The following is a 173,269-nucleotide window of genomic DNA, read 5'->3' on the forward strand; positions in this document are numbered from 1 at the left end:
AATTTATCACTAACGAGGTCACTATACATTAATGTAAGGGCGTAAGAATATATTTAAAAAATCAGACAATACAACTTTCATTAAAACAATATTAATTATATCAGGGTTGATAAAATGCTTCAATTAGATGATTTAATTAAAATTACTTTCAGCAGTGCATTATTGCTTATGATGCCGGGGCCAACAAACACCTTATTACTTTGCTCTGGTTTGTCCCAAGGAATAATAAAAAGTTTTAAATTAATTATTGCAGAATGGGTAGGCTATTTATTATCAATAAGTGCTTGGGGAGTGGCAGTTAAAATATTAATGGAGTATAGTTATTATATTTTATTCATAGTAAAATTAATATCTGCTATTTATGTGGCATATTTAGCTATAAAGATATGGCGACTTTCTCTGCAAAAAAATAATCAAAGCATTACTGTTGTAACAATATTCCTCACTACTTTACTAAACCCTAAGTCTTTCGTAATTGCTACACTTATTATACCAACCACCGCATTCACGAATCATCATGATTACTATTTTTCTATGTTAAGTATATTGTTTGCTCTTTTTCCTATATCTCTGCTATGGACGGCTTGCGGTGCTATTATGCCTTTATGGCAAACAAGACCCACACTTTTTAACTCTACCTTATTATATCGTATTGCATCTTTAGTTATTTTTATTTTTTCCATCTCCATGTTCTGTAGTTCTATTTTCACCTTTGCATCGGAAAATTAAGACAGAGCCACTAAAAATGCTATGACCGGATTATCAGTTTAGGGCAAGAAATAAATATTTATTTCTTGCCCAATACCAAATAATTGAAATTGCATCAAAATATCCACTTCTACTGCTCATTATTTTATTATTTATCACATTGAATTTAAATGACTTTATAACAAAAAAACATTCAGTGAGAGATATTACAGACCTGCCAATAGCCTATTCCAAAATAATTTTATTTCTCACAAGAAGCTCGTTTCAACAGAAATAGCCCACAACTCATATTAATTAGTCTTGCATTAGATCCTATCTCAATGAAATAATATTTTTCACATACCTCTATACCTATAAGGAATGTAAACGAGTTTACGATTATACAGAAAAAATACTTCATCGTGATTTATTAAAATATATTTTCAATATATCAAGGAAAGTAAATGGTATGTTTTTTGTTTCAGTATTTTGAAAGAATTAATTGTCAAGATCAGAAACGTATTCTCCTTAATCTTATTTATATTCAAATCATGGTCTAGCTCTTGCGCAAATAGTAACTTTAGGTATCAGAAAATCTCCATGAAACCTTGTATACTGATTTATTTCAGCATTAGCTTTAACAGCTTCAACCTTTTCTGTGTCTATTTTCTCAATTGGGTTAGGTCCCATTTTATGGGCCCAAATGAACCTATTTCCCTCTTTTATACACCTATACCAATGATAATCCCAATACTGGTCATCAATAAGCCCCGAAAATAACAACGTTAACCATACAGGTTCATCCTTTGAACTTGTAGGACAGTTCATTCCATCTGCATATTTCACTATGCCATCATTTTTGACACCGTCCAAAAGTTCTTGATCATCACTTGGTATTTTAACTCTTTCTTTACTAAAATATCCTGGATGTGGCCAATTAAAATCACTCGCTGGATTCATTCTGATATTACATGCATAGGCATAACAATTATTTGCCCTCGCATAATTGCCTGACCAATACTCAGGTTTATACAGACCTACTTGTATGGGACATTTCCAAACATGTTTATCTGGATCCAATTCACCAATATCTTTTGTTTCTGTATCTCTCCTCTCCTGACAAGAGGTATATTGATAAATTCCCCCTTTTCGGATTCTGCAAGGAGCTCTCTTAAAAACTTTTCTGGCATATGTGATTTTGCTTTTATTTTCAAATTGAACAGCAATATTTAAAAGCATTTCAGCAAGGTTTTTACTATCAGAAATATCTTCCGCATATCCATCATCAACCCGAAATGTTGTCGGTAGTTCAAACTGTTCTGCAACCGATGGGTCCATAATTTCGACAATAACCCCTCTCAATCCTAAGACAGGAGATTTAGGTATTGTAATTTAATGCTTTTTTATTTGTAACAATATCTTTCAAGATATCACTCGCCAATGGCTCTGGAATAATCCAACTTGGATTCTCTCTGCCAGAGAACATGTTTTTGGTAATCATAAGCATGACTTTCACCTTTTATTAACAACGAAATAGATTTATCTGTTTATAAAATAGCCATCATATTTATTTTAGTTCTTATTTTTTATCTTACCGCATAAATAAAGGTAATTTTTTATAAAGAAAGGAAAGTTTTTGTTTTTTATATATAATACGGTAATTCTTAATAATTAATCTTTTAAGACTTGCCATTACTTATTCTTTTTATTAATTTTTTTGTGCTTTAAAAAATTTGGGGGACAAAGATCTTTTCACATCGCCCAGACAAATAACGAGTTCTGACTACGGCATTATGATTCAAGCTCAGTCCCCACCAATTCATATATAATTTAAGGATGGAGAATCCTCTGTTTTATTTCTGCTGTTTTCAAGTTGTAGCTTTGTTAGCTGCATTCTTGAAATTCATTGGATGCATAAAGGTTAAAATAAAATGCACATATTAAAATATATCAGAAAAATTTATTTTTATTTAAAACGTATCGAATAAAATCAAATCTTGATTTAGCTTTTACTTTTCCATTATGAATGTCTTCTACTAAAGAAAACCACTTTTTCGTTGTTGCTTCACGACTATAATCTTCAAACCTTTTTTTACCATTTGAAACCATTTCTGCATAAAGCACTGGATTACTTTTCAATTTATCCACCACATTGATAAATTGATTTGGGCTTTTCGCTATTAAATAATCCAATTCACTGAGTCTTATTGCTCTCATGGATGGTTCATCATCACAAATTAAAGGACAACCGGCATTCCATGCGTTAATAAGCTTACTGGCGGGTTTTCTTATAAGATCTAAATCGTTATTTTTTCTAAAGCTGATGGCAATATCGATATCAGTATAGTCGTTCCAGTTTTTATTGGAGTTGATAAACTTAATGCCTCTCAACTTTAATTCTTCCAGAAAAATTTCATCGGAAAAAAAATCAGGTAATGCATCTTGATGACCAAAAAAACCAATCGTACTGATATCATGGCGATTATTATTTCTTGGTTTAATTTTTGGTTGCGGCCAGTGAGGTATAAATACCTTTCCGTCTTTTTCTTGAAACGGATTTTGAACCACAACACAATCAACATCATAAATTGGTGGTCTATCCGCTTGGCATATAACAGATTTACCTAACCATGATTTTGTTTTAAAGCTAAAATCATCATAATGTAATATATTGACTGCATCGGCGTTAGCCTTATTTGTTAAGGTAACATCCAAGTCATCGCCATAATAGTATTTTAAATTAATTAAGGTTTGGAGCACCCAACAGGCTTTACCTTTACGATAGAGTTTTTCGGGAATTAACTCAGGAGATATTTTCTCATTGATAACTCTGAAAAAATCATCAGCATGTTCTGCAATGAATTTTTTATTTGCAACACCATTGACAATAATTTTACCCATCATTTAATTACACATTTTAATTATTTACATATTATATTTGAAGATAGTATACCTAACCCTGTCGCCTTTCAAGCTGTAGCCCTGTTCGCTGGAAGAATTTGTTCTTTTCCATCGATTTGTAACTTGAATAGCAACAAATATATATACCCTATGTATTTCAAGATGTGTCGCGGCGGCAAGGGAATGACAAATTCGTCGGGAACGAATTTGAACAGCCAAAGGTCGAGAGGCAAGAGCCTCTCATCATCTCCGGGCGCATAGATAACCGTGTGTTTATAAAAACGGTGACCGGAGTGAATAAACGCAGCCAACAAAGAGGCAACTTGAAAGACGACGGGTATAGAAAATCTTTTTAAAAATGAGCATCCTCAATGATCAATGTTTTGATGTTGGAAACTGAGTCTTCTTCTATCACCATTAGTTATCACCATTAGTGCTTTTAGCTCTTTTGAGCACACATAAACGCCATTAATATAATAGAGTTATTCATCATTTGATTTTACTTATAATTATTTCATTTATATATTATTTTAAGGGTAAAAATGGATAATTACGAAGAGGCTGGAATTTTAGCTTTAGCTAATGTGATTAATTTAGAGCCAGCTGGCTGGTTTCAAGGGCACATTGGCGCATCTTTACTTGCAGGAGCATCCTTGTTAAAAAGCAATGCATTGCCCATGAAGGCACACCGCAACTTAAAAGCAAGGCTTGAAAAAATAATTGAAAAACATCATGACTTGTTTATGCCATTGGAACCCAGTGAAATCACTTCTGATTATTCTCCTGTTATTGAAGCCATCGAGCTTAATTCACATCAGCTGAGTCGATCGGGGCATGGTATTATTTATGGCACTTTATTTCTAAAAGCGGTGTCCAACCACCAAATTGAACTCACTAAAAATGCAGTTTCCAATATATCAAAACTAATATTAAATGTGGCTTCTGATAAATGGGACCGTTACTTTGGCGTATCTGATTACCGACAATATCCTCATTCTAAAATGGATATTCCTGATATAAAAACATTATGTACTTTAGCGGTTAAATATAGTAGTCATGACGTTTATCTTGATGACCAAGGATATTTTTTCACAGGTGAAAAAATTCATGGCATCACACATGCCCATGCCATTTTGTTATTAGAAGAATTGGGTTATCACAAAATAGCCAGACAAGCTTCTCAACAACTTTTAAAACAACTTGAACTGAATAAATTAGCACCAGAATCTGGATTGAAACCCGCCATACCAAAACGTTTTGATTTATCCAATCCTGATATTTGGGGTGAAAATTTTAAGGATGAACACCAGATTAAATTAGCTCATAGCTATTTCGAGTTACTCCAAAAACTCGATAAAAAGTTACCTGCCATCGATAATTTATGGGGTGCAATCAACTGACTTACGGTATTACAATCATATTTCATTTTTCCGATACTGGCCCTCATTCAAGAGAAACAGGAGCAAAAATGTTAAAGAAGAGTACCGTAATTCGAGATCATGTCAGTACATTCTCACATCCCATCGTATTAAAGGCCGGAGATATCGTGTCAGTCAGCCACAGTGATATCAAATACCCTTGCTGGGTTTGGGTCATTAATGCATTGCAGATCAACGGATGGGTCCCACAACAAATTTTACATTTTATTTTTCCTGATAAAGCAATATGCGCTGAAGACTATACATCCCATGAATTAACTGTAAGCTCAGGAGAGTGCTTATATCTGGAGCGTTTATTAAATGGTTGGTATTGGGCGCATAAAAAATCAGGTGAAACCGGCTGGATACCAAAAGAAAATGTTATTTTTTAAATAACCCCTACTTTTTCAGATAACGGCCCTATTGGTGATAGATGTCTCATAACTGTTATTTATATCTAAATTATATTATGTTACTGAATCTTTAAATAAAATTTTCAAAATGATGTGATCGAACTTTAAGAGGCCTAAATAATGAATTTTACTCCCGATTACAATGATATCTCTGAAGCCCACACCCGCATTAAAAAATACATCAATAAGACCCCTGTATTCACCTCAACCACTATCAATAACATTTTTGATGCCAAGATCTATTTCAAATGTGAAAATTATCAAAAAATGGGTGCATTCAAATTCCGGGGTGCCATAAATACGTTGAGTCAATTGAGCGACGAACAAAAAAAAGCAGGAGTCATTGCTTATTCATCCGGTAACCATGCACAAGGGATCGCATTGGCTGCCAAATTACTGAATATTTCTGCCACTATTGTCATGCCACAAGATGCCCCGCAAGCCAAAATAACGGCAACCAAAGGTTATGGCGGTAAAGTGGTTTTCTACGATAGATACACGGGCAATATCGAAGAAATAAGCCGCCAATTGGCAGAAGAGCAGGGTATGACACTCATCCCTCCTTTCGATCATCCCCATATTATCGCGGGTCAAGGTACAGTCGCCAAAGAGTTGTTTGAAGAAGTCGGAGAACTGGATGCTTTATTTACCCCTCTGGGGGGCGGTGGTTTACTCTCTGGCTCAGCCCTTTCAGCGGCTCACTTATCACCTGCGTGCCGTGTTTTTGGTGTTGAACCCGAAGCCGGTAATGATGGTCAGCAATCTTTCAGAAAAAATGAAATCGTTTGTATCGATACGCCAAAGACAATTGCAGATGGTGCGCAAACGCAGCATTTAGGACAATACACTTTTGCCATCATTCGTCATCTGGTGAAAGATATTTTTACAGCTTCAGATAACGAACTCATTGATGCCATGTTCTTTTTAGCTGAACGAATGAAAATCGTTGTTGAGCCTACAGGTTGTCTGGGATTTGCCGCTGCAAAATCAATGCGGGAGCAATTAAAAGGCCAACGTGTCGGGATTATTTTAAGTGGCGGCAATATCGATATGAAGCAATATGGCCGCTTATTGGCGGATAAGAACTGATTATCGCTGATTGTTTGGCTATTAAAATATTCAATTAGTGTTAGCAAAATAAAAGAGTTGCCATTAGAATTATTAGGCTAATAAAGATAATGGTAGCTTCTGCTTCTAATAGATTTAATACAGTTAGATTATTCTACCCGCTTATGACTATCATAGAGAAAATAGCACTATTAATGGTTATTTTAATGACTTATTCAGGATATTATTCGATATGCCAAAGGCCTTACTAGAGAAATATAATAAACTCAAAGATGGAATTGAAGATGAAAAGAACGGAGACTATCTGATCGATTTTGTAGAGGAATTTATTTCGACCGAATTCTGGGTTGCTTGTGAAAGAGGAGAACCAAAAGGCTTTCATATAGAAATGCATGATAAATCTGATGAATATGATAATATTTATTTCGTTGCCTACCCTGACTCATCAGAAAAAATTCAAAAAGTCATAAAGAAAAATCCAGATCGTATGCATAAATTCCACGTTGAATATCTTTATGCTATCGTTGAGCAAGCTCACTGTGATCTTATTATTTATTGTGATGAAGATATAATCCCATTACCGGAAAAAATGCTGGGCATATTAAAAATGGTACATATCTATCAGACGCTCGATGAAGACGAGAAAGATGAAATAAATAAACAATATGCCTTATCCGAATTTAACAAATATGTTTCTTCAGAAGATCAATTAGTTTCAAAAGAAAAAAGTCATTGGAAGGGTATTTTTTTCTTGATCTTTATCTTCATCGTTTTCATTTGTCTCATGCGTATCTCCACCCATTAATTTTTCTCTTTCTCCTGCTTCTCCTGCTTTAATCTGCGCCAAAGTGTCGTGCGGCTAATCCCCAAATATTCTGCGGCCGCACGTCGATTGCCGGAGAATCGCGCTACAATTTCATGTACCGATGGAGGGCTTTCAATAAATGAAGAAAATTCAGTCTGGGTTGGTTTCATTGCATGATTATCAGCATGAATCCCCATCTGGCGCTCAGGTGAAAGCGATAATATTAATTCAGACGACAATTTCTGTTCAGTGTTGGCACTTAAATAAAGGGCTATCCTTTCCATCAAATTACGCAATTCCCGCACGTTTCCGGGCCAATAATAAGCTTGCAGCGTTTTATAACAATCAGCAAGTTCCCTTCTCCTCAATGAAGAAATGGGTAAGTTAAGTGCAGCGAATGCCCGTTGCAGATATTCCATTGCCAGTAAACCAATATCATTCCCTCTTTCCCGCAAAGCAGGCACATTGATCCGCAATACACTCAGACGATAAAATAAATCTGTCCGGAAGCGCCCTTCCCGCACCCAAGTATCTAAATCACAATGAGTCGCACAGATAATACGAACATCAACGGCAATCGGGCGATACCCCCCGACCCTGACAACGGATTTTTCCTCCAGTACCCTCAACAGCCGTGTTTGCAAGGGCAATGGCATTTCACCTATCTCATCCAGAAACAAGGTTCCCCTGTGAGCAACCTCAAACAAACCCGCCCGTCCCCCTCGCCGCGATCCCGTGAAAGCCCCTTCTTCATAGCCGAATAATTCAGCTTCCAACAGCGACTCCGCAATAGCGCCGCAGTTAACGGCGACGAATGGGCGTGGATGTTTTCCCACTAGCTGCCCATAACGCAAAGTATATTCATGATGGATCGCCTGAGCCACCAGCTCTTTTCCCGTTCCACTTTCACCCTGGATCAGGACTGTTGCCGTTGAACGTGAGTACAGCATTATCGTATTGCGCACATGTTCTATTGCCGCAGAATTTCCTTTGATATCGCTGATGGCATGGCGGGTACGCAATTTATCTTCTGTAGGATAAGGTGAAATGACCGTCTGATTCAGTCTGGTTATTCTGGCCATTTCCAACGCATCCTGAAATGCTTGCCGGATTGAATCCGCAGAATAGATAAAAATCCCCACCAGTTCAGCTTCACAAGCAAGATCGGTAATCAGCCCCGCACCGACAATCACTTTTATTCCCATTGACTTTAAAGCATTAACCTGTGCTCTGGCATCTTCTTCTGTGACATAACTGCGCTGTTCAATCCGCAGATTGAAATGTTGCTGAAACTCCTCCAGCACAGGCAAGGTATTCTGGTAATTGATGACACCAATGCGGGAACTGATTTGGCGGGCACGAGCCAGTGCCTGCATAAAATCAAATCCACTGGCCTTAGCAATGATCACCGGCACAGATAATCGACTTTTTAAATACGCGCCATTAGAGCCGGCACAAATGACCGCATCACAGTGTTCTGTTTCCAGACGTTTGCGAATATGCTGGATGGCATCTTCAAAACCACGTTGTATCGGCGTGATATCAGCCTGGTGATCAAACTCAGGGGTAATGTCGCGGAAAAGATCAAACAGCCGGGAAACAGAAACCGTCCAGATGACTGGTTTCTTATTATCGCCATTATCAGATTTTTCTGTGTCACCCAATGCCATATTTTCCTCTTTTTCTTTCGATAGATTTTTTCTGCAATTTCCCTGCGCGTTTCAGTGACTCCTTATAGAAACACCGATGAAACAACAATGAAACAAAATTGGTTCAATATGAAACAATGATACATTATAGCCAATAGATTCCCATCTTCATCAACCAACCAACAAAAATAAATAACAAATTGATATTTAAGATAAAAAACCAAAAAATCATAAATAAATGTCTGATTGCTGTCCTTCATTACGATTTTTGGCACTAAAGTTGCTTAAGTAAAACAAGATACAATTTTATTTCATTTGAGTAACAATGGAGTTATATATGGCACTTTATTCTGCCGGTTTGGCTTTTCGCCAAGCGATAAAAGACGAATCTCCGTTACAAGTGGTTGGAACAATCAATGCAAATCATGCATTGCTGGCAAAACGCGCAGGCTACAAGGCCATTTATCTTTCTGGTGGCGGTGTTGCAGCCGGTTCGTTGGGCCTGCCGGATCTCGGCATATCCACACTGGATGATGTTCTGATTGATATCCGCCGCATCACCGATGTCTGTGATTTACCTCTGCTTGTGGATGCAGATATCGGATTTGGTTCTTCTGCATTCAATGTTGCCCGCACTGTTCGTTCTATGATTAAAGCAGGTGCCGCCGCTCTCCATATTGAAGATCAGATTGGCGCCAAGCGTTGCGGGCATCGTCCAAATAAAGAAATTGTCTCCAAAGAAGAGATGGTAGATCGTATCAAGGCTGCCGTTGATGTGCGTACAGATGAGAATTTTGTCATTATGGCACGCACCGATGCATTGGCTGTGGAAGGGTTGAATTCTGCTCTGGACAGAGCCGCTGCCTATATTGAAGCGGGCGCAGATATGCTGTTCCCTGAAGCGATAACAGAACTGCATATGTATAAGGAATTTGCCTCCAAGTCACAGGTTCCCATTTTGGCGAATATCACTGAGTTTGGTGCCACTCCGCTCTTTACTCTTGAAGAACTGAGAAGTGTGGATGTCGCCATCGCCCTTTACCCGCTATCGGCATTCCGGGCTATGAATAAAGCTGCCGAACAGGTCTACATCACCCTGCGTCGTGATGGCACACAGAAAAATGTCATCAATATGATGCAGACTCGTAATGAGCTGTATGAAAGCATCAGCTATTACGCTTTTGAACGAAAACTGGATGCTCTGTTTTCGCAGAAAAATAGCAAAGGTGATACTCATGAATAAACAGAATACGATAACCCATTCTCCTGAAACCACTTTTAAACCCAAAAAATCCGTTGCCCTTTCCGGCATTGCTGCGGGCAATACGGCACTCTGTACAGTAGGAAAAAATGGCAGCGATTTACATTACCGTGGTTATGATATTCTCGATTTAGCCGCACACTGTGAATTTGAAGAAATAGCCTATTTACTTATCCACGATAAACTCCCTTCCCGCGCAGAACTCACATCTTACAAAGTAAAACTGAAGGCCTTGCGTGGCTTGCCCAGCAGTGTTAAATCCGCATTAGAAGCTTTACCCGCTGTCGCTCATCCCATGGATGTCATGCGTACCGGTGTGTCTGTTCTGGGCTGTACTTTGCCGGAAAAAGAAGATCATAACTCTGCCGGCGCCCGGGATATTGCCGATCGCTTGCTGGCTTCTCTCAGCTCGATACTGCTTTATTGGTATCATTACAGCCATAACGGACGCCGCATTGACGTCGAAACCGATGATGATTCCATTGGCGGGCATTTCCTTCATCTCCTTCACGGTCAGAAACCGTCAGAATTATGGGAAAAAGCCATGCATGTTTCCCTTATTCTGTATGCTGAACATGAGTTTAATGCTTCTACTTTTACCAGTCGCGTGATTGCCGGTACAGGATCAGATGTTTATTCTGCCATTATCGGTGGCATCGGTGCCCTGAGGGGGCCAAAACATGGCGGCGCCAATGAGGTTTCGTTTGAAATCCAGCAACGCTATGACACGGCAGAGCAAGCTGAGGCCGATATTCTGGAGCGTTTGGAACGAAAAGAGGTCATCATTGGCTTTGGTCATCCGGTTTACACGGTTTCCGATCCGCGCCATGAAGTGATTAAAGAGATCGCCCTGCAACTTTCCCAAACATCGGGAACAACCCAAATGTACAACATTGCGAACCGAATTGAGTCGGTCATGTGGGATCACAAGAAAATGTTCCCGAATCTCGATTGGTTTTCTGCGGTGTCCTATCACATGATGGGTGTCCCCACAGCGATGTTTACCCCCCTGTTTGTTATTGCCCGCACGTCGGGTTGGGCGGCACATATTCTTGAACAACGTACTGATAATAAAATTATTCGCCCTTCCGCTAATTATACCGGCCCTGAAAACTTGCAATTTATGCCGATTGAACAACGTAATTAGCTCAATTTAAGGATTGATTATGTCTACCTCTGTTGTGAATAACCGCCCTGACTACGATCAGGTGATTGTCGATATTGTGGATTATGTCATGGACTACGTCATAGTATCCCCAATTGCTTATGCGACCGCGCATCATTGTCTTATCGATACGTTGGGTTGCGGTCTGGAAGCACTGGAATACTCCGCCTGTACAAAATTGTTGGGACCCATTGTCCCCGGAACAACCGTGCCCAATGGTGCCCGTGTACCCGGAACGCCATTCGAACTCGATCCTGTTCAGGCAGCCTTCAACATTGGTGCCATGATCCGCTGGCTAGATTTCAATGACACCTGGCTGGCCGCTGAATGGGGGCATCCTTCTGACAATCTTGGGGGAATACTCGCCACAGCCGACTGGTTATCAAGAAATGCCGTTGCCCGGGGAGAAGCCCCCCTCACTATGTTGGATGTATTGACAGCCATGATTAAAGCCCATGAAATTCAAGGCTGTCTGGCGTTGGAAAATGCGTTCAATAAAGTCGGGCTGGATCATGTCGTCTTGGTAAAAATCGCTTCTGCCGCGGTTGTTGCACAAATGCTGGGATTGTCGCGTGAAGAAATACTCAGTGCCGTGTCATTGGCTTGGGTTGATGGTCAATCCTTGAGAACTTACCGCCATGCCCCCAACACGGGATCGCGCAAATCCTGGGCTGCGGGAGATGCGACTTCCCGAGCTGTACGCCTTGCTCTCATGGCGCAAAAAGGCGAAATGGGTTATCCCTCAGTATTAACGGCAAGGACATGGGGATTTTATGATGTTTTGTTCAATGGCCAGCCATTCCAATTCCAGCGGCCTTATGGCTCTTATGTCATGGAAAATGTCCTGTTCAAGATCTCTTTCCCGGCAGAATTCCATTCGCAAACAGCCGTGGAAGCAGCCATAAACTTGCATCAACAGCTGAAGGAACAGGGTAAACATGTTGAGGATATTGCCCGGATTACTATCCGGACCCATGAAGCCTGCATCAGAATTATTGATAAACAAGGCCCATTGAATAATCCGGCAGACAGAGATCACTGCATTCAGTATATGGTTGCCATTCCTCTGATTTTTGGCCGCCTGACGGCGGCGGATTATGAAGATAATGTCGCCGCTGATCCCCGCATCGATGCTTTGCGGGAAAAAATATTCTGTGTCGAAGATCCCGACTTCACTCTTGATTACCATGATCCGGAAAAACGCTCCATTGCCAATGCACTGACTTTGGTCTTTACCGATGGCACTCAGCTGGATGAGGTCAAAGTTGAATTCCCCATCGGGCATGCCCGCCGTCGCAAAGAAGGTATTCCTTTATTAGAAGAGAAGTTCAGAGTTAATCTGGCGCGTCGTTTCCCCGAAGCGCAACAACAAAAAATTCTGGCGGCTTCCCTTGACTTCACATCATTAAAATACATGCCTGTAAACGAGTATCTCGATTTATACGTTTATAATCTGTAAGTAATAGATTTCAAACTACGGCTTGCAAGAGGAAGACAGCGGTTCTGGCTCTGAACCGCTTTTCACCTGTTTTCATCTGTACAGCACCAGGAGGAATTATGTCATTCCAAGATTTCTATCAGCATTCGATTAATGATCCCAATGCTTTTTGGGCAGAACAAGCCAAAAGGATTCATTGGCAACACTCTTTCGAACACGTGCTGGATCACAGTTGTCCACCTTTTGCCCGCTGGTTTTGTGGAGGAAAAACCAATCTTTGCTATAACGCATTGGATCGCTGGCTGGAAAGCCAGCCTGATGCCAGCGCATTGATTGCCATTTCAACTGAAACCCATAGTGAAAGGGTATTTACCTACAAAGAATTGCATCAGGAAGTCAACAGAGCGGCAGCCATGCTACTTTCATTGGGTGTCAGGAAAGGGGAACGTGTTGTTGTTTATATGCCAATGATAGCCGAAGCCCTGTTTATTCTATTGGCCTGCGCACGCATCGGAGCTGTTCATTCCGTCGTGTTTGGTGGTTTTGCTTCCCATAGCCTCGCCACCCGATTAGATAATGCTGAACCCGTTGTCGTGGTTTCTGCGGATGCAGGGTCACGGGGAGGTAAAATCATTCCCTACAAGCCTCTGTTGGATGAAGCCATCGAACTGGCAAATCATACGCCACGTCATATATTGATGGTGGATCGCGGGCTGGCTGACATTAATTGGGTAAAAGACAGGGATGTGGATTTCGCTGCATTGAGGCAGGAATATCTTGATGCCAGTATTCCTGTCACATGGCTTGAATCAAATGAACCTTCCTGTGTGCTCTATACGTCAGGTACAACGGGGACACCCAAAGGTGTACAACGGGATGTCGGTGGTTATGCTGTGGCACTGGCAACATCCATGGATGTGATTTTCGGGGGTAAAGCGGGTGGCGTCTTCTTCTGTACATCAGACATTGGCTGGGTTGTCGGTCATTCTTATATTATCTATGCTCCCCTGATCGCAGGTATGGCAACCATCATGTATGAAGGGCTGCCAATACGTCCGGATGCCAGCATTTGGTGGCAGATTGTCGAAAAATATCATGTCACCAAAATGTTTTCAGCCCCCACTGCAATCCGTGTTCTGAAAAAATACCCGACAAATTTCATTTCAAAATATGATATTTCATCGCTTGAAACACTCTATCTGGCAGGCGAACCCCTTGATGAACACACTGCCCGCTGGATTACCGAATGCATTAATGTATCTGTCATTGATAATTATTGGCAAACTGAAACCGGCTGGCCGATCATGACCATTGCACAGAGTCTGGATGACAGGCCCAGTCGCTTTGGCAGCACCGGTTTTCCTATGTATGGTTTTAACGTCAAATTGATCAACGAACTGACCGGACAAGAATGCGGTGACAATGAGAAAGGCATGTTGGTCATTAAAGGCCCGCTTCCTCCCGGCTGCATCCAGACTATCTACGGTGACGATAACCGCTTTATCAATACTTACTGGAAGCATTTTGGCCAGCAAGTCTATTCAACATTTGACTGGGGCATCCGTGACAGCGACGGTTATTATTTTATTTTGGGGCGTTCCGATGATGTGATTAACGTTTCCGGCCATCGTTTGGGAACACGAGAGATAGAAGAGTGTATTGCCAGCCATCAGGATGTGGCGGAAGTTGCCGTGATTGGCATTAAAGATGAGCTTAGAGGTCAGGCCGCTGTTGCTTTCGCCGTTCTCAAGGAAGGCCGGGAAATCCAAAACGCTGACCATTTCGCCAGCTTAGAAAAGGCCCTGATGGGATTGGTTGATAAGAAAATAGGGAGTATCGGGCGTCCGTCACGCGTCTATTTTGTGTCCCAGTTGCCTAAGACCCGCTCAGGAAAAATGTTGCGCCGCACTATGCAGGCTATTTGTGAAGGACGTGAACCCAGTGATATTGCTTTGATTGATAATCCAGCTTCATTGGATGTTATTCGGGATGCCATTCACCATTAACCCCGCCAGAAGAAAGATGCTCTCAATGATAAAACTGATATTTGGTATGGCTGTGCGGATAGATTTATGGTTTATGCCACACGGTTCATACCAAACTTTCAGATACGCAGCCGTTATCGATCATGAGGCTCTTTGATGTTTATCAGATATTTTTACCCTCTCAATAAACTAGTATTTCGTTGAATCATCATTTAATAGACAATGGTTACTATGTGCCTGTACTACATTTTCCCAGCTACTTTTTACCCATTCCCGCTCCGTTCCTACACGGAGCTTTTTTTTGCCTGCATTATTTCAGTACCGGGTAAAATTGATTACATTTGTAACTCTCTCATTATTTGGCGATATGAACGAGCCGCACGCTCTGTTGGCAATCCAATAAATTTCTTATTCATCTCAATCAACATTTCACAACTTTTTTCTTTGTTTGCTTTGGCATGTTGAGGGGACATCAACAGGGTGAGATCCTCACCGTATTGGTGTACCATAACTTCCATGATTGTTTCTATATCCTGTGAGGCCAGTTCACTGTCCTCTGATGAAACTTGCGGTTGTTTATCACCGTAAGAAGCAATAATCATTGCTATATCCGTATTTAACCGTTCAATTTGCAACGCCTTTGGAAATGATCCCGCTATTTTGATAATTTCAGCAATTTCCCCTTCAACCTCTGGCATTACAAAGTTAAGGCATAATCCAGCATCTTTTTTATGTAAAAACTCCATTTGCTTTATCAACACCTTTGCATGTGCAATAACATTCTCATCCGGAGCGAATACAATACGCTCATCAATTAACGCTGAGTATCTATTTATAAAGTAACTATATATTTCAAAATAACTTTTTCCTTCTTTCTCTAAAGTTATTATTTGTTGTTTAATTTCCTCATAAACTTTTGGTGCATTTTCTTTGAGCATAATTAAAACCATTTTATCATCATTTTTTAACGCAAAATTCGTACCCTCAATGACGAATTTATCTTCTTTTGCTATCATAGAATCTATGCCATCAATCACACGACGACCATTATCCTGCAATATTTTGGCAGAAAACAAATTCCCGCCGATCATAAAAATGATAAATATTGCAATCGATGCCGTTTTACTCAACCAACCTTTTTTCTGCATTGACCAGAGAAGACCACCGACTATCCCACCAAAAACTCCGCTGAACACAATGTGATTCCAATCCATTTTCTTTCCTTTTCTATTTTTTTTGCCTAATGAAAAAATATTATCCAGAAAAATAGCAGGCAACAAAACATTTATTAAAATAATATTAAATAAAGGCAAAATAATGGTTTCAATGATAAGGATATAGAAGAGTATCCCGGCAATTTATTCCCGGGGAATATAAAATCATTCAGGGTACATTATGTACCCTGAAAATTAAAAATCAGATAAAGAATACTGAGTAGATTAATGGCCTATTTTTAAAGCCGTCATGCTGATTGGGAAAGCAATTTATTGACATTGCCTGTAATCAATTCCAACGCATTATGAGCATCATAATCTGCTTTAATGATTTGGGCTTGCTGATGCCACACCGGAGAAGACAAAATCCTCGTCACTGCCCGATATAATTGCAGTTCGCTTGGTGTATCGGTATGCAGGCTGATACCACATTTTGACCAGATGACGCGGGCAACAGCCTCCAGCTTTCCATCCCCTGTTCCTGCAACCACCATCGGTACACCGTGGCGCACAGCGGAATTCAGCGAACCATAACCGCCATTGGTAATAAAAATAGCCGTGCGGGGAAGCCAATGTTCAAAGTTAAGATACTCCACCACTCTGGCATTCTCAGGGAGCTCTTCTCCCGGCATATCAACAGAACGACCCCCGGTAATCGCCAATACCCGAACCGGCAAATTTGCCAGTGCACGTAAGGTAGGCAGCAATAATTGGTTAAAATCAACATTCGCCAGTGTCCCCTGAGTGACCAAAATCAGCGGCAAACTTTCGTCAGGCCAATTTATCTGAACGTTGTCGTCTTCGACTTTCACACTCAGCGCTCCGACAAATTCAACAGTTTCCGGCAAATCATCGCGAGGCAATTCAAATGACGGTGTCGCCAGTTGCAAAAAACGATCAACCTGACTTATCAGAACATCGTTATGATCTCCTGTCAGTGGCGAACATTCCACCGCCGCCAGTGCTTGATTAAATGCTTCCCTAACCTGCTCAATCAATTGGTGAGTCTCTTCATCAATCAATTGCTCACGCTTTAAATCAGCAGGCAATAAATCAGGCGGAATACGAGGCCCCCAAAATATGGTATCCCTTGATGACCACGATACCGGTGTAACACCAATGGAAATGACAGGAATGCGCTCACTTGCCGGTTTCTGCAATAACGGCAAAACAGCATAAAATGTGTTGTCGGTAATTAAAAGATCAGCTTGCTCTTCTTTGATGACTTGCATCAGTTGATTTGACAATACCGGAATAGGGGCGGCGAAAAATTGCTTCATCGCCCATGCCATTTGAATGTTCCCCGGTGGATATTCTGCCCTTTCAGGAAAATGCTTTTCCAGACAACGGTAATCAACATCAACTTGCTTATCGAAGGGGACAAACCTGGCACCCAACGCTTCTGCTTTCTCCCGGAAAAGAGAACCTGTCAATATCGTTACATCGTATCCCTGATTTATCAAATGTTCTGCAATAGTCAGTATTGGAAAAACATGGCCAGGTGTGGCAACAGTGGCTAAAACAATACGAGACATTAATCATAACTCCTTTAGATTAAGCTTTTGCTGGATTAGACTGGAGAAACAGCAATATTACGGAAACAAATATTTTCACACACAGGCTTTCCATGAATATGCACCCGCTGAATATGACGGGGGGAATGGGAAATAAAGGCTTCACGGCCATGCAATAGCGTAAAATTATCACAAATTGCGATATCACCGATTTGCCATTGATGGGCATAGTAATAGCGTGGATCGTATAATCGCTCACGCAATGCTTTTTCTCGTGCTTTCTGCTCATCCGGCGACAATCCATGCATGACTACCGAGTGATGATCTGCATATTTCCCATCTTCTTGATCCATCGGCTCATTGTAACGCATAACCCATTTCTTGCCATCGGGGTGAAGGCAGAGCAGCGGAGAAATAACTTCGCCGCCATAATGCGTGACTTTGCTGGTACGATAAGTAATCGTGGTATTTTCCCATCTTTCACGTTCATCATCACTGGCATCAGCAATTAATTTTTCAGTATTGGTAAACGAGGTGCGCCCCCCTTGAGCCGAAGAAGGCGCAGAAACACAGTGAAATATCTGAAATTCAGGGATTGTTTCCCGGTACATTCCATCCCAATGCAACGGTAGATTCCCGCTGTCCAGCACATGGTCGGATGGTTCTGCATGTTCCATCACATCCAGTACTGCACCAAACGGCCACATCATTATTTCTCCCCACTGGGCGGAATATTCCGTCAGTTTTTCCTTATCTGTAAAACCTGAACGAAAACCACGTAATACAACCAGTAAATATTCACGGGCCAATTCACGCAAGCGATCAACAGACAGTGTGGAAATATCCTGATCCGGGTGATTAGGTGTCAGCAATAAGCCAAAGGGTTTCATCAACTCGATATGGCAATCAAGTTCATAAGTATTCATGTTCTTTCCTATCAAAAATGAGATATTGCTATTGGTTACCCGACCTGTTCCACCGTTTTCAGGAATTCCGCCACCTGATTTTCTTCGTATGATGTTTCAATCAGGTAATGACTCGGCACACCACGGATTTCAATCAATTTGCCATGTAACTGCTTCACTTCATCACCTTTCATCAATACGAAATGACCGTTAACATTGGCGGCTACACCATGCCACGGTGTCAGCCAATCATCTCTGGTCGGCATCATATGGATTCCGATTTTCATGCTATCAATGGGTTGTGGATGAATGGAAAGACGAATTGCTGATGGAAAATGCTCCGCCAGCAGATTGCCCCATGCCCAGCTACGCTGGATGACACCAACAGCACGCTGCCGTGCATCTTTTTGCAACGCATTCTTTGAACCTGAATATTCTGGTAATAAACTGTCTTCATAAAGAAAACGAGTTATTGCCCGATACAATCTGACTCCCTCTTCATTTTCTTTCAATATCTTTTTAATCTCATCTATTGAAGAAGAATAATCCTTCAACATCAATTCACGTAATTTATTGTAATCTCGAGTATATTGAGTCAGTGATTCAACATCACCAAGATTAAAAACTGAAAGATGAGTTGCACCCAATTCATGCAATAACTTTTCAATTTCCTGTTGATAATCCGTTATCGTATGATCATCAACATTAATAAGATCACTGAATACATGCCCATCTGAACAAATAATAATTTTTGCTCCGGGGGGATAATAAAGTTGAATACGCTGGCAAAGAGAATTGAGAAAAATCAATGACAATTTCTCCGCCATATCAGGTAATTTTCCCAATACTTTTCGAGGGTTTGGTGATTTTGTCGGAAAAGCCGGTAAGATGCATTCGATAGGTTTTCTTTGTTCTACAAATGCACGGATACGGGGCAATTGCACCTCCGTTACCTTCTTTTCTTCATATTGAATTGTATGTTCAGATTCTGGAAAACGACGTCTATACTGTAATAATTCATGCAGAATCTTACTCGACACTTTATCTATGTCAAAATGTTCCATAACTCTTTCCTAATTTATCACCATTACATCACCTCCATTAATCATAATTGATAAATGGAGATCTGATAGCACATTAAAAATCTACTCACACATTTACAAAAAAAGTAAGAACAAATTATTATATGTACATAAATAAAAGTTCTATCAAAATAAAATCCAAAGAAAAACAAAACTATTATTGTTTTTTCTTCATTTAATTACACTTTCAAAAAAAGAAACGTGACTATATATCACTACAACCTCACGAAAAATTAAAAAAATTTAATAAAATATTTCAGTTTTTTTGATGTTACTAATTAACCCCAATAATCTCAGCGCACCGAAGCAGAAGGATTTTATAAATCAATATCATATAAGTCACTGATCAATATTTATTACGGAATATGAAAATAATATTTGATTGGCTTTACCCATAAATTTTAAAAGACAATATTACTATTATGTAAGGATATATTCTCACTGGATTTCAAGAGGCAACGCGACGGCAAAAGAACGAATTTGTCCAGTAAAAGACCAAAATCTTTCATTAATCTCTGAAAATATAGGTAACGATGTAACCGGAGTAAGTGAGCGCAGCCAACAAAGGCTGCTGCTTAACAGACAATAAAAATACAAATTGCACTAGGGCGTGATGATTGCCATCGCAGGTGGGATCAAACTCATCAGTTCGTTTCTTGATGCTCCATCACGAGCCTGAAATGAGATTACCTGTATAATGCCAAGAAAATACGATGCCAATTTTCCGACATCAGTATCAGCAGGGATTTCACCATCAATGACGCTTTTTTCTAAACGCGCCAGAATCAAAGCCCGTGTGTTTTGGCGCACAGTTTTGAGGTAAATATAAACATCCTCGTTTTCTTTCAGATGATTCATTATTCCCAAAACCAATAAACACCCCCAGAATGGCTTGACATGGCAATATCCACTGTGCATTCCAACATTGCCCGAATATTTTCCTGTACGCTGCCGGCTTCATTAAGCTTATCTATCGCTTTAGCCCCACAGTTTTAATGTAAGGTTCAACCGCCGCACAGAATGTTTTTTCTTACTGCCAAATGCTGCATAGAAATACCTCTGAAGGCAATAACATGGAAAAAATGCAATCTGAGGGCGTTAATCATTACCATGCTGTAACAAAACAAAAAACCATTCCCTTCGCCATTTACATACTGACAATCGGTATTTTTTCTATGGTAACCAGTGAATTTCAAGTTACAGGGATGGTGTCAATCATGGCGCATAACCTCAATGTATCCATCTCTCAAATCAGTTATCTTGTTTCTCTTTATTCCTTGTCCATGGCTTTTGGTGGCCCGCTTTTAGCCACCGGATTATTAAAAACACCACCCAAAAATGCATTAATCATCCTCTATGTCATTTTTATCGCAGCTGAAATGCTTGGAGCGCTGGCAAATTCATATTCCATGTTGGTGGTTGCAAGGCTCATTACAGGGAGCAGTGGCAGGTGCCTTTTTTGGTGTCGCACTTGCAATCTGTATAGAACCTGTCTCCGATCAACAACGGGGATGGGCTATTTCAGTGGTGCTGGCCGGTATTATGGTGGGAACGATTCTGGGGTTGCCAATGGCTAACTTGATAGGCATATATGCAGGTTGGCGAAAAAGCTTTTGGACTACCAGTGTGTTAGCGACAATTGCGGGTATTATCAGCACATTTTACATTCCAATCATTCCAAAGCCACCGGTAATGAGCTTGCGAGCCGAACTCAGCCATTTAAAAAATCTGAAATTATGGCGTGTCTTTTCCACCAGTTTGCTGATCATTGGAGCAACTTTTGCTGCATTCACTTATTTCACCCCAATATTAAAAGAGGTATCGGGTTACAGTGACGATATGATCGCCAGTCCATTCATCCTCTACGGAAGCGCCACAATAATCGGCAATGCCGTAGTCGGAAAGCTGTCTGAACGTTACCCGATTATCATATTAACCATTGGCTTAATCTCCTTAACTGTATTTCTCTTGCCATTTGGTTTATTTGCAGATAAAAAACCCCTTGCTGCCTTATCCCTCATTGGCATTGGGTCAGTGGGCGTTACCATGAACCCGGCGATGGTGGCCCGGGTGATGAGAACAGCCAATGGCCGCCCGCTTGTCAATACTGTTCACACCTCAGTCATTACTCTTGGTGTCGTCATAGGTTCTTTTCTTGGTGGACTTTCGATTAGCTTAGGGTGGGGATTAAAATCACCATTGTGGATCGGTGGATGTATGGCGCTGATTGGTTTAATGACTCTACTTCCAGACTTCAGGCACTATATAAAAAACAGAGATAAAGAAAATGCAGTTATCACTGAATAAGGGCTTATCATTTTATATGCATCCCTTCTTTTAAAACAATGAAAGCAAATAAAGGCGGTATTATCTCGCTCCAATAACAACCGCCTGACTTTATTCTTTTTTATTCAGAAGGGTTAAGTATTTTAGTTTTATCCAATGTCCAGACAAAATCTTTCTCAATAACGGGTTCAAAACCGAATTTCTTATAAAGCCATTTTGCCGTAGATGTTACCAAGGTTACGTGCTGTACATGAGGAATAACCGGATGCTGCAAAATACATTCAACCAACCAGCGCCCCAGTCCTTTCTTCTGATATTCATCTATGATGAATACATCTGAAAGATAGGCAAACATAGAAAAATCCGTAATTAGCCGGGCAAAACCAATTTCTTTATCATTATGAAATAATCCAAAGCACAAACTATTTTCTATTGCAGTCTGGACTGTATCAAATTGCACTCCCTTCGCCCAGAATAATTGTGTTAATTCACTATGTACAAATTTAACATCAATCTTGTTTTTGTCTGTAGTAATCCAATATTCACCTTTTTCCCATGTTATATTTTCTTTCATCATTTTTTCCTTTTAAGAACAGACTGAACTGTAAATAAAATCTACCATAAAAAAAGCCATGCTGCTGCACGGCTTGTCAACATAATGGAATGTTAATTAATCGTTCTTTTGTAATAATGCACGATATATTAACCCACCTATAATTCCGCCAATCAATGGAATCAACCAGAATACCCAAAGTTGTTCCAACGCCCACGTTCCCTGAAAAATAGCAACCGCAGTACTTCTTGCAGGGTTAACTGATGTGTTTGTCACCGGAATACTGATTAAATGAATAAGTGTCAACGCCAGACCAATCGCTAATGGCGCGAATCCAGCCGGTGCTTTCTTATCTGTAGCACCAAGAATGACCAATAAAAAGAAAGCCGTTAATACTAATTCAATGATAATTGCAGATTGCAATGAAAAACCGCCGGGAGAATGTTCATCATAGCCATTAGATGCAAAACCACTCGTCGTTGCATCAAAGCCACTTTTACCGCTCGCAATAAGATAAAGTATCGCTGCGGCAGCAATTCCTCCAATCACTTGAGCAATGATATAAGGAATGACATCTTTTGCAGAAATACGCCCTCCGGCAAACAAGCCCAATGTTACTGCCGGATTAAAATGCCCGCCTGAAATATGACCGACAGCATAAGCCATTGTTACTACAGTTAAACCAAAAGCCAGGGATACACCAACAAAACCAATCCCCAACTGTGGAAATGCCGCCGCCAAAACAGCACTGCCACATCCTCCGAACACCAACCAAAACGTCCCCAAAAACTCTGCTGATAATTTCTTAAACATTCTACGATTCCTCAATGATATATTCATGAATGCAATAGAATCCAAAAACAGTTTAGTTAGTATTTTTAAATATGGGCAAGGAACCGCAGACAGAAAATAGAAGGCTGACAAGCATCATGAATGCTGATTTTAAGAGAAAGGTTTTATTGTTAACTTAATGATAAATAACATCTAAAAAAATATTATTATCCATTAAAATATAATAACCAAAACAACCTGAGATAAATATCTTTAAATCCAGTAGATATAAACTCAGGTTGTTGATTTACTTAATCAATAAATTATTTTATTACTGCTGTGTGAATTGTCTGTGACGCCTGCCAAATACGATATTTCACTACTATGTCTTTTGGCGTATATACCACGAGAGGTAATTTGCTGTTATAAGTTACAAGTGCATCTTTGTCTAAGTTAACCTGCACAAAACGTACAGTATCAGGTTCATGACAAGCCATTCTTGTGGAGAATGGGCCTTCGACTTTATTCAATACATAATAGTCATATCCCCACCCTGACAGTACTTCTTTCTTCAACTTACCACCAAACCAATGGTGATTGCAGTCGATTTCCATATCCTTGCCAATGATCAATTCGACTTTATAGTCTCTTTCATTCACCTGAGGAGGAAGCTCAATGACACTGCGAACCATTCCCTCGGAAGGAGCAGGATAAGGAGCGACATCTTCCAGTTTTTTGTCAGCCATAACCGAAGTCGACACCATCAAAGCAGCTAAAGGAAACAGATATTTTTTCATATATCACCTCTGAATATATTTAAAAAGGAGATTAAATGATAACAATAAAAAAATTATGGTAAATTCTGTTTTTTGGCAAGGTACTGATTTTTGGCGCTATTAGGCAAGAGTAAAAACCCACCACTGAAATTAATATTAGTAATCATTAACAGTTAATTATTTGCCCTAATTCTACCAGATTTTTTTTATGTGATATCTCTCAAATCTGATATAACAATGAGCTGCTACACTTATACGGTGTGGTAGTAAATTTCGTATAGGAGGTTTTATGTTTCCAGAATATCGCGATTTAGTATCCAGCCTGAGAGAATCACATCCCCGTTTCCAATCCTTGTTTGAAAAACATAATCGACTTGACCAAGAAATAGTGCAGCTTGAAGGCCCAAATGGAACGGGCTACAACGACAAAGTTATCCGCTTAAAAAAAGAAAAACTACACGTCAAAGATGAAATGCAACGGATTTTACAGGCGGAATCTCTGAAGTAACTCTTCCAACAGCCTTTAACACCTGCTTTGTCACAAGTGGGTGTCGCATGAAGTTCTCTAATTGAGAACTTCATCCCATTCAGCATCCATAAAAAAGCCACCATAACGGTGGCAAAAACTGGAGCAATGTTTTTATTATTTATAGTTTTCCCATGAATTACTGGGTAGCAGCCGCTTTTTGCCGGGATTGTCTCTGCGTTTTCACCTTTGGATGTGGTGTCACATTCTGGACTTCACCTGGCTTAGAAATGAAACGTACAAAGGTTTCATGGCTGACGAACGTTGCTCCACAATTAATGTTCTGGCATTGGTTATAGCGTTCCTTCGTTTCTCTTGAATGCTCGAAGCTACTGCGAGTATGAGCTGATTGACCACACAGAGGACACTTAATCATATTGTTCACCTTTCTTGAAATAACATCATCTCGTCTGGTGAACAATATACCAAAGATCTCATATTGAGATCAAGTTTTTATTTCGGAATCCCCAGGTTTAATTTCGACCTCATCAATCTTAATTTCGAGATCTAACGACGTCGTAAAACCACCATCATTGAGATTGTGAGTGACTTTGACCAAAGTCCATTGTGTCCCATCTATCTCCTTCTTGAACCCTTTCAATTCAATGGGCGTTTCAGGATAAATATCTGCACGTCCCATCGCCAGCGTGATAGAAAACTGAGCAGCACCACATTGCATTTTTTTCCAAGCAGCAGTAGCAACACGTTCTGCTTCTTCCTTACTAGAGAAAATGCGCGAAAGCGTCAAAATATTTTCTTCAGTTCCTGACAAATAGCTTGAAGATTCTTTCTTTTCCGTTGTTGTTTGATGGAACTCAGTTTTTGACTCACGCTTTTCCTCACGGGATATGCTGCCCTTAACCTCAAGGCTGGTTTCAGTATTACTGCTTCCGTTACCTTTGTTTTTCCCTTTACGCCCATTTGTAATATAGGTAGGCTCTTCCCGACCTTTAGTTTTCGGGCCTTTCTCCGTCAATCTGGCTCCATCGGGATTAGCCAGATTCACTCCAGCAGGCTTACCAAGTCTGGCAGGAGCAGATGATTTACCTTCACCTCCTTTTTTAGCCGGACTTTTGTCTTTTTTAGACTTATCTTTTCCTGATGATTTATCCTCGTTGCTTTTATATTCAATGGAAATTTCGATTTTCCCTTCCTTTGTTTCCACCTTCTGCAATTTTACCGTCTGTTTGGTCGCTGTACGGGTATCCTGCCACTGAGCAATAATCCCCGTATAGGCTTCACGATCAGACAAAGAAAAACGATGGCTATCTCCTGATTTACGCGTAATCAATACAGGTGAGATATTCTGACCACTGACTGTTTTATTCTGTCCTTGACAAATAAATAGCAACTCACCATTTTTGACCGACGTAATCGCCCCTTCCTGCTTTGCAATTCGGGTCAGAAAGCTCACGTCAGATTCATTTGTCTGGTCGATATGCATGGAAATACCTTTCAAATCGTCGCTGATTTGAAATTGCAGTTGGTTTCTCGTTGCAATCGTACTTACAATTCCCTCTAACGTCTGTTTATGATAAGACTGTTCGCGTTTAACATTCAGATCGCCACGAAAATCCGCACTGCGAGCACGAATCGTCAACCGGTCAGGCGCTCCGCTATGTTCAATCTCATCAACGATAAATTTTCCCTTTGGTGTTAAGGGGCGGCCATGCCACCCCAGTTCCAGTGTGAGAACATCGCCTCGGCTAGGCAGCGCCAACTGACCATCTGAATCATCCAGCTCAAGATCTAACTGGTCTGATTCTAAGCCACGGTTGTCCGTCAATGTTAAAGACATTAAACGCGATTGGATTTTCCCTGTGATATCTTTATTGTTGGTTTCCAGTCGAAAAGCTGGTGATCCAACTTTTCCGGTCACCAAATCAAATTGGGGAACCCAACTCGTATCTGGTATCCACTGTTTAAAATCCATCATGAGAATACCCCTTTCACTTTGTCCACCGCCTGATCTTTAAGCGCAGTAAGATCCTCCATCGACTTGGGTAGTTTGTCCTTGATATCAGATAGCTGATCCTGCAAATCTCCCAACATTTCAAACAAATTGTTATCCACTCGCCGTAACGTCAGTGTAAAACTGATTTTTCTGGCTGCCCCGCCAGACATAAATTCCGTTTTCGTCTCATCAATGCTTTCGATAACGAACATGCCATAAATCGAACCACTTCCATCAATCAATGACCATGCTTTACCACTGTCAGCCATCAACGTCAGTGCAGCCAGAGAAAGAGATCCCCCCGTTAATTCAGGATAAAGCTCTCCTGATAACGTTATCGTATCGTTATCCGAACCCACAAACTGCCATGCAGGCCGCGCTCCCACGCGGCTGTTGAATGCATGTCGCCAACTCTTTTTATGCTGAAAACTTTGATAAGGCGTTGTTTTTAACATAAATACAAATAAACCAAGTGCGGCCATCATGAATATGATTCTCCTCTATCAGAATATGAGCTACGCATGCGGGCTTGCTGAGTACGTTCCCGTTGCTCCAGTTCCTGTCTGACCATACGGGCGATATCCTGCGCAGACTGTCCCTGAGCGCCATAGACATAAATGTTATATTGTGGTGCCGCGCCAGCTTGCAGCTGTGTCTGGCTCCGCATCTGTTTTGCCTGAACTTCCTCATAAGAGTAAGCAGGCAGACTTTGCGCGTGCAGCGGTGCATCCTGCGCTGCAACGGGCAGAGACATCGAGCTGACTGCCAGCCCCAAGGCGGCATATTGCGCCGTCTTGACCCGACTGGTTACACTCGCTGACCCTGACACAAGTTCAGGACCACGTTCACCGACAATAGCGGTTTCACCATTTGCAATATATCCACCTTTATCAAGTTTCTTAGCCGGCATTAAATCTTTGGTAGTTTCACTCCTAGTAATTTCCTCCGTTTTATTTAATTCAACTTCCTTTTTATCACCACCACCAAAAAATGATCTAACGGCATCACCAAAACTTTTGAATTTATCTTTCAGCGCGTTCCACTTCTCCTGGATACCTCCCAATAAAGCATTGATCATTTCTGAACCAGCCGACTTCAATTTTTCCGGAATAGCCTGAACATCAGCAACAATCTCATCCCATTTATCAGAAATTGTTTTTTTGACGTTTTCCCATATTTCCAGTGTATTCTGCTTAACTAATTCCCAAGCACCACTTATGGTAGTTTTTATTCCTTCCCAGGCCATTGAAGCTAATTGTTTAATACCCTCCCAGAGTGCGGAAAGAGTATTGCTTAATCCTCCATCCATGAAATAACTTTTAATACCTTCCCACGCCATGCTGATAAGGTCTTTAATACCTTGCCAAGCATTGCCGAAGATATTTTTGATGCCTTCCCACAACGCCATAAATTTAGGCCCCAATGACGCCCAATTCTGCCAAATATAAATGGCAGCCATTGCGATAATGCCAATAATGGCAAGAATTGGGTTTGCCATCAGAGCCCGCCCCATAAACAGCATTGCTTTTCCTAATATGCTGAAAGCATTACTTAAAAAAGACAATCCTTTTGCACCGACGCTGGCCAGAACATTTATTCCACTCCCCAAGACACCAAAAACTTTTTGGCCAATATTTCCCAATAACCCCAAACCTTTTCTTTGTGTTGAAAAAGTATCTTTACCGCCTTTGCTTGACAGTAAATCGGCACCTTCATTTATTGAACCAAATACCTTGCTTCCGGTTTTACCGAAAAAATCCATGGCAGCTCTTAATGCTTCCAGAGCCTCAGTTCCTATTTGTGCAAATGCCTTCAGACCAATGTTTAAATTTTCCAGAGCCTGAATACCGACTTCCGCAAATTTATTAATATTGGCTCTTAAATCTTCCAGGGCCTGAGATCCAATTTGAGTAAAAACATTCAAAGGTGCGGTGAGTTTATTCAACGCCTGAACGCCTAACTGTACAAATGAATCCAGCGTGGATTTTAATTTATCCAGCGCCTGAGTACCCAACTGGGCCAATACATCAAAAGGAGAGGTAAGTTTATTCAGAGCCTGCATTCCCATCTGGACAAATGCATCCAGCGTCGATTTTAATTTATCCAGCGCTTGAGTTCCCAATTGCGCTAACACATCGAAAGGAGAAGTAAGTTTATTCAGTGTCTGAATACCCAACTGAACAAATGAATCTAGGGTGGATTTCAATTTATCCAGCGCCTGAATTCCTAAATCAGCAAAAAAGCGCATACTGGATTTTAATGTATCCAGAGCTTGAATGCCCAACTGTGCAAATGCATCCAAACTGGACTTTAATTTATCCAGCGCCTGAATACCCAACTGCGCAAAAAAGTTGATACCGGCTTTTAATTCATCCAAAGCCTGTATACCTAATTGAGCAAATACATCTAAAGGGGCTGTGAGTTTATCTAGAGCCTGAACGCCTAACTGTACAAATGCATCCAGCGTGGATTTTAATTTATCCAGCGCCTGTATGCCCAGTTGAGCAAAAAAATTGATGCCGGCTTTTAGCTCATTCAAAGCCTGCACACCTATTTGGGCAAACATCTCCAAAGGTAAAGTGAGTTTATTCAGCGCTTGAACACCCAACTGCACAAATGCATCCAGCGTGGATTTTAATTTATCCAGCGCCTGAATACCTAACTGCGTAAAAAAGTTCAAACTCACTTTTAAAGTTTCAAAGACACTTATTCCCAATTGTGCAAAAAAATTCAAACTGGCTCTTAGCTCAGCAAAAGCCTGAATCCCCAATTGCGCAAAAAAATTCAAACTGGCCCTTAATTCAGCAAAAATCTGAATCCCCAATTGCGCAAAAAAACTCAGACTGGCCTTTAACTCAGCAAAAGCCTGAACCCCCAACTGGGCAAAAAAATTCAAACTGGCCCTTAATTCAGCAAAAATCTGAATGCCCAACTGCGCAAAAAAACTCAGACTGGCCTTTAACTCAGCAAAAGCCTGAATACCCAATTGAGCAAATATATTTAAACTGATTTTTAGAGACTCAAAAGCTTTTATGCCAATGTTGCTGAAAATTTGTATATAACCAACCAGAGTTTGAAATACGACTTTTACTGATCCTACCGTTAATTTCAAAACTGCATTAATATTATTCAGAATTCTGAATAATACTGTTACCTTAGGGTTAATATTAATGACCAGCTTATCTAACAATGTAAAATTGTTAGTCATATTTCCAGTAACGCCAAAATTAAATTCATTCTTTTTACTGGATGAATTTTCTTGTTTTATAACCTGGGTCGTTTGGATAATATTGGCTGATTGGCTGGCAGCACTGACTTGCATCACTTTTGATGAACTCTGCCGGGCAGAGAAAAACTGTTTAATTGTTTGATTGTAGGCCTTAAGGTCAGTACGCATACGCGCAGTTTCCTGCGCATAACCTACTATGGGTTTTAATCCCTCAACAGTCTTATTGAGCTTTTTAAACTGATTATGTATTTTATCGACTGAACCGACCAGCTTTTTCTGATGCTGTTGAAAAGACTTAAAGGAACTGGTCAGTTTGCCAACGGTACTCAGTACCTTATCCAGTTGTGACTGTATATTACTCATTTTCTGCACCACTTCTTAAAATGGCCCGATGTCGCCAGTCCAACAGTTCCGGCAGTGGCATTTCATCTGTGACTGCCGGTGACCAGTGAAAAACGGTGGCGATGTCCGCCACCAGTTCATCAACGGTCAGCCGTTCTGGGAATCGGACTTGACCGACTTCGGCAACAAAAAATTGACCACCTCCACACTGAGATTAATCAGATCCCCGGGTGACATCATCATCAGGTCATTTTTGGTCAATGCAGGGGTAGTAACACGCGGCAGGACAAGCAGCATGGAATCCACATCCATTTCCAGCAGAGCCTGTAAACGTGCACCGCGCAGCGCACCACTGTTAGGTTTGCGTACCACCACTTCCGTGATTTCGCCGTTGCCTCGCGCCAGTGGAGCTTCCAATTCAATGGTGCGCAGATCATCATTTTGAGTGTTCAGTGTTTCAGTCATGGTTCAACCTTGTTTATCCGATAGAGGACCTGCCTCATTAAATTTGTTGAGGCAGGAAATAAGTTTTAAAAAATCTAATTGCCAAAAAAGCGATTAAAAAAGACCGATAGCGCGGCGATGCTGTTCCAGACGATCTTCTCCACCGACTTTTTCAACCATGTTGATGGTGTCGATTTCAATCAGTTCTTCGCCATCCCACGTCAGTTTGAAATAGGTATTTTTGGCGGTGATTTTGGTCTGAGAGTTATCACCTTGTTTATAAGTACCGTGATCGAACTCCTGGAAGCGACCACGCATAACCACTTCAACCGCAACCACATCACCGGTATCTTCACGCTCAAAAGAGCCGGCAAAGCGCAACATAACGCCATCTGCTTTCGCAATGCCCCACTGTTTGTACAGTTGAGATTCAATGCCGCCCAGCGTGAATTCAGCATCCAATGCCCCTTCATCCAGCCCTAAATCCACCATTGCACTGCCGTTCATGCCAGCGCCACGATAAGCTTCCAACTTGCGGCTCAATTTCGGAAGGGTCAGCTCTTCCACGATCCCCTGATAGTTGTTGCCATCATTGAACAAATTCAGGTATTTAAGTTTGCGAGGTAATGCCATCAGTTAGCCCCTTAGTTGTTGATACTTTTAGCGAAATCCATCAGGTAACTATCTGTAATGCGCTGGTGCAACATTAAGTTTTCCAGTGGCGGCACAGGTGTATAGTTGTAATCGATGGTCAGTTTGCCTGCTTTCAGAGTGTCTTTATCGTTGATTTTATCGTCGTACCAACAACGGCCATCAATGATGTAGCCACCGGCTTTCAGTTCGCGGAACTTAGCATTGATACCTTCGATGATGTCGCGCACCAATGATGGCGTCAGCGGTTTATCGATAGCCCATATGTGTGCGTCAGCCATGGTGTCAGCCAGAACCTGAGCGGTACGGGTGTAGCTTTCGAACTGGAACAGCGGATCACTAGAACAGGTGCGTGAGCCCCAGAAGCGGAAGCCGTTTTTGCGGATCAGCGTCGTGATACTGTTTTGGTTCAACAGATCAGCGTCAGTCGCGGTATCTTGCAGATCCCAGAACACATCCGCAGACAGGCCAGTCACGCCATTGACGCCCACGTTGGACAGTGTTTTATGCCAACCAGTTTCTTGGTCGATCTTGGCACGCAACCCCAGAGCATAAGCAGTTGCGGCAGCAGGCGCTTCTTTATTGGTAACCGTATCCCAGCTCAGAAAGTCAGGCCAAATCAGCATCAGCTCACGCTGATTGAATTTTTTGCGATACCCGATGACATCTTCGATTTTTTTACAGTCATAAGCGGATACATAAGCCATCGCTTTCAGTTTCTGAGCAACAGGGATCAGCGCAGTAACAACAGCGTGTGAATCCAGACCAGGAACACCCAGAATGCGTGGTTTAACACCGAGTTGACTTGGTGCCGCAAGCAGTGCTTTTATGCCGGTTTTCTTACCTTCAGCAGTGACACCACCGATGATATTAGTAGTGGTTTCTTCTTCAGATTTGCCCTCAGCAACACGAACAACAACAGTGACAGGTTGAGCCTGAGCTGCGATTGCTTTTAGTGATGCAGACAATGTCCCTTGTTCCCCAGCCTTGCCACTGGCGCTCATAACGTCAGTGATCAGGACCGGAGTGTCTAATGGAAATGTTTTTTCGTCTGCGTCAGGGGCGGTACAAACCATACCTACGATAGCAGTGCTAACGGTAGTGATGGTGCGGGTGCCTTCATTAATTTCCTGTACACGGACTCCGTGATGATATTCTTGTGCCATATTAGCGTTCTCTCCTATTAAGGTGTGGGCATATATTGGCGGATTAGGTCAGGGAAATCATTCGATTGGGTATGTGTGGGGGAAGGTACAAATGTAGTTTTATATTTTATTTAAAAATCAATATGTTGAACTCTAATTTAATTAATCCTTGGGTGGATTAAGGGGAATTGGCGATTTGACTGGGATGAAAGTCATTGTGATCAAATAACAAACATAAAATGATTATTTATTAATCGTCATTTGATTTAAGATTTACTCTTTTTAGTGTTATTCAATACAATTCTGACTTTTGGTTGTTTTTTGATAGGTAAAAATGGGGCGTTTTTATCTTTGATCGTAAGTTTTCAGGGTATGAGGAATGGGATCTTAACTTGGATCGTTAGGGTTCATGGATTGTGAAAAACCTCGGTTTATCGGGAACTGTGGAGCGGGCGGAGAATGCAATCTCTAAAAACGACGCGAATGAAAAATTTTTGCCCCGACTGAGTAATTCGGGTGCGCAGGTAGGTGCACTGACAATCAGTAGTGATAATGATTGGCCGGGAATAATATTTGAGACAGCCAACCGTTACCGTATCGGGATAGAAGGAACCAGGGGTAAAACATTAACCATTTGGGCTAATGATTCTAATGGTGAACGTCGTTACGGTTTATTGATGCTCGAAAAAAGCGGCACGATTGCTACGGTAGAGGATGTTGAGGCTACTACCCGTAATCTGCCTATGTTGAGTGTTGGCCAGTCAGTAATAACGTTAACCTCAACCTCAGCTAGGTCATTGGGCGTCAATTATGCTAATCAGTCAGGAAAACCCATTGCTGTTTGCGTTCGTATTGTTGGAGGAACCAGTGCAGCCGTTAAAATACTCGTTAATGGTGTTGAATTTGGTTCAGGGCATTCCATAGCACAGCACACATCGGCGGCAACGGCATTTAGCATTGTTCCAAATGGTGCAACGTATCGGGTTGAGTCCCTATTTACAATCGAACAATGGACAGAGTTACGCTAATGAAATACTACATTGATGAAAAAACGCAACAAATTTATGCGTATGAAAATGGTAGCCAGATAAAATCAGGGTTAACCTCCATCCCTGAGGCTGATGCGCTGGCAATTGCCAATCCGCCGCCAACACCAGAGCAGGCCGAATATCAAAAACGGCAACTACTGAGAACGGCAGCATAGGACATTGATATCTGTCAGGATGCCGTAGATTTAGATATCGCCACCAATGCCGAAAAATCCGCACTAACCGAATGGCGTAAATATCGGGTATTGCTCAATCGGGTAGATTGTTCTACTGCACCCGATATCCAATGGCCGGAACAGCCGAAATAACAAAAGGGGCTATATGCCCCTAATAATCACTCTGGTGCGTTAGGCCAGTCAATGTCTGGTACTGCCGAACAGTCTACACGGTTCAACAACACATAGTATTTTTTCCACGCTGTTAGTGCTGCCCGTTCTCCGTCCGTTGCCATGTCGAGATCAACGGCGTATTGCAGCGGGGCTATTGAGTTCAACGTCTGAGACATCCGGTATTGTTTTTGAGATTCAGTCTGTTGTATCTCATGTTCGCGTTGTTTCGCGGTATCTGTTACCCATCGTGTACCATCCCATTTGTCAAATTGGGTTTTAGGTGCCAATAGAATATGTTCCGGTTCTAACTCGCCGATATAGTTAATGCTCAATGCCTGCTGTGTTCCGGTATGATACGCTGTTTTGCCGCGATGATCGGGAATGCGCTCCCACGCCAAATTATCGCGGGTACGGCAAATCGCCATTCCTGTACTGGCTATGGGCGGCTCATCTGTACACGAGTGCGCCGGAATACCGACACCAACAGCCAGATATTCTATTGTAGTGGATAAATATTCTCCGGTGATCTCAGAGTAGTTATAAACAGTAATATTCCCTGCCAGTGTGGCGATATTATTTTTACCTAAAACAGCATTGTTCATTATGCAGCCCTCACAATATAGTTAAACGCGATGTTTCGTGGGCGAATTGAAAACGCGGCCAGCTCAACACTACCAGTAGCAATTAGATTTTCCTTTGGAGAAAAATATCTGCCACTTCCATGTTTAGGGGACTCATAATTAGTAGCCATATTATCCGACGGATATGAACTGGGATAACTATTAATAGGGGGTGTTACCAGTCGCCCGGATGTAGGCGAATCAGCGTAAATATAAATACTGGGTAGTTCTGTTGCAGCTTGTCCTGATAATAAATCACGCAGCTTATCAACTCCTCGACCATCGTCCCATCCTCTCAGGAATTCACCACGCAAATCGGGCAATATTCCTGATGGATAAACCTGAGCCAGTTTCGGGCATTTTTTCATATCAAATGCCGAGCCGTTACATTTCAGCCATCCAGCCGGAGGGGTTTCCAACGGCCACGGAACAGGTACGCCAACTGGCAGCGCCGACCCTTCCCCTAAACCGAGGTTTTTCACAAACTCGTCTTTGTTTGGAATATCAGCACCATTCTTGCTTTTTTCCAGACGACCATTCGCATTATTATCCGCAGTCCTTGCAAGATCATACGTCGCTTTAACCGCCTTTGGTGTCGCCGCATGCGTTTCACTAGCGCTGTCCACTGCGCTGCTCAGGATCACAAATCCTTTTTCTTTCAGCGTCGCATCTGGGTGGTTACGGCTGTTCGCATGTTTCTGGATAGAATCATCCACATATTCACGCGTTGCCAAAACGACAGAAGGATCAACTTTCAATGTCACCGCGTCAGCGCTGCTGACAATTAGGATCATGCTGATAGTCTGGGTGCGGCCGGAGCCTTCCTGCAATTGCGGTTTGTAAGTTTCCGCGCAGTTACCTACTGCAATCAGAACGCCGTCTTTGTCAAACAAGCCGATTTCACGAATCCACCAGCCGCCTTCACTCTCAGGAATAACCTGCTCGGCGATGATCTGATTGGCGTTTTTAGGATCGATGCTCAACATGTTAATTGCCGCACGGCGTTTTTCGTTAATCAGTTTGGTTTGTTTGGTATCTGGTGTTGGCAATTTGCCGCCGCCATCACCAACGGCCATATGAGTAATTTCAATTTTCGTTCCCAATGCCACGGCATTGGCCAATTTATCTACGCCTAATTGTGTCAGCAACGTAAAGAATTTGGTACTCATGGTCTAACCCTCATGTCGTCAATAATATGTATGCCTGTCCCCATAAAACCTGAGCCAGTTACAGTCAATTTTTCTAAAAAATAGGGATAATCGATTAATTCATCGTCAATAATATGCATACTTGCGCCCACGATTTCTGAGCTCAGGTACCGTGATCAGCACATCAGTTTAGTGAGTTGTGTGTTCATGACGTAAGAATGCCATGAGAAAGCAGGTCAGACATTAAATCCGACTTGTAAGGAATAACAAACAAGACAAAACAAAAATAACTGCCCGTAAGGCGAAAAACTGCTTTATACAAAGGAAAACCAGCTCTGTTTCGGATAATCTCTTGCTGCCATCGATAAGATCCCTTTCATGGAGAAATCATTGCTTCTCGAACGTCCCGTAAGCCAGTTTTTAATTTGGTTAAAAATAGGCTACCTGATACAATGGAAAAGCTGAAACCTCATGAGAATCCCCTGATTCATTCCGACCAGAGTTAGCAGCACCCGATGGTTTATCATCAGATGCAAATAACAGAAAACGGGTCATACAAAATATATCCCACAAAGGTAACTGTTTAGATAATGCTTCTGTGGAGAGTTTTTTGGGAATATTGAAATCTGAGCGTTATCACAGTGAGAAATTTAGCTCAATCGATGAGTTGAAAAAGACAATAGTCGATTATATTTATGACTATAATCATGACAGAATCAAAACTAAATTGAATGGATTGAGTCCACTTGAGTACAGAACTCAATCCATTATGAGAATATAATATGTGTCTAACTTTTTTGGGTCAGATCAATTTTTCCTTTTTATTATTTTTCGTGTGATGGTACTTTATGCAATATTTTTGAAATGCCATTTGACAAATTTTTCATATCAGAAAAAGATTTAGAAATCCCATCAGACTTAACCATATAAGGTAAAGTAAGCGTTCCATCTTTAATAGCTTCGTCAATCGTATCAAAAACTTCAGCAAGAGGTTGAGATATAATTTTAATATCTTCCAATGTTTTTATTTTTGTTAGTTCAACTACTAAGCTAGAAAAGTGAACTAATAGCACACCTAAAATATCTGACAATATACCTTCACGAGCAACAGAGTCAGATAATCTATCAATTTCCTTACGGATTGAAGCTCTCTCTCGTACAGCCTCTTCTCTTTCAAGACCTCTTGAAGTTACTATATAAACAGAATCATGACTTTTTACAATTTCATTTAATTCTTTCATAAATTATTCCTATTTTAAGAGCCAAGTCCAGAGCCAATATTAAAAAGTTGCGGGCATAAATTATCAGGATTCCATTTTCCAGTGATAATTTGTGGTAAAGCAATATATAGTTCATCTCCTGCATTGATACTATGGCCATCTGTTTTGAAATCAATGTGATCATATAATCCCGGAAAGTTATTAGTATATACATGGGTGGTATGCTGATTCCATTTTCCTTTTATTGAATTATTACAATACTTCCAATTTGATTTGCCTATTACTTTATGGTAGACGACAAAACTCATAAAACATCCAGTTAGAATACATTGATGTGGAATGTGAAAAATATAACCACCCAATCCATCAGCAGATTTTTTAGCCCTCAGCTTCATGATATTAAAATTACCATGAAAATATAATTCATCCATTTTCATATATTGTAAAAGCTCTCGGGCCAATTGAGGACGATTCTCTGGTGCAATACCTGTTACTACTTTTGTGAATTCAACGTCAAATATATCCCAGAATTTTCCATTAGCATTTATGCCCATACCTACTGGAAGTTGCCGCTCCCCAGAGCCTCCAAGATCTGTCAAAGACGCATTTTTATTTACTGCCAATGCGGTTCGCTCATTAATATAACTGGTGTACATATGGGTAACTCGAGCATCATTTCCAGCCATCAAGGTATTAGCAGTAGTACCAATAGGCATTTTTGCTGTTTCCGCTAAACCGAGGTTTTTCACAAACTCGTCTTTGTTTGGAATATCAGCACCATTCTTGCTTTTTTCCAGACGACCATTCGCATTATTATCCGCAGCCCTCGCAAGATCATACGTCGCTTTCACCGCCTTCGGTGTCGCCGCATGCGTTTCACTAGCGCTGTCCACTGCGCTGCTCAGGATCACAAATCCTTTTTCTTTCAGCGTCGCATCTGGGTGGTTACGGCTGTTCGCGTGTTTCTGGATAGAATCATCCACATATTCACGCGTTGCCAAAACGACAGAAGGATCAACTTTCAATGTCACCGCGTCAGCGCTGCTGACAATTAGGATCATACGAATAGTCTGGGTGCGGCCGGAGCCTTCCTGCAATTGCGGTTTGTAAGTTTCCGCACAGTTACCTACTGCAATCAGAACGCCGTCTTTGTCATACAGGCCGATTTCACGGATCCACCAGCCGCCTTCACTTTCAGGAATAACCTGTTCAGCAATGATCTGATTGGTGTTTTTAGGATCGATGCTCAGCGTGTTAATCGCCGCGCGACGTTTTTCATTAATCAGTTTGGTTTGTCTGGTGTCCGGTGTCGGCAGGCTGCCACCACCATCACCAACGGCCATATGGGTAATTTCAATTTTCGTTCCCAATGCCACGGCATTGGCCAATTTATCTGCGCCTAGCTGTGTCAGCAAAGTAAAAAATTTGGTACTCATGATTTAATCCTCATGTCGTCAATAATATGCACCCCTACGCCCACAAAATCTGAGCCAGTGACAGTCACTTTTTCTAAAAAATAGGGATAAGTGATTAATTTATCGTCAGCAATATGTATGCCTGCGCCCACGATTTCTGAGCCGGATACCGTGATTTGCTCTGAAAAATAGGGATAAACGGTCAACTCGTCACCACTGTAAGTCGCTGCCGAATAGTAATATTTACCCTGTGTATCTAAATTGATGTCCAGGCCAATCAGGTGTCGGCTCACAGGCTTGGCATCAAAAATCAGTTTTTCCAGTTCGTTAAATGTTTCCTGAGTGATGCCGCTGTCCAATACCCCGATATCCAGCCGGAACGTGCCGGGAGCATCATTGGTTTGCCACCACTCTTTTACGCGGATGAGATAACCCAACGGTTCAACCACCCGCCGTATTGCACCAATCGTTCCTTTATGTTTGTGCAGGAACAGTGAGTTTTTGATAACCTCCCTTTTGGTGCTTTCAGGCCAATTCTCGTCCCAGCGATCTACCGACCAGGCCCATGCCAGATAAGGCAACAACGGTTCTGGACATGTGTCCGGGTTCCATAACTCACGGAGAGGCACGTTGACTTTTTGCAATTGTGCACAAGCCTTGGCCGCCGCAAGTTCTAGCTGGGTCGAGCCCATCGGTAGAAGGCGATCACTCATCCGAACCTCCCATTGTCAGGGTGGTTTTGATGCAGTAAGACGCCTGGGTTTTATCCAGAACAACGTCTTTCTGCGGCGCTTTCAGTTCTACGCGCTGGATGCCTTCTACATGCAATGCGGCATAGATTGCGGACAAACGAATATCGCGTCCCAATCGATGCTGCGCTTCGACATACTGCTTCAGCTTCTGCTCCGCTGCTTTGCGAATAGGTTCTGATTCCGGTGTCGGGAAGATGTACAACACTGCATCAATTTCGTATTCCACAATGTTTGCCGACTGAACGGTCAAACGATCCGCCACCGGACGCACGTTTTCGTCGTTCAGCGCTTTCTCAACTTTTTGCAGTAATTCGTTGGATGCAACACCTTTATCTTCACGGGACATGATTGTCACAGTGACCATGGCCGGTGACGGGCTGATTGCCGACGCATCTGCGACTCGCCCATCCGCACTTCGGGCATGGTATTCATACGCCCCTACCGGACCAGCAACGCTCAATCCCTCAAAAGCCTGCGGAATGCGAACCCGGTAGTCATTGTCAGACTCCATGACCGCCGGGGTCGGGGGAACGGTGGCGTTATCCGCAGGACGCAATATCATGCGGGGGACATTGTTATTTGCTCCCAATTGATCCAAATCGCTGCCCGTTGAATAAGCCACCATCACGGCGCGTGCCGCTTCGTTCACCCGTTGGCGCAATAGCAATTCGCGATAAACATTCTCTTCCAGCAACTTCACCAGAGGTTCAGACTCCAGCTGCAAAGTGCGGGCAATGGCTTCTTGCTGATCTGCTGGATAGAGCGATATCAATCCTTTTTTGCGCTCTTCCAGTAATTGTTCATAATCCAGAGGCTCAACCACATCCGGTGGTGGCAACTGGCTTAAATCGATTGTTGGCATACCTTACCTCTCAGGAATTGCCTTACCGGGAATGTTTCACCGGAATAGAAAGTGAAAATTCTTCGGTGGATTGGTGATAAGTACCTGTAATATCCACCACCATTTTGCCGTCTTGCCCGGTTTCCATTGTGATGGATGTCAGCGCCACTCTGGGTTCCCAACGGCTGATGGCGGTATAGCTTGCCGCCATGACCTGAAGCCGGAGTGCCGGGTTCTGTGGCCAGTCGATTAATTCAGGCAGTAAAGAACCGTAGGTACGGCGCGCAATGCGGCTGCCCACGGGGGTTAATAAAATATCGCTGATGGATTGCCGGACATGTGCCAGATCCATTAACGTCCGGCCTGTTTGCCGGTTCATTCCCAGATACATCATACGGGGCCTCCTGTTGTGTCACCGCCTGACCTGACGCCGGTGTGTTTATGGGAATCCACGACCACACCGTTGGAACTGAATGAGCCTCCGGTGTGTTCAATATTGCCCGTCATTTTTCCGCCATTTCGTACAATCAAGTTGCCTGTGCTCATCAGCTGCGTACAGACGACTTCCGGTGTATCCAGCGTAATGCGGGTGCTGGCGACACAGGTGATTTCCGGTGCAGTAATACGGACAGAATCCGATGCAGTCACCGTCGCAGTTTTGATTCCTGTTACAGTCAATGCGCCGGATTGCGGCTCATACTCCATCACAGCACCATCCGGAAACGTCATATGTGTCGCTTCAGGTGATGCTGATGGTGCCGGAAACTCATCAGAAAAAATGGCAGGCAATACAAAGGCGGTGGTCAGTTCTCCGCCTATGGACAGTAATAAAACCTGCTCACCGACACTGGGTGCCCACCATGTGCGGGAGTTTCCCGCTCTGGATGTCAACCAGTGCAGCCAGTTGGTTTCTATATTTCCTGTCGCGACCCGGCACATTCCCTTTGTGGTGTCCACTTGGGTAATGACGCCGGTTCGGATCAGGTTGCGCAATAAGCGCATCAGTTCAGTGAGTTGTGTGTTCATAGCGCAAGAATGCCATGAGAAAGCCGGCCCGACATTAAATCCGACTTGTAGGAAGTGGCAAACAAAAAGGAAGTTAAATTATTTAAAATCAATAAAATAAAAAGCTTTTCCCTCAATGGAAAAAAGCTTTTTATGGCAGGATATGATTATTCCGGCCGACACTGCCGGACAACATCACGTACATACTGTTGCAGATAATCTAATTTGGCTTGATCGCGGATAATTCCGGCTCGGATATCGTAAATAGCGCGTCCAGCCTTTGCAGTGAATTCGATTTGGGTTCCATCGCCCACGCTGCGGGCGCCGGTATTTCGGTTTTGGGTGAGCTGACAGGTAGCAAGATTGGCGGCGGCGATTTGCACCCGCCGATAGCCAGCGGCAATGTCAGTCCGCAAAGCCACATTTTCTTCAGCGACATGAGCTAATTTTCCTGAATAGTATTCATCCAATTGTGCGGCCCGGTCTTGGGCATCTTTCATTTGCCGGATGGCAGCCAGCGTTTCCGAGCGAGCTTTTTGGTTGATGGCGACAAGCTCTTCAGCATGTTGTTGTTTCAACATGGCGACTTCATTAAGAAACCAGAAACGATGCCCCCACCAACCAAGGATACTGCCAATCGCCAGACTGATAATCAAAAGCGTTTTTTTCATCGTTCCTTTATCCAACCCTCCCCTAATTCCAGAGTTGAATCATGGATTTGCTAGCTGCGGGCATGAACTCAGGTAGTTCAACCCTCGTTCCATGAGGCAATATTGCGCCCAAATCCGCCAGTCCCGGATTCGCTTGCAATACGCGCTCAGTCATACCCAGTGTACGACCGTAATAACGCCAGCATATGGCATCAATCGTGTCATGTTGTTGTGCAATAATTTGCATATGCTCTCCTTCTTCCTTTACCGGAAATAATGGATAAATCGGAGCGTTATGTTCGAATATCCCTCGGAATCGGGCAATGAAATGAGATTGTCAGAAGAACAATACAAATGAATAACCGGTTTTGTTCATACTTTTTCTTCTCAGGAGGGTTTAACCAACGTTAGCTACCATGAGTTCCTGCATATCGACGCAATCAGCCATGATCGCTTTTTAAAATAAATAAGGGGCAGGAAATCATTTCCTGCCCCTTATTTATGATATAAATTGCCATCTGTCAGAGACTATTGCTCTTTTGGCTGAGTTAATTCGGTAACCATTTACCATCTTCCCGGATGTTTTGAATAAATTCCATTTCGCGGCCATAAATATTGCTATTTCGGGTGCCAGTTATTCTTGTAGAAGATTTGCTGCTAGTTCCAATCCTAAAACACATCTCAGGATAATGTAGTAATATTCTTTTTTTTAGTTTACTTGCAAGTAAAAATAGAGTTGATTCAGAAACATTAGCTTGTTTATCGAAAAGTACTTCTTCTATCCTCATCCTTTTCTCCCGCTAAATTTATTCTTCTATTGAACCCAGATTTCTTAATATTGTGTTACCGGTCACCTCATTATCTAACAAATGACCGTCCAATTGACTTGGGCAATTGTTAAGCCTTTTTTCATAAGGTGCAGATAGCTCTGCTATCCAAACCAGTGCCAACTCTTTATCTTCTGCATGATTGCATTCGCAGCTTGTTGCCATTCTGGCAATGAAATTAATACGTTGCGCTACCAATGATTCCATAAGAGATTCCACTGATCCATCTGCCTCCACATAATGAGCTGTATGTATATACAGTACACGTAATAAGACTAAAATTAAAGTAGTTTTTAACTTTTTTAATGATCAATTTTGATAGTTAATAACTATTATCTGTTGTTTTGACAGAAATATTTACATATTGATGCTTTCTTCGACCAGAGAATGGCTGAGATCTGTAATAGCAAAATGTCTGTAAATACAGCAAGTAAAAATTCTGAGCAGCCCTTCGAAGCCACTCTCAGTTATCTCCAATATTATTCGACTATTAAGTATAAAGATTGAAATCTGGATGTTCATGATGCACTATCTCTCAATGGTTTTCAGTGCAACCAGTTCGGGCTCATCAAGGTTCTCAATTCGAGATCATGATTGAGATAATAATACCTATCATCTGTACCGTCAATGAAAAATACCAATATTGAGATCAAAATGGGAGCTGATAGTGGGGGAAGGCCCGCTATTGAACGTCTTGTCCGTGCATATGGATTTAAATCACGTCAAGCCCTGAGTGACCATTTAGGCGTTTCTAAAAGCACAATGGCAAACCGTTATCTTCGTGATAGTTTTCCCGCAGACTGGATCATACAATGCAACCTTGAAACAGGTGCCTCACTGCTGTGGCTAAGCACAGGACAGGGAGAAATGTTTCCAGATGGAGATCAGGGTAAAACAGAACGGCTGGAAGATATCATTGCGCCTTCAATTCTTCGTGTAAAGTTATCAGGTGGCAAGCTGAGCGAAGCCCCGCCTGTGATACTGGATAGTGAATTAATTGCAAAGGAACTCAAAAAACCGTTAGTTGTTGATGATGGTTCCTCATGGTATCTGCTGGATACTCAGGAAGACAACATTCAGGATGGATTATGGCTAGTGGATATTGAAGGTATGCACAGCATCAAGAAGATTGCAAAAATTCCAATCAGCAAGATCCGGGTCAGTGACAATGATGTGACTTTCGATTGTTCAATCAATGATATCCAATTTATCGGCCGCGTCGCACTGATGATTTCAAAGCAGTAATATCCCATATACATCAAGGTTATCTTGAAGATAGCCTTGATGGTGTGTCATCACGTTCATACACCACTTTTACACATATATGGGTTCTGGATACGATACAAAATATGCTCCCGCAATGGATGCCCCTCCGCCAGTGCCGGGTGCATAAATGTTTTTTCGTCTTTGCTCATCCCTAATTTTTTCATGACGCTTTCTGAGCGGTAATTAGACGTTGTTGTGAAAGCCACAATTTCCTTCAGGTTCATTTCGGTAAATGCAAAATCTAAAACCCGGCGGGCAGCTTCACAAGCATAGCCTTTCCCCCAAAAAGGTTGATCAAGCCGCCAACCAATTTCAATGAAAGGAGAAAACGGAAATTCAATATTGGGAATATTGAGTCCCACAAAACCCATAAATTCATGGCCCTGCTTTAGTTCCACCGCCCAAAGTCCCCAACCCCCTTGTATTTCAAACTTGCGGATAATGTTATCAGCCAAAGTGTTACTTTGTTCCTTAGTCAGTGTGTCAGGGAAAAACGCCATCACCTCCGAATTGCTGTTCAGACGAAAAAAAGGCTCTCGATCTTCCTCTTTCCACGCTCGTAACCTTAATCTTTCTGTTTCCAATTCAACAATCACATCATCTCCTTAACTTTCCGGAAAAATTCATTATCAGTAAAAAAATTGCCGGAAAACTATATCTGTTTTCCGGCAAAATGTATGTGATTGCATTATTTTCTATTGGGTTATTAAGCCGATAACCGGATATCAAACACTGCTTTTCGTTTTTAATTTATCTCCTTGGTTATCTTTAATAGGGACAACGCGCTCCGCCTCTGGTTTTTTCTTGTTCTCAACCTGTTCAGATTGACCAACAAATAATCCACCACGCCGGATAGACATACTTCCACAACGACTTACACCCCGTAATTCGCCATGTTCAAGAATGTCCAGAGTTTCAGCACAGCATGTCCCTTCTACATGGCCATCAATGATAATTTCAGGAGCGTTAAGCTCGCCTTCCACCTTTCCGGCATGCATGATACGAATAGCACCGCCTTTTACGCGAATGTTACCAATGATTTTTCCCCAGACTTGAATATCACCTTCCATCTCAATATCACCCTTGAATACTGAGTTTTTTGCAATAACCGTGTTAGGGCGGGCTTCAGCACTGAGTACTTTTTTTTCTTCAGACTGGGCAGGTACAATTGATGCAATAGAGTTGGCAGCGGGTGCCTCAGTTTTTTTTCCAAACATAGCCTTCATTCTCAATTTCATATTTGTGAAGTAAAACGCTAAAGATAAAAAAGATAACGTTGCTGTTACGGCGCAGCTAAGATGATAGTCGTAAAGGTATAACCCTAAGGTGATCCCCCAAAGAATCCATATACTGTATAAAAAAGCATTATCTGAAAAACGATACTTTTTCATCTTTTTCTCGTTTTTGTGGTCTGTTTTTATATTTCATCAGCAGATATATCGATAGATATCCCTCGGTAAATAATGGGGAAAAAGGTAATAAAAGCACATTCCTACATTATACCAGTATAAAAAACAATCCATCGGGCTATAACAGTAAAATTCCTCATGCTATTACACGGATAAGCTGATCAATTCAGTTAATCAACTGAGTAAGAAACAACCTCACCAAGCCCAAAAATCACTCTCGATTTATTTAACATCATACAAATCAAAATTAAATATCACTGTTAAAACGTTAAAATCATGCTTGCGATACAGATGAAAGATTTTTATCATTTGAAAAATGATTAATTAAAAAAGGGGAAATAGTGCTGTAATGTTAACTATTTTAGCGGGTATGGATGAAGCTCTAATTAGTCTGTTCTGGTATAAAATTTCTAAATACACCATTTTGTTAACTTTCAGATCGTAGAAAAATTCATTTTTTATTTAAAATAATGGTTTTAACAATTCAGGTCTAATCAATATTTCTTGTTTTTTCATCTTCCATTAGCCAGGATGACATCATAAAACCAAACAATAAAACAAAAAGCACTGAAAAAAAACCATTGAAAATCACAACAAAGCGACATAGATATGCTTCTCTGTCAGGGTAATGACGCCAAATCACTCGCTGAACCAGAAACATAAATTCTCATAAATTATTACAAATGAGCAAACATTAATTAAACAATCATGTAAAAACCACACAAGATAAGACAAGAAAAAACAAACTTTCAACATTTTTTTAATTACAAAAAAAGACGACATAGAAGAATAACTTTATATCACAAATTTTCACGATCAAACCTAACACAAATATTTATTTCGCTATATAATATAAAAAGTGATTTAATTGATGTTAACATGATTAATCCTCAAGATCTTTCAATGCTATCACATTCACACTCAGTTTTATCAACACTGCCATTGTCGCACAGTCATGAGTCACCAAGGGAAGCTCTCTAAACATTAATTAAATAAATAAATAAACCATGCACCCATCAAAAAAAATGATTGCTCATGATACGGAAATTAGGAGTATTAAATGAAAAGGAAGACAGGCGTAAATCAAAAGAGTATTTGTACTCTTCAATTAACTATTCCGGATTTCAATATTCTGGAACATAAACAAAGGGGAATGTATATTTTACTTGATGGTGAAATGATGTGGAAAGATTGCAATAATACCTACCATATCACACCCAATGAGATCCTCTTTACTCACCCCGGCAGTTATGCAACCAAAACCAATACAGAAAGCTGTCAGGTATTGTGGTTGCCATTACACATGGAATTTCTGCGCAGCTTCTTAAAGCGGTTCGGGCCATTATTGAGTAAAATAGAGCGGCAAGATTTCCCGGCTCGCCGATTGATTCCTTTTGATCAATTTCCCTTGCTGACAGAAAGCATTCAAGGTCTGGTTAACTTATTAGCTCATGATTATCCTCCCGCCGTGATTCAATTAAGAGTTGAAGAACTATTACTGTTGCTTACTCTGGGTAAACAAGGTGAATTATTAATGTCTATATTACGGAAATTAAGTAATCGCCAGGTAGAACGCTTACAAACCTTTATGGAATCGCATTATCTCAAAGAGTGGAAACTGAATGATTTTGCACGTGAATTTGGTATGGGACTGACTTCCTTTAAGGAGCTTTTCAATAGTATTTACGGTACTTCTCCAAAAGCCTGGATAAGTGAACAACGTATTCTCTATGCTCATCAACTGCTGCTGAACAGTGAAATGAGTATTGCTGAGATCTCATTAGAATCTGGTTTTTCCAGCCAATCCTATTTTACCCAAAGCTATCGTCGCCGTTTTGGTTGTACACCTAATCGCTCCAGATATGGTAAAGATTAATGCTGCATATTATCCATTGCTTTTGGTACTGTTTAACATGAAAGAAATCCCCACTGCTTCAGGAAAAGCCGATTTATCCAAACTGAACCTCATCCACTTAAAATATGAAAAGGCTAATTATGGTGGCTTATCGATATCGATAACCCGGTAAACTTAGCTTTAAGTCACCTCCAGAATTATCATCATTCCTACTCACGATGGTTAAAACGCAGTTAATCTATATACAAAATTTATTCTAATTTTCCATACCTTATTGATCAAACTTAATATTTATCTCTCCTTGCCTCGCTCAATATTTTTCTGCAATTATGCTAACCAATAGTGAAATACTATTGAAACAACTCCCCTCTTTCGATAAATGAAACAGATGACGAAATACCTTTATTTTCAATCATTCCCTTTATTTCATAAAATTGTTGCCAATATGCCTTTTCACCTTCAAAATAAAAACAGGATACTGAATAGACACAAAAAATGAGTAATGATAACGTAATTCAACCTCTTTCGGATTATTTTAAACACTACCTGCAAGCAATATAAAAAATATTGTTTTCAGGTAGTGTATTAAAAATGAAGAAAAGGTATTTCCGCCAGTTTTAATTCAATTCACTTTCTTGCTTTTTGCTATCGGCACTATAAAAAACTGTACCCAATTTTATTCTTTCGCGCCCTGTAGACAAACGATGCCGGTTAGTATCACGCAGGGAATAAATACAGCCACAATATTCCTGTTGATAGAATTCCTCGCGTTTACTAATTTCTATCATGCGGGAAGAACCCCCACCTTTACGCCAGTTATATTCCCAGTACATGAGATCAGGGTAATGAGACGCGGCACGAACACCGCAATCATTAATCTGCTGCATATTCTTCCAACGTGAGATACCAAGAGAGCTTGTTATGACCGGAAAACCATGTTCATGCGCATAAAGTGCTGTCCGCTCGAAACGCATATCAAAACACATAGTGCAACGGATGCCACGTTCGGGCTCATTTTCCATTCCCTTCGCACGCTCAAACCAGTTATCACGGTCGTAATCAGCATCGACAAAAGGAATTCCCATTTTCTCTGCAAAACGAATATTTTCCTCTTTACGCAATTCATATTCTTTTAGAGGATGAATATTAGGGTTGTAGAAAAAGATTGTGAAATCAATACCTGAAACCAGCATTGCTTCCATGACTTCCCCGGAACAGGGTGCGCAGCATGAATGCAGCAGTACCTTATTGTGCCCGTTTGGCAGGGGAAGCGAGTTACGTTCATAGTTCAGTGACATAATATCTTTACCTGATTCGGACAATAAAAAATCAGGAAGAGAACATAATTTCTCTCCCTGTGCTTATTGAGTAAACATTTTACCCTGTTATTCTACCTTGCGGCAATCTTTAACAAAATGTAAAAAAGTGGGCGGGATACAGGTAAAAGTACAATCAGGAACCCTGAACTTCGGGCAGAATTTGCCCACCGTCGACGACGATTGTCTGCCCTGTAATGTACCTGGCTTCGTCCGATGCGAGGAAACAAGCCGCATAGCCAATATCTTCCGGCACTCCCAGCGCCTGCATTGGCACCATCTTTTTAGTATGGTTGAGGAAATCGTCGCCAAATGCCTGCAAACCTTCCGTCATGATCATACCCGGCATAATCGCATTAATGGTAATTCCATGCCCTGCATACTCAAGAGCAGCGCTACGCATGAACCCCAATTGCCCGGCTTTACTGGCACCATAATGGCTATAACCTGAAAGACCTGTTATTTCCCCGGTTATTGATGAGGTAATGACAACCCGGCCATAACGCTGTTTATCCATGACGCTCAAGGCAGCCTGCACCAAGAAAAATGTTCCCTTAAGATTGACAGTATGCACCAAATCCCAATCTTCGGCGGTCATGTCCTTAAGATAATGCTGAGGAAAAATACCGGCGTTGGAACAAAGGATGTCTAATCTGCCATACTTTTTGACAATCCCATCAATCGCATTTTTACATGCAGCCTGATCCGTGACATCAAGAGCAATAAAATCGACTTCCAGCTCTTTGGCTATAATTTCTCCTCTTGCTTTATCCGTACCAGCAATTATCGTAATAGCCCCCGCTTGCTTTAATACCTTCGCTATGCCCCTGCCAATCCCTTTAGTACCTCCTGAGATAAAAGCAATTTTTCCGGCTAAACTAAACATAGATTTGTTCTCTTTATATCAATGGGTAGATTTTTTTTGTTCCCTTAAATTTAACTCTTAAATATATTTTTAATAATAAATTTATACAAGTTCAATAAATAAAATCAGTGTATCAAAAAAAATAAAGTATCATTCAATACATTTTTACCATGTATGATAAACGTGTTTATTAAAACCATCTTAGTTGATTTTTTGTCACCTGCTTTAATTTAATAAGCATAATAATATAAGGCATGAAATATGACTCTAGGAAATTCATTTTTGAATGAATATAATGGCGTAGCATTATCACCAATTTTATTTCTCAAAAGAGCGGTATTAAGCAATGGTAATGGGATTGCCGTTATAGATGGAAAATCGCGTTGGACTTGGCGGCAATATGCTAATCGATGTGAAAGCATTGCTATTTCGCTTCAGCAAATGGGTGTAAAAAAAGGAAGCGTTGTGTCAGCACTGTTGCCCAATACCCATGAATTACTTGAATTGCATTTTGCCATTCCTTTGGCGGGAGGAATACTCAATGCATTAAGTACTCGGACAGATGCCGCAACCCTCAATTTTGTCTTTGAAAAACTCAGGCCTCAAATATTATTTATTGATAAAAACCAACTCACCTTATTAAATAAGGTATCTTTAAATCATCCTATTAAAATAATTGTTGTCGACAAGGATGATTCAGAGACCTCATTATCCGGTGTTGAATATGAATATTTCCGTTACGAATCATTAATCACCGAATATACCCCAAACTCCCTGTCATTCATTGAATTTGACGAGCAAGAAGCCATCAGTATTAATACAACCTCAGGCACCAGTGGGGAACCTAAACTGGTTGTTTATTCTCACCGCGGAGCATTTCTTAATGCTATCTCTAATATTTTAGATTGGGATATGCCAAAGCATCCTATCTTTTTATGGACCCTTCCCATGTTTCATTGCAATGGCTGGTGCTTCCCATGGACAATTGCCGCCAGAGCAGGTACACACGTCTGCATGTGGAAATTTGATGCAGAAAACGCAGCAAAACTCATGCTGGAACATGGTGTAACACACTATTGCGGTGCTCCCATTGTTCATTATGCAGTGGGTAAAGCGGTGCAAAAATACGGTAAACATTTTGGTGGCCACGTTTATGCCCTTATCGCTGGTGCGCCCCCAACAGAAATGATGTTTTCTGTACTGGAAGCCGTCGGCATCACTGCAACGCACGTATACGGTCTGACAGAGACATATGGGCCGGTTGTTGTTTGCGAGGAAAATCATGAATGGAAAAACTTGCCCCATTCTGAAAAGGCATTAAAAAAGATGCGACAAGGGATCGCTTCTAATTTACAAGGGCAAGTGAGTGTTATCGATGAAAATAGCAAATCGGAAGTTCCTCCTGATGGTAAAACCATTGGTGAAATTGCCATTCGTGGCAATATCGTAGCGGCTTATGATCCAGAACGCCTCATTACACCAAAGACCACCGGGCAATGGTTTTATACCGGCGATTTGGCGGTTGTCGATCCTGATGGCTATATCAATATCATTGATCGAAAAAAAGATATCATCATCTCTGGTGGCGAAAACATTTCCAGTCTTGAATTGGAAAACGCCTTGTCCAATTACCCTGGTGTTGTCGCTGCGGCTGTCGTGGCAAAGCCTGATCTTTATTGGGGCGAAGTGCCTCACGCCTTCATTGAGCTTGATAAAAATGTATCGGTAACCTGGCAAGAATTAGATGATTATATTTGTACTGTAGTGGCGCGGTATAAAAGACCAAAAGGCTATACTTTTTTAACCCTGCCAAGAAATATCAACGGCAAGATTATAAAAAACGAATTGAAAATGTGGGTTAAATAATATTTTGGCTTGCCCTATCTCATATCAAATTATGGTCAAAGATAATCAGGAAATGAGATAGGCTTTCTTATTATCCTCTCCTATTTTATAACGCTTGTCATTTTTATAACAATCCCTTTTTTTAATAGCTTTTTTATCGAAAATATAACCAAACAATTTCATCCATTATAATATCAAAACTGATCCTTCAAGAATTAAGATGAGAGTTATTTTTATGCCTATTTATGAATTACACTGCACATAGTTATTTACCCCCACTCAAAAGAAACAATTCAGATAAGAATAATAAGGCATGAATGTTTTTAACAATTTTATTTTGATTAAATTTTATCATGATAATTTTATTCTTTCATGAACTGCTTTTTATTGTTTGAGTTTTATATTTTTTTGCCATTATATAGTCCATAAGCTGCTTATAAGAAAAATATGGGCCCATCATATTGTTAAGTTAGTCGCGTTTAAAAACATGCTCATAACGTTAACTAATAAGGGTACTATAATGAGAAACATTGATATTATGTTAGCAGTAAAAGCTGAAGATATAATGAAAGACTTTGGCAAACTCAGCAAAGATGTCAATAAACCTGTTTTAATTCACCCAACATTACTTAACAGAAAGTACCTCCGCTTGTTACCTGAAGATGACAGAGTTGTTTGCGTGGATGATGAACTGACTCTCTCTATCAAAGCGAATTTAGGTGACGTAATCCGTCTGAATGTCAGATCGTTAAACCATGAAACAACATACTCTCCGGCTTTAGTCAAAATGGAGCCAATGAATTTACTGAAAGATAATCTTGTTTCAATGGTCAGCCTTCCTTCCGTAGAAAACGTTATGAGGCCTGTTGCTACCGTCGACATGAGAAATACCGTTGACATAGACATCAATACAATAAAAGATTATCACTGGAAGGTTTCAGTTAATGAGCTGCCAAGTATAGACAGAATTAATACAATGTATTACCGGAGTACTATCGCAATCTACAGAGATAAATTACTGATGGGTTATATTGCGGTAGAAACCGGGCTTATTCTGGAAAATGATGTCGTACTATAAACCTTAGCAAAAAGATTTTTAAATTGATTTATTCCCATTAATTTATGCCCAATGGATTTCAAAATCCAACGTGGTGGCAAAGAACGAATTTGCCCAACCCACAAAGCGGCAATTTGAAAGACGACGGGAATTAGAAATTAAAGGTCACGCAATGCGTGGCCTTTTTTTCACGGCAGGAATATCAATACCATAATTTGCCAATTTCCCCATATGGCAATACATTGCACAAGCTGCATCAATCAGAGACATCGCAATAGCGGCTCCACTGCCTTCACCGAGGCGTAAATCTAAATGCAGATAAGGTTTCAGATCCAAATGTTGCAATGCCAGTACCGCCCCTTTTTCTGCCGATAAATGAGAAGGGATACAATAATCCCGCACAAGAGGCGATAATTGACAAGCCGCCAACGCGGATGAATAAGACAAAAAACCATCAAGCACCACGGGAACACCCGCAGCGGATGCACCGAGAATAACGCCTGTCATACCCACTAAATCAAATCCCCCCACTTTCGCCAATACATCAAGAGCATTTCTGCGATCCGGCTGATTGATTGCGATGGCTTGCCGTACAATAGATTGCTTATGCCTTAATCGTTCAGGAGGGAAATTTGCACCAAGCCCGACCACATCGCGGGGATCACTCCCCGTCAAAACACTGATGACCGCCGCTGCCGGAGTCGTATTGGCGATACCCAACTCCCCGACACCAAACACAGAAATTCCTGCGGCAATACGTCGCTGTACTAATCGCGCACTCTCCAACAATAATATTTCAGCATGCCCATAATCCATTGCTGCCCCTTGAGCTATATTGCCACTACCTCGTGCAAGCTTGAGAGACAGTAAATTTTCGATGGGTTCACAATCAATGCCAATATCCACGGGAAAAACACGGGTTCTGCTATTCTTTGCCAATACACAAACCCCTGTTACCCCTTTCAACATATTGCGTGCTTGTATCGCTGTTACATTTTTGGGAGAAATTGCCACTCCTTCGTCATAAACACCGTGATCTGCACACATTACAATGATCTCTTTTTGCAAATCTTGCAGGCTGTTTATACCCGACATGCCAGCCAACTGTATCGCCAGTGTTTCAAGCCGCCCTAAACTATCCACTGGCTTGAGCAAGCTATCAATATGCTGTGCGGCCTGCGCCATTTTTACCTTGTCCAAAGGTTGAATGGCATCAATCAGCGATTGTAATGTCATATTTATTTTTCCGGCCAATACCGTTCCTGTGCATTGAATGTACGTAACGTATTAAAGCCATTGTGGTTATCGACAATACTGTAAGTGCCTTGCCGGAACGGAAAAGACCACATAGAAGAAACCGGGAGATTGAGTAATTTAGTCAGGAGCAGACCCAAAACCCCTTGATGGGCAACAATTAAGTGATTTCTCAAGCCTGAAGCAAAATGTAACCGGTCCATATACTCTTCCACCCGCTCTGCAAATTGCCGGAATGGCTCTCCTTCAGTAGGGCAGCCATTCTGCCAGTCTTCCAGCCAGTGTGCCCAAGCCTGCGGCTCTTTTTGCGCAATTTCTTCGTAATGACTCAATTCCCACGCGCCAAAATCCAATTCATTGAGACGGTAATCACTATATATTTTGGGTAGAGAAAGTATGCTTGATGGCGAAATGATTTGCGCTGTTTGGCACGCCCGCGTCATTTCACTACAGTGAATGGACTGGAAAGTGATATTTTTCAATGCAGCAGCAACCTGCTGCGCCTGATATATTCCTTCTAGAGTCAGAGGTACATCACTTTTGCCACAAAAAACGCCATCAATATTGGCTGTTGTTTGCCCATGCCGAACAAGAAAAATCCGCATCTGATCACCTTCTCCACCATCATTGGGTTTATTGCCAAATCATCGCCAGCAAAAAGATGACCTCCCCGACTTCGATTGCAGCTCCCAATGTATCACCTGTTTGCCCACCAAGATGGTAATTGAAATAGAGACTGAGCCCATAAACCACAAGCAGTGTTACCATCATTGCCGTTAAACCCTGCCAATCACCCAATATCATCACCAAGACTGAACCGCCCAATAAGGTCAATACCGTAGCAGGCAAGGTAATTTTGCCGATATAACAGCTTCCCATCCCTTTGTTTTCGCGGGCATCACGCTGTGCATACATCAATAATACAACGGCGGTACGCCCAACAATCGGAGCACATGTCAGTAAAGCAAGAAAGTACAGCGGAGGATGGTAAGAAAGTTCAGCTACTGCCAGTACTTTGAAATAGATACAGAAAATTAACCCAAGGCCACCATATGTTCCCATGCGGCTATCACGCATGATCTCCAACATTTTTTCCCGTTGGCGAGCTGAAAAAATACCATCACAAGTATCCGCCAACCCGTCTAAATGCAACCCTCCCGTCAGCAGGGCCAGAGCCAGTGCATAACCAATCGCACCGATATACATTCCTCCGCCAGACTGACTGATTGCCAGAGAGATTAAGCTGGCCCCACCACCGACAATCAATCCAATCACCGGAAAATAGGGAATACCACGCCAATATTGACGAAAACTAATACCATTCGCCCATTTTTCAGGAACAGGAAGTCGTGTCATAAATTGCAATGTGGCCCAAAAAAGATTCATTTTCATTTAATCCTGACTCCAATGCCTGAAACCATCATCCAGACATCTTCAGCTGCTTGTGCCAGTTTCTGGTTGACACGCCCAGCAATATCAACGAAATGGCGTGCCAATCGATTCACAGGCGTAATGCCCATTCCTACTTCATTAGTCACCAGGTATACCGGCGCCGGACACATCAGGCAGGCATTGATCAAGTCATCAAGCTGATGATGGATTAATACTTCCAATGGCGCAAAATCAATTTCATCAAATGACTTTCCCTCTGATAAGTCAAACAGTAAATTGGCAACCAATGTCGTTATACATTCAAGTATGACACCTTCCTGATATTGGCGATGCTGGCGAATAACCGCCCCTAAATCCCGGTGACCTTCCCAAGTCCGCCAATGTGCCGGGCGCTCCCGCTTGTGTCGTTCAACACGGGCAGACATTTCATCATCTGTAATCTGTGCCGTGGCAATATACAGCACTTGCTCGCACTGTTCAGAAATCAATCGTTCAGCATAGGCGCTTTTTCCACTGCGTGCACCACCGGTTATTAAAATCATGACGAGACTCCACCACATTCCCTGCTTTTTTCTCTTAACAATTTGTGCTCACTCATTAATTGATAAATCCTTCCGACATCTAAATTTTCACGCATACTGTCGGCCAATATATTGAATTGTTTTTCTTTATGTTGAACGTAATTAAAAGTGATATTTTTCAGGGGAGGATTGCCCTTATGCATATGAAGCTGGTTCAATAACGAACGAGCAAAAAGATCCTGATCAAACAAACCGTGCAAGTAACTTCCCATCACAGAGCCATCCTGTGAGACAGCCCCATCAAACCAGATTTTTTCTTCACCATTGCGCAGATGCATTTTGGCAAATGGTGTTGCCAGTGCGCCCAACTGAGTCAGCCCCATATGTATCTCATACCCCGCGATAGGCTGCTCGCTGCATAGATGCAACACACCTGATAATGCGGGCATAACGATGCCCCTGACCTGAGCGGTTTGTTTTTTATTGAAGAATTGCGTTTCGATATCCAATAGCCCCAATCCCGTCATTTGCGTCAGACCGGATTCCACTGTATCCACGATCTGTTTTCCCAACATTTGGTAACCGCCACAAATTCCAATAATCGGGATCGCTTTCTGATGGGCGCGGATAATGGCCTGATCAATCCCTTGGATCTTTAACCACGCCAAATCACTTAATGTATTTTTGCTGCCGGGCAGAATAATCAAGTCAGCTTCCTGAAGCCCCGAAGGTTCAGAAATATAGCGCAGACACACATCCTGCTGAGCAGCCAGCGCCTTGAAATCGGTGAAATTAGAGATATGGGGGTATTGGATGACAGCAATATTGAGGTGATTTCCTGTTTTTTGTATCGGCCCGGGCTGCCCATACTTGCCAACTTGCAGAGCAACACTGTCTTCATCTTCTAAATCCAGATCCAACCACGGCAAAACGCCTAAAACAGGAACTTGTGTCAGCGCTTCTATCTGATCAATGCCTGACTTCAACAGCGACAGATCCCCCCGAAACTTGTTGATAATAACGCCCTTGATCCGTGCTCTCTCTTCAGGCGCCAGTAGCGCCAGTGTTCCGTAAATAGAGGCAAATACGCCCCCCCTATCAATATCCGCAACCAGAATCACGGGCGCATCCACCAGCTCCGCCATTCCCATGTTAACGATATCACGGTCACGCAAATTAATTTCCGCCGGACTGCCCGCCCCTTCCAACACCATAATATCCGTTCCTGCGGCAAGGCCATTATAAGCATCCAAGATCTGCCTGAGCAATTGAGGCTTATATTCGTGGTATTCCACTGCATTCATGCTGCACATCACTTCACCCATGAAAATCACTTGTGCCTTGCAATCACTGGTCGGTTTCAGCAATACGGGATTCATGCGTACATCCGGAGCAATTCCTGCCGCTTCAGCCTGAACTATTTGTGCTCTCCCCATCTCCTTGCCATCCGCAGTAATACCGGAATTAAGCGCCATATTTTGTGATTTAAAAGGTGAACAACGATAGCCATCCTGCAAAAACAGACGGCAGAATCCTGCAACCAATACGCTTTTTCCTACATCTGATGCCGTTCCCTGAATCATCAATGATAATGTCATCTTATTTCCTCCCTTATCCTATGCAGGGTTATTTTATAAAACCCGTTCTTGAAATCCCCACAACAGGCTGTTCGGTTATCAATTTGAGGATAACATGGTGGCAATCAAGCCAATGCCTAAAAAAAACACTGGATTCAATAACCATTTCAAGTGAAAATTATCATAATTCGATAATAAATGAAGTTATTTTCAGATATTTTAGAATAAACTCAAAAAATGAAAAAAAGAACCAAATCAACAACATTTAATTCAGGACCAGTGAATACGTTGTTGAGGATAACTTATTGTGATTATACTGGATTTTAATATCACACATTGCCCCACACAATAGTTATTTCATGCCATATTACATGAAGAGAATGAATATTTACGACAATCATCTTATTAAGGATAAAAAATAATATTTATTATTACTGAAATAAACATTTCCATCCAAAGCAACTTGTTTTTTAATTTGATGAAAATAGTGCGTTATTTCGGTAGCGTTATTTCAATAGAAATGTACGTTATGTTTTTTGATAAATCAGTAAAAACAAATTTTCTGCGTATTCTTCAGAGCCGCGGATTCATTACTATACCCAATGGATTTCAAGTTGCATCGAGGCAGCAAGGGAATGACAAATTCGTCGGGAACGAATTTGAACAGCCAAAGGTCGAGAGGCAGGAGCCTCTCATCATCCCCAGGCGCATAGATAACCGTGTGCTTATAAAAACGGTGACCAGGGTGAGTGAACGCAGCCAACAAAGAGGCAACTTAAAAGACGAAGGGGATATACTCTGGCCTTTCCCCCTCAACAGTAAAATCACTTTTTCCTAGCCACCTCCCTACATTTTCTTTATGCTGAATAACATAACTTAAACAATTAATTAGTACCTATGAAAGATATAAACCTCGAACCAGCAACTATCGAAAATTTTATGTCCCTGGACATCCGCGTTGGTAAAATTATTAAAGCGGAGAAAAACGAAAAAGCCATCAAACCTGCGTATAAACTGTACATTGATTTTGGCGGTGATATTGGCGAAAAACAGAGTTCTGCCCAAATATGCCAAAATTACACAGAAGCACAGTTGATCGGTAAACAAATACTGGCAATCATTAATTTCCCACCAAGACGCGTAGCCGGGTTTAAATCTGAAGTTTTAGTCTTGGCTGCTGTCTGTAACGAGCAGGGAACCGTTTTGATCCAGCCTGAAAGAAGTGTAGACTTAGGCACACGGATGCTGTAAGCCGGTAAACTCAGGAATACTATGAGAGCACAAAAAAGATGTATGGGCCATGTTGCAATTGTTGTGGATGATTACGATAAAGCCATCGATTATTACACCAATAAATTAGGATTCACATTAATCGAAGACACTCCCCAGCCAGGAAAAAGATGGGTTGTCGTCTCACCAAATCCTGAAAGTGATTGTAACTTACTACTTGCAAGGGCATCTAACGAAAGGCAGGAGTCCTTTATTGGTAATCAGTGTGGCGGAAGAGTATTTCTATTCCTGCAAACGGATGACTTTTGGCGTGATTATCACAAAATGAAAGACAATGGTGTTCATTTTTGTGAAGAACCCCGTCAGGAAGAATATGGCACCGTGGTTGTTTTCGAAGATATTTATGGTAACCGCTGGGATTTATACCAAAATTCAGTAAAGTAATATGACCTCAATAAATTTGAAAATAAGAAAACTGCCGTGATAACTCGATAGTCCATTAAAAAAATAAGAATCAATGCCAACTTGATTCTTATTTTTTTGTTAGTTGTGATTTAATTAATACTCTTCATCAGAGTTATTCGTTGTTGTTCAAGGGTACTGGCCTTACTGCAAACCTCATCTTTCAACAGTTTCAGCTCTTGCTCCTGTTTTTTCCATTCGGCATCAAAATTCTTCTGCATTCCTCCCAATCCCCCCAGAAGAGACATCAACATCTGCTTGCCGTCACTATTTTGATCACTGTTTTTGCGGCTCATTTCGTTGATGCTATCCTGCAAGATACCGCCAAGGCTCTGTTCAATCAGTTTTTGGCCTTCAGATTCAGCTTGCCTGACAGCCTGAGAATTAAATACAAAACCGTTATCACGCGTTTCAATCACTTTATTGATTTGCTTATTGAAGTCAGATTCCAACTGGGTTAAACGGTTACGTACATTACTTTCTTTACCCATAGTCTCGATAACGATTTTATCTAACGATTGGCGGGCTTTTGCTAAATGACTCAATGTTTCTTTCTTAATCCATGGCAAATCCTGACGGATCGATTCTTGATATTGTTGAGCTTTACGACGTTGTTCGGCACTTAATGATAAGGCCTTGCTACCACGAGTTATTGTTCCATCAGGCAATATTTTCAGGTTTCCACTTGCTCCAACAATTTGAACAGATTTGGGCGTAATGATAATGTCATCATTTAAGCTCACCTGACATTCAGAACCCGCTTGTGCCTGAGCAGTCATTGCCTGAAATACAAATATTGATGCCGCAATCGTCATTCTACGTAACATACGTTCTCCCGGTTTTTCTGTTTGATAACTCCCAGCAACACAAACAAAGTTAAAAAATAGAGCGCCCGATCCGTCCGGCCAATTTTTCCAATGCTGCACACCCCACTAATGAGTTACCTGATTTATCCAATTCAGGTGACCATACTGCAACAGTAAATTCCCCCGGGACAACACAGATAATTCCACCGCCTACACCTGATTTCCCCGGCATACCAATTCTGAATGCAAATTCTCCTGAACCATCGTACATTCCACAGGTCAGCATCAGGGCATTAATCTGCCTTGTTTGTCGAAGACTCAAAATCTGGCGGCCGGATGTCAACATACGCCCTTGATTAGCCAAATAAATAAAGCATTGGGCCAATTCAACACAATTCATCTTCAAGGCGCAGTATTGGAAATAAGTTTGCAGAACCGTGATAACATCATTCTCAAAATTACCAAATGATTTCATCAAATAAGCGATTGCTGCATTACGACTGGAATGCTCCATTTCTGAACGGGCCACAACTTCATCATAACAGATCCCTTTTTGCCCAGTAAGATCACGGACAAATTCCAGCATTCTATGTTTAGGCGCACTCAGGCGTGATTGCAGCATGTCACTGATAACCAATGCACCTGCATTAATAAAAGGGTTTCTGGGTATCCCCTTTTCTAATTCCAGCTGAACCAAAGAATTAAAAGGCAGCCCAGATGGCTCAGTACCCACACGCTGCCAAATATCATTTTCTTGATAACGCGTCATTGCCAGTGTCAGGCTCAACACTTTGGAAATGGACTGTATAGAGAAGCGTTTTTCTGCATCCCCAGCTTGGAAAACTTGCCCATCAACTGTACAAATCGCCATTCCCAGATTATTTACCGGAACTTCTGCCAGAGCAGGAATGTAATCTGCCACTTTCCCTTGGCCAATCAAAGGGCGTACTTCATCTAAGATATCTGCCAATAACGAATTAGAGAACCTTACTTTCACCACTTTTTCTCCAGAGAGACAGGGGCTCCAAAGGAGCCCCTGCATACAGCATTAAAACACAAAATTTCTATGCACCAATAAATTAATCCCACCAAACATCAAACAATTCCGATGTGATGACATCTTCCATTCCCCGCCCTTTTAACCAGCTATCTACCAGTTGGCGGTGTTCTTCAGTACATTTGCCAATTTTTTGCAGGCAAACCAGGCCTTCCCACTGCAAATAACCACTAGCATCCAGAGCCAGGCCGTTTGGTTCGATCAACTCTTCAATCAATGTATCTACCGTGCTGTCGATAACATCAATGGAAGTATCGGCAGGGAAGCTCCACTTTACTGAAAAACCTAACTCTTGAAATTCACCAATACGCATTTTTTTGCGTAAACGGCGACTACGATTTTTAGCCATTATTTTACCTTCTCAAACATTAAATCCCATACGCCATGCCCTAACCGATGACCGCGCATTTCGAATTTCGTGACCGGACGTGAATCAGGGCGTGGTACATAATCGCCATTTTCTGATAGGTTACAATAACCTTCTGCTCCACTCATGACTTCCAGCATATGTTCTGCATATGGCTGCCAATCCGTTGCCATATGGAAAACACCGCCGATTTTCAGCTTGCTCCTAATCAACTGAGCAAATTCAGGCTGTACAATGCGGCGTTTATTATGACGCGCTTTATGCCACGGATCAGGGAAGAACAATTGGACCATCTCAAGGCTTTGATCCGGGATCATATTATTCAATACTTCTATTGCATCATGGCACATGACACGCAGGTTTCCGAGATTTTCATCCTCTGCGGAAGCCAGGCACGCCCCTACTCCCGGAGCATGGACTTCAATACCAAAAAAGTTTTTCTCTGGATTCTGGCTTGCCATCGTGACCAACGATGCCCCCATTCCAAAGCCAATTTCCAGTACAACAGGAGCTTCACGACCAAAAATAACCTCCATGTTGGTTATTTCTGCCTGATAATCCACCCCCATTATCGGCCATACATTATCAAGTGCTTGCTGTTGACGACTCGTTAACCGTCCCTGCCGGCGCACAAAACTGCGGACACGGCGCAAAGCCCTGCCATCTTCATTATATTCCGGTGAAATTACGTTATTTATCATGGTACTTTCTATCAGTTTTAAAGGCATTTGCTCAGGCGTCCGGGACTTCATGTACCGCAGGATTGCCCAAAGAGAGCGCAATTATGCAAAGATGGCTGAGTTTATCAAGTTCAATGCCCATAAGCACAACTTTAATGCCAATTTGCGGAATGCATCGAAACAAAGTTCGGGTTTACACCGAGGTTACACTATGTTGCAATTCTGTTCACGAAACAATTATCCAATATAAAGACAATTATCCTAATGATGGAAGCTGAGCAATTTTCACAGGTGGTACTGGAATGGTATCACCGCTATGGTCGCAAGACTCTGCCGTGGCAATTAGAAAAAACGTCCTATCACGTCTGGCTTTCAGAGGTGATGCTGCAACAAACACAAGTAGCCACAGTCATACCTTATTTTCAAAAATTTATTTCACGCTTTCCTGATGTTGCCTCTTTGGCCGCAGCACCACTGGATGAAGTTCTTCATCTATGGACGGGTTTGGGCTATTACGCCCGTGCCCGCAATTTGCATAAGGCCGCACAGCAGATAGTAACGTTACATAAAGGTCAATTTCCAACGACATTTGATGAAGTCGTGGCACTCCCGGGGGTAGGACGTTCCACTGCCGGGGCGATTCTTTCTCTGTCTCAGGGCAAGCATTTCCCTATTCTTGATGGCAATGTAAAACGTGTTCTGGCACGTTGTTACGCTGTTGATGGGTGGCCGGGGAAGAAGGAAGTTGAAAACCAGCTATGGGATATCAGTACTCGCGTCACTCCCGGGCAAGGCGTTGAATATTTTAATCAGGCAATGATGGATTTGGGCGCAATGGTTTGTACCCGCAGCAAACCTAAATGTGAAATCTGTCCACTTAATACCGGTTGTATTTCGTATGCCAATCACAGTTGGGCAAATTATCCGGGTAAAAAACCCAAACAAAGTATTCCTGAAAAAACGGCTTACTTTTTATTGATGCAGCATGGTGATACCGTTTGGCTGGAGCAACGCCCCCTTTCCGGTATTTGGGGTGGATTATTTGCTTTCCCTCAATTTGCAGATCAAGCATCACTGGAACAATGGCTACAACATTCTGGTATTTCTCACAGCAAAATTGAACAAATGACCGCATTTCGCCACACATTCAGCCATTTTCATTTAGATATCGTTCCCATTAGAATAGATATATCATCTTTTGATTCCTGCATGGATGAAAACAAAGGACTTTGGTATAACTTACGCCAGCCAGCAACTATCGGATTGGCAGCTCCCGTTGAGTACCTTTTGCAACAATTGGGTTGATTTACCGACTATTTTGAGGATTGATTATGAGCAGAACTATTTTTTGTACTTTTTTGCAACGAGAAGCCGAAGGCCAAGATTTCCAGTTCTATCCGGGGGAATTGGGCAAACGTATCTTTAATGAAATTTCTAAAGAAGCGTGGCAACAATGGATGAGCAAGCAAACTATGCTGATCAACGAAAAAAAATTAAATACCATGAACCCGGAAGATCGCAAACTGCTTGAGCAAGAGATGATAAAATTCCTCTTTGAAGGACATGACATCCACATCGACGGTTACACACCGCCGGAACAATAAAATACCTCTGCCATTGGCATGATCAGAGCCATTTTACATGGCTCTTAATACTGACGGTCTTTAAATATCCAACGGCACTATAAAATGAAAAAATTGCTGGCTCTTCTCCTTCTCACGCCACTCCTGATTTCTTGTTCTCACAAAAAAGATATTGATTACAACGAACAATATATAAAAGACACCAATGGCTTCGATATTCTGATGGGGCAATTCGCCCATAATATTGAAAATATTTGGGGCTTGCATGAAGTCTTAATTGCCGGTCCAAAAGATTACGTGAAATATACGGATCAATACCAAACCCGCAGCCATATCAATTTTGAAGCGGGGAGCATTACGATTGAAACTATCTCGCCTATTGAACCCACTGAGCACTTACGCAAAGCGATTGTGACAACCTTGCTCATGGGCGATGACCCGGGATCTATTGATCTTTATTCTGACGCCAATGATATTCAGATTAGCAAAGAACCTTTCCTGTATGGTCAAGTTCTGGACAACAATGGTGAACCAATCCGTTGGGAATGGCGAGCCCACCATTTTGCCAATTACCTGATCCAGAATAAATTGCAAAAACGCCAATCAGGTTTGCATGTCATTTGGTCTGCCACTATCCAACTTGTGCCGAATCATCTGGATAAACGCGCTCACAAATACCTGCCTATCGTTCGCAAGGCATCCATAAAATATGGTGTTGATGAGTCCCTGATCCTTGCCATCATGCAAATTGAATCCAGTTTCAATCCTTATGCGGTTAGCCACTCCGATGCCTTGGGGCTGATGCAAGTCATGCAGCATACTGCTGGAAAAGATGTTTTCAAAATGCAAGGAAAATCCGGTCACCCCAGCCGCAACTACCTCTTCGATCCTGAAAATAACATTGATACCGGAGCCGCCTATTTATCTCTATTGCAAAATACTTATTTAGGTGAAATCAAAAACACCACCTCGCGCCGATATGCGGTGATCACTGCCTATAACGGTGGGGCCGGCAGTGTACTGCGTGTCTTCTCCAGCGATAGAAAAAAAGCAGCTCAGGTTATCAACACCATGCAACCGGGTGATGTTTACAACATCCTGATAAGCAAACACCCTTCTGCGGAATCACGCCGTTATTTGATGAAAGTGAATAATGCACAAAAAAGTTATCGCAGATAATTCATGGAAAATGAATTGATAGCAAAGAAATAAAAACCAATGGGGAGGCGATTATCTCCCCATTTTGTTTATATTTATAGCTTGATGAGCATTTTAAGAGCACATGAATAAAATTATGAAGAAAGTGTTTGACGGATTGAGCTGAATACGGTTTAATGCGCCCCGTTAGCCCGGATAGCTCAGTCGGTAGAGCAGGGGATTGAAAATCCCCGTGTCGGTGGTTCGATTCCGCCTCCGGGCACCAATTTTAAAAACTCGCTTGTTGAAGTAATATCACTTAATTAACAGGCAAGTAAAAAATTAGTGCTGTTAAGAAAATGTTAATAAATGTGTATTAATGCGTTGCGTAAGTTAATAGATTAAGAACAGCTACTCTACGAAGTCAGGTGAACACAGTTTGTGCTCACCTTTTTACGTTTAAAGTAATGATTTCAGTAATTGATTCTGATGTCAAGTCAAGTGATGGTAAGACTTGATCTTTGAACAGATTTCCTGGTTTCTTCGTTTTGTGTCTCCCCCCGCCAAATTACCTCATCACTTAATGACACAGTCAGGGCAAACCTGCTGATATCTTGCCCTGTTTTTTTACCTCACGTTAACGGATCACACCTCAATATCCAGATAAAACGCCAGTTCATTCTCCAGCGTTTTACCCGCAATTTCCATATCGATATCAATATACTCCATCGTAGTCGCCACACTGCGGTGCCCCAGCAAACACCTGACCAGCTGCAAATTACGGTCAGGCGCTTTCATCAGTTCGGTTGCCAGTGTATGACGGAAGCGGTGGGGCGAGACGGCAAAACCACACTCTTTTGACAGGCGGTTAAAGAAAGAACGGAGATGCTGCTTTTCCCTGTCATGACTGTACTGGTCACTGACATTGCGTCCGTGATGACGAAAACGCAGGCGGGTTAAATCAAACAGCGGATCATTTTCTTTCGCACCACAGGCTTTGGCCTGTTCAACCAGCTGCGCCAGACGGGGTTTCAGTTGCGGGATCATCGGCACCCGCCACTCACTGTGATTTTTACTGCCTTCCACACGCAACTCAATGTAATTGTTATCCAGATTAATATCCCGTAACCGCAGGTGCAGGAGCTGGTTCAGGCGCATGCCCGTCAACCGGAAGGTGTCCAGTACGGTCAGCCAATATCCCGTCGGGTATAAGGCACAACGTCCGCCCCGTGGGGAAACCTGTAAGCGTTCTTCCTCCTCATACTGCTGCATCCGCAGATAAATCCCGGTTATCTGAGCCTTACCCAGGGTTTTCTTTTGTTTCTTCTCTTTTTTGACTGCCGCGTCATTAAACGGATTTTTGGGGTGTGACAACAGTTTTCTTTCCATCCCGAAATTAAAAATAGCCCGCAAGTGTGCCACTTTATTGTTCCATGTATATCCGGATTGTTTTTTCTCTATCAACAAAAGGCGCCGCCAACGCAAAACATCCCGGTGAGTCACGCTCTCCGGCGACACCGTTTCCCCCATATACCGGATAAAAACCCGCACCACCTTGCGATAACTCCATTCGGTTGCCGGCCGTAGCATCCGTGAGAAAAAATACTCATCCATCAACTCATCCCAGCCCATTTTTCCCTCATTATCCAGCATATTATTGTTCCTTTGTGTGTAATATTATGTTCCGTTACAGAAACGCCCCATTAATAAACTGCAAAATTAATTAACATATTGAATTATTTTATTTTTCATATAATGACCTTTTGTACATTGCAGAAACAAGGTATTCCCGCTCTGATGTGGTGTGTTTGAATGATTTCTAATCGTTATCGTTAACAATTGCATTATTTCTCATCAAAATTTCATTCCTGTGTCTGGAACAATGACAGTAATGCCCGGGTATCATCGGCGGTGTCAGGAGCAAAGCCTGTTCCCGGTGTATCTGGCGGAAAAACCAAGTCAGGTTCGGGTGATGACTGAACGTTGACAGCGCTCGCTTCAAAGAACTCCGCGGGGTTCGGCAGCGGCGATTGCACTTGCTCTGCGGCTGACTGAAGCAGTAAGTCCGTCAACGGAACAGAAGACGTGTGTCCGCCAAGATGCCCCATCAGGCACTGCCACGCATCGGGCACTAAAGACAACCAGGCCACAGCGCCCTCCGGTAACAAACGGGCGGCCAACAGTGTTTTATAGGAAACCGACAGTTCAGACAGCGATGCTTGAAACCGGAAGCGGAAACGGCGTTCAGGTATCCACAATCCCGGCAGCCAGGGATGACCATCGTCCAGCTCCCCTTCCAGTTGCTGTAACAGGGGCAGGTGATAAAACAGTGCTGACCAGAACACCACCGCCTGCCACAGCAAACTTTGCGCGGCCTGTGTTTCCGGTGCCGCACCCGGCGGCAGCATATGCCCTTTCGCCAGCCGCACGGCACAGGCAGTAAATTGCAGTGTTAAATCAACAAACCCGCCGCGATAAGACCAATTGCCCTCCGATGTCGCGGGGACATGCTGCACACGAGCGCATAATTGCCGGAGCGGCTCCAGATAAAATTGTTGGTACAGTCCAGCAGGCAACGCACTGTTTTCCCACAGTTGCCGGAGATACCTGCCACGCTCTGAAGTTGCCAGCAGCACTTCTACTGACTGTGGCCGGAAATAGCCTCCGGCGTCGCGTACTTTTTCAGGAATTTGCTCAAGCGCATTTTGTAATGGGGAAGGCTCACGGGTAAAACGGGATTTAAAACGCTGAAACATCACTTTTCCTTTTTCGGTTCAAATTTGGCTCAGTGTCGGTGAATCCCGGTCGGAAACAAGGCATAACTCTTTTTACGGAAATGAAAATTAATCTGACTCGATTCACTCCCTGACGGGCTTACTGAATCAGCTTAATTTTCAATTTAACTCATTGTATTAACGATATTTAAAAATAAAAAAGCGCCTCGAAAGGCGCTGTGGTTGAAAAATACGATCAGGCGGCGATAAGCTCAGCCTCCCGCAAACGCGCAAACCAGTTGCCCAGATAATGGGCTGGTGTATAACGTGTCCGCTTGTTGCCGCCATCATTCAGGGCGTCGCCTATAGTGACGGCGGCCGGAATACCGATCAGGGATAACTGGATGTAAGCCATCACCGCCGCCAGCGGGTCAATATCAATCGCGTAAACCCACAGGCTGCACAACGGATCATGCCCCAGCTCTCTCAGTTCTTCAGCAACAGCCAACGTCATACAGCCTGCTCCGCAGGCCGGTTCGTAGAATGTGATAAAGGGTTTCTGCTGCAATTGTGTTGACACATCCGGCAACTGCATTTTCGCCATCATTCTGGCCACTTCCCAGGGGGTAAAGAACTGGTTAAGGGCTTTATCTCCCAATTCCAGCTGCATAAATACACTGCCGAGAAAATCACCGGACTCTTGCCCCAGCCCGAGTACCACATGGGAAAACAGCTGCACAATCCGGTCAACATCGACCCGTTCGTACTTGTTAATGGTTTTCAGGTAATACTGCTCCAGCTCCTCACTGAAACAGTGCTTATTGTGGATTGCCGCCATGGCACAATTACAAAAATCCCGGAAGACCTGATACCGGGTCTGATAACGGGCTGTTTGCTTAAACAATGAAATAAATTCTTTCTGATGATCGGTTCGGGAAGCCATTGCGTGTTTTCCTTGCAAAAAAAGTGAAAAAAGGAAAACACGCCCTGAAAAGGGAACAGGTTCCCCTTTCGGTTGGCGTGGTCAATGCGTATAACGTGAATCAGTGAAATAACCGGTTACTGCCCGACGGCGATAGCCGGCAGGGCCAGTGCCGTTTCCGTCTGTTCACTGGCGACCAGATACAGTGCCGGCCGGTTTTCCCGTCCTGACTGCCCGTGGCCGCTGTCCACATGCGCGCCCTGGTCATAACAGTCGTAGCCTTTGAATTGACCTGACGCTTCGCTGTACCAGTGGCGGATTTCACAATCAAACATCGCAGACAGTTCCCCCATCAGCTCCGCTGAAGGCGGTGCCCAGGGAGAATCAAAACGCACGGTTAAACTGCTGACATTCCGGCGCTCCCAACGGACATGGTGGCCAAACGGCCATTCCAGCCCGTATAGCTCTTCGTAAAACTGCGCTGTGGTAGAGATCCCTTTCAGCAGCGTACTGTTGCCGTTGATTTCGGTGGCAAGACTGGTTGCCATAATCATCAGCATGTCACAGGGCTGCGCCGCCTGCGGATAAACCTCTAATCTGTCCCAGCACGCGCCGATATCCAGCGTGTCAGACCAGCCCACCATACCAAACCAGTCGGTATACTGGCGGGTCAGCAGACGGGCGATAACATCCCGTGCGGCTTCCGGCACTTTGTCCCACGACATCAGGCTGAGACCAGACTGGCGGTACAGGTTGTCAATGCGTTTGATATTGTCCGTATTCAACGGCACATTATTCTGTAACAGCAGCAGCCACTGCTCAAAAGCCAGGTGCTGTGCCGTGGGTGCCGCCGTGCCGCGCACTAATGCCGGGTACGGTATATACGTCTGCGGTTTGGTGGGTTTGAGTATCCCTGCACAACCGGCCAGAAACAGGCGCAGGCTTTGTAACACCGCCTGACGGTAACGGGGAATTTCTTCACCGCAGACCCACTGTTGCATCACATCGATACAGACGGATTTGCCGGTAATTTCCAGTTGATTGGTGCACCATTCTGCCATGTTGATTTTCCTCATTGTTAAAACGGTTCAGATAAAAAGGAGGAAACTGCCCATCAAGGATGGTAGGTTTCCCCCTATGGGTCAGGTGAAAAACAAAAAATGCGGGTTTTAATGAATATCCGACAACAGGCTTTCAATGCTGCCGTGGTGAAAAAAGATGTCCCATTCATCACGAAGTTGCAGGTAAGGCGTACCGGGCAGTATCGTATCGTTGTCCAGCCGATTCAGGTTGTATTTATCGACCATATCGTTAATGGCCTGATAAGGCCGGATACCGCATTGCATAACATACGCCACGGTGTCGGTTTCGCAGAGCACGGTATCCTTCAGGCTGAGACCAAAGTGACGTTTCAGTAGACAGGCGGCAATGACCTGCCAGACCGTGAATTTCAAGGGTTCCATGGCAATGCCTCCATTAAGCTGTCACGGATGCGCCGTGACGGAGAATATCCGCCACCTCACAGCATTGCTGATAACGGGAGGACACCAGATGCAGCGACAACCGGTGCGCTTTCTGCCACAACACCCGGGCTATCCGGTCATTTTCCCAGCCCTGTTCAAACACGGCATTCTGGCATAGTTGCTGCCGCTGTTTTTCCAGTGACTGACGTTCCGAAGCCAGTGTCACCGGCTGCGCCCAGACAATCTCGTTATCCATGTGTCCACCGAGCACTTTTCGTCCCTGGCGGTCATAAATCATCACCGTCTGCGGAATAAAAGGCGGTAATGTATCCGGTTGTCCGCTCTCACGGGCAGGCCAGTCTCCCAACAGATGAATGATTTTCAGCTTCTGCACCGCTTCCGTAATGGTGGCAGCGCGGCAAACGGACACAATTTCTTCACGCAGAAAAGGTGTCTCCCCTGTGGTGGGGCTCGGGTATTCAGACAGGCCGGTGACCTGCACGCTAAAGGCAGTCTCTTCTGCCACGGGTAAAAAAATTGGATTCATGGTGTTATTCCTTGATTTGACGTCAATAAAAAAACACCCGCCCGGTGTCGGGAAGGTGTTTTTGGCTCCCCGGTCAGGCGCTTAAGAAAAGGGTTAACAGCGACATCAGTGCGCTGATGGATCAGTTATGGTTATTATGGGTACTGCGAGTCAGGGAGGTTTCTCCCTCATCATGAAAGGCACTGATAGCCAGTAACTGGTGTATCAGGTCCTTCTCTGGGTGTTGCGACAGGTATTTCCGCAATTCACCGTACCGGTAAACATCTTCATCCTGGTCATCAATTACCAGCAGATGAGCAAAAACCGCTATCGTCACGGCCAACCCGAACGTATCCGCAGAGAGCGTGATCGGCAACCGACTATTCGGCGGGTACGCCGTATACTTTTCCGATGACATAGGCACCATATAAGCCAGCAGGTCAGACCGCCTCCGGCTTTCCCATTGTTCATGCTGACAGTTATCACATAACTGCATGGCGGTTCTGGCCAGCAGAAAACTCAGGCACATCCGCTCCAGCGGAGTCTTATGAGGAAAGGTGGCTGACAGCGAAAGGCTGTTCAGCATGATAAATGCATCATTTGACATGGTATTCTCCAATAAAAAAGACGGAGAACACCTTGCCCGACGGGAAACGTGTTCCCCGTCAGGGTGACTGGCCTGTCGGCCATAATGGATTAAGTAACCTTCATCGCCAGAGAACTGACGATATCTGCTTCCAAAGGGGTGCAGATGTACCACACAGTGATGTACTCCCTTGCAGGCTACAGGAGTGTTGTTGTCGCTACCCGAAGGTGATCCTCACAAGCGACCGGATCATATGTAAACTTTTCCACGCTAATAAACGGAAATCATTAGGTCAATGGGTAATTCATTTTCCGGAATAAAAATAATGTCAGGAATATATAAGCGTATGGGAAGCCCCACCTAGCCAAGAGGACGGGCGCTTGTCGATTGACAATAACCGGGCAGAAAGGGCGATCAAACCGTTATCATCGGGCGAAAGGTGGTTGTTCAGCCATACCTCGCGCGGTGCGCAGACGAGTGAGATCCTCTTGGCTAGATGGGGTTCCCCGTACGCTTACGATTATCTAGCCCGTTGGGAACAACTAACAGCCAAAAGGAAGATCCCAGTCCTCTAGAACTACACCATAATTAGTTAGTGTCAACTTTTGGGGTGCGGTTCATGGATCTGGGATCTTGTGCTTATTTTTAACCTATCTTGTACTTCCTACAGATTTCTTCAGCAGTCATTTCACCGCTGCGTAATTTATCATTTTCTTCTTTTGTAATTTCGGTATGGCATTCACCACCTGCCAGTGCACCTGATAAACACGAAAAAGTATATATACCATTTTCATCTTTAACACGCCACCAACTTGGATCTGTAGAAAATTCATTTTCTCTTAGTACTATATCCTTATATTCACCTTTAGTAGCCTCTACATCCACTGGACCATTTCCAAAGTTAAATGTCACTGTTGTTTTTGTCATTTAATTTTCCCCGTTAATTGTTTCTTTAACGCTTCGAGTTCAATTACAGTAACGTTAGGTTTATTTGCGAAATTCATAGTTGCTTCAGCAACGCCTCCTGATGTATATCCTCCTGGCAGCCAATGACTATTTGCACCACCTTCATTACCGGATGGAATTTTTAATCCACTTATACCCTTCTTTTCAACATGAACTATAAGTGTATCCGAACCGCTTAAGTACCCTTTATCTAATCCCAACTTCTGCTCTACTATTCTCAAATTACCTTTAGACTCAATCATTACACGTTCGAATTCTGATTTTGGCATAACAAAAGCATCACTCGTTCCGTAGGTACCATATTGCTCATATTTACTTTTAGAAGTGAACCTTATTTCTCCATCATTAAATTTAGCTAAATGTGCATCTATTTCAGCCTTAGTCATATACGTCGAAGGATCTGGCCTTTGCCCATGAGGAGTGTTGACAATTTCTTTTACTTTAGCCTTTGATAAAACACCATCAACGTACAAATTTGAATCGGCTGGTTTCCATACCCCACTTGACGCTTGGGACGTTGGGTTCGATGGTATTTTTGATGATGTGTTTTTATCAACATATTTTGCTGTTCCAACATCCGATTGTGGCAACGAATTTTCCGTTTTATTGCCGGTTCCCGAATTATTGGAGAAAGAACGGGTAATCCGATTATCCTTATCCATCAAAACCGTCACCGATTTCCCCGTTTTCGGTGATGTCAATACCGTTGTCAGGCTGCCTCCAAGGCCAATACCGGCATAAGTGATCTCGGAATATTCCGGTGGTACACCTAATGCTTCAAGCCCTTTCTCGCCCATTGTTTTGACGGGTTTTCCTGACGTCAAAATATTCGTACCCGTATTCAGGTTATCCATACCCTGAGTGGCTACAATTGCACCGCCTACACACGTCGCTGGGGTCGCACAAAACACCGTACCGCCGATGATTTCAACGGCTCCTCCCGCGGCCTGCATTAATCCGCCAACACGCGTCGTCAGTTGATATTTTCCGTCAGCATAAACAATATTATCGTCCACAATGTCGGCTTTTCCGTACTGGAACAACGGCACGGGAACTTCATATTGTATCTACTGCCCATCCGGTTGCTGGATATTTATCTTCAATGTTTCCTTCGACAATTGTTCCCGCAACGCGGCGTACTCGGGCAAATTGCCTTTCTCTTCAAGCTGCTTGTATTTAATCCATTCTTCAGTTCCCTCAACAAATTGGGCTGAGCATTTCACCAAAGCACATGCAGCCGCATCCAGAATCTCTTTCGGTGCAACGCCTCTTTCTGCCAGTGACTGAATTTTTTCATTTTCTAGGTGTGTCGTTAGCCGATTGTGCTTTAGCCTGGCAGCAGCACTGAACCCGCTGCTGCCGTTCCTGCCACGGGTTGTTTGCGTATTTTCAGCGGATATTTATTTAGTTTTTCCTTGTTGATTCCTAAATAATAAATTGTTCGTTATAATACGGTAAATTTCGGTCGTTACAGTGTCTATATGTTCCTCTCCGTATTGTCCTCTATCCGCCATCATCCTAAAATCTCCCATAATATGAGAATATATGTTTCCCATTCCGTTAATAGCCTTATTTTCAAGAATATTAATGGATTTATCTAATCCCTTGTAAGATAGCTCCCCACAACCCGATTTTTGCAGATATGTAATAACCTGTTTTAACAGGAAGATCAGTTTATTAATATCCACCATATCTTGTTTTGTTAACATAAACTTTCTCCTTATCTGCTAATTTGATCTGGAAATGTCTTTTTAAACTCTTCAAATGTGTAAATTTTTCCAGTTTTACCATCTCGTATGGATTTAACCCAGTCCATAGGGTAATTCATTGGTAATAATATTTGATCTGCCCCACCTGTATATTTCGGATTAACTTTATCAGGATTCTGCTTTTCAACAAATCCGATATTTAACTTAATATTTTTAGGTACTTCTATCTCAGCCTCAAAGCGAGTTGTACTCCACATTTTATAAACAGCGGTATCATTTCTTCCCGCATTTTTTATTGTTGTTGCATAACCCCCATTTAACTTGGCTTGATCCTTAGTACCACCAAATTTCCTAAATAATGTTATAGGTTCTTGAGTAATAACTGTTTCGTATCTACTTGATTTAAAAGTTCCAATAATACTGGGGGGCAGCATTTCTTTTTCTATAACAACAACACTTTTATCTATTTTCGTACCGATTGATGGTTTGGTATCAATAATCGGATGTACAGGAGAAATTTCATCCACTTTTGCTAACAATTTTCCATCAAACTTACCCGTTGGATGTTCAACATTTGTGACTGTGCCCTGATTTTTCGGACTGTACTTCCCTTCACCGACACTCCATTGTGGCAAGGAGTTTTCGGTTTTATTGCCGGTTCCCGAATTGTTGGAGAAAGAACGGGTAATCCGATTATCCTTATCCATCAAAACCGTCACCGATTTCCCCGTTTTCGGTGATGTCAATACCGTTGTCAGGCTGCCTCCAAGGCCAATACCGGCATAAGTGATCTCGGAATATTCCGGTGGTACACCTAATGCTTCAAGCCCTTTCGCGCCCATTGTTTTGACGGGTTTTCCTGACGTCAAAATATTCGTACCCGTATTCAGGTTATCCATACCCTGAGTGGCTACAATTGCACCGCCTACACACGTCGCTGGGGTCGCACAAAACACCGTGCCGCCGATGATTTCAACTGCGCCTCCTGCGGCCTGCATTAATCCGCCAACACGCGTCGTCAGTTGATATTTTCCGTCAGCATAAACAATATTATCGTCCACAATGTCGGCTTTTCCGTACTGGAACAACGGAACAGGAACTTCATATTGTATCGATTGGCCATCCGGTTGCTGGATATTAATCTTCAATGTTTCCTTCGATAATTGCTCCCGCAACGCGGCGTACTCGGGTAACTTGCCTTTCTCTTCAAGCTGCTTGTATTTAATCCATTCTTCAGTTCCCTCAACAAATTGGGCTGAGCATTTCACCAAAGCACATGCAGCCGCATCCAGAACTTCTTTCGGTGCAACGCCTCTTTCTGCCAGTGACTGAATTTTTTCATTTTCTAGGCGTGTGGTTAGCCGATTGTGCTCAACAACAACTCACTCCGATGCGAACTTCACTGACGAACGCCATTTTTTCCTGTGCACTCAGCCAGTTACAAGGGGATACTGTTGATGCACATTCACCGTCGAACCCAAAACGCCCAGACGCACTTTTTGCCCTTGAACGCCAGTTTTGCCTGATGAACGCACTTCAGTGTAGTGCCCTTTTCGGCAACGGGCGAACGGCGGCCGGTTTACCGGACGGCGGACGCACGTTCTGCGGGTGCGGGCGGCATAGAGCCTGCAAGCGGCGCCCCTGCGACGCTCAGGATCACCGGGGTTTCAGATTGAGCACGGTTTTGCATGACCACGCAACCGGGTTCAGGGAAGCCCCCTCAGGGGGCTGCACGGGGCGGAGATGGCGAGCACGGGAACGAGCAAGGAGCCTGCGACTGCGAGCCGCGCGCAGCCAGTGCAGCGGGGTCGGGCGGGGGAGGTAAATTAACGGAGGCCGCAGGCCGACCTGCCTTCAGGGATCTTGGCCGGACACCGCACGGCAACTAAAGAAGAGACGGTGTTAACTGGATGCGAGCACGGTGCTCAGGTTCGGCACGGTGTTGGCCGAGGATCGGCTGTGCGGCTGACAGCAGAAGGCGCAGCCTTGTGCGCCACACCCTGCGAGGCCGAACAGCGGGGGCCTGACATAATGTGTATTATACGCATTAAGCCGCTTGGCGTTGGGGAGGTGAACGCCGGAAGCTGCCCGGCGCAGTGCGTATAATTCCCCGACATTATGTTGAATAGGCTTTGGCCGGCCACGCCAGACGGAACGGGGACACTTGAGGTCAGGCCGGCCATTGCCTATTTACCCCCGCCGCACCGGGGCTGACGGGCAGTCCGGCCACGGTCTGCCCCCGCGCCGAACCCTGCTCAACTCAACGGGGGCTTGCGGATTGTCAGCGAGATTTGGGGATTGAGGTCGGCGTGGGATTGTCCGGTGGGGTTTCCATGTCGGGGTGCTCTTCGACGTACAGGTCAGCCAGCAAGCCGGTGTCGTCATTATCCTGCGGCTCATCCGTCTGCCGCTCAGCCGGATGAGTGCTGGCATGAACCGCCTGTAATGCCCGTATCGACACCTGCGTATAGATTTGCGTCGATTCGACGCTCGCATGCCCCAGCATCGCCTGTATCCAGCGCAGGTCAGCCCCGTTTTCCAGCATCTGTGTGGCCATCGCGTGCCGGAACAGGTGGCACGCCCCTTTTTTCTCGATACCCACGGCTTTGATGTAAGCCGTCACCATATTGCTGATGCCGTTGGCTTGCAAGCCATCCTGCCCGTCCATCGCCACGAACAGCGCCTTCACGTCAGGATTGACCAGCAGTTGCGGCCGGATTTCGTTCTGGTAATACAGCAACCAGCCCAGCGCCCGTTCCCCGATGGGCAGCACCCGGTCACGGTTGCCTTTGCCCTGCCGAACCGTCACCGTTTTTCTCATACCATCGATGCTGTACACATCGAGTCGCGTCACTTCCCCCCGCCGCATCCCCGTTGACCACAGCAGTTCCATCAAGGCCCGGTCGCGTACCCCCTGCAAGGTCTCGAGGTCAGGCTGGGCCAGTATCTGCTCGGTTTCGTCGATAGTCAGGATATAGCGCGGCAGGTGCTTCTCCAGCCGGGGCAGTTCAAGGTCGGCCGCAGGATTCGCCAGTATCAGGTTCTGTTTCGTCAGCCATTTGAACCACACCTGCAACGGCTGGAGTTGGGTGCGCTGGGTTCGGGTACTTAACGGCTCGCCGTTCTTCTTGCGGTACAGGAACAGGTGACGCTGGTAACGCTCCAGTATCGGCCGGGTGATATCGGCCGCGTAGTACAAGCCCCGTTCAGTCGCCCACAGGATAAAGTGGTAAGTATGGTGCGTCTGCACTTTCAGCGTGGTCTCTGACCAGTTCCGTTCCCGCCGCCACGCCACAAAGCGCAACAGCAACGCATACAGGCTTTTCGGGTCATGTGCCGGACCGACCGGCTTACGGTACACCTCAGCAACGCTCAGGAAGCTGCCTGTACGCGGTTTACGGTTTGCCATCATTCATCTCCGTTTCGGTTTGGGATTGAGCAACTAAGGCAGAAGGCAACGAGGTTATTTTATTTTTTTCGCTGTTAACTGCTTTTTGCCTGCTCCCAACTTGCGACACCGCTAACCCTTGGGATATCTGGCTTGAGGCCGTTTCTTCCAAGTCCAACTCAGCCCCAACTTGAGGGCAACTTGGCACCAACTTGCTTGTTTCTGAGTCCAACTTGCGTTCATCGCCTGCCACATCCGCTTGAGAAGTTTCATCCCCATCAGGCGGAGACAATGACCGGCGTTTCTTTTTTCCTTTTATTACTGCATGATTAACCTCTCCAACTTGCAACGCTTTCAGCCCTTGCTGTATCTGGTCTGGCGGACTATTTTCGCTCTCCAACTCAGCCCCAACTTGAGGGCAACTTGGCACCAACTTGCTTGCTCCTGAGTCCAACTTGCTTTCATTGCCTGCGACTTTTGGCGTTGCTTCGTTTACATCCAGCAAGCCACACAAGTGGGCTGAACCATTGTCAGTCCCATCCCACAGCAGTTCGTACTGCAACAGATGCCCCCGACTGCCGCCATGCGGCAACAGGTATTCCATGTCAGCCAGCCGCAGACAGTGCACTTTCAGTTGATTATCCGTCCAGTGCGTGAAGGCGCGGATATCCCGCCGGGTAAAGCGGATTTCATTTGGCTGGCAATGCTGACGCTGCGCTTGCTCTCTCACCATGTCCTGTATCAGCAACAGCAACTTGCGCGTCTGCGGCGGCATTTCATCCAGCGTGCGCCCCAGCACCTCATGAGCCAGTTGGTTAGCCAGTACGATATCGTCTTGGATGACTTCGATATATTCGATAACCTGCCCACGATGGTTCGCTGTCTTCACCTCCCGCTGGTACTGGTGCAGCAGGGCGATGGCCTGTATCAGCGTCAGGTATTTCATATGGTCGCGTCGCATCCGCGTTTTGTCGCTTAAAAAGGTGAGTTGATGGGCGTAAGGATTGACCACCTTAAGCGGCCGTAACAACCGCTGGGCGTTTTGGTGCAACTTTGTCAGATACCCTTTCTCGCTGTCAGCCAGCAACCCTTCCAGCGTTTGGCGGTGCCGCTGCATGGCGTGGATAGCCTGCGTTTGCTCGCGCGATTCATTGACGGTGAGCACCAGACAGCGGTTCAACAGCTCTTCATCCACATCGATCGCCGTGGTCGTTAACATCAGCATCACCGGGCCTTGCACCTTGTATTCCCGCGTCACCAGCTCGCCGCTCTGCTCATTCTTACCCGTTGACGCGATTTTCAGCTCCCCGTCCGACTGTAACAGCTTGAGCGCATAGGCCGCCTGCCGTACCCCCTCTTCTTCGGCGATAGCCAGTATCTTGTGTTGCAGGCTGGTTTCGCCGAGGTAATACAGGCTTTGCCCGGTCATCGCCGAGTACTGGATACGCTCTTCATCCGGCATCAGATTGAGCACCGCATCCATCAGGCTGCTTTTGCCTGCCGCACTGCTGCTCTGGATTAACACAGCCAGCGGTTTATCCAGCTTGCGCGAGACCGCCGCCAGATACCCGGTCAGCAGATTAGTGGACTCGCCAACAACCCCACAGGCCGCCATATCTGACACGATACGCGCCGCCAAGTCCGGCGATTTCAGCAGAGCCAGCGCATCCGCTTCCTCTTCCGCACTGACTGTCACCGCCGTGCTGCCGCTGACTTCGGCTTCTGCTTGCTGTTGCGCATCCTGCTGTTGCTCCAGCATCAGCAACACCCGCCCGGCTTCCCGTTTAATCACCGACAGTTCGCACTCCAGCTCTTGCGCCGCCGTGCTGATATAGTTCTGCCGGTGCCGGGCATGGTACATGTCCAGCGTATCCACATGGAACAACCCGCTGGTTTCATCCCGTACCTGCACATTGACTTTCATGACATCGGGCACCGGCGATGGCTTCATGCCCCGCACCCGCCAGACCCGGGGACCACTTTTCATCAGTAACTCACCGGCTGCGGTGCGCTCACAAGGCACCGGGGCAACGTCCAACACCGGTTGGGCAGCTAAAGAAGAGGTTCTGCCCTCGTTGGCAGAATGTGGCTTTTCCGTCACAGCCGATGTTGCGGGCAACTCATGGCTGAACACCGCGCCCGGCGCATTGCCCTGCCCCAGCCAGACCGCCTGTTGCAACGCCAACCCCAATGCATGTTCGGCGTTACCGCTTTTCAGCGCATAGTCATTGGCATCCATGCCCGGCGGGAACTGCACCCGCCACGCTTCAATGCCCACTTCCAGTAAATCTGCGGCCACCTGCTCTGCGCCCCGATCCCCGGCCTCATCGCGGTCAAAGGCGATCAACACCCGCTTCACTCCGTGATATTGCAGCGCGTCCAGATGTTCACGACCAAAACCATTCACGCCATACGCAGCGATCACATGGCGGAACCCGGCACACCAGAAGGTCATCGCATCGATCAGCGCTTCGCACAGGATGATTTCAGCAGATGCCTGCATCGCCGCTTCATTCCAGACGCCAGCCAGTGGCGAAGGCAGATACAGGTGTTTCGGACTGTCTTTCAGCACTTTGTAATCCGGCTGGGTACGACGGCCATACAACTGCAATACCCGCCCCCGGTTCGCGACGTTGGCCGATTCTGCCCAGCCCAGCACCGGCACCACAACACAGCCCCTAAAATGATCTTGCCGCGTGCTGGCACGCAACACACCCAGCCCCGCCAGTTTGTCCCGCAGTTGCTGGCCTTCCTTGCTCGATTTCGACGGCAATAACCCCGCTGAACCACCGATGCCGTGATTGCCTGCGTACCCCAGCTTAAAATGACTCACCAGTTCAGGATGGTTCAGCCCGCGCTTCGCCAGCCATTCGGCGGCTTCCGGGGATTCCAGCAGATTCTGGTGATAAAACTCAACCACCTGACGCAACAGCGCCTGCCCGTCATCATCCAGATCCGCGAGTTTCTGCCGAGGCTGAGGTGTGGCGGCTAAAGAAGACGTGTTCACCGCGTTATCCATCTCCGGCAACCCGGCTAGCGCCCGCAACCGTTTAATGCCTGCGTTCAGACTCACCCCTTCCGTTTGTATGATCCAGTCCAGCACCGATCCCGCCGCTCCGCAGCCAAAACAGTGATACAGGTTTTTGGCCGGGGTGATCACCATGGAGGGCGTTTTCTCCGCATGGAACGGGCAGCGCAGCACATAATCCGCCCCACGCTTTTTCAGCGGGCGGCCTTGCTGACGTACCAGCCCCAGCAACGAGACGGATTGCTTTAAGTGGGCTAAATCGGGTTCGGGTTTGTGAGCCATAAGTGTTTCCTTTTGAACCTTGTCAATAGACACATATGCGATGTATAATAATCGCATTAAAGAGACTTTACAACAGCCAGCTAAAAAGGAGGGGTTACAATGGCGGACATTCATGTTTTGCAGACAGGTATTGATATGTCCGTATTTTCTGAACGGCTTAAAATGCTCAGAGAAGCGCGGGGCTTAACCCAGTCACGGCTTGCTGAGATGATTGAAGTGCTGCCCAGAGTGTATAACCGCTGGGAACGGGGGCATATTGTGCCTCAGCTGGAAAGCCTGATTAAGCTGGCTGATGTTTTACAGGTTTCTCTTGATGAACTGGTTGGCCGCCGTGAGACCAGCAAAGATGTGAAGATACGTAACCACACTTTGCATGAGCTTTGGCAGCAGGCTGACACATTATCGGATGAGGAGCAAAAAGCATTGATTATGGTGATCGACAGTTTTGTTACTAAGTCAATGATGGAAAAAGTTGTCATGAAGAGCGCTAAGCGCTGAGATAGCGCGGCAGTCCTGAGTTCGCACCTCAGTATTGCCGCTAACCGTAAGCAACTATTGGAGTAGTTACTATGGCTAACCGCGATTGTAATGTAAATTCAACCCATTCGAAAGCCCAGCGCCGCTATAAAGTCGGCTACATCAGTACCCGCCATGCCGACCGCAACACCGGCATGACCCGCCATTACAGCCAGTCCCCCAGTTTGCATTTGAAGGGGAACTGGCTGGAAGCAGCGGGATTTGCGACCGGGCAACCGGTGCAGGTCTGCATTGAGCACGGGCTGTTGATTATCCGGCTGGTTGAGAACAACTGACGGCTAAAAGGAAGAACCCAGCTCACACTTGGGCTGGGTTCTTTTATCATTTATAATTTTTTATCTGGATTAATATATAGGTATCTTTCATCAATCTCTAATGATAGGTCATCAATAATTTTAATTATCTGATTATATTCATCTTTTGTTATTTCAACATCATAATCAGCTATATGATCACATAATGTCTCGAACGCTAGGACATTTTCCGAATGATTTATATACTCCAAGTCATAATCAACAAGTGAAGGTTCCAAGCGATCTTTCAATCCTTCACCTAAAAGCCTGATTTTTTTGTTCACATTCATATTTGATACTCCTTATTTTATAGGCTTCAAGGTTGTTGGTTTCGACATTTTATCTGGGAATGCAGTAACAACTTTGCCATTTGCAGGCTCATAAATTACCCTCATGCGAACACCATCACGAACTTCCCAAGCAACCCATCTGGCGGGTTTTCCTGCCTTAGTATAAAGCCCGCCAGTTCCTGATTGCGCATACCACTGAGTCTTCGGCGAAGTCGCAATATCACCTATTTCATGGATAATTTTTTCTTTCGTCCAATTAGATGGGAAAGTCGTTTTTCCTGGATTTCCCGGGAATAAATGACCACCACTGGTAGGGCTATCACCATACAGTATATGTTTTTTCGCTTCTGGAGAGAGAATATCTGTATAATCTGTGCTTTTTCCAACACTTCCAACCGTGTCTTTGTAAGGCAGTGATTTTGCATCAAGTTTGCTTGTTGCATTCTCAACGTTTGTAACCTTGCCTTGTTCTTTCGGGCTAAATTTTCCTTCACCGGCACTCCATTGCGGCAACGGGCTTTCCGTTTTATTGGCTGTTCCCGAATTTTTAGTCAGGGCCAAAAAGGTCTTCGCTGCCACATACTGCATCAGCTTTCCTTCACTGGTCGGCACGCCGCTGCTCACAATTTCAGCCGCTTTCTCGGGTGTCATCTGTTCATTGGACATCACCACATCCAGTGGCACGCCAAAGAAGTTCCCCCACGCAACAAGCAAGCCCTTGACAGGATCTTGCCCTTCCGGGTGGGTGCCCCGAGCCTGTTTCGCCAGTGCTTCCGATAATTCATCCGGGGTTGCCCCTTCCTTGATCATCTGCACGGCGAGTGAACTTTGGGCCTGCCCATATTCCATCAGGCCTTTCGGGGCAGTTTCCGGGGTCAGGAAGTTATTCTCAACAACAACTCACTCCGATGCGAACTTCACTGACGAACGCCATTTTTTCCTGTGCACTCAGCCAGTTACAAGGGGATACTGTTGATGCACATTCACCGTCGAACCCAAAACGCCCAGACGCACTTTTTGCCCTTGAACGCCAGTTTTGCCTGATGAACGCACTTCAGTGTAGTGCCCTTTTCGGCAACGGGCGAACGGCGGCCGGTTTACCGGACGGCGGACGCACGTTCTGCGGGTGCGGGCGGCATAGAGCCTGCAAGCGGCGCCCCTGCGACGCTCAGGATCACCGGGGTTTCAGATTGAGCACGGTTTTGCATGACCACGCAACCGGGTTCAGGGAAGCCCCCTCAGGGGGCTGCACGGGGCGGAGATGGCGAGCACGGGAACGAGCAAGGAGCCTGCGACTGCGAGCCGCGCGCAGCCAGTGCAGCGGGGTCGGGCGGGGGAGGTAAATTAACGGAGGCCGCAGGCCGACCTGCCTTCAGGGATCTTGGCCGGACACCGCACGGCAACTAAAGAAGAGACGGTGTTAACTGGATGCGAGCACGGTGCTCAGGTTCGGCACGGTGTTGGCCGAGGATCGGCTGTGCGGCTGACAGCAGAAGGCGCAGCCTTGTGCGCCACACCCTGCGAGGCCGAACAGCGGGGGCCTGACATAATGTGTATTATACGCATTAAGCCGCTTGGCGTTGGGGAGGTGAACGCCGGAAGCTGCCCGGCGCAGTGCGTATAATTCCCCGACATTATGTTGAATAGGCTTTGGCCGGCCACGCCAGACGGAACGGGGACACTTGAGGTCAGGCCGGCCATTGCCTATTTCCCCCCGCCGCACCGGGGCTGACGGGCAGTCCGGCCACGGTCTGCCCCCGCGCCGAACCCTGCTCAACTCAACGGGGGCTTGCGGATTGTCAGCGAGATTTGGGGATTGAGGTCGGCGTGGGATTGTCCGGTGGGGTTTCCATGTCGGGGTGCTCTTCGACGTACAGGTCAGCCAGCAAGCCGGTGTCGTCATTATCCTGCGGCTCATCCGTCTGCCGCTCAGCCGGATGAGTGCTGGCATGAACCGCCTGTAATGCCCGTATCGACACCTGCGTATAGATTTGCGTCGATTCGACGCTCGCATGCCCCAGCATCGCCTGTATCCAGCGCAGGTCAGCCCCGTTTTCCAGCATCTGTGTGGCCATCGCGTGCCGGAACAGGTGGCACGCCCCTTTTTTCTCGATACCCACGGCTTTGATGTAAGCCGTCACCATATTGCTGATGCCGTTGGCTTGCAAGCCATCCTGCCCGTCCATCGCCACGAACAGCGCCTTCACGTCAGGATTGACCAGCAGTTGCGGCCGGATTTCGTTCTGGTAATACAGCAACCAGCCCAGCGCCCGTTCCCCGATGGGCAGCACCCGGTCACGGTTGCCTTTGCCCTGCCGAACCGTCACCGTTTTTCTCATACCATCGATGCTGTACACATCGAGTCGCGTCACTTCCCCCCGCCGCATCCCCGTTGACCACAGCAGTTCCATCAAGGCCCGGTCGCGTACCCCCTGCAAGGTCTCGAGGTCAGGCTGGGCCAGTATCTGCTCGGTTTCGTCGATAGTCAGGATATAGCGCGGCAGGTGCTTCTCCAGCCGGGGCAGTTCAAGGTCGGCCGCAGGATTCGCCAGTATCAGGTTCTGTTTCGTCAGCCATTTGAACCACACCTGCAACGGCTGGAGTTGGGTGCGCTGGGTTCGGGTACTTAACGGCTCGCCGTTCTTCTTGCGGTACAGGAACAGGTGACGCTGGTAACGCTCCAGTATCGGCCGGGTGATATCGGCCGCGTAGTACAAGCCCCGTTCAGTCGCCCACAGGATAAAGTGGTAAGTATGGTGCGTCTGCACTTTCAGCGTGGTCTCTGACCAGTTCCGTTCCCGCCGCCACGCCACAAAGCGCAACAGCAACGCATACAGGCTTTTCGGGTCATGTGCCGGACCGACCGGCTTACGGTACACCTCAGCAACGCTCAGGAAGCTGCCTGTACGCGGTTTACGGTTTGCCATCATTCATCTCCGTTTCGGTTTGGGATTGAGCAACTAAGGCAGAAGGCAACGAGGTTATTTTATTTTTTTCGCTGTTAACTGCTTTTTGCCTGCTCCCAACTTGCGACACCGCTAACCCTTGGGATATCTGGCTTGAGGCCGTTTCTTCCAAGTCCAACTCAGCCCCAACTTGAGGGCAACTTGGCACCAACTTGCTTGTTTCTGAGTCCAACTTGCGTTCATCGCCTGCCACATCCGCTTGAGAAGTTTCATCCCCATCAGGCGGAGACAATGACCGGCGTTTCTTTTTTCCTTTTATTACTGCATGATTAACCTCTCCAACTTGCAACGCTTTCAGCCCTTGCTGTATCTGGTCTGGCGGACTATTTTCGCTCTCCAACTCAGCCCCAACTTGAGGGCAACTTGGCACCAACTTGCTTGCTCCTGAGTCCAACTTGCTTTCATTGCCTGCGACTTTTGGCGTTGCTTCGTTTACATCCAGCAAGCCACACAAGTGGGCTGAACCATTGTCAGTCCCATCCCACAGCAGTTCGTACTGCAACAGATGCCCCCGACTGCCGCCATGCGGCAACAGGTATTCCATGTCAGCCAGCCGCAGACAGTGCACTTTCAGTTGATTATCCGTCCAGTGCGTGAAGGCGCGGATATCCCGCCGGGTAAAGCGGATTTCATTTGGCTGGCAATGCTGACGCTGCGCTTGCTCTCTCACCATGTCCTGTATCAGCAACAGCAACTTGCGCGTCTGCGGCGGCATTTCATCCAGCGTGCGCCCCAGCACCTCATGAGCCAGTTGGTTAGCCAGTACGATATCGTCTTGGATGACTTCGATATATTCGATAACCTGCCCACGATGGTTCGCTGTCTTCACCTCCCGCTGGTACTGGTGCAGCAGGGCGATGGCCTGTATCAGCGTCAGGTATTTCATATGGTCGCGTCGCATCCGCGTTTTGTCGCTTAAAAAGGTGAGTTGATGGGCGTAAGGATTGACCACCTTAAGCGGCCGTAACAACCGCTGGGCGTTTTGGTGCAACTTTGTCAGATACCCTTTCTCGCTGTCAGCCAGCAACCCTTCCAGCGTTTGGCGGTGCCGCTGCATGGCGTGGATAGCCTGCGTTTGCTCGCGCGATTCATTGACGGTGAGCACCAGACAGCGGTTCAACAGCTCTTCATCCACATCGATCGCCGTGGTCGTTAACATCAGCATCACCGGGCCTTGCACCTTGTATTCCCGCGTCACCAGCTCGCCGCTCTGCTCATTCTTACCCGTTGACGCGATTTTCAGCTCCCCGTCCGACTGTAACAGCTTGAGCGCATAGGCCGCCTGCCGTACCCCCTCTTCTTCGGCGATAGCCAGTATCTTGTGTTGCAGGCTGGTTTCGCCGAGGTAATACAGGCTTTGCCCGGTCATCGCCGAGTACTGGATACGCTCTTCATCCGGCATCAGATTGAGCACCGCATCCATCAGGCTGCTTTTGCCTGCCGCACTGCTGCTCTGGATTAACACAGCCAGCGGTTTATCCAGCTTGCGCGAGACCGCCGCCAGATACCCGGTCAGCAGATTAGTGGACTCGCCAACAACCCCACAGGCCGCCATATCTGACACGATACGCGCCGCCAAGTCCGGCGATTTCAGCAGAGCCAGCGCATCCGCTTCCTCTTCCGCACTGACTGTCACCGCCGTGCTGCCGCTGACTTCGGCTTCTGCTTGCTGTTGCGCATCCTGCTGTTGCTCCAGCATCAGCAACACCCGCCCGGCTTCCCGTTTAATCACCGACAGTTCGCACTCCAGCTCTTGCGCCGCCGTGCTGATATAGTTCTGCCGGTGCCGGGCATGGTACATGTCCAGCGTATCCACATGGAACAACCCGCTGGTTTCATCCCGTACCTGCACATTGACTTTCATGACATCGGGCACCGGCGATGGCTTCATGCCCCGCACCCGCCAGACCCGGGGACCACTTTTCATCAGTAACTCACCGGCTGCGGTGCGCTCACAAGGCACCGGGGCAACGTCCAACACCGGTTGGGCAGCTAAAGAAGAGGTTCTGCCCTCGTTGGCAGAATGTGGCTTTTCCGTCACAGCCGATGTTGCGGGCAACTCATGGCTGAACACCGCGCCCGGCGCATTGCCCTGCCCCAGCCAGACCGCCTGTTGCAACGCCAACCCCAATGCATGTTCGGCGTTACCGCTTTTCAGCGCATAGTCATTGGCATCCATGCCCGGCGGGAACTGCACCCGCCACGCTTCAATGCCCACTTCCAGTAAATCTGCGGCCACCTGCTCTGCGCCCCGATCCCCGGCCTCATCGCGGTCAAAGGCGATCAACACCCGCTTCACTCCGTGATATTGCAGCGCGTCCAGATGTTCACGACCAAAACCATTCACGCCATACGCAGCGATCACATGGCGGAACCCGGCACACCAGAAGGTCATCGCATCGATCAGCGCTTCGCACAGGATGATTTCAGCAGATGCCTGCATCGCCGCTTCATTCCAGACGCCAGCCAGTGGCGAAGGCAGATACAGGTGTTTCGGACTGTCTTTCAGCACTTTGTAATCCGGCTGGGTACGACGGCCATACAACTGCAATACCCGCCCCCGGTTCGCGACGTTGGCCGATTCTGCCCAGCCCAGCACCGGCACCACAACACAGCCCCTAAAATGATCTTGCCGCGTGCTGGCACGCAACACACCCAGCCCCGCCAGTTTGTCCCGCAGTTGCTGGCCTTCCTTGCTCGATTTCGACGGCAATAACCCCGCTGAACCACCGATGCCGTGATTGCCTGCGTACCCCAGCTTAAAATGACTCACCAGTTCAGGATGGTTCAGCCCGCGCTTCGCCAGCCATTCGGCGGCTTCCGGGGATTCCAGCAGATTCTGGTGATAAAACTCAACCACCTGACGCAACAGCGCCTGCCCGTCATCATCCAGATCCGCGAGTTTCTGCCGAGGCTGAGGTGTGGCGGCTAAAGAAGACGTGTTCACCGCGTTATCCATCTCCGGCAACCCGGCTAGCGCCCGCAACCGTTTAATGCCTGCGTTCAGACTCACCCCTTCCGTTTGTATGATCCAGTCCAGCACCGATCCCGCCGCTCCGCAGCCAAAACAGTGATACAGGTTTTTGGCCGGGGTGATCACCATGGAGGGCGTTTTCTCCGCATGGAACGGGCAGCGCAGCACATAATCCGCCCCACGCTTTTTCAGCGGGCGGCCTTGCTGACGTACCAGCCCCAGCAACGAGACGGATTGCTTTAAGTGGGCTAAATCGGGTTCGGGTTTGTGAGCCATAAGTGTTTCCTTTTGAACCTTGTCAATAGACACATATGCGATGTATAATAATCGCATTAAAGAGACTTTACAACAGCCAGCTAAAAAGGAGGGGTTACAATGGCGGACATTCATGTTTTGCAGACAGGTATTGATATGTCCGTATTTTCTGAACGGCTTAAAATGCTCAGAGAAGCGCGGGGCTTAACCCAGTCACGGCTTGCTGAGATGATTGAAGTGCTGCCCAGAGTGTATAACCGCTGGGAACGGGGGCATATTGTGCCTCAGCTGGAAAGCCTGATTAAGCTGGCTGATGTTTTACAGGTTTCTCTTGATGAACTGGTTGGCCGCCGTGAGACCAGCAAAGATGTGAAGATACGTAACCACACTTTGCATGAGCTTTGGCAGCAGGCTGACACATTATCGGATGAGGAGCAAAAAGCATTGATTATGGTGATCGACAGTTTTGTTACTAAGTCAATGATGGAAAAAGTTGTCATGAAGAGCGCTAAGCGCTGAGATAGCGCGGCAGTCCTGAGTTCGCACCTCAGTATTGCCGCTAACCGTAAGCAACTATTGGAGTAGTTACTATGGCTAACCGCGATTGTAATGTAAATTCAACCCATTCGAAAGCCCAGCGCCGCTATAAAGTCGGCTACATCAGTACCCGCCATGCCGACCGCAACACCGGCATGACCCGCCATTACAGCCAGTCCCCCAGTTTGCATTTGAAGGGGAACTGGCTGGAAGCAGCGGGATTTGCGACCGGGCAACCGGTGCAGGTCTGCATTGAGCACGGGCTGTTGATTATCCGGCTGGTTGAGAACAACTGACGGCTAAAAGGAAGAACCCAGCTCACACTTGGGCTGGGTTCTTTTATCATTTATAATTTTTTATCTGGATTAATATATAGGTATCTTTCATCAATCTCTAATGATAGGTCATCAATAATTTTAATTATCTGATTATATTCATCTTTTGTTATTTCAACATCATAATCAGCTATATGATCACATAATGTCTCGAACGCTAGGACATTTTCCGAATGATTTATATACTCCAAGTCATAATCAACAAGTGAAGGTTCCAAGCGATCTTTCAATCCTTCACCTAAAAGCCTGATTTTTTTGTTCACATTCATATTTGATACTCCTTATTTTATAGGCTTCAAGGTTGTTGGTTTCGACATTTTATCTGGGAATGCAGTAACAACTTTGCCATTTGCAGGCTCATAAATTACCCTCATGCGAACACCATCACGAACTTCCCAAGCAACCCATCTGGCGGGTTTTCCTGCCTTAGTATAAAGCCCGCCAGTTCCTGATTGCGCATACCACTGAGTCTTCGGCGAAGTCGCAATATCACCTATTTCATGGATAATTTTTTCTTTCGTCCAATTAGATGGGAAAGTCGTTTTTCCTGGATTTCCCGGGAATAAATGACCACCACTGGTAGGGCTATCACCATACAGTATATGTTTTTTCGCTTCTGGAGAGAGAATATCTGTATAATCTGTGCTTTTTCCAACACTTCCAACCGTGTCTTTGTAAGGCAGTGATTTTGCATCAAGTTTGCTTGTTGCATTCTCAACGTTTGTAACCTTGCCTTGTTCTTTCGGGCTAAATTTTCCTTCACCGGCACTCCATTGCGGCAACGGGCTTTCCGTTTTATTGGCTGTTCCCGAATTTTTAGTCAGGGCCAAAAAGGTCTTCGCTGCCACATACTGCATCAGCTTTCCTTCACTGGTCGGCACGCCGCTGCTCACAATTTCAGCCGCTTTCTCGGGTGTCATCTGTTCATTGGACATCACCACATCCAGTGGCACGCCAAAGAAGTTCCCCCACGCAACAAGCAAGCCCTTGACAGGATCTTGCCCTTCCGGGTGGGTGCCCCGAGCCTGTTTCGCCAGTGCTTCCGATAATTCATCCGGGGTTGCCCCTTCCTTGATCATCTGCACGGCGAGTGAACTTTGGGCCTGCCCATATTCCATCAGGCCTTTCGGGGCAGTTTCCGGGGTCAGGAAGTTATTCTCAACCGCATTTTTCGCAGCCTGCGCCCCATCAACACCCCCTGCCGTGGAATTTGTCACCAGTCCTGCCGCTATCCCACCTGCCAGTGTAGACAAGTTACTGACTTTTTCCTTCTCATCCGGGGACAATTCTTCTATGGCTTTGCCCGAATAAAGTACTCCGGCAATGGCAGAAGCCGCCAGTTCGCCCCCTGCGGCTCCCATGGCACCGGCGGTTGCTGAGCCGCCTTTCATCTCCGCGATGACCCCCCCTAAAATCGCGTGCGCCAGCAGGTGAGTGGCTTTTTCTTCCGGCGTGAGCTGGCTATATTCCGTTTTATAACCATACGTCAGCCCTTTGACGGCATTCGCCAAATAAGGGGCTGCACCGCTGGCAATGGCTGCCTTGATATCTCCGCCAGCCAGTCCCTGCAACGCCGTGACGACGGCCGTCACCGCCTGACGTCGCTCACCGCCGATGGCCGCGCCCTGATTTTCAAGCGCCTTATCATACGCGATGTCATAGGCTCGGGCAGCAACGGTTTTGGCATTAATTTCCTTGTTTTCATTTCTCAGTTGGGTTTCCGCATCCGCTTTCAGTGCCTGCTGCCGCTGCGGGTCTTTCATCGCGGCCGTGGCGGTTTTCGTCGCCGCAATCGCTTCCTGCGTATTGTAGATGTCCATCGCCTGATTGCCGATTTCTGCAATGGCCTGGGCTTGTGCCAGACGTTGGCGCTCTTTCTCCTTATCAAATATCGGTGTCAGGCTGTTCGCGGCGTTCTCAGTATCGCGGCTGAGGGTGGCTACATCCTGCTGCTGTTTATCCGCGTCACGGAGGATAAGCGTACCGTCGCTGACCGCCGCATGGGTCGTGGACGATTGGTTTTTATCCTTGTTAGTGCCGCCCAGCATATTGGAAGCCATATTGGTGGCCAGCTGCTGGCCAATCTGGCTGCCCATGGAGCCACTGGTGCTGAAACCAGCACTTTGATGCTCTGTTTTAAATTCCGCCTGGTTGTCGATGTCACTGAAGCCCAGCGTACCGGTCTCCAGTCGGTTTTTCTCTTTTTCTGCCGTGCTGGCAATCACCGCGCCGTCAAGCTGGGTATGTTCCCCCACCTTGATATCAAAGCCGCCCTTGCCGGCAAAAATGCCTGTCTGTTCGTTGACGGACTCGAACTGGCTGTGCAGTTTGTCGCGGCTGGCATTGACACTGGCTGAGCCGCTCATTGAGCCATAAGTAAAGCTGGCGCCCGCACTGACGTTTTCCTGTTTGGCATCGTAATTGTCCTTATCCTGCTCGCTCTGCAAATGCAGGTGACGACCGACATCCGCCGTGACCTTATCCCCGCTGACCTGCGCCCCCTTGAGCGTGGTGTCCTGACCGGCTTTCAGGCTGACCTGATTACCGGCATCAATCAGCGTTTCAGTATGGGTCACGCCGTCGCCGGTTTCATGCCCCTTGCCCTTGTTGACACTGGCGGAGAATTTAATGCCATAACCGCCCTGACCGACTGTCAGCCCGACGCCCACACTGCCGCCCTGGCTGCTGTTCTTGCCACGGGTTGTTTGGGTATTTTCCGCAGACTCCAACACGATATCCTGTTTCGCGTCCAGGGCAACATCCCGTCCCGCTTTCAGCCCGCTGCCCTGAATGTGGAGATGACCGCCGTTTTCTTCCGCCGGGTCACCGGTGGCGGTGATGCGGATGTCCCGCCCCGCATTCAGGTGACTGCCCTGCGAATCGGTGGTATCCACCCGGGTGTCGGATTTCGACGATTGGCTGCCGTAAGAGAGCTGAATGCCAATGGTATCATCCGGTTTTTTCGCCTCACCGCCTGCCTGGTTGATGGCATCGGCTTTAGCGGCATTCGCTTCACTGAGCTGGTAGGCCTGATAGCCCTGGACACCCGATAATGCCGCCTGAGTGCCTTTCAGGGCTTTCAGTCGGCTGTCCTGCGTGTCTTTCGCATCATTGGCCGTCTGCACTGCGGTATTCAGCGCACTCCCGACCGCCCCGGACAGCGCCAGCGTCAGGCCCGATTGTTTCTGTTCGGTTTTGCTCAGTTCGGTATGGGTGTTTTTCGCGGCACTTATCAGCACGTCTTTACCCTGAATATCCAGGTCTTTCCCGGCCACCACATCGCTGCCGTGCACGCTAGCCTGATGATTCGCACTCAAGGAAACACTGCCGTCACTGCTGCCGACGGTACTGCCTTTATACTGCACGGCATCACGGTCAGTGGATTGTTTCAGTGCCGAGCTGCCCACCGTAAACCCAATGCCGCCCGTGCCCATCAAACCCGATTTTTTCTCTTCCTGGTGATAAAACTCGTGGTTTTTCTCTCTCGCGGTGGTGATGTTCAGGTTATGGCCCGCGTTCAGCGTGACAGCCTGTGTACCGACCACATTGCTGCCGCCCACGGTAATGTCGTTTCCGGCCTCGACCTTAACGGCATCCCCACTCAGGGTACTGCTCCGGGCCTGTTGACGGTCATACTGGAACCGGGTCGTCGTGGTTTTTGACGACACCAGGCTATTACTGCCCTTGACCTTGTGGTATTCATCGTGGGTTTGCTGTTGTTCGCCTGCTGACACCGTCACATCACGACCCGCGCCAAGATGCAGATTATCGCCGGCGGTCACCTCTGCTGCACGGAGCTGAACATCACGCCCGGCCTGCATCTTAATTTGGCCAGCTCCCTGTACCACGGCGCCGACTTCATCAGCAGTGGTTTGGGTCACACGGTGATCACGCCCCGCCTCCGTGTGTTCATAACGGGTCGTTTTCGCGGTGCCGAATTGAATATCCCGTCCGGCGTCCAGTTGGATCTCACTGCGTTTCCCTTGCGTCACCAAGTGCGCCGCAGACAGGTGAATGTCGTTTCCGGCCTGAAGATGCAGTTTGCCATCGTCACCTTGCACATAAATGCCGGCCACATTATCCACATAGGTCGAACTGAAACGGCCGCTGCCGGCCTGATTTTCGCCCGAACGTGTGGTACTGGCAATATCGACATGATTCCCGGCCTGCATCGTCAGCGACTTATCGGCACGAAGGGCACCGCCCCGTTGCACCAGATCGGTTCGCGCCAACAAGGACAGGTTATCCCCCTGCATATGGCCGCTTTGATTGCGGATATTGTCAGCCAACAGGCTGAGATCCTGACCAACAATTTTCCCCTGATTCAGCAAATCACCGGACAATTGCAGATTAACCTGATTGCCGCTCAGCAAGGCACCGGTGCCATCCAGTGTCCCGCCTTGAGTACGGACATACACCTGCGGCACCCACACCGTTTGTTGACGGCCATCCGACAGGGTCACAGGGGTATTCACCAGCCACACCATGTCTTCGGTCAGGCGGGCCATTTGCTCCGCACTGAGCGCGATCCCGGGCACCAGGTTAAAGGTTTTCTGGGCACGCAATCCGGCATTCATCAACGCCTTGAACTGTTCTTCATCATTCCGGTAACCCGGCAGATACCGTCTGCCCGTCAGGTTCACGATTTGCTCACGCAGCAGGTGCTGTTCATAAAAGCCGTCGCCCAGGCGTTTATGCAACTGATTGTGATCGGTCTGCAATGCCTGTTGCATATAGTCCGTCCCCAGCCATTTTTTCAGTTGGGTAAACTGCGGATCGGTTTCCACCAAGACCTGATTGTCCGGTTCCGGTACCACAAACGGGTTGCCACGGTGTTCAGGCAATGGCACAACAGGGTTATCAGGCGCTGTCGGCCGATCCTGCGCCAACTCGCCAGAGATCTTTTCGGTTGTCGGTGACGGAGTTAACAACGTATTGTTCAACGGCAGGTTCACTTTAAACAGGCTGTTATCCGGCAGGCGATAATGCGGGGCTTCCGTCCGGATCACCACCGGTTTTTCGCCGACGGCGGTCGGCTCCGCACTCACGATGTCCAACCGTTGGGGTGCCCTTAAGACCGCGTCAGAAACCATTACCTCCTCATTGGCAAAACGCGCATTGACGGGAGAACCGGTGATAGCATCAAGGTGTGCCTGTTCGCCCTGATACGCTTCCGGGCGCTGACCCTTCAATTCAACCTTGCCTTGTTGCGCCTCAACGGTGCCCGGCGTCAGCGTGATGGCATGGATCTCAGGGTTGGGTTCATAACGTTCTGAACGCCAGCCCTGATTGTCCCGGCCTTTTTTCTGGATGCGCCAGAAATACTCAATCTGGCCTTTATCCGTCACATGCCGTTCACCCTGCACGTCAATATTGTCAATTTTTCCCCCGGTCACCGTCAGTCCGCCGCCGGCAACGACCTGACTTTTATCATTGGTCAGTACGGTCGTCTCTATGACCAGATCTTTACCGGCCAGCATTTTCGCCGGATCGGTTTCTTTTACCCGGGATTCTTCTATTGTCCGGGTGTACTGGTACACCTGAAAGTTATCCCGGCATGGCATATCATCGACACAGGCATGATCCACTTCATCATTATCGATGGTTATCTTGTGGTCTTTGACAGGATAACGTGTGCCCCCGACCTGATATTCCTTCACCGGCTCTTGTGAGATAAGCTGCATCTCTGTGCTGAAATGGTCATTCACGTTATTGATTTTTTCCATGCCCAGTCGCATGTTCCCGACGGCTTCAATGTTGGCGCTGTGGTTATTGAGTACCTGACCTTTCCCCGTGGCACGGTACTGACTGTCCAGTTGTCCCCCAATGGACACGTCTCCCTCACTGTAAATGAGGCTGTGCGTTGTGTTGTTAAGTTCATCGGCACCCATATCCAGTCGATGGCGCGCCGCGATCACGGCCGACTTTCCCTTTTCTGCCAGATTGTCAAGTTTGCGGGCATCCAGCGCAATATGGTCGCCATAAAGGCGGCCGGTGCCCTGATTGGTCAACTGTGCGGCTTTCAAATAGGTTTGGGCACCGTCTATCAGCCCACGGTTGTTCACCGTGTTCTGAACGGTCCATTGCTGATGTTGCCCCCATATTTTACCGGTGGCGTCATTGGTCAGATTGACCGCGTGCCCCAATAAAGTCGCCGCACTGATGGTATTGCGGTTCGTGATATCGCCCTGACTGGTGAGCGTCAGTTGACCATTGGCAATGAGTTCACCGGTATGGATAAAGTCTTTAAGCAGATTCAGAGTGATATCGCCGAGTGACCGAAGCTTACCGTCACCACTCAGGGCATCGGCCTCCACGACCAGACCCTGCCCTGCTTTGATATCCCCTTGCGTGTTTATGACGGCCAGCGCTTTTCCGCGTGCCTTCAGGATTTGATTGGCCTGCATCTGCCCCTGATGGTTATTCAGTACCGATTGCAGCGTTAAGTCCGCATTTTCGGTGGCAACCAGCTGTCCTTGTGTATTATTCAGGGTATTCCCGCGGAGAGTCAGCGTTCGCCCTTCCATGCCCTGATCGGGTTGTCGGGTATCTGCGTTATTGATGTGGTGCGCAGACAGGTCAATATTGCCCCCGCTGCGCAGCAAACCGGCGCGGTTATTAAACGTGATCTCGTCCGGGCTGGTCGGTGTGGCATTCACCGTCATCGTCAGGTGGTTGAGTGCCACTATCTGTCCCTGCTGATTCCAGACGTTATCGGCCTCAAGCTTAAGGTCAGCTTCACTCAGCAGTTTGCCGTTTTCCCGGTTATCCAGTTGATTAACCCCAACCTCTATCCCTGACTGACCGTGCAATACGCCCCTGCGGTTATCCAAATCGCCACTGCGCACCGTCAACCGACCCTGACTGTTTAATTTTCCCTCAACATTGGACAGTGTTTTCCCTTGCGTATCGATAAACATCGCCTGCTCGGATTCAATCCGGCCGGACCGGTTATCCAGCCCCTGACTGACCAGATTGAGGGTCGTCTGCGCCTTCATGATGCCCTGCCGGTTGTTCATCTGTGCCGTTTTGATGTGAAGTCTATCCGCCGACACCATAACCCCCTGCGCGTTATCCAGCATTTGGGTATTCAGGATCATCGCCTGTTTACTGGTGATCCCTTGTTGAAGGCCACTGTTTCGGTTAAGCACAGACTGCGCGTTCAACGTCAGTTGTCCGCCGCTTTGCAGCAAACCCTGATTGTTGTTCAGCGCTGCTACGGTCAGCACCGTATTTTTTCCGCCCAGGATCTGCCCCTGCTGGTTAGTCACAGTGTCCCCGGTCAGGGTCAGTTCGGCACCGCTGCCAATGTGACCGGACTGGTTACTGAGCCTGCCCACCGTCAGGTTCATGGCCCCCTGACTGAACACCCCGCCGGACAGGTGGGTGTTCCGGTTATCCAGGTGCTGTCCGTTTGTGTTGAGGGTCAATGCCTGCCCGCTTTGGAGCAGGCCGCCCTGGTTAAGGAGTTCACCGGTTTGCAGGGTCATGCGCCGCTCGGCGGCCACTTGCCCGGCAATATTGTTCAGTTGATGGTTCCCGGTGTTGACATCAACATCGCCGGCCTTTATCTGGCCTTTTTCATTGTTGATGGCGGCGGTTGTCAGGCGCAGGTTTTGCGCTCCCGTCACATGGCCGGCAGCATTATTGAGTTGCCCCGTGGTCAGCGTAATATCCCCGCCTGAGGAACTGATGTGGCCCTGTTGGTTATGGATGGACGAAGCCGATATTGTCACTGAGTCAGACGCCCGTAATTGCCCGGCTTCATTATTCACGTCATTTTTGACGTTTATCTGCAACCGGCCATCCTCAGCCGCGACAATGTTACCCTGCGCATGGCTGAGTTCTGCTTTGGTCAGAACGTCGTCTTTTCCGAGTTCAGTGTCCGTGAGGATATTATTTGCCAGATTATCGGCCCGGATATCGACGGTGCCATTGGCCGAGATTGTGCCACTGCGATTGTCCAACCCTTGCTGGATCGCCAGGGTGAGGGGATTTTTCCCACTCTGGATCATGTTTCCCAGACGATGGTCGAGTGACTGGATGTCCGCCGTTATTCTCTGCGCCGATACCCTCCCCCGGCTTAATTGATAACGACCGCCAGACAGTTCAAGCTCACCGTCAGAAATTAAACGACCTTCCTTCCCCTGAAAATCAGCCGTATCCACTGAAAATACCCCGGTGCCGGCATGTGCCAGTGTGCCTTTTTGGTTCGCTACCGTCTTGGCCTTGAGGATTAAATCCTGCCCGCTTGAGGCAATTGTCCCGCCGTTGTTTTCAATGCCCGCAGCGTGCTCCAACCGGAGCGAATGTTGCCCGGTCTGGGTCATGCGCCCTGCGTTATTCAATAACTGTTGGCTATTGAGTACTAACGTCTCTGCATTCAGCTCACCGCGCTGATTGTCAATCCATTCCGGTGCGGATAAAGTCATCGCCTTGTTGGCACTGAGGTAAGCATCCTGTAAATTCAGCCGGGTTGCGGAGGTCAGCGTCAGGTCATTACCTTCTGTCTGGCTGCCCCTGAGCGAGAGGTTTTTTGCCTCCACAGATAGCGTATCAGACGCCAAATGGTGACCATGCAGTGACGCGGTTTCACGGGCATTGACCGTCAGGTTGCCCGTTTGGGTCGGTTTTCCGTCACGGTCAACCCCGGCGGCCAGTATGCTGCCTGCCTGGCTGTGGAATGTATTGCTCTGGCTGCTGAAATGACGTCCGGTCAATATCTGGCCCTGGTGGGTAACCTGATCACGGGTTTTTAGGGTGGCATCCAAACCGGCCATGATTTTGCCCTGATGATGAAAATTCCTTTGGTTTTCGAGCGTCACATTGTCCGAGGCGGCGATGATGCCCTGATTGGACAGATGACCCTGGCTATTGAGCGTGAAGTTCCCCCGTTGTGTCAGTTTGCCTTCGCGGTCAACCCCGGCGGCCAGCTCCCCGTTTTCCTGATTGTCCAAAGACGCGCTCCGGATATCCAGATGTTGGCCAGCCTTGATCCGTCCGTGATTATCCAGATGATCGCGGGCATGGATGTTCATGTCCTGCCCGGTGGTCATCTCCCCTAGATTGGTCAGATTGCCTTGATTGTCGAGCTTCAGATTGTCTGCGGCCGTTATCAGGCCGCGGTTAGTGATATTGCCCTCACTGTTCAGGGTGAAGTCGCCTGTTTGCGTGGGTTTGCCGTCGTGGTCAATGCCGGCGGCCAATACGCCCGTTTCATGGTTAGCCAAGGTGGCACTCCGGATATCCAGATGTTGGCCAGCCTTGATCCGTCCTTGGTTATCCAGATGATCACGGGTACGGATGTTCATGTCCTGTCCGGCGGTCACCTCACCCTGATGGATGAAATTGCCCTGATTGTCGATATCCACGTTGTCCACGGCCACTATCCGGCCGTGGCTGGTCACATTGCCCTTACTGTGCAGGATGAAATCGCCTTGTGACGTCAGCTTACCGTCATAATCAACACCGGCGGCCAGTTCCCCATTTTTCTGATTACCCAAAGACGCACTTCGGATATCCAGATGGCTGCCAGACCTGATCCGACCTCCGTTATCCAGATGATCACGGGCACGGATTTTCATGTCCTGTCCGGCGATCATCTCGCCCTGATGGGTGAAATTGCCCTGATTGTCGATAAACACTTTGCCCACCGCCGTTATCCGGCCGTGGCTGGTCACATTGCCCTCACTGCGCAGGGTAAAATCGCCTTTTTGCGCCGGTTTACCGTCACGATCCCTGCCCGCGGCCAGTACCCCGTTTTTCTGATTGTCCAAGGAGGCGATCCGGATATCCAAGTCCCCGCCAGACCTGATCCGCCCCCCATTATCCAGATGGTCACGGGCACCAATTTTTAAGTCTTGTCCCGCAGTCATTTCACCCTGATTGGTAAGATTGCCTTGATTATCAATCTTCATCTTGTCCGCGGCGGTTATCAAACCGCGGTTAGTGATATGACCCTCACTGTGCAAAATGAAATCGCCTGTTGGCGCCGGTTTTCCGTTACGGTCAATGCCCGCGGCCAGTTCCCCCTTTTCCTGGTTGTCCAGGGAAGCGCTCCGGATATCCAACTGGCGGCCAGATCTGACCCGCCCGTGATTATCCAGATGGTCACGGGCACGAATTTTCAAGTCCTGTCCTGCGGTCATTTCGCCCTGATTGGTGAGGCTCCCCTGATTCTGAACACTGACATTGACTTGTCCACTGAGCATTCCGCTGTTACTGACTTTTCCGTTATTCTTTAGGCTCAAACTGCCTTGATGATCCTGCCCTGCCCGTATCTGCCCCTGATTATCAATATCCATATTGTCTACGGCCGTAATCCGGCCGCGGTTGGCGACATTGCCCCCACTGTGCAAAGTTAGATTGCCTGTTGGCGCCAGTTTACCGTCACGATCAATACCCGCGGCCAATACCCCATTTTCCTGATTGCCTAAGGAGGCACTGCGGATATCCAGATGGCGACCAGACCTGACCTGCCCCTGATTGTCCAGATGGTCACGGGCACGAATTTTCATATCTTGCCCTGCCGTCATCTCACCCTGATTAATGAGATTGCCTTGATTCTGAAGATCCACATCGGCTGACGCCGTGATCGTGCCACGGTTACTGAGCTGCCCGTTATTATTGAGCGTCAGGTTGCCCGCCTGCGCCCCCAGTTGCCCCGCGTTACGAACCCCCACGCCCTGTTCGGTGCCGACCAGTTTAATTTTATTGGCATACATGCCGCCAATGGCTGCCACATCCAGACTGAATGCCGGTTTATTTTGATTATCTCCCTCATGGACCTGAACAACATTGCCCTGCGCATCGACGTGATTACGCCCGGTCGTGACCGTCAAATCCCGGGCATGTAATTTGGCGTTGATGTTCACTGCCCGGGCAATCAACCGGGTGTAATCGCTCTGGGTATCGTTCAGCCCCTTGCCGTCAACGGTCAGGATACCGTTTCCCACTTCAAACCCTTTCAGGCGGCCATTTTCCAGAATAGTCTGGCCTGCTGCCAGAGTGGTCTGGCGGGCATTGATAAAGCCGCAACCGTGACAGGTAATCCCCGCCGGGTTGGCAATAATCACATCGGCCCGCTTGCCCGCCACTTCAATAAACCCATTCAATTGACTTGGGTCCCGGCTGTTCACCTCATTTAAGATGATTTGGGCTTCTCCCTGTGCCAGCCACGGGTTCCCTGTAATCAACCCGCCCAGTTCCGTTTGCGTGTTCACCCCACTGTTGTTGAGGATGGCACCACGCTGCTCCACATCAAACTGGCTGTACTGGTTACGGGACACGCCATCACTGTTGGGTGTCTGAATATTGACTTGTGCGACCCCATTGGCCGCCGAAATAACGGTGGGTTGCTGCGTCCCCGGTGCATGATTGTCGGCAACAATGCGCGCCTGTACGGCGGGGCTGACCAGCCCCAGTGCCAGCGAAATACCCAAGACTAACGGCGTCAGGGAAACACGGGCGATCAACGATGTCGATCCCGACATTCCACCGCGTGTTTGCCCTGCCGTATGGCTACGGGCGATATCCGCAACCACCATCAGCATCTGACGGGCCTTATTAAAAACCACTCGGTAAAAATGTCTGTTCATCGTGAAATGTCTCTTGCGGGAAAGTCATGTGTAAGGGGATGGTCATGCCACCAATGGGCCGCCTGTTGACGACTGACACTCTGCCCCCTGAACTGGATAACGCGTGCGCTGCCGCGTTCACTGCCTTTGTGATACAGGGCGCGGTAACAGTGATAAGGAAAAATGTCGCGCCGAAGTAAGTTCGCCATGTCACGGCTATGGCCGAACGGCGTCATCCACTCTAAAAACCAGAGCCGATTGCCGCCGTGTAAGTGTTGATAAAGACGGGCGTTATCCTCTTGTGTCAGATAACGATGTTCGTTTTCCGCATCGAAAAACGCATAACTCAGGTAAAAAACCGGCTGCCCGTTATGGGTGACCAAAACGTACTGTCCGGCTTTCATCACGGGCAATAACAGCGTGGACAAGGCCATCAAAGGGGCGTTCTGGTGCAGGGGTGACTGCATCCAAAGCCAGGTCGCGGCACCCAGCATTTCCGTTTCATTGACGTTTCCCCCCAACATATGGGGGGCATACACTTCATAATCACCGATTAACATGGTACTGCCCCTCAGTACTGCCAGTTTACGCTGAAACCCACATAAGCCCGGTCGGTTTTAAACCCGTCGGGTTTGGAAAACGGTGTGCCCACGGACACGTCATACGCCAGATTGGCCGGGCGAATATGGCCTTTAACCCCTATCACGCCGCCGGCCAATGTCCGGCCGATAATCCAGTCGGCCCCTTGGCCGCCAACCCGGCCATAATCGGCCCCCACATACAGTTGCTGTGCCGGCAGCGGGGTTTTCCAAGACAGGGTATTGCGCAGCGTCCAGCCCTCACTGGCACTTAATGTGCGTTCACCATCAAATCCCCGCACGGTCCAGCGGTTCCCGATGCTGAACTGGTCTTGCGGGGTTAATGGTGTATTGCTCCACTGCTTCAGGTAGTCGATACGGTGTTCGAACGGTGCTTTTGCCAGTGTAAAGGGGGTCGTCAGTGACGCAGAAAGCTGGATAATTTCTGCTTTTGCCGTGGCATAGTCCGGAGAGGATGGATCACGACGTTCTTCATAAGCTGGCAAGGCCCCGAACCAACGAGTCCCTTTTTGGTAACGCCCCCCGGCATCCAGTACTGCCGAATTCAGATAATGGCGATGGTTTAACCCCAGACTCCAGCTACTGGTACGGCGTTTTTGGCTTTCGATTTCAGTCTGTTTGATATAGTTGCGGGTTTGCCGGACATTCACCCCGTAAGTCAATGTCGTTTTCGCACTGGCATTGCGATGCAGAACCCGGCTTAACTGGGCATTCAGGCTCTGACTGCGCCCACGGTATTTCACTTCTTCATTTGGCTGAGGGACAGTTTGCGCATACGTGTATTGACTGCCTGTCACCGCCAATTGCCAGTAGCCGAACGGCACAGAATAGTGCGCCGTGTAGTTGGTCGAATCCTTGCGATGGGAAAAAGCCAAATCCCGGGTCATCGACACATACAGCAAATCACTCAGCGACATTGGATTATCCAGCGCCCACATCAGTCCGCCCTGAGTCCTTCCCGTGGGTTGGCTGCCGCTGTTATCAACCCACGCCCCGACATGCCAGAAACGGGACTGGTGGCGTTTAATCACAATGTCGCTTTCACCGGGCTGCGCCCCCGGCACCAGTTCCATCGAGGCCTGCACATTCGGCAGCCTCTGCAAATTTTCCAATCCCTGCTCAATATCACGTAAATCCAGCAAGCGTCCTTCACGGGCCGGCATGGCCGTGTAGAGCGTGGCGTAGGTGTCGGCATCATCGGCATAACGAAGGTGTCGTACCTGACCGGGTACGATGTGAAACCTGAGTTCGCCCTGACTCAGATCCTGCTCAGGAGCCACTATCCGGGTAGTCACCCAACCGTGGGCAATCAGCCGGTTTTGCATGTTGCCCATTAACAAGCTAATACCTTGCGTCCCCAGACACTGCCCGTTGGCCTGATTGGCCAAACGTTGTAACGGCACCCAGTGGGGCAACGCATCCCGGCCAGACAATGCCACTTTATGGATAACAAAACACGGTGTTTCCTTCGGAAACGCCAACCGGGAAACTGATGCGGGGCTTTCCTCAAGGCGAACAGTGGGTGCCCTGGCTTCCAGACTTTGTTCCAACGCCTGCTGTTGTTGTTTTTGATGGATAAACGGCTGTTCGTCAGCCAGTACAGACGGAATGATAAAAAAGCCATATGCAATGCAGGCGACTACTCTTGTTTTGTGTCTATTAATTGCCATAGCTGAACCAAAAGTTATTTAGCACTATTAAACAATCGAGAGGAAAATTTGAGAGGGAGAATTATGATTTAATCTGAATATTTTTCAAACAAATAAAATCAATTAAAATTACATAAATGAATTTAGTTTATTTATATATTATTAATTTTTGATATTTAGTTTATATTCAATTAATTAAAATAATAATACATCAGATATCACCCTTTAATTTCATATCCATAAATCATAAAAAGTGTGAATTCGTTGGAAAATACAATGTAAATTATGCAAAATTGAGACAATTCCTAATATTGGGATAATGCTTAATATATCTAAAAGACGATATTTATCTCTCCCGTAAAAAATGGCTGAATTCGCTACCATAAAAACGGCTTTGAGAAAAAACTTTTTATTTAAAAAACAGGTTTCATATATATACGCAATAAACTTGAAGATGCATGATAGGATACAATTCATATTATTGATTTTAAACTGTTAATTTAAAAATCAACCCAGTATCTTGAAGTTAGATGAGTATACCAATACAATTCATTATTCGCTCTCAATATTCGGGTAATACACCTGACGGATATAGCGCCCCCGCCCATCACCATGCCCTAAATCCATTGACACCAGTGCCAGCGCCTCCCGTTCACTGAAACCCTGTGCTTTATAATGTGCCTCAGATTGTTGCGCAAAATGATAGCGCATGCTGTGTGGCGCCAGCTGACCCACCAATCCGGCATTTCTGACCACATAGCGGTAACGATCTATCGCCTGATGGATGGTGGGCTTATCAATCAATCTGCCGCTATGCTCTGCCTGTCCGCGTTCCGCATAGGCAATAGCCTGTTGCAGGGCTTCCCTATCCAGTATGACCGTCTGCCTCGGCCGCCCACCTTTGGTGCCAAACACCACTCGCACAGAGGTATGACCGTTCTCCAGCGCTTTTTTCCAGGTGGCTAAGGATTTATAAGCTTCCACCGCTTCTTTGGTACGCAACCCCAGCACATAGGCCAATTGCATCACGGCAGCCACACCCCGGTCTTTTTGCTCGACCTGCTGAAAAATCTCGCTGAATACTGTCGGTGTCAGCGCAACCTTCGTACCCTTGCGGCTCGTATCGGCAATACCGAGTGCCCGGTTGCACAGACGCGGATGATCCGGTGCCGCCAGCTTGTGCTTTCCGGCCTGCGCCAAGATAGCCCGTAGCACGGCCATTTCATTTTGCAGAGTCCGGGAACTGATACGGTCAGCCTTTCGCTGGGCAATATAATGTTCAATATATTTTGTTTTGAGGCTGTCCATCTGCCGGAGTTTAATGCCTTTGTCTTTCAAAAAATGAAGAAACTGCCGGGCGATCCGCTCACGCTCCGCCACCGTCGCAAAACTCCCGCCCGCTTGCCGGGCATGGGTAATAAATTCTTTTCTGAACCGTTCAATTTTCGAACGTGCCGATTTCTGCGCCATCCTCGCATCTCCTGCTGCTTTATTTATTTTTTAAACAAATCCCTGCGTGTCGGTTCAGGTTCACCGTTCCTTGGTGCGTCAGACAATGTGTAGCAGGGCGAGGCTGTGTTGAGTTATTGCAGGAGCTCGCGGCGTGCTCAGCACGGCGATGAAGTGCTCCCCGTTCAGTGCCTGATTCAATCAGGATGAACGCCTCATTATCTTGACGTGTGTCTTATCTCCTTTTTTACAGCATCAGCCTGTTGCAAGGCAGTGGGTTGAAAACCAGACCGGACAATCGTTCATCAATCAAACAAGCTGTCAGTCAATGACTTATTTCGAGTGGTGTCACTGAGTAATTCGGGGTTCAAATGGGTCGTAAAGGCAGGCCGGACGTGCTCTGGACGTTGGCCGCTTAGCGGCGTCACTTGGTAATCGCTGCGCTTAAACACAAGTGACACCGCACAACAATGGACGCTGAAATCATTAGCGCACGTAGATCCTGTTGCACAATTGCCGTACAGGATTCTGGACGTTTATCGTCAGTATTTAAAACGCAGGTGAATGTCTTTCAGAACGAGGCAAAGCATGAGCTGCCCGTATTGCGTGATAAGCCGGTTGTGGATCATACCGGATAGCTTTCATCGTCGGACGGCGGGTTATTGTCTGACGATATCTGCTTCCAAAAGTGCGCAGATGTACCACGTTGTGTGCTCTCCCTTGCAGGCTACAGGAGATTTATTTCGCCACTTAATGCTGATCCTTACAGGCGATGGATCTCTGAAAATTGTTACGACCTAGAATTGTATCGGATATGGCTTGTTAGGAGTAACTGCTGACTTAATACATTCACATAAATTATAAATTTTCTGAATTCTCGCGCTATAACAATAGTGTCCACCTAAGTTTAGGTGGACACTATACTAAAAACTTCGTCCGTCTAAAAACAGACGTCTCCTATAGGATGATTACCTTCAAGAAACTCAATTTACCTATATATGAAGATTTTCAATAACAATCAAAAATTTCATTGAGGGGCACGCCAGTTAACTGCTAACACAGATTGTAACTGTTGTTTTTCAATATCGCCAAACGTTGTGCTTGCAGACGTTGGTGGTGCAAATGCAGCCATGGCCTGGACAAGATTTTCGACACTACGATCCATCAACCGATAGCCATCACCAGCCGTAATGCTACTTGGTCGTTCAGGAGAAGTGGCATACCAATTATGCAGTGTCACTTCCTGTTTACTGCCAATGACCGAAATCTGCAAATCTTGTCCTTCATGCTGGAACCACAGATGAGCCGGGGCAATATCCTTTCCAAACACCAAGTTCCCCGTTCTTCCGCTAAATCGCAAGTCGTTATCCCCATGCCCGACTTCTACCGTCGACATCGTACCACTGGTCATTATATGGTTATTCCCATCCCCGACTTTCACTTTCGCCATACTACCGCTGGTTTCGATATGGTTATTACCATTCCCCACTGCTACTTTCGACATCGAACCGCTGGCCACGATATGGTTCTTACCATTCCCGACTTCGACCGTCGACATATCACTACTAGACTCAATTTTGTTATCGCCATGCCCGGCTATCAGTTTATTAATATTGCCAGTTATGATGCTGTTACCATCACCTAGCGTGATATTGGCACCCCACCCTGTCACGTTGATTTTATTATCACCATGTCCGACTGCGAGTTCACCGACATTGCCAGTTATGATGCTGTTACCATCACCCAGCGTGATATTGGCGTCCCGTCCTGTCGCATTGATCTTATTATCACCATGTCCGACGGTGAGTTTCTCAACATTGCCGACAATGTCATTATTACCATTACCCAGCGTAATATCTGACATCGATTCTGCCACATTGACTGTATTGTCACCGTTACCCGCAACCATTGTGACACCGACTGCCTTCACATTAATAGTCTTGCTCTCATCCCCTAACGTAATTTCGCCAAAGGTCTTTTTGACCGTGATGAAATTAGGGTCATCAGGATCAGTGGAGATGAGCTCTCGTTCAGGAATAGTAACCGGTTCCCACTTAACAGGAGGAATCGTGATGGGTTCCCACTCAATAGGAGGAATAGTTATCGGTTTCCACTCAGGAATAGTGACCGGGGTGAATCCGTCCGGAGAAGCCACTATCGGTTTATCGGACTCTTGAGTCACCACAGGTCCAACTGTTGGCACCAAATCTGGCATATATTCAGCAAAGAGGAAGTCGTTTGCATCAACCTGCGAAATATCCAGAGTATCGAGATACAGCAGCTTCACGTTTGAATCAATGCCGTTGGCTCCATTAAAGGTAACGTCAACACCATGAATTTGTGACAAGCCGTTGATCGTGCCACGATTACTTTTAGTGATAGCAAGTTGGCTGAAATCAGTGACTCCGGTTTGACGCAAATCAATTTTATCAATGCCATGACGGAATCCACGTAATGCATTCCTATAGTCCTTAGCTCCCGGTTGAGCAGCCACGACAAAAACGTCTGATGTTGCACTGTCATGACTGTAAATCGTCCCACTCAATTTAAATACCATTTGTCCCTGAGCATCGGTAGTCATCATGACGCCCTGAGCTCCTCCATTGAGGATAACGGTTCCCAAACCTTCTTGTGGTGTATCTGCTGTAGTGTCACTGTTTATGTAAGCCGTTGGAGCTATAAAAGTGTCCTAGAACTTAAAGTTCTCTGCACCGATCCCTGTAACAATTTGGTTTTTCAGGACAATATTCTGCCCATTACCAAGATCGATTTTAACATCTTCTCCCTGCTGCACCAGCTGTAGATCAGCAAACGTTTTTCCGCGAAACCCAACCAGATCGATGATTTCACCACGAGCGGCTTCGAAGTTGGTGATGATGTCGCTACCTGCTTCACGACGATGAACCACGAAGAAATCCTTGCCCGTGCCACCTGTTAACGTGTTGTTTCCACGCCCACCATCAAGCAATGCATCTGAATTACCTGCAACCAACGTATCGTTGCCATCACCGGTAATGATATTCTGAATGTTCGACGGATTTTGTATCGTTAACGCTGCACCGCCGATGCTGGCAACACCCGTCAGCAAGTTGACTGAAGTATCTCCAGAAACGGCCGCTGCATTGAGGGTATTACGGCCACCCGCCACGCCATTGACCGCATCATCCAGCACCGCACGATTGGCTTGGGCAACTACCGACTGAATATATTCGTCAGTGTAAAAGTAAGTGTCATCTGGAGTACTCTTGCTGCCGTATAAACGCAACGACCAGGCATTTAATGTAACTGGCAGGCCGGAATTCGCATCGGTCACCTGTAGAGTCCAGTTACCAGACGAGCGTTCACCAAAATCATGGGTCGACATAAAACTGTACCTGAACGTCCCTGACTGACTGCTACCCAAATCGCTATCACTCGCGCCCGGCATGCCATCCGGAACCTTACCCTGACGATTGAGCAGTACGCTCTGAGTGCCATCGGGAGAAATCAGTTTGAGTGTCAGATCACCAAGACGGCCTACCTGAGCATCAAAATCGATCTCGACATGCTCAACATTCAGACCTGCATTCATGGCAATGGAAGATGTCAACGTCTCGCCTGCAGCCAAGGTTTTCCCAAGAGCGCCGCTGGATGCACTATAGACGTACTCGTTGGCAGAGGTGCTTTGGGTCATCCAAGACTCCGCCAGACGAACAGCGGCTCGGGCATCGACCTGACCAAAACCATAATCGTTACTGGCGTGCATACCGCCGCCATTCCAGTTATGACTGTGATTATCATTCCATTCAGTAGAAGGATCATTGACCTTGCGAGCGGATAGCGCAAGGATCTGCTGTACATCCCGATAGCCAAGATTTGGGTTGGCCTCAAGCATTAGCGCAGCAATACCGGAGACTATCGGTGCAGCAAAACTGGTGCCTTGCATACTGGTGTAATCATTGCCGAAAGTTGAGCCACGTTCGGTTTTCAGCATATGGCTGGTAGACACAACGTTGCTGCCCGGCGCCGAAACCAACAGGCTGGCTCCCGGGTTGGAGAACGGCGAAGATCCAATCTGCAACGTCGACAAATCACCCTGTGCGTTAATTGCTCCGACTTCTACCGAGAAGCGGTTGTTACTGGTCAAAGATCCTTGAGCATTACCACCTTCCGCGCGGCTATTGCCGCCCGCAGCCACTATGACCGTACCCAATCCGCCACGACCATTGCCCGCCGCGTACTGTGCATTCATGCTCAGCGACAAGGCAGTATTGACGGAGCCATCCTGGAAATTGCTGAGTGCGAAATCGTTGGAAAACCCCCAGCTATTGTTGGCAATATCAAAACTAACCATATGCCCCAGGCCCGCAAGGTCGGCACCGCTATTAGCCAGATAATAACCGCCCAAGGTCGCGTCATAGGCAACTCCTACACCACCTGTATCATTTTTCGCCGCGACCATCACACCCGCTACCATTGTCGCATGGTTGGAGACCACATCTGGCAATGTTCCATTAGTTTGTTGAGTCTTCAGCCAGGTTTTGTCAACATTCGCGGCAAGATCAGGGTGATTAATATCAAAGATTTCGGGTGCCGTGGCAAACTTACCACCAGGTTCGAACTGTCCGATGCGCACACCCTTGCCGGTGTAGTCATTCCAGACTGGCAAAATGTTGGCATCACTCAGATACCATTGCTGAGCCGCCAATGGATCAAGCGGGACTTCCGGGGTTAATAATGTCGCAGTGGCACGCATCGGCGCAGTCTCTCCGCTACTGAGATCGACTACTGATGCCGCAGGATTCCCTTCAGCATCGATGACACCGTATTTAAAGCTGATAAGGCCGGTGTAACGCGGATCTGGTGTAAACAAGACATCGCCCTGATTTGTGAGGCTGACCGTACCGCCTATCGCATCCCCAACATTGGCAATGCGCAAAGCCCCCTGACTATTGAGGTGTTGATCGTTGGCCAGCAAGCTTTCTGCAGAAATCAGATGAGGCTGAGTACGATCGAAAACCTTGCCATCCTTATCATGGGTAAGTACATCCTCAACAGGCATTGCATTCGGTATTTCTAAATCAACCGCCGAAATATCCGCGAAATTGAGTTTTTGGATATTTTTCAGCGTCACCGTGCCGTCACGCCCGGCGACCTTGTCGGCTACGACATATCCGTCGTCAGTACGGGTAATTTGATAATCACCGTGATTACCGTGCAGGCTGACGATATTGACACCGCCATCGCCATCAATTGTGGCATTGCCGTGACCCACTTCAATAACGTCGTCACCCACACCTCCGAAAATTTTATCATCCCCACCACCAGCGTGGATGATGCTACCGTCTTTGGATGCGTAAATTGTGTCCCCCTGAGGGCCTGCATAGATAACTGACTTACCAGTACCACCAATGATGGTATTGTGTCCACGACCACCCACCAGAACGTCATTACCCATTCCACCTACTAGAGTCGAATTACCGGAACCACCTTTGATAAAGACACCATTTGCACCGCCACTTATAATGGTATCATTGCCATTCCCGCCTTGAGCAATGGTTAAACCAGCCTGAGCCATATCCAGTGCCACACCTTCGTCACCTACGATAATCGCGGTATCGAGCCCACCATTGCCGTGAATGTTTCTTATATCGTCAGAAGCGCTGATAACAAAAACATCATCACCCTCACCGCCAACATAGGTATTGCTCCCTGCGCCTCCGACCAGCCAGCTGCCGGTTTTTGCCGCAATCAACGTATCATTGCCGCTGCCACCATACAGATTGCTTACGCCCAGTTTCTCCGCATCCAAGGTTTCATCTGTTTCACTCTGGCTGGCGTAAGCCGTGGTTGTGATATCGTTGAAAATTGAAGTAACCCGAGTACCTGCTTCCTCGATATTCAAAATATTACTTACGGGATTTCCGAGAAAATCAACAGCCAGCATTTCACGGATTTCACCATTGATGGTGAAAGATCCACTGGCAACAACCTTATTCCCATCACGTACTTCAGTTTTATCTGATGCTCGGACGCTAATCTGAGTAATTCCCAGCTCCTCCAGTGTCTTAAGTTCACCTGCATCAACCTTTGCATCGTGGGTAGCGTCAACCCAAACCCGTAACTGGCTCCAGATCGGGTCATTCTTATCAATTACCCCATCCTTATTTGCATCTTCGCTGGCCAGAGCCCCAAAACCATCCTTGAATTTTTTCTCACCCGCAACGCCATCTATTCCAGCCTTACCACCGTAGTACTCTGAGAACATCCGGCTGACGTCTTTTATCTGGCCGCTACCATCATCAATCACCAGTATTCCGGTATTGCTCCCTGCCCAACCACTGCGCTTAAGCGTACCACTGTTGTCCATGTCGAACAGCACACCATCACGGATGTCGGTCATATGCACACCATTACCACTCAAATCCAATAACAGTGGATCAACATAAGTATTAAATGTCGTCATGGCTGATAAATTGTTCACAGATACAACGTTCATCATAGCCAAATCTATTTTTCTGAGAGATTCCGCTGCGTCGTATGTCGGTTTAAAGAATTCTGACAAGTAATCGTTGGGTCGAACATTGGGATCGAGCTGCATTTCACCGGGACGAATGCCACCGGTGGCAAGGCTGGCCATCTGGGTTGAAGCAAAGTCGGTTTTATCAAGAATGCCCGAAGAAGTGAAGATTTTATGGGTTGATGAATTGTGGATATAACCATTGCTCACATCCTGCTGAGCTTTGTTCTCTCCTGTAATCTGTTTCTCTGGTTGTGGGGAAGAATTGATATCGATATTGATCAAGCTCTTTGGCGGATTAGGAAGCGGATCTCCTTTATTCCCTGTATTAATTGGCGGTAGATATATACTATGTCTTTTTTCATAATGATCGCCATTGCGAACCATATCGTCACGAATGATTGGGGCCTTATGATATTCAAGCGTCTCTCTTAACTTAAAACGATTGTGATTGGGTAATAGATTTCCTTCATCAAGGACTGTAACACCTACAACGGCCTGTTTCCAGTCATTATACCCAATAGAATGTAATGAGTGATACACAAAATCTACGCAGCTATTGTAGTTCATTGCATAGTTATCAGAATTAAATCCAGCTGACTTTGGATTATCTGAGAAGTCGTTTAACGCCTTGTACTGTTTCTCTGTCAACGCAATGGTGACTTCATAAGAGGTCTGTTGATAAGCAGCGTCATCATAAGGAGTGACTTTCCCTGCCCCAAACGGTACCCCCTCCTTTGACTCGAAACCGACACTTCTTTCATTTCCGTTACCATCATTTATCACATACCACATATGACCAGCGGCTGATTTGTGCATGTCTCCCGCTTTATTCTTACCCTTATCTTCCTGATAAATATATTTAGCCCCCATGGGGGCAACTTTATACGTTACAGTATATTTATTTTCCATACTTATTATTTCCTCTAGTCGTTATTTCTCTTTTTTCTATATAAATCAAATCTTCGGATCGTAATAGGTGAATTCAACAAAACTCTCGATGCCATTAAAAGCAGGAACATCTTCTAGGGTAGTAATTACCGCAGAGTAGAGTCCAGGGGGTAGGAAAAATGTTTTTATTTCTCGTACAGCTGTATTTATACTTCTCTCTTCGTAATCGAAAAGACTCCCGCCTTCGGATCCCATAGCATTTATTTTATTGTCAAAAAAAATCTGTCCATCTTTAACAATACGGAGTGAAACAGGGGTTATTACTCCGCTTTTATCAATTCTCCCAAACAACTCAAACCGCCTTACCATTTCATCAGAATCATCCGTAGTAGCAAAAAGCAGAGCAAACTGATAATTCCCTTTATTTTTGATTTCAAAATCAAATTTTACTGATTGGCCAGACCGTGTTATATCAATCGGTTTGTATATATCAATGTACTTAGAACATGACACTAATAAGGCGAAACTGAAAAAAACAATGATATTGCGCCAATGTTTGAACCTTCGGTGTATTTGTAATACTTTCATCACTTCACTCCAATCAAAGTAAGACTGAGAAAAACATTTTTGACCACTAACGATGCTCTATCTTAATCACAGTAAATTGCGAATATGGAGAACCGACTTCATAGAAATATCGTTTCCTTACCGCTCTCTCAAGCTTTCATCCAGATGTTGTTGCAACGGACTCAGGAAATAATCAATCACCCTGCGTTGATCGGTTTTTATTTCTGCCGTAATCGACATGCCCGGAGATAACGCGACTCGCTGACCATTGACCTGCACGTGATCCGATTTCAGGCGAATACGGCTGCTATAAATGAGCCCGCGCTTTTCATCCTCAATGGCGTCGTTCGACACGCTGAGAATTTCGCCGTCAATGGTGCCGTACTTGGTGAAAGTGAACGTTTCTACCTTGACGGTGACCGGTTGACCAACATGGATGAAGCCTACATCCTTATTTTCCAGCATTGCCTCCACTTCTACGGGTTGATCTGTGGGAACAATGACCATCAACGGCTGAGCGGGTGTCACCACGCCACCGACGGTATGGATAGCGAGTTGTTGAACTGTACCGGCCACTGGAGCTTTAAGGTTGGTCAGGTTTTCCTGATAACGGGCCTTTGCCAACTCCTGAACCAAAGTCGCTGCTTTTTTGTTGGCTTCTTGTTGCTGGTCGAGCATGGCACGGCGGTTCTGCGCAATAACCGCCTCACGCCGACGTTGTGCTTCATCCCGGGCAGCGGTGTTCTGCAGGACACTGGCTTGCTGTACACTTAACTGGCGTTGCAGATCCAGCCGTATCTGTTCTTTTTCCAAATAGGCATGCCGCGATACATACTGTTTCGTCAGCAACCGTTCGTAATCCTTAGCTAATTGTGTAGCAATCGGCAGCGTTTTTCTCAGGCTGGCTACCTGAGACTGAGCAGATTGAATTTCAGCGCTGCGTTGGCGGATTTCGGCATCCACTAACTCCAAATTACTGCGGTATTCCTGATATTGTCCCTGAAGCCAGCGCTCGGCACTTCGCACCTGCTCAGGACTAGCGTTGGCAATCGTTCCTGTCAGCGCCGCTGGCGGCTGTTGTTGATTGATCGCATCAAGCATGGAGGTACTCCGTGCACTATCGATACGAGACGCCAGCAGTTCACTCTGGATTCGGCTAACGTCGGCGCTTGCTGCCGTTGGATCGAGTTCGACCAACAACTCACCAGATTTTACCATTTGGCCGTCATTGACGTGGATTGCTTTGACCACCGCCGTTTCGCGGGGTTGAATCAATTTGGTTTTCCCATTGGGAACAATTTTTCCCGGAGCAACAGCCACGACTTCAATTTTGCCAATGTAAGCCCAAAGCAACGCAAGTAAGGCAAACCCCATAATGCCCCAGATGAAAATTCTCGGGGCCGGATGAACGGGTGTTTCCTGCAACTCCAAAGCCGTCGGTAAAAACTGTAATTCATCAGCTTGCCGTGGCGACATATCCATGCTTTTACGTTGACGCCAGGACTGACTCCACACATCACGATAGCGTTGTAATAAGGAACCCATTGTGCTCATAAGAAGTTTTTATCCTTGAACTGGCGTATGTTTATCTTCGTCACATCTACCTCTGATTACGTTATTAGCCGTTTTCATCATACGTTCCAGCCTTTCACCCCTGCTGCATTTGATGCAGTCGTGAATAGTGGCCATCCTGACGCCCCAATAACTCGGCATGATTTCCTTGTTCGACGATCTGTCCCCGATCCATCACGAGGATGCGATGCGCATCGCGCACAGCTGACAACCGATGGGCGATAATAATGACCGTGCGTCCCTTGCAAATGCTTTGCATGTTCTGCTGCACAATCCGTTCAGACTCGTAGTCCAGCGCACTGGTCGCCTCGTCGAAAATCAAAATGCGGGGATTACCAATCAAAGCGCGGGCAATGGCTATCCGTTGCCGCTGACCACCCGAAAGTGACGCGCCGTGCTCCCCCACAATAGTGTCGTAACCTTCAGGCAGTTCAAGAATGAATTCATGGGCACCGGCCATGTTGGCAGCATGCATGACCACTTCGAGCGGTGCCCCAGGATCAATCAAGGCGATGTTTTCCCGAATGCTGCGGTTGAATAACATATTGTCTTGCAACACCACACCAATCTGCCGACGCAGTGAGGAAACATCAGCCAATGCCAGATCCATGCCATCAACCATGACCCGTCCACGTTCCGGAACATAAAGTCGCTGCAACAAACGAGTCAGGGTACTTTTGCCTGAGCCTGAACGCCCCACCACACCAATGATTTCTCCTGCACCAATGGTCAGGTTGATCCCCCGCAATACCTCAGAACCATCAGCCCGATAACGAAAATGCACCTGATCGAACTCTACCCGCCCCATGAGCGGCGGCACAGTGCTACGTGTAGCCTGTGATAATTCAGTTCGGGAATTGAGGATATCTCCCAGACGCTGCACTGAAACTCCGGTCTGCTGGAAGCTGGTCCACAGTTGCGCCAGGCGCATAATAGGGCCGCTGACACGACCGGCCAGCATATTGAATGCGATCAATTCTCCCACCGACAACTGCCCATCTATCACAAGGCGGGCACCAAGCCAGAGTGTGGCAACGGTCACTAACTTGCCGATAAATGATACGCTTTCATTGGCGAGGGTAGATAAGGTCTGTGTTTTGAAACCTGCGGCAACATAAGCTGCCAGTTGATTATCCCACTTACGGATGGATTGCGGTTCAACCGCCATTGACTTTAAAGTATCGATGCCATTGATCGTTTCGACAAGGAATGCCTGATTTTCGGCATTGCGCGTGAAACTCTCCTGCAATCGCTTACGCAAGAGGGGGGTAACCAACATCGAGACGAGCGCATAGAGCGGTAATGATAACACCACAATGAGCGTCAGCCAGCCACTGTAGTAGAACATCACAAGGATGAACACCAGAGAAAAAAGGACATCGATCATCAGGGTAATGGCGTTGCCTGTGAGGAAGCTGCGAATGTTTTCCAGTTCGCGTACACGAGCCACAGAGTCGCCGACTCGCCTGGCCTGAAAGTAAGCCAACGGCAGATTAATCAAATGCCGAAACAGACCCGATCCCAACTCCACATCGATGCGGCTGGTTGTGTGCGCAAACACATAACTACGCAAACCGCTCAGTGCCGACTCAAACAGCATGATGCCCAGTAACCCCACTGCGACAACATCCAGCGTGGTTAAACCATGGTGCACCAGTACCTTGTCCATGACCACCTGAAAGAATAACGGCGTCACTAAGGCAAACAACTGTAAGGCAAAAGACCCCAGTAAAACTTCACCCAATAACTTGCGGTATTTGACGATGGCCGGAATAAACCAAGTAAAATCAAAGCGCGAAGTCCCACCGGACAAACTGTTACTTGGGCGTACAAGCACCAATTGCCCTGTCCAACGCTGTTCAAGTTCATCAAAGCTGATAACTTCGGGGCGCGCCGCGCGCGGATCCTGAATAAGCGCCTGTTCCTTATCCAGCTTAGCTAAAATAAAAAATTTACCATCCTTATCAATGGCAATGGCAGGCAATGGCGTATGTTCAAGTCTAGTCAGTGTTGTGCTTACTACCTTGGCTTTCAGCCCTGAATGACGAGCAGCCAGCAGCAGCTCTTTCTGGGTAAGGCCTTGGTTAGAAGTAGAAAACTCGTGTGAAAGTTGTTCAGTAGATATAGCGATGTTGTGAAACCTGGCTAACATAGCCAAGCAAATCAGGCCTGTGTCCAGCTCTGGGGAAGAATGGGGTGACTCTGTCTCAGTACTCATTTTTTATCCATATCGCGTCCATGCCTATTTTTTAAAACTGAAAATATTAGGCAATTTAGGAAATTACAGCTGTAGCTCATTTTTAACTACAGGAATTGGATCTCCCTCCACTTTCAGCCAATAATATTGGATAACCGATTTGATGTAGGGAGCATAATAAAAAAATTCTGTTTGGCCTTAAGTGCGTCAGACCTAGAGTGTTGTTTTAGCGTTAATATTAAGATCTGGTTATTCGCGTGTATAAGCTGTATTACGAGCACACATTATCCGGCAAGCTCTGTGACTTTTTTTGCAGGAGGATGTTTGGATAGTATTATCAAATAAAATGGTGTTCTTTATTGCTAAGCAACACTGAGTAAAACGACATAAATTATGTATCAATTTAATCGACTTTTCAATCAAATAACAATATAGACTCCGATCATGTTTTTAAAATTCAAGATTAATAACCAAGAATTAAAAACAAATCAAAATTAAATATCAAGAACTGCTAACATTAAATAAATGTACCATAATTAGGCCACTCACTTGCATTTCTCCCCTTGTCACACACAGAATTGTTCGTGATGCAAAGTGCAGAATTATTTTAGAAAATAACACAAAGACAATCAAAAAAAGAATAATGTGCCATAAGGAATAATAAGAATAATCCAATTCCATATATTGAGTTATAGCATTAATTTGTTTGAGCAAGAATAGTATGTATTACAACCAGAATTCATGTAAGGTGCATTCAATTTACTCCTATTAAAGATACTGGATGAATACAATTAGCTCAATAGTCAGTCGCTCATGCTCTCGCCCTCATTCCATATATCCAAATTATTTTAAATATGATTATTCCCATCAAAAATATTCAAATGATAACAACCATCTTTACGCGCGGCCAAATTACTACTTGGCATATTAATTGGCATTCATTTAGTTCCAGAGGTGAAAATTAAATACGTTATTTTTTGTTTTTATGGATAATATTAAAAGGACAATAGTTATTGGTATCATTGCAAGTGTTTTCTTAAAAAATCACATCATTATCGAGTCATTTTCCTGAATGAAAATCGTCTGTACTACTCTACTTACCCTTCGACATCACCTTCTGCATCACCATCTGCCCAAACATACCAACGGATTGCCTGACCTGCCCCACGCCCTGACTCATCATGCCACCAACATCGCCCATCCGCACCCCGGCCCAGGCCAATGCCCCCAACCAAACCATCGGCAGGACAATAAATAACGTGCCCATCACCAGCCCCATGATTAAATCATCCGACGTGTTCTGCATGCCCGCCAGATTAAACAGGCTGTGGGTGTCTGAGCCGTACAGGGCATCCAGCAAATGGCTGTCCAGCCAGCGCGCCAGCTCCCACCAGAACGTCAGGAAATTCAGCGCAAAAATCACACAGGTCAGGGTAAACACGGTTTTAAACTCATACGCAGCCACCAACAGCAGCAACGGGATTAAGATATACAACGCCATTAAAATCACCGCCTGCATCATCGGCAGGGCCTGACGCACCGCATCGAACATCGGCATATTAAGTAATCCGCCCAGCAATGTTCCTGCGGAGGCACCGACCCGGTTAGAACCATCCAGCAAAGTGGGATCGGCATTACCACCATAGCCGGCATAAACAACCCCTTCCTGAGAAACGGTCAGATTCACCGGGCTGACCAGACGGCGGATCACGGCTTCCTGATAAGCGGGCGTGTTTTTACCCAACATTTTCAGTGTCGCAGACAGACGCAGCCACAACCCCGGGTCGGCCTGCGCCAGCACCCTGTCTTTCAGGCCGATGTTGGCGGCTGACCACCAGACCTGACAGCGCGGATAGCCGCCCTGCCCGGTATACGGCCGCCCGTTGTCCCGGCTCTCCTGCCATGGAAAGTCAGCCCGGGGCGTGCGCGATTGCAGCATCCGGTAATCGCCGGCTAAAAATGTGCGGCTGCCCAGCCAGCCGATATCATTCAGGATAATCGGGTCGCGGGAGTGTTCTTGATCGCGTTGTTGCCACTGATACAGGGCCAGCGCATAACAATCGTGGGTAAAATCCTGCAACTCGGCTGCCAGTGCCGGGCTCTTGATACGGGTATGCTGCACGTCAAAACGCAGTTGCCGTAAATCCGGCCGACAGGGAATGGCGGCCACCGCCGCCTGCGTCAGCCCTTTGGATAACCGATGCACCACAGCCCACCAAATCGGCACTGCCGCCGTTTGATTGTTCAGGCTGGATATCACCGGCGCATAACCGCTGTTCTCCGGCGCACCGGGTGTCCAGGTGCCACAGCTTTTGGTCCGGGCGGTATCATACTGGAGGGTGCTGAAGCTGACATTGACCAGCGGCACGCAGCAAAACACCATGACGAAAAACGCACTGTAGAGCGCATTTTCAATCCGGGCCAGTGACTGCAATCCATTGGGACCTTCGTCCTCCCCGCACTCCCGCACTTTCAGCCAAATGGCCATCACTTTGACCACTAACGGCAGGGTAAACAACCCCGTGGCAATCAGAATGTGCCACAGGCCATTGTTCACCACCCAGCCGAGCAGGGTCAGGAAATATTCCAGATAACTGTTCGTGGTCATGACACACTTCCCTGACTGGCTGACAGGGCGTATTCACCCAGCAGGATAAACAACAGGCTGACCCCCATCATCCGCCTCAGCGTTGTGCGATATTCCGCCTGATGTTTCACGCTTTGCCCGATTTTCCAACCGCCCCAGAGCAACCATCCGTAAAGGCTTAATCGCCATAACAGCCAAAGCGATTGATACCTTGCCAGCCCGCGATTCAAGGCAGACAGGGTTTCGGGATAATTCATCCCTGCCCAGCCGACAGTTAACGTCACCACCATCACCAACGCGATAATCAGTGATAATCCGATGCCTCGTTTTAATCTTGCACGTTTTTTTGCCATCGTCGAACTTACCTGCGCTCACGGTTGGGGGCTTCCAACTGATAAAAACGGGTATCCTGACTGTCCGCGACCTGTTTTTGCGGATGAGCGTGAATACGCTGCGTATCACGCTCAATAATGGTCAGAATGGAATTACGGGAAAGCGCCTGCTTCAGCTCCATTTCATTTTTCAGCGCATTGATTTCCCTGTCCAGGGCGGCAATCCGGCGGTCGCCTTCTGCCAGCGCTTCCGATTGTGCGGCCGCATTGGGTTCGGACATGCCAGTGATCAGCATTCGACGCATCAGTAACGCGGTTTCAATGGTCTCACTCATCGCCAGCTCCCCCGCCAGACGCGCAGTCAGGGCAGCCCTATCGGGATCACGCTGCAACGCCTGGATCACACCCTGTGTTACGGCCAGACTGCCGGTTTTCAGTTTGGTGAGATTCGCCCGTGTGGGTTTCTCCGTGCCGCTGACCAGTTTCACCAGTTGTTCAGTGTTCGTTTTGGTGTGGGCTTCCAGCATCGGGGCAAACCCCGTTCCCGCGACCGTCGCCCCCGGCTGGTGTTGCTCGCCTCCACTGGCGCACTCTGTGGCTTGCGCGCAGGTACGGATGGCCCGGTCGCCCAGTACACTGACCACCGCCTCAGCCGCTTCCCGCGCCGTGCTGAATTTACGGCAGGCACTGCCCTCGCAATTGAAGGTGCTGACCGATGACTGGCTCAGTACCGGCAACTGATTCATCATATTAAACCCGGCGCTGGCTAAATCACGGGTCGGACGAATGGCAGCCTGCCCCTTTCCGCCCTGTCGTTGCCCGCCAATCCATGAATGCCCGCCGGCACCGGTCGCTTTGGTGCCGGCATTATTGACACGCACTGCATCACCACCCCCGCCGTTGACCTGATTTTTGTACTCCTGCAACGCCGCTGATTGGCTCCATTTGTTGTTCTGCGCAAAATCCATCATTCTCTTCGCCATGTTCTGACAATTGAACTGGGCTTTATCAAACGCCACATTGGCCTGCAATACCCCGTTGGTCAGCATGTCATACAGCCCCGGATTGGCCCGCTGAATTATCATGGCGGGGGGGCTGGCAACCGCTCCGGTGGCCCCCTGAACCACATCACTCATCAGGTTTTTGAATCCCGCCGTAATACCGTTAAGCTGATTGCTGATCGTGGTTTTCAGGTCGAAATTGCCACACATCAAATCCGAACGCCAGCCCAGCTCCAGACCGGCCAGCATGGTTGAACCGCCGCGACTGGCCGGCTCAGAAATCACCGAGCCGCCACCCAGCGTATAAAACAGCGTATCGGAGACGGCCCCGCTGGCCTCTGCGCCATAGCCCAGGGCACTTCGATTCACCTGCGGTAAGGTGAGGGACAGCCCGGTCGCATGGGACTGTATCGGAGCAAGCATCATTGCGCCCACGACCAGCCATACGGCGTTTCTTGTCGTCATCTGACCTCCTGATTCAAATATCCGTACTGCTGAGAAAACGCTGCCCGCGCCGCTTGCAGCAGCTGTAGGGTTGCCACAAGGTATAAGCCTGATTACCGGCTGTCGCGGCGGTATGGCTGCCATCCGGAAACACGGCACAGGACTGACTTAACTGTGGCGACAACCGCTGCCACTGATGATTCTTCGTGCCGGTATTTTCCGCCACCGGCGGCGGTGGCCAGTAGCCATCACGGCGTTGCCCGGTCAACGGCTGATAGACATGGGGCTGACCGGTACGGGTAATAATGTCAGCTACTCGCTGTGCCACCACGGCCGCCGCTTTATCTTCATCCACCTGCGTAACAAAACCGGCACGCGGGTAGAGATTGCCCCACATATTGCCCGTCAGCTGATTGCCCAATTCCCGTAGACCGGGGATAAGGGCTTCAGGATAAAACGACTCCGGCAGTCCGCTGCGCCACGCCACCGTATCCAGCGTGCTGAGGAAATAAAGCATCAGTGGCGTCGCTGCACTTTTGCAGGAATAGCCCGGAATTTGCCCGCCTATCAGCGTGGTGGCGGGATGCCCGATGGCATCGGCGTATTTGAAACGCAGATGGGTACTGCGCTTCCCGGCCACCTGAATAGTATGATTGCCCCCACCGGTAGTGACGTTAGATAAGGTACTGGTCACCGTATTTTCCAGCCCGCCGGGTAAAGCGCTGATTTGCGCCATGTCAGACCACGGGTTGCCGCCGAGGCCATGATAGGTGGAGACCACCGTCTGTGGCAGGAAATGAGTCACTTTGACCGAGGTTTTTACCGAGCAGCCATGCCATGAACAGAACAGCCAGTAACAAATGCCGCTGACCCGCCACTGAATGCAGGCAGGTGAGAGGCTGCTTGCCACGATTTGGGCGGTATTGATGGCGGCTTGTGTGGCCGGTGCAAACGCTGCAACCAGCGTGATGAGCACAGGAAAAGCAATGCGTGACGGATTCATGGCTGATGCGGCTCCCTGAGCGCCGTCGCTTTAGCCACATCTGCGGTGCCATACACCACGTCACGGTCATCAAAGACCACTGCCGGATACTGGCGCACACCCCGTTGCCAGGCTTCAATCACCTCACGGTAGGCGGTGATAAGCACTTGTTCCTGTTCACGCCAGTGGGGCGATTGCAATACAGCCTGTACCTGAAGGCGGGCTTGCTGGGGATCAGGGGAAAGTTGGGGGAAGATTTTTTTCTGATGCTGTTCAGCCGCATCCAGCCAGACCACCTGGCTGTCCGGCGTCAGATTCACCGGCGGGTGCAGACGGTCAGTGTACACCACCGTTTTAGCCCCTGAGGACAAAGACACCATCCATCCCATCAGGAACAGTAAACCCGTTTTTTTCATCGTGTCCTTTCCATGCCACAAAATATCGGAGCAGCGTGAAGAAAACCGGAACAAAAATCAGCAAACAATTCTTTTTTGCAAAATGCAAAAAAACACCTGTCCCAGATTTCTCTACGCCATGACACATAACGTGGAATGAGACTTTTCCCAAATGATTAAAAAATCGGATTGCATTAAGCATATTAATGAATAATTTCGTACAATACCCTCCCTCCACGAGCATCATGCTGATTTTATATAAACTTTGTGCATAACCTGCCGATGAACTATTCATCAGTACATTAGGATAAAAAGAGAAAGCCAATGAAAAATAACAAGGAGTCCATGTATCTGCGGGAAAGAGCCTATTTGCGGGAACTGGCTCAATACGTGGCGAAAACATCGCCTCATCTGGCTGATTTTCTGTTTGCTTCCCATGATCCCGACATTGAGCGTGTTTTCGAGGCTTTTGCCCTGTTGATTACCAACTTACGGGATAAAATAGAGGATGATTGCCCCGAAATCTCCCACGGTATTTTGTCCCGTATCTGGCCGATCGCCCTGAGCCCCATTCCGCCGACGACAATCATGCAGTTTCAGCCCGTTGATGGCGAGCATCAGGGCACCGTTGACATCCCGGCCAGCACGCCGATTTCTGCGGAAGTCAACGGCCAGTTGCTCACCTTTAATACCTGTCGCCCCTTGCATATTGAACCCCTTATCGTGCGGGACAGGGGCGTCAAAAAAACCGGTACACACAGCGAAATCGTACTGACGCTTTGCCAGACCGGCACGGCCTCTCCGGTCTGGCAAAGCGGGGCGCTGTCTTTTTTCCTCGGTGCAGACACTCAGCGGGCAGCGCAATTAAGCCTGTGGCTGGACGAGCATATCTGTGAAATGTGCCTCCGAGTGCAGGGCGAGCAGCGCAAACTGCGCAGCTTCCCGCAGGGCTGGCATAATCTGTTTGACCATCCCATCCTGCCGATGGAAAAGCGCACTTACGCGGGTCTGCAACTGCTGATGGAATATTATGCGCTGCCCCATTTGTACAACTTTATGACCGTTGATTTCAGCAAATATTACCCTGACGTTCCGCTCAATGCTGACGGCAGTTTTGAGCTGATTTTCCGTTTTAAAGGCGAATTGCCGTTGGATGATGTCAGCGATGCTTTTATGCTGGGCTGTGTGCCGGCCATCCATCTGGACCCCCTGATCAGCCAACCCTTGCCGCTGGGTGAGGGCGACCATCGCTACCCTTTGCCTCTGGGTGAATCCGTACAGTTATTCCGGCTGCGTGATATTCAAGTGGTGCAGCAACCTGATGAAACCCCGCAGCGGGGTTCACCCTACCGCTATCTGCCCATCGACCAGTTTACGCCGTCACCCCCCGAACTGGCGGAAGAGGGGGAACCCGAGACGTTTTATTACCTGTACCACCGTGAGCGGGATTTGCTGGGCAGGCTGAAACACCAGCTGCATTTTTTTGATCTGACCGGCAAACCCGCGCTGCACCTACCTGAACTCGCTGTTGTCGGTGATTTTCTGGGGTATCACACGCAGGCCATGACCTTAAAACCCGGCGACATTACCATCACACAGGAAGGCTCGCCCGCCCACCTCAATGTACACAACATTCTGCCGGTCTCTGACGAGTATCCGCCCTTGCTGCAAGATAATGCCAGTTGGCCATTGCTCTCCTGTCTTTCCAGCCCGCCGGTGTTGTTATTTGCCACCGACGGCCTGAAACAGTTTCTCCGCCAGTTTGACCCTTACGCCGAACTCAATCGTCCGCTCAGCCGCCATATCCGCCGACATATCGAGGGTATTGCCCGGACGGAAGAACACCTCATTGATCGCCTGAAATACGGCCTCCCTGTCCGCGGGCATTGGGTCGGACTGACGCTCAACCCCGATTGTTACGCCAACGCGGGGGAAATGTACCGATTTTGCCGGTTAGTCCATGAAGCCATGGCGTGTTTTATCAGCCAGTCCACCTTCGTCAAACTGGATGTGTTTACCCCCGGCACGCGCGGCGTTTTGTGGGCTTTTCGGGAAGTCTACGGCGTACGCCGGGAGATGTAAGCCATTAACTCATCACAACAAGGAGTAATGCACACTATGATGAAAAATATTATTGATAAACTGCCTACTGCCAAAAGTGGCTTGCGGTTTACGTTTCAGGTCGCGGGACTGCCTGAGTCAACGTTTGCGGTAGGGGAATTTTCCCTGCAAGAGGGATTATCTGAACTGTTTACCCTCAATCTGACACTGGTTCAGTCTCTGCCCGATAACCCCTTTCGGCCTAAACCAGAAATCGATTTAACCGCCTTGTTGATGCAGGAAGCGGTGTTGCAAGTTTTCCAAGGCGTACAACTGCAACGCAAAATCACCGGCATCATCTCCCATGCTGACTGGGCCGGCACCGACGGCAATAAAACCCTGTATACCCTGACCGTGCGCCCGGCACTCTGGCGCCTGACGCTGAATCAGGAAAGCCGGATATTCCATCAGCAAAATGTGCCGGCCATCCTGACGGATTTGATGAAAAAACATTACGTGCGGGCGGATTCGAAACTCTACGATCCCCATCAGGACCGGGAATACGTGACCCAGAAACGCGAATCTGACTATGGATTTTTCAGCCGGCTGGCGGCGGAAGAAGGCATCAGCTTCTGGTTTGAAGATGAAACCGCCTTTTTCAGTGACAGCCATCTGGGGATGACCGCCGGGTTGCCACTGACCTACAGCCCGCAGCCGGAAACCGCCCACGGCATCGATACGGTTTATCAGGTGCGGCTGGGTGTCGGCATGAGCCCGCAGCGCAGCCTGCACAAAGATTCTAACTATGACAACCCACGCTATCATCTTTCGCATATGCAAAGCAGTGAGGGTTTCCGCGATTTTGGCAGCCAGACCCCGTATACCGTGTTTGAAAGTTACGGGCGTTTTCAGAAAGATGCGGCCGCCAAGCCGTTTCTCAAATACCGTCAAGAGGCACTGGATAACCAGAAAAAGAGCGGCAGCGGCAGCAGTAACTGCATCAAACTGATGCCGGGCAAAATCTTTGAAATCAAAAGCCACCCGCACGCCCCGCTTAATGCCCGCTGGCAGATTGTCGGGATCAGCCATCACGGTCGCTGCCCGGGCGCCATGGGCGATAACGGTGGCGATGGCACCACACTCAGTAATCACTTCAGTTTTATCGACGGTCTTGCCGACTGGCGTCCGCCGTTCCATTACAAGCCACTGACCGATGGCGATGAAACCGCCACGGTGGTTGGCCCTGAAGGGGAAGAAATCTTCGTCAATAAAGACGGTGCCATCAAAGTCCATTTTCACTGGAACCGTTATGACAAAGCGGATGACGGTGCCTCCTGCTGGGTACGCGTGGCCCAAGGCTGGAATGGCAACGGCTTTGGCTTTATGGCCATCCCGCGCATCGGGCAGGAAGTGATTATTTCCTATCTCAATGGTGATATTGACCGCCCGATAGTCACCGGCTGTGTCTACAACGGCCTGAACCGCCCGCCGCTGGATTTGCCTTCGCAGAAAACCCGCACCACGTTCAAGACCAAAACCCACAAAGGCAAAGGCTTTAACGAGCTGCGGTTTGAAGACGCGAAAGGCAGTGAAGAAATTTATTTCCACGGCCAGAAAGATTTTACCGCCCAGATTGAAAATGATGCCCTCTGGCATATCAAACACGATCAAAAACAACGCATCGACAACAACCGTTACCACGACATTCGCGCGGATGATCACCATCAGGTCGCCGGTTCGCGCAAAATCACCACCGAAGGGGATGTCTCCCACCGAATTGCCGGCAGCCAGCATATCCAGACCGGCGATGCCACGGTGATTGACAGTGGGCAGGAAATTCACTTGAAAAGCGGTGGCAAAGTGGTGCTAGAAGCGGCAGCGGAAATCACCCTGAAAGTGGGTGGTAGTTTTCTCAAAGTCACACCGGGCGGGATTTTATCTTCACCGATTAATGTCGGGCAGGGTTCAGCTGGTAGCGGGCGTGGATTGGCGCTGCAATTGCCGGAGGGCGTGGCATCGTTGCCGGAAGTGGACATGGAATTTCCCGCCCATCCTTGCTGCCCCGAATTGGCGCAACAAGATGTTAGTCCGGTAATTAGGCCAGCCAAAAAGGAATAAGTATAACGATGGAAGACACAACAATGACAGAAACCACAACGCCCACAATAAGTTGGCAAGAATGGTTGAATGAATCCAATGATGCGCCGGTGTTCTTTATTCTCAACTCTTTGGCGAGACCAAATCCGGTAGAGCACTTTTATCTCAATGATTGGGTCGAAGAAGCTTTTCCGCTCTACAGCGGCACACCGATGCGCAAAATGCTGAAACAAAGCCCGTGGCTGGTACAGGCGAAAACCCGCCAGTTATATCAGATAGGAATGATGTTGGATAGCCATACGCTCAGTGACAACAGCTGGGGCTGGGCGTACCGCAGTCGTGCCTCGTGGCAAGAACAATTGGCTCATTGGCAGCGGCGGCATTTGGTAATGATGAATGGTGAACAAGTGCTGTTTCGTATCATGGACTCCCGCGTTTTTGGTGCGATGGTACCGGCTTTCACGCCCAGCGATTGGTCGTTAATGTTGGCTCCGGTCACAGAGCTGATGCTTGACACTCCACAGCCGGTAAAGTTTTGCCGCCCCGAAGTTTGTGGAGAAGGGAACAGTGAGATCCCTTTTACATTGGGTGAGCATTTGTTGGCAGTCTGGCTGCATTCTCCCTATGGTCTGAAAGTGCTGAGCAGTTCACTGTATTATGACTTATGGGAAAACCACGGAGAAATGGTTCAACAGCTGGATCAACCCATGGGGAGTTTGAAATCACAAATAGAGTTGTGGCTGCGGAAAAAAATTGAAACTGGCCAATATGTTGAAAAACTCTCCAGTCAGGATTATCTGTTGGCGATGGAACAAGAAAAGGAATAGGAAAAAGATTTATGAGTAATGAAAATTCGATTTATTCCCATAACTGCCCAAAAATACTGAAACACTGGGTGGAAATCCAACTGGTGGATGAACATAATAAACCAGTAGCAAATATGCCGTATACACTTACCAATTATGAGTACGCTAATCATCGTAAAGGTGTCACGGATGATAATGGTTTAATCCGAGAAGAAAATCTGACGGCATGTCAATTAAGGTTGGAAATAGGCGCCCAATTTTTAACTGAAGCAATGGAAAAACGGTCATTAAGAATAAAACGCGGAGAGGAAAACTCCATTGTTAAACCGCTGGCAGAAGCCGCTGGACATATATACCGATACGCTACGATAGGAGAACTGGTAGACAGCAAACCCAAGATTGAAAGTTGGGAGGAAGAAACGTTGCCCGCTTATCATTTTCCGGAACGGTTGAATGTGATGTATGGTCTTTCAATTAGCAAAGTGGACGTTCGCCATGTTATAGAAGTTTGTCCATTTCGGGCTTGGTCATTGCTTCTTCATCACCAAAAAGATTATTCGTTGGTTAATGCCTATAATCAAGGATTGATGGCAGTTTTAGCTTATGCAGAATTAGACGATAATGGCAGTAATAACATTAAGGGTTCAATATCTCATTTCTTTAATAATGAGTTATTGAATCTATCAGATACTCCTAGTAGTATTGGAGAAGAAAAATTTGAAGCTATAGTATATGATGTTCCTTTTAGAGATCGTTATACTTGTGTTGAATTTATAGATACTGGAGATAATTATGATGCGCAACTTTTTTATGTCGCTAATAAAAAAGAATTAATTATTAGCTGGCGTGGCACAGCACAAACTCAGGATTTTTTAACCGATGGAAAATTCAAACCCATACACTTTAGCGAAAATGATTTTATAAAAAAAGGCAAAGTTCATAATGGATTTTTAAAATCTTTTATGGCTGGAACTAATGAATATGTTACAAAGCATAAACTAACTGTTTCCAAGCACATAGAGAAATTAATTATAGGTAAGAATGTATTTGTTTGTGGTCATAGTTTAGGCGGCGCATTGGCATTACTTCATAGCGCCCAACTTAAAGAATATAACCCTTGCCTGTATACTTATGGTATGCCACGAACTTTAACTTATAATGCAATAATGGAAATAGAAAATTTAATTCATTATAGGCATTTAAATAAAGATGATTTGATTACAACATTGCCTTTTGAAAGAAATATGGATAATGTTTTCTTTCAGATGGAATTAGGTGTTATAGGAGATGCTCTTGGAGGAATTCAAGAGGTCGTAAAATTAGTATCCTCTCTTGCTCCTCAAGAAATTTTAATCAATGCCATAAAAAATGATTACAATAAAGCAAAAAAAGATGACATTTATTTACATCATGGAAAAACTATCCATTTTCATGAAGGTTCTCTCTCTTTTTATGCTCCAGATGATTTGAAATCTATTACACCTCGCATTGGTATCGAAAGAATAAAAATGGATTTTTATTCAAACCCAAACTTATTACCATTTGAATATTTTGCTCAAGAGATTTTTCCTAGTAATAGCCAACCTAAACTATATTCTATCCCAAACTTTTTTGATCACTCCAGTGTTAAATATGTAAAATATATAAATAAAAAAATGATTAATTTATGTCATCCCAAAATGAATACTATCTATAAAAAAGATATAGAAAAATTTGAAAGAGCAATGGATCTTAAAAAAGATATATTAAGAAAAACATACAAACATTATCAATACTTCCTTAAGCTAGAACAAGAGATTGAAAAGTGCTTATCTATTACTAAACAAAGTAAAGAAGGGCAACATGCACTTGATCGTTACAGTTATTATGCAAATCAGGGGGTGGAGTAATTATATGCAATACATGAAATTAACTTTTATATTCATTTTCTCTCCTTTTTTAGTAGGGTGTGGGGAAATACTAGACTCTAAACTTGATAAATATTTCCCACTGAATCCTAAAAATGAAGGACAGTCTATTATTTTTTCTAGCAAATTGCCACTTAACACTCTACCTAGAGTTAGAGTTGAATTTATTTCCACCAAGTGTACTAAAATGTCTTTAAATGCAGCTTATACGAAAATTAATCACCGGGATAAAAAATCAAAAACAGTATGGGACATTGAAAATAAAGGAAATAATACTTTTGAAAGTAAGATTCCATTAAATGGCGGAGGTTGGTGTGATTGGAAACTAAATCAGATCGTTATTGGTCTCATTTACAATAAGGATCATTTCATCAATAAAAATATTGAACTCAGTGAAAGTTCAAATTTATTCATTAATATAGAAAATGAAAGCAATAACAATAAAATTAAATCCAATGCATCTATTAATTACATAGAACGAATATATCCTGTATATGAAAAGATATCAGAAAAATATGAAAGAGTTTTCTTTATATCGCCACATAGAGGTGAGAAACATAATATGTCATTACCCAAAAACACTAATGGTTATATTTATTATAGCCCAAAATTAAATGAATCAAAGGTTACTCATGTTTTCATTTCAGGAGAAAATTCTTTTGTAAGATACCCTAATGGAGAAATAAATCGCAATTCAGATTATATTGATTATCAAAAAATAGATAATCTAACTATTAATTAGAAGAGTCTGTAAGTAATAGGATTGATGAGATTGATTTACTCACCTCAATACATATTGAGGTGAGCTATTAGGTAATAACGAATGTGTAAAGTTATGTTGTAAAGTTATGTTGGTTAGTTAATTGTTCTCATTTGTAATTGTTTTTGTAAGAAGCAGTAATTTATTAATAATTATTTTAATTTTTAAGCAAGAAAGGTAGGGTATAAATAAAATATTGTAGTACTATAATAAATATAAAAACAATAAGAATTTTGAGGGATTTTAAAGTGTATAAAAAATCATATCGTTAGAGTTTATTATATTATCTACCAATGCATATGCCTCTTAATGGTCTATATTGATTGGTTGTTTTACTTCAGATACTAAAAAACCAATCAATATAAAATTTGTAGATATGTATTCAAAAAAAGATAATGTCAGAATTGGCTATATCAAGTATGAGGCTTCCCATATGGCTATACCGATTGTTTTTATTAAGGAAGATTTTGTGAAATATTATCTGAGGATAGGCCGTATCAGTATAAAACTGTATGGAGAAAGGCAATTAAAGAGGAGATTGGCGGGGAGTATGAAGTTATTTCACAAGGAGCAAGACACTATGGTTTTTCATATATAGATAAAAGAGGCAAACTAGTATAGTTTGAGGTGAATTTGGTGCTTATGATATGGAAAAAAGATTGCATTTGGAAGTAATTCATGTTTTTTTAGTTTAAATTGTATGCAATTCTGTTTTTTTATATTCTAACATTCAACAATAAATAAGATGCATCATGAACAAAAAACGATCTAAGGTAACACGGCGTTGATATTTGTGATCATCATATAAAGATTAAATAAGGAATGTTACATGAGTAAGATAAAAATTCTAGTTATTGCTATATTATCTTTTAATTTAACTGGATGCGATGGATTTTTAGATGAAAAATTTGATAAATATTCTCCAATCAACCCACAAAATGATGGCCAATTTGTTATGGTATCTAATATTTCTCTATCAAATACTAAAACCCATATTACTGCTAAATACATATCTGACAAATGTGCTAGGACGCACTATAATTCAAGTTTTCGTCCTACTGGAAAAGATGGTAGAACAAGAGAAATCAAATGGGCCTTATCAGATCAAAATGGTCAGAAATTTGAAACAAGAATCCCTCTTAATGGAGGTGGTTGGTGCGAATGGAAATTAAGTGAGATTAATATTGGACTTGCTTACACTAGTCATCCTCTTGCGACAAAAGATACAAATTTATATGTAAGTGGAGTTTTAACTGTTTTTATAAATGACGTTATAATAAACCCAAATTTAAAAGAAAAATATGAAGATAACGTCATAAATTACACACCTATTTTTCATACTGTCTATGATAACTCCATTGATTTCCCATCTATTATATTTTCATCACCACAAAAATATAATAAATATCGTTTATGGATAAAAGAAGGTGATAATGGTTATATTAATTACGCTCCAACAATAGATAAATTAAATACTATAAAAAAAAACATACAAAGATGGTAAGTATCTTATTGAAAATTTAAATGGGGAGATAAATAACCACTTACTTCAATAGAAAATTTATTATACCGCCCATTTATAGGATTCTAAAAATCTATCAATGGGCTGAGTGAAGCTTGAAATGCAACTTTCTCCGATGCAAACCGAGTTATTCCTCTTTTGCAACAATAAGTGGGATAAACACAAAGCTCTATGGCAAATAACGATTATGGTCTTGATTTAAAACAATATTACCAACATAAGAATGTGATAATGTGAAAAAATGAAATTGGCTTTATTAATTGGATTATCAATACCTTTACTATCTGGATGTGACTTTGCTTTAAATACAGCCTCAGATATTAAAGATACTTTAATCGATAAAATTGCACCGTTCAACCCACCGACTACATCCAAATGGATTGAATTTGAAGGAATTATACCTAAGAACACTAAACCTAGACTAACCATTGAATATATATCCAATAAATGTTTAAATTCTAAATTTTCTTTTAGTAGCTCACCTTATAATGTATACATGACCCCTAAACATCATTACGTAAATGACATAAATATTTCAGCAGATCCAACCACAAGAATTTTTAAGAAAAAAATCCCTGTTGATGGTGGGGTTGGAAAGTTAAAATTATTAATTTAGCATTAGATGCTAATAATCGGAATTATCTAGATAAAGGTGCTGAGTTAGCTGCTGGAGTTGGCATTAATGTAACGGTGATTGATCATGACGACATTCAAAAATTACCAAAATATATAAATAATAACATTATTTACAATACAATTATATACCCGTATTTAATTGAATACCCAGACAAATCAAATAGGCTTATATAGAAAAACTGGCGTGAGTGAAACTAAATTTCAGGTAAAAAATTAATGAACAAGGAAAAATTAGTTACAATCCTATTTTAGATGAATCTAAAATGCCAATAATTATTATTTCAAAAAACAAAGAACAATCAAAGGTTATGTATCCTAATGGTAGAATAGAAAGAGGAAAGAGGAAAGAGGAAAGAGGATTGATTATGATTTAATAAAGTAAAACGTGACAATAAAACATTAGCAATAATAAAAATTCTCTTTCATAGAAGTCGGTTTTACTGCTGAAAAATAAATAATATATCTCAATGGGAATAAACTCCCATTGAGCATATCATAAGCACCATCACGGATAAAATCATTCCAGAACTGAAACAGCGGCAACAACGCTCGTTGGAAGACATTTATCCTTTATATGGTTAGACGCCATTTGCACCTGTCACCGGGGAAAACTTCTCCTACAACACAGAACCGCCAACGCCTATCACCGATCCCAGCTGCCAACCTGCGGGTTTTGGTATCATTGGCCGTCCCTGGTTACCCCGACGAACCAAAGCGGGCACCTATGATGAAACCTGGCTGGAAGAGCGCCATCCGTATTTGCCTGACGATTTTGATTTTGGTTACTGGAATAACGCACCGGAAGACCAGCAAATCGACCATCCCGATAACAATATCCGTATCAGCCTGTTCCACCTCACCCGTGAAGGTATATTGCGAGTACAGCTACCGGGACACCGGCCCTTTATGCTGCTGAGAATGATGAATGGCGAAATGATACCTGACCTGATGTATTTGGATACCTTAATTATCGACAGCGAAGCGCTCACCCTTTCAATGACCTATCGCTATCACGCCGAAATTGACGAGTCGATCAGATTGATGGAGGCGCGGTTTGAGATGAACCCGAATGCCCCTCTGGTCAGGATCGATTTAGGCGATGGCAAGGAGTTGCATTATGGCTGATAACTACTTCGCCCGAACGGCAACACAATGGATGGTCGTCAGCATTGTGCCGGATGTATGCAAAACCCCGATGGGGGCATCAACACCGCCCATTCCCTATCCGGTCGTGGCCAAACTGGCAGAAAGCTCTGTACCGGTCAAATCGGTGCGGGCAAACGGCAAACCCCTGGTGGTTTTCGCACAAAGCTTTGTGCCTCAGACACTGGGCGACCAACCCGGTGTTGCCAATGGCATCAAAAGCGGCACCGTGGGAGGCAAGTGCCATCCTAAAGAACACTCAAAAAGTGTCCGGGCAGGCAACAGGCTTCTGCTGCGACACGGTGACAAATTCTGGATGAACGGCGCATAAGGATACGGCTATGGCCAAGAAACCACAAAAAACAAAAAAAACACCGCCTACAGTGAGTGATCAGCCTTTGCTGGAGAAAAAGGCGCGCAATGATTCCCCGACAGGGGAAGGCAACACAATAGGTGAAATTGTCGGACAACCCCCTCAGACCACTAAAGCGCCCGGTGAAGCAAGCCCTGTACTCACATCCGGCACACAAACCGAAAAAAGTTTTTCCGCTCGCGCCTATGACAGCGCGAAGAATGCAGCTGTTGAAAGCGGTAAAAGTGCTGCCGAAATGGGGAAAGGTGCGGCCAAAGATACCTGGAATTTTGGGGTAGACATTGTAGAAATTGCGTATCCGGCTGCCCAACGGGAGGCGGCTCGTGACATGGAAGACGCGGCAAAGTGGTATGAACTCTTCGGCAATAAAGAACATGCAAAGGTGTTAACGGAAGCTGCTGAAGAGGCCAGAGAAAGAGCAGACACCGGTAATCTTGATGTACTCAGGGTGACATTAGCTAATCCGGAGCAGGAACTCGGTGCAGTAGTGGGTGATTTGAACCCGAAAGGAATAGTCAAGGGAATGGTTAAAGGCATCGCTAAGGGCGGATCAAAAGTGATGTCAATGTTCTCCGGCAAGGGAGAAGCGCGGAAGAACTCCCGAGCCAAGCGAAGACAGGAAAGAGCAGAGAAAAGAGATGAAAAAACACCCTAAAAGAACCCAGAAGAGCTTAAAAAGGAGCTAAAAGAGAATCAACAAAATAAAGGGGGCAAAATCAAAGGCGTTAAAAAAACAAAACCCGCTTGCTTTAATCCCTATAATGGAAAGTATTATAAATCATTAAAAACAGATAAAGAAAGAAAGGCCTATGTACAAGAATACGAGGCCCAACTTCGCAGGCAACAAGATGCGATTAATGAAATGACGCCTGCTGAGTTTAAGGCTGCTAGAACGGCTTTTAAAAAAGCAAAAGAGGATAACAAAAAAGGAATTGGCCGTAATACCGCAGCTGCTCCTGCGCAAGAAAAGTTTAGAAAATCTTTAAATGATAAGATATTCAAACGAATATACAAAAGTCAAAGAAATAAAGGCATTTCACCAGATAAAGCAGAAGAATTAGCACAAAACAAAACTGATGAAATAATGGATGGGCTGGCTGCATTGCACGAACCGGATATGTCGGCAGGTGGTCAAAATCATCCCAAGCCCACAAGAGCCGGTAGTACTAACGTGAACAGCGCTATTGGAAAGAGCTGGTCTTATCGTATATCAACATTAGATAAAGCAGCCCAAGAAGCCATTGACAGCGGTTTAAGTGACGCTAAGATGAATGTTCAGTTAGAAGTGTGCCGAAATAATAAAAAGAAACCTCAAAAACGTAAGAAGAGGAATAAGTAATGCGTGATGAAGATTTTGAGTATTTTATAAAAAAATGGGGAGAAGCAACTCAACATAGAGCTGTACCTGTTGAATCTATAGAAAAATGGTTGGGAAAATTACCTGGGCAGTTATTGTACTATTGGAAAACAGAAGGCTGGAATAGTTATCAAAATGGCTTATTCAGCATTGTCAATCCTGACGATTATGAAGATATCGTTGATATGTGGCTGGAAGATACTCCTTTTGAGTCTATGGATTCCTATCATGTTATCGCCAGAAGCGGTTTTGGTGAACTTTACCTCTGTGGGCAAAAGACTGGCACAATATTATCAATATCATGTATCTTTAATACTATTTTCTATGATAAAGAAGACTCTTCAGAGAAAACAAAAGAAGAGTTAAATTTTGATATTTCCACTTTTTTCTCAAGTAAAAATATAGATTCACTGGATCTAACCGAAGAGTCAAACACAAATATTTTTTCAAAAGCCATAGAAAATTATGGTTTATTAAATGAAAATGAAATATTTGGTTTTGAGCCAGCAATTTCTTTAGGTGGTGAGATTAAAGTTGAAAACGTGAGAAAAATGAACATGCATATTCATTTTGATATTTTACGCCAATTCTCCGAACCTGATATACATGAATTTTGACTATGTCACCTATATAATGATTTCCCTCCTTCAAATAACTGCTTATGCAGTTATTTGAATCACCTTATTAGCAGAGATAAATAATGCGTGATAATGATTTCGGTTACTTTATTGACGAATTTGGAGAGGCGACTCAACACATAGCTGTACCTAATGAATCTATAGAAAAGTGGAGAGGAAAGTTACCTGAAAAATTATTGTATTATTGGAAAACAGAGGGTTGGAATAGCTATAAGGATGGATTATTCAGTATAGTCAACTCCGATGATTATGAAGGTATCGTTGATATGTGGCTGGAGGATATCCCCTTTGAGTACATGGACTCCTATCATGTTATAGCCAGAAGTAGTTTTGGTAACCTTTACTTGTGTGGTGAAAAAACTGGGACAAATTTGATAGTTGAGTGTTTATTTAACACTATTTATTACGAAAAAGGGAACGCTGATCACAAAAATAAACAAGAATCTGATCTTGATCTTGCTGCTTTTTTTTCAAGTAAATCCCTTGATTCTTTTGATATTGAAGAGGGTGATGATATATGGCTTTTTTCTAAATAGCTGTTCCTAATTGTGCTACACCTTACGTCGAATCGTGCTGCATAAGGGATTATTCACTCTAGGCAAAGAACCCAGTTACCACAAGGCTTCACTGATTACCATGGTCGATTGAGCGAAAACCACTCGAAATCGTCAACTGGAGCGGTATTTGGAACAGCTATTTAGAGCCATAGAAAAATATGGTCCATTAAATGAAAAAAAATGTTTGGATTCGAACCAGCCATAATTTTGGGTGGAGACGTTGAAATTGAAAATATCAGAAAACTGGATATATATATTCATCTAGATATTCTACGACAATTTCCTGCACCTGAAATCGATGAGATTTAGTATTATTTATCAAATAGTCTATTAATCTAAGTAACTTTTAGAACAGTCACTTAGTTATTCTATAACAGGTATAAGTCATGCGTGATGAATATTTTAAATGTCTTATTGATGATTTAGGTGAAGCTACTCAGTATAAGGTTGTGCCTACCGATGCTATAGAAAAATGGCTGGGTAAACTACCAGACCAGTTATTGTATTATTGGAAAACGGAAGGCTGGAACAGCTATAAAGACGGGCTATTTAGTATAGTAAATCCGGATGATTATGAAGATATTGTTGATATGTGGCTGGAAGACACACCATTTGAATCAATGGATTCCTATCATGTTATTGCCAGAAATGACTTTGGAAAACTTTATCTTTGTGGCCAAGAAACGGGTAGGAACATATCAATTTCATGTGTATCTAATACTATTATTTATGACAAAAAAGAATTTTATAAAAAAGATAAAAAAAGATTAGATCTGGATATTGCTGCTTTCTTTGCCAACAAATCCGTTAAATCGCTTGATCTTAAAGGAAGTGGAAAGACTGGCATTTTTTCCCGTGCAGTTAAAAAACATGGTCCATTAAATACTGATGAAATCTTTGGTTTTGAACCAGCTATTGTTTTAGGTGGTGAAATTAAGCTTGAAAATGTAAAAAAACTGAATATGCACATTCATTTGGATATTTTACGACAACTTTCTGAACCCGATATATACGGATTTTAATCATACAGAGACCCTGTAAAGGACCCTATTTACTATTTTGTGTAATCGCCTTTTTCAAGCGTGGTGGCTTAATACAGCCACCTGCCTCATTTATAACAGATGAATATTATCCACCACACGCAAACGCCAGCCAAACCCAGGCATTACGCATCCACTCGTTTCGCCCTGCCGAGTAGGCCCACTTCACCTGCCCACCTGCCCACCTGACTGGCTGGCATACGTTGACAGATAATCCGTGGAAACCACATAAAACTCCCTCACCCACCCCTCATAGTAATGAAAATTGCCCCATTCTTCATAAAGCCGTTCAAACGCATATTTGGGTGCAACCTGGCTGCCGAGTGACTGGCAAATTTGCGTGGCATTAAAATAAAAATCTTTTGTCAGGCCGGAGCGTTCGAACCAGATATAGCTTGTTAAGGTCAGTATCACCTGCTGCCCTGTTTCATCGGTACCGGTCAGTCTCGCGCCATCCGGCTGTTGCTGTATAACCACCGTATCACCGGATATTATCACCGCCGGAGAATCACTCTGCCAGTTCACCCGGCCTGTATGACCATCAGTAATAATGCGAAATTTTGCACCACGCCAGAACACGGTCGGCCCACGGGAGCCAAAGGATTTCTGGTTAGCATTACCGCCCTGACTGTCAACGGCAACAGTATCGGCGACACGCAATGGTGGAATAAATTTCACTGTTGGTGAAATAACCTCCCAGTCATCAATAATTGCTGTCACTGAAGCAGGGCCTGCCTTCTGGCTGGTCAGTGTCGCGCGGACTTCGCCATTTTTATCGGTATGAATCTGTGCGGTAGTAAAATGACCGTGGTTTGAACGCCACCAGACAGGAAGACCGACAGCGGGCTGACCGGTCAGTTTTTTCACCGTTACAGTCAGTGTGGCGCTATCCTGACCATTGGCAATAATGCGGGGTTTATCTGCACGAAAGGTCGCGGCCAGCACATCATCAAACCAGAGTGTCGGGGCGGTTACCGTTTCATCATCCACCTGAGCCCATACCCGGTGCTCACCGGCCACGGTACTGGTCAACTGAACGTATGCCTCTCCCTGCGCATCGGCCCGGGTCTCTGCGGATGACAGGACGCCATTGTCGGTGTACCAGATGATCGGCTGATGAGGAATGGGAATACCGGCAGCATCTTTTACGGTGACGGTAAACGTCACGGCATCCTGACCATCAGCTCTGGCCTGTATTTTGTCTGCGGTAATAACCGATTTCAATGCCGTGCTAAAATGCACCGGCAGGGCCACGGTGACATGCTCGCCGACCGAGACTTGTACGCGATGCTCCCCGTGATGGTGGCTGCGCAACAACACCGTTGCCAATCCCTGTGCATCCGTTTTCTGTGTGATTTGTGAAAGCTCGCCTTTATCGCTTGACCAGTTCACCGGCTGATCGGAAACCGGCTCACCATCACGATCTTTGACCACCACGGTATACCTCACACTGTCCTGACCGTCTGCCTTTGCCTGCGTCCGGTTGGCGGTGACCTGCACATGCGTTTCCGTCGGCTGGATGAAAATCGTGGTTTCCGATGGCAGGGAACGGTTACCGTGCCTGTCAATGGCAATACCGGCAAGTCGGATCATTTTATCGCAGGCTTTCGGCAAAAGCAGCGTCACTTTATCGGGCATCTGGTGAACAATTTTGCCACCGGCCTGGTATAACTCATCAGCCCGGAGTTCTAAACGCGCAAGCGGATATTTAGCGGTGATCTGCGGGGTAAAGGTGACCGTTTTGCCGGCCTTGCCGCTGAGCTGGTCGGGAAAATCCAGTGTTATCAGCGTCTGTTTCCGGTGATCCAGCACCATATCATGACGACGGTTGACAAAATCTGTCCGTTTGAATGTCAGGTTACGTAACGGTGCGACAGCGTTGGGATCGAGCTGTTGGGATAAGGGGATGCCCAGCTGGTAATTGAGCGCCAGCGTAAAACGGCTATCCCGCTGATCCTGCTTCCCCTGCCGGATATCCGCGCCCAGTGTGATTAACGGCACCGGCGTATAGCTCAGCCCGGCCGTCAGGCTGTAGGGATTGTGCTGACGTTTGCTGTCACCGAATAAATTCACGTCCTGCCCGTCGTATTGTTCAAATACCAGTTGCCCGCCCCAGTGTGGCAACGCGGATAAGCCCCCTTCTACCCGGATATCCCAGCCATTGGCGGGCCGTGTATCATAATCGGTGACTTTTCGGGACGCTTTCCAGCCGGATAAGCGTTGGTACAGGTTGGCAGAAAATTTGACATTATCGCGCCACGCTTCGACCCCGAGGCTGTAGCGATGGTGCTGAGCCAGCCATTCAGCATCCCAGAACGCATTCACTCCCCAGAGCCAGTTATCAGCCAGATAACGGTATCCCATCCCCAAATGGGTCGTTGTTTGCCCCTGTCCGGCTTTCACTCCCCACTGACTGAAGGCGGTGTCTGCCGGCGTGGTATACCACGGCAGTACCCAGTCCAGTGCCGCTTCTTTTAACGAAAAAGTGTGATCAAAAGGGAGTGAGATCCGAACATTGCCAAATTGATTGAGCCAGGGAGTGAAGGTGGCTGTCACTGCCGATGACAGCTGCTGGGCAGCGATTGATTGCGCGGCGTCGGTGGGGGATTGCGATTGGTGAAGTTGCTGCCCTAATTGTGAGGTGATGTCAGCCAGCTTGTGGGCAGAAAGATTATCTTCGTTTTGCTGTTCTGGCGTGGCCTGCCCCTGAAAACTAAGCAACAGACTCAACAGGCCGATAATCAGGCATTTCGCGTTATCGGGCAGAGAGGATTGGAATTTTTGCAACACTGACTGTTACCCTTTTCATTAATGATGAAAGCGGTAACATGCGGGAAAAACAGCACATATACAGTGCTCAATTCTTTTTCCGACAGTGAAAATTAAAACAAATAAGGAATTCAAATGTGAAAAACATGAGTAACCTATCAGGAAAAGGGTCAAAAAACCTTGTATCACAAGGGATAGAGTGAGTTAGTAGATAACCCCGGCATATTTTTTACAAACGTTAAGACATAAAAAAATCTAACAATCTTATTTTAATGAATAAAATTAAATTTCTATTGCTAATGAATTAAATTTATAAAATGGAATAATTATTTTTAATCAATATGTTACGATAAGCTATATTTTTACGTTTTATTTAAAGTGTGGAGTATTTTCATTGGGTACCTGCCAAAAAGTAGGATGGTATTTACCTGTATAAACAAGCCAACAAGGAGGCGAATATGTCTGATAAATGGTACACATATACGATAAGCGCAATAGATTATCGCTGGGAATTACTGCCAACGGTAGAAGAAACTCTTACCAAATTAGTATCATCGGAAGATGATAAACGGGAATATGAAAATAAAACATTTCGCTCTCTCAGTGAATTTTTAGCCGACTGGAAAGAAGCCAGAGCAATAGCTGACGACTGGGAAGGGGATTTTGTTAAAGGGCCATGCGTTTTTTGTGTTCCGAATGATATTGCATTTCGCTACGGATTTGTCTGGAAACAACGCAACAATGGGTTGACTTTTGTCATCAGCCCTGTGGAGCTGCCTCACCTCAATGAATTCGCCTATTAATAGCTGGGTCTTAAAAAATGAAGATGAATATAGAATTCCAATAAAACGAATAAGCTGAAAATGGTCCCAATTCTGACATTGGGATCCTGCTATTATTCGTTCTCAACGAGTCAAATGATCAGCCCGTTTCTTTTTCCATACTGAGTTTTACAACATTCCCCCTCAACCCCCGCGCAATATCCATTTTTCTGGCGACGAAAACAGCAGCTTCCAGTTCACTGCACTGATGCTCCCGCATCAATGCCCTACGCTCGGCTTTTTCTTCTTTTTCCGTCATGCCCAGAGCCAGATAGAGGCTCGGTGGCACCACCCGAAACAAGGCTTCAATTTTCTTCGCCAGCACCACGCCTTCGGTATAACAGCGGGGTAATTTACTGGCAGAAAGCAGCACCGCCTTTTGTTCTTCCGTCAGCTTCTTGAAACGGGCGATTTGTTCCACTTCATCCGGTGGCATGGTGAGACACAACCACCATTCAGCCATATTCAGCATCTTTTCGGCGGTATCCGGATAATCCGCCAGGTTTTGCGTGGCGAGCCACAGCCAGGCACCGAGTTTACGCCACATTTTCACCACCTTGGTCATATACGGCGATAACAGCGGGTTGGTGGTGGTGATATGGCCTTCGTCAATCACCAGTTGTAGTTCCCTGTCCTGATACTGATCCCGTTCGGCCAGGTTATTGACTTTGTTTATGAGGAATGTAATGAACGCATCCCAACCACGTAACCCTCGGTACTATGCTGAAATTGAGAGGTAAGGTGTGGATCCTCTCAGATTTCCGGCCTTATAGTGCCTAAATGAGAAGCCTGTTGCTCTCTGATAACTGGAGGATCCACTCATGAAATATACGCCTGTTGGCGTCGATATCGCAAAGTATCTGATGCAAATTCATTTCGTTGATGAATATACCGGTGAAATCATTGATAAACAGCTACGACGACGGGATTTTTTGACTTTTTTCAGCAACCGGGATCCTTGTCTGATTGGTATGGAAGCGTGTGGTGGTGCCCACTATTGGGCACGGGAGCTGAAAAAGTTAGGGCATGAAGTTCATTTGCTTCAGGCCAAATTTGTTAAAGCTTTTCGTATAGGTAACAAAAACGATGTCATGGATGCCAGGGCAATCTGGATGGCCGTTCAGCAACCGGGTAAACCCGTCGCTATCAAAAATGAAGAACAACAAACCCTACTTTCTGTGCACCGGATGCGTACTCAGTTAGTGAAATTCAGAACCGCGCAAATTAATGCATTGCATGGATTGTTACTGGAATTTGGTGAGACAGTGCATAAGGGGCGGGCATCGTTAGACAAAGCGATACCCGAGGTGCTTGAGCGGTTAAGGATAACACTCTCCCCCTTCCTGATCAGCCTGATTGAAGAGCAATATTATCGCCTGAGTGAACTTGATAAAGAAATTGACGGTCTGGAAAAACAATTGACTGAGTGGGCAAATCAGCATGCGGATTGTCAGCGGATCATGAAAATTCCGGGTGTGGGTGTTCTGATTGCTACAGCAGCCATCGCTACGATGGGGGATCCCACTGCTTTCCGTTCAGGCCGGGAGTTTTCCGCCTATCTGGGCTTGGTTCCCCGGCAAACAGGAACAGGTGGCCGGGTTAAGTTACTGGGCATCAGTAAACGTGGGGATGCGTATCTCAGGACGCTGTTTATCCATGGCGCCAGAGTCGCCACGTTATGCACGAAAACACCGCCCCAGTGGGTAAGCGAACTGAAAAAACGACGTCCGGTTAGTGTTGCGATTGTCGGGATGGCGAATAAACTGGCTCGCACGGTCTGGGCACTGATTGCTCATCAACGGGAATATGAAAAAGATTACGTCAGTGTCAGGCCTTATTGAGGTATTTCACAGATAAAAATTTACTTCAACTTAATTAAAAAAGACGAATACAGAAAGATTGCTGAGGCAAGAGTTATGATGACAACGAAAGGTGAGACCGTGACTTGCTAAACCTGAATGGTCACCAGAGCGTCAAGCTCGTTCGAGGAATAAGGCGCAGGTCAGCGGATTACATCGAGGCCCGCAGTATTAGCTGTAACAAGGCCGAATATAGAGCTGCAATCTACCTTCAATGTCACAATAACTTTTGTCTTGCAAACGGGATGCGTTCATATAGGAAACCATTGCCAGTGCCATCTGGGCCGAGTAGTTCTCCCGCGCCAGTGTGCCTAAATCAATCAGGGTGACATCCACTTCCGGCCACGGCGTACCGGGACGGTTAAACAGTTCTCCCTCGAACCCCTGGGTAAACATCGACATGGCACTGGCCATTTCATCTGCCCGTGCCCGCCGGTGTGCAGTAATTAAAGGCTGCCCGTGCTCATCCTGCTGGTGATTACGGGCGATGGCATAAAGGGCATTTTGTAAGTCTGACGCCACCATCTGGCGGGACTCCGCAAAGCTGGTCTGGGCCGCCTGCATAATGGCTTCACGGATAAGTCCCCGATCAGAGCGGGTCAGGCGCTCTTCCTCTCTTTTTTCCCCGCCGGTGATCATCAGCCGGGCAGCAATTTCCATTTCCCCCAGGATATCACGCTGTTCATCCCCCTCCTCTTCCGGTTGCTCATCCGTATCAGGAATATCGATTTCATGAATGCGCAATTGCCTGGGGCTGAGTTGCAACAACTGATGCGCATCGGCGAACAGCGCCAGACTGACGCCACAGCCCGGTCTGATGCCAATTTTATTGACGGTCAGCCCCAGACTTTCGTAATAATCGGCCAGCAGACCAAAACTGTTGCCCGCCTCCACAATAAACAGGCGCGGCCGATGTATGGCCATTAACTGGATAAGTGAGGCACACAGGGTGGCGGATTTGCCTGCGCCTGTCGGGCCAAACAGCAATAAGTGAGCATTCTGGGTGCGGTCGTGTTTGTTCATCGGATCAAAGGTCAATGGCGCCCCGCCCCGGTTAAAAAAACTGAACCCCGGGTGCCCGGTGCCGGTTGAACGGCCGGTGACCGGCAATAATCCGGCCAGATGCTGCACCCAGGTCAGACGGCTGTACCAGTGCTTTTTGTCTTTCTGCGGGTTAAAACACATCGGCAGTGCCCGTAACCAGGCATTCAGCGGGGAGACACTGAATTCGGGCCGGACAGGCTGTAATCCCGCGGTCAGCAGGGTAGAGGATAACTGATGCACCCGATGATTCAGGTCAGCCAACTCTTTGCCTCGCACCAGAAAGGTCAGTGCGCTGCGGTACAGTTTATGCCGTCGCCCCAGCAACGCTTTGACTTCCTGCACATCCTGCCGGACGCGCAGCGATTCGGTATTTTCCCCCACGGCATTTTTCGCCAGCCGGGTAAAGTCCTCTTCCAGCCTGTCCTGTGCCTGCGCCACAATCGTCAGCGTTACCACGGTGCCTTCCGGCATCATATCCATCAGAGCATTGATATTGTCGCCCCGTTTCACTTCCCCGGTCAGTGTACCCGGTTCGGGCGGACGGCGCAGGCGCTCAACCGGAATGGCTTTATGGGGCAGATGGTCAAACCACCAGACGCCTGCCTCGGGATCAGACACCGGCGGGGTAAACCACAGGCTTTCGGCAAAATCATGGTTGACGGGGAGATCCGATTGTGAGGGCATTTCATAACTGGCTGTGTGATAAAAGTCGGCTTTGCCCATTCCCCAATCCGGGGCCGGATTAAAGTGACGTAACAGCCAGTGGTGGATCTGTCCGCCATGTTGGCGGCAGGCTATCACACCGGCAGACGCCAGCGACGAAACCAGCCGTTCACAGACCTGATTGAGTGCGGCCACCGGCGATAAGGTGAGGTTATTGGCCTGAGATTTTTGCGCCGGCAGCCAGCGGTAAACCACCATGCGGGTCTGGCGTTGCTGCCCCCGCCATGGCTGACCGGTGATTAAACTGTCCTGAAATATCCCGTCCGGCCGGGCAATGCTGCTCAGGTGGCGTTCTGATTCTGCCAGAAAGGCGTCAGTAAAGGCCGAGCCTTGTGCCCACGGTTTCACATAGTGCCGCAGGGTATTGAGATACGCGGCGGGATCATCTTCATCCTGACAAAAGAACTGCACCACCCATGGCGAGATATCGTCTTCTTCCAGACTGTCCTGAATGGCATCTTCCAGCTGATCCCGGATTTCAATCAACCGCTCAGCGGGACGGCCTTCGGTGGCGATGGGTTCAATGCGGTAGACGGCCCCCACGGAAATGCCGTCATCCAATAACAAACATTGCCCGTCTTCCAGATATTCCACCCAGGGCAGGTAATCGATGATGGAGGGGTTGGCATGGTAAATCGCCGCCTCATCCGCCTCATGCAGCTTGCCGGGGCGGTTCAGTGCCTTGAGGATATCCATTACTGTGCCTCCGTGCGTTCACCCGGCAGGGCATACTGTACCTGGCTGTAAAACGGGAATACCGTGCTGTAGCCCGGTATCGGCGTATTGCCGGCAACCAGATGGGGATAGATGTACATCACCATATCGGGATTGGGCAATCGGGGAAATGGCTGGCTGATTTCCTGCGCGGCTGAACGACTATAGTGATAAGGTTCTTTCAGTGCCCTGCGCCGTTCAGCCGGCGTTAATGCCCGGCGCAACGTTTGCCTTGCTGAGGTTGCCCTGTGCCCCGCCTTGTTCCCCTGCCACATCGCCAGCACCGTCTGCTCCCCGGCAGGCAGTAAGGTCTCTTTCGACGTCGAACAGCCGGCCAGTAACCCGGCCAGACACACGACCCAGCCCCAGTTTATTTTTCGCATGCAACACGCTCCGTTATGCCTAGGGGGGTAAAGGTGGCAAATTCCGGGTGCACCGCCAGCTCAGATAAGGTAAAGGGCAGAGTCTCCCACTGTTCAGACTGCGCTTCAGCATTACCGGCAACCTGTGCCTGCCACTGGTTTTCCGTCAGACGAAACACCGTTACATCACCGTCTCCCAGTTCCCAGCATGCCTGACCCACAGAGAGATATAACCGGCGTGCTTTTTTACGCACAGCGCGCCAGTAAAGCTGAACGGGCACGGGTTCAGAACGTGATGTGATATTGACCCGCAGGCAATAAGGCTGACCAGCACTGAACAGCCATTGAGAAGAAGATGTTTCCATTAATCTAAGGCTTCCTGATGTTGTCGGGCGGATTCACTGAAACCGTAGCGCACTTTACGGCCTTTCGTTTCGTAATCAATTGCCAGGCTTTGGGTGATATGCACCACAACACGGGCACCGGGCGGGACATAAACTGCATCGAACGTCTGACTGTAACGCTGTTTAAGCCAGTCACTCATGTCCTTCATACCGCCGGACAGCGCTTTGCCCAGTGCTGCCTGCCCGGCATTGCCCGTTAACGCCGTGGTGAGCCCACCAGTGCCGTTGGTCTGGGCGGTTTGCTGACTGTTGTTCAACGCATCGCCGGCCGAGTTCATGGCTGAGAGGGCAAACAGGGTCGGCAGATAAGTGCCGGCATTGGATTTACGCTCTCCACTGATGCAGGGAATGCCGTTTTCATCGGACAGCCAGCCGATATTACCGGTTTTTTGCCCGCGGCTCGGCACGGTGCGCACGGTGCCATCCTGAAACACAAAGGTGATGGAATTGACCTGACCGCGCACGCAGGAAAGCGTCCAGTCCCCACTGGCCGAACCGGACACCACCGCCCCTTCCACCTCCGGCAGCTCAATGCCGTTGGCGGTCAGGTTGTCTTTGCCGATAAGGATTTTAAACGGATAGGGGTCAGTCACCGTGCCATTGACCGGCACCCGACCTAATAACGCGGTCATCGCCTGACTGCCGGTTAACGTGGCATTTTCCGGCACGGTATAGACGGGTTTGTCATTTTCTTCCTTAAACGATAGATGTTGAACTGAGGCACTTTGGGGTGGGTTCTGTCCGGCGGCGGACTGTTCACTTAAAAATGAAGTCGGGAAGGCGGCGGTGGCTTTGCCGTTGCTCATGGCCTGAATATCGGCCGGTTTTTCATCCGCTGGGGTTATCCAGATAAGTTCATCCTGCCCCCTGACGGCATTGGTTGCATAGGGGTTACCGCCCAGCCCAAGCGGTATCGGACTGTCCTGCCCAGTCAGGGGGGTTGCATTCAGCCGCTCGGTCAGTAAATCCATCTGTGCCAGCAATCCCTGCTGTTCATCCTGTAATTCACGCTGGCGCTGTTCATCGGCCTGCCGGATAGTGGCAACCGCGGCATCTATCTGATCGGCAACATCGTGACGCTGATTTTTTAACTGGTCATTTTCTTTCAGGATATCGGCATTCTGCCGGCTTAAACGCTGTTGCTCTGCCCGCACTTTATTGAGAGTACCGACCAGTGTTCGCAGGGTATCTTCCGGCGTATCCCCGCCGACCCCCAGCGCCTGTAACTCCTCCGGTGACAACGTGGCCAGCACTGTATTTTGGGGCGCATTGGATGCGGAGCTGTCTGTTGAATGGCAACTTTTGATGCCGATAAACCCGCCGATAACCAGCACCGCCGGTACTAATATTTTCACCAGCGGGTTGGACTTAACCTGCATGCTGGCCTCCCGATTTGACTGCAACCGGCTCAGGGATAAAGGCGTTATCCGGCTTCCCCCGAATCACGAGATACAATACTGTGGTATCTTCCGGTGTACCTGCTTTACCCAGCCAGCGATGCTGAAATGTCGCCGCGACAAACTGCCCCTGTAAGCCCCGTGGGTCAAGCGTGATAGCGTGTTTGGCCGTATTGCGCAATTTCAGCGCCACCACGCTATCATCTTGCACGCCCCAGCCTGCCAGCGGGGAAACCGCTACCGGCTCTGATGGATAAAGGGTGGTGATAAATTCGGGCAAATGCAGACTGACCGGGCGGATACCCGTGACCGGCTCGACGGTGCGTAAAGGCGCATACAGCTGCTGCGCGGCATAGCGGGTTAACAACACCGGCACGGGTGCCGATAATTTGGCTTGGCTCTGCGAAGGGGATTTTTCGACTGACACAGTCGACTTTTCATCCGAATAAATCAGGCGTACCGGCTCGGTCGGAGCCGTTTTGGCGGTACGGATATCCAGCAGGATAATTTCGCCGTTTTCGCTGTCCTGCAATTGCAGACGGGTCGGCGAAAAAGACTGGCGGGCTTTCAGGTAAATCGCCCCACCGGCACTTTGTACCCGCAGTTTATCACTGAGTGACGGGGGCACGCCGACACGCATATTCCGGTCAGCAAAAATAATCCGCTCCTGACCGACTTTCAGCGTCACTGATAACGGAATGCGTTCCCATTTCATCAGTTCATCCGCCTTGGTCCCTACGCTGAACCCCAAAAGGCTAACCAGCCCCAGCCAGAAACCGGCTGAATAAGCGAGATATCTTCTCATTGAAACACGCCCTTTTTCTCTTCCACAGGTTGCGGCATCGCTTCCAGACGCTGTGGCATCCCGTCGTAGCAATCCAGCGCCAGACCAAAGGGGTTACGCTCCGCATCCCCCTCCCAGCGCACCACTTTCAGGGGATAGCGTACCAGCGCCCGTTTGACCGGCTCTGCGTGATAATACTCATCAGCCACCAAATCCAGCCGCACCACCCAGTTATCCCGGTTACGCACGGTCACACTGCGCGTCCCATAGCCCCGACCGGGAATTTCATACACCACCCGCACCCGATCGAGCAGTTCACCACTGTCGGCACGGGTTCGGGCATCTTTGTTCAGAAAATCCTGACAGGCGGGGGTCAGATAAGGCGACAGGGCCGCAATTTTCGCCGGATAATCCTGTGCGCCGTTCTTCGGCCAGGCATTCAGTTGCTGGAAAAGATAAAACGCAAAACTGTAGACACTCGGTGCCGGCACTTCCCACCACGCCCGGGTACTGCCGCTGCGTAAGTCCGGCGGATTATGGATGGTGAGATGGCGCGGTGCCGCCATCCAGCCAGCCAGCGTGATCAGCAAGACCAGCACCAGCACCCCGCAGGCGAGCCGCAGGGTCAGGATATGCTGGTCCCGGTTTTTCACCGCATGACGGAACCGGCTCATCGCACTTTCCTGTTGTGATGTACCGGCCTGCTGCGGCGTAATGACCAGCCCTGAGCCGTAATAATCAACGCCGGATCACCAATACCCATCCGGCGTTTCTTTTCTTCCAGTGTCAGCCAGAGATAATGTTCCGGCTTGCCGCGCTTAAGCTGAGCCAGCCAGCGCCCGCCTGTGCTTACCAGCAACAGCGGCATAACCAGTACACCTGTCGGTATCATGACCCAGCCGGCTAACGGGATCAGGGGCAGGCTCAGCATCAGCCCCGACCCCATTCCCAGCAAAGCGGCCAGCCCCATCTCCGGCGTGGTGAATCCGCGAAATACAACCGGTTCAGCATTTAAGCGATCGGGTAAGAACGGGATTGTCTGCATCAGCGTCACCTTAAAAAATAATGCCAGCCGATTTCGCCAGCAGCCAGATCACTGCAACCAGCAGTACCACGCCGACCACGATAATGGATCCAAACTGTGTCCAGGTGGCTTTGCCGTCCCGGACTTCAGAGAAGGTTTCCACCGCCGCCGAAGCCACTTTAAAAAATGCGACGGCCGAGAGGATTAGCCCGCCAATCACAATGCCATCCTGCGCATAGCCTTTCACCTGTCCCAGTAATCCGCCGCCACCGCCATTTTTTGGCGGTTCGATAGCCGGCAAATCAGCCCATGCCGATCCACCGGAAAGGCCGGACAACAACAGCACGAAGCTTATTCGGGTGATCAGGTTCATACTGAAACGACGGCAACGAGTTAAAATGTGTTTCATCGTCAATCTATCCCTTTTCATTGTGTTCATGGCCTCAGCTGGCAAACATCCAGACAGTCACCACCAGTAAGAGGGCGGTTCGCAGGGCAAACTGGCTGAGGGTCTGGTTACGCACTTTTTCATTTGCCCAGCCGTTCCAGACATCCACTGCGGCCCAGGCGGCCCAGAGAAACAGCGTCGCCAGAAAAAAACCGACGCACACCAGAGACAGAAAACCAATATCAAAGTGCCCCGAGGCCACTTCAAAAGCATTACGTTGGGCATTAGTCATTGCTGGTGTTCCTGACGGTAATGGCCGGATAACGGCGCGGGATAGTCCGGCTGGTCACGGGAGGGCATCAGGTAGTGATCGATGCCAGTTTTGATCGTGTTGAGATCGGCCCGGATACGAAGGTAATCGAAGTGATAACGCGGCAGGGTTGCAGTGTCAGCGTGCGCGACGATACAGGCACGTTCCAGTGCCATTTGTACCTGCTCAATCAGATTTTTTGCACTCGCCAGTTCGTCTTTCTCGGCCGCCTGCGCAAGCGGCATACACAACACAGTCAACCCCAGCAGACAGGCAGAACGGGACAGGGAAAAGCAACAGCGCATAAACACTCACCTCATCATGGATTTCAGGAGGCCGAGGATGCGGGGTTTTTTAGGTCAAATCAGTAATAAACTCTTTATGCTTTGGTGAAAATTAGCTAAATAGTCTGACTAATTTATTTGGTTAACGATTTAAGAATGAAGGAAAGCACATGCTGCGGATTGATTTAAACGTCCCTGATGATGAATACGAAAAGGCACGGAAGCTGGGTGCACGCTGGGATGCTGCCGCCCAAATCTGGTATATTGACAACAGTTTTGACCCGACGCCATTTATGAACTGGTTGCCGTTCTACAATGTGCATGCTGAATACTGGTATCTCGCCCAGACCCAAACATCCTGCCCGCACTGTCATGAACACACCACCGTGACGGCGTTTATGCTGCCTGCCGGACACCAGCTACTGGAAGCGGATAACGGCGATGAACCCGGCACGGAAGTTGACTACACAGAGCAGGACAGCCCGGCGTTTTTGTTTTATATCGCCGATATTCCCTCTCTCGTGCGTAACGTGCTGCCCGGTTTTCACCACCGCCTGCGCAAAGCCGTCAGCCAGCGACTGCGCCGACAGCACTGGATAAACCACTGCGAACACTGTGACGGGCAGCAGGATGATACCGAACTGTTTGCCGAAATCAGTGGGGCATTCTTTCCGGCGTCCAGAAAGCAAGCGGCAACTATTCAGCTGCATCGTATCGATCAGCCGTTTGTGGGGTATTGTGAAGATATTTCGCATCATCACTACCATTTTGACCCGAAGCAGGATAACCGTATCTGTAAAGCGTGTGACGGGTTTGAGTGGATGACGCAGGTGGTGAATGCACCGTCAGAGTATCTTCAATAGGCTGTCGCATGAGCGGTACAAAGAAAAATATGACATATAACACATTGTAGGATGACAGGTGCGGATCATGGTGACCACCTGAATGGTCACCTCAGAGAAAAGGTATTTACATATAAATGCAGTGCTGTTTCATTTGCAAAGTCATTGAGTTAATCTTTGGATTTCCTTGATTTCAGTAATGAACTCCATAACATTCTGTAAATCATTGGCATAGGATATTGGATAGAGTGACTTAACAGATTCAGGCACCACTAACTGTAGCGATTTACTCTTCATTTCTGCCAACTGTTGTTCACTTATTCCTGGCTGCATCGTTATCAGATGCTTACGCGCCACCCGGTCTCCTTCAGCCAATACTTGTCTCCAGCGATCTTTACATGTCGTTTTTGCACCAAGCAATCGCAACTTTTCCTGAGGAAAAGATTTATCGTGATAAGCAGAAAAACATGGAAAAAGAAAATCGGGTTTAGACTTATTCTCTGTTATATTTTTGGCAGAACCCTGTTGAAATTGCAGATTATGCAATGAGAAAAGATGATCCAGGTGATTTTCAAAGGCAAAACCAGCACGCGATTTTCGCCTGTTCTGAACACTCAATGAGAAATGAATAAATTCATCAACATCATTCCCGTTTTCTCCAAATCCCTGCGATAATTTTTTTGCTACCTCATAACGTTCATACGTTTTAAATAATTTTTCTTCCTGTTCCATCCATAGCATCAGTGTATTATCGGGTTCATTTATTGGTTCACCTGAGGCCATTTCCCTCGCCAGCAAAGAAAATTCTTTTGACTTAGGAAAACCAGCCGGAAAGTGCTTTAATAATGTTTCCAGTAAATTTTCATTTTTACTTTCAGGTTCTTCAAGTTCTATTCCCAGGTCTTCAAATAACATCCTGACTGGAAGGATAAGCGATTTTTCCTCTATCGAAGATCGGGAAAAATGATGACCAATATTACCCAGCCCAAATAAAGTATTCAGCTGTAATTCAACTGAAGATCCCGGGGGAGTTATAATAATCAGCAAATCGCCATTATTACGTTTAATAATTAGAAAAAAATCACCTTCGCTCATCAAAGATGAAACAGGATTCGTTTTATAATACATACGATATTCAGCCGATCTGTTTGGCTGGTTATAACGGGTATCGTACCACGTTAATTGATCTTCACAGATGATCGGTTCGCTATCTTCTCCGACAATATAAGTCAGCGTTGCCTTAAAAAATATTTTTTCCCCTTGTTCGGAAACGGGAAGATATCTTGAAAATCCTGCTTTGACCAATCCACCAATTTCATGTTGATTTGATTTTTTAGGATCAACATCAACAGCCGAAAGATATTTTGCAACTGCGACTTCGAAATGATCAGATAGCTGCTCAAACATTTTTATTATGTATCCCTTTAGTATCAATTTCTACAGAATCACTACCTGCACAAATCCACTCTTCTATTCTTTCAGATAATTCCTGAACGGGTAATCTGAATCTGCCTTTTATAGCACATTCCCAGATAACCATAACGTGCCAGCCATCACTCCTGAGCTTCTCATTAATAGCTTTATCCCGTAATACATTCTTCCCAAGTTTGTTCATCCAAAATTCGGTTCTGGTCATCGGGACTTTAAACAGATAGCAATCATGGTGATGCCAGAAACACCCATGAGTGAAAATGATTTTTCGATACTCATCGATTACAAAATCAGGCTTCCCCGGTAATTCTTTTACCTGTGTCCGAAACTGAAAGCCAGTATCTTCAAGGATCACTGCCAGCTTTATTTCAATGGCTGTGTCACAATTTCGTATCGCTTTCATATTTTTGCTACGAATTACAGAAGAGTGAACATCAGCCATAATCAGACCTTATGCCACTTTTTTGCTGTTTTTTAGCGCAATTGCTTTGGCAATATAAGGTACCAATAACTGAGCCACAGTAGCAAAAGCAGGAACAATCACAGAGTTGCCAAATTGCCGATAGGCCTGAGTATCCGATACGGGAATGCGGAAAGTTGTGCCACCTGGTGATTCAAATCCCATCAAACGTGCACACTCGCGGGGTGTCAGCCTTCTTGGTCTGTTTTTCTGGTTTTCTTCATTGTCAAAATCCCTCTCTCCAAGCTCTCTGTTCCAGCCTCGGTCGATAAGTATTTCAGAGCCATCTTTATGGTAACGGGCGGACAAGGTGCGGGCAACGCTATTCGGGTTATCAGGGAAAACCAGACCAAAACCAAAGCCATTGCCTTTTGCCTGATGTTTTTTCGCGTAGTTGTATAAATATTTCCATAATGCAGGAGTAAGGATATATTTTTTATCAACATTACTGTCCAGTAGTTCTTTAAGAGCCGGTCTTTGCGCAGGAAAAAGTTGATTCATATTTCTGAGGGTAAATCCCTGGTGGATATTAAGATCACGCCGAAATCCAACCAAAACAATACGTTCACGGTGTTGTGGCAGGAAATTTTGGCCATCAATAATCTTTGGATCATCTTTCCCTGTATGTTCAACATCCGCAACTGAATATCCCAATTCATCCAAAGCCTGTACAATAACCCGAAACGTTTTCCCTTTATCATGGCTTTTCAGGTTTTTCACATTTTCCAGCAGGAAAATAGCCGGTTTTTTGGCAGCAATGATCCGCGCTACGTCAAAAAACAATGTTCCCTGCGTTTCACATTCAAAACCATGAGCACGGCCTAATGAATTTTTCTTTGATACTCCTGCAAGAGAAAAAGGCTGACAAGGGAAACCCGCCAGTAATACATCATGATTAGGGATTTCACGATCTATATTTTGGTATGCTTCTTTATCACTGACAGAAATATCATAGCTCAAAGTTATATCCCTGATATCAGAATTAAAGGTATGCTCTTCAGGATCGCAATACCAGTTTGCTTTGTAAGTACGGACCGCATCCTTGTTCCATTCGCTGGTAAACACACATTGCCCACCAATGTCTTCAAATCCTTTTCTGATCCCACCAATGCCAGCAAACAGGTCAATAAAACGAAAAGTGTAATTCGGATGGTGTTCAGGCGGTGATGGCAACAAACTATTAAGCATCTGTACTTCTAGTTCAGTTAATTGCTTTTGCACCATTTTACCATTTAACCAGCGATTAAGTGTTTCACGAGTCCAGTCGCTATGACTAATAGCCCGAAGTGCCTCAGCAACATATTTTTGATCATAGATTTCAACGAGTTTACTGATTAATGCTTTGTCTTCTTCCTTTTTCTGGCATTGTTCTTCTTCGTTTTGTGCAATCAGTTTTTGTGCAATTAACTCTAACTCTTTCATATTAAAAACCATTTAATTAATGGGATATATTAGTGTAATAATATCACCCAACTGACACGGGATAAAGTTAAACTGACAAAAAAAGAAGTCTCAGATACGTATAACAATCACTGACGCGCCGCTGTGCGGCTTGTCTGCTGACGCTGGAGTACAAAACAAAAAACGTTTTGCACTCCAGCGCCCAGCTTCTTACAGGTATTTCTTAAACATTGAGGTTGTTATCACGACCGCCATACCCAGCACTATCGCCGCAGGCAACAATATCACCGTGGGATACACCACATCCGGCCACGATAAATACAGTACACAGGGAACCGTGCAGGCCGGTTTAATCCCCCGTTTGACATGATGGTAAACAAAACTGGATTCATACCCTGCCCCGTAGCGCCGCAAATCCCTCCGTCCCAGCCCGTCAACCAGTGCAACTATCACCACCATCACAAATAAGGGGACGGATAACAGCAGAATGGCTATCCGGGTCAACGTCACCATCGTGATAAATACCGTCGCCAGACAATACTCCTGCAAATGACCCGATACACCCTGTAATACCGCATTGAATTCACGCATAAAACCATTGCGGCTATGGAAATGATATTGTGATTGTCCCTGAACCCAGTTCATAAAACCACTGTCCACAAACAACCATTGATAGGCTTGCGCCAACCCTGCCGAAACGGTTTGTGAGGGTTCTGACAGCAACAGGCTTCGGGTAAATTCCGAAGAGAGATAGTTAAGCTCTGCCTTCATCATATTCTGACTGTGAGTGGCACCCTGTTCCGGCCAGAAAAAAGCCATACCGAGATATTCCAGTAACAGGCTGAATAGCCAGGACATCACCATAAACCCAATGAGTTGCCACGGCCATTCCCATAACAGACGATAAAGCAGGCCATGCTTGCGGGGCGGTTGGGAAGATTGGCGGGACTGATTTTCTGACTGTGTCATGACCGGAAACTACCCCTTCTCTTCCCACCAGTTTTCACTGGTGCGGTAGTACCTGCGCATCTGCTCGGCAATGTTCTGCAAACTGGCCGGCATCAGGGCATCATCGTCATCCCCCGTGGGCAAAGGCATGCGGATTTTCCACAGCTGTCCGCCTTCCAGCAGCGCAAACGCCTGCCCTTTCGGCAGATTAATCATTTCAGCGGGCGTGACAAGCGGCGTTTTGACGGTGCCTACCCTGTCCTGTGTGGAAGAAGTGAAATCCTGCCCTTGTTCAACATCGGCAATATCCGAATGCCCGGATACCAGGGTCTTGCTGTAGATTTCCACTTCAGGTAACTGACTGGTGAGCAGTTCCGCCGTCCGGTTATCGCGCACACGCAACATAATCAAAGTGTTGAAGTTACCCACCACCTGCGCCGTTTTGGCCGGGCTGCCGATACGGGCTTCGATATCAGACGAGGTTTGGGTATACGCCGTCACCTGCATCCCCGCGCCGCCACCTTTGTTGATCAGCGGAATAAATTCATCCCCCATCAGTTCATTGAATTCGTCACAATGCAGGTTGATCGCCAGTTTCCCGTCATGGCGAACCGGCAATCCGGCATTCATGCCATATTTGTAAATCTGCCCCGCGACACTGACCAGATCCGCAAACATACTGTTGCCCACAGCTGAAGCTACATCGCTGTCAGACAGCGCATCCAGCCCGATATAGACAATGCCGTTTTTGCGGATCACCTGCTCCCAGTCAAAGATGGGCCGCAGATCCGTCATATTGAGATAATCCGGCGATAACAGTTCCGCAATTTTGCCTGTGGTCAGTTTTTCCAGCAGCGGCAATAAGGACGCGACAATTTTGTCAAAATAGGTGCGGTCATAACGCACGGCAGAGCGCAGCCCGTCTAGAATCGGATCATAGAGCTGTTTCCCCGCCTCAGAACTCAGGGTCATTTCCATGGCCCAGAGCCGGAGGGCATCAGGCTGTCCCTGCATATTGCGCGGAATGTCTTTTTCTTTCAGTTTGCTGAGAGAGTGATTGATTTGCGCCAGCAACTCCGGTTGCCTGTCTTCCATCACTTTGGTCGCATAGCGCTGATACAGTTCACTGATATTATTGACGTAGCGAGTTATCAGCTGGTAGTCCGGCCGATGCCCCAGTGCCACCAGTGCACGGGCGACAATATTGACAAACCGCCAGGCAAATTCACGGAACGCGGCACTGTTACCTTCACCGCTGAGCTGCCCCGCCAGACGGGAAGCCACTTCGGATACCCGACCAAACCGCCCGACGGCATTATAACGGGCAGAGATTTCCGGCCAGCCCAGATGAAAGAGGGAGAGTTTATTACCACGCCCTGCCCGATGCGTCTCTGCCCAGATGCGTCTTAACAAATCGGCATCCCCTTTGGGATCAAACACAATCACCACCTCACCGCGCCGGATATCCTGCGTTATTAACAATTCTGCCAGCCGGGTTTTTCCTACACGGGTTGTCCCCATCACCAACGTATGGCCGACGCGTTCGCGCAAGTCCATAAAAACGTCCGCTTCCTGTGGCTCAAGACCGTGGATAGCCGGATTGCCCCCCACCGGTGGCAGCGGGCGTACCGGATTCCAGGCAGCGTCTTTGTGTAATAGCGCAGATAAAGCTGGCCAACGGTATTCTGTTCGACGCTCCAGTTCGCGGGCGAGCTGATAAACCTGAGAGGGTTGTACGAATCGTTCCACTTCCGGTCGCCGTGTATCCTGCAAACGCTGGGTATGCTTCTGCTGCCAGCGAAATCCACGCCCCAGAAACAATTGCCTGTGACTGAGAGGAATGTGTTGGGTACTCATCTGGTAACGCGGCAGGCGGCGCAGGTTTCTGCGATAACGGATAACCTGAATGCCCTGCCAGGTGCGTATCATCGCCAGTACGGCAAAACCGCCGCCCATGACATAGCTGACGGAGGGCGCCAATGCGATAGCCCAAGGGGCCCGAATACAGACAAACGCCGCAACAGCGGCGACCAGCGCCGTATTCAGTTCAACGGCCGGGCGTAACAGGGCTTCAACCACATAACGGCGGCTCATGGTGATAACTGCTGGGAAAGCTGAGTGTCGGTAATTAACACCGGATAATGTTGCAACTGCAACCGACGAGCCAGTTCGGTGCCGGAAGCCGGCGATAATAATAAATCTGGCGCTAATGCTCTAAGTGACTGTAACCCCGCCGTCTCCCTGACATTGACGACCAGTCCCACGGCATGCAGTTTCTTAAGCTGCGCAGCATTCTGACTTAGCCACCGACGTGAATCCGGATCATCCCCAATCAGAAAAAGTGCCCCGATCCCCGACAGTTGGAGTGGCCTGCTGGCAACTTTCCCCGGTGACAGTTCTGGTGTGCTGACCGGCAGCATGGCCGCTTCAGCTGCCACGTCGGGCGAAAAAGGCGGTGCCGATGGTAAAGACGCATCATGTTGTTCGGCATTAATGCTTTCATAAAAGGGCGAGGCATCTTTGCCGCCTAAATCGGCAATCACATTCAGTTCGGCATGGCAGACAGTCATCCATAGTAAACCCACAACGGGGAATAAGTTCAGCGGTTTCATCATGAGGTGATTTGCCATCCCTGCTCTCCCTGCCGCAACAAGACCGGCATCCGACCCTTGCCAAACCGGAACCAATACCCCGCATCATGATTCAGGGTAATTTGTCGGTTACGTACCCGCTCAACGGGGATCTGATGTTTTTTGGCCCATTGCCGCAGCAGGTCATCATTCCCCTGGCTATCGACCAGATAGATATCAACAGGTTGTTTCGCAGCCAACACTTCAGCCAAGCGGGTTTCACATGACGGGCAATCTTTGACTTTAACAAACAGGGCCAGACGGCCGCTTACCTCCCGTGTTTTCGTCATGTTAACGGGCAGAACATCAGGAAACAGCCGCTGCCAGGCCGCATTCACTTCTTGCTGAAAACGCAGTTCTTTTTCGGTGCGAGCGAATTCTGTTTTGACCCACTGCTCAGCATAACGACGGCGTTCGGCCTCGTTTTCAGCCTCAATGCCCAAGGTTGTCAGCGGATCAAGTCCCGGCGATTGAATTCCCCTTGGCCCCACCATCAGATGCTGATAACGCTGATATTCCTCCATCTTCAATCCCCACTGCTCGGCCTGTGTTTTTAATGTTTGCTTTTGGCTTTCCACCGTCTGCGTCTGCTGTGACGTTAAAGGTGACGGGGTATCTGCCCATGCCGGGCTGCCGAATACTGCCCACATCATCAGCCCCATTTGAGACCCTTTCATGGCTGCTTTCCTTGTGGGGGTTGCGGGAGCTGATAACCCGGCCGCAAATGGTGACAAACCTGACGTTGTACCGCATCCACGTCCAGTTGCCAGGCCGGGCCTGCCATGAGCTGCAAAGCCGTATGCAGCCGAACAGGGCCGAACTGGTGGTGCACCGAAGGCAGCGGCTGGCGATATAAAATGTCATTGATTTTTTCAGGTGTACACAAGGTATAGCCCGACTGGCGCAATACATCACGCAGGGCATCACCCACCGTAGGCTTCTGGGAAGCAGGGAGACGAACCTCAATCAACTGAGAAAGCGGGTCACGCTGTGCAGCTGTCGGGTCGGTACTGACCAGCAGATATCGGCCATGACGAATAATTTCCGGCGTGTGTTGATAAATATCAGAAGGAACAGGCTGAATATTGCGCGTGACCTGCGTTGCAGAAATCACCTGTTCGGAGATGGGTTGGGATTGAAGTTGTTTGGACGGGGAATGACACCCCGTCAGGATAGTGGCCAATAGGCCCATTAATAGGGTTATTCTCATTCCTGTTATTCCTGCCCGGCAATAAAAGCCTCAATGTGCAGGAAATAACAGGATTTATTCAATCAACAACTGAAACTGCCTTTTAGGAAATAAAAATCTTATCGCTTATTGTTCTGCGATTTTTACTGAAACCGACTTACGTGCAGTACGTTCAATCAACTGACCGGACTGATCAAAATAACGACTTGGCCAAATTTCAGATGGATGGATCTCAAGGGTATTTGCAATGATCCATTCCCCTTTTGGCCAGGCGCGTGACAGGGTATTGGCAAGGGTTGAGGAGCTTAATCCGGCTTCGCGGGAGACTGCGGCGAGGGTTGTACCACGTTTGCGTAATGCACAAATAATTTCGGCTGGGTGCCAGTCTTTCTGAGTGTGAGTCATAGTCATACCTGCTTCCCCTTCTTTTGATTATTAAGTGGTGGCGATTCAAGACAGGGATTCTCAGGTACCGGAGTTATCAGCCGGTGAGGCCGAAGCCTCCCCTGTCTGAACCGCCATTGAAGGGGCGAGTACAGACACACTGGTAGAAACTTCCTACCAGTGGATAACTTTGAGGCCTGAGATTCCTCACTATCAGATTTTGCTGATAGCTTTTTTACTTTAACGAATTACGTTATTTAATTCAATAATCGAACGCGTAAGTTTAACAAGTAAATAAAATTGTTGGATGATGCGTTCCACACAAATTTACAGCATAAAAAAACACCTATTTGCGTATTCTCTTTGTGAGAAACTCAGCGTGGCGGGTGTAATTACTCGCGGTTATACCCATTAAGCCGCCCCCAGAAAAGTGTATAATAAGGCAAACAAAAATCGCATGATGCTGAAAAGGCAAAATTATGAAACCAGTAACCAATAATGACCATTTAAGCCGGATCAAGATAACAGGCTACAAATCTATTGCTGAATGTGATTTACCAATGGGATGTCTGAATGTCCTTATTGGGGCTAATGGTGCCGGAAAATCTAATTTCATCAGTTTTTTTCGCCTAATTGCCATCGTACTTGATCATCGTCTACAGTCCTTTGTTAGCAAAATGGGCGGCCCTGATACATTGCTACATTTTAGCCGTAAGAAAACTGAATACATGAGTTCTGAGCTTTATTTTGGCTACAATGGCTATAAATTTGAACTGGAACCTACCAATGACAATCGTATGATGTTCCGGCATGAATCACTTTTCGGGAATATCAAAGGTGGCTACGATATCGGCTCAGGTCATTTTGAATCTCAGGTCAGTAAACATCATACGGGCATCAACGATGATGCATTACCTGCCATGCTCCGTTGGCGGGTGTACCATTTTCATGATACAAGTGATAGCGCCAGAGTTAAACAAACCCACCGCATTAATGACAATGATTATCTGCGGGAAGACGGAGCCAATTTAGCAGCATTTCTGTATCGGCTGAAAAAACATCATCCACAGCATTACACGCGCATTATCAAAACCCTTCAGATGGTTGCACCGTTTTTTGGTGATTTTTACCTGCGACCTACTCCAGATAATGCTGACTACATTCAACTCGAATGGACAGAAAAAGAACAGGATATCCCTTTTAAAGCCAGTGAATTATCTGATGGCACTTTGCGCTTTATTTTATTAACCACTGTACTACTACAACCCGAAGAGTATATGCCCGGCTCAATTATCATTGATGAGCCTGAACTCGGACTCCATCCCTACGCCATTAACGTGTTGGCAGGCTTGATAAAAAATGCCAGTAATCAGCATCAATTGATTATATCTACGCAATCAGTTGAGCTGGTCAACCAATTTGATGCTGACGATTTGATCGTTGTTGACAAGCAACAAGGTGCATCCACCTTTAAGCGCCTGAATAACGAAATGCTTTCTGACTGGCTTGAAGACTATAGTCTCGGAGAATTATGGAAGAAAAACTTACTTGGCGGGAGGCCACAGCGATGATCCGCATCAATGTTTTTGTCGAAGGGCAGACTGAAGAAACCTTCGTGCGGGATGTACTGGCTCCTTATTTTTTTGCACAACAAATCTATCTGACGCCAATACTGGCTCAGACCAGTTCCAGTCAGAAGGGTGGAATCACAAGCTATGGTAAAGTCAAACACCAAATTACTCGTTTATGTCGGCAAGATCCCGGTGCATTCGTCACCACACTCATAGACTATTACGGGTTACCGACTGATTTCCCCAATTATAACGAACAACGGGATAGTGCTGCCAGCAAACGGGTAGTAAAGCTAGAACAGGCTTTTGCTGATGATATCGAACAGGTAAATTTTATTCCCCATCTGTTATTACATGAATTTGAAGCCTTATTATTCTGCCAGCCCGAAAAATTTACAGACTGGCTTGATGACCATGCGCCCATTGCCGCACTACAGGCTATCAAAGAAGAATTTGATACTCCTGAAGATATAAATAACAGTCCGCAAACGGCCCCATCGAAGCGTATTTTAGCTCTCATCCCCAATTACCATAAAACCTTACATGGCCCACTGATTGTTGGTGATATTGGCTTAGATACCATTCGCTCTCAATGCCCACATTTCGATCAGTGGCTAAAAAAAATAATAACTCTGAAAATAGAAATAAGCTAAATAGGTTTATTTTTTCATTTCCAATCAACTAGAAAACCCTGTTTTTTTTGCAGGGTTACTAATTTTCTATGAAAGTAATTTATAGAGCAATATAAGATTTAATACATAAATAACCCTCCAACATTATTCTTATTAAAAAACAATTTAATCTTATTTTATATACCTAATCGGTCATTTAAAAAACTCTTGAAACTGACCTGTATTAATTTACGTGCATCAGTTATATTCTTTTTTGGCTCAAAAACTAACAATGTACTTTCTAGTTCTTTTATACATTGTTGATAACTAAATTCTGGCTTTTCTTTTTTTATGTATAAAATATAAAAAACCTTTTGTTCTATTTTCTGGACATCATCACCTGCATTACCATATTCTCTTTTAACTTCAAAATAATTTTCTATAATTTCTGGTGCTTCGGTGATATTGAAATTTTGCTCTGAAAAAATATCTTCGTAATACCTACCGAAAATATGTTGCTTCTGGTTAGATGATTTTTCAGGATTCCCTTGCCTAGCAAACAATATTTGTCCAAATTGCTCCATACTAATTTTGTAGCGGTAATCTTTTGAATCGTCCATGCCGGTATCACCATTCTTACGAGCGTAAATTATACCATGCTCATCCAATAATTGTTCAATTTGAATTTGTAAAGTGCTTAATGACTTCAGATCTATGTTTGAAATAGAGTTTTGACTGTTTGTATATTCAGCTATTTTATTAGCCGATTCATTATCTGACGCGTTGAAAATTCTAACAAGGATCTCACTCTTAGATAAGTAATCTGTAATATTTTCTTCATGCTGACTATTAAAATTATGCAATGTTCTCAGAGTTTGGCCTCCATTCAAAACTTGAAAATCACTAATGGAAATACGAACTTTTTTACCACCATTTACTGCATCTGCTCGAATGTTCTTAGAAACAATCGTCATCCCATTATTATACATGAAGAATTTGCTTGGCTCTTCTTTAAGTGATTTAGCTATGGCTTCATTATATTTAGAACGCTGAACAAACCCCCGTACATTATCGAATAGAACTCCATAATCGATCTTTTCTTTAGCTAACACCTCAATACGTTCACAATTATAATCATTTCGAAGCAAAGGATCCTTACAAGTAATTCGAATAATATCAGCGGCACTTAAACGTACTATATATGATTTTGATGTTGAAATTGTGCTTTCTGAGTATGACATTAAGGCATCATTATCAATAATCAACTCAGCATTTATAGGACTTGGCCTAATCGACATCATACTTTTAATATGGGGAAGACATATAGGCACCACTTCCATATCATAAAAATCTTTTAATTCCTGTATTGATGATTCATCAATATCAATTGGAATTGCTTCATTACTAACCATATAGAGACATAATCTCCATACATCTTTTCCATTAAGTTTATCGATCGTTTTATCAACAAACCCCTTCAACTTCCCTGTTAACTGAAAAGAATTTTCATTCATAATAGCATTTATTAACTTAGTTGATATAAATGCATCATTCGAACTTTGCTTTTGATCAGTTTTAAAACTTTCTCTAAATTTGAAATTAAAGAGCATTATTTCTCTAGATTCTTCATCTATATAAAAAGCATCAATTCCATGGTCAATATGACGCTCACCTCTAAGATAATCGTTATATTCAGTGTCAATTATGAAATCACTAATTTTCTCCAAGTCTTTTTCATTACAAAAACTTTCAAGCATAAATAAATAAAAACCAAACCTTTCTTTAATTTTATTATTTTCAGGTTCTTTATAAAACCTCCTAGATTTAGATAGAAGATCAAAATATTTTTTACACTTTATATTTAGTAATTTAAAATCATTAATACTTGCAATAATCATAGTTTATCTCTTTTAAAATATTCTCAGCAATATACTAATTTAATAAAATATCACATACTCTACTACATGCAAATTGATAAGCCATCCCCTTTGCACTTTTGATATAAGTTTTTTTCCAAGTACTCATATGCACAATCACAAAACAATTAATTACGTGAATAATTCAATGTTGATATTATTTTCAATAAAAATATATTGAATAAGAATAATTTAATAAGAAATATTAATTTTTTATATTTTTAATAGGCTTCTATGTATTGATATTGGAATTCAAAATAAGCCCTGTTATGACAGGGCATATTTGTCTAAGACAAAAAATAAGTCAAAAGGGGATCTCCGAATCCCAGTCGGTTTTATCCTCTTCCGGTAAAACTGAAACCTGTATCGGCTGCGTATTTTTTCTTTCCTTATTAGCAGGTTGAGATGGTGGTTGCTTCTGTGCCGGTTTATGTTCCGCCTGCTGAGGTGCCGCGCGCTTCGAATCCCCACGACTTCCCAGCATCTGCATCGACCCATTCACATTCACCACCACTTCGGTTGAGTAGCGATCCTGCCCCTGGTTATCCTGCCATTTGCGTGTTTTCAGCTGACCTTCGATATACACCTGCGTCCCTTGCTGCAAATACTCCGCTGCAATGTCGGCTAATTTGCCGAAAATGGCGACTCGGTGCCACTCCGTTTTTTCCCGCAACTCGCCGGTTTGTTTATCGCGCCAGTTTTCTGAGGTGGCCAGTGAAAGCGTGGCCACGGTACCACCGGCGGGCAAGTAACGGATTTCCGGGTCCTGTCCCAGATAACCCACTAAAATCACTTTGTTAATCCCGCGTGAAGACATATCCATTTCCTTATCGGTTAAACTGACTGACGTTGTGTCCATTGTCCCTGTTTCAGGGCAAATTCCGCCTGCTCACGCCGGGCAAAATACTCCACGGATTCACGGGAGCAGGGAATACCTTCATCTGTCGTGCCGATATAAAACCCTGCACGGCGGCGCAAAACGGTTAACGGTAATTGTTTATGGCAATATTGCAGGGCCAGAACCCCAATCGGTGCAACATTCATAGTGGTATCCTGTTGTCTTTGTTCATAAAGGGACTGCCCTGAAAGCTCAGGGCAGGTCAGAGGAATCACAAAGGAATATCAGAAAGAGTTCTCTGCATATTCTTTTTGCGTGATGCCGTTCTGAGGTGGCATCGAATCGGATTGTTCAGCCTGATACACTTTTTCCTGACCGATTTTAATCCAGTCAACTTTGATCAGACGGGCTTTCAGGCTGACGCGCTGTTCACCCGCATGATCACCGCGTTTCAGGGTAAAGATATCCGTTGAAGGATTGCTTAACGTAAAGCCCAACAACACTTTTTTGTCCTCGTCTACCGCTTTCTGGCAACGGCCGACCAGACTGGTTGCTTCCTTGCCGACCACGGTAATATCAAAACGCACATAGACCGGGTTATCACTCGGCCCGTTCAGCGCATTGATCACACAGCTCAGGAACGTTCCGCTGGCGGTGCTGACATGGCGGATATTATTCAGATAACCCAGTCCTTTGATATTCAGGTTGAAATAATCGTTTTTGGTTAAAGATGGGGTGTTCTCAGACATGCGATGTTCTCCATGGAGGTAAAAAAATACGATGTGACGGAGAAAACCCGCTTCCCTGACGGGAATGATTTTTCCCGCCGGGCGTCAGACGCCTATGTGGTTGGCGTTCTGATAAAAGAATAAAAAACCTTCACTGCCGTTGAACTGGCAATACCTGCTTCCAAAGGTGAGCAGATGTACCGCAAACAGGCGCTCCCTTTCAGGCTACGGGAGTTTTCGGCTAAAAACTGCGTGATTTTTAAAGCATCCGCTAATGGGATCAATCAATAACCCTATTTTCATGCCGACGAATTTCCCCGCCGGTTTTTTCGGGAACCGGTCACCGCGCTGGCATTCAGCATCCCCTTGCACGCCGGGTAGCGGGTGCAACCCCAGAACGGCGTTGTTTTCCCCATGCGTTTTTGCATCGTGCCGCCACAACGTGGGCACACCGGGGTTTTCGGCAGGGTAAACTGAATCGGCTGCGCCTTGCCCTTTTCCATTAAATGAGTCAGCCATTGCGCCTGTTTCTGCATAAAGCTATCCAGTGTGGCGCAGCCCCGGGCAATGTCGTCCAGTGACTGTTCCCAGAGTGCGGTCATGCCCGGGTGGGTCAGGACATCCGGCAGTCCTGCGATCAATTCCTGCGCCAGTTGTGTTGCATGCAGGTTTTTCTTTTTTCGTACCAACAACTGACGTTTAAACAGGGCTTCAATGATGCCCGCCCGGGTCGCCTCCGTGCCCAGCCCGCTACTCTCCCGCAGCACTTTTTTCAGCTGTGGATCGTGAATAAACGCCGCCGCATTTTTCATGGCGGCAATCAGCGTCCCTTCGGTAAAAGGTGCCGGCGGCCGGGTTTGCCGGGGCTGTATTTCTACCCCATTCACCTGACAGATTTCCTCTTTTTTCAATGCAGGCAGGACGGCATTTTCGTCCGGTTTTTCTTCTTGTTTTTCTTCCTGTTCACGCACAAACAACGCCTTCCAGCCCGTGGCCACACTCACCCGCCCTTTCGCCTGAAATCCCTGTCCGCCGATATTCAGGGTCACCTCGGTCACATCCGTTTCCTGTGCAGGCAAAAACTGCGCCAGATAATACTGGCGGATCAGCTGATAGAGTTTTAATTCGTCTGCCGTCAGTTTTGTCATATCAAACGTGTGGCGGGTCGGAATAATGGCAGGGTGTGCGGTGATTTGGCTGTCATTCCAGACACGGGAAAGCAGGCTGGTATCCAGTTGGCTGATAATGCCGCTCATCGCCGGGTCGGTACGGGTCAGCGCGGTAAAAACCGCCGGAATGTCTGCCCGCATGGAAACCGGCAGATAACCACAATCCGTGCGCGGATAGGTGGTCGCTTTATGGGTTTCATACAGCGACTGGGCAATCGTCAGTACCTGACCGGCGCCCATGCCCCACTGGCGGGAAGCCACCTGCTGGAGTGTCCCCAAATCAAAACAAAGCGGCGGCGGGGTTTTCTCCCGTTTCCGAATGAGTCCCGTCACCACAGCATGTTGTGTCTGTTGGCAGGCTTTAACCACACGATGTGCGATATCCTCCCGAATACAGTGTTTTTCTTCATCACACGCATCGGGGGCGGGCAGCCACTTAGCCCGAAAAGCCACATTATCTTTTTGCAATGTGGCCATCACCTGCCAGTAAGGCCTGGGTTCAAACCGGCCGATAGCATTATCGCGGTTCACGACCAGCGCCAGTGTCGGCGTCTGTACCCGCCCCCTCACCAAATCCCTGTGCCTGTGCTTTCAGGGTATACAGGCGGGTCAGATTGATGCCCGTCAGCCAGTCAGCGCGTACTCGTCCCAGCCCGGCCTGATAGAGCAGTTCCGTTTGTTTCCCCGGTAATAACGCGGCCAGAGCCTGCCGGATACTGGTTTCATCCAGCGCGGACAGCCACAGCCGCCTGACGGGTCCGGTGAAACCACAGTATTCCAGCAATTCGCGGGCAATCACTTCCCCTTCACGGTCGGCATCCGTGGCGATGATCACTTCATCCGCCTGTTTCAGTAACTGTTTGATCACCGCAAACTGCTCAGCGGTCTCTTTTTTCACCGTCCATTGCCATTGCGCCGGCAGTACCGGCAGAGGCTCCATCCGCCACGGCGGGCCGAATTGTTCGCCATAGTGCTCCGGGGCGGCCATTTCCAGTAAATGCCCGATAGCCCACGTTACGGTCACGTTCTGGCTCAAAAGACATCCCTGCCCACGCTGCTTCACACCTAACACGCGGGCGATATCCCGGGCCTGAGAGGGCTTTTCACACAGATAAAGCTGCATATCACCCCCTGCCCGCATCCTGAACAACAGCACGCCGGATCGGTGAAAAACCGGAACGCAACCGGCCCGACAAAATATCAGGCTCCGGCTCGCCCAGCCATTTAATGGCTTCAAGGCCGGCCGGTGTTTTTTCCTCAATATCCGCACGGGTCACCTTCAGAGGGCGGTAAGAACGCACCAGACCATAAATCTGGCGGATCACCCGACTGCCGTTATGCAGCAACGCATCCCGCTCAGAACGAGAGATAAAACCGTAATGAAACGCCTGAAAAGTTTTCATCGCCAGTTGGTCATAACCGATCAGCAGCCAGACACAGCGGTAACCCAATGGTGAATGGCTGTAGACACCGATATTCAGCGGTTCAACGGAGGAAACAGCCGATAACGTAACGTGTTCCGGCAAAGCATTCAGCGTCTCCTGCAAGGTGGCAATACTCTGCTGAAGACTGGCCGATGCTGTTGCTAATGACTGTTCCAGTTTAATCAGCCAACACTCGGCATACGGGTTATCAGCAGCCGCATCCATGCTGATCGTCCCCGCCCGCTTAATCACCTGTGGCATGCCGATAATATCCGGGTATTGACGGCGGCCGGTGAGATCTTCTTTTTTACGCCCTTCCCAGAGGCGGATGGCGTAGTGGGTATGCAGTTCAATGGATAATGCGGATTTCAGTGCGCCGGCACGACGGGGTGTTGGCGGTGCGGTTTTTTCGTCAGGCTCAGACATAAAGAGCAACTCCTGTTTGATCGGTTTATGTCTGTGGAATTATCAGAGGAAAGGCATCGGTGGCTCAATGGATAATCAGTTATAGGGGAAAAAAGAAAAACGCCCCCTTTCATAGATCTTAGAAAAGGTTATTTTTATCGGTTTGGATTTGTTATCCGGCTAGTAAAGTGTGATTTTTAACCTCTTGAGCCTCAATTACAGCCATATAATTTTCAACCTTTATTACCTCAGTCAGCACAACATGGTATTGCGAGTGCCCGTACGAGCATATATTAAAACTGTAACGGGAACTTCATTTGTATGACCCCGAATAAAACGAGCTTATAGTTAAGCTGCTTGGCTTATCAGGCGAGGCCTTTTGCGAGGAAAGTATGAATTTCACTGACTAATTCTTCCGCTTTCTGGATAACGAGCCAGTATACACATAGGGTTCAATATCGAATACTTGCTCTATTTCGTTTGAATCATATTCAGTGATATCAGGGGTAGTGGTCAGAGCGGATGTGACCATGACAAGACGCCATTTTGGATTAGATTGTAAACCTTTCTGATGCTCATTCCGAGTAAGAAAAAACTGTGATGAAGAGCCTGCCGTACCTTTAACCTCAACGTGCAATTCTGATTCGCCATCTTTAGTAAAAACAAAGTCATAACCACAGGGTAGATGAGTAACGCGCTCGCAGCCATATCCCTTTGTTGTATAATGTTTAATAACAGCACGCTCAGCGGCTTTCTCAACTGCCTTTCTATGCGCTGGCGTACCAAACCCTTTCAAGGGATCGATCACTCCAAGTTCAAGATCGGGAAGATTATCTTTGTCAGGATTCTTAATGGCAAGTAGACTCATCTCCTTTAAGCGATTTTCAAGGAGATTAAGTACACGCTTCTTGTCATCGGTGGTATTTACACTCGGCCCTTCAAGGAAAGAATACTTTCCTTGTCTAATAGAGCCATCCGAGAACGGCATATTCCTAACCTCGTGTGGAATAAAATACGCTGTCTTACTGGTGATGCAATACGACCAGTCATTAACCTGACCCACAGCATTCCTCTGCATTTTGATAATGTTGTCAGGCAGATCCAGAATTCACCATGCAGGGTAGCATCTTCGTACCACCCAACAATGTGGATACCAGGATATTTTGGATTCTTCGCGAGGCAGATAACAGTCCAGCCATCAGGATCATTGTTTGAAAGTGCGTATTTTCCTGTTTGGGGCGGCACATAGCAATAATAGGTTCCATCAGATTCTGGGGCAAAGTTGAACGCTTCGTTCCCTCTTTTTTCCTTGTTATCGTCGAGCCAGTAAAAATTGCCATCAACTGGCCCACCACAATAATCATTTGACCAACCGAACTTGACCCATAGAATTTTTTTCATCAAATGTTCCCTCTTCGTATTGATTTCCGTGTATCTCTTCGCCTTGATCTTACCCGCTTTTGCGCGGAATTTTGCCATATTAATGCCAGCAATTCTGCGCCGATATCAGAGCTCCTATAAAGTATTAAGAAACGTCCAAACGATCCAGCACAGAATGACAACCCTATACAAAAATAGCCATTATTTCAGCCAGTAACTTTTAGCACCAGCAAAATTCAATATGAATTCCAAGGATAGAGTTGACAGGACACACAGTTAAACTTCCCACACCTATGTTATTCTCTTTAAGTCAATTTTAAGGAACATGGACTGATAAGGCATATCCAGAATAATGAAAAGCACTTCGAAAATTATCCTCATGGCTTGGCAAGATTATCTGAAATGCGGCGGCGCAGAAAAAAGTAAAATACCAGCCAATAAGTTACATGAAGATCATCAACTCGTACTTAGTCAAGAAAACTGTGAGGATACTCAAAACGGAGTACGCATTCACATCACACCTAAGATGTATGAAAACTGGCGCAAGCGCTTTGTCAAATATGGTAAAAAGGGTGAGATTATCCATATTGAACCCGTCAATCTGCTGTTTCCGCTATTACGCTGTACAGAGAATGTGCGAGACAAATCTTACGTGAAATACCTACCACTATTCTCTTTCCCACTGCCAAAAGCGTTATTTGAACAAAATAGCACCTCTTTACTACTCCCGGTTAAAGATGGGCAACAAATAAGCGCATTGTCATTTGCTTTCCGTGAGATGTTTGGCATTCAATTGGCTGAGTTGGGTGAAAATCGCCATATGATGAGCATTGTTAGCGCATTGACGGGCCGTAAATATGACACCTTCCTTGAAGCATTTGAATCGTTTCAAGACTGGGTCACAAAGCAGCCGAATAGTAAGCATCAGGGACTGGAAACTGCATTTAATGCCCTTATTGCGCCACTACATAATGAAGATTACAACCTGAAACGAGATGCAGAAGATTTCAGTTGGCTGTGTGACAATTCCGAAGGCGAATTCCCACTGCTGGAACAGTATCTCAACCATGTTCACAGTGAGGATAATTCTCCAGACATATATGAACTGGTAACGGGAGGATTGTTTGAAACACAGCATCCTCTTGGACATGGGCAGATGGAAGCGATACAGGCGATTAATCAGGATGAACGTCTGATCGCTGTACAAGGTGCCCCTGGTACAGGTAAAACCACTCTATTTAAGTCTTTGATTGCCCAGCAATTGGTAGCACGTGCATTGTCCATTGCTGAAGGCAATGACCGTAATTTAGGTATGTTGGTGACATCTACCGCCATAAAAGCAGTAGAAAATATTATTGACGACCTACGTAGTGACCCGCTTACACAACAGCTTGACTGGCTCTGGTTTCACGGTGGATCTAAGGATCAAGTACAGAATGAACTTGTCCGAATAGAGAGACTCATCAGCCGCTTGCGGCAGGAACGTTATGAAGAACATACCCAGCGTAACTACTTATCTGTGTTGCTCCAACATCGTGATGAACTGAACACTTGCTATAAAACATACCTGAATGAAAAAGCTGCTGCTCTGCAGTCTGTTGTCAATTGTAGGCTTGGGACAGCGGATGTACAGGAACTTCCTCTACGTTTCGCTAATAAATTCACCACATTTGCTGCCCATGTTCAGCATCAGGGTATCAATGCCTCACTTAACCACCCTGACGACCTTGATGACTTCTCATACTATCTGGAGAAAAGCTTGTATATATTAAGTCAGGAAAAGGAATTACGTCAGCAAGCTCGAAAGGTTTATCAAACCCTGCGAGCGACTTGGCCACTACCGCATAACGTGGAAGACATTCTCCACTGGATAGATTCTCCGCTACGCCCTGCACTTGAGCTACATTACCGTGACTATCCCCGCAGAGGAATCAGGCTACATCTGGCACGTCTGTTCGAGGGAAAATATCGAGCACGATTACAGCAAATGCGTGCTGCGGTGCCAGAGGATTTTCAACATTTCAACCTTAGCATACTTACTCACCACCAATTAACAGCTCTGGCAGATGCCGGAGAAACATTGTCGCAACAGGAGGAAAAACTTCAGCTACTGAAATTACTCCTGCATTCTGGACCTGATGCCCAGCAAGAAAAACGCCTGCTAAGCCTCAGCGCCGAAGTGATAGATCTGCAAAACCAATGGTGTAATGTAGTGTATGCACAACAGATGATGGCTCAGTATCAGCAGCACTATCCGGAAGGTGACTGGTGTGACATCTTACGTAAACGTTTTATCAATCAGCATCGAGAAATGTTTGAAATGGCTATTGGCTATCTCTGGCAGGAACAGCTGAAACGGAAAATAGAATTAGAAGAGGTGTTGACCCATTGGCAGGCTCTGGTTAATGGACGCCGCAGCGCAGGTTATTATCGCTGGCTGGATAAGCTGGATGAATTCTATTCTGCACTGTCGTTGGTATATCCGGTGATGGCAACTACGCTGGTATCCGCCTGGAAGATGGCTGGCTATCGTAAGCTTGATGAACTCAAAGGCCATAAACCTTGGCATCTGGCACTTTGCGATGAGGCAGGCATGATTTCGGTTGAATCACTAATTCCGTTGCTAAGCCGCAGCGAGAAAGCGATGATCGTCGGTGATCCGTTGCAAATCGAACCTATCCGTAATCTCTCTGAAAATCTACAAACGCAACTGCGTGAACGCCATTTTACAGACAATAACACGTTGTATGAACGAGTTTCACCTGCAACTGTTACGGGGTGGCACCGTGCTGCTGGTACTCTTTCAGGTCGTGTAAATGATATTGGCAACAGTATTATTTTGGATGAACATAGGCGGTGCCAGAAGCCAATTGCTGACCTTTTTATCCGTTTGGCTGGTTATCACGGGGTTACGGTAGAAACTGCAACACCTGACGAACGTATCGCCAGTGCCTTTGAGAAATCTGGCGGTCACCATTTGATGTTCTACAGCGTAGAAGGTCAGAAAGGGGATGCCGTGAACACTAACCTCGACGAAGTCGATGCCATTGAACAACTACTGGATAAACTGGAAGAGGCGGGTTATGACCTGACGACAGATATTGGTATCGTCACCCCTTACACTAATCAGAGATCATTACTAAGTAAGCGCTTCGCTCAGCGCATGAATCATGCTCAGAAAAACTGTATCGGTACTGTACATCAGTTCCAAGGAGTAGGATTTGAGGTCATTATTTATAGCCCGGTAATTTTTCATCCCCTTGATACTCCGAATTTTCAAAATGATTCGCCTAATATGCTAAATGTAGTGGTTTCACGCGCTAAACAACAACTAATCATCGTAGGTAACTATCATCGACTGCGACAAGCAGGAGGCTACCTAAAGGTACTCGCCGATAGAGTTGCAGAAGATTTTCTTCTCGAGCAAGGTAGTCAGCACCCGCAGTTTGCAAGCCTGAGCCAGACTCCACGTTTACAGCGTTATTATCGTGACTGTGAACATATTGCCGCATTCAGCGCGCTGATAGCACAGAGTAAAAATGAGGTGATAGTGATTACACCGTGGATTCGACGAGGAGGGACGCAGTATCAAAGGCCTGAATTGGCACAACTGTTGGCAACGCAGCAGCGTGGCGTAAGAGTCAAAGTCTATTACGGTTATTATCATCAACGCTTAGATCGTGCAGATGATAATGATCATACGCTAATTGCCGAATACCGTGAACAACTTGGAAAAGGAAATATTATCCGTCTAACAGAAGGTACACATGAAAAAGTGCTGATGATCGATGGGCGTTACATTATTCTCGGTAGCTGGAACTGGCTTTCCCATGGTTACCACGATAGCTGCCAGCGCAGAGGGCAATTCAGTAACGCCATTCGTCATGAGATAAGCGCCGAATTGGATGACGTTACGTTAGTGAAGGAACTCAGAGATCGACTGGGGCTGGAATAACCTCAACGTTGAACTCGGGAGACCAAATTGTCTTGAATTATCGGGATGCTCCCTGAGTTAGTTATTCCGATAAATTAAGGCAACTTACTAATTTTTCCATCCAATACTGGTAGTACGGGCTGGTACAACCCTTATAGACTGGTTGTTTTTTATTCATGTTGGCAGTACCAACACGTTCATTTTTCAACCAAATCGGTGTAACCTGCAATATCGCGTGTTTTTATTCTCCTCCTGACCTGATCGTATTTCGCCAGATTCAGCTGCTGACGGATCTCACTCACCATGTTGCAGACATGTGCCGGCGAAGCCGGTTGCAGCGGACGTGAAACAGGCTGTTCAGGTTCAATCGGCCGTCTTGCAGGTGCTGCCACAGCAGCGGGAGCACTAACATGACCCGTCTGCACAAATAATTTCCCTTCCCGTGCCCGCTTCATAACGGTCAGCAACCAGCCCACCGGATTACCAATGTGACCTGTCCGCAGGGCGTTATCCAGACTGCTCAGTACAGTTTGCACCTGTTCAGCGGGCAGCGCCTGCAACTGACCTGTCAGCATGGCCACTATATGAACGCATCCCGTTTGCAAGACAAAAGTTATTGTGACATTGAAGGTAGATTGCAGCTCTATATTCGGCCTTGTTACAGCTAATACTGCGGGCCTCGATGTAATCCGCTGACCTGCGCCTTATTCCTCGAACGAGATTGACGCTCTGGTGACCATTCAGGTTTAGCAAGTCACGGTCTCACCTTTCGTTGTCATCATAACTCTTGCCTCAGCAATCTTTCTGTATTCGTCTTTTTTAATTAAGTTGAAGTAAATTTTTATCTGTGAAATACCTCAATAAGGCCTGATACTGACGTAATCTTTTTCATATTCCCGTTGATGAGCAATCAGTGCCCAGACCGTGCGAGCCAGTTTATTCGCCATCCCGACAATCGCAACACTAACCGGACGTCGTTTTTTCAGTTCGCTTACCCACTGGGGCGGTGTTTTCGTGCATAACGTGGCGACTCTGGCGCCATGGATAAACAGCGTCCTGAGATACGTATCCCCACGTTTACTGATGCCCAGTAACTTAACCCGGCCACCTGTTCCTGTTTGCCGGGGAACCAAGCCCAGATAGGCGGAAAACTCCCGGCCTGATCGGAAAGCAGTGGGATCCCCCATCGTAGCGATGGCTGCTGTAGCAATCAGAACACCCACACCCGGAATTTTCATGATCCGCTGACAATCCGCATGCTGATTTGCCCACTCAGTCAATTGTTTTTCCAGACCGTCAATTTCTTTATCAAGTTCACTCAGGCGATAATATTGCTCTTCAATCAGGCTGATCAGGAAGGGGGAGAGTGTTATCCTTAACCGCTCAAGCACCTCGGGTATCGCTTTGTCTAACGATGCCCGCCCCTTATGCACTGTCTCACCAAATTCCAGTAACAATCCATGCAATGCATTAATTTGCGCGGTTCTGAATTTCACTAACTGAGTACGCATCCGGTGCACAGAAAGTAGGGTTTGTTGTTCTTCATTTTTGATAGCGACGGGTTTACCCGGTTGCTGAACGGCCATCCAGATTGCCCTGGCATCCATGACATCGTTTTTGTTACCTATACGAAAAGCTTTAACAAATTTGGCCTGAAGCAAATGAACTTCATGCCCTAACTTTTTCAGCTCCCGTGCCCAATAGTGGGCACCACCACACGCTTCCATACCAATCAGACAAGGATCCCGGTTGCTGAAAAAAGTCAAAAAATCCCGTCGTCGTAGCTGTTTATCAATGATTTCACCGGTATATTCATCAACGAAATGAATTTGCATCAGATACTTTGCGATATCGACGCCAACAGGCGTATATTTCATGAGTGGATCCTCCAGTTATCAGAGAGCAACAGGCTTCTCATTTAGGCACTATAAGGCCGGAAATCTGAGAGGATCCACACCTTACCTCTCAATTTCAGCATAGTACCGAGGGTTACGTGGTTGGGATGCGTTCATTACATTCCT

Annotated in this window: 159 protein-coding genes, 1 tRNA gene and 5 pseudogenes; 54 read left to right on the top strand and 111 right to left on the bottom strand. The window is 46.2% G+C overall.

Features of this window, described 5'->3' with window-relative positions; genetic code table 11:
* Positions 1–114 precede the first annotated feature (114 nt).
* Complete coding sequence (locus Xsze_RS19240; RefSeq protein ID WP_071991807.1) at positions 115–729, top strand: LysE family translocator; 615 nt, start codon at positions 115–117, stop codon at positions 727–729.
* Between the two features lie 507 nt (positions 730–1,236).
* Here Xsze_RS19240 and Xsze_RS19245 read toward each other — a convergent pair.
* From Xsze_RS19245 to Xsze_RS19250, 3 genes are all read right to left on the bottom strand, one after another.
* A complete protein-coding gene (locus Xsze_RS19245) occupies positions 1,237–2,025 on the bottom strand; it encodes a hypothetical protein (RefSeq protein WP_038239676.1) in 789 nt (262 codons plus the stop codon).
* Positions 2,026–2,065: 40 nt separating this feature from the next.
* Positions 2,066–2,194: a hypothetical protein gene (locus Xsze_RS23160; RefSeq protein ID WP_255296522.1), complete on the bottom strand. Its 129-nt coding sequence runs from the start codon at positions 2,192–2,194 to the stop codon at positions 2,066–2,068.
* A 443-nt stretch (positions 2,195–2,637) separates the two neighbouring features.
* Positions 2,638–3,591 carry a glycosyltransferase gene (locus Xsze_RS19250; protein ID WP_051462455.1) on the bottom strand — a complete coding sequence of 318 codons (954 nt, stop codon included), beginning with the start codon at positions 3,589–3,591 and terminating at the stop codon, positions 2,638–2,640.
* 539 nt (positions 3,592–4,130) lie between these two features.
* Here Xsze_RS19250 and Xsze_RS19260 point away from each other — a divergent pair.
* From Xsze_RS19260 to Xsze_RS19275, 4 genes are all read left to right on the top strand, one after another.
* Entirely contained in the window at positions 4,131–4,988 is an 858-nt protein-coding gene (locus tag Xsze_RS19260) for a hypothetical protein (RefSeq protein ID WP_038239680.1), read from the top strand.
* Positions 4,989–5,056: 68 nt separating this feature from the next.
* A complete protein-coding gene (locus Xsze_RS22925; protein WP_038239682.1) occupies positions 5,057–5,398 on the top strand; it encodes an SH3 domain-containing protein in 342 nt (113 codons plus the stop codon).
* A 141-nt stretch (positions 5,399–5,539) separates the two neighbouring features.
* Positions 5,540–6,508: a threo-3-hydroxy-L-aspartate ammonia-lyase gene (locus Xsze_RS19270; protein ID WP_038239685.1), complete on the top strand. Its 969-nt coding sequence runs from the start codon at positions 5,540–5,542 to the stop codon at positions 6,506–6,508.
* 211 nt (positions 6,509–6,719) lie between these two features.
* On the top strand, positions 6,720–7,292 hold the full coding sequence (locus Xsze_RS19275; protein WP_038239688.1) for a hypothetical protein: 573 nt from the start codon (positions 6,720–6,722) through the stop codon (positions 7,290–7,292).
* Here the strand turns inward: Xsze_RS19275 and prpR are convergent.
* Entirely contained in the window at positions 7,289–8,962 is a 1,674-nt protein-coding gene (gene prpR / locus Xsze_RS19280; RefSeq protein WP_051462456.1) for a propionate catabolism operon regulatory protein PrpR, read from the bottom strand. The two genes, Xsze_RS19275 and prpR, sit on opposite strands and share 4 nt — an antisense overlap.
* Before the next feature lie 316 nt (positions 8,963–9,278).
* Between prpR and prpB the strand changes: the two genes are divergently transcribed.
* The 4 genes from prpB (at position 9,279) to Xsze_RS19300 (ending at position 14,811) form a co-directional block, all read left to right on the top strand.
* Positions 9,279–10,184, top strand: a complete 906-nt coding sequence (prpB, locus tag Xsze_RS19285) for a methylisocitrate lyase (RefSeq protein WP_038239690.1) — start codon at positions 9,279–9,281, stop codon at positions 10,182–10,184.
* Positions 10,177–11,349, top strand: coding sequence for a bifunctional 2-methylcitrate synthase/citrate synthase (gene prpC / locus Xsze_RS19290; protein WP_038239692.1), 1,173 nt, complete (start codon positions 10,177–10,179; stop codon positions 11,347–11,349). Before prpB ends, prpC begins: the two co-directional genes overlap by 8 nt.
* 19 nt (positions 11,350–11,368) lie before the next feature.
* Positions 11,369–12,826 (top strand): bifunctional 2-methylcitrate dehydratase/aconitate hydratase, encoded by a 1,458-nt coding sequence (locus tag Xsze_RS19295; protein WP_038239694.1) that lies wholly within the window; start codon positions 11,369–11,371, stop codon positions 12,824–12,826.
* Positions 12,827–12,924: 98 nt separating this feature from the next.
* Positions 12,925–14,811, top strand: coding sequence for a propionate--CoA ligase (locus tag Xsze_RS19300; RefSeq protein ID WP_038239697.1), 1,887 nt, complete (start codon positions 12,925–12,927; stop codon positions 14,809–14,811).
* Between the two features lie 314 nt (positions 14,812–15,125).
* Here Xsze_RS19300 and Xsze_RS19305 read toward each other — a convergent pair whose 3' ends face one another.
* From Xsze_RS19305 to Xsze_RS19325, 5 genes are all read right to left on the bottom strand, one after another.
* Complete coding sequence (locus Xsze_RS19305; protein ID WP_038239699.1) at positions 15,126–16,103, bottom strand: hypothetical protein; 978 nt, start codon at positions 16,101–16,103, stop codon at positions 15,126–15,128.
* A 149-nt stretch (positions 16,104–16,252) separates the two neighbouring features.
* A complete protein-coding gene (locus Xsze_RS19310; protein WP_038239702.1) occupies positions 16,253–17,539 on the bottom strand; it encodes a glycosyltransferase in 1,287 nt (428 codons plus the stop codon).
* Between the two features lie 35 nt (positions 17,540–17,574).
* The gene (gene pvcB, locus Xsze_RS19315) at positions 17,575–18,444 is read right to left on the bottom strand and encodes a tyrosine isonitrile desaturase/decarboxylase (protein ID WP_038239704.1); all 870 of its coding nucleotides are present in this window, start codon (positions 18,442–18,444) and stop codon (positions 17,575–17,577) included.
* Between the two features lie 35 nt (positions 18,445–18,479).
* Positions 18,480–19,487, bottom strand: coding sequence for an L-tyrosine isonitrile synthase (gene pvcA / locus Xsze_RS19320; RefSeq protein WP_038239707.1), 1,008 nt, complete (start codon positions 19,485–19,487; stop codon positions 18,480–18,482).
* A gap of 621 nt (positions 19,488–20,108) precedes the next feature.
* Positions 20,109–20,423: a hypothetical protein gene (locus tag Xsze_RS19325; protein ID WP_051462457.1), complete on the bottom strand. Its 315-nt coding sequence runs from the start codon at positions 20,421–20,423 to the stop codon at positions 20,109–20,111.
* A 155-nt stretch (positions 20,424–20,578) separates the two neighbouring features.
* Here Xsze_RS19325 and Xsze_RS22930 point away from each other — a divergent pair, with 155 nt between their 5' ends.
* Positions 20,579–21,082 (top strand): MFS transporter, encoded by a 504-nt coding sequence (locus tag Xsze_RS22930; RefSeq protein WP_244431821.1) that lies wholly within the window; start codon positions 20,579–20,581, stop codon positions 21,080–21,082.
* Complete coding sequence (locus tag Xsze_RS19330) at positions 20,988–21,812, top strand: MFS transporter (protein ID WP_244431822.1); 825 nt, start codon at positions 20,988–20,990, stop codon at positions 21,810–21,812. The genes Xsze_RS22930 and Xsze_RS19330 overlap by 95 nt, the downstream gene beginning before the upstream one ends.
* Positions 21,813–21,912: 100 nt before the next feature.
* Here the strand turns inward: Xsze_RS19330 and Xsze_RS19335 are convergent, their stop codons facing one another.
* From Xsze_RS19335 to eco, 3 genes are all read right to left on the bottom strand, one after another.
* Complete coding sequence (locus tag Xsze_RS19335; RefSeq protein WP_038239709.1) at positions 21,913–22,365, bottom strand: GNAT family N-acetyltransferase; 453 nt, start codon at positions 22,363–22,365, stop codon at positions 21,913–21,915.
* Positions 22,366–22,461: 96 nt separating this feature from the next.
* Complete coding sequence (aqpZ, locus tag Xsze_RS19340) at positions 22,462–23,157, bottom strand: aquaporin Z (RefSeq protein ID WP_038239711.1); 696 nt, start codon at positions 23,155–23,157, stop codon at positions 22,462–22,464.
* Positions 23,158–23,438: 281 nt separating this feature from the next.
* Positions 23,439–23,912, bottom strand: coding sequence for a serine protease inhibitor ecotin (eco, locus tag Xsze_RS19345; RefSeq protein WP_038239713.1), 474 nt, complete (start codon positions 23,910–23,912; stop codon positions 23,439–23,441).
* A 268-nt stretch (positions 23,913–24,180) separates the two neighbouring features.
* On the opposite strand from eco, the gene Xsze_RS19350 reads away from it, so the two are divergent.
* A complete protein-coding gene (locus Xsze_RS19350) occupies positions 24,181–24,399 on the top strand; it encodes an HP1242/YdcH family protein (protein ID WP_038239716.1) in 219 nt (72 codons plus the stop codon).
* Between the two features lie 157 nt (positions 24,400–24,556).
* On the opposite strand, the gene Xsze_RS19355 is transcribed toward Xsze_RS19350, so the two are convergent.
* The 8 genes from Xsze_RS19355 to Xsze_RS19390 form a co-directional block, all read right to left on the bottom strand.
* A complete protein-coding gene (locus Xsze_RS19355; protein WP_071991808.1) occupies positions 24,557–24,793 on the bottom strand; it encodes an ogr/Delta-like zinc finger family protein in 237 nt (78 codons plus the stop codon).
* A 69-nt stretch (positions 24,794–24,862) separates the two neighbouring features.
* Positions 24,863–26,353, bottom strand: coding sequence for a phage late control D family protein (locus Xsze_RS23250; RefSeq protein WP_038239718.1), 1,491 nt, complete (start codon positions 26,351–26,353; stop codon positions 24,863–24,865).
* Positions 26,350–26,856: a phage tail protein gene (locus tag Xsze_RS19365; protein ID WP_038239720.1), complete on the bottom strand. Its 507-nt coding sequence runs from the start codon at positions 26,854–26,856 to the stop codon at positions 26,350–26,352. The genes Xsze_RS23250 and Xsze_RS19365 overlap by 4 nt, the downstream gene beginning before the upstream one ends.
* Positions 26,853–29,963: a phage tail protein gene (locus Xsze_RS19370; RefSeq protein WP_099139166.1), complete on the bottom strand. Its 3,111-nt coding sequence runs from the start codon at positions 29,961–29,963 to the stop codon at positions 26,853–26,855. Before Xsze_RS19370 ends, Xsze_RS19365 begins: the two co-directional genes overlap by 4 nt.
* Entirely contained in the window at positions 29,956–30,075 is a 120-nt protein-coding gene (locus Xsze_RS19375) for a GpE family phage tail protein (RefSeq protein WP_038239265.1), read from the bottom strand. Before Xsze_RS19375 ends, Xsze_RS19370 begins: the two co-directional genes overlap by 8 nt.
* Positions 30,076–30,089: 14 nt before the next feature.
* The gene (locus tag Xsze_RS19380; RefSeq protein WP_038239267.1) at positions 30,090–30,407 is read right to left on the bottom strand and encodes a phage tail assembly protein; all 318 of its coding nucleotides are present in this window, start codon (positions 30,405–30,407) and stop codon (positions 30,090–30,092) included.
* Positions 30,408–30,500: 93 nt separating this feature from the next.
* Positions 30,501–31,019 (bottom strand): phage major tail tube protein, encoded by a 519-nt coding sequence (locus tag Xsze_RS19385; RefSeq protein WP_038239270.1) that lies wholly within the window; start codon positions 31,017–31,019, stop codon positions 30,501–30,503.
* An 11-nt stretch (positions 31,020–31,030) separates the two neighbouring features.
* Positions 31,031–32,203, bottom strand: coding sequence for a phage tail sheath protein (locus tag Xsze_RS19390; RefSeq protein WP_038239273.1), 1,173 nt, complete (start codon positions 32,201–32,203; stop codon positions 31,031–31,033).
* A 395-nt stretch (positions 32,204–32,598) separates the two neighbouring features.
* Here Xsze_RS19390 and Xsze_RS19395 point away from each other — a divergent pair, with 395 nt between their 5' ends.
* From Xsze_RS19395 to Xsze_RS22470, 3 genes and pseudogenes are all read left to right on the top strand, one after another.
* Positions 32,599–33,210 (top strand): hypothetical protein, encoded by a 612-nt coding sequence (locus tag Xsze_RS19395; protein ID WP_038239275.1) that lies wholly within the window; start codon positions 32,599–32,601, stop codon positions 33,208–33,210.
* Positions 33,210–33,386, top strand: a complete 177-nt coding sequence (locus tag Xsze_RS22465) for a hypothetical protein (protein ID WP_209435289.1) — start codon at positions 33,210–33,212, stop codon at positions 33,384–33,386. The genes Xsze_RS19395 and Xsze_RS22465 overlap by 1 nt, the downstream gene beginning before the upstream one ends.
* A gap of 15 nt (positions 33,387–33,401) precedes the next feature.
* Positions 33,402–33,539 (top strand): annotated as a pseudogene (locus Xsze_RS22470) (tail fiber assembly protein); the annotation flags it as partial.
* A gap of 26 nt (positions 33,540–33,565) precedes the next feature.
* Here the strand turns inward: Xsze_RS22470 and Xsze_RS19405 are convergent.
* The gene (locus Xsze_RS19405; protein WP_038239277.1) at positions 33,566–34,162 is read right to left on the bottom strand and encodes a tail fiber assembly protein; all 597 of its coding nucleotides are present in this window, start codon (positions 34,160–34,162) and stop codon (positions 33,566–33,568) included.
* Positions 34,162–35,349, bottom strand: coding sequence for a phage tail protein (locus Xsze_RS19410; protein WP_038239279.1), 1,188 nt, complete (start codon positions 35,347–35,349; stop codon positions 34,162–34,164). Before Xsze_RS19410 ends, Xsze_RS19405 begins: the two co-directional genes overlap by 1 nt.
* 541 nt (positions 35,350–35,890) lie before the next feature.
* Between Xsze_RS19410 and Xsze_RS23425 the strand changes: the two genes are divergently transcribed.
* The gene (locus Xsze_RS23425; RefSeq protein ID WP_422645807.1) at positions 35,891–36,109 is read left to right on the top strand and encodes an IS3 family transposase; all 219 of its coding nucleotides are present in this window, start codon (positions 35,891–35,893) and stop codon (positions 36,107–36,109) included.
* Positions 36,110–36,152: 43 nt separating this feature from the next.
* Here the strand turns inward: Xsze_RS23425 and Xsze_RS19420 are convergent, their stop codons facing one another.
* From Xsze_RS19420 to Xsze_RS19465, 10 genes are all read right to left on the bottom strand, one after another.
* Entirely contained in the window at positions 36,153–36,569 is a 417-nt protein-coding gene (locus Xsze_RS19420) for a hypothetical protein (RefSeq protein ID WP_038239281.1), read from the bottom strand.
* A 14-nt stretch (positions 36,570–36,583) separates the two neighbouring features.
* The gene (locus Xsze_RS19425; protein ID WP_084616279.1) at positions 36,584–37,984 is read right to left on the bottom strand and encodes a phage tail protein; all 1,401 of its coding nucleotides are present in this window, start codon (positions 37,982–37,984) and stop codon (positions 36,584–36,586) included.
* Positions 37,981–38,676 (bottom strand): phage tail protein I, encoded by a 696-nt coding sequence (locus Xsze_RS19430; RefSeq protein ID WP_167331012.1) that lies wholly within the window; start codon positions 38,674–38,676, stop codon positions 37,981–37,983. Before Xsze_RS19430 ends, Xsze_RS19425 begins: the two co-directional genes overlap by 4 nt.
* Positions 38,669–39,577, bottom strand: a complete 909-nt coding sequence (locus tag Xsze_RS19435; RefSeq protein ID WP_038239283.1) for a baseplate assembly protein — start codon at positions 39,575–39,577, stop codon at positions 38,669–38,671. Before Xsze_RS19435 ends, Xsze_RS19430 begins: the two co-directional genes overlap by 8 nt.
* A 22-nt stretch (positions 39,578–39,599) precedes the next feature.
* Complete coding sequence (locus Xsze_RS19440; RefSeq protein ID WP_038239286.1) at positions 39,600–39,950, bottom strand: GPW/gp25 family protein; 351 nt, start codon at positions 39,948–39,950, stop codon at positions 39,600–39,602.
* Positions 39,947–40,582: a phage baseplate assembly protein V gene (locus tag Xsze_RS19445; RefSeq protein ID WP_038239289.1), complete on the bottom strand. Its 636-nt coding sequence runs from the start codon at positions 40,580–40,582 to the stop codon at positions 39,947–39,949. The genes Xsze_RS19440 and Xsze_RS19445 overlap by 4 nt, the downstream gene beginning before the upstream one ends.
* Positions 40,583–40,728: 146 nt before the next feature.
* Positions 40,729–41,232 (bottom strand): lysis system i-spanin subunit Rz, encoded by a 504-nt coding sequence (locus Xsze_RS19450; protein ID WP_038239292.1) that lies wholly within the window; start codon positions 41,230–41,232, stop codon positions 40,729–40,731.
* 22 nt (positions 41,233–41,254) lie between these two features.
* Positions 41,255–41,458: a tail protein X gene (locus Xsze_RS19455; protein WP_038239295.1), complete on the bottom strand. Its 204-nt coding sequence runs from the start codon at positions 41,456–41,458 to the stop codon at positions 41,255–41,257.
* A 301-nt stretch (positions 41,459–41,759) separates the two neighbouring features.
* Positions 41,760–41,999, bottom strand: a complete 240-nt coding sequence (locus Xsze_RS19460; protein ID WP_038239298.1) for a DinI-like family protein — start codon at positions 41,997–41,999, stop codon at positions 41,760–41,762.
* Positions 42,000–42,017: 18 nt separating this feature from the next.
* On the bottom strand, positions 42,018–42,245 hold the full coding sequence (locus Xsze_RS19465; RefSeq protein WP_038239299.1) for a hypothetical protein: 228 nt from the start codon (positions 42,243–42,245) through the stop codon (positions 42,018–42,020).
* A 420-nt stretch (positions 42,246–42,665) separates the two neighbouring features.
* On the opposite strand from Xsze_RS19465, the gene Xsze_RS19470 reads away from it, so the two are divergent.
* Positions 42,666–43,283 (top strand): phage repressor protein CI, encoded by a 618-nt coding sequence (locus Xsze_RS19470; protein ID WP_038239301.1) that lies wholly within the window; start codon positions 42,666–42,668, stop codon positions 43,281–43,283.
* Positions 43,284–43,339: 56 nt separating this feature from the next.
* Here Xsze_RS19470 and Xsze_RS19475 read toward each other — a convergent pair whose 3' ends face one another.
* Positions 43,340–43,900 (bottom strand): GNAT family N-acetyltransferase, encoded by a 561-nt coding sequence (locus Xsze_RS19475; RefSeq protein ID WP_038239302.1) that lies wholly within the window; start codon positions 43,898–43,900, stop codon positions 43,340–43,342.
* A 129-nt stretch (positions 43,901–44,029) separates the two neighbouring features.
* Positions 44,030–44,695 carry a bactofilin family protein gene (locus Xsze_RS19480; protein ID WP_051462436.1) on the bottom strand — a complete coding sequence of 222 codons (666 nt, stop codon included), beginning with the start codon at positions 44,693–44,695 and terminating at the stop codon, positions 44,030–44,032.
* 1,078 nt (positions 44,696–45,773) lie between these two features.
* Between Xsze_RS19480 and Xsze_RS19485 the strand changes: the two genes are divergently transcribed.
* Positions 45,774–46,589 (top strand): helix-turn-helix transcriptional regulator, encoded by an 816-nt coding sequence (locus Xsze_RS19485; RefSeq protein WP_038239303.1) that lies wholly within the window; start codon positions 45,774–45,776, stop codon positions 46,587–46,589.
* Between the two features lie 596 nt (positions 46,590–47,185).
* Here Xsze_RS19485 and Xsze_RS19490 read toward each other — a convergent pair.
* Both Xsze_RS19490 and Xsze_RS19495 read right to left on the bottom strand, forming a co-directional pair.
* Positions 47,186–47,866: an epoxyqueuosine reductase QueH gene (locus Xsze_RS19490; RefSeq protein ID WP_038239304.1), complete on the bottom strand. Its 681-nt coding sequence runs from the start codon at positions 47,864–47,866 to the stop codon at positions 47,186–47,188.
* A 154-nt stretch (positions 47,867–48,020) separates the two neighbouring features.
* A complete protein-coding gene (locus Xsze_RS19495) occupies positions 48,021–48,770 on the bottom strand; it encodes an SDR family NAD(P)-dependent oxidoreductase (RefSeq protein WP_038239305.1) in 750 nt (249 codons plus the stop codon).
* Between the two features lie 261 nt (positions 48,771–49,031).
* Between Xsze_RS19495 and Xsze_RS19500 the strand changes: the two genes are divergently transcribed.
* Both Xsze_RS19500 and Xsze_RS19505 read left to right on the top strand, forming a co-directional pair.
* A complete protein-coding gene (locus Xsze_RS19500) occupies positions 49,032–50,615 on the top strand; it encodes an AMP-binding protein (protein ID WP_244590086.1) in 1,584 nt (527 codons plus the stop codon).
* A 499-nt stretch (positions 50,616–51,114) separates the two neighbouring features.
* Entirely contained in the window at positions 51,115–51,672 is a 558-nt protein-coding gene (locus Xsze_RS19505; RefSeq protein ID WP_038239310.1) for an AidA/PixA family protein, read from the top strand.
* 144 nt (positions 51,673–51,816) lie between these two features.
* On the opposite strand, the gene cobT is transcribed toward Xsze_RS19505, so the two are convergent.
* The 5 genes from cobT to Xsze_RS19530 are packed head-to-tail and all read right to left on the bottom strand — an operon-like array spanning position 51,817 to position 56,416.
* Positions 51,817–52,887 carry a nicotinate-nucleotide--dimethylbenzimidazole phosphoribosyltransferase gene (cobT, locus tag Xsze_RS19510; RefSeq protein WP_038239314.1) on the bottom strand — a complete coding sequence of 357 codons (1,071 nt, stop codon included), beginning with the start codon at positions 52,885–52,887 and terminating at the stop codon, positions 51,817–51,819.
* A gap of 2 nt (positions 52,888–52,889) precedes the next feature.
* Positions 52,890–53,510, bottom strand: a complete 621-nt coding sequence (locus Xsze_RS19515; RefSeq protein ID WP_038239317.1) for an adenosylcobalamin/alpha-ribazole phosphatase — start codon at positions 53,508–53,510, stop codon at positions 52,890–52,892.
* A 28-nt stretch (positions 53,511–53,538) separates the two neighbouring features.
* The gene (cobS, locus tag Xsze_RS19520) at positions 53,539–54,297 is read right to left on the bottom strand and encodes an adenosylcobinamide-GDP ribazoletransferase (protein WP_038239320.1); all 759 of its coding nucleotides are present in this window, start codon (positions 54,295–54,297) and stop codon (positions 53,539–53,541) included.
* Entirely contained in the window at positions 54,294–54,839 is a 546-nt protein-coding gene (gene cobU / locus Xsze_RS19525; protein WP_038239322.1) for a bifunctional adenosylcobinamide kinase/adenosylcobinamide-phosphate guanylyltransferase, read from the bottom strand. Before cobU ends, cobS begins: the two co-directional genes overlap by 4 nt.
* Positions 54,836–56,416, bottom strand: a complete 1,581-nt coding sequence (locus tag Xsze_RS19530; RefSeq protein WP_038239324.1) for a cobyric acid synthase — start codon at positions 56,414–56,416, stop codon at positions 54,836–54,838. The genes cobU and Xsze_RS19530 overlap by 4 nt, the downstream gene beginning before the upstream one ends.
* Positions 56,417–57,292: 876 nt before the next feature.
* On the opposite strand from Xsze_RS19530, the gene Xsze_RS19540 reads away from it, so the two are divergent.
* Together Xsze_RS19540 and Xsze_RS19545 are read left to right on the top strand one after the other, a co-directional pair.
* The gene (locus tag Xsze_RS19540) at positions 57,293–57,646 is read left to right on the top strand and encodes a tRNA-binding protein (RefSeq protein WP_038239328.1); all 354 of its coding nucleotides are present in this window, start codon (positions 57,293–57,295) and stop codon (positions 57,644–57,646) included.
* A gap of 21 nt (positions 57,647–57,667) precedes the next feature.
* Positions 57,668–58,069, top strand: coding sequence for a VOC family protein (locus Xsze_RS19545; protein WP_038239329.1), 402 nt, complete (start codon positions 57,668–57,670; stop codon positions 58,067–58,069).
* Between the two features lie 110 nt (positions 58,070–58,179).
* Here the strand turns inward: Xsze_RS19545 and Xsze_RS19550 are convergent, their stop codons facing one another.
* From Xsze_RS19550 to trmB, 4 genes are read right to left on the bottom strand one after another with little or no spacing between them, the layout of a single operon-like run.
* Positions 58,180–58,914 carry a DUF2884 family protein gene (locus Xsze_RS19550; RefSeq protein ID WP_038239332.1) on the bottom strand — a complete coding sequence of 245 codons (735 nt, stop codon included), beginning with the start codon at positions 58,912–58,914 and terminating at the stop codon, positions 58,180–58,182.
* A 49-nt stretch (positions 58,915–58,963) separates the two neighbouring features.
* A complete protein-coding gene (gene glsB, locus Xsze_RS19555; RefSeq protein WP_038239335.1) occupies positions 58,964–59,935 on the bottom strand; it encodes a glutaminase B in 972 nt (323 codons plus the stop codon).
* A 37-nt stretch (positions 59,936–59,972) separates the two neighbouring features.
* On the bottom strand, positions 59,973–60,299 hold the full coding sequence (locus Xsze_RS19560) for a YggL family protein (RefSeq protein WP_038239337.1): 327 nt from the start codon (positions 60,297–60,299) through the stop codon (positions 59,973–59,975).
* A complete protein-coding gene (trmB, locus tag Xsze_RS19565) occupies positions 60,299–61,018 on the bottom strand; it encodes a tRNA (guanosine(46)-N7)-methyltransferase TrmB (RefSeq protein ID WP_038239339.1) in 720 nt (239 codons plus the stop codon). The genes Xsze_RS19560 and trmB overlap by 1 nt, the downstream gene beginning before the upstream one ends.
* 243 nt (positions 61,019–61,261) lie before the next feature.
* Between trmB and mutY the strand changes: the two genes are divergently transcribed.
* From mutY to Xsze_RS19585, 4 genes are all read left to right on the top strand, one after another.
* Complete coding sequence (gene mutY, locus Xsze_RS19570) at positions 61,262–62,302, top strand: A/G-specific adenine glycosylase (RefSeq protein WP_038239343.1); 1,041 nt, start codon at positions 61,262–61,264, stop codon at positions 62,300–62,302.
* Positions 62,303–62,328: 26 nt separating this feature from the next.
* Complete coding sequence (locus Xsze_RS19575) at positions 62,329–62,601, top strand: oxidative damage protection protein (RefSeq protein WP_038239350.1); 273 nt, start codon at positions 62,329–62,331, stop codon at positions 62,599–62,601.
* A gap of 84 nt (positions 62,602–62,685) precedes the next feature.
* On the top strand, positions 62,686–63,759 hold the full coding sequence (gene mltC, locus Xsze_RS19580) for a membrane-bound lytic murein transglycosylase MltC (protein ID WP_038239351.1): 1,074 nt from the start codon (positions 62,686–62,688) through the stop codon (positions 63,757–63,759).
* A 168-nt stretch (positions 63,760–63,927) separates the two neighbouring features.
* Positions 63,928–64,003: transfer RNA gene (locus Xsze_RS19585), tRNA-Phe, on the top strand.
* Positions 64,004–64,362: 359 nt separating this feature from the next.
* Here the strand turns inward: Xsze_RS19585 and Xsze_RS19590 are convergent.
* The 7 genes from Xsze_RS19590 to Xsze_RS19620 all read right to left on the bottom strand — a co-directional run bounded on the left by Xsze_RS19590 (position 64,363) and on the right by Xsze_RS19620 (position 70,102).
* A complete protein-coding gene (locus tag Xsze_RS19590; protein ID WP_038239353.1) occupies positions 64,363–65,370 on the bottom strand; it encodes a tyrosine-type recombinase/integrase in 1,008 nt (335 codons plus the stop codon).
* Positions 65,371–65,579: 209 nt separating this feature from the next.
* On the bottom strand, positions 65,580–66,473 hold the full coding sequence (locus Xsze_RS19595; protein WP_038239355.1) for a TraI domain-containing protein: 894 nt from the start codon (positions 66,471–66,473) through the stop codon (positions 65,580–65,582).
* Positions 66,474–66,687: 214 nt separating this feature from the next.
* The gene (locus Xsze_RS19600; RefSeq protein WP_038239359.1) at positions 66,688–67,374 is read right to left on the bottom strand and encodes an N-6 DNA methylase; all 687 of its coding nucleotides are present in this window, start codon (positions 67,372–67,374) and stop codon (positions 66,688–66,690) included.
* A 116-nt stretch (positions 67,375–67,490) separates the two neighbouring features.
* Positions 67,491–68,414 (bottom strand): DUF1281 domain-containing protein, encoded by a 924-nt coding sequence (locus Xsze_RS19605; protein ID WP_038239362.1) that lies wholly within the window; start codon positions 68,412–68,414, stop codon positions 67,491–67,493.
* Positions 68,415–68,522: 108 nt separating this feature from the next.
* Entirely contained in the window at positions 68,523–68,816 is a 294-nt protein-coding gene (locus Xsze_RS19610; protein WP_038239364.1) for a TA system toxin CbtA family protein, read from the bottom strand.
* A 13-nt stretch (positions 68,817–68,829) separates the two neighbouring features.
* Positions 68,830–69,363 (bottom strand): hypothetical protein, encoded by a 534-nt coding sequence (locus tag Xsze_RS19615; protein ID WP_038239365.1) that lies wholly within the window; start codon positions 69,361–69,363, stop codon positions 68,830–68,832.
* Positions 69,364–69,484: 121 nt separating this feature from the next.
* Positions 69,485–70,102, bottom strand: coding sequence for an antirestriction protein (locus tag Xsze_RS19620; protein WP_244431813.1), 618 nt, complete (start codon positions 70,100–70,102; stop codon positions 69,485–69,487).
* Between the two features lie 194 nt (positions 70,103–70,296).
* Here Xsze_RS19620 and Xsze_RS21895 point away from each other — a divergent pair.
* A pseudogene (locus Xsze_RS21895) lies at positions 70,297–70,416 on the top strand (IS66 family transposase); the annotation flags it as partial.
* A gap of 157 nt (positions 70,417–70,573) precedes the next feature.
* Here Xsze_RS21895 and Xsze_RS19630 read toward each other — a convergent pair.
* The 5 genes from Xsze_RS19630 to Xsze_RS19645 all read right to left on the bottom strand — a co-directional run bounded on the left by Xsze_RS19630 (position 70,574) and on the right by Xsze_RS19645 (position 73,871).
* Positions 70,574–70,855: a hypothetical protein gene (locus Xsze_RS19630; RefSeq protein ID WP_038239369.1), complete on the bottom strand. Its 282-nt coding sequence runs from the start codon at positions 70,853–70,855 to the stop codon at positions 70,574–70,576.
* The gene (locus tag Xsze_RS19635; protein WP_141557182.1) at positions 70,852–71,910 is read right to left on the bottom strand and encodes a hypothetical protein; all 1,059 of its coding nucleotides are present in this window, start codon (positions 71,908–71,910) and stop codon (positions 70,852–70,854) included. Before Xsze_RS19635 ends, Xsze_RS19630 begins: the two co-directional genes overlap by 4 nt.
* Positions 71,911–71,961: 51 nt before the next feature.
* Positions 71,962–72,117: a hypothetical protein gene (locus tag Xsze_RS22265; RefSeq protein WP_156935891.1), complete on the bottom strand. Its 156-nt coding sequence runs from the start codon at positions 72,115–72,117 to the stop codon at positions 71,962–71,964.
* A gap of 177 nt (positions 72,118–72,294) precedes the next feature.
* On the bottom strand, positions 72,295–72,603 hold the full coding sequence (locus tag Xsze_RS19640) for a hypothetical protein (RefSeq protein ID WP_038239379.1): 309 nt from the start codon (positions 72,601–72,603) through the stop codon (positions 72,295–72,297).
* Between the two features lie 11 nt (positions 72,604–72,614).
* Positions 72,615–73,871, bottom strand: a complete 1,257-nt coding sequence (locus tag Xsze_RS19645) for a hypothetical protein (protein WP_099137888.1) — start codon at positions 73,869–73,871, stop codon at positions 72,615–72,617.
* 8 nt (positions 73,872–73,879) lie between these two features.
* Here Xsze_RS19645 and Xsze_RS22270 point away from each other — a divergent pair, with 8 nt between their 5' ends.
* A complete protein-coding gene (locus Xsze_RS22270; RefSeq protein ID WP_169924457.1) occupies positions 73,880–74,428 on the top strand; it encodes a hypothetical protein in 549 nt (182 codons plus the stop codon).
* 456 nt (positions 74,429–74,884) lie between these two features.
* Here the strand turns inward: Xsze_RS22270 and xerC (Xsze_RS19655) are convergent, their stop codons facing one another.
* Together xerC (Xsze_RS19655) and Xsze_RS19660 are read right to left on the bottom strand one after the other, a co-directional pair.
* Entirely contained in the window at positions 74,885–76,012 is a 1,128-nt protein-coding gene (gene xerC / locus Xsze_RS19655; protein ID WP_099137887.1) for a site-specific tyrosine recombinase XerC, read from the bottom strand.
* Positions 75,999–79,301: a CHC2 zinc finger domain-containing protein gene (locus Xsze_RS19660; protein WP_099137886.1), complete on the bottom strand. Its 3,303-nt coding sequence runs from the start codon at positions 79,299–79,301 to the stop codon at positions 75,999–76,001. The genes xerC (Xsze_RS19655) and Xsze_RS19660 overlap by 14 nt, the downstream gene beginning before the upstream one ends.
* 99 nt (positions 79,302–79,400) lie before the next feature.
* Between Xsze_RS19660 and Xsze_RS19665 the strand changes: the two genes are divergently transcribed.
* Together Xsze_RS19665 and Xsze_RS19670 are read left to right on the top strand one after the other, a co-directional pair.
* Entirely contained in the window at positions 79,401–79,799 is a 399-nt protein-coding gene (locus Xsze_RS19665) for a helix-turn-helix domain-containing protein (protein ID WP_038242454.1), read from the top strand.
* 71 nt (positions 79,800–79,870) lie between these two features.
* On the top strand, positions 79,871–80,113 hold the full coding sequence (locus Xsze_RS19670) for a SymE family type I addiction module toxin (RefSeq protein ID WP_038242451.1): 243 nt from the start codon (positions 79,871–79,873) through the stop codon (positions 80,111–80,113).
* Positions 80,114–80,163: 50 nt separating this feature from the next.
* Here the strand turns inward: Xsze_RS19670 and Xsze_RS19675 are convergent, their stop codons facing one another.
* Together Xsze_RS19675 and Xsze_RS23165 are read right to left on the bottom strand one after the other, a co-directional pair.
* Positions 80,164–80,421, bottom strand: coding sequence for a MafI family immunity protein (locus Xsze_RS19675; protein ID WP_038242448.1), 258 nt, complete (start codon positions 80,419–80,421; stop codon positions 80,164–80,166).
* Positions 80,422–80,433: 12 nt separating this feature from the next.
* Complete coding sequence (locus tag Xsze_RS23165) at positions 80,434–81,270, bottom strand: EndoU domain-containing protein (protein WP_141557181.1); 837 nt, start codon at positions 81,268–81,270, stop codon at positions 80,434–80,436.
* Here Xsze_RS23165 and Xsze_RS22275 point away from each other — a divergent pair.
* Complete coding sequence (locus tag Xsze_RS22275; RefSeq protein WP_169924458.1) at positions 81,243–81,764, top strand: hypothetical protein; 522 nt, start codon at positions 81,243–81,245, stop codon at positions 81,762–81,764. The two genes, Xsze_RS23165 and Xsze_RS22275, sit on opposite strands and share 28 nt — an antisense overlap.
* A 77-nt stretch (positions 81,765–81,841) precedes the next feature.
* Here the strand turns inward: Xsze_RS22275 and Xsze_RS21905 are convergent, their stop codons facing one another.
* From Xsze_RS21905 to Xsze_RS19700, 3 genes are read right to left on the bottom strand one after another with little or no spacing between them, the layout of a single operon-like run.
* Positions 81,842–82,339, bottom strand: coding sequence for a hypothetical protein (locus Xsze_RS21905; protein WP_143707590.1), 498 nt, complete (start codon positions 82,337–82,339; stop codon positions 81,842–81,844).
* Entirely contained in the window at positions 82,221–83,348 is a 1,128-nt protein-coding gene (gene xerC, locus Xsze_RS19695; RefSeq protein ID WP_099137887.1) for a site-specific tyrosine recombinase XerC, read from the bottom strand. Before xerC (Xsze_RS19695) ends, Xsze_RS21905 begins: the two co-directional genes overlap by 119 nt.
* Complete coding sequence (locus Xsze_RS19700; protein WP_099137886.1) at positions 83,335–86,637, bottom strand: CHC2 zinc finger domain-containing protein; 3,303 nt, start codon at positions 86,635–86,637, stop codon at positions 83,335–83,337. The genes xerC (Xsze_RS19695) and Xsze_RS19700 overlap by 14 nt, the downstream gene beginning before the upstream one ends.
* 99 nt (positions 86,638–86,736) lie before the next feature.
* Between Xsze_RS19700 and Xsze_RS19705 the strand changes: the two genes are divergently transcribed.
* Together Xsze_RS19705 and Xsze_RS19710 are read left to right on the top strand one after the other, a co-directional pair.
* On the top strand, positions 86,737–87,135 hold the full coding sequence (locus tag Xsze_RS19705) for a helix-turn-helix domain-containing protein (RefSeq protein ID WP_038242454.1): 399 nt from the start codon (positions 86,737–86,739) through the stop codon (positions 87,133–87,135).
* Positions 87,136–87,206: 71 nt separating this feature from the next.
* Positions 87,207–87,449: a SymE family type I addiction module toxin gene (locus Xsze_RS19710; protein ID WP_038242451.1), complete on the top strand. Its 243-nt coding sequence runs from the start codon at positions 87,207–87,209 to the stop codon at positions 87,447–87,449.
* Between the two features lie 50 nt (positions 87,450–87,499).
* On the opposite strand, the gene Xsze_RS19715 is transcribed toward Xsze_RS19710, so the two are convergent.
* From Xsze_RS19715 to Xsze_RS19780, 16 genes are all read right to left on the bottom strand, one after another.
* Positions 87,500–87,757 (bottom strand): MafI family immunity protein, encoded by a 258-nt coding sequence (locus Xsze_RS19715; RefSeq protein WP_038242448.1) that lies wholly within the window; start codon positions 87,755–87,757, stop codon positions 87,500–87,502.
* Positions 87,758–87,769: 12 nt separating this feature from the next.
* On the bottom strand, positions 87,770–99,085 hold the full coding sequence (locus tag Xsze_RS19720; protein ID WP_099139168.1) for a hemagglutinin repeat-containing protein: 11,316 nt from the start codon (positions 99,083–99,085) through the stop codon (positions 87,770–87,772).
* Positions 99,082–99,624, bottom strand: coding sequence for a toxin-activating lysine-acyltransferase (locus Xsze_RS19725; protein ID WP_038242414.1), 543 nt, complete (start codon positions 99,622–99,624; stop codon positions 99,082–99,084). The genes Xsze_RS19720 and Xsze_RS19725 overlap by 4 nt, the downstream gene beginning before the upstream one ends.
* An 11-nt stretch (positions 99,625–99,635) precedes the next feature.
* Positions 99,636–101,333 (bottom strand): ShlB/FhaC/HecB family hemolysin secretion/activation protein, encoded by a 1,698-nt coding sequence (locus tag Xsze_RS19730; RefSeq protein ID WP_099139169.1) that lies wholly within the window; start codon positions 101,331–101,333, stop codon positions 99,636–99,638.
* Between the two features lie 531 nt (positions 101,334–101,864).
* Positions 101,865–102,782: an integrase domain-containing protein gene (locus Xsze_RS19735; RefSeq protein ID WP_038241246.1), complete on the bottom strand. Its 918-nt coding sequence runs from the start codon at positions 102,780–102,782 to the stop codon at positions 101,865–101,867.
* A 284-nt stretch (positions 102,783–103,066) separates the two neighbouring features.
* The gene (locus Xsze_RS22280) at positions 103,067–103,213 is read right to left on the bottom strand and encodes a hypothetical protein (RefSeq protein WP_156935907.1); all 147 of its coding nucleotides are present in this window, start codon (positions 103,211–103,213) and stop codon (positions 103,067–103,069) included.
* Positions 103,214–103,788: 575 nt separating this feature from the next.
* A complete protein-coding gene (locus Xsze_RS22955; RefSeq protein WP_244431863.1) occupies positions 103,789–105,345 on the bottom strand; it encodes a hypothetical protein in 1,557 nt (518 codons plus the stop codon).
* Positions 105,346–105,450: 105 nt separating this feature from the next.
* Positions 105,451–110,172: a S8 family serine peptidase gene (locus Xsze_RS19740; protein WP_244431862.1), complete on the bottom strand. Its 4,722-nt coding sequence runs from the start codon at positions 110,170–110,172 to the stop codon at positions 105,451–105,453.
* A 45-nt stretch (positions 110,173–110,217) separates the two neighbouring features.
* Positions 110,218–110,739, bottom strand: a complete 522-nt coding sequence (locus tag Xsze_RS19745; protein WP_038241236.1) for a DUF5625 family protein — start codon at positions 110,737–110,739, stop codon at positions 110,218–110,220.
* Positions 110,740–110,856: 117 nt separating this feature from the next.
* A complete protein-coding gene (locus Xsze_RS19750; RefSeq protein WP_038241234.1) occupies positions 110,857–112,272 on the bottom strand; it encodes an HlyD family type I secretion periplasmic adaptor subunit in 1,416 nt (471 codons plus the stop codon).
* Between the two features lie 94 nt (positions 112,273–112,366).
* Positions 112,367–114,508, bottom strand: coding sequence for a type I secretion system permease/ATPase (locus tag Xsze_RS19755; RefSeq protein ID WP_038241227.1), 2,142 nt, complete (start codon positions 114,506–114,508; stop codon positions 112,367–112,369).
* A 1,072-nt stretch (positions 114,509–115,580) separates the two neighbouring features.
* Positions 115,581–117,095: a conjugal transfer protein TraG N-terminal domain-containing protein gene (locus tag Xsze_RS19760; protein WP_099139007.1), complete on the bottom strand. Its 1,515-nt coding sequence runs from the start codon at positions 117,093–117,095 to the stop codon at positions 115,581–115,583.
* Positions 117,092–117,427, bottom strand: coding sequence for a hypothetical protein (locus tag Xsze_RS19765; protein ID WP_099139006.1), 336 nt, complete (start codon positions 117,425–117,427; stop codon positions 117,092–117,094). The genes Xsze_RS19760 and Xsze_RS19765 overlap by 4 nt, the downstream gene beginning before the upstream one ends.
* An 8-nt stretch (positions 117,428–117,435) precedes the next feature.
* Positions 117,436–118,833 (bottom strand): integrating conjugative element protein, encoded by a 1,398-nt coding sequence (locus Xsze_RS19770; RefSeq protein WP_244590089.1) that lies wholly within the window; start codon positions 118,831–118,833, stop codon positions 117,436–117,438.
* A 52-nt stretch (positions 118,834–118,885) separates the two neighbouring features.
* The gene (locus Xsze_RS19775) at positions 118,886–119,854 is read right to left on the bottom strand and encodes a TIGR03756 family integrating conjugative element protein (protein ID WP_099139004.1); all 969 of its coding nucleotides are present in this window, start codon (positions 119,852–119,854) and stop codon (positions 118,886–118,888) included.
* A complete protein-coding gene (locus tag Xsze_RS19780; RefSeq protein WP_038240721.1) occupies positions 119,851–120,249 on the bottom strand; it encodes a TIGR03757 family integrating conjugative element protein in 399 nt (132 codons plus the stop codon). Before Xsze_RS19780 ends, Xsze_RS19775 begins: the two co-directional genes overlap by 4 nt.
* A 303-nt stretch (positions 120,250–120,552) precedes the next feature.
* Here Xsze_RS19780 and Xsze_RS19785 point away from each other — a divergent pair, with 303 nt between their 5' ends.
* From Xsze_RS19785 to Xsze_RS19860, 15 genes are all read left to right on the top strand, one after another.
* The gene (locus tag Xsze_RS19785) at positions 120,553–122,310 is read left to right on the top strand and encodes a type VI secretion system baseplate subunit TssF (protein ID WP_038240720.1); all 1,758 of its coding nucleotides are present in this window, start codon (positions 120,553–120,555) and stop codon (positions 122,308–122,310) included.
* A 36-nt stretch (positions 122,311–122,346) separates the two neighbouring features.
* Positions 122,347–124,386, top strand: a complete 2,040-nt coding sequence (gene tssI / locus Xsze_RS19790) for a type VI secretion system tip protein TssI/VgrG (protein ID WP_051462523.1) — start codon at positions 122,347–122,349, stop codon at positions 124,384–124,386.
* A gap of 8 nt (positions 124,387–124,394) precedes the next feature.
* Entirely contained in the window at positions 124,395–125,192 is a 798-nt protein-coding gene (locus Xsze_RS19795; RefSeq protein WP_051462522.1) for a DUF4123 domain-containing protein, read from the top strand.
* Between the two features lie 11 nt (positions 125,193–125,203).
* Positions 125,204–127,060: a lipase family protein gene (locus Xsze_RS19800; RefSeq protein ID WP_038240719.1), complete on the top strand. Its 1,857-nt coding sequence runs from the start codon at positions 125,204–125,206 to the stop codon at positions 127,058–127,060.
* A 4-nt stretch (positions 127,061–127,064) separates the two neighbouring features.
* Complete coding sequence (locus Xsze_RS19805; RefSeq protein WP_099139171.1) at positions 127,065–127,820, top strand: hypothetical protein; 756 nt, start codon at positions 127,065–127,067, stop codon at positions 127,818–127,820.
* Positions 127,821–128,667: 847 nt separating this feature from the next.
* Positions 128,668–129,342, top strand: coding sequence for a hypothetical protein (locus Xsze_RS19815; protein WP_038240716.1), 675 nt, complete (start codon positions 128,668–128,670; stop codon positions 129,340–129,342).
* A gap of 259 nt (positions 129,343–129,601) precedes the next feature.
* The gene (locus Xsze_RS19820) at positions 129,602–129,976 is read left to right on the top strand and encodes a hypothetical protein (RefSeq protein ID WP_038240715.1); all 375 of its coding nucleotides are present in this window, start codon (positions 129,602–129,604) and stop codon (positions 129,974–129,976) included.
* Between the two features lie 662 nt (positions 129,977–130,638).
* Positions 130,639–131,121 carry a DUF2169 domain-containing protein gene (locus Xsze_RS19825; RefSeq protein WP_084616350.1) on the top strand — a complete coding sequence of 161 codons (483 nt, stop codon included), beginning with the start codon at positions 130,639–130,641 and terminating at the stop codon, positions 131,119–131,121.
* On the top strand, positions 131,114–131,470 hold the full coding sequence (locus Xsze_RS19830) for a DUF4150 domain-containing protein (protein ID WP_038240714.1): 357 nt from the start codon (positions 131,114–131,116) through the stop codon (positions 131,468–131,470). Before Xsze_RS19825 ends, Xsze_RS19830 begins: the two co-directional genes overlap by 8 nt.
* A gap of 10 nt (positions 131,471–131,480) precedes the next feature.
* Positions 131,481–132,167 carry a hypothetical protein gene (locus tag Xsze_RS19835; RefSeq protein ID WP_038240713.1) on the top strand — a complete coding sequence of 229 codons (687 nt, stop codon included), beginning with the start codon at positions 131,481–131,483 and terminating at the stop codon, positions 132,165–132,167.
* 60 nt (positions 132,168–132,227) lie between these two features.
* Positions 132,228–132,851 (top strand): polymorphic toxin type 15 domain-containing protein, encoded by a 624-nt coding sequence (locus Xsze_RS19840; protein WP_084616348.1) that lies wholly within the window; start codon positions 132,228–132,230, stop codon positions 132,849–132,851.
* Positions 132,851–133,486 carry a GAD-like domain-containing protein gene (locus Xsze_RS19845; RefSeq protein ID WP_038240712.1) on the top strand — a complete coding sequence of 212 codons (636 nt, stop codon included), beginning with the start codon at positions 132,851–132,853 and terminating at the stop codon, positions 133,484–133,486. The genes Xsze_RS19840 and Xsze_RS19845 overlap by 1 nt, the downstream gene beginning before the upstream one ends.
* 83 nt (positions 133,487–133,569) lie before the next feature.
* Positions 133,570–134,043 carry a GAD-like domain-containing protein gene (locus Xsze_RS19850; protein ID WP_038240724.1) on the top strand — a complete coding sequence of 158 codons (474 nt, stop codon included), beginning with the start codon at positions 133,570–133,572 and terminating at the stop codon, positions 134,041–134,043.
* Between the two features lie 201 nt (positions 134,044–134,244).
* The gene (locus tag Xsze_RS23430) at positions 134,245–134,373 is read left to right on the top strand and encodes a T6SS immunity protein Tdi1 domain-containing protein (RefSeq protein ID WP_084616346.1); all 129 of its coding nucleotides are present in this window, start codon (positions 134,245–134,247) and stop codon (positions 134,371–134,373) included.
* Positions 134,374–134,450: 77 nt separating this feature from the next.
* Positions 134,451–135,086 (top strand): GAD-like domain-containing protein, encoded by a 636-nt coding sequence (locus Xsze_RS19860; protein ID WP_038240711.1) that lies wholly within the window; start codon positions 134,451–134,453, stop codon positions 135,084–135,086.
* Between the two features lie 183 nt (positions 135,087–135,269).
* Here the strand turns inward: Xsze_RS19860 and Xsze_RS19865 are convergent, their stop codons facing one another.
* A complete protein-coding gene (locus Xsze_RS19865) occupies positions 135,270–137,894 on the bottom strand; it encodes an inverse autotransporter beta domain-containing protein (protein ID WP_244431847.1) in 2,625 nt (874 codons plus the stop codon).
* Positions 137,895–138,331: 437 nt separating this feature from the next.
* Here Xsze_RS19865 and Xsze_RS19870 point away from each other — a divergent pair, with 437 nt between their 5' ends.
* Positions 138,332–138,676, top strand: coding sequence for a hypothetical protein (locus Xsze_RS19870; protein ID WP_051462519.1), 345 nt, complete (start codon positions 138,332–138,334; stop codon positions 138,674–138,676).
* A gap of 118 nt (positions 138,677–138,794) precedes the next feature.
* Here Xsze_RS19870 and Xsze_RS19875 read toward each other — a convergent pair.
* Positions 138,795–139,373, bottom strand: a pseudogene (locus Xsze_RS19875) (conjugative transfer ATPase); the annotation flags it as partial.
* A gap of 142 nt (positions 139,374–139,515) precedes the next feature.
* Between Xsze_RS19875 and Xsze_RS19880 the strand changes: the two are divergent.
* Positions 139,516–140,535, top strand: a complete 1,020-nt coding sequence (locus tag Xsze_RS19880; protein WP_099139172.1) for an IS110 family RNA-guided transposase — start codon at positions 139,516–139,518, stop codon at positions 140,533–140,535.
* Positions 140,536–140,802: 267 nt separating this feature from the next.
* Here Xsze_RS19880 and Xsze_RS19885 read toward each other — a convergent pair.
* From Xsze_RS19885 to Xsze_RS19930, 10 genes and pseudogenes are all read right to left on the bottom strand, one after another.
* Positions 140,803–143,016, bottom strand: a pseudogene (locus Xsze_RS19885) (conjugative transfer ATPase); the annotation flags it as partial.
* On the bottom strand, positions 143,016–143,417 hold the full coding sequence (locus Xsze_RS19890) for a TIGR03751 family conjugal transfer lipoprotein (RefSeq protein WP_038240246.1): 402 nt from the start codon (positions 143,415–143,417) through the stop codon (positions 143,016–143,018). The pseudogene Xsze_RS19885 and the gene Xsze_RS19890, both read right to left, overlap by 1 nt.
* Positions 143,405–143,761, bottom strand: a complete 357-nt coding sequence (locus Xsze_RS19895; RefSeq protein WP_038240243.1) for a hypothetical protein — start codon at positions 143,759–143,761, stop codon at positions 143,405–143,407. The genes Xsze_RS19890 and Xsze_RS19895 overlap by 13 nt, the downstream gene beginning before the upstream one ends.
* Positions 143,761–145,179, bottom strand: a complete 1,419-nt coding sequence (locus Xsze_RS19900; RefSeq protein ID WP_038240241.1) for a TIGR03752 family integrating conjugative element protein — start codon at positions 145,177–145,179, stop codon at positions 143,761–143,763. Before Xsze_RS19900 ends, Xsze_RS19895 begins: the two co-directional genes overlap by 1 nt.
* Positions 145,169–146,002 (bottom strand): TIGR03749 family integrating conjugative element protein, encoded by an 834-nt coding sequence (locus tag Xsze_RS19905; RefSeq protein WP_038240239.1) that lies wholly within the window; start codon positions 146,000–146,002, stop codon positions 145,169–145,171. Before Xsze_RS19905 ends, Xsze_RS19900 begins: the two co-directional genes overlap by 11 nt.
* Positions 145,999–146,655 (bottom strand): PFL_4703 family integrating conjugative element protein, encoded by a 657-nt coding sequence (locus Xsze_RS19910; protein WP_038240237.1) that lies wholly within the window; start codon positions 146,653–146,655, stop codon positions 145,999–146,001. The genes Xsze_RS19905 and Xsze_RS19910 overlap by 4 nt, the downstream gene beginning before the upstream one ends.
* Positions 146,652–147,026: a TIGR03750 family conjugal transfer protein gene (locus tag Xsze_RS19915; protein ID WP_038240234.1), complete on the bottom strand. Its 375-nt coding sequence runs from the start codon at positions 147,024–147,026 to the stop codon at positions 146,652–146,654. The genes Xsze_RS19910 and Xsze_RS19915 overlap by 4 nt, the downstream gene beginning before the upstream one ends.
* Positions 147,027–147,036: 10 nt before the next feature.
* Positions 147,037–147,378: a TIGR03745 family integrating conjugative element membrane protein gene (locus Xsze_RS19920; RefSeq protein WP_244431834.1), complete on the bottom strand. Its 342-nt coding sequence runs from the start codon at positions 147,376–147,378 to the stop codon at positions 147,037–147,039.
* Positions 147,379–147,448: 70 nt separating this feature from the next.
* Positions 147,449–147,685 carry a TIGR03758 family integrating conjugative element protein gene (locus tag Xsze_RS19925; protein ID WP_038240230.1) on the bottom strand — a complete coding sequence of 79 codons (237 nt, stop codon included), beginning with the start codon at positions 147,683–147,685 and terminating at the stop codon, positions 147,449–147,451.
* Complete coding sequence (locus Xsze_RS19930) at positions 147,682–148,008, bottom strand: integrative conjugative element protein, RAQPRD family (RefSeq protein ID WP_038240227.1); 327 nt, start codon at positions 148,006–148,008, stop codon at positions 147,682–147,684. Before Xsze_RS19930 ends, Xsze_RS19925 begins: the two co-directional genes overlap by 4 nt.
* 149 nt (positions 148,009–148,157) lie before the next feature.
* Between Xsze_RS19930 and Xsze_RS19935 the strand changes: the two genes are divergently transcribed.
* Positions 148,158–148,850: a DUF5710 domain-containing protein gene (locus Xsze_RS19935; RefSeq protein WP_038240226.1), complete on the top strand. Its 693-nt coding sequence runs from the start codon at positions 148,158–148,160 to the stop codon at positions 148,848–148,850.
* Positions 148,851–148,991: 141 nt separating this feature from the next.
* Here the strand turns inward: Xsze_RS19935 and Xsze_RS19940 are convergent, their stop codons facing one another.
* The 9 genes from Xsze_RS19940 to Xsze_RS19980 all read right to left on the bottom strand — a co-directional run bounded on the left by Xsze_RS19940 (position 148,992) and on the right by Xsze_RS19980 (position 157,299).
* On the bottom strand, positions 148,992–150,236 hold the full coding sequence (locus Xsze_RS19940) for a type II restriction endonuclease (protein WP_038240223.1): 1,245 nt from the start codon (positions 150,234–150,236) through the stop codon (positions 148,992–148,994).
* Entirely contained in the window at positions 150,229–150,702 is a 474-nt protein-coding gene (locus tag Xsze_RS19945; protein WP_038240221.1) for a very short patch repair endonuclease, read from the bottom strand. The genes Xsze_RS19940 and Xsze_RS19945 overlap by 8 nt, the downstream gene beginning before the upstream one ends.
* Positions 150,703–150,711: 9 nt before the next feature.
* Positions 150,712–152,142, bottom strand: coding sequence for a DNA cytosine methyltransferase (locus tag Xsze_RS19950; protein ID WP_038240253.1), 1,431 nt, complete (start codon positions 152,140–152,142; stop codon positions 150,712–150,714).
* A gap of 189 nt (positions 152,143–152,331) precedes the next feature.
* The gene (locus tag Xsze_RS19955; protein ID WP_038240219.1) at positions 152,332–153,090 is read right to left on the bottom strand and encodes a TIGR03747 family integrating conjugative element membrane protein; all 759 of its coding nucleotides are present in this window, start codon (positions 153,088–153,090) and stop codon (positions 152,332–152,334) included.
* Between the two features lie 9 nt (positions 153,091–153,099).
* Positions 153,100–155,163: a type IV conjugative transfer system coupling protein TraD gene (gene traD, locus Xsze_RS19960; protein WP_038240217.1), complete on the bottom strand. Its 2,064-nt coding sequence runs from the start codon at positions 155,161–155,163 to the stop codon at positions 153,100–153,102.
* Entirely contained in the window at positions 155,160–155,699 is a 540-nt protein-coding gene (locus Xsze_RS19965) for an integrating conjugative element protein (protein ID WP_038240215.1), read from the bottom strand. The genes traD and Xsze_RS19965 overlap by 4 nt, the downstream gene beginning before the upstream one ends.
* A complete protein-coding gene (locus Xsze_RS19970; RefSeq protein WP_051462473.1) occupies positions 155,681–156,376 on the bottom strand; it encodes a TIGR03759 family integrating conjugative element protein in 696 nt (231 codons plus the stop codon). Before Xsze_RS19970 ends, Xsze_RS19965 begins: the two co-directional genes overlap by 19 nt.
* Positions 156,373–156,909, bottom strand: coding sequence for a PFGI-1 class ICE element type IV pilus protein PilL2 (gene pilL2, locus Xsze_RS19975; protein ID WP_038240213.1), 537 nt, complete (start codon positions 156,907–156,909; stop codon positions 156,373–156,375). The genes Xsze_RS19970 and pilL2 overlap by 4 nt, the downstream gene beginning before the upstream one ends.
* A 105-nt stretch (positions 156,910–157,014) precedes the next feature.
* The gene (locus Xsze_RS19980) at positions 157,015–157,299 is read right to left on the bottom strand and encodes a helix-turn-helix domain-containing protein (protein ID WP_038240211.1); all 285 of its coding nucleotides are present in this window, start codon (positions 157,297–157,299) and stop codon (positions 157,015–157,017) included.
* Between the two features lie 452 nt (positions 157,300–157,751).
* Between Xsze_RS19980 and Xsze_RS19985 the strand changes: the two genes are divergently transcribed.
* Positions 157,752–158,843 (top strand): AAA family ATPase, encoded by a 1,092-nt coding sequence (locus Xsze_RS19985; protein ID WP_038240209.1) that lies wholly within the window; start codon positions 157,752–157,754, stop codon positions 158,841–158,843.
* The gene (locus Xsze_RS19990) at positions 158,804–159,496 is read left to right on the top strand and encodes a DUF4276 family protein (protein ID WP_244431833.1); all 693 of its coding nucleotides are present in this window, start codon (positions 158,804–158,806) and stop codon (positions 159,494–159,496) included. Before Xsze_RS19985 ends, Xsze_RS19990 begins: the two co-directional genes overlap by 40 nt.
* A gap of 155 nt (positions 159,497–159,651) precedes the next feature.
* On the opposite strand, the gene Xsze_RS19995 is transcribed toward Xsze_RS19990, so the two are convergent.
* The 8 genes and pseudogenes from Xsze_RS19995 to Xsze_RS22480 all read right to left on the bottom strand — a co-directional run bounded on the left by Xsze_RS19995 (position 159,652) and on the right by Xsze_RS22480 (position 167,413).
* On the bottom strand, positions 159,652–161,352 hold the full coding sequence (locus Xsze_RS19995) for an AIPR family protein (protein ID WP_038240207.1): 1,701 nt from the start codon (positions 161,350–161,352) through the stop codon (positions 159,652–159,654).
* Between the two features lie 322 nt (positions 161,353–161,674).
* On the bottom strand, positions 161,675–162,187 hold the full coding sequence (gene ssb / locus Xsze_RS20000; protein ID WP_038240205.1) for a single-stranded DNA-binding protein: 513 nt from the start codon (positions 162,185–162,187) through the stop codon (positions 161,675–161,677).
* A gap of 17 nt (positions 162,188–162,204) precedes the next feature.
* Positions 162,205–162,414 (bottom strand): hypothetical protein, encoded by a 210-nt coding sequence (locus Xsze_RS20005; RefSeq protein WP_038240203.1) that lies wholly within the window; start codon positions 162,412–162,414, stop codon positions 162,205–162,207.
* Positions 162,415–162,492: 78 nt separating this feature from the next.
* Positions 162,493–162,957, bottom strand: coding sequence for an STY4534 family ICE replication protein (locus Xsze_RS20010; protein WP_038240200.1), 465 nt, complete (start codon positions 162,955–162,957; stop codon positions 162,493–162,495).
* Positions 162,958–163,235: 278 nt separating this feature from the next.
* Positions 163,236–165,228, bottom strand: a pseudogene (locus tag Xsze_RS20015) (DNA topoisomerase III).
* 1 nt (position 165,229) lies between these two features.
* On the bottom strand, positions 165,230–165,955 hold the full coding sequence (locus tag Xsze_RS20020; protein ID WP_038240198.1) for a PFL_4669 family integrating conjugative element protein: 726 nt from the start codon (positions 165,953–165,955) through the stop codon (positions 165,230–165,232).
* A 385-nt stretch (positions 165,956–166,340) separates the two neighbouring features.
* Positions 166,341–166,922 carry a protein NO VEIN domain-containing protein gene (locus tag Xsze_RS22475; protein ID WP_209435297.1) on the bottom strand — a complete coding sequence of 194 codons (582 nt, stop codon included), beginning with the start codon at positions 166,920–166,922 and terminating at the stop codon, positions 166,341–166,343.
* On the bottom strand, positions 166,859–167,413 hold the full coding sequence (locus Xsze_RS22480) for a hypothetical protein (RefSeq protein WP_038240193.1): 555 nt from the start codon (positions 167,411–167,413) through the stop codon (positions 166,859–166,861). Before Xsze_RS22480 ends, Xsze_RS22475 begins: the two co-directional genes overlap by 64 nt.
* Before the next feature lie 253 nt (positions 167,414–167,666).
* On the opposite strand from Xsze_RS22480, the gene Xsze_RS20030 reads away from it, so the two are divergent.
* On the top strand, positions 167,667–171,269 hold the full coding sequence (locus Xsze_RS20030; RefSeq protein ID WP_038240191.1) for an AAA domain-containing protein: 3,603 nt from the start codon (positions 167,667–167,669) through the stop codon (positions 171,267–171,269).
* Between the two features lie 176 nt (positions 171,270–171,445).
* On the opposite strand, the gene Xsze_RS20035 is transcribed toward Xsze_RS20030, so the two are convergent.
* Together Xsze_RS20035 and Xsze_RS20045 are read right to left on the bottom strand one after the other, a co-directional pair.
* On the bottom strand, positions 171,446–171,829 hold the full coding sequence (locus tag Xsze_RS20035; protein WP_038240188.1) for a hypothetical protein: 384 nt from the start codon (positions 171,827–171,829) through the stop codon (positions 171,446–171,448).
* A 276-nt stretch (positions 171,830–172,105) separates the two neighbouring features.
* Positions 172,106–173,125: an IS110 family RNA-guided transposase gene (locus Xsze_RS20045; RefSeq protein ID WP_099138984.1), complete on the bottom strand. Its 1,020-nt coding sequence runs from the start codon at positions 173,123–173,125 to the stop codon at positions 172,106–172,108.
* Between the last annotated feature and the right edge of the window lie 144 nt (positions 173,126–173,269).

The sequence above is a fragment of the Xenorhabdus szentirmaii DSM 16338 genome (assembly GCF_002632585.1).
GTDB lineage: Bacteria > Pseudomonadota > Gammaproteobacteria > Enterobacterales > Enterobacteriaceae > Xenorhabdus > Xenorhabdus szentirmaii.

Bases quoted from the DNA above. Each gene is read 5' to 3' on its own strand.
- Xsze_RS19240 (WP_071991807.1), top strand. From the start codon at position 115: ATGCTTCAATTAGATGATTTAATTAAAATTACTTTCAGCAGTGCATTA.
- Xsze_RS19245 (WP_038239676.1), bottom strand. From the start codon at position 2,025: ATGGACCCATCGGTTGCAGAACAGTTTGAACTACCGACAACATTTCGG.
- Xsze_RS23160 (WP_255296522.1), bottom strand. From the start codon at position 2,194: ATGCTTATGATTACCAAAAACATGTTCTCTGGCAGAGAGAATCCAAGT.
- Xsze_RS19250 (WP_051462455.1), bottom strand. From the start codon at position 3,591: ATGATGGGTAAAATTATTGTCAATGGTGTTGCAAATAAAAAATTCATT.
- Xsze_RS19260 (WP_038239680.1), top strand. From the start codon at position 4,131: ATGGATAATTACGAAGAGGCTGGAATTTTAGCTTTAGCTAATGTGATT.
- Xsze_RS22925 (WP_038239682.1), top strand. From the start codon at position 5,057: ATGTTAAAGAAGAGTACCGTAATTCGAGATCATGTCAGTACATTCTCA.
- Xsze_RS19270 (WP_038239685.1), top strand. From the start codon at position 5,540: ATGAATTTTACTCCCGATTACAATGATATCTCTGAAGCCCACACCCGC.
- Xsze_RS19275 (WP_038239688.1), top strand. From the start codon at position 6,720: ATGCCAAAGGCCTTACTAGAGAAATATAATAAACTCAAAGATGGAATT.
- prpR (WP_051462456.1), bottom strand. From the start codon at position 8,962: ATGGCATTGGGTGACACAGAAAAATCTGATAATGGCGATAATAAGAAA.
- prpB (WP_038239690.1), top strand. From the start codon at position 9,279: ATGGCACTTTATTCTGCCGGTTTGGCTTTTCGCCAAGCGATAAAAGAC.
- prpC (WP_038239692.1), top strand. From the start codon at position 10,177: ATGAATAAACAGAATACGATAACCCATTCTCCTGAAACCACTTTTAAA.
- Xsze_RS19295 (WP_038239694.1), top strand. From the start codon at position 11,369: ATGTCTACCTCTGTTGTGAATAACCGCCCTGACTACGATCAGGTGATT.
- Xsze_RS19300 (WP_038239697.1), top strand. From the start codon at position 12,925: ATGTCATTCCAAGATTTCTATCAGCATTCGATTAATGATCCCAATGCT.
- Xsze_RS19310 (WP_038239702.1), bottom strand. From the start codon at position 17,539: ATGTCTCGTATTGTTTTAGCCACTGTTGCCACACCTGGCCATGTTTTT.
- pvcB (WP_038239704.1), bottom strand. From the start codon at position 18,444: ATGAATACTTATGAACTTGATTGCCATATCGAGTTGATGAAACCCTTT.
- pvcA (WP_038239707.1), bottom strand. From the start codon at position 19,487: ATGGAACATTTTGACATAGATAAAGTGTCGAGTAAGATTCTGCATGAA.
- Xsze_RS19325 (WP_051462457.1), bottom strand. From the start codon at position 20,423: ATGCACAGTGGATATTGCCATGTCAAGCCATTCTGGGGGTGTTTATTG.
- Xsze_RS22930 (WP_244431821.1), top strand. From the start codon at position 20,579: ATGGAAAAAATGCAATCTGAGGGCGTTAATCATTACCATGCTGTAACA.
- Xsze_RS19335 (WP_038239709.1), bottom strand. From the start codon at position 22,365: ATGAAAGAAAATATAACATGGGAAAAAGGTGAATATTGGATTACTACA.
- aqpZ (WP_038239711.1), bottom strand. From the start codon at position 23,157: ATGTTTAAGAAATTATCAGCAGAGTTTTTGGGGACGTTTTGGTTGGTG.
- eco (WP_038239713.1), bottom strand. From the start codon at position 23,912: ATGAAAAAATATCTGTTTCCTTTAGCTGCTTTGATGGTGTCGACTTCG.
- Xsze_RS19350 (WP_038239716.1), top strand. From the start codon at position 24,181: ATGTTTCCAGAATATCGCGATTTAGTATCCAGCCTGAGAGAATCACAT.
- Xsze_RS19355 (WP_071991808.1), bottom strand. From the start codon at position 24,793: ATGATTAAGTGTCCTCTGTGTGGTCAATCAGCTCATACTCGCAGTAGC.
- Xsze_RS23250 (WP_038239718.1), bottom strand. From the start codon at position 26,353: ATGATGGATTTTAAACAGTGGATACCAGATACGAGTTGGGTTCCCCAA.
- Xsze_RS19365 (WP_038239720.1), bottom strand. From the start codon at position 26,856: ATGATGGCCGCACTTGGTTTATTTGTATTTATGTTAAAAACAACGCCT.
- Xsze_RS19370 (WP_099139166.1), bottom strand. From the start codon at position 29,963: ATGAGTAATATACAGTCACAACTGGATAAGGTACTGAGTACCGTTGGC.
- Xsze_RS19380 (WP_038239267.1), bottom strand. From the start codon at position 30,407: ATGACTGAAACACTGAACACTCAAAATGATGATCTGCGCACCATTGAA.
- Xsze_RS19385 (WP_038239270.1), bottom strand. From the start codon at position 31,019: ATGGCATTACCTCGCAAACTTAAATACCTGAATTTGTTCAATGATGGC.
- Xsze_RS19390 (WP_038239273.1), bottom strand. From the start codon at position 32,203: ATGGCACAAGAATATCATCACGGAGTCCGTGTACAGGAAATTAATGAA.
- Xsze_RS22465 (WP_209435289.1), top strand. From the start codon at position 33,210: ATGAAATACTACATTGATGAAAAAACGCAACAAATTTATGCGTATGAA.
- Xsze_RS19405 (WP_038239277.1), bottom strand. From the start codon at position 34,162: ATGAACAATGCTGTTTTAGGTAAAAATAATATCGCCACACTGGCAGGG.
- Xsze_RS19410 (WP_038239279.1), bottom strand. From the start codon at position 35,349: ATGAGTACCAAATTCTTTACGTTGCTGACACAATTAGGCGTAGATAAA.
- Xsze_RS19420 (WP_038239281.1), bottom strand. From the start codon at position 36,569: ATGAAAGAATTAAATGAAATTGTAAAAAGTCATGATTCTGTTTATATA.
- Xsze_RS19425 (WP_084616279.1), bottom strand. From the start codon at position 37,984: ATGAGTACCAAATTTTTTACTTTGCTGACACAGCTAGGCGCAGATAAA.
- Xsze_RS19430 (WP_167331012.1), bottom strand. From the start codon at position 38,676: ATGAGTGATCGCCTTCTACCGATGGGCTCGACCCAGCTAGAACTTGCG.
- Xsze_RS19435 (WP_038239283.1), bottom strand. From the start codon at position 39,577: ATGCCAACAATCGATTTAAGCCAGTTGCCACCACCGGATGTGGTTGAG.
- Xsze_RS19440 (WP_038239286.1), bottom strand. From the start codon at position 39,950: ATGATGTATCTGGGAATGAACCGGCAAACAGGCCGGACGTTAATGGAT.
- Xsze_RS19445 (WP_038239289.1), bottom strand. From the start codon at position 40,582: ATGAACACACAACTCACTGAACTGATGCGCTTATTGCGCAACCTGATC.
- Xsze_RS19450 (WP_038239292.1), bottom strand. From the start codon at position 41,232: ATGAAAAAAACGCTTTTGATTATCAGTCTGGCGATTGGCAGTATCCTT.
- Xsze_RS19455 (WP_038239295.1), bottom strand. From the start codon at position 41,458: ATGCAAATTATTGCACAACAACATGACACGATTGATGCCATATGCTGG.
- Xsze_RS19460 (WP_038239298.1), bottom strand. From the start codon at position 41,999: ATGAGGATAGAAGAAGTACTTTTCGATAAACAAGCTAATGTTTCTGAA.
- Xsze_RS19465 (WP_038239299.1), bottom strand. From the start codon at position 42,245: ATGGAATCATTGGTAGCGCAACGTATTAATTTCATTGCCAGAATGGCA.
- Xsze_RS19470 (WP_038239301.1), top strand. From the start codon at position 42,666: ATGAAAAATACCAATATTGAGATCAAAATGGGAGCTGATAGTGGGGGA.
- Xsze_RS19480 (WP_051462436.1), bottom strand. From the start codon at position 44,695: ATGAAAAAGTATCGTTTTTCAGATAATGCTTTTTTATACAGTATATGG.
- Xsze_RS19485 (WP_038239303.1), top strand. From the start codon at position 45,774: ATGAAAAGGAAGACAGGCGTAAATCAAAAGAGTATTTGTACTCTTCAA.
- Xsze_RS19490 (WP_038239304.1), bottom strand. From the start codon at position 47,866: ATGTCACTGAACTATGAACGTAACTCGCTTCCCCTGCCAAACGGGCAC.
- Xsze_RS19495 (WP_038239305.1), bottom strand. From the start codon at position 48,770: ATGTTTAGTTTAGCCGGAAAAATTGCTTTTATCTCAGGAGGTACTAAA.
- Xsze_RS19505 (WP_038239310.1), top strand. From the start codon at position 51,115: ATGAGAAACATTGATATTATGTTAGCAGTAAAAGCTGAAGATATAATG.
- cobT (WP_038239314.1), bottom strand. From the start codon at position 52,887: ATGACATTACAATCGCTGATTGATGCCATTCAACCTTTGGACAAGGTA.
- Xsze_RS19515 (WP_038239317.1), bottom strand. From the start codon at position 53,510: ATGCGGATTTTTCTTGTTCGGCATGGGCAAACAACAGCCAATATTGAT.
- cobS (WP_038239320.1), bottom strand. From the start codon at position 54,297: ATGAAAATGAATCTTTTTTGGGCCACATTGCAATTTATGACACGACTT.
- cobU (WP_038239322.1), bottom strand. From the start codon at position 54,839: ATGATTTTAATAACCGGTGGTGCACGCAGTGGAAAAAGCGCCTATGCT.
- Xsze_RS19530 (WP_038239324.1), bottom strand. From the start codon at position 56,416: ATGACATTATCATTGATGATTCAGGGAACGGCATCAGATGTAGGAAAA.
- Xsze_RS19540 (WP_038239328.1), top strand. From the start codon at position 57,293: ATGAAAGATATAAACCTCGAACCAGCAACTATCGAAAATTTTATGTCC.
- Xsze_RS19545 (WP_038239329.1), top strand. From the start codon at position 57,668: ATGAGAGCACAAAAAAGATGTATGGGCCATGTTGCAATTGTTGTGGAT.
- Xsze_RS19550 (WP_038239332.1), bottom strand. From the start codon at position 58,914: ATGTTACGTAGAATGACGATTGCGGCATCAATATTTGTATTTCAGGCA.
- glsB (WP_038239335.1), bottom strand. From the start codon at position 59,935: ATGCAGGGGCTCCTTTGGAGCCCCTGTCTCTCTGGAGAAAAAGTGGTG.
- Xsze_RS19560 (WP_038239337.1), bottom strand. From the start codon at position 60,299: ATGGCTAAAAATCGTAGTCGCCGTTTACGCAAAAAAATGCGTATTGGT.
- trmB (WP_038239339.1), bottom strand. From the start codon at position 61,018: ATGATAAATAACGTAATTTCACCGGAATATAATGAAGATGGCAGGGCT.
- mutY (WP_038239343.1), top strand. From the start codon at position 61,262: ATGATGGAAGCTGAGCAATTTTCACAGGTGGTACTGGAATGGTATCAC.
- Xsze_RS19575 (WP_038239350.1), top strand. From the start codon at position 62,329: ATGAGCAGAACTATTTTTTGTACTTTTTTGCAACGAGAAGCCGAAGGC.
- mltC (WP_038239351.1), top strand. From the start codon at position 62,686: ATGAAAAAATTGCTGGCTCTTCTCCTTCTCACGCCACTCCTGATTTCT.
- Xsze_RS19590 (WP_038239353.1), bottom strand. From the start codon at position 65,370: ATGCTGGATAATGAGGGAAAAATGGGCTGGGATGAGTTGATGGATGAG.
- Xsze_RS19595 (WP_038239355.1), bottom strand. From the start codon at position 66,473: ATGTTTCAGCGTTTTAAATCCCGTTTTACCCGTGAGCCTTCCCCATTA.
- Xsze_RS19600 (WP_038239359.1), bottom strand. From the start codon at position 67,374: ATGGCTTCCCGAACCGATCATCAGAAAGAATTTATTTCATTGTTTAAG.
- Xsze_RS19605 (WP_038239362.1), bottom strand. From the start codon at position 68,414: ATGGCAGAATGGTGCACCAATCAACTGGAAATTACCGGCAAATCCGTC.
- Xsze_RS19610 (WP_038239364.1), bottom strand. From the start codon at position 68,816: ATGGAACCCTTGAAATTCACGGTCTGGCAGGTCATTGCCGCCTGTCTA.
- Xsze_RS19615 (WP_038239365.1), bottom strand. From the start codon at position 69,363: ATGAATCCAATTTTTTTACCCGTGGCAGAAGAGACTGCCTTTAGCGTG.
- Xsze_RS19630 (WP_038239369.1), bottom strand. From the start codon at position 70,855: ATGACAAAAACAACAGTGACATTTAACTTTGGAAATGGTCCAGTGGAT.
- Xsze_RS19640 (WP_038239379.1), bottom strand. From the start codon at position 72,603: ATGTTAACAAAACAAGATATGGTGGATATTAATAAACTGATCTTCCTG.
- Xsze_RS22270 (WP_169924457.1), top strand. From the start codon at position 73,880: ATGCAGCCGCATCCAGAACTTCTTTCGGTGCAACGCCTCTTTCTGCCA.
- xerC (WP_099137887.1), bottom strand. From the start codon at position 76,012: ATGGCAAACCGTAAACCGCGTACAGGCAGCTTCCTGAGCGTTGCTGAG.
- Xsze_RS19660 (WP_099137886.1), bottom strand. From the start codon at position 79,301: ATGGCTCACAAACCCGAACCCGATTTAGCCCACTTAAAGCAATCCGTC.
- Xsze_RS19665 (WP_038242454.1), top strand. From the start codon at position 79,401: ATGGCGGACATTCATGTTTTGCAGACAGGTATTGATATGTCCGTATTT.
- Xsze_RS19670 (WP_038242451.1), top strand. From the start codon at position 79,871: ATGGCTAACCGCGATTGTAATGTAAATTCAACCCATTCGAAAGCCCAG.
- Xsze_RS19675 (WP_038242448.1), bottom strand. From the start codon at position 80,421: ATGAATGTGAACAAAAAAATCAGGCTTTTAGGTGAAGGATTGAAAGAT.
- Xsze_RS23165 (WP_141557181.1), bottom strand. From the start codon at position 81,270: ATGGAATATGGGCAGGCCCAAAGTTCACTCGCCGTGCAGATGATCAAG.
- Xsze_RS21905 (WP_143707590.1), bottom strand. From the start codon at position 82,339: ATGAGCCGCAGGATAATGACGACACCGGCTTGCTGGCTGACCTGTACG.
- xerC (WP_099137887.1), bottom strand. From the start codon at position 83,348: ATGGCAAACCGTAAACCGCGTACAGGCAGCTTCCTGAGCGTTGCTGAG.
- Xsze_RS19700 (WP_099137886.1), bottom strand. From the start codon at position 86,637: ATGGCTCACAAACCCGAACCCGATTTAGCCCACTTAAAGCAATCCGTC.
- Xsze_RS19705 (WP_038242454.1), top strand. From the start codon at position 86,737: ATGGCGGACATTCATGTTTTGCAGACAGGTATTGATATGTCCGTATTT.
- Xsze_RS19710 (WP_038242451.1), top strand. From the start codon at position 87,207: ATGGCTAACCGCGATTGTAATGTAAATTCAACCCATTCGAAAGCCCAG.
- Xsze_RS19715 (WP_038242448.1), bottom strand. From the start codon at position 87,757: ATGAATGTGAACAAAAAAATCAGGCTTTTAGGTGAAGGATTGAAAGAT.
- Xsze_RS19720 (WP_099139168.1), bottom strand. From the start codon at position 99,085: ATGAACAGACATTTTTACCGAGTGGTTTTTAATAAGGCCCGTCAGATG.
- Xsze_RS19725 (WP_038242414.1), bottom strand. From the start codon at position 99,624: ATGTTAATCGGTGATTATGAAGTGTATGCCCCCCATATGTTGGGGGGA.
- Xsze_RS19730 (WP_099139169.1), bottom strand. From the start codon at position 101,333: ATGGCAATTAATAGACACAAAACAAGAGTAGTCGCCTGCATTGCATAT.
- Xsze_RS19735 (WP_038241246.1), bottom strand. From the start codon at position 102,782: ATGGCGCAGAAATCGGCACGTTCGAAAATTGAACGGTTCAGAAAAGAA.
- Xsze_RS22955 (WP_244431863.1), bottom strand. From the start codon at position 105,345: ATGATGACTACCGATGCTCAGGGACAAATGGTATTTAAATTGAGTGGG.
- Xsze_RS19740 (WP_244431862.1), bottom strand. From the start codon at position 110,172: ATGGAAAATAAATATACTGTAACGTATAAAGTTGCCCCCATGGGGGCT.
- Xsze_RS19745 (WP_038241236.1), bottom strand. From the start codon at position 110,739: ATGAAAGTATTACAAATACACCGAAGGTTCAAACATTGGCGCAATATC.
- Xsze_RS19750 (WP_038241234.1), bottom strand. From the start codon at position 112,272: ATGAGCACAATGGGTTCCTTATTACAACGCTATCGTGATGTGTGGAGT.
- Xsze_RS19755 (WP_038241227.1), bottom strand. From the start codon at position 114,508: ATGAGTACTGAGACAGAGTCACCCCATTCTTCCCCAGAGCTGGACACA.
- Xsze_RS19760 (WP_099139007.1), bottom strand. From the start codon at position 117,095: ATGACCACGAACAGTTATCTGGAATATTTCCTGACCCTGCTCGGCTGG.
- Xsze_RS19765 (WP_099139006.1), bottom strand. From the start codon at position 117,427: ATGGCAAAAAAACGTGCAAGATTAAAACGAGGCATCGGATTATCACTG.
- Xsze_RS19770 (WP_244590089.1), bottom strand. From the start codon at position 118,833: ATGATGCTTGCTCCGATACAGTCCCATGCGACCGGGCTGTCCCTCACC.
- Xsze_RS19775 (WP_099139004.1), bottom strand. From the start codon at position 119,854: ATGAATCCGTCACGCATTGCTTTTCCTGTGCTCATCACGCTGGTTGCA.
- Xsze_RS19780 (WP_038240721.1), bottom strand. From the start codon at position 120,249: ATGAAAAAAACGGGTTTACTGTTCCTGATGGGATGGATGGTGTCTTTG.
- Xsze_RS19785 (WP_038240720.1), top strand. From the start codon at position 120,553: ATGAAAAATAACAAGGAGTCCATGTATCTGCGGGAAAGAGCCTATTTG.
- tssI (WP_051462523.1), top strand. From the start codon at position 122,347: ATGATGAAAAATATTATTGATAAACTGCCTACTGCCAAAAGTGGCTTG.
- Xsze_RS19795 (WP_051462522.1), top strand. From the start codon at position 124,395: ATGGAAGACACAACAATGACAGAAACCACAACGCCCACAATAAGTTGG.
- Xsze_RS19800 (WP_038240719.1), top strand. From the start codon at position 125,204: ATGAGTAATGAAAATTCGATTTATTCCCATAACTGCCCAAAAATACTG.
- Xsze_RS19805 (WP_099139171.1), top strand. From the start codon at position 127,065: ATGCAATACATGAAATTAACTTTTATATTCATTTTCTCTCCTTTTTTA.
- Xsze_RS19815 (WP_038240716.1), top strand. From the start codon at position 128,668: ATGAGTAAGATAAAAATTCTAGTTATTGCTATATTATCTTTTAATTTA.
- Xsze_RS19820 (WP_038240715.1), top strand. From the start codon at position 129,602: ATGAAATTGGCTTTATTAATTGGATTATCAATACCTTTACTATCTGGA.
- Xsze_RS19830 (WP_038240714.1), top strand. From the start codon at position 131,114: ATGGCTGATAACTACTTCGCCCGAACGGCAACACAATGGATGGTCGTC.
- Xsze_RS19835 (WP_038240713.1), top strand. From the start codon at position 131,481: ATGGCCAAGAAACCACAAAAAACAAAAAAAACACCGCCTACAGTGAGT.
- Xsze_RS19845 (WP_038240712.1), top strand. From the start codon at position 132,851: ATGCGTGATGAAGATTTTGAGTATTTTATAAAAAAATGGGGAGAAGCA.
- Xsze_RS19850 (WP_038240724.1), top strand. From the start codon at position 133,570: ATGCGTGATAATGATTTCGGTTACTTTATTGACGAATTTGGAGAGGCG.
- Xsze_RS23430 (WP_084616346.1), top strand. From the start codon at position 134,245: ATGTTTGGATTCGAACCAGCCATAATTTTGGGTGGAGACGTTGAAATT.
- Xsze_RS19860 (WP_038240711.1), top strand. From the start codon at position 134,451: ATGCGTGATGAATATTTTAAATGTCTTATTGATGATTTAGGTGAAGCT.
- Xsze_RS19870 (WP_051462519.1), top strand. From the start codon at position 138,332: ATGTCTGATAAATGGTACACATATACGATAAGCGCAATAGATTATCGC.
- Xsze_RS19880 (WP_099139172.1), top strand. From the start codon at position 139,516: ATGAAATATACGCCTGTTGGCGTCGATATCGCAAAGTATCTGATGCAA.
- Xsze_RS19890 (WP_038240246.1), bottom strand. From the start codon at position 143,417: ATGCGAAAAATAAACTGGGGCTGGGTCGTGTGTCTGGCCGGGTTACTG.
- Xsze_RS19895 (WP_038240243.1), bottom strand. From the start codon at position 143,761: ATGGAAACATCTTCTTCTCAATGGCTGTTCAGTGCTGGTCAGCCTTAT.
- Xsze_RS19900 (WP_038240241.1), bottom strand. From the start codon at position 145,179: ATGCAGGTTAAGTCCAACCCGCTGGTGAAAATATTAGTACCGGCGGTG.
- Xsze_RS19905 (WP_038240239.1), bottom strand. From the start codon at position 146,002: ATGAGAAGATATCTCGCTTATTCAGCCGGTTTCTGGCTGGGGCTGGTT.
- Xsze_RS19910 (WP_038240237.1), bottom strand. From the start codon at position 146,655: ATGAGCCGGTTCCGTCATGCGGTGAAAAACCGGGACCAGCATATCCTG.
- Xsze_RS19915 (WP_038240234.1), bottom strand. From the start codon at position 147,026: ATGCAGACAATCCCGTTCTTACCCGATCGCTTAAATGCTGAACCGGTT.
- Xsze_RS19920 (WP_244431834.1), bottom strand. From the start codon at position 147,378: ATGAACCTGATCACCCGAATAAGCTTCGTGCTGTTGTTGTCCGGCCTT.
- Xsze_RS19925 (WP_038240230.1), bottom strand. From the start codon at position 147,685: ATGACTAATGCCCAACGTAATGCTTTTGAAGTGGCCTCGGGGCACTTT.
- Xsze_RS19930 (WP_038240227.1), bottom strand. From the start codon at position 148,008: ATGCGCTGTTGCTTTTCCCTGTCCCGTTCTGCCTGTCTGCTGGGGTTG.
- Xsze_RS19935 (WP_038240226.1), top strand. From the start codon at position 148,158: ATGCTGCGGATTGATTTAAACGTCCCTGATGATGAATACGAAAAGGCA.
- Xsze_RS19940 (WP_038240223.1), bottom strand. From the start codon at position 150,236: ATGTTTGAGCAGCTATCTGATCATTTCGAAGTCGCAGTTGCAAAATAT.
- Xsze_RS19945 (WP_038240221.1), bottom strand. From the start codon at position 150,702: ATGGCTGATGTTCACTCTTCTGTAATTCGTAGCAAAAATATGAAAGCG.
- Xsze_RS19950 (WP_038240253.1), bottom strand. From the start codon at position 152,142: ATGAAAGAGTTAGAGTTAATTGCACAAAAACTGATTGCACAAAACGAA.
- Xsze_RS19955 (WP_038240219.1), bottom strand. From the start codon at position 153,090: ATGACACAGTCAGAAAATCAGTCCCGCCAATCTTCCCAACCGCCCCGC.
- traD (WP_038240217.1), bottom strand. From the start codon at position 155,163: ATGAGCCGCCGTTATGTGGTTGAAGCCCTGTTACGCCCGGCCGTTGAA.
- Xsze_RS19965 (WP_038240215.1), bottom strand. From the start codon at position 155,699: ATGGCAAATCACCTCATGATGAAACCGCTGAACTTATTCCCCGTTGTG.
- Xsze_RS19970 (WP_051462473.1), bottom strand. From the start codon at position 156,376: ATGAAAGGGTCTCAAATGGGGCTGATGATGTGGGCAGTATTCGGCAGC.
- pilL2 (WP_038240213.1), bottom strand. From the start codon at position 156,909: ATGAGAATAACCCTATTAATGGGCCTATTGGCCACTATCCTGACGGGG.
- Xsze_RS19980 (WP_038240211.1), bottom strand. From the start codon at position 157,299: ATGACTATGACTCACACTCAGAAAGACTGGCACCCAGCCGAAATTATT.
- Xsze_RS19985 (WP_038240209.1), top strand. From the start codon at position 157,752: ATGAAACCAGTAACCAATAATGACCATTTAAGCCGGATCAAGATAACA.
- Xsze_RS19990 (WP_244431833.1), top strand. From the start codon at position 158,804: ATGGAAGAAAAACTTACTTGGCGGGAGGCCACAGCGATGATCCGCATC.
- Xsze_RS19995 (WP_038240207.1), bottom strand. From the start codon at position 161,352: ATGATTATTGCAAGTATTAATGATTTTAAATTACTAAATATAAAGTGT.
- ssb (WP_038240205.1), bottom strand. From the start codon at position 162,187: ATGTCTTCACGCGGGATTAACAAAGTGATTTTAGTGGGTTATCTGGGA.
- Xsze_RS20005 (WP_038240203.1), bottom strand. From the start codon at position 162,414: ATGAATGTTGCACCGATTGGGGTTCTGGCCCTGCAATATTGCCATAAA.
- Xsze_RS20010 (WP_038240200.1), bottom strand. From the start codon at position 162,957: ATGTCTGAGAACACCCCATCTTTAACCAAAAACGATTATTTCAACCTG.
- Xsze_RS20020 (WP_038240198.1), bottom strand. From the start codon at position 165,955: ATGTCTGAGCCTGACGAAAAAACCGCACCGCCAACACCCCGTCGTGCC.
- Xsze_RS22475 (WP_209435297.1), bottom strand. From the start codon at position 166,922: ATGCCGTTCTCGGATGGCTCTATTAGACAAGGAAAGTATTCTTTCCTT.
- Xsze_RS22480 (WP_038240193.1), bottom strand. From the start codon at position 167,413: ATGGCAAAATTCCGCGCAAAAGCGGGTAAGATCAAGGCGAAGAGATAC.
- Xsze_RS20030 (WP_038240191.1), top strand. From the start codon at position 167,667: ATGAAAAGCACTTCGAAAATTATCCTCATGGCTTGGCAAGATTATCTG.
- Xsze_RS20045 (WP_099138984.1), bottom strand. From the start codon at position 173,125: ATGAAATATACGCCTGTTGGCGTCGATATCGCAAAGTATCTGATGCAA.